Source organism: Pseudoxanthomonas sp. F37, assembly GCF_022965755.1.
In the GTDB taxonomy this organism is placed as follows: domain Bacteria; phylum Pseudomonadota; class Gammaproteobacteria; order Xanthomonadales; family Xanthomonadaceae; genus Pseudoxanthomonas_A.
The window spans coordinates 1136172-1365015 of sequence record NZ_CP095187.1 but is presented as its reverse complement, the minus strand read 5'-3'; the positions used below and the strand labels follow the sequence as shown (position 1 = coordinate 1365015).

Below are 228844 nucleotides of genomic sequence, written 5' to 3'. Positions count from 1 at the left end.
AACGCCGGCGCCAGCACCTTCACCAGCAGGAAGGCCGGCACGGCGATGGACTGGGCCATCAGGCTCCAGCTGGCCATGCGGACGTCGGCCGCATCGAACCTGCCGTACTGGAACAGCGTGGACAGCAGCGGCTGGGCGCACAGGATCAGGCCGGCGCAGGCCGGCAGGCCGATCAGCAGGCAGAGCCGGAAGCCCCAGTCCAGGCCCTTCGAGTAGCCGTCCGGATCGGTTTCGGCATGGCGGCTGGACAGGTGCGGCAGGATCACCGTGCCGATGGCCACGCCGAACATGCCCAGCGGGAACTCCAGCAGGCGGTCGCTGTAGTACAGCCAGCTGACGCTGCCGCTGACCAGCAGCGCGGCCACCCAGGTGTTCAGCAGCAGGTTGACCTGGGCCACCGACGAGCCGAACAGCGTGGGCACCATCAGGGTCATGATCCTGCGTACGCCGGCATGGGCGACATCCAGCCTGGGCCGCGGCAGCAGGCCCAAGCGCGCCAGGGACGGCAGCTGGAAAGCCAACTGCAGCATGCCGGCGGCGAACACGCCCCACCCCAGCACCATCACCGAACTGTCGAACCACTCCCGGGCCGCCAGCGCCGCCGTGATCATCGCCAGGTTCAGCAGTACCGGCGACAGCGCCGGAATAGCGAAGCGCTGGTAGCTGTTGAGGATGGCGCCCACCAGCGAAGCCAGTGAGATGAACAGCGCATACGGAAACGTCACCCGCAGCAGATCGGTCAGCATGGCCATCTGCGCCGGCTCGAAGTTCGGCGCGATGAGGCGGGCCAGTTGCGGCGCCAGCAGGATGACGATGGCGGTCAACACCAGCAGGGCCGCGGTGAGGGTGCCGGCCACGCGGTCGACCAGGGCCTTGACCTCGCCCGCGCTGCGGGTGGCCTTGTACTCGGCCAGCACCGGCACGAAGGCCATCGAGAACGAGCCCTCCGCGGACAGCCGGCGCATGAAGTTGGGGATGCGGAAGGCCACGAAGAAGGCGTCCATCATCCCGCCCGCCCCGAAGACGTTGGCGTAGACCTGGTCGCGGACCAGTCCCGAGAGCCGGGACAGGAAGGTCATGGAGCTGAAGACGGCGGCCGAGCGCAGGAGCTTCCCGCTCATCGCGACGGATCCCCCGACAGAACCGCCGGCTTGACGCAACCCATTGAATGCCCCATAATTTCCGGCTCGATTATCCGTCTTCCGTTCAACCCCTGAATTCTCTCAGGTATTCACCAGGAATCCCACTGTGGCCAATATCAAGTCCGCCAAGAAGCGCGCCAAGCAGACCGTGGTGCGCAATGCGCGCAATGCCGGTCAGCGTTCGATGCTGCGCACCGCCGTCAAGAAGGTCCTGAAGGCCCTCGACGCCAACGACGCCGCCGGCGCCCAGGCCGCGTTCGCCTCGGCCCAGCCGATCCTCGACCGCCTGAGCTCGCGCGGCCTGATCCACAAGAACAAGGCCGCCCGCCACAAGAGCCGCCTGAACGCCCGCATCAAGGCGCTGCAGGCCGCCTGATCCAGCGGTACATGGACGCGAAGACACGAAACCCGCCGGAAGGCGGGTTTCTTTTGCCGCTGGCACGCCTGAAGCGCGCCGCAGCCCGAGCGCGCCGGCCGCGGGACCCGCCGGTCAACCTTCCCGGGCGGCCTCGTCGGCCTCTTCCTTCTGGCGATCGAAGAACGCCATCACGTCCTTCATGATCGGCCAGGTGCCTTCGCGCGAGATCGCCGAGACCTGGTACCACGGCTGGGTCCAGCCCAGGCTGGCGACGATCTGCTCCGCACGCTCCCTCGCCTCGTCCTCGAACATCAGGTCCGCCTTGTTGAGCACCAGCCAGCGCGGCTTCTGCAGCAGTTCGGGGTCGTGCTTCTCGAGTTCGCGCTCGATGGCACGCACCTGCTCGACGGGATCGATGCCCTCCACGCCCCCCTCCATCGGCGCCATGTCCACCAGGTGCAGCAGCAGGCGGGTGCGCTGCAGGTGGCGCAGGAACTGCGCGCCCAGGCCGGCGCCATCGGCGGCGCCTTCGATCAGGCCCGGGATGTCGGCGATGACGAAGCTGCGATGGGCCTCCACGCTGACCACGCCCAGGTTCGGATAGAGGGTGGTGAAGGGGTAGTCGGCGACCTTGGGCGTGGCCGCCGACACCGCACGGATGAAGGTGCTCTTGCCCGCGTTCGGGAAGCCCAGCAGGCCGACGTCGGCCAGCAGCTTCAGTTCCAGCTTCAGCAGACGCTCCTCGCCCTCCTCGCCCGGCGTCGCCTTGCGCGGCGCGCGGGTGATGGAACTCTTGAAATGCATGTTGCCCAGGCCGCCCTTGCCGCCCTTGGCCACCAGCAGGCGGTCGCCATGCCGGGTCAGGTCGCCGATCACCTCGTCGGTGCTGACGTTGGTGACCACGGTGCCGACCGGGACGGTGATGGTCAGGTCCTCGCCCGCCTTGCCGTACATCTGCCGGCCCATGCCGTTCTCGCCACGCTGGGCACGGAACGTCGTCTGGTGGCGGAAGTCGACCAGCGTATTGAGGTTCTCGTCGGCCACCAGCCAGACGCTGCCACCGCTGCCGCCGTCGCCGCCATCGGGGCCGCCCAGCGGAATGAACTTCTCGCGGCGGAAACCGACGCAGCCGTTGCCGCCATTGCCGGCAGTGACCAGGATTTCAGCTTCGTCTACGAGTTTCATGGGGGCGCGATTCGTGAGGGGTGATTGGTGATGGGGGAAGGCCCGGACGGCGTGATCGCCAGGTCGGTGGGCGCTGTTGCGGTGCCGGGAGGCGAGGAGCGGAACACGCGGGTGAATCACTCTTCACGAATCACCTATCCCGGCGTCACCAAACGAAAAGCCCCGCGCGCGGCGGGGCCCTTCGCGATGCGTGTGCGCGAAGCCTCAGGCTTCCGCCACCACGCTGACGGTGCGGCGCTTCTTGGCGCCCTTGATCGAGAACTCGACCTTGCCGTCGACCAGCGCGAACAGCGTGTGGTCGCGACCCAGGCCCACGCCCGGACCCGGATGGAACTGGGTGCCGCGCTGGCGGACGATGATGTTGCCCGCGTCGATCGCCTGACCGCCAAAGACCTTCACGCCCAGCATCTTCGGGTTGGAGTCGCGGCCGTTGCGCGATGAGCCTACGCCCTTTTTGTGTGCCATGACTGCTTCTCCTTACTTGTTGATGCCGGTGATTTCGATTTCGGTGTAGTGCTGCCGGTGACCCTGGCGCTTCATGTGGTGCTTGCGGCGGCGGAACTTGATGATGCGCACCTTGTCGGCGCGGCCGTGGCCGACGACCTTCGCGGTGACGGTGGCGCCCTTCAGGGCGTCGCCCAGGCTGATGGTCTCGCCATCGCCCAGCATCAGGATGTTGTCGAAGGTGAGCTCGTTGCCGGCTTCGGCCTCGAGCTTCTCGACGCGGAGCGTCTCGCCCTTCATCACGCGGTACTGCTTACCGCCGGTGACTACGACTGCGTACATGTGGATTCCTTGGTTCTGTAGTTATTCTGGGTTCCTGCCCACCATCGAGGGCGGACAGAAGCGGAATTCTAGTGGATTCATGCGGTTAGGGTCAACTACCCCCCTCCCTTGGCGGCCACCGCCCCATTGCGGACGGAATCCGCCCTCGGGGCGACCGCATACTGGCCGGCTCGCGCCTACGCGACCCTCTCCGCCCTTGAAAATCATGCACTTGCCCAAACCTCTGTTGCTGCGACCGTTGGCTGCCGTCCCGGGTCTGCCCGCCTGCGGGCAGTACGCCGCGCGGCGCGACCCCCGACGGCTGCCTGCCTGACCCCACCTGCCCCTGCGTACCCCTGCCCGGATACCGGGGCTATTTGCCCCCGTCTGGGCGGACGGCTACGCTTCCTTGTTCGCTTTCCGGATCCCCCACCCGATGGCCATGGACTTCATCCGCATCCGCGGCGCGCGGACGCACAACCTCAAGAACATCGACCTCGACCTGCCCCGCGACAAGCTGATCGTCATCACCGGCCTGTCCGGTTCGGGCAAGTCGTCGCTGGCGTTCGACACCATCTACGCCGAAGGCCAGCGCCGCTACGTGGAATCGCTGTCGGCGTACGCGCGGCAGTTCCTGTCGGTGATGGAAAAGCCCGACGTGGACCACATCGAGGGCCTGTCGCCGGCGATCTCGATCGAACAGAAGTCCACCAGCCACAACCCGCGCTCCACTGTCGGCACGATCACCGAGATCTACGACTACCTGCGCCTGCTGTACGCACGGGTGGGCATGCCGCGCTGCCCGGACCATGGCTATCCGCTGGAGGCGCAGACCGTCAGCCAGATGGTCGACCAGGTACTGGCGCTCGACGGCGAGCAGCGCTACATGCTGCTGGCTCCCGTGATCCGCGAGCGCAAGGGCGAGCATGCCCAGGTCTTCGACCAGTTGCGCGCACAGGGTTTCGTGCGCGTACGCGTGGACGGCGAGCTGTACGAGATCGACGCCGTGCCGGCGTTGGCGCTGCGCCAGAAGCACACCATCGAAGCGGTGATCGACCGTTTCCGTCCGCGCGAGGATCTCAAGCAGCGCCTGGCCGAAAGTTTCGAGACCGCGCTGAAGCTGGGCGACGGCATGGCCCAGGTGATGTCGCTGGACCAGCCCGAATCCGCACCGCTGCTGTTCTCGTCCAAGTATTCCTGCCCGGTCTGCGACTATTCGCTGCCGGAGCTGGAGCCGCGCCTGTTCTCGTTCAATTCGCCGGTCGGCGCCTGTCCGACCTGCGACGGCCTGGGCGTGGCGCAGTTCTTCGACCCCGCGCGCGTGGTCGTGCACCCCGAGCTGTCGCTGGCGGCCGGCGCCGTGCGCGGCTGGGACCGTCGCAATGCGTACTACTTCCAGCTGATCGCCTCGCTGGCCAAGCATTACCGCTTCGACGTGGACGCGCCCTGGCAATCGCTGCCGGAGCGCGTGCAGCAGGCGGTCCTGTACGGTAGCGGCGAGGACGTCATCACCTTCACCTACCTCACCGAATCGGGCGGACGCACCCAGCGCAAGCACCGCTTCGAAGGCATCGTGCCGAACCTGGAGCGTCGTTATCGCGAGACGGAATCGCCCGCGGTGCGCGAGGAACTCGCCAAGTACATCAGCGACCGGCCCTGCCCCGACTGCGGCGGCGCGCGCCTGAACAAGTCCGCGCGCAACGTGTTCGTGGCCGACCGACCGCTGCCCTCGCTGGTGGTGTTGCCCGTGGACGAGGCGCTGGCGTTCTTCCGCGGCCTGGACCTGCCCGGCTGGCGCGGCGAGATCGCGGCGAAGATCGTCAAGGAGATCGCCGAACGGCTGGGATTCCTGGTCGACGTGGGCCTGGATTACCTCACCCTGGAGCGCAAGGCCGACACGCTGTCCGGCGGCGAGGCGCAGCGCATCCGCCTGGCCTCGCAGATCGGCGCCGGCCTGGTCGGCGTGATGTACGTGCTGGACGAACCCAGCATCGGCCTGCACCAGCGCGACAACGAGCGCCTGCTGGGCACGCTGACGCGCCTGCGCGACCTCGGCAACACGGTGATCGTCGTCGAACACGATGAGGACGCCATCCGCATGGCCGACTACGTGCTCGACATCGGGCCCGGCGCCGGCGTGCACGGCGGCGAGATCGTCGGCCAGGGCACGCTGGACGACCTGCTGAAGGCGCCGCGCTCGCTGACCGGCCAGTACCTGTCCGGCAAGCGCAGCATCGAGGTGCCGAAGGCGCGCCACAAGGCCAACCCCAAGATGACGCTGCACCTGCGCGGCGCCACCGGCAACAACCTGAAAGACGTCGATCTGGACATCCCGTCGGGTCTGTTCACCTGCATCACCGGCGTGTCCGGCTCGGGCAAGTCCACGCTGATCAACGACACCCTGTACGCGCTGGCCGCCAACGAGATCAACGGCGCATCGCACAAGCCGGCGCCGTATCGCGAGGTGGAAGGCCTGGACCTGTTCGACAAGGTCGTGGACATCGACCAGTCGCCGATCGGCCGCACACCGCGATCGAACCCGGCGACCTACACCGGCCTGTTCACCCCGCTGCGCGAACTCTACGCGCAGGTGCCGGAAGCGCGCGCACGCGGCTATTCGCCGGGGCGCTTCAGTTTCAACGTGCGCGGTGGCCGCTGCGAAGCCTGCCAGGGCGACGGCATGATCAAGGTGGAGATGCACTTCCTCCCCGACGTGTACGTGCCCTGCGATGTCTGCCACGGCAAGCGCTACAACCGCGAGACGCTGGAGATCCTCTACAAGGGCTACAACATCAACGACGTGCTGGAGATGACCGTCGAGGATGCGCTGACCCTGTTCGAGCCGGTGCCGGCGATCGCGCGCAAGCTGGAAACGCTGATGGACGTGGGCCTGAGCTACATCAAGCTGGGCCAGAGCGCGACCACCTTGTCGGGCGGCGAAGCGCAGCGCGTGAAGCTGTCCAAGGAACTCTCGCGCCGCGACACCGGCCGCACCCTGTACATCCTGGACGAACCCACCACCGGCCTGCATTTCCACGACATCGAACACCTGCTGGCCGTGCTGCACAAGCTGCGCGACGAAGGCAACACCATCGTGGTGATCGAGCACAACCTGGACGTCATCAAGACCGCCGACTGGGTGGTGGACCTGGGACCGGAAGGCGGCCACCGTGGAGGCCGCATCCTGGCCACCGGTACGCCGGAGGAGATCGCGGCGCATCCGGAATCGCATACCGGCCGCTTCCTGGCCAAGCTGCTGCCCGCGGCCAGGGCACCCAGGCCCACCAAGCCCGCCGCCATGGCCAAGCCCGAGGTGCTGCCGCCGCGCAAGTCCGCTACCAAGACCACCAAGAAGAAGGCCGCACGATGAACGACTCCCGCGACGCCGGCCGCAAGCTGCTGGCGAAGATCCCGATCAGCGTGCGCTGGCGCGACATGGACAGCATGGGCCACGTGAACAACGCCAAGTACATCTCGTACCTGGAAGAAGCGCGCGTGCGCTGGATGCTGACCGTGCCGGACGTGTCGATGACCGACCGCATCGCCCCGGTCGTGGCCGCCAACAACATCAACTACAAGCGACCGCTGACCTGGCCCAACGACGTGGTGGTGGAACTGTACGTGGATCGCCTGGGTACCAGCAGCGTCACCATCGGCCACCGCATCGTGTCGGCGAAGGACGACAGCGTGCTGTATTCGGACGGCAACGTGGTGGTGGTCTGGATGGACACGCAGACCGGCCACAGCGCGCCGCTGCCGGCGGCGATCCGGGCGGTGTCGGAGGCGTAGCGCACTGCCGCTCCCTGCAGGAGCGAGGTCAGTCGCGACCGGAAGAGCGACAGAGCGGCGAACCCTCGGAAAACCGACCGTAACGAACAAGCAGGCGTTGCATGTACGGGCACCGCCCCGGGCCGGCGGCGTTCCCGCCTGGGTGAGGATGGACGCCCGCGACGGACGTCGCTCCCAAAGAAGCCCACCGGCTCAGGGAGCCGACTTGCGCACCTCGAACACCACCGGCAGTGCGCGGCCATCGGCCAGCTTCAGCGTGATCACAGGCTTTTCCCCTGCCGCCAGCGGTTGATACGGGCCATGCAGCATCAGGTGCAGTCCCCCTGGCTTCAGCTCGGCGGCCTTGCCGGGCGCGATGGGGAGCGCCGCCACTTCACGCATGCGACTGACGCCGTTTTCTTCGCGCGTCTCGTGCAGCGACACGTCGTCGAACGCGAGACTCTCGGCCCCTACGATGCTCACCGATGCCTTGCACGGATTCTCGATGCGGGCGAAGCCGGCCATCATCGGCATTGCCACCGGCGGCAGGCGTATCCATGCGGCCTTGGCGACGGGCAGGCAGTCGGCGGCCATGGCGGTCGCCGCGCACGACATCAGCAGGGCGGACAGGCAAAGCGTTTCGACGCGACGGTTCATGGGCCTATGATATCGCCCTGACTCGGGGAGACATGAATGACCGGACTCATCGAAACCGCCGACCATGGCGACATCCGCGAAATCCGCTTGGCGCGGGCACCGGTCAATGCCCTCGACACCGACCTGTGCCGCGCCCTGATCGAGGCGCTCGAGAAGGCGCTCGATGAAGGCGTGCGCGGCATCGTGCTGGCCGGCAATCCGAAGATCTTTTCCGCCGGCATGGACGTGCCCTATCTGATGTCGCTGGGCGACAACCGGAAGGCGCTGCTCGATGCCTGGCAGGCCTTTTTCGGCGCGGCGCGCACCCTGGCCGAATCGCGCGTGCCCGTGGTGGCCGCGATCACCGGCCACGCCCCCGCCGGGGGCTGCGTGCTGGCCCTGTGTTGCGACTATCGGGTGATGGCGCGCAGTGCCGATCCGGCGCGGCCGTTCGCGTTGGGGTTGAACGAAACCCAGGTGGGCCTGGTGGTGCCCGAAGGCATCCAGCGCCTGATGCGGCGCGTGGTGGGCACCTACCGCGCCGAACGCCTGCTGGTGGCGGGCGAGATGGTGGCGGCCGAGCGGGCGGTGGAGATCGGCCTGGTGGATGAACTGGCGGACCAGGACACCGTGGTCGCGCGCGCCGTGGCCTGGTTGCAGCAGCTGCTGGGACTGCCGCACCAGCCCATGCTGCAGACCCGCGCGCTGGCCCGCCGCGACCTGGTCCAAGCGCTGGATCCTTCCCTGATCCAGCTCGAACGCTTCGTCGATGCTTGGCATGCGCCGGACACGCAGGCGGCATTGCGGGCCCTGGTGGACAAGCTGAAGAAGTAGCGCGGCGCCTCAGTCGCCGCGCGCGACCGGCCGCGCGGGGTCGCTGATCCAGCCGCTCCACGATCCCGGGTAGATCCGCGCGCCGTGCAGGCCGGCATGTTCGAAGGCCAGCAGCAGGTGGCACGCCGTCACCCCGGAACCGCACATCAGCACGCTGTCCGACGGGTGACGATCGCCCAGCCTGTCCGACAGCAGCGCATGCAGTTCCGCGGCGGGCTTGAAACGGCCATCGCGGAGGGTCTGGGCGAACGGCAGGTTGACCGCACCCGGCACATGGCCCGCCACCGGGTCGATGGGCTCCACCTCGCCGCGGAAACGTTCGGCGGCACGCGCATCGAACAGCCAGCCGGTGTCCTCGTCCAACCGCTCCACGACTTCATCGGCGCTGACGAGATGGCGCGCCTGGAAGTGCGCCGGATAGGCCGCCACGGGCGGTGGCACCGCATGCCCGCTGGTCTCTTCGCCACCGAGGGCCCGCCATGCGGCCAGGCCGCCATCGAGCACCGCCACGCGCGCGTGGCCGAGCAGCTTCAGCAACCACCAGGCGCGGGCGGCCGCCATGCTGCCGTCGCCCGCATCGTAGACGACCACCTGGTGCGAGGGCCCGATGCCCCATTCGCCCAGCCGTCGGGTGAAGGCATCGCTGTCGGGCAACGGATGCCGCCCTTCGCCCGCCTTCGAGAGGTCCGACAGGTCGCGGTTGAGATCGGCGTACACCGCTCCGGGGATATGGCTTTCGGCGTAGGCCGCGCGGCCGGCGTCGGGGGCCGCGTTGAGCATCACGAACCGCGCATCCACCACCCGCAATGCCGGGTCGCCCAGGGCACGTGCCAGGTCGGTCGCTTCGACGAGGGTGGTCCAGTTCATGCGATCCGCTCCAGTCGTTCCCGCAGGTTGAACAGGATGGCGGCCGTCGCGCCCCAGATGCGCTGCCCCGGCCAGCCGTACTCGAGCACCACCCGCCGGCGACCGCGGTAGTCCACCTCCACGCGGCGCAGGCTGTCCGGTGCCAGCAGGTAGTCCAGCGGCACTTCGAACACGTCGGCGACCTCATTGGGTTCGGGCCGCGGCACGAACGAGGGATCGATCACCGCCACCACCGGCACCACGCGGAAGCCGCTGATGGTGGTGAACGGGTCCAGGAATCCCAGCGGCACCGCCTGGGTGGCGGCCAGCGCGATCTCTTCGTGACTCTCGCGCAATGCGGCGGCCACGACATCCGGGTCGGTGGGCTCGACGCGGCCGCCGGGAAAGCTCACCTGCCCGCCATGATGGCGCAGGCCGTCGGTGCGGCGCGTCAACAGCACCTGGGTTCCCTCCGCACGGGGCACCAGACCGGCCAGCACGGCGGCTTCGGCCAGCTGCCCGGGGGGCAGCAGATCGATCAGCTCCTCGTGGTTCCAGCCCGGGGCGCCGGGCACCGCGCCGAGCGGATGCAGTGCGCGCCGCAGGAGTTCGCCTTCGCGCAGCCGGTCGGCCCAGGGCGCGCGCGCGCGTTCCCGTCCGGGCAGCACGTGCTCCATCAAGCGCAGGCGTTCGTCATCGTTCATCTGCGACCAGCGCGCGATCTCCGAGGTGGTGCGAAGACAACCCTCGCAAAGCCCGTCCTCGTCCAGTGTGCAGACACCGATGCAAGGACTCAGCACGGCACGGAAAGCGGTATTCATTCGTCTCACACCTGCGCAGGGTAGCGCGGAACGTTCGCCTGCGTCGGAAAGCACTGCGCCGGCACAAGGCCGGCGCAGGGAGGAACCGATCGGGCGGGGATTACTTCGCGCTGACCAGCTTGATCTCGAACACGACGGCCACGTTCGGCGGGAAGCCGGTGCGCGGATCGGCGCCGTAGGCCTTGTCCGGCGGCAGCGCCACTTCCCACTTCGAGCCCACCGGCATCTGCAGCAGCACGTCGCGCATGGCCTGCATCTCGATGGCGCTGACCTTCACGTCCTTCATCTGCTGCGGCGGGCGCGCCTCGCTGGGACGCTGGCCGAACGGATAGGCACCGGCCACCTGCAGCTCGACGGTGCTGGCCTGGGTGGGCTTGGCGCCGGTACCGTTCTCCAGCACCTTGTAGGCCACGCCACCGGGCAGGGTCTTCACGCCCGGCTGCGCCTTGAAGCTGGCGATGAACTGGTCGCTCTTGGTCTTGTTCTCGGCCGCGACCTTGTCGTACTCGGCCTTGGCCTGCTGCGCGCGGGCCTGCTCGCGCTTCTGGAAGGCTTCCAGCGCGGGCTTCAGCTGCTCGGCCGTCAGCGCCGGCTTCTGCTTGGCGTAGGCGTCCTGCAGGCCCTTCACCACGGAGTTGATGTCCAGCTGCTCGCCACGTGCGGTCAGCTCGGCCAGGTTGTTGCCATAGTCGTAGCCGAAGTAGTAGCTCAACTTGCCCTTCTCGGACGAGACGTCTTGGGCCAGGGCGCTACCGGCCATGGCGAATGCCGCAACAGCGACCACTAACGAACGCAACTTCATCAACACAGTCTCCGGGGTAGGGCGGCGGCATACCGCCTGGAATGGACGCGCTAGGATAGCCGCCGGGGCGCTTAACCGCCACTGACGACAGGCGACTCTGACCGGACCTTCCGGGGGGAGTTCCCTCTTTACCCAAATTTTACAAACAGCCGCAGAAAACCCATGTCCGACCGTCTCGTCCTGGTTGCCGATACCGATGGCATCCGCCGCATCACCGTCAATCGTCCCGACAAGCTCAACGCCCTCAATGCCGCCACGCTGGACGCCCTGCAGGCCGCCTTCGACGCTGCGGCGGCGGACCCCGCCGTACGCGTGGTGGTACTGACCGGCGCCGGTCCCAAGGCCTTCGTGGCGGGGGCGGACATCGCCGAGATGGCGGACCTGCGGCCCACCGAGGGACGCGACTTCTCGCTGCGCGGGCAACGGCTGATGCGCAGCATCGAGACCCTGCCCAAGCCCGTGGTGGCGATGGTCAACGGTTTCGCGCTGGGGGGCGGACTGGAGCTTGCCATGGGCTGCCATCTGCGCATCGCCGCCGATACCGCCAAGCTGGGTCAGCCGGAGATCGGCCTGGGACTGATCCCCGGCTTCGGTGGCAGCCAGCGCCTGCTGCGCCTGGCCGGCCGCGCCGCCACCCTGGAACTGTGCCTGCTGGGCGCGCCGGTAACGGCCGAGCGCGCCTTGCAGCTGGGCATCGTCAACCGCGTGGTGCCGGCCGCCGAGCTGGAGACGGAAACGCTGAAGGTGGCGATGCAGCTGGCCGCATCCGCTCCGCTGGCCCTGCGCGCCACGCTGGACGTGGTCAACATCGGCGGCGAGTGCGGCATCGAGGAAGGCCTGCAATACGAGACCGCGCAGTTCGGCCTGATGTTCGCCACCGATGACATGCGCGAAGGCACCCGCGCGTTCATGGAGCGCCGCAAGCCGACCTTCACCGGCCGTTGAGGCATGGCCGTGCCCTGCCCCGCTTGCGAACGGACGCAACACCTGGCCGCGTTGCTGGCCAGCGATGAGGTCGACGCCGCACTCGATGGGGGCCTGATGGCGTGGACGCCCTGTCCAGACCACGGCACCGACCCCGCGCAGGCCGGGGCGATCGCGCGCGTGCAGGCCCGCCTGCGCAGCGCGTGGGCCGCACGCGGGCGCTATCGCCAGCGGCAGGCACGGCTGGAGCGTCGCGCCGCCGAACGCGAGGCGCGACGCATCGCGGCTGTTCCCGCCACCCCCGTGACCCCCGCCAGGCCGGCCCTGCCGGCCGCGGCCGCGGCGGTGCTCGAGCGCGCGCGCGCGCGGGCCGCGGAGCGCTCAAAGCCATGAACCCGCCCCGCCGCAGTCCGACCCTGAAGCGCGATGAAGTGGTGGAACTGTTCTCGCGGCTGCGCGAGCTCAATCCGCGCCCGACGACGGAACTGGAATACCGCACCCCCTTCGAACTGCTGGTCGCGGTGACGCTCTCCGCGCAGGCCACCGACGTGGGCGTCAACAAGGCCACGCGACGCCTGTTCCCGGTGGCCAACACGCCGGCGGCGATCCTCGCGCTGGGCGAAGACGGGCTGAAGAAGTACATATCGACCATCGGCCTGTTCAACGCCAAGGCGAAGAACGTCATCGCCACCTGCCGGATCCTGATCGACCGGTACGGCGGAGAGGTACCGCGCTCGCGCGAGGCGCTGGAAAGCCTGCCGGGCGTGGGCCGCAAGACCGCGAACGTGGTGCTCAACACCGCCTTCGGCGAGCCGACCATGGCGGTGGACACGCATATCTTCCGCGTGGCCAACCGCACCGGGCTGGCACCCGGCAAGGACGTGCGCGCGGTGGAGGACAAGCTGATGAAGGTGGTGCCGGCGGAGTTCATGCAGGACGCGCACCACTGGTTGATCCTGCACGGGCGCTACGTGTGCAAGGCGCGCAAGCCGGACTGCCCGCAGTGCGTGATCCGCGACCTCTGCCGCTTCAAGGACAAGACCGTCGCCTGACGCGGCGGCATCGCCTGCCGCCGGCGCGGCCTTTTTGCGAATGGCGCCCACAGGTTGTTGCGGGCCGGCAAAAAAAGCCCCGGGACATGCCCGGGGCCTTTTCGTTTCCGGTCCTGCGCGGTGCTTACCAGTTGAACTGCGTGCGCAGCGCGTACTGGGCGGTCTCGTCGCCGGTGACCTCGTTGTCGCCCTGCGTGTAGTTCAGCATGAAGCGCAGGTTGGGGTTGACGTAGTAGTTGACGCCGAAGATCCAGCTGGTGACTTCACGGTTGAGCGTTTCGTTCTCGGCGTAGTCGTAGCGGCCGGTCAGTTCCCACAGGCCCTTGTCGGCGACCTTGGGCGAACCGAACACACCGGTGGCGCCCTTGTACGGCTTGTGGCCGCCGTTGAGCATGAAGCTGCCCTGCACGTAATAGCTGGTCACGTCCTGGTCGGCGCCCAGCGGCTGGCCGAAGGAGGCGTCGGCGTATTCGGCCTGGAAGAAGGCCGGGCCGAAGGAACCGGCGGCTTCGACGGCGTACACGGTGACTTCGTTGCGGCTGGCACCCGTGGTGGTGGCGATGTTCTGCGACGGGCCACGGCGACCGGCGTAGTTGAACGAGGCCGACAGGTTGTCCGAACCCTGATTCGCGTTCTCGTAGCTGTACCACGCGCCCAGGTGCAGGGTGTTGTTGTCGTTGTTGATCGGCGCGAAGGTCACGCGGCCGGAGGCGCCCATGCCCTCGTTGCGCGAGCTGGACGCGCCACGCAGGTTGAACACGGCGGCACCGGCGGTGTAGTTCTCGCCGGCGCGCAGATAGCCCACGCCCTGCTGGAACTGGCGCCCGGAGAACAGGCCGGTGGCGGAGGCGAACGGGCGCTCCATCATCAGCAGTTCATTGGAGCTGGTCAGCTCTTCCATGGCGCGATACGGCTTGAAGTGGCCGATGGTGAACTTGCCGCCCAGCGCGCTCTTGGCGATGTAGGCGTCACGCAGGCCCTCCAGGTTGGTACCCGCGCCGAAGTCCTGCTCCAGCTTGTACTCCCAGCCGTAGGCCTTGCCGCCCAGGGTCAGGCGGGCGCGGCGGAACTCGGTGGTGCCGGTGGTGCTGGCGATGTCGCGATCGAAGGCGTAGGTGTCGAAGTGGATGCGGCCGCCGATCGACGCCTCGAACTTCTTGTCCGGCGAAGTGATCTTGATGCCACCCTTGGTCTCGACTTTAGGCATGGTGGTCGACATCTTGTCCAGGTTCTCCTGGGTGCTGATGTTGATGTCGGACTGCGCATCACTGCGCTCTTCCAGCTCGGCCACCTTGGCCGTCAGCGCCTCCAGCTGCGCCTTCAGTTCGGCGATCGTCTGGTCGCGGTTGTCGGCGGCGGATGCAGAGAAGCTGGTGCTGCCCATGGCGACGGCAAGTGCGGCAGCCAGAAGGGAATAACGCATGGTGACTCTCCGGATGGAAGGTGGAGTAAGAGCGCGGGCTTCGCGGAAGCTTGCTTTCCCTTCGGAAATCATTAAGCGCCCGTCAAAGATGCGCTAAAGCATGGGAGTGAAATCTTGCAGTCACATGTGAGTTTCGTGACCGTAATATGACAGCCCCCCCCCCCCTCCCCCTGCCCGACCGGCGGTGCCGACGCGCGCTGCGCAGCGCGCGCATATATAGGGTCACCTGCGCGACCTTCTCGTGCGCCAGGGCACCGACTGCCCCCCCCCCAATCTGCCCGCGCCCATGCGCCCATGGCCCCTCGCCAGGCGGACCACCCGTCGTCACGGGACTGTCTTGATTGCGACACCGGGCTGTCACACAAGCGTCGTGAAATGGCCACCCAACGGGCACGCCCGTGCCTTCCACCCTGCCTCATCCCAGGAGATTTCCGTGCTCAACTCGCTCAAATCCCGCGTGGCGCTGCTCGCGCTCGCCTCGGCCTTCTCGGCGCCGGTGTTCGCCGCCGACGTGACCGGCGCCGGCGCATCGTTCGTGTATCCGGTGATGACCAAGTGGTCCGCCGACTATGCCAAGGCCACCAACAACCGCGTCAACTACCAGTCGATCGGTTCGGGCGGCGGCATCGCGCAGATCAAGGCCGGCACGGTGGACTTCGGCTCCTCCGACGCCCCGCTGAAGCCGGAAGAACTGGCCAAGTACGGCCTGGCCCAGTTCCCGTCGGTGATCGGCGGCGTGGTCCCCGTCGTCAACGTTGCCGGTTTGAAGCCCGGCCAGCTGAAGCTGGACGGACCGACCCTGGCCAACATCTTCCTGGGCACCATCAAGACCTGGAACGACCCGGCCATCGCCGCCCTGAATCCGGGCCTGACCATGCCGGCGCAGCGCATCACGGTCGTCCGCCGCTCGGACGGCTCGGGCACCACGTTCAACTTCGTCAACTACCTGTCCAAGGTCAGCCCGGAGTGGAAGAGCAAGGTCGGTGAAGGCACCACCGTGCAGTGGCCGACCGGCGTGGGCGGCAAGGGCAACGAAGGCGTCGCCGCCTACGTGAAGCAGATCAAGGGCGGCATCGGCTATGTCGAGCTGTCCTACGCGCTGCAGAACAAGATGCCTTACGCCAGCCTGAAGAACGCTTCGGGCAACTTCGTGCAGCCGAACGACGAGACCTTCGCCGCTGCGGCCGCCAGCGCCGAATGGGGCAAGTCCAAGGACTTCTTCTTGGTCATGACCAACGCCCCGGGCGCGAACTCCTGGCCGATCACCGCCACCAACTTCATCCTGATCCACAAGGCGCCGAAGAAGGGCAACAAGGACGCGCGCGACTTCTTCCGCTGGGTCTACGCCAACGGCGACGCCCAGGCCAAGTCGCTGGACTACGTCCCCCTGCCGCCGGCGCTGGTGCAGCAGATCGAGACGTACTGGAAAGCGAACCTGAAGTACTGATCGCAGCATCGTCGGCACGGTCTCTCCCCCGTGCCGGTCAGGGATCGGCGTCCCTCCTCGCCGCTCCCCGGGCGGGCCTTCGGGCCCGCCTTTTTTTGTCGACGCATCCGGCACGGGCAGGTCGCATTACGGCCTGAGACCGGCATGTCATCACGCTGTAACAAAAACATCATTTCATAGCGTGGATCACAAACGACCCGTCTGGAGAGCCCATGCACGTCCGCAACGCACGAGTGGCCACGCTGGCCCTTGCCACCGCACTCTTCACCGTCGCCTGCGGCGGCAAGACCGATGCCCCGGCCGCGACCGCGGGCACCGAGGGCGCCACTGCGTCCGCCGAAGGCGCACAGAAGATCTCGGCCGAGATCACCGGTGCCGGCGCCTCCTTCATCTATCCGCTGATGGCCCGCTGGTCCACGGACTACAACAAGGCCACCGGCGCCAAGATCAACTACCAGTCCATCGGGTCGGGCGGCGGCATCGCGCAGATCAAGGCCGCGACCGTCGATTTCGGTTCCTCCGACAAGCCGCTGTCGCCGGAAGAACTGGCGCAGGCGGGCCTGGGCCAGTTCCCCTCGGTCATCGGCGGCGTGGTGCCGGTCATCAACGTGGAAGGCCTGCAGCCGGGCCAGCTGAAGCTCAACGGCACCGTGCTGGCCGACATCTTCCTGCACAAGATCACCACCTGGAACGACCCGGCCATCGCCGCGCTGAACCCGGGCGTGACACTGCCTACCGGCAAGATCAACACCGTGCACCGCTCCGACGGCTCGGGCACCACCTTCAACTTCGTCAACTACCTGTCCAAGGTCAGCCCGGAGTGGAAGGACAAGGTGGGCGAAGGCACCAGCGTCAACTGGCCGGGCGGCGTGGGCGGCAAGGGCAACGAGGGCGTGGCGGCCTACGTGCGCCAGCTGAAGGGTTCGATCGGCTACGTCGAGCTGGCCTACGCCGAGCAGAACAAGATGGCGTACGCCTCGCTGCAGAACGCCGCCGGCAACTTCGTGCAGCCCACCTCGGAAAGCTTCGCCGCCGCGGCGGCCAGCGCCGACTGGGCCAATGCCAAGGACTTCAACCTGGTCATCACCAACGCCCCTGGCGCCCAGGCATGGCCGATCACCGCGACCAACTTCATCCTGGTCTACAAGCAGCCCAAGGATGCGGCGAAGGCCAGGCACACGCTGGACTTCTTCAAGTGGGCCTACGAACAGGGCCAGGCGCAGGCCAACGAACTGGACTACGTGCCGCTGCCGCCGGAACTGGTGGGCCAGATCGAGCAGTACTGGCAGACCGAGATCAAGCTCTGAGCGATCGCACCGGGCCGCCTGCAGGGGCGGCCCGGTGTCATCACCCGGTAACCCGCCACCCGTGCACTAGCCGCCTGCGCTCCCTCCGCCCTTCCCCCACGACCCGGGTTGCATGAACGCCACCGCCCTCCCCGCTTCCCTGACGGACGTGCGCACTGCAAAAGACGCGCGCGCCGACACGATGTTCCGGTTGACGCTCACCGGCGCCGGCCTGTTCGTCCTGATCTCGCTGATCGCCGCGGCGCTTTCCATGTTGTGGGGCGGCCGCGAAGCCCTGCAGACCTTCGGCCCGGGCTTCTTCACCAGCACCGAATGGAACGTCGGCACGCGCGAATTCGGCGCACTGGTGCCCATATTCGGCACCCTGGTCAGCGCCGGCCTGGCCATGCTGATCGCGGTGCCGGTGAGCTTCGGCATTGCGGTGTTCCTGACCGAAGTCGCACCGGCCTGGATGCGCGGCCCGGTCGGCATGGCCATCGAACTGCTGGCCGGCATCCCCTCGATCATCTACGGCATGTGGGGCCTGTTCGTGCTGGCGCCGCAGCTGAGCGAACACGTCTACCCGTGGATCAACGACAACCTGGGGCAGCTGCCGCTGATCGGCAGCGTGCTGTCCGGTCCGCCGCTCGGCATCGGCATGCTGACCGCCGGCCTGGTGCTGGCGATCATGGTGATCCCCTTCATCTCCTCGGTGATGCGCGAGGTGTTCCTGACCGTGCCCGGGCGGCTGAAGGAATCGGCCTACGCGCTGGGCTCCACGCGCTGGGAGGTGGTGTGGGACGTGGTGCTGCCCTACACCCGCTCGGCGGTGATCGGCGGCGTGTTCCTCGGCCTGGGCCGTGCGCTGGGCGAAACGATGGCGGTGACCTTCGTCATCGGCAACGCCTACACGATCAGCGCCGCGCTGCTGGAGCCGGGCACGTCCATCGCCTCCACCATCGCCAACGAATTCGCCGAAGCCACCGATCCGCTGCACAAGGGCTCGCTGCTGCTGCTCGGCTTCACCCTGTTCGTGCTGACCTTCATCGTGCTGGCGATCGCCCGCCTGATGCTGCGCCAGCTGGCCAAGCGGGAGGGCAACTGATGTCCGCTTCGCTCTATACCTGGCGCAAGGTCAAGAACGGCGTCGCCCTGACGCTGTCCATCGTCGCCGCCCTGTTCGGCCTGATGTGGCTGGTCTGGATCCTGTGGACCACGATCACCAAGGGCATGGGCAGCCTGAACCTGGACCTGTTCACCCGGATGACGCCGCCGCCCAACGAACCGGGCGGCCTGGCCAACGCCCTGTTCGGCAGCGCGGTGATCAGCCTGCTGGCGATCGTGCTGGGCACGCCGATCGGCATCGCCGCCGGCACGTACCTGGCCGAATACGCCAACAAGCACTGGCTGGGCGAAACCGTGCGCTTCGTCAACGACATCCTGCTGTCGGCGCCGTCCATCGTGCTGGGCCTGTTCATCTACACCGTGATGGTGGCGCAGATGGGCCACTACTCGGCATGGGCCGGCGCGGTGGCACTGGCCTTCATCGCCCTGCCGGTGATCGTGCGCACCACCGACGAGATGCTGCGGCTGGTGCCGCAGCAGATGCGCGAAGCCGCGCTTTCGCTGGGTGTCCCGCAATGGAAGGTCACCACCCAGGTGCTGATGCGTTCGGCGCTGCCGGGCATCGTCACCGGCGTGCTGCTGGCGCTGGCGCGCATCAGCGGCGAAACCGCGCCGCTGCTGTTCACCGCCTTCAACAACCAGTTCTGGAGCACCGACCTCAACCAGTCGATGGCCAACCTGCCGATGGTCATCTTCCAGTACGCGATGAGCCCCTACGACTCGTGGAACTCGCTGGCCTGGGCCGGCGCCTTCCTGGTCACCGGCATGGTGCTGATCCTCAGCCTGATTGCGCGAACCATCCTTCTTCGAAACAAGGTGACCCATGAATGACGCCGCCCGCATCGCCGTGGTGACGCCGCAACGCCACGACGAACACGCCGCCCCGGCCAGCGTGAAACTCGCCGCCAAGGGCTTGGACTTCTACTACGGCGACTTCCATGCGCTGAAGAGCATCAACCTGGAGATCCCGGAGAAGCGGGTCACCGCGCTGATCGGTCCCTCCGGCTGCGGCAAGTCCACCCTGCTGCGCGTCTTCAACCGCATCTATTCGCTGTACCCCAAGCTGCGCGCCACCGGCGAGGTGCTGCTGGACGGCGACAACATCCTCGACGCCAAGTACCCGATGAACCGCCTGCGCAGCAAGGTGGGCATGGTGTTCCAGAAGCCGGTGCCGTTCCCGATGACGATCTACGAGAACGTCGCCTACGGCATCCGCCACCACGAACGCCTGGGCAAGGCCGACATGGACGTGCGCGTCGAGCAGGCGCTGCGCCAGGCCGCCCTGTGGGACGAGGCCAAGGACAAGCTGAAGCAGAGTGCGCTGGGCCTGTCCGGCGGCCAGCAGCAGCGCCTGTGCATCGCGCGCGCCGTCGCGCTGCGTCCGGACGTGATCCTGCTGGACGAGCCGACCTCGGCGCTGGATCCCATCTCCACCAGCAAGATCGAACAGCTGATCGAGGAACTGAAGCACCAGTACACCATCGCCATCGTGACGCACAACATGCAGCAGGCGGCACGCGTGTCGGACTACACGGCCTTCATGTACCTGGGCGAGCTGGTCGAGCACGACGCCACCTCGACCATCTTCTCCAACCCCGGCAAGCAGCAGACCGAAGACTACATCACGGGCAGGTTCGGCTGATGCCGGAACCGAGGGTATCGGGAATGGAGAATGGGGAATCGCACGCTCGGTTCCGATCCAACCTGGCACCTCCGATCCTCAGGCATCCACCGCCGTTTCCATTCCCTATTCTCCGCTCCCCATTCCCGGCCTCGCCATGAACACCCAACCTAACGACCATATCGTGAAGAGCTACGACGAAGAACAGCGCCGCATCGTGGCCGAGATCGTGCGCATGGGCGAAACCGCCGTGGCCCAGCTGGAGGCCGCGCTGGACGTGGTCGAGCGCCGCGACGACAAGGCCGCCCAGCGCATCATCGCCAACGACGAGGCCATCGACGCCATCGAGCACCAGGTCAGCCATGACGTGATGCACCTGGCCCTGCGCGGGCCGATGGCGCGCGACCTGCGCGAGATCCTCGCCGGCCTGCGCATCCCGGCCGACATCGAACGCATCGGCGACTACGCCGCCAACGTGGCCAAGCGCTCCATCGCGTTGAACGTCTCGCCGCCGATGCCGCAGATCACCGGCCTGCGCGCGCTGGGCAGGCTGGCGGCCCGGCAGGTGCGCGACGTGCTGGTGGCCTACCAGAACAGCGATGCCGAGCAGGCCGTGCAGGTGCGCGCGCGCGACGCCGAACTGGACGCGCACTACACCGCGCTGTTCCGCGAGCTGCTGACCTACATGATGGAAGACCCGCGCAACATCACGCCGTGCACCCACCTGCTGTTCATGGCCAAGAACCTGGAACGGATCGGCGACCATGCCACCAACATCGCCGAGAACGTGTGGTTCCTGGTGCATGGCGACCAGCCGCTGCCGCCCCGCGACAAGCGCGACGAGACCAGCACCACCGGCGCGGTCTGACCCTTACCGCAGCGCAGCACCCGGAACGCCCCGCCCCGCGGGGCGTTTCCTTTTCCGGCCGGCGCGCATACGGACCGCTAACAAGGCGCGGCTACAATCCCGGCACGCCGGTGCGGATCCCCCGCACCTTCCCGGGAGAGAGACCAGATGTCCAAGACCACCACCAAACCCGCCGCCGTGGCCGTCGCACTGGCCGGCGGCATCCTGCTGGCCGGCTCGACCTTCGCGATGGAGCCGCTGGCGCAGGGCTACCTGCTGGCCGCGCCCGAGGCCGCGAAGGCGGGCGAAGGCAAATGCGGTGAAGGCAAGTGCGGCGAAGGCAAATGCGGCATGGCCAAGGCCGACACCGACAAGGACGGCAAGGTCTCCCAGGCCGAGTTCGACGCCATGCATCCCGGCCAGGCGGCGATGTTCGCCGGGATGGACACCAACAAGGACGGCTTCATCGACGCGGCCGAGCACAAGGCCCACGCCGGCGCCAAGGGTGCCGAGGGCAAGTGCGGTGAAGGCAAGTGCGGCGAGGGCAAGTGCGGCGGCGACAAGAAGACCGGCGACAAGTGAGTCCGTGAGCACCGGTCCCGGCCTGGCGGCCGGGACCGGGCTCCGCGCCGCATGACCACACGCCTTCCCTCCGCGTCCGCAGGCCTGGGCCTGCGGCGCGCCCTGCTCGACGACCTGCGGGAAGCACCCGCGGGCGCGTTCGACTTCCTCGAGTGCGCGCCGGACAACTGGATCGGGGTCGGTGGCCGTCTCGGGGAAGCCCTGCACGCGCTTTCGTCGCGGCACCCGCTGACCTGCCACGGACTGTCGCTGTCGCTGGGCGGCATGGCGCCCCTGGACGACACCTTCCTGGCCCGCACGCGCCGCTTCCTCGACCGGCACGAGGTCGTGCTCTACAGCGAGCACCTGAGCTACTGCGCCGACGACGGCCAGCTGTACGACCTGATGCCGATCCCGTTCACCGAGGAGGCCGTGCACCATGTCGCCGCACGCATCCGCCAGGCGCAGGATGCGCTGGGTCGGCGCATCGCGGTGGAGAACGTCTCCTACTACGCGGCTCCCTTCCAGGCGATGGCGGAAGCGGACTTCATCGCCGCGGTGCTGGAAGAGGCCGACTGCGACCTGCTGCTGGACGTCAACAATGTCTTCGTCAACGCCGTCAACCACGGCTACGACGCACGCGATTTCCTGGCCCGCATGCCGTCCACGCGCATCGCCTCCTACCACGTGGCCGGCCATTACGACGAGGCCGACGACCTGAAGGTGGACACGCACGGCGCGCCGGTCAAGGACGACGTGTGGTCGCTGCTGGCGCTGGCCTACCAACGGCACGGCGTGCGCCCCACCCTGCTGGAACGCGACTTCAACTTCCCGCCGCTGGCCGAGTTGGCCGGGGAAGTGCAGCGGATCCGCGACCTGCAAGCCATGCATGCCGGCACGGCGACGCGCTCGAACCATGGCTGACACTCTGCGCGAGCAGCAGTTCGCACTGTCGCGCCATCTGCGCGATCCGTCGTCGCATCCGCCACCGCCCGGCATCGAGGAACGTCGGCTGGCGATCTACCGCGATCTGTTCTTCAACAACATCGAGGGCCTGCTGGCGGGCAATTTCCCGGTGATCCGCAGGACCCTGGGCGAGGATGCATGGCGCCGCCTCGTGCGCGGCTTCTACGCCCGGCATCGCAGCCAGACCCCGCTGTTTCCCGAGATCGCGCGCGAGTTCATCCGTTTCCTGGAAACCCGCACCGGTGGCGACGACCCGCCGTGGCTGCGCGAACTGGCGCATTACGAGTGGGTGGAACTGGCGCTGCAGATCGCCGACGACAGCCTGCCGTCGCACGATCCCCAGGGCGATCTGCTCGCAGGGGTTCCCGTGATGTCGCCGTTCGCGTGGGCCTTGGCGTACCAGTGGCCGGTGCATCGCATCGGTCCGGACTTCCAGCCCGACGCGCCGCCGGACGAACCCACCCTGCTGCTGGTGCGCCGCGATGCCGGCCACCAGGTGCGCTTTGCGGCGATCTCGCCGCTGGTCTATCGCCTGCTCGAACTGCTCGGCGAAGGGCGGCACACCGGCGTGGAAGCGCTCCGCCAGCTGTGCGACGAAGCGGGGGTCGACCAGGTGCCCGCCTTCATCGAACAGGGCACCGCCATGCTGGTGCGCATGCGGCAGGAAGGCACCTTGTTGGGCACGGTCCCGGCGGCACCGTAGGCGCGCCCTCGGGCGCGATGCTCCTGCCATGGGAGCGATCGGAATCAACGGCATCGCGCCCGAGGGCGCTCCCGCAACAAGCCTGACGTGCGGTTGGGTATCCAGCAAAGGAAGCCCTGCCGACCTCTGCTACCCTTCCGCGCATGGAGAACGCCGCCGAATCTGTCCGCACCACCCCCATGGCCCGCCGCTTCCGCGGCTACCTGCCCGTCGTGGTGGACGTGGAGACCGGCGGCTTCGACTGGAACCGCCATGCCCTGCTCGAACTGGCCGCCGTGCCGCTGGATCTGGACGAGAACGGCCTGCTGGTGATGGGCGCCACCTCCAGCGTGCACCTGCACCCGGCGCCCGGCACCGAGATCGACCCCAAGTCGCTGGAGGTCACCGGGATAGACCTGGACCATCCGTTCCGCTTCGCCAAGCACGAGAAAGAGGCGCTGGACCACGTGTTCGCACCGGTGCGCGCGGCGGTGAAGAAGCACGGCTGCCAGCGGGCGATCCTGGTGGGCCACAACGCGCACTTCGACCTGAACTTCCTCAATGCGGCGGTGGCGCGGGTCGGCCACAAGCGCAATCCGTTCCATCCCTTCAGCGTGTTCGACACGGTGACGCTGGCCGGCGTGGCCTATGGCCAGACCGTACTGGCGCGGGCCGTCGCCGCCGCCGGGTTCGACTGGAACGCCGAAGACGCGCACTCCGCCGTCTACGATGCCGAGCAGACCGCGCGCCTGTTCTGCACCATCGCCAATGCCTGGCCCAGGCCGCTCGGCTGAAGCCTCACCCAGGCGATGCCATGCCACTGACCGCGATCCAGGCCGACATCGTCACGCTGCGGGTCGATGCCATCGTCAATGCCGCCAACAGTTCCCTGCTGGGCGGCGGCGGGGTGGATGGCGCCATCCATCGCGCTGCAGGACCGGATCTGGTCGCCGAGTGCCGCCTGCTGGGCGGCTGCCGCACCGGTGAAGCGAAGATCACCCGCGGTTACCGGCTTCCCGCGCGCCACGTCATCCACACCGTCGGGCCGGTCTGGCGCGGCGGCGAAGCGGGCGAGCCTGCGCTGCTGGACGCCTGCTACCGCAACAGTCTGGCGCTGGCGGCGCGGCATGGCGTACTCAGCCTCGCCTTTCCCTGCATCAGTACCGGCATCTACGGCTATCCCGCCGACATGGCCGCGCGTGGCGGTGGACAGCGTGCGTACGGCCATGGCCGCGGCCACGCTGCCGTCGAGCGTGGTCTTCTGCTGCTACTCCCAGGAAGACCTGGCGCTCTATCGCGCCCTGCTCGCCTAGCCTTCGCCGCTGCCCGCCGAATCCACCGGCGGGCGCGCCGTCATCGCAGCGCCCGCCGACGCGACGATGATCGCGCCGATCGCCAGCCACTGCAGCACGGTGAGGCGCTCGTGCAGGAACAGCAGGCCGCACAACGCGCCGATGGCCGGCTCCAGGCTCATCAGCATGCCGAAGGTGCGCGTGGGCAGTTTCGTCAACGCCACCATTTCCAGGCTGTAGGGCAACGCCGTGGACAGCAGCGCCACGCCCAAGGCGATGGGCAGCAGCACGGGCGAGAGCAGCGCGGTGCCCGCATGCACGACACCGAACGGCACCGCGACCACCGCGGCGATGCAGGTGCCCAAGGCGACGGTCTGCGGGCCGTGGTCGTTGCCGGCCTTCTGCCCGAACACGATGTACGACGCCCAGCACGCACCCGCGCCCAGCGCATAGGCCGCACCGGCGGGATCCAGGGCCTGCGCACCCTGCTCGGGCACCAGCAGCACCAGCCCCAGCACGGCCAGCGCGACCCAGACCACGTCGCGCAGGTGGCGCGAGCCGAACAGCGCCACGGCCAAGGGACCGGTGAACTCCAGCGCAATGGCGATGCCCAGCGGCACCGTTTCCAGTGCCTTGTAGAACATCAGGTTCATCAGGCCCAACGAGACGCCGTACGCCAGCAGCGCGGGCCACTGGTGGCGCCCCACGCGCATGCGCCAGGGCCGGAATACCGCTGCCAGCAACAGGGTCGCCAGGCTCAGGCGCAGGGCGGTGGCGCCGGTCGCGCCGACGGCGGGAAACAGATGCTTGGCCAGCGCGGCGCCGGACTGGATGGACACCATCGCCACCAGCAGCAGGGCGATGGGCTGCCACGGCGAGGCGGCCTGCGGACGGGATAGGGAATGCATGGGGGCCTGCACGCGGGGGAGCGTGCGCTTGTGGGGACGGGGACTGCGCACTATATTGCGCAACTGGAAGCATAGCCGTGAGCAATATAGTGCGCAACCCCTGCCCATGAGCGTACTGGAACACGTCGCCGAGAATGTCCGCCGGTTGCGGACAGGGGCTGGCCTCAGCCAGCAGGCCCTTGCCGAGGCGGCCGACGTCAGCCGGCGGATGCTGGTCGGCATCGAATCCGGCGACGCCAATGTCAGCCTGAACACCCTGGACCGGATCGCCGAGGCCTTGCGGGTGAGCTTCGCCGATCTGGTGAAGCCGCCGGGCGCGCCGGGCCTGGACCGTATCGAAGCACTCGCCTGGAGCGGCCGCGTGCGGGGGTCGCAGGGCGTGCTGCTCGCCACCGCACCTGCGGCGCACGACGTGGAACTGTGGGCCTGGACGCTGATGCCGGGCGACCGCTACACCTCGGCGGCGGACCCGGCCGGCTGGCACGAGATGTTCTTCGTCATCGAAGGCAGCCTGGTGATCGAACTGCCGGGCCGCGAACACGTCGTCGCAGCCGGCGACTTCTTCGTATTTCCCAGCGACTGCGACTACGCCTACCGCAACGACGGCGACACGCCGTTGCGCTTCGTCCGCAACGTCGTGCACTGAGCGGGGTGCGCACTACTTCGCCGGTGCGATACCGTGCCGGCGCAGGACATCGCGCACGCGATCCAGCGGAATCGCTTCGACCGTCTGGCCGTTGCCGCTGACGGTGGTCGCCATGAAGATGGAGTTGTAGATCGCTTCCTCGACGGCTTCCACGCTGGCCTGGAACACCGCGCTCATCTGCTCGTTGGCCAGTTCCGAGGTGTCCAGCTTCGGCGCATCGAACCCGCGACGGACCGAGTCCGCGGTGGAGAACGCGAGCACGTAGTCGCCGCTGCCGTTGGACGCCGAACTGCCGGTGCGCCCCAGACCCATCATCGCGCGCGAGGCGACGCGGCGCAGGTTGCGGTCGCCCAGCGGCGCATCGGTGGCGATGACGATGATGATCGAGCCGTCGCCACGGTCGTCGGCAAGGCCACGCCGGCCCTGCGCCTGCAATGCGACCGCCTGCTGGAACGCGTAGCGGTCCAGCGCGCGCCCCACCGGCGCACCGGCCACCTGCAGCACGCCACCGAAATTGCTCTGCACCAGCACGCCGACGGTCCATCCACCCAGCGATGCGGGCAGCCTGCGCGAGGAAGTGCCCATGCCGCCCTTCCAGCCGAACGCCACGGTGCCGGTGCCGGCGCCCACGCTGCCCTCCTGCACCGGCCCTGCACTGGCCGTATCCAGCGCACGGCGCACCGCCTCGGCCGTGACCGGGCGCGCGCGGATGTCGTTGAGTCCGCCATCGTTGGTCTCGCCGACCACCACGTTGAGCGAACGCACCTGCTGCATGTCCGGACGCTCCAGCATCCAGGCCGCCATCGCGTCGGCGGCCTTCCACACGCACAGCGTGCAGGTCAGCAGGATGGGCGTTTCCAGTTCACCCAGTTCGTTCACCTGGGTGCTGCCGATGAATTTGCCGAAGCCGTTGCCGACATGCACCGCGGCAGGCACGCGCGAGCGGTAGGCATTGCCGGGATGCGGCAGGATGGCGGTGACGCCGGTGCGCACGCTGTCGCCCTCCACCAGCGTCACCTGCCCCACGCGCACGCCGGCCACGTCGGTGATGGCGTTGTGGGTGCCGGTGGCGAAAATGCCCGGCGCCACGCCCAGGTCGCGAGCACGCGCGCGGGGCGCGTCCTGCGCGAACGTGCCGGCGGAAACGACGGCGAGCAGCAACGCCGCCAGCCGGATCGGAAAACGGTGCGGCGTTGCGGGCATGCGGATTCCCTTATTGGCGTTGGCGGACGGCTTCGAACAGGGTGACGCCGGCGGCGACCGACACGTTGAGGCTCTCGATGTCGCCGGGCATGGGGATCTTCACCAGGCCATCGCAATGCTCGCGCGTCAGCCGGCGCAGGCCGTCGGCTTCGCCACCCAGCACCAGCGCGACGTTGCCGCGCAGGTCGAGCGAATAAAGCGACGCCTCGGCTTCACCCGCCAGGCCGTAGATCCAGACGCCCAACTGTTGCAGGTCGCGCAGGCAGCGCGACAGGTTGGTGACCTGCACCACCGGGATGCGGTCGGCCGCACCGGCCGAGGTCTTGCGCACGGTGGCATTGACGCCCACCGACTTGTCCTTGGGGATGACCACCGCGGTGACGCCGGCACCGGCGGCGCTGCGCAGGCAGGCGCCCAGGTTGTGCGGGTCCTGCACGCCGTCCAGCACCAGCAGCAGCGCCTTGCCCTCGGCGGCTTCCACCAGGCCCTGCAGTTCGCCCTCGTCCCAGGTCCTGGCGGCGGCATAGCGGGCGGCGACGCCCTGGTGGCGCAACGAGCCGGCCACGCCGTCCAGCGCCTGCCCGGTGACGCGGCGCACGTCGATGCCCTTGCGGCGCGCGTTTTCTTCTATCTCGGTCAGGCGCGCGTTCTTGCTGCCGCCCTCGACCAGCACCTCGCGCACGTTGTCGGCGTCGTTCTCGATGGCCGAGGCCACCGCGTTGACGCCGACGATCCACTGGTTCTGCTTGCTCATGCGCTGTGCGGCCGCGTTGGGAAGGCCGGCATTATCGCATCGACCGCCCGCTCAGCGCGGCGGCCAGGCCGGCGTGTCGTGGTCCGGATGCTGGAAAGAGACCACGTCGGCAAGGAATGCGGCCGCGGCCTGGTCCTCCTCGGTGCGCCGCTGCGGCAGTGCCGCCAGGTCGTCCACGTAGGGCAGCTTGCCTTCCACGCCGTACTGCACCCACGGCGCCAGGGGGTGGGGATCATCGAACGCGCCCGCCGCCACCGCCACGCCATCCGGAGCTTCGTAGGTGAGCGGGGTGCCGCATTCGCCGCAGAAGCCACGCTGCACCACATTGGACGAGCGGAACCGCTTCGGCTCCCCGCGTGTCCATTCCAGCCGCGCCCCGCGCGTCGATACCAGCGGCGCGTAGTAGGCACCGAACGCTTTCTGGCACATGCGGCAATGACAGATGGAAGCGTCCTTCAACTCGCCGGTGATACGGAAGCGGATGGCGCCGCATTGGCATCCGCCGGTGTGGATCTGGGTGGGCATGGGGAGATCATCCTGGAAGAGGCTACGCCGTGCTGTGGGGCCGTGAGGGACTGCGGCCGTCGGCAAAGTCCGTTCGTCACCAGGCGGCAAGTCCGTTCGTCATCCCGGCGCACGCCGGGATCCATCGTGATCCTGCTGTCGCCTTGGATATCAGGACAAGAAGCAGGATCAAACTGGGTCCCAGCGTACGCTGGGACGACGGCGTGGTCGATCGGTACTTCCACTTTTCCAGCTTCTTCCGCCTGGCCGGCTGTCCACGCGGCGGCGGGGCGGCAGACCCTGGTCCTGCTTGTCCTCGACCCGTCGGCCGGCCCGTTCGTCATCCCGGCGTATGCCGGGATCCATCTTGATCTTGCCGTTGCCTTGGATATCGGGACAAGAAGCAGCATCAAACTGGGTCCCAGCGTGCGCTGGGACGACGGCGTGGTTGATCTGTACTTCCGCTTTTTCCGCTTGGCCGGCTGGCCATGCGGCGGCGGCGGCGGGCCCTGGTCCTGCGCGTCCTCGACCCGTCGGCAGGTCCGTTCGTCATCCCGGCGTAAGCCGGGATCCATCTTGATCCTGCTGTTGCCTTGGATATCAGAACAAGAAGCAAAATCAAAATGGGTCCCAGCGTGCGCTGGGACGACGGCGTAGGTCAGTACTTCCGCTTCTTCCGCCTGGCCGGCGGGCCACGCGGTGGCGGCGGCAGCGGCGGCAGCGGCGGCAGGCCCTGGTCGTGCGTGCCCTCGACCCGTCGGCAAGTCCGTTCGTCATCCCGGCGTACGCCGGGATCCATCTTGATCTTGCTGTTGCCTTGGATATCGGGACAAGAAGCAGGATCAAACTGGGTCCCAGCGTGCGCTGGGACGACGGCGTGGTTGATCAGTACTTCCGCTTCTTCCGCTTGGCCGGCTGGCCACGCGGTGGCGGCGGCGGCAGGCCCTGGTCCTGCTTGTCCTCGACCAGGCGGAAGTCGATCTTGCGTTCCTCCAGGCTGGCCTTCAGCACGATGATGCGCACCCGGTCGCCCAGCCGGAACGACATGCCGCGTCGCTCGCCCGAGAGCGTCTTGCGGAGCGGGTCGAAGTGGTAATAGTCGTGCGGCAGCTGGGTCACGTGGACCAGCCCGTTGACCTTGGACTGGTCCAGTTCCACGAACAGGCCGAAGCTGGTGACGCCGCTGATCACGCCGTCGAACTGGCCGCCGACATGCTGCTCCATCCATGCCGCGCGGAAGCGCTCGTCGACTTCGCGCTCGGCCTCGTCGGCGCGGCGCTCGCGCTCGGAGCACTGCAGCGCCAGCGCGGCCATGTCGCGCGGCGCGTACAGGAAGGCATCGGGCTTTTTCTTCGTCAGCCCGTGCTTGATCGCGCGGTGCACCAGCAGGTCGGGATACCGGCGGATCGGCGAAGTGAAATGCGCATACGCCTCCAGCGCCAGGCCGAAGTGGCCGACATTGTCGGGCGAATACACCGCCAGGCTCTGGCTGCGCAGCAGCACCGACTCCAGCAGCGCCGCGTCGGGCCGCTCGCGCACTTTCTTGAGCAGGTGGGTGAAGTCCTTCGGCTGCACCTTGCCCCACGACGGCATCGACAGCTTGAATTCCTTGAGGAATTCCAGCAGGTCCATGTACTTGGTCTCCGGCGGCTTCTCGTGGATGCGGTACGGCGCTGGGATGTACGCCTTCAACAGGAAACGGGCCGCTTCCACATTGGCGGCGATCATGCACTCCTCGATCAGCTTGTGCGCATCGTTGCGCACCAGCATGCCGGCCTGGGTGACCTCGCCGCGGTTGTCCAGCACGAAGCGGACCTCCGAACTCTCGAACTCGATGGCGCCGCGTTGCGTGCGCGCCTTCGCCAGCACGTGGTAGAGCTGGTACAGGCGCTCGACATGCGGCAGCACCGGGGCGATCTGTGCGCGGGTTTCCTCGTCGTTCTCGCCCACCGCCTTCCACACCTGGGTATAGGTCAGGCGCGCGTGCGAGTTCATCACCGCTTCGTAGAACTTCGAGCCGGTCACCTCGCCGTCGCGGTTGACCTGCATGTCGCAGACGAAGGTCATGCGATCGACCCTGGGATTCAGCGAGCAGATGCCGTTGGACAGCGTCTCCGGCAGCATCGGCACCACATAGCCGGGGAAATAGACCGAGGTCGCGCGCTTCTGCGCCTCGTCGTCCAGCGGCGTCCCCGGGCGGACGTAGTGCGACACGTCGGCGATGGCGACGATCAGGCGGAAGCCATCGCGCGTGGGTTCGCAGTAGACCGCGTCGTCGAAGTCCTTGGCGTCCTCGCCATCGATGGTGACCAGCGCCGTGGACCGCAGGTCGACGCGGTCGCCGACCATCGCCGGCTCGACCACCAGCGGCACCGCCGTGGCCTCGTCCAGCACCTCCTGCGGGAATTCGTGCGGCAGGTTGTGTCCATGGATCGCGGCTTCCACCACCAGCGACGGCGTCAGGCTGTCGCCCAGCACCGCGATCACCTTGCCGATGGGCGGGCGCCGCGCATCCGGCGCCTGGGTCAGCTCGACCACCACCAGCTGGCCGTCGCGCGCGCCGCCGATGGCGTCCTGCGGGATCTGCACGTTGCGCTGGATGCGCTTGTCGTCCGGGGCCACGTAGGCGATGCCCACCTCGAAGCCGAAACGGCCGATCAGCCGGGTCACCCCGCGCTCCAGCACGCGCGCGATGCTGCCTTCGCGGCGGCCGCGCCGGTCGATGCCGGTGACGTTGGCCAGCGCACGGTCGCCGTGCATGACCTTGCGCATCTCGTAGGGCGGCAGGAACAGGTCGTCGCCCCCGCCGGTGTCGGGCCGCAGGAAACCGAAGCCGTCCGGGTTGGCGATCACCGTGCCGGCGATCAGCGCGGTGTGCTGCACCGGTGCGAAACCGCCGCGCCGGTTCTGCACCAGCTGCCCGTCGCGGACCATCGCGCCCAGGCGCTTGGACAGGGCTTCGAAGCGGTCGGGGGCCTCCAGGCCCAGCGGGCCGGCAATCTCCTCGGCCGTCTGCGGCCCCTCCGCGGCTTCCAGGAAGCCCAGGATGGCCTCGCGGCTGGCGATGGGCTGTTCGTAGCGCCGCGCTTCGCGCTGCGCGTGGGGATCGACGAACCGTCCCGCCGTGCGCGCGGGCGCGGTGCGGCGTGTGGCCGGGGCCGCAGGCTTGGCCCCGCCACCGCCCGCCGGGAGGTCGGGCATCCAGGGGGGCAGGCTCTTGCCGGCCTTGGCGGGCTTGCCCGATCGCGGGCCGGCACCCTTCGTGTGCGTCGTGCTTCCCTTGCCGGCGCCGCTCTTGCCGCCGTTCCGTGTGTTTTTCTTGGTCATGCGTCGATGGTACACCCCGGCTGAACAACGCCATGCGAAAACACCCGTTGACATTCCCCCGCCCGGTCCTCAAAATGCGCGCCTCGCTTACCTGCCCAGGTGGCGGAATTGGTAGACGCACTAGTTTCAGGTACTAGCGGGTAAAACCGTGGAGGTTCGAGTCCTCTCCTGGGCACCACGCATCACGAAGACCCTCGCGCAAGCGGGGGTTTTTCGTTTCCGGCAGCCGGACGCCTCACACGCGCATGCCGGAAACCCAAGTAGGCTGATGGCCGGCCGTCAGGCGGCACTTTTCCCCCGGGGCACGCATGGAGTTCCAACAGATCCTCTTCCTGGTCATCCTGGCGGTCACGCTGGGACTGTTCATCAGCGAGAAGCTGCGCATCGACCTGGTCGCGCTGCTGGCCCTGCTGGCACTGACCCTGAGCGGGATCCTGGGACCGAAGGAGGCGCTGGCGGGCTTCGCCAGCGAGCCGGCCATCATCGTGGCCGCGGTGTTCGTGCTGTCGGCCGGCCTGTCGGCCACCGGCATCACCGACCGTATCGGCGCCGGCATCGGCCGGGCGGCGGGCGGCAGCGAGTGGCGCACCATCGCCGTGGTCATGCCGGCCACGGCGGCGCTGGCGGCGTTCTCGCACCACGTGATGGTCACGGCGATGATGCTGCCCATCCTGATGCGCATCGCGCGCGAGCAGAAGCTGGCCGCGTCGCGCCTGCTGATGCCCATGTCGCTGGCCGCATCGCTGGGCACCACGCTGACGCTGTTCAGCGCGCCGGCGTTCCTGCTCTCCAACGACCTGATCAAGCGCGCCGGCCTGCCCGCACTGGACATCTTCGCCATCAGCCCCATCGGCATCGCGCTGGTGCTGCTGGGCACGGTGTATATGCTGCTGGCGCGCTGGCTGGTGCCCAAGCGCGACGGGGAAACACCGCAGGGCGATTACCTGAAGCTGGACCGCTACTACACCGAACTGCTGGTGGAAGCGGATTCGCCTTGGGTCGGCAAGACCCGCGGCGACTTCTCCGGCGCCTTCAAGGACCGCCTGCAGGTGGTCGACTGGCTGCGCCACGGCATGCGTCGCCGCAACCAGCACCCCGACAGCCCGCTGGCCGCCGGCGATGTGCTGCTGGTGCGCGCCTCGCCCGATGAGATCGCCTCCATCCGCGACGAGCCAGGCCTGGCCCTGCACGCCGTGGCCAAGTACGGCGACACGCCCGGCGAACGCCCCACGTCCGAAGCGCTGGGCGACGAGCAACTGGTGCAGGCGGTCGTGGCGCCCCATTCCGAATTCGTCGGCCGCAGCGTGGCCGACATCGACTTCCTGCGCAATCTCGGCGTGGTGGTGGTGGGACTGTGGCGCCGCGAGGGCTGGCTGCACGGCGAACTGTCCGAGACCGTGCTGCAGGAAGGCGACCTGCTGGTGCTGTGGGGCCAGCAGCAGAACCTGGAGCCGCTGGCGACCCACCACGGCTTCCTGATGCTGATGCCGTTCGGCGGCCGGGAGAAGCCGCGCCGGCGCGCGCCGGTGGCGCTGCTGATCATGGCGGCCGCCGTGGCCGCCGCGGCCACCGAAACGCTGGCGCCGCACATCGCCTTCCTGGCCGGCGCGGTGGCGATGGTGCTGACCCGCTGCGTGGACATCGAGCGCGCCTACCAGGAAATCGACGTGCGCATCTTCGTGATGATCGGCGGGGTGATCCCGCTGGGCATCGCCATGGAGAAGACCGGCACCGCCGCGCTGGTGGCGGACCTGCTGCTGAACCACGCCGCGCACTGGTCGCCGCTGGTGCTGCTGCTGGTGATGTTCGGCACGGCGGCGTTGCTGACCCAGATCCTGTCCGACGCCGCCACCACGGTGCTGCTGGCCCCCATCGCGCTGGCCCTGGCGACGGGCCTGGGCCTGGATCCGGTGCCGTTCGTGGTGTGCACCGCGATGGGCGCGGTGGCCTCGTTCCTGACCCCCATCGGCCACCATGGCAACCTGCTGATCCTCAATCCCGGCCGCTACACCTTCGGCGATTTCCTCCGCGTGGGGGCACCGCTCACCCTGGCCATCGCCCTCACCACCGCCTGGCTGGCGCGCTGGCTGTGGCTGGACGGGCCGCTGCTGCCGGGTATCGGCGGCTGAGACGGGGCGGCGGGTAGAATGGCCGGGTTTTCCGACCCGCAGACCGCACGCCCGCAATGACCGAAACGATCCGCCCCACCTTCCACGGCTTCGAGCAGATCCCGCTGCGCGAGTACGCCGAGCGCGCCTACCTCGACTACTCGATGTACGTGGTGCTGGACCGCGCCCTGCCCTTCATCGGCGACGGGCTGAAGCCGGTGCAGCGGCGCATCGTCTATTCGATGAGCGAGCTGGGCCTGAACGCCGGCGCCAAGCCGAAGAAGTCCGCACGCACCGTGGGCGACGTGATCGGCAAGTACCATCCGCACGGCGACAGCGCCTGCTACGAAGCGCTGGTGCTGATGGCGCAGCCGTTCTCGTACCGCTACCCGCTGATCGAGGGCCAGGGCAACTTCGGTTCGCCGGACGATCCTAAGTCGTTCGCCGCCATGCGCTACACCGAGTCCAAGCTCACGCCCATCGCCGAGGTGCTGCTGGGCGAACTGGGCCAGGGCACGGTGGACTGGACGCCCAACTTCGACGGCACGCTGGAGGAACCCACCTGGCTGCCGGCACGCCTGCCGCACCTGCTGCTCAACGGCACCACCGGCATCGCCGTCGGCATGGCCACCGACGTACCCCCGCACAACCTCAACGAGATCGTCAGCGCCTGCATCCGCCTGATCGACGACCCGGACGCGACCGTGGCCGACCTGTGCGAACACGTGCGCGGCCCGGACTACCCCACCAGGGCGGAGATCATCACCGCGGCGTCCGACCTGCGCACCCTGTACGAGAACGGCACCGGCAGCGTGCGCGCACGCGCCGTGTGGCGCAAGGACAACGCCAACATCGTCATCGATGCCCTGCCCTACCAGGTGTCGCCGTCGAAGGTGATCGAGCAGATCGCGGCGCAGATGCGGGCCAAGAAGCTGCCCTGGCTGGAAGACATCCGCGACGAATCCGACCATGCCAACCCGGTGCGCGTGGTGCTGATCCCGCGCTCCAGCCGCGTGGACGCGGAGCAGCTGATGGGCCACCTGTTCGCCACCACCGACCTGGAGAAGAGCTACCGGGTCAACCTGAACATCATCGGGCTGGACGGCCGGCCGCAGGTCAAGAACCTGAAGATGCTGCTGACCGAATGGCTGGCGTTCCGCAGCGATACGGTGACGCGCCGCCTCAAACACCGGCTGGAAAAGGTCGAGCGTCGCCTGCACCTGTTGGAAGGCCTGCTGGTCGCGTTCCTCAACCTGGATGAAGTCATCCGCATCATCCGCACCGAGGACGAACCCAAGGCCGCGCTGATCGCGCGCTTCGCGCTGAGCGAGGAACAGGCCGACTACATCCTGGACACCAAGCTGAAGCAGCTCGCCCGCCTGGAGGAAATGAAGATCCGCGGCGAGCAGGACGAACTGCAGGCCGAGCGCGAGAAGATCGCCGCCATCCTGGACTCCAAGCCCAAGCTGAAGAAGCTGATCAAGGACGAACTGACGGCGGACGCGAAGAAATTCGGCGACGCGCGCCTGTCGCCGCTGGTGCAGCGCGATGCCGCGCAGGCACTGGACGAAACCGAACTGGTCGCCAGCGAGCCGATGACGGTGGTGCTGTCGGAGAAGGGCTGGATCCGCGCCGCCAAGGGCCACGACGTGGATGCCGCCACGCTGTCCTACCGCGACGGCGACAGTCTGCTGGCGGCGGTACGCTCGCGCAGCACGCAACAGGTGGCCTTCCTGGATTCGGAAGGCCGCAGCTACTCCACCGCCGTGCACACGCTGCCCTCTGCGCGCGGCAACGGCGAGCCGCTGACCGGCCGCTTCTCGCCGGCGGCGGGCGCGTCGTTCCGGGCACTGGCCAGCGGCGACAACGACAGCCGCTTCGTGCTGGCGTCCTCGCACGGCTATGGCTTCGTCACCCGCTTCGAAAACCTCACCGGACGCCAGAAGGCGGGCAAGGCGATGCTCAACCTGACCCCGGGCGCGGGCGTGCTGCAGCCCGCACAGGTGGCCAACGTCGGGACCGACCGCATCGTCGCCGTGACCAGCGCGGGCCACCTGCTGGCATTCCCGGTCAGCGAACTGCCCGAACTGGACAAGGGCAAGGGCAACAAGCTGATCGAAATCCCGAAGGCCAAGCTGGGCACCGAGCGCGTGGTCGCCATCGCCGCCGTCGCGCCGGGCAGCACGCTGCTGGTGAAGAGCGGGCAGCGCACGATGAGCCTGTCGTTCAAGGACCTGGACGAGTATGTCGGCGCGCGGGCGACGCGGGGCGGGTTGTTGCCGCGGGGGTGGCAGAAGGTCGACGGGCTGGACGTCCAGTAGTTCACCGCATGGGCGCGCTCGCCACCGCCGCCAACCATGGTTTCAGGGGGCGCTGCGGAAAGTCGACCGGGGGTGCAGTCGCCCGGCCCGGTCGTGAAAGTACCCCGGCAACATCCAGGCACGTTTCGATCTACGGACACCGACGAGGACCGCGACAATGGACGCCGATTTCTGGTTGCAACGCTGGCAGGAAGGGCAGATCGGCTTCCATCGCGGCGACGTGATGCCGCTGCTGGAAAAGCACTGGCCCTCGCTGCAGCTGCCGGCGGGCAGCCGCGTGCTGGTACCGCTGTGCGGGAAATCGCTCGACATGCACTGGCTGGCCGCGCAGGGCCATCGGGTGCTGGGCGTGGAGCTGTCGCCGCTGGCCGTGACGCAGTTCTTCGATGAGGCAGGCCTGGCGCCCGTGCGCACGACCAGCCGCTACGGCGAGCACTTCAGCGCCGGTCCTGTGGAGATCATCCTGGGCGATGCATTCGGGCTGGATCCGGCGTTGCTCGCGGAGGTGGCCGGGGTCTACGACCGCGCGGCGCTGATCGCGCTGCCCCCGGACCTGCGCCTGCGCTATCGCGACACGGTCTATGCATCGCTCCCGGCCGGATGCCAGGGACTGCTCATCACGCTGGAGTATCCGCAGGCCGAGAAGGCCGGTCCGCCCTTCTCGGTGGAACAGGCGGAAGTGGACGCATTGTTCGCGGCACCGTGGCGCCACAGCCTGCTGGAACGGCGCGACATCCTCGACCAGGAGCCGCGCTTCCGCGAGGAAGGCCTGAGTGCGCTGGACACTGCCGTGTACCACCTGACGAAGGGACATCTGTAGGAGCGGGCCATGCCCGCGATGCTCTTGCGTTGCCGGCGTCAACAGCATCGCGCTCATGGGGCGCTCCTACGGCCAGCGCGGCATCTTGCGCAACGGCCAGGAAATACGGGGCTGATGCCGAGCGCCAGACCCGCGGTTACGTGGCGGCCGGTTCGCCGTCGAGCTTGGACGTCAGGTACAGCTCGATGCCCAGGCGCCTGATCAGCCCCAGCTGCTGTTCCAGCCAGTGCGCGTGGTCTTCCTCGGTGTCCTTCAGCTGGGCCAGCAGGATCTCGCGGCTGACGTAGTCGCCGTGCTGCTCGCACAGGGCCACACCCTTGGCCAGGTGCGCGCGCACCGCGTACTCGACCTCCAGGTCGCGCTGCAGCATCTCCTCGACGGTCCTGCCCGGCGTGAAGGCTTCCGGGCGCATGTCCGGGTCGCCTTCCAGGAACAGGATGCGGCGCAGCAGCGCGTCGGCGTGCTGGGTCTCTTCCTGCATCTCGTGGTCGATGCGGTGGAACAGCGCCTTCAGGCCCTGGTCCTCGTAACGGCGCGAATGGATGAAGTACTGGTCGCGCGCGGCCAGCTCGCCGCGCAGCAGGAACTTGAGGTAGTCGACGACGTCCGGGTGGCCTTTCATGGGGGGTACGGCTCCTGTAGCGAGGCGCACAGGATGCCCCATCCGGCCGGCTGGCGGCCGAATCGGAATCAGTCGCGTTCGTCGTCGCGCCGCGGCATGGACCGTCATCGCTTCCGTGGAATAATCGCCCCGCCCGCCCCTAGCCTCAGGACCCGCAATGCTGAAGTGGACCCGGCGCATCGCGCTGCTGCTGTTGGCCCTGATCGTATCGGTGCTCCTGATCGCATGGTGGATGCTGCGGGGAAGCCTGGCGCAGCTGGAGGGCGAGTCGGGCCTGGCGGGGCTGTCGGCACCCGTCAGCGTGCAACGCGATGCCCTGGGCGTGGTGACCATCGATGCGGCCAGCGAATCCGACGCCGTCCGCGCACTGGGCTACGTGCACGCGCAGGAGCGCTATTTCGAGATGGACCTGATGCGCCGCAGCTCGGCGGGCGAGCTGGCGGCGCTGTTCGGCCCCATCGCCGTGGGCCTGGACAAGGAACGCCGCGTCCACCGTATCCGCGCGCGCGTGTCGGCCAACCTGGACGCGTTCGCGGGCGGCCGCATGCCGCAGCTGCAGGCCTATGCCGACGGCGTCAACGCCGGTCTCGGCGACCTGCGCACCAGGCCTTGGCCCTACCTGTTGCTGCGGCAGGAACCGCGCCCATGGGAAGTGCTGGACTCGGCGCTCACCGGCTACGCCATGTATTTCGACCTGCAGGATGCGCAGAACGTGCGCGAGCTGGGCCTGTGGCAGATCCGCCGGCATGTGCCGCAGGACCTGTACGCGCTGCTCGCTCACGACGGGACCGAATGGGACGCGCCGCTGTTCGGCGAACCGCGCGGCAACGCCGTGCTGCCGGATGCCGGCCAGGTCGACCTGCGTACGCTGCCGATGCCCAGGACCGATTCCCACCAGCGCCTGGCCGACAAGGGCACGCCCGGCAGCAACAACTGGGCCATCGCCGGTGCGCTGACCGCCGATGGCCGCGCCATCGTCGCCGACGACATGCACCTGGGACTGCGCGCGCCGGGCATCTGGTTCCGCGTGCGCCTGCGCTATCCCGACCCGCATGCGCCGGGCGGCAAGGTCGATGTCTCCGGTTTCAGCCTGCCGGGCTTGCCCGCGATCATTGTCGGCAGCAACGGACGCGTCGCCTGGGGCTTCACCAACAGCTACGCGGACACGGCGGACTGGTACCCGGTGGTCCCGTGCGGAGGCGGCGCCCACCCGGGCTGCGAGCCCGTCACCCGCCATGCCGAAACCATCCAGGTGGCCGGTGGCGAAGACGTGCCGTTCGAGGTGCTGGATACCCGGCATGGCCCGATCGTCCATCCCGCGGAAGGGGACCGTCCTGCACTGGCGCTGCGCTGGGTCGCGCAATTGCCGGGCGCACTGAACTTCGGTCTGTCCGACCTGGCGCGGGCCGGCGACCTGTCCGCCGCCCTCGCCGTGGCCCAGCGCACCGCCACGCCGGCGCAGAACCTGGTCGTGGCCGACCGCAATGGCCGCATCGCGTGGCGCATCCTCGGCCCGCTGCCTTCGCGCGCGGGTGCGTGCGCGCATGCGCTCGACCGGAGTGCGGCCACGCCGTCCCACGACGACGCGGCGCCCTCCTGCACGCCCTGGGACCTGTCCTATCAGCTCTCGCCCGTGCTGACGTCGCCGGAAAACCACCGCCTCTGGACCGCCAACGCGCGCGTGATCGAGGGCGACGCGCTGGCGCGCGTCGGCGACGGCGGCTATGCGCTGGGCGCGCGCGCCAGGCAGATCCGCGATGGCCTGATGGCGAAGGACCGTTTCACCGAAAAGGACCTGCTGGCGATCCAGCTGGATGATCGCGCGCTGTTCCTGGAACGCTGGTGGACGCTGCTGCAGGCCGAGGCCACGAGGGCGCCGGCGGACTCCGCCATGAAAGCCCTCGCCGACGCCGGCAAGAGGTGGGAGGGCACCGCGGACATCGATTCGGTCAGCTACCGCCTGGTGCGCGCCTGGCGCCTGGCCGTGCACGCGCGCATCGCCGACGGTCTGACCGCACCCGCGCAGGCGGCGCTGGGCGAGGACTTCGTCATGCCCGACCTGCCGCAGCTGGAGGGCGTGGTGTGGCCGCTGCTCGAACAACGCCCGGCCCACCTGCTCTCGCGCCGCTACCCGAGCTGGGACGCGCTGCTGGAAGATGCGGCGAAGGAAGTGCGCGACGACCTGGCCGCACAGGGGCCGCTGGCCGAGCGCCGCTGGGGCGAGCGCAATACGGCCAGGATCTGCCACCCGCTGGCCGACGCCCTGCCTGCCTTCCTGAAGCCCCGGCTCTGCATGCCGGGCGAAGCGCTCGCCGGCGACGGCGCCATGCCCCGCGTGCAGGGCCCGGCCTTCGGCGCGTCCGAGCGCATGGTGGTATCGCCCGGTCACGAGGCCGACGGCATCATCCACATGCCCGGTGGCCAGAGCGGCCACCCGATGTCGCCGTTCTGGGGCGCCGGCCATGACGACTGGGTGCATGGCAGGCCGACACCGTTCCTGCCCGGCGACGCGATCCATACCCTCACGCTGCGGCCATGACGACGTCCCTCTCCCCATTGGCTCCACCGAGCCCCATGGAAGGCTTGCGTGAACAGTTGGTGCGCGCAGCGCTGGCCTGGGAGCGAGCATTCGGAAATGCACCCCAAATCACAACCGTTCTGTCCGAGTATGACGCGGCTCGCTTAGTCGGCTGCTCTACAGCCTCCTATTCCTGCGGCATGCAAGGAACAACCGCAGTTCAAAAGGGCCATGACTTCATCTTCGATGGCGCTCGTTACCAGGTCAAAGGTAATCGTCCTAGCGGTAAGCGTGGCAGCCTGGTCACTTGGGTCCCAAAGGCCACAAACTATGACTGGGACTATCTGATCTGGATGCTTTACGACTCTCAGTATCGGATCCAGGAGGCTTGGCAATGGGACGTTTCAGCCTACAAGGATGCCTTCGACAGCATCAAACGGTTATCGCCAAACCATCTTCGTCTTGGCAAGCAACTGGTGAACACTGCCATCTGACACCTCAATCAACCCGACGCCGCTTCGCGGCGCGGGTTGATGTGGGCGAAAGATGGAAAGATCAGGACAATGCCGATGCATGCACGCCGGCAACGGCGCGGCCCGAGGGATCGGCCATCTTGGCGAAGCTCGCATCCCAGGCGATGGCGGCCGGCGACGAGCAGGCGATCGACTTGCCGCCGGGCACCGTCTCCGCACAGGCCTGTCCGGGATAGTGCTGCTCGAACAGCGTGCGGTAGAAGTAGGCTTCCTTGGTTTGCGGCGGGTTGACCGGGAAACGCTTGTCGGCCGCCGCCAGTTCGCGGTCGCTGACCTGCGCCTCGGCATGCGCCTTCAGGCCGTCGATCCAGCCATAGCCCACGCCATCGCTGAACTGCTCCTTCTGCCGCCACAGGATCGACTCCGGCAGGTAGCCTTCGAAGGCCTCGCGCAGCACGCCCTTTTCCATCCGCCGCGCGCCATCGCGGGTCTTGTCGACCATCTTGTACGCGGCATCCATCTTCATCGCCACGTCGAGGAACTCCACGTCCAGGAACGGCACGCGCGGCTCCACGCCCCAGGCCATCATCGACTTGTTGGCGCGCAGGCAGTCGTAGTTGTGCAGCGCGTCCAGCTTGCGCACGAGTTCCTCATGGAATTCGCGCGCGTTCGGCGCCTTGTGGAAGTACAGGTAGCCGCCGAAGATCTCGTCGCTGCCCTCGCCCGACAGCACCATCTTCACCCCCATCGCCTTGATTCGCCGCGCCAGCAGGTACATGGGCGTGGAGGCGCGGATGGTGGTGACATCGTAGGTTTCGATGTGGCGGATCACCTCGGGAATCGCATCCAGACCCTCCTGGAACGTGTAGGTGAACCCGTGGTGCACCGTGCCCAGCGCCTTCGCCGCGACTTCGGCGGCGGCCAGGTCGGGCGAGCCTTCCAGGCCGATGGCGAAGGAGTGCAGCCGCGGCCACCATGCCTCCGTCCTGTCGTTGTCCTCGACGCGATGGCGCGCATAGCGCGCGGCCACGGCCGCCACCAGCGAGGAATCCAGTCCGCCCGAGAGCAGCACGCCGTAGGGCACGTCGGTCATCAGCTGCCGGTGCACCGCGCGTTCGAAGGCTTCGCGCAGTTCGTCCTTCGGCACCTGCACGCCCTCGACCGCCGCGTAGTCGCGCCAGGGCTTTTCGTAGTACTTCACCAGCGCGCGCGTGGCGGTGTCGTAATAGTGGCCCGGGGGGAACTGCGCCACGTCGGCGCAGATCGGCGCCAGCGCCTTCATCTCCGAGGCCACGCACAGGCGGCCCTCGCGGTCGTGGCCCCAGTACAGCGGGCAGACGCCGATCGGATCGCGCGCGATCAATGCATGCCCTGTCGCCTTGTCCCACAATGCGAAAGCGAAGATGCCATTGAGACGGTTGAGGAACGACGCCGGCGCGTCTTCGCGGTACAGCGCGTTGATGACTTCGCAGTCCGAACCGGTCTGGAAGGCGTAGTCCTGCGCCAGTTCCGCCTTGAGTTCGCGATGGTTGTAGATCTCGCCATTGACGGCCAGCACCAGGTCGCCGTCCGCCGAACGCAAGGGCTGCGAACCACCGGCCGGGTCGACGATGGCCAGCCGCTCGTGCACCAGGATGGCGCCCCCGTCGTGGTACACGCCGCTCCAGTCGGGACCGCGGTGGCGCTGCTTCTGGGACAGCTCCAGGGCCTGCCTTCGCAGGGCCGCGATGTCGTCGCCGGGCTGCAGCCCGAAGATGCCGAAGATGGAACACATGGGTGGAAGCTCCTGGGTGGGGTCGGTGGCGGAAGCCGGAAACGAAGAAACCCGCATCTTGCGATGCGGGTTTCTGGAATCCGGCAGGTCTTTCCTTGCCTAGTCGCAGAGCCGCATCGCCCGCGTCCGGTTGTTCGGGCGCAGGTTGTTGCGGTTATTGGCGATGATGGCGCGGCAGGGCATGGGGCGACCGTAACCGGTCCGACCAGACCTTGGCAAGCCCCGAAAAAAGTTGCGCCTGCAACCACCGCACTCCTGTAGGAGCGCCCCAGGGCGCCATGCTTTTCAGGAACGGGTGGAAAGGCATCGCGCCCCAGGGCGCTCCTACAGCGCGGTGCGAGCCGACAGCCTCAGGCGCTCCTACAGCGCGGTGCGAGCCGGCAGCATCAGGCGCTCCACCAAGGCCTGGTACAAGCCCGGCAGTGCTTCCAGATCCGCCACGCGCACGTGCTCGTCGACCTTGTGGATGCTGGCGTTGACCGGCCCGACCTCGATGCACTCCGCGCCCAGCGGGGCGATGAAGCGCGCATCGGAGGTGCCGCCCGCCGTGCTTTCTTCCGGCGGTGCGCCGGCGAATTCGCCCAGCACCGCCCGCGCGGTGGCGCGCAGGTGGCCCTCCGGCGTGTAGAACGGCTCGCCGCCGCGCAGCCACTGCAGGCTGTAGTCCACGCCGTGGCGACGGAAGATGTCTTCGATTTCCTGCTCCAGCTTCTCCGCCGTCCAGCTGGGATTGAAGCGCAGGTTGAACACCACCTGCAGCTCACCCGGAATGACGTTGCTGGCGCCGGTACCCGCGTTGATGTTGGAGATCTGCAGGCTGGTCGGCGGGAAGGTCTCGTAGCCCTCGTCCCACTGGCGCGCGGCGAGTTCGTCCAGCGCCGGCAACGCCTTGTGGATGGGATTGAGCGCCTTGTGCGGATAGGCCACGTGGCCTTGCACGCCGTGCACCTGCAGGGTGCCGGTCAGCGTGCCACGACGACCCACGCGCAGCAGGTCACCCAGCACGTCTTTCGATGACGGCTCGCCGGTGATGCACCAGTCGATCTTCTGTCCGCGCTCGCGGAACAGCTCGGCAACCTTCTTCACACCATCGTGCGCCGGGCCTTCCTCGTCCGACGTGACCAGCAGCGCGACCGTGCCCGGATGGTCCGGGTGCGCGTCGACGAAGCGTTCCAGTGCGATCGTGCAGGCGGCCACGCTGCACTTCATGTCGGCGGTGCCACGCCCGTAGAGCACGCCGTCGCGGACGGTAGGCACGAACGGATCGCTGGTCCACGCATCCAGCGGCCCGGGCGGCACCACGTCGGTGTGGCCCAGCAGCACCAGCACCGGCGATCCGCTGCCGTGCGTGGCCCAGAGGTTGTCGGTCTCGCCGAAGCGCAGGTGCTCGCAGTGGAATCCCCATTGCGACAGCCGGGTCGCCAGGACCTGCTGGCAACCGGCATCGTCCGGCGTCACCGAATGACGGCGGATCAGTTCGCAGGACAGCTCGACGACATCGCTCACGATCCGGCTCCGAACTGCTTCTTGAAGCCATTGTCGCTGAAGCCCTGTGAAAAGCCCGCCACGCCCCCGACGACGACAGGACGGCGGATCAGCTGCGGATACTCCTTCAGCAGCAGCTTCCACTCCGCGTCCGAGCCGGGCGTCTTGCGGTTTTCCGGCAGTTGCCGCCACGTGGTCGACGACTTGTTGATCAACGCATCCCATCCACCCGCTTTCTCCGCCCAGTCCTTCAGCGTCTCGGGCGGCTGCCGGTTGTCGCGATAGTCGACGAATTCATACGCGACGCCGAAACGGTCCAGCCACTTCGTCGCCTTCTTGCAGGTGTCGCAGTTCTTCAAGCCGTAAAGCGTCGTCATATCAGTCACTCGTCCACACCCGCAGGAATGTCCTGCGTGAGTTGCTCCAGAAGAAAACGGATGCGGATGACCCCATCCGGAAGAAATCGATGGCCGGCGATGTCAGCACCAGCTTGGGACGCTGCGCATCGGGACCGAAGTTGCAATCCCCGGCGCCGTCAAAGCATCCGTAGGGCACGACGCCGGGAGTGACCCGTTGCACGCCCATGGTGGAGGGATCGTCTGTCACGCCATCCGGCAGTTCAGCCAGCTTCTGCCAGACCGCCGCGCCGGGGCCATTCCCCAGGCGGACCCAGAGCGCCTCGTTGCGCGAGGAGCGCAGCAGGATCGCGAGATCCTCATGGCCGTCTCCGTTGAAATCCGCAACGAGCCTGGCGAAACGGACCGGCGACTCGTCGCGCCATTCCCCTGTCAGCGCTGCCGCTGGAAGAGGATGCCAACCGGCCGGCAAGTCCGCTGGCACGGCGGCAAGCGCAGCCAAGGCGAACGCGGATGCGATCATGGCTTTGGCAAGGCTCAGTCCGCCAACCCGCGCAGCAGCTCGTTGACGCTGGTCTTGCTCCGCGTCTTCTCGTCGACCTGCTTGACGATCACCGCGCAGTACAGCGAGTGCGACCCGTCGGCGGCCGGCAGCGAGCCGGAGACGACGACACTGCCCGGCGGCACGTAACCGTAGGTGATTTCCCGGGTGGCGCGGTTGTAGATGCGCGTGGACTGGCCGATGAACACCCCCATGCCGATCACGCTGTGGTGGCCGATCACCACGCCTTCGACGACTTCCGAGCGCGCGCCGATGAAGCAGTGGTCCTCGATGATCGTCGGGCTGGCCTGCAGCGGTTCCAGCACGCCGCCGATGCCGGCGCCGCCGGACAGGTGGCAGTGCTTGCCGACCTGCGCGCACGAACCCACCGTCGCCCAGGTATCGACCATCGTGCCCTCGCCGACATGGGCGCCGATGTTGACGAAGCTGGGCATCAGCACCACGTCCTTGCCGAAGTACGTGCCGCGGCGCGCGATGGCGCCGGGCACCACACGCACGCCGGCCTTGCGGAAGTCGTTCTCGTCGAAGGCGCCGAAGCGGGCCTCGACCTTGTCCCAGAACGGCGCGGGGTAGGCTTCGACCAGCTCCATCTCGTTGACGCGGAAATACAGCAGCACGGCCTTCTTCAGCCACTCGTTGACCTTCCAGCCGCCCTTGCCGTCGGGTTCGGCCACGCGCAGTTTCCCGCTCTCCAGGCCCTCGATGGCCAGTTCGACGGCGGTACGGGTGGAACCCTCGATCTCGGCCGGCGTCAGCTCGGCGCGGCGCTCGAAGGCGCTCTCGATGGTGGACTTCAGTTCTTCGGTCTTGGTGGCTTTGCGGGTCATCGAAGGTCCTGCAGGGGTGTGCTCAGGTGGGAGTGTCCAGGCCGGCGCGCAGCGCATCGCGCAGCGCGGCCTGCCTGTCGGTTTCAATGAGGGGCTGGTCGTGCTCGTCGGTGATCTGGAACACGTCCTCGGCGCGTTCGCCGAACGTGGCGATGCGCGCATCGTGCACGCGCAGTCCCTGCCGGCGCAGCACCTGCGCCACGTCGGACAGCAGCCCGGGACGGTCCGGGGCCACCAGGCCCAGGATCGTGCGCCGGCCATCCGGCGTGATGCCGAACTCGATGCGCGGCGCGAACCGGAAGTGCTTCAGCTGCCGCGGAACCGCACGCCGCGAAGTACGCACGCCATCCAGCGGACGCGCCAGGGCCTGGCCCAGCCCGTGTTCGATGTCGGCCGGATCGCGCGTGGCATAGGCATCGGCGGGCAGCACCTCGAACGTATCGAACACCGCGCCCTGCGGGCCCACCAGCACGCGCGCCTGGTGGATGGCGAAGCCCATGCGGTCCAGGGTGGCGAGGATGGCGGCGAACAGGCCGTCGCGGTCCGGCGAATGCACGAAGACTTCCATCGCATCGGCATCGTCGGCGATCCGGCGCGCGCGCACGCGCGTCTGGCCCGGGGTGGCGCCCCGGATGGCCTGCGCCTGCCACGCCAGTTGTTCCGGACGGAAGCGCAGGAAGCTCTCCTCCGGCATCGCGGCGAACAATGCATCGGCCTGCGCGGCCGTCATGCCCTGCACTTCCAGCAGCGCGCGCACGCTGCCGCGCGCCTCCGCCAGGCGCTCGTCCACCGCGACGGGGTTCTCCAGTCCTTCGCGCAGTACCCGGCGCGCGGCGAAGTAGAGGTCGGCCAGCAGCCGGTCCTTCCACGCGTTCCAGAGCTTGGGGCTGGTGCCGGCGATGTCGGCGCAGGTCAGCAGGTACAGGTAGTCCAGCCGCTCGCGGTCCTTCACCCGCGCGGCGAAGGCATGGATCACGTCCGGGTCGGCGATGTCCTGCTTCTGCGCGGTCACCGACATGCGCAGGTGCTGTTCCACCAGCCAGGCCACCAGATCGGCGTCGGATTCGCTGAGCGCATGCGCGGCACAGAACTCACGCGCGTCGACCGCGCCGAGTTCGGAATGGTCCCCGCCGCGGCCCTTGGCGATGTCGTGGAACAGGCCGGCCAGCAGCAGCAGCTCCGGCTTGCGCAGGCGCGGCCAGACTTCGTGCGCGATCGAGAAGCGCTCGTCCGCGCGGCCGGCCGCGAAAGCGGCGATGTTCCGCAGCACCATCAACGTGTGCTGGTCGACGGTGTACACATGGAACAGGTCGAACTGCATGCGGCCCGATACCCGCGCGAACGCGGGGATCCATTGCCCCAGCACGCCGAGCCGCGCCATGCGGGTGAGCGTTTCCACCGCGCGCGGCCCGCGCAGCAGCGCCATGAAGGCATCGCGCTGCGCGCGCGTGGCGTCGGGATAGGCGGACAGCTTCGGCAGCGCCTCGGCCAGCGCGCGTGCCGTACGCGAATGCAGGCCGCGCACCTGCGGGTGGGCGGCCCACGCGGCGAACAGGGCGAACACCTGGCCGGCATCGTTCCCCGGCCAGGCGGGATCGCGTGCGGCCAGGTAGCCGCGGCGCAGGGCGAACCGGTCGTCCAGCGGCTCGGGCAGCGCCTCGCCGTCGAACTGTTCCTCGAAGCGCTGCAGCAGGCGGTCGCTGATCCGGCGCACGATGGCGGCGCTGCGGTAGAACCCCTGCATCATCTTCTCGACGCCCAGGCTTTCGGCGTCGTCGGCGAAGCCCAGCCGCTGGGCCAGCGTCTTCTGGTAATCGAAGCGCAGGCGTTCTTCCGCGCGCCCGGCGACACGGTGCAGGCCGTAGCGCAGGCGCCCGAGGGCGCGGCGCTCGCGTGCCAGCGCGACCGCTTCGTCCTGGCCCAGATGGCCCATGCCCACCAGCGGTTCGAGGTCGCGCACGCCGAAGGTGCGCAGCGCCATCCAGCCCAGCGTGTGCAGGTCGCGCAGGCCACCGGGGCCGTCCTTGATGTTGGGCTCCAGGTTGTCGGAGGTGTCGCCGAAGCGGGCATGGCGGATGCGCAGTTCCTCGCGCTTGGCGACGAAGAAGTCGCGTGGCGGCCACACCCGCGCCGCGCCGATGGCGTCGATCAGCAGGGCTTCGTCCACCGGCTCGCCGACGATCAGGCGCTCTTCGATCAGCGCGGTCAGCACCGTCTGGTCGGCCGCGGCCGCGGCCGTGCACTCGGTCGCCGAGCGCACGCCGTGGCTGATCGGCAGCCCGGCGTCCCACAGCATGGCGAAGAACCGCGCCACCGCCTCGTGGTACCGTTGCTGGGTGTCGGCCGAGGCCAGCACCAGCACGTCCACGTCGGACTGCGGGAACAGTTCGCCGCGCCCGTACCCGCCCACGGCGAACAGCGCCATCGGCGCCTCCGCCGGAATGCAACGCAGCCAGGCGTCCTTCAGCAGGTGGTCGACCGCCCGCGCGCGCAGCGCCAGGATGCGGTCCATGCCGTCGTCCTGGTCGAAGCGCTTGTCCAGCCGGGCATCGGTATGGGCCAGCGAGGCGCGCGCCGCCGCCGCCCAGGCCGCGTCGTCGGCGACGTCCGGGCCGATGTCCGGAAGCCGCGTCGCCTGTCCGTTCGCGGCTGGAGGACTGCTCACAGGTCGTTGTCGTCGCCCGGCACGCGGGTCAGGATCTCCACGCCGTCCTCGGTCACCGCAACGGTGTGCTCCCACTGCGCGGACAGCTTGCGGTCCTTGGTGACCACGGTCCAGCCATCGGGCAGCACGCGGGTGTGGCGCGCGCCCTCGTTGATCATCGGCTCGATGGTGAAGGTCATGCCGGGTTTCAGCACCACGCCCTCGCCGGGGCGGCCGTAATGCAGCACCTGCGGTTCGTCGTGGTAGACCTTGCCGATGCCGTGGCCGCAGTACTCGCGCACCACGCTGAAGCGCTCGCTTTCGGCGTACTGCTGGATCGCGTGGCCGACATCGCCCAGGGTCGCGCCGGGCCTGACCGCGCGGATGCCGCGGAACATGGCCTCGCGGGTCACGTCCACCAGGCGCCTGGCCATCACCGACGGCGTGCCGACGATGTACATGCGGCTGGTGTCGCCATGCCAGCCGTCCTTGATGACGGTGACGTCGATGTTGAGGATGTCGCCGTCCTTGAGCACCTTCCCTTCGCTGGGAATGCCGTGGCAGATGACGTTGTTGACCGAGGTGCAGACGGTGGCCGGAAAGCCCTTGTAGCCCACGTTGGCCGGGATGGCCTTCTGCACGTTGACGATATGATCGTGGCAGATGCGGTCCAGTTCGGCGGTGGTCACGCCCGGCTTCACGTGCGGGGCGACCACCTGCAGCACTTCGGCGGCAAGGCGGCCGGCGATGCGCATCTGGGCGAGGTCTTCGGGGGTTTTCAACTGGATGGCCATTGGCCGATTATCCCCCATTTGGCCGCCGGGCTGAACGTTCCGAGCACCCCGCCCCGGTTCAGCCAGGCCCTGATTTGCCGCGACCCGCCCTGCCCGGCTATACTCCCGCGGCTTCGCGCCCGGGTCCGCCCGGCCGGACCGCCCACGTCGGGCGACACCGACGAATCCACACCTGCTGCCCCAACCCGTGCCGGGGTGCCCTTCGCTGAAGGGTTCGGACACGGAAGCCGCAGGGAGGCCCAACCCCGGAACCCCGCCCTCACCGGCGCCGTCCTCCCTTGAACCGGACGGTGGGTTCCCCTTCGATGGAGTTACCGCAATGCCCCAAGTCACCATGCGCCAGATGCTGGAAGCCGGCGTCCATTTCGGCCACCAGACCCGCTACTGGAACCCCAAGATGGCGCCGTACATCTTCGGCGCCCGCGGCAAGATCCACATCATCAACCTTGAGAAGACCGTTCCGCTGTTCAACGACGCGATGAACTTCATCTCGGGCGTGGCGCAGAAGCGCGGCACCATCCTGTTCCTGGGCACCAAGCGCAGCGCGCGCGAGGCGGTGAAGGAAGAGGCCGAGCGTTGCGGCATGCCGTACATGACCCAGCGCTGGCTGGGCGGCACGCTGACCAACTTCGCCACCGTGAAGAAGTCGGTCGCCCGCCTGAAGGAACTGGAAGCCGCCGAAACCGACGGCACGTTCGAGAAGCTGGTCAAGCACGAAGTGCTGGGCCTGCGCCGCGAGCGCGAGAAGCTGCTGGCCTCGCTGGGCGGCATCAAGGAAATGAACCGCCTGCCGGACGCCCTGTTCGTCATCGACATCGGCCATGAAGACATCGCCATCAAGGAAGCCAAGAAGCTCGGCATCCCGGTGGTCGCGGTGGTCGACTCCAACTACGATCCGGCCCTGGTCGACTACGCCATCCCCGGCAACGACGACGCCATCCGCGCCGTGCAGCTGTACGCGCGCGCCGCCGCCGACGCCGTGCTGGAAGGCAAGGCCGCTGCGCCGAACGCCGCGGTGGTGCGCGAGGAAGAGTTCGCCGAAGGCGGCGACGACAAGGGCGCCCGTCGCGCGCCGGCCAAGAAGGCCGCCGGCAAGAAGTCCGACGAAGCGGCCGCCGAGTAATCCGGCTGCAACGCCGCCGCGCCATGCTGCGCGGCGGCTTTCCTTCCCCGCCCGGCGCGATCCGCACGGGCCGGGACAAGACAGGACGGCGTTCCGTCCGTCCACCGAATTCGATAACCGAGGTAATCCCGTGGAAATCACCGCTTCCCTGGTCAAGGAACTGCGCGAGCGCACCGGCGCCGGCATGATGGAGTGCAAGAAGGCGCTCACCGAGAACAACGCCGACATCGACGCCGCCGCCGAGTGGCTGCGCAAGTCGGGCCTGGCCAAGGCCGACAAGAAGGCCGACCGCGTCACCGCCGAAGGCCGCATCGCCGTGGCCCAGGACGGCGGCAAGGCCGTGCTGGTGGAGATCAATTCCGAAACCGACTTCGTCGCCAAGGACGCCAACTTCATCGCCTTCACCGACGCCGTGGCCCAGGCCGCGCTGACCGCCGGCGCCGCCGATGTCGAGGCGCTGAAGTCGGCCAAGCTGCCCTCCGGCGAAACCGTCGAGGAAGCCCGCGCCGCCGCCATCGCCAAGCTGGGCGAGAACATGCAGATCCGCCGCCTGGTCGCCATCGACAGCGCCAACAACGTCGCCGCCTACGTGCACGGCGGCAAGATCGGCGTGCTGGTCGAGGTCAAGGGTGGCGACGCCGACCTGGCCCGTGGCCTGGCCATGCACGTCGCCGCGATGAACCCGCCGCACAACAAGGCCGCCGACGTGCCGGCCGAGTTCGTGGCGAAGGAGAAGGAGATCGAGCTGGCCAAGATGTCGGACAAGGACAAGGCCAAGCCGGCCGACATCCTGGAGAAGATCATCTCGGGCAAGATCAACAAGATCATCAACGAGGTCACCCTGTACGGCCAGCCGTACGTGCTGGACAGCGACAAGAGCGTCGAGCAGGTGGTCAAGGCCGCAGGCGCCGACGTGGTCGGTTTCCAGCGCCTGGTCGTGGGCGAAGGCATCGAGAAGGTGGTGGAAGACTACGCCGCCGAAGTGATGAAGCAGGCCGGCCTGGCGTAAGCCGCGCACCGGTCCGCCGAACACGGAAAAGCCGCGGGAAACCGCGGCTTTTTCCGTTTCCGGGCGGGCGTTGGTCCGCCCCGTGCGACCGTTCGTCGCAGCCGTCTAAAGTTTGCGCGCGCAGCGCCGAAACTGGTTACAAAGGTGACACTTCGTCACGCTTTGCTGGCATGCTGCCGGTCACTCTCTCACGCCTTGCGCGCGCCCGGATGCGTCCCGAACTCGAAGCCCAGTTGCTGAACTGCCGCAACCTGCCCAGCCCGCCCGGGGTGGCGCTGCGCATCATCGAACTGGCGCAGGACCCGGATGTGGTGATGGCGACGGCCGCCGACACCATCGGCCTGGATGCGGCGCTCAGCGCGCGCATGCTGCGCATCGCCAACTCGCCGCTGTACGCCAGCCGGCGCCGCGTGGAAAACCTGTCCCAGGCGCTCACCGTGCTGGGTCTCAACGCCACGCTGACGCTGGCGCTGGGCTTTTCCCTCGCCCAGTGCGGCCAGGGCAGCCATCCGGTGGCGCGCGAGCGCGTGTGGCGCCGCAGCGTGACCGCGGCGCTGGCATCGCGACTGCTCGGCCAGCATGCCGGCCTGCGCAAGGCGGAAGAACTGATGCTGGCCGGCCTGCTGCAGGACATCGGCATGCTGGCCCTGCTGGAAGTGCTGGGCGAAGACTACGCGCGGCTGGTCGAGCGCGCCGCCGACAACGCCGGACTGCTGGCGGCCGAGCGCGAATGGCTGGGGTGCGACCACGCGACGGTCGGCGGCTGGCTGGCACGGCAGTGGAACCTGCCGGCGTTGTTGCGCGAGGCGATCCTGGAAAGCGAAGCGCCCGCGTCCGATACGCCCTTCAATGCCTGCGTGGCGGTCTCCGGCCACGTCGCCGACATCTGGCTGGCCGGTGCCGACGCATCGCGCAGCGAACAGGCCCATCGCGACGCCGCGATGCAGGCGGCGACGCGCCTGGGGCTGGACTATGCGTCCTACCTGGCGCTGACCGAGGAAATGGTGTCCGCCCTGCCCGAGGTCTGCGCGATGTTCGACGTGCCGCCCGCGCCGCCCGCCCGCATCCAGGCCCTGCTCGACCAGGCACGCGAACTGCTGGTGGTGCGCAACCTGCGCGAGATCCAGGAAGCCGCGCGTGCGCGCAAGGAAGCGGACGAGCACGAGGACCGCGCGCGCCGCCTGGCCGAAGAGGTCCGTCGCGACCCCCTGACCGGGGTGTACAACCGCAGCCAGCTGGAAGAGGTGCTGGAGAAGGAATTCGATACCGCCACCCGCCACGGCTGGCCGCTGTCGATCGCCTTCATCGACCTGGACGACTTCAAGCAGGTCAACGACCGCTGGGGCCATCTGGTCGGCGACGAGGTGCTGCGCAACTTCGCCAAGGCCCTGCTGCGTCACGTGCGCAGCAGCGATATCGTCGCCCGCTACGGCGGCGAGGAATTCCTGGTGGTGCTGCCGGGCATCGGCGAGGACGCCGCCGCGCAGGTCGTGCGCCGCATCCTGTCGGAAGTCTCGGGGGTGGCGATGGCCGAGGTGGATGGACACCCCCTGCACATCACCTTCTCCGCCGGCCTGGCCACCCAGGGCGCGCTGGAGCAGTTCCGCCACGTCGACGACCTGCTGCGCGCGGCGGACGAGGCGCTGTACGGCGCCAAGCGCGAGGGCCGCAACCGCGTCTCGGTCGGCGCCATGGGCGGCTGACGCGCGCCGGCTACGGCCGCGGCTGCAGCGCCACCTCTTCGTACGGCTGCACCACTACCCAGCCCTCGCCGGCGAAGCGCAGCTGGATGCTCTCGCCCGATCCGCGCCCCATCAGCGTGCCCAGCGAGATGTCGGTGATGATTTCGGGCGCCAGGCCACCGGACCACGCCACGGTCGCATTGGGGTCGGTGAACACGGGGCCGGTCTGCGCGTTCACCGGCAACGTCAGCGGCTCGTAGTGCGAGGTGATGGCGACGATGCCGTGCCCGCTCAGCCGCACATTGAACAGGCCGCCCGACAGCATGCCGGCCACCTTGCGCATCATGGTGATGCGGCTCTCGATGCCCGACTCCACCGCCAGCACGTCGTTGCCGTTGACGAAGATGGATTCGCCGGCCAGGCGCAGCAGCGTGATCTTCTTGCCGGCGTCGGCCAGATACACCCGGCCCTGCCCCTCGACCTTCATCAACTGCATGCCTTCGCCACTGACGGCTTTCTTCAGCAGGTTGCCCAGGCCCTGCTCCAGCACGCCCTGGCGGGTGAACTTCACCGACCCCTTGCGCGCCACCATCGCCCCCGCCTTGGCCCACACCAGCCCGTTCAGGCGCACCTCCAGCAGGTGCGGGCTCTCCAGTTCGAACGCGTCCGCGCCGGCGTCCTTTTCATGGGTCGAGGCAAGGAATTCCTGCAGGGTGCGCACGCTCATGGCCGTTCCTTGATGGCTGCCGAAAGGGAACGCCATGATAGCGGCCCCGACCCGAGACCCCGCCATGCCCCGCATCGTTGCCGTACCGCATCTGCCGGATGACGCCACGCGCGCGCCGGTCGCCGCCGGGCGCCTGGTCCATGGCCAGCCGCACCAGGCCCTCGCCAACGCGTATTCCTCGCCGGACCAACGATTCCACTGCGGGGTGTGGGAAGGCGGCGTGGGCGCCTGGCGCGTGGAGTACACCGAGCACGAGTTCTGCCATCTGCTCAGCGGACGCGTGCGGCTGCGCGACCACGCGGGCGGGGACGTCGTGGTGCTGGAGGCCGGCCAGAGCTTCGTGGTACCCGCCGGCTTCAGCGGCGTGTGGGAGGTGCTGGAACCGGCACGCAAGCTGTACGCGATCTACGAACCCGGCGACTGAAACGTCCCGCTCGGCTAGAATCGACGCGTTTGCCCCCACGCCGAGACCCCCATGCCCGCTCCCCTCGCCTATCGCCGCATCCTGCTCAAACTGTCCGGCGAGGCGCTGATGGGGGCCGAGGATTACGGCATCGATCCCACCGTGATCACCCGCATCGCCCGCGAGATCATCGAGGCGCGCGAGGCGGGCGCGGAAGTGGGCCTGGTGATCGGGGGCGGCAACATCTTCCGCGGCGCCGGCCTGGCGGCCGGCGGCATGGACCGCGTGACCGGCGACCAGATGGGCATGCTGGCCACCGTGATCAATGCCCTGGCCATGCAGGACGCGCTGGAGAAGCTGGGCGCCAAGTGCCGGGTGATGAGCGCCATCAAGATCAACGACGTGTGCGAGGACTACATCCGCCGTCGCGCCATCCGCCACCTGGAGAAGGGCCGCATCGCGATCTTCGCCGCCGGCACCGGCAATCCCTTCTTCACCACCGACTCGGGCGCGGCGCTGCGCGCGATCGAGATCGGCGCGGACCTGCTGCTGAAGGCCACCAAGGTGGACGGGGTGTACGACAAGGACCCCAGCAAGCACCCCGATGCCAAGCGCTACGACCAGCTCACCTACGACGAGGTCATCGCCCGCGACCTGCAGGTGATGGACACCGCCGCCTTCGCCCTGTGCCGCGACAGCGACGTGCCGCTGCGCATCTACGACCTGTCCGTGCCCGGCAACCTGATGCGCATCCTGCGCGGCGAGCACGTGGGCACGCTGGTGAAAGGCCGCGGCTGAGCCTGGCGCAGCACGGGCATGTCCTGCCGTTGGCTGTAATAGTGTCCGGCCACCGCCTGCCGGCACCCTACGCTCCATGGGACTTGGACACGATCACGGCCACGCGGCGCATGCGCATCCGCATGCATCGGCAACGCGTGCGTTCGCCTCGGTCACCCTGATCAACCTGGCCTACACCGCGCTGGAAGCGGGCTACGGCTTCCACACCAACTCGCTGGCCCTGCTTTCGGACGCCCTGCACAACCTGGGCGACGTGTTGGGGCTGGCGCTGGCGTGGAGCGCCGCGGCGATCGCCCGTCGCCCCCCGCGCGGCCGGCACACCTACGGCTGGCGCCGCGCCACCCTGCTGTCCCCGCTCGCCAATGCGGTACTGCTGATGGTGTTCTCGGGCGCGCTGGGCTGGGAAGCCTTCCGCCGGTTCAGTGCGCCCCCGGACATCCCCGCCACGCCCGTCATCGTGGTGGCCGCGCTGGGCATCCTGGTCAACCTGGGCGCCGCCTGGCTGGTGCGGGACGGGCATGCGCACGACCTCAACAAGCGCGGGGCCTTCCTGCACCTGATGGCCGACGCCGCGGTGTCGCTGGCCGCGGTCCTGGCCGGGGTGGGCATGGCCACGCTGGGCTGGGCCTGGCTGGATCCGGCCACCGCCCTGCTGATCGCGGTGGTGGTGGCGATCGGGTCGTGGCGCCTGCTGCGCGACAGCTTCGATGCCGCCATGGACGCCGTGCCGGGCAGCGTGGACGCGGACGAGGTGGGCACCTTCCTGCGGGCCCAGCCGGGCGTGGCGGCGGTGCATCACCTGCACATCTGGTCGCTGGGCGCCAACGAGATCGCCCTGACCGCCCACCTGGTGCGGCCGCGCGAGGACGACCACGACGCCTTCATCGATGCCACCGTGCATGCCCTGGACCACCGCTTCGGCATCAACCACGCCACCCTGCAGATCGAGCGCGGGGTCGGCTGCGGCCACGACCTGCACGATGCGGCGCCGCATCATTCCCGTTGAGCGATGCGGCGGCGGTCGGCAACGGCCCCGAATCGCCCTATAATCGGCCGTTTACAGGCTTTGCAACGGAAAGGGCGATGCTCAACGACATCAAGAAAGACGCGCAGGCGCGCATGGCCAAGAGCATCGACGCGCTCCGCCACACGCTGGTCAAGGTCCGCACGGGCCGCGCCTCCACGGCCCTGGTCGAGCACCTGAAGGTCAACTACTACGGTTCGGACGTGCCGCTGAGCCAGGTCGCCACCGTCACCATCTCCGACTCGCGTTCGCTGACCATCACCCCGTGGGAGAAGCAGATCGTGGGCGCGGTCGAGAAGGCCATCCTGGCCTCGGACCTGGGCCTGACCCCGAACACCGCCGGCACCACCATCCGGCTCAACCTGCCCGCGCTGACCGAGGAGCGCCGCAAGGAACTCTCCAAGGTGGTGCACGGCGAGGGCGAGGACGCCAAGGTGGCCATCCGCAACATCCGTCGCGACGCCAACCAGCAGATCAAGGACCTGCTGAAGGACAAGCAGATCACCGAGGACGACGAGCGTCGCGCCGAGGAGGAGATCCAGAAGCTGACCGACAAGTCCATCAAGGACGTCGACGACGTGGTCAAGGCAAAGGAACAGGAACTGATGGCGGTCTGAGGACTGCCATGTCCCCTGCCGCGTCCCCAGCCGTGCCCCGCCACCTGGCCGTCATCATGGACGGCAACGGGCGGTGGGCGGAGCGCCGGCGTCGCCCGCGCGTGATCGGCCACCGTGCGGGCGCGCGCGCGGTCAATGTCTGCATCGACTTCTGCCTGGAGCGCGGCATCGGCGCGCTGACCCTGTTCGCGTTCTCCAGCGAGAACTGGGGACGGCCGGAGGAGGAAGTCGGCGCGCTGATGAAGCTGTTCCTCAATGCGCTGGACCGCGAGGTGGAGGAACTCCACCGGCGCCAGGTGCGCGTGCGCTTCATCGGCGACCGTGCGCGCTTTTCTGCGGATATCCGCGCGCGCATGGATGCCGCCGAGGACCTGACCGCCGGCAATGCCCGCCTGCACCTGGTCATCGCCGCCAGCTACGGCGGCCGCCAGGACATCGCGTTCGCGGCCAGGGCGCTGGCCGCCGAGGTCGCAGCCGGGCGCCTGCGGCCGGAGGACATCGACGAGGCGGCACTGGGCGCGCACGTCGCGCTGGCCGACCTGCCCCCGCCCGACCTGTTCATCCGCACCGGCGGCGACCACCGCGTCAGCAACTTCCTGCTGTGGCAGCTGGCGTACACCGAACTCTGGTTCACCGACGTGCTGTGGCCCGACCTGGACGCCACGCTCCTGCAGCGCGCGCTGGACGACTTCGCCCGGCGCGAGCGCCGCTTCGGCCTGACCAGTGCCCAAGTGGCCGGCGGCGCCACCGAGGATTCACCCGCATGAGCGCCACCCGCACCCGTGTCATCGCCGCGCTGGTCATGGCGCCCTTCGCCATAGGCGCCATCCTGCTGCTGCCCACCTCATGGCTGGTGATGCTGGCGGCGCTGGTATTCCTGGTGGGCCTGTGGGAATGGTTCAAGCTGGCCGAGATCGACGACACCCTGCAGCGCACGGTGCTGCTGACCGCCAACCTGCTGCTGATGGTGCTGCTGGTGTGGGCCTCGCGCGGCTCCACCGACCTGGTGCCGCTGCGGCTGATGGCGCTGGTGGGCGCCGGCTGGTGGCTGCTGGCGCTGCTGTGGCTGCGCTTCTTCCATTTCGCCTCCGATCACCAGACGTGGGCGCGCGTGTTCAAGCTGGCCGCCGGCACGCTGGCCGTCGTGCCGGCCTGGTGCGCACTGGGGTTGATCCACTCCTCGGTGCCGAACGGCCACATCTGGCTGTTCGTCGCCCTGGCCATCGTGTGGGCCGCCGACAGCGGCGCCTACTTCACCGGACGCCACTTCGGCGGCCGCTGGTTCGCCGGGCGCAAGCTGGCACCGCGCATCAGCCCGAACAAGACCCTGGAAGGCCTGCTGGGTGGCCTGGCCGCCGGCATGCTGGTGGCCGCGGCCGGGGCGCTGCTGGCCGGTGCGGGCGTGGCCCAGTTGCCGGGCGTGCTGCTGGTGGCCATCTTCACCGTGCTGTTCTCGGTGGTGGGCGACCTGTTCGAGAGCCTGCTCAAGCGGCATGTCGGCGCCAAGGACTCCGGCGACGTCATCCCGGGGCATGGTGGCGTGCTGGACCGCATCGACGGCGTGCTGGCGGCCCTGCCCATCTTCGTGCTGGGCAAGGAAGTCTTCGGATTCTGAGCATGCCCACGCACGCATCCCGCAACGTCGCGGTTCTGGGCGCGACCGGCTCGATCGGCGCGTCCGCGCTGGATGTCATCGCGCGCCATCCCGGCCGGTATCGCGCCAGCGTGCTGGCCGCAGGCCACAGCGTCGATGCGCTGGTCGCCCTGTGCGTGGCGCACCGCCCCGCCCACGCGGTGATCGCCGACGAAAACCTGCATGCGCGGCTGCGCGACGGCCTGGCCGGCGCCGGCCTGCCCACCCAGGCCCATGCGGGCATGCCGGCGCTGGAGGCGCTGGTCTCGGGACCGGAGTGCGACACCGTCGTGGCCGCCATCGTCGGCGCCGCGGGCCTGTCGTCGACCCTGGCAGCGGCGCGCGCCGGCAAGCGCCTGCTGCTGGCCAACAAGGAATCGCTGGTGCTGGCCGGCGAACTGGTGACCCGCGCAGCGGACGCCTCGGGTGCCGAGATCATCCCCATCGACAGCGAGCACAACGCCATCTTCCAGTGCCTGCGTTCACGACAGGCTCAGGGCGATGTCAGCCGCATCGTGCTGACCGCCTCGGGCGGCCCGTTCCGCGGTTACCGCCGCGGCGAGCTGGCGCAGGTGACGCGCGAGCAGGCCGTGGCCCATCCCAAATGGTCGATGGGACCCAAGATCTCGGTCGATTCGGCCACCCTGATGAACAAGGGACTGGAACTGATCGAAGCCCACCACCTGTTCGGCGTGGGGCGCGAACGGCTGGACGTGCTGGTCCATCCCCAGAGCCTGGTGCATTCGCTGGTGGAATTCGTCGATGGTTCCACCCTGGCGCAGCTGGGCCTGCCGGACATGCGGACCTCGCTGGCGGTCGGCCTGGCCTGGCCCGAGCGCATCGCGTCGGGCGTGGGCGGGCTGGACCTGCTGCGGCACCCACGGCTGGAGTTCGAAGCGCCCGACACCGACGCCTTCCCCTGCCTGCGGCTGGCCTGGGAGGCGATGGCGGCAGGCGGTACCGCACCGGCCGTGCTGAATGCTGCGAACGAAGTCGCGGTTTCAGCCTTTCTTCAGGGCCGCATCGGTTTCCTATCCATCCCTGCGCTGGTCGAGGATGCCCTCGCCGCGCTGCCCGCGACGCCGGCCGATTCGCTGGAGACGTTGCTGGCGGCGGACATGCAGGCCCGCCGACTGACCGACCGCAACCTCGCAGGCCACCTCTCCCCATGAGCGCCGATATCCGATGAGCGACCTGCTGGGCTCCATCTGGTGGATGATCGTGGCGCTGGGCGTGCTGGTCACCTTCCACGAATTCGGCCATTACTGGGTGGCGCGCCGCTGCGGCGTGAGGGTACTGCGTTTCTCGGTGGGCTTCGGCAAGCCGCTGTGGTCGCGCCGCGACCGCCACGGCACCGAGTTCGCCCTGGCCGCCATCCCGCTGGGCGGCTACGTGAAGATGCTGGACGAAACCGAGGGCGAAGTCCCGGCCACGCAGCGCGAGCAGGCCTTCAACCGTAAGTCCGTCTGGCAGCGCATCGCCGTGGTGGCGGCCGGCCCCCTGGCCAACGTGCTGCTGTGCGTGGTCCTGCTGTGGGCGATGTTCGTGATCGGCAAGCAGGACTACTCGGCCACCGTGGGCAGCGTGTCGGGCATCGCGGCCGATGCAGGCTTCCAGCGGGGCGACCGCATCCTGCGGGTCGGCGACCGGACGATCGATACCTGGACCGATGCGTCCATCGTGCTGACCAAGGCCGCCATCGATGGTGAGGACCTGCCGGTGGAAGTGGAGACCGCCGGCGGCGGCACCACGACCCGCACCCTGCCGCTGTCGCGGCTGCCGGCGGACTTCGACCAGGAGAATGCCGTCGCGCTGAGCGGACTGGTCTGGCGCCATTGGGTGACCCCCGCCATCGTCGGCAAGGTCGCCCCGGGCTCGGCGGCGGACGGCGTGCTGCAGGCCGGTGACATCGTCACGGCCGTGGACGGCCAGCCGGTGCATGGCTTCGGCGACATCGCCGCCCAGGTCGATGCACTGGGCAAGCGGGGCGGCATGGCCATGGTCGAAGTGGACCGCGCCGGCGAGCGCCTGGCGTTCGAGCTGGCGCCGCGCCTGACCCCGTTGCCGGACGGCGCCAAGGGCCAGTACTGGGCCCTCGGCCTGGCGGCGCCGGAAACGACCCGCCTGCCCGAGTACGACGCCACCCTGCACTACGGGCCGCTGGCGGCGGTGCCGGCAGCGCTGCGCGAGACCGGCAAGCTGACCTCCGATTCGCTGGGCATGATCCGTCGCATGCTGACCGGCGACGCCTCGCTGAAGAACGTGTCCGGCCCCATCACCATCGCCCAGGTGGCCAACGTGTCGGCCAAGCGCGGACCGGACTGGTTCCTGTGGTTCCTCGCCGCCATGTCGCTGAGCCTGGCCATCATCAACCTGCTGCCCATCCCCGTCTTGGACGGCGGCCACCTGCTGTATTACCTTATCGAATTGGTCAAGGGCAGCCCCTTGAGCGAGCGCCACATGGTGGCCGGACAATACGTGGGCCTGGCCGCGCTGGCGGGCCTGATGGGACTGGCGTTCTACAACGACATCCTGCGTCTGATGACGCGTCTGGTGACCTGATGCCCCTGGACCTCCTAGGGCCGGCACGCTCCAAGGCGGCCTGCCCCTCCCTGGCGACACCCCGGACCGCGGCCCTGCGGTCCACCCCTGCGTTGCAGGAGCCACCCCAACCGGATGTGATGATGACGCGACTGCCTTCCCGCCGCCTGCTTGCCCTCGCCCTGGCTTCGGCCATCGCCATGCCGGCACTGGCCCAGACGACGGAACCCGCTGCCGCACCCGTGGCCTCCGCGCCACTGGCCACCGCGCCGTTCACCGCCACCGACATCCGCATCGATGGCCTGCAGCGCATCTCCACCGGCACCGTGCTGACCTACCTGCCGATCGAGCGCGGCGACGTGGTCACGCCGGCGAAGGCGGCCGAAGCGATCCGCGAACTGTACAAGCGCGGCTTCTTCGAGGACGTCAGGCTGGACCGCCAGGGCGACATCCTGGTGGTCACCGTCACCGAGCGGCCGGCCATCAACAAGCTGACCCTGTCCGGCAACAAGGACATCAAGACCGAGGACCTGCTGTCGGGCCTGAAGGACATCGGCCTGGCCGAAGGCGAGACCTTCGACCGCCTGAGCCTGGACCGGGTGATGCAGGAACTGGTGCGCCAGTACAACAACCGCGGCAAGTACAACGTCGAGATCACCCCCACGGTCAGTGCGCTGGACCGCAACCGCGTGGACGTCACCATCACGGTGAAGGAAGGCAAGGCGGCCAAGATCAGGCACGTCAACGTGGTGGGCGCCGAGAAGTTCGAGACCGAGGACCTGCTGGAGAACTGGGAGTCCAAGGAGACCAGCTGGCTGTCCTGGTACCGTCGCGACGACCAGTATTCCAAGGAGAAGCTGTCCGGCGACATGGAGCGCCTGAACTCCTGGTACCTGGACCGCGGCTACGTGGACTTCAACATCGACTCCACCCAGGTATCGATCAGTCCCGACAAGCGCGACATGTTCATCACCGCCGGCATCACCGAAGGCGAGCAGTACAAGATCTCCGACGTGAAGGTCACCGGCGACACGGTGCTGCCGAAGGAGGAGATCGAGAAGCTGGTGATCGTCAAGCCCGAGCAGACGTTCTCGCGCATCCTGCTGGAAATGACGTCCGACTCCATCACCGCCACGCTGGGCAACATCGGCCACGCGTTCGCGCAGGTGAACCCCATCCCGACCATCGACCGCGAGAACCGCACCGTCGCCATCAACCTGCAGGTGGTGCCGGGCCCGCGCGTCAACGTGCGCCGGATCGTCTTCAAGGGCAACACGCGCACGTCCGACGAAGTGATGCGCCGCGAGATGCGCCAGTTCGAGGGCAGCTGGTTCTCGCAGGTGGCGGTGGACCGCTCGCGCGTGCGCCTGCGCCGCCTGGGCTATTTCGAGACCGTCGATGTCGAGACCACGCCGGTCCCCGGCACGACCGACCAGGTGGACGTGGTGTTCAATGTCAAGGAAACCACCTCCGGCAGCTTCGTCTTCGGCCTGGGCTATTCGCAGCTGTCCGGCCTGACCACCTCCATCCAGCTGTCGCAGAACAACTTCCTGGGCGGCGGCAACCGCGTGGCCGTCGAGGCGCAGCGCAGCGACTACCTGCAGCGCTATTCGTTCTCGTACACCAACCCGTTCTTCACCGACGAAGGCATGTCGCTGGGCTACAACCTGTGGTGGCGCGAGTTCGACTACTCGGACTTCAACACCGCGCAGTACTCCACCACCAGCGCCGCGGCACAGGGCGTCCTGGGCCTGCCGATCACCGAGAACGACACCGTCTCGCTGCTGTTCGGCCTGGACAGCAACGAGATCCTGACCTTCGCCGGTTCCACGCCGCAATCGATCATCGACTACATCAACGCGGTGGGCCAGCGCACCTTCCACGCCTGGCGGACGGAGCTGGGCTGGGCGCGCGACACCCGCAACGACTACTTCATGCCCACCGGCGGCACCTACCAGCGCATCTCGGCGGAGATCGCACTGCCCGGCTCCACCGTCGAGTACTACAAGCTCAACTACGAGTTTTCCAAGTACTGGTCGCTCAGCCCCTCGTTCGTGCTCAACACCCGCGCCGAGGTCGGCTACGGCGACAGCTACGGCTCGGACATCTACCGCTACATCTGCCGCGTGAACGGCTCCGACCCGCAGATCCCTGGCCAGGCGACGACGACGGCACCGGCGGCGGACGGCACCTGCGCCGACGGTGGCACCCTCGACAGGACCCTGGTCGCCAGCGGCCTGCCGTTCTACGAGAACTTCTATGCCGGCGGCACGCGCTCGGTGCGCGGCTTCCGCGACAACACCCTGGGCCCGCGCTCGGAAGTCATCAGCGGCTACCGAGGCCAGCCGCTGGGCGGTTCGCTGAAGACCACCGGCTCGGTCGAACTGATCTTCCCGAAGCTGTTCGATTCCAACGCCGCGCGCGTGTCGGCGTTCTTCGATTTCGGCAACGTGTTCGACGGCGTGGACAACTTCGACGCCGGCCAGCTGCGCGCTTCCACAGGCATCGCGCTGCTGTGGCGCGCACCGGTCGGCCCGATTTCGATCAGCTATGCCTTCCCCATCAAGAAGGAAGACGACGACGAGCTGGAGCGCCTGCAGTTCACCTTCGGCGGCGCGTTCTGACGGCCGCGGTGCACGATCCGGCGTGAAGGAAGGGGGGCGCAGGCCCCCCTTCTGCCGTCCACCATACGCCCCCGTGGAAGCGGTTCTGGGGCGGCAGGGGCTAAACTACGCGGCCTATGACCCCTCCTTCCTTCACTTCCGGCGAGCTTGCCGACCGCTTCGGCCTGGAACTGCGTGGCGATGCCGGCCTGGTCATCGAAGGCGTGGCCACGCTGGCCCGGGCCGAGCCGGGACAGCTCGCCTTCCTGGCCAACAGCCGCTACCGCGGCCAACTGGGCGACAGCCGGGCAAGCCTGGTGGTGGTGCGCGCCGAGGATGCCGACGCCGCACCCGGCGCCGTCCTCGTCGCCAAAGATCCCTACACCGCGTTCGCCAGGATGGCGGCCCTGTTCGACAGCAGGCCTGACCGCGCGCCCGGCATCCACGCCAGCGCCGTCGTCGATCCCAGCGCGCGGGTCCATCCCGCCGCGCACATCGGCGCCTTCGTCAGTGTCGGCGCCCGCAGCGTGATCGGTGCGGGCTGCTCGATCGGCCACGGCTGCGTGATCGGCGACGACTGCGTGATCGGCGACGACTGCGAACTGGTCGCCCGCGTCACCCTGGTCACGCGCGTGCGCCTGGGCCGGCGCGTGCTGATCCACCCCGGCGCGGTGATCGGCGCCGACGGGTTCGGCCTGGCCATGGACAGTGGGCGCTGGATCAAGGTGCCGCAGCTGGGCGGCGTGGTGATCGGCGACGACTGCGAGATCGGCGCCAACACCACCATCGACCGCGGCGCGCTGGACGACACGGTGCTGGAAGAAGACGTGCGCCTGGACAACCAGATCCAGATCGGCCACAACGTCCGCATCGGCGCGCACACGGCGATGGCCGGCTGCAGCGCCGCGGCAGGCAGCGCGCGCATCGGCCGCTACTGCCTGATCGGCGGCGCCGCCGGCGTGCTGGGCCACCTCGAAATCTGCGACCGCGTGGTCGTCACCGCGATGTCGCTGGTGACCAGTTCCATCACCGAACCCGGCGAATATTCCAGCGGCACGCCGCTCACCGACAACCGTACCTGGCGCAAGAACGCCGCCCGCTTCAAGCAACTGGACGCCCTGGCACGACGCGTGTTGGCGGCCGACAAGGAAACCTGATGACCCTGGACCTGCAACTGCCCGTCGACGCGGCCACCATCCGCAAGCTGCTGCCGCACCGCTACCCGTTCCTGCTGGTGGACCGCGTGGTGGAATTCGAGAAGGACAAGCGCGTGCTTGCCTACAAGAACATCACCCAGAACGAGCCTTTCTTCACCGGTCACTTCCCGGACCGGCCGATCATGCCGGGCGTGCTGATCATCGAGGCGCTGGCGCAGGCCGGCGGCCTGCTGACCCAGCTCTCGCACCAGGGCGACACCGCCGGGCGCATGTTCTACATGGTGAAAGTGGAGAACGCCCGCTTCACCCGGATGGTGGTGCCGGGCGACCGCCTGGACCTGGACGTCACCCTGAAGCGGCTGATCCGCAACATGGCCTTCTACACCGGCGTGGCCTCGGTCAACGGCGAACAGGTCGCCTGTGCCGACGTGCTGTGCGCCGAGGACACCCGCTGAGATGAGCGCCCCCACCGCCATCCATCCCAGCGCGGTCGTCCACCCCCAAGCGACGCTGGGCGACGGCGTGCGCATCGGTCCGTTCGCCTATGTCGGCCCCGAGGTCGAGATCGGCGACGGCACCGTCATCGGTCCGCATTGCTCCATCACCGGCCCCACCCGCATCGGCCGCGACAACCATTTCGTCGGCCACGCCGCCATCGGCGGCGACCCGCAGGACAAGAAGTACAAGGGCGAACGCGTCGAACTGGTCATCGGCGATCGCAACCAGGTGCGCGAATTCGTCACCGTGAACCGCGGCACCGGCGCCGGCGGCGGCATCACCCGCGTCGGCAGCGACAACATGCTGCTGGCCTATACGCACGTGGCGCACGACTGCATCGTCGGCAACCACTGCGTCTTCTCCAACAATTCCACGCTGGCAGGCCATGTCACCATCGAAGACTGGGTGATCATGAGCGGCTTCGCCGGCGTGCACCAGTTCTGCCGCGTCGGCGCCCACGCCTTCATCGGCATGGGCGTGCTGCTGAGCGGCGATGTGCCGCCCTTCACGATGGTGGCCGGCGACGCCGCCGGCCGGCCACGCGGCATCAACAGCGAAGGCCTCAAGCGCCGCGGCTTCGATGCCGAGCGCATCGCCGCCATCAAGCGCGCCTACCGCACGCTGTACGTCGCCGGCCTGCCGCTGGCGCAGGCCAAGCAGCAACTGGCCGAACAGGCCGTGGCCAGCGACGACGTGAAGGCGCTGCTGCACTTCATCGAGAGCGGCGAACGGCCGCTGCAGCGTTGATGGAACCGACGCGGGAGCCCGGCGACGCGACTCCTGCCGCAATGCCGCTGCGTATCGCGCTGTGCGCCGGCGAAGCGTCCGGCGATGGCCTGGGTGCGGGACTGGTCGCCGCGCTGCGCCGGCGGTTCCCGCATGCCGAGTTCGCCGGCATCGGCGGCGATGCGATGCGCGCGGCCGGCTGCGACACCTGGTTCGACGCGGACGAACTGGCGGTGATGGGCCTGGCCGAGGTGCTGCGCCACCTGCCCCGCCTGCTCCGCCTGCGCAGGACCTTCCGCCAGCGCGTACTCGCGTGGAAGCCCGATGCGTTCATCGGCATCGACGCGCCCGACTTCAACCTGGGCGTCGAGCGCTGGCTGAAGGAACGCGGCGTGCGCACGGTGCATTACGTCAGCCCGTCGGTGTGGGCCTGGCGCGAGAAGCGTGCCGGGAAGATCGGCCGCAGCGCCGACCGGGTGCTGTGCCTGTTCCCGATGGAGCCCCCGATCTACGCGCGGCATGCGGTCGATGCGCGCTTCGTCGGCCATCCGATGGCGGACGATATCCCGATGGCCCCGGACCGCGCGTCCGCACGCGCCGCGCTCGGCCTGTCGCCCGACGCGCCCCTCCTGGCCGTGCTGCCCGGCAGCCGCCTGGGGGAGATCGGCCGACTCGCACCGGCCTTCTTCGAGGCGGCACGCAGGGTGGCCGCGCAGGTTCCCGGCCTGCAGATCGTCATCCCGGCCGCGAACGCCGCCTGCCGCCAGGCGCTGGAGGCGCAGATCGCCGCGCACGGGGTCGCTTCGGCCTGGCACCTGCTCGACGGCCGGGCGCGCGAAGCGATGATCGCCGGCGACGTGGTCCTGCTCGCGTCGGGCACCGCCACACTGGAGGCGATGCTGTGCAAGCGGCCGATGGTCGTGGGCTACCGCATCGCGCCGCTGACCTACCGCATCGTCAAGGGCCTGGGCCTGCTGAAGGTGGAGCGCTATGCGCTGCCCAACGTGCTGGCGGGCAAGGACATCGCGCCGGAACTGATGCAGGACGACTGCACGCCCGAGCGACTGTCGGCGGCCGTCCTGCACTGGTTCCGCGAACCGGAGGCCGTCGCCGCCCTGCAGCCCACCTACGTGCGACTGCACGAAGAACTCCGCCAGGATGCATCCGCAAGCGCTGCTGCGGCCGTCGCCGGATTGATCGCCCCATCTGCAGGCGCGCAGCGATGACATCCGCCTCGCTGTTCCCCGATCCCGTCGTCCGTCTGATCGCCGGCGTCGACGAGGCCGGTCGCGGGCCGCTGGCCGGTCCGGTGGCCGTCGCCGCCGTGATCCTGGACCAGGCGCGCCCCATCGCCGGACTCAACGATTCCAAGCAGCTCAGCGAAGCCAGGCGCGAGGCGTTGTTCCCGCTGATCCAGCAGCACGCACTGGCGTGGCACGTGACCTTCGTCGAGCCCGATGAGATCGACCGCCTCAACATCCTGCAGGCGACGCTGGAAGGCATGCGTCGCGCCATCGCCGCCTTGCAGCCGCTGCCGGAACTGGTGCGCATCGACGGCAACCGCGCGCCGAAGGGCCTCAACTGCATGGCCGAAACCCTGATCGGCGGCGATGCCATCGAGCCGGCCATCATGGCGGCCTCGATCCTGGCGAAAGTGTCGCGGGACCGCATGATGGTGCAGTTGCATGCGGCATTCCCGCAGTACGGCTTCGACCAGCACAAAGGCTATCCCACGTCCGCGCACCTGTCCGCGCTGGCGCAGCATGGCCCGTGCGTGCACCACCGGCGCAGCTTCGCCCCGGTGCGCGAAGCGTTGCACCGGCGCTGACGCAGCGCGCCCCTGCGGGGGTGACCTCCGGCACGGTGTCCATCGTCACGATGGCTTCCAGCAGGCGCGCGGGTTTCCGCTTGCGCGCACCATGGTCCTGCATCCCGCGCCCACCGGACGCGGGAGCCCTCTCCCCCCGAGGCGCACCATGACCCTGCTCGATCCCGTCGCACCCTCTCCCGCGTCCCCACCCCGCCCCGTCGACGATGCGCGCGCGCAATTGCTGCGCAGCCTGTTGGCGGATCGCGACTGGTCGTGCGACGGCATCGCGCGCCAGCGTCTGCAGCGAGCGCTGGCGCTGCTGCGCAGCCCGGGCGCCGCCTCGCTGGACGAAGCCACCTGGCTGCTGGTGGCCGACGAAACCGCGCGCTACCTGGACTTCCGCCGCCTGCGCACTCTGGAGGCGCAGTTGCGCGGATGCCCGCTCCAAGCCCTGCGCTACACCCGTGCCGACTGGGAAGCCGCACGCCATGCCGAAGCGGCACTGGAAACGCACCTGCGGCAGGTGCGCTTCGGCAGCTACGCCCCCGAACCGGTACCGCTGTTCCGCATCCACTGATACCGGCGTGGCCCGCGCGGCCGCGCCCTCACCCACCCGACCCCTCGGGTTTTCCCCGTGCCGCCCACCCGGGCGGCTTTTTTCTCTTCCCCGCCCGTTCTGCGGGTCGGGAATGTCAAGCCTTGCCCCACCCCACCCCCGCCGGTACGCTGCCCCGACAGCACCCCGAGCCGGCATGTCTTCCCGTTTCGTCCACCTCCACCTGCACACCGAATTTTCGCTTGCGGATTCGATCATCCGCGTGCCCGAGAAGCCGGACCACGCCGACCCGAAGAAGGCCAAGCAGGCCAACCTGTTGAGCCGGGCGGTGGAACTGGGCATGCCCGCGCTGGCGGTCACCGACCGCAACAACCTGTTCGCGCTGGTGAAGTTCTACAAGGCCGCCGAAGGCGTGGGCATCAAGCCCATCGCCGGCGCCGACGTGATGGTCGCCGAAGGCGGCGAAGCGCCGTGGCCGGTGACCCTGCTGTGCCGCGACCGCGAGGGCTACCTGTCGCTGTCGCGCCTGCTCTCGCGCGCATGGATGGAAGGCCACCGCACGGACGGCGTCGCCATCGAACCGGAGTGGCTGCGTGCCGACCACCAGGGCCTGTTCGCCATCATCGGCCGGCAGAGCCTGGCCGGCCGCCTGGCGCTGACCGGCCGCCACGACCTGGCCGAGCAGCACCTGGCCGACTGGCAGCGCACCTTCGGCGAGGACCTGCACCTGGAACTGACGCGCACGCAGCGCGAGGGCGAGGAGGCGTTCAATGCCTTCGCCCTGCATGCGGCCGGAGCGCGCGGCATGCCCGTGATCGCCAGCAACGACGTGCGCTTCCTGTCGCCGGACGATTTCGACGCGCACGAAGCGCGCGTGTGCATCGCCTCCGGCCGCGTGCTGGACGACCCCAAGCGCCCGCGCGAGTACAGCCCCGAGCAGTACATGAAGTCGGCCGAGCAGATGGCCGAACTCTTCGCCGACGTGCCGGACGCCATCGACAACACGCTGGCGCTGGCGCAGCGCTGCAACATCGAGATGCGGCTGGGCACGTACTTCCTGCCCGCCTATCCGGTGCCCGACGACGAGACGCTGGACAGCTGGATCCGCCGGCAGTCGCACGATGGCCTGAAGGCGCGGCTGGAGAAGAATCCGCTGGCGCCCGGCCATACGCGCGAAGACTACGAGAAGCGGCTGGATTTCGAGCTGGACACCATCTGCAAGATGGGGTTCCCGGGCTACTTCCTGATCGTGGCCGACTTCATCCAGTGGGGAAAGAACCAGGGCATCCCGATCGGCCCGGGCCGCGGCTCGGGCGCCGGCTCGCTGGTGGCGTGGGCGCTGCAGATCACCGACCTGGACCCGCTGCCGTACGGACTGCTGTTCGAGCGCTTCCTGAATCCCGAACGCGTGTCGATGCCCGACTTCGACATCGACTTCTGCATGGACCGGCGCGACGAGGTGATCGACTATGTCGCGCGCAAGTACGGCCGCGACCGGGTCAGCCAGATCATCACCTACGGCACGATGGCGGCCAAGGCCGTGGTGCGCGATGCCGGCCGCGTGCTCGGCTTCCCGTACGGCCTGGTCGACGGCGTGGCCAAGCTCATCCCGAACATCCTGGGCGTGTCGCTGAAGGACGCCATGGGCGAAGGCAGCAGCGAGGCCGCGTCGCAGGAGCTGATCGAGCGCTACCGCGACGAGGACGACGTCCGCGACCTGATCGACCTGGCGCGCCAGCTGGAAGACCTTACCCGCAACGCCGGCAAGCACGCCGGCGGCGTGGTGATCGCGCCGTCGCCGCTGTCGGATTTCTGCCCGCTGTTCGCCGAACACGACGAGGGCGGACGCGGCAGGAATCCCGTCACCCAGTTCGACAAGGACGACGTGGAGGCGGTCGGCCTGGTGAAGTTCGACTTCCTGGGCCTGCGCACGCTGACCATCATCGACTGGGCGGTCAAGGCGATCAACCAACGCCACGCGCGCGCCGGCATTCCGCCGCTGGACATCGCCGCCATCCCGCTGGACGACGCCAGCGTCTATCGCGACGTGTTCGCCAACGGCAACACCGGCTCGGTGTTCCAGTTCGAATCCACCGGCATGCGCCGCGCGCTGAAGGAAGCCAAGCCCGACCGCTTCGAGGACCTGATCGCGCTGAACGCGCTGTACCGCCCCGGCCCGATGGACATGATCCCGTCGTTCGTCGAGCGCAAGCACGGCCGCGAGGAATTCGACTACCCCGACCCGCGCACGCGGACCATGCTGGAAGAGACCTACGGCATCATGGTCTACCAGGAGCAGGTCATGCAGATGGCGCAGATCGTCGGCGGCTACTCGCTGGGCGGCGCCGACCTGTTGCGCCGCGCGATGGGCAAGAAGGTGCCGGCCGAAATGGCCAAGCACCGCGAGATCTTCCGCGAGGGCGCGGCCAAGGGCGGCGTGGACCAGCGCAAGGCCGACGAGATCTTCGACCTGATGGAGAAGTTCGCCGGCTACGGCTTCAACAAGTCGCACGCCGCCGCGTATTCGCTGGTCGCCTACCAGACCGCGTGGCTGAAGAAGCACTACCCGTCCGAGTTCATGGCCGCCACGCTGTCCTCGGACATGGACAAGACCGAGAAGGTGGTCGGCTTCCTGGACGAGGCGCGCGGCCTGGGCCTGAACGTGCTGCCGCCGGACGTGAACCATTCGGCCTTCATGTTCGTGGCGACCGATGCCAACACCATCCGCTACGGCCTGGGCGCGGTGAAGGGCGTGGGCCAGGGCGTGTGCGAGAGTATCGTCGAGGCGCGCAAGGACGGCGGGGAGTTCCGCGACCTGTTCGATTTCTGCAAGCGCGTCGATTCGTCCAGGCTCAACAAGCGTGCGCTGGAAGCCCTGATCAACGCGGGCGCATTGGACGCACTGGGCCGCAACCGCGCCTCGTTGGCGCTGCAGCTGCCCGAAGTGCTGAAGGCCATCGACCAGATCAGCAAGAACCGCAACGCCGGCATCGTCGACATGTTCGGTTCCAGCAGCGGGGGCGACGACATCCATGTCGACCTGCCGGTGACGGACGAATGGCCGCTGATGCAGAAGCTGCACGGCGAACGCGAGACACTGGGCCACTACCTCAGCGGCCACCCGATGGACCCGTACCGCGACGACCTGCGCTCGCTGGTCGGCAGCGACCTGAGCGAACTGGACCGCATCTGGTCCAGCTCGTCCGGCGGCGACAAGAAAGGCTGGCGCCCGGAGGTCAACGCGATCGTGGCCGGCCAGGTGGTGGGCATCCGGCGCAAGGGCGACAGCCAGGTGTTCGTGCAGCTGGAGGACGGACGCGGGCGCATCGAGTGCAGCGCGTTCTCCGACGCGCTGTCCGAGTTCGGTGCGCTGTTGACGCGCGACCGCGTGCTGGTCGTCAAGGGCGGCCTGCGCGAGGACGAGTTCAGCGGCGGCTACAGCCTGCGCATCCGCCAGGTGTGGGACTACGCGCAGCTGTGCCAGCAGCATGCGCAACGCCTGCAACTGCGCCTAGACCTGCGCGTGCCGGGCCTGTGGGAGCGCGTGGACGCGCTGCTGTCGCGGCACCGTCCCGGCGGCACGCCGCTGCGCCTGGACCTGCTGATGGGCGCCGGCGACGGCGTGATCGCCGGCATGCTGGACCTCAACGGCCAGAAGGCGGTGCGCGTGGATGCCGAACTGCTGGACGCCCTGCGCGCCATGCCCGGCGTGCGTACTGCCAAGCCGGCCTTCTACCGGCCCTGGGCGAACTGACGCCGCCGCGTGCGCCGCGTCACGGCCCTACCCCCCCGTACGTGACCGCCGGGGTGCTTGGGCTACACTTTCCCCCTTTCCGGCCCACGGCCCGCAGATGAATCCGAACTACCTCGACTTCGAACAACCCATCGCCGACCTGGAAGCCAGGATCCAGGACCTGCGCGCCGCCAGCACCGGGCCGGCGGTGAATGTCGACGCCGAGGTGCACGCGCTGCAGGACAAGCTGCGCATCCGCACAGCGCAGATCTTCCGCGACCTGACGCCCTGGCAGGTCTCGCAGCTGGCCCGCCACCCGGCGCGCCCGTACACGCTGGATTACATCAGGGTCTTCTGCGACGAGTTCCAGGAACTGGCCGGCGACCGCGCCTTCGCCGACGACGCCGCCATCGTCGGCGGCCTGGGCCGCATCGACGGCCGCAGCGTGATGATCATCGGCCACCAGAAGGGCCGCGACACCAAGAGCAAGATCGCCCGCAACTTCGGCATGCCGCGCCCGGAGGGTTACCGCAAGGCGCTGCGCCTGATGAAGATGGCCGAGCGCTTCAAACTGCCGCTGCTGACCTTCATCGACACCCCCGGTGCCTATCCCGGCGTGGGCGCGGAAGAGCGGGGCCAGTCCGAGGCCATCGCCCGCAACCTGATGGAAATGGCGGAACTGAAGATCCCCATCGTCTGCACGGTGATCGGCGAGGGCGGCAGCGGCGGCGCGCTGGCCATCGGCGTCGGCGACCGCACGCTGATGCTGGAATACGGCACCTACTCGGTGATCTCGCCGGAAGGCTGCGCCTCCATCCTGTGGAAGGATGCCGCCAAGGCCAAGGACGCCGCCGAACAGCTGGGACTGACCGCCAGGCGCCTGCACGGGCTGGGCCTGGTCGACAAGGTGGTGCGCGAACCCATCGGCGGCGCACACCGCAACCCGCGCCAGATGGCGGTGCGCCTGAAGGCCGTGCTGCTCAACGAACTCGACGCGCTGGAGAAGCTGCCGGTCGAGGAACTGCTGACCAAGCGCTACGCACGGCTGCGCGGCTACGGGGCGTACGAGGCGGCCTGAGCGGCCATCGCCCGCACCCCGATCGAAGCGCCGGTCCGTCCGGCGCTTTTTTTGTCCGCGTGGCCTACAGGGACTTGAGGAAATCGACCAGCGCGCGACGATCTTCCGCGTTCATCGCCTCGAAGCGCCGCTTCGCTGCGGCGCCTTGCCCGCCATGCCACAACACGGCCTCTTCCAGCGTGGCCGCGCGGCCGTCGTGCAGGTAGCGCACGTTCGGATCGATCGTCGCAGCCAGGCCCAGGCCCCAGAGCGGCGCCGTACGCCACTCGCGCGCAGTCGCACGCCCCTCGACGTAGGTATCGGCCAGCTCGGGTCCCATATCGTGCAGCAGCAGGTCGGTATACGGCCGGATGGTCTGGTAACGGAGTTCGACGAAGCGGTGGTGTCCGGTCCGCAGTTCGGGCGCGTGGCAGGTGCCGCAGCGCGCCGCTTCGAACAGCTGGGCGCCGCGCTTGACCCGCAGCTGGCGCGCACGCGCCTGGGCGTCCTGTTCCAGCGGATTGTCGAAGTCGCGCCGGGGTGGCACGCCCAGCAGGCTCAGGTAGAGCGTGGTCTGGTGGATGTCCGCGGCCGTCAGTTTCGCGCCGCCGGTGTCGGCCTGCGTGCAGGCGGTGCCCTGGCTGCCGCGCGCGCATTCCAGCGACGGCATCAGCGGCGACGCCACCCCCATGTCGGTGTTGAAGGCCAGCGAGGCCTGCTGTTCCAGCGTGGCGCTGCCACCCTTCCAGCCGAATCGGCCCACGCGACTGACGCCCGGGTCGCGCGCGTCGGCGACGATCTGCAGCCGGCCGGCGACCCCATCGGGATCGCCCTGCTGCGCCAGCACCAGGCGTTCCAGGTGCTGTTCCGGGACGGCTTCCAGCAGGCCCAACCCGACCAGCGAAGACGCCACGCGCACGGACAGGGCCGTCGGCAACGCCAGCGCCTGACCCGCGCGATCGCGTAGCGCGTAGTTCGGCCGGCGCAGCACATAGGCGCTGCCATCGGCGTAGCGGCCAGGGAGTTCGGTGTAGCCGGTCAACACCAGCTCCGCTTCGCGGCCATCGAGGTTGGCGCCACTTTCTCGGTAGGTGCCCTGCTGCAGGCGCAGGCCGAAGCGCGGATCCGCCGCCTGCGTGCCCGCGCCGGCCACGCCCACGAAAACGCCGAGCCGGTTCAACGGCGCGCCCACCACCGGCGAACTGCGACCATTGCCCGTGTGGCAGTCCACGCAGCGTGTCTGCGAGAAGTGCGGCGCGGTCTTGCCGGCGTGCGCGGCGAAAACCGTGTTGCTTTCCTCGGAGTGGTGACCGCTGGCGAACGAGGTGTGGATCAGTCGGCGCCCTTCGGCCCATGGCTGCATGTTGTAGCCGGCGATGTTGTGCGAGGCCTGCTGCAGCATCCGGTAGGGCTCGCTGGAAGTGTCCTCGTGCAGCGTCATCCACGGACCGGCACTGAGCGCCCCGGCCGGCATCGCCAGCGAATCCAGCGGCCGCTGCACGCCGTAACCCGGTCCGCGGAACCACGACACGATGCCATGCGAGCCCGCGCGGTACACCAGCGCCTCGGCGTAGTAGTTGAAGCGGCCGATGATGTCGGGGTTGCCGGCCAGGAAGATGCCCAGTTCGAACTCCACCAGGTCGCCCTTGCGCAGCGGGCGGTGCGCGTCGTTGGCGGCCGTGCGGATCTCCTTCACCAGCACGAAGGCGTTGCCGGGCGCGCCCGCGGGCGGTGTGTAGTTGGCGTTCGGATCCTGCCCGAGTTGCGCATAGCCGGGGATCGGTGTCTGCGTGGCCACGCCGCCGGGCAGCAGCTTCATGCCGCCGTTGTCGGCATACAGCGCCACCGAGGTCGGCTCCAACGGATCTTCGCTGCGCCGTCCGATGTAGCCATGGCGGAAGTTGGTGCCGTACCAGTAGTGCTGCGGCTTGACGACGATGGTCAGGATGCGCTGCTCGCCCGATGTGCCGGGCACCGCATCGTCGTGGATGATGATCTCGTGCGTGCGCCGCTCGAAGTACTGCGGCGGGAATACCTGGTAGCTGTCGTCGACGATGGGCTCGCGCGCATGCCGGTCGCGCACGCGTCCGCCGACGTGGGTGACCAGGGTGCCGTCGTCCTGCGTGTAGTGGACGGGGGCGGCCCCGTCGGGCCACAGCAGCGGCTGGTAGCGGGCCGAAGGCGGCACCGGCGGCGGGGGCGGCAGCATCGGGTGGGATCCGTTCTGCCGCACCGGCTGCGGCTCGCCGGCGCCGAGACGGAATTGCTGGGCGGGCACCGCCACGCAGGCGGCCTGCTCGAGGGCCGCGCCCGCGCCGGCCGAGGCGCCGGCGATGCCCAGGCACTTGCCGCTGTTGACGTTGACGATGCGGTAGCGGTCGCTCGCATCGATGCGCTGCAGGCGGAACCGCTGCGCGCCGCTGCCGTTGTCGTCCCACTGCTGCACGACCACATGGTCGGCCCCGGAAGCGCCCGGGATGTCGGCGGACTTCTGCGTGTGCAGGTTGCGCAGTCGGTACTGGCCCGTCGTGGTTTCGGCAATGTCGAAGAACTGGCGGTTCAGGCTCGCATCGCAGGCCGACTGCACCAGCGGCGTTCCGTTGGCCAGGTTGCCGTCGCGGATCTCCACGCACAGTCCGCTGAGCACGCTGGCGATGCGGTAGCGCCCGGACGGTACCGGGTCGACGTCGATGTTCTGCGGCGCGGCGGCCAGGGTGGATGCGTTGGCCGCGACGGTTCCCGCGCTTGCCTGTGTGGACGCCAGCATCGGGCGCGCGCGGCTCCAGAACGGCGACTCGCCGCCGGCTTCCTCCGTCTGCACGGAACAGGCGGCCAGCGAGGCCAGCGCGACCGCGGCGAACGCGCGGCGATGCCACGCACGTACAGGGGGGACATGCATCGGGGACCAACTCCTTGGGGACGCGTGGGGAACGTCGGCGCCGCCGCGGCCTCGCTCCCCGAGGCGACGCGGCCCGCCATCCGAGACAGGACGCGGCATGGTCGCAGAGCGCGTCGCCCGTCACTGTGACCCTCGCCGCACAACCCGCGCCGCACCCGTGCTGGCGCACGCGGCAAGGATGCCCGATGCTGGGCGCCCCGCCTCCGGCGTAAGCCTGCCTGCATGAGCCCCATCATCCTGCTGTCCTTCGCCCTGCAGATCGCCTGCTGCGTGCACGTGGTGCGCACGGGACGTCCGCTGTACTGGGTCTTCATCCTGCTGCTGTTCTCCTTCATCGCGGTGATCGTGTACTTCATCGCCGAGATCCTCCCGGACCTGCGCCACAACCCGTCGGCACGGCGCACGGTGCGCAGCATGCGCGACCGCATCGACCCCGACCGCGACCGGCGCGATGCAGCCAAGCTGCTGAAGGCCGCCGATACGCCGGCGAACCGGCGACGGCTGGCCGAAGAGAGCCTGCGCAGCGGCGACTACGCGCACGCCTCGGAACTCTACGGGCAGGCGCTCAAGGGCCTGTACGCCACCGATCCGGACCTGATGCTGGGGCTGGCGAAGGCGCAGTTCGGCCTGGGCGATCCGGCCGGGGCGCGCGCCACGCTGGACGCACTGATCGCCGCCAATCCCTCCTTCCGTTCCTTCGATGGCCACTTGCTGTATGCGCGCGCGGTGGAAGACACCGCCGGCGCCGCGGCCGCCATCCACGAGTACGAGGCCGTGGTGCAGGGCTATCCTGGCGAAGAAGCCCGCGCGCGCTTCGGCCTGCTGCTGAAGCGCCTGGGCGAGCACGCGCGTGCGCGCAGCCTGTTCCAGGAAATCCTCGACCGCTCCGATGCGGCGCCCCGCTACTACCGTCGCGAACAGCAGGACTGGATCGCCCTGGCCCGGCGCGAGCTCGCCTCGCTGGACTAGCCGCGACCGCGACGACGGACGGTTGACCACGATCAAGGCCGGGGCCCGCGCGGTGCGCGATGATGCACCCCAGGCCGGCGCATCGCCGGCGCCGCACGCGGGAGAGTGGAATGGACCTGCTGTCGTTGCCCTGGTGGATGCTGCCGGCGATCCTGTTCGTGCTGCCCGTGGTCGTGGCACTGGGGGTGAACCGCTGGCGCTTCCATCGTGCGGGGGTGAGCCAGCACCTGGTCCTGGGTCTGTTCGTCGGCGCGTGCTGGACCGCCGCCCTGATCGTCATCCTGCAACAGGTCAGGTAGGCGCCGCGCCCGGCCCGCGAGGCGGCCGACGCATCGTTCCGTTCGCCGGCACGGCGCCCGAAGCACGGCAGCCAAGGCGTGCGAACGGCCGTGACGCCGGACCGAGGCTGCGTGCCGGCCGCTTCATCGCTAGCATGCGCGGATGCGTCCCGTGGCCCCGCCCCTGCCCCTGCTGCCTGCCTCCACGGAGGGACCGGTGTGGGTGGCGTTGAGTGGCGGACGGGATTCGACCGTCCTGCTGCATCGCCTGGCGCAGGAGCCGGACCTGCGGCGCCGCGGACTGGGCGCGGTCCACGTGCACCATGGCCTGCAGCCCGAGGCCGATGCCTGGGTGGCGCACTGCGCCGCTGCCTGCGCGGCGTTGGACGTGCCCCTGCAGGTGCGGCACGTGCAGGTGGATGCCACGCAGGGCGAAGGCCCTGAAGCGGCCGCGCGGCATGCGCGGCGCGAGGCGTTCGCCGCCGTCATGGCGCCCGGCGACATCCTGACCACGGCACACCATCTGGAAGACCAGGCGGAGACCTTCCTGTTGCGCGCGCTGCGCGCCTCCGGCCCCGACGGACTGGCGGCGATGCGGTCCTGGCGCAGCTTCGGCCCGGGATGGCAATGGCGGCCGCTGCTGCACACGCCGCGCGACGCATTGCAGGCCTATGCCCGCACGCACGGACTGCGCTGGGTCGAAGACCCCAGCAACGCCCGCACCGACGCCGACCGCAATTTCCTCCGCCACGACATCCTGCCCCGGCTGCGGCAGCGCTGGCCGCAGGCGGATGCCTCGTTCGCGCGCAGCGCGACTCTCAGTGCGGAGGCCGCCGACATGCTGGCGCACCACGATGCCCGCCTGCTCGCCGAAGCGGCCACCGCCGACCCGGCCGCGCTGGCCATCGCCCCGCTGCGCGAAGCCGCACGCGCGCAGCGCGCGCGCGCGCTGCGCAGATGGATCCAGGGCCTGTCGCTGCCGCCGCTCCCGGCGGAGGGGGTGGCGCGCATCGACGCGCAGCTGCTGGACGCACGGGCCGATGCGCAGGCGGAATTCGTCTGGCAGGGCGCGGTGGTGCGTCGATGGCGCGGGCTGCTGCATGCCGAGCGCACGCGCCGGATCCTGCCCGCGGACTGGCATGCCGACTGGGACGGGACGACCCTGCTCGCACTGCCCGATGGCGGCACCCTGTCGCTGGAGGGCGGCGCTTGCCGGTTCGACACGCCGTTGCGGGTCAGTGCGCGCGGCGGCGGCGAGCGCATCGCCCTGCCGGGGCGGTCCCACCATCACGCCTTGAAGGATGTACTGCAGGCGCTCGGCATCCCGCCCTGGGAACGCCGCCAGCTTCCACTGCTCTGGCGTGGCGACAGGCTGTGGGCGGCGGGCGACTTCGTCCTGTCGGCCGACGCCGACACCTGGTTGCGGACGCACCGTGCGCGACTGGTGTGGCGGCGCGGCTGAGGCTGCTCGCGTTTGACCTGACCGCGCCCGATCCCCACACTTGCCGCATGGCCAAGAAAACCCCCGCAGACGCCTCGCCCGTCGCCCATTTCGAGCAGTCGCTGGACGAACTCGAGCAACTGGTCGAGAAGATGGAACACGGCGAGCTGAGCCTGGAAGCCTCGCTGGCCGCCTACGAACGCGGCGTGGGCCTGTATCGCCAGTGCCAGGCCGCGCTCGAACAGGCCGAGCTGCGCGTGCGCCTGCTCAGCGATCCGGAACAGCCGGACAGCGGCGACGACTTCGCACCCGCGCCCGATGGCCGCTGATCCGCGTTTCGCCGCCTGGGCGGCAGCGCTGGAAGGCCATCTGGAGCGGGCGCTGCCACCGGCCGAAACCGCCCCGCGACGCCTGCATGCCGCCATGCGCCACGCCGTGCTCGGCGGCGGCAAGCGCATGCGCGCCCTGCTGGTCTACGCCAGCGGCGCACTGCTCCGGGCGGACCCGGCCACGCTGCATGCGCCGGCCATCGCGGTGGAGCTGATCCATGCCTATTCGCTGGTGCACGACGACCTGCCCGCGATGGACGACGACGACCTGCGCCGCGGCAAGCCCACGGTGCACGTCGCCTTCGACGAAGCCACCGCCATCCTTGCCGGCGACGCGTTGCAGACGCGTGCGTTCGAAGTGCTGGCCTCGGCCGCGGTCGCCGCGACCCTGCGGGTGGACTGGCTGGGCACGCTGGCGCAGGCCTCCGGTGCGGCCGGCATGTGCGGCGGCCAGGCGCTGGACATCGACGCCACCGGGTCGCAGCAGACGCTGGACGACCTGCAGCGCATGCACGCCCTGAAGACCGGCGCCCTGATCCGTGCCGCCGTGCGCATGGGTGCGCTGGCCGGCGCGGCCGACGCCGCCACGCTCGAGCGGCTGGACGACTTCGCCACGGCGTTGGGGCTGGCGTTCCAGGTGCGCGACGACATCCTCGACATCGAGGCCAGTTCCGAACAACTGGGCAAGACCGCGGGCAAGGACGTGGCGCAGGCCAAGTCGACCTATCCGGCCCTGCTGGGAATGGACGGCGCCAAGGCGAAACTGGCCGAGCTGGATGCGCGCATGCGCCAGGCGCTGGCTCCGTACGACGGCGGTGCCGATGCGCTGCGCGGGCTCGGCGAGCTGGCGATCCACCGCGCGCACTGAAGCGCGGCATGAAAAAAGCCCGGCGATGCCGGGCTTTTTCTTCCACGCGAAGATCGCTTACTTGATCAGGCGCAGGGCGAACGGATAACGGTAGGACTCGCCGTTGTTGGCCTTGATGCCGGCGATGATGCACAGCACCAGGTTGGCGATGCCGACCAGCGGCATCAGCAGCAGGCCGATCAGCACGAAGGCCAGGATCCACGAGATGACGATGGCGATGAACACGGTGATCTGGAAGTTCAGCGCTTCCTTGGACTGGTCCACGACGAAGCCCTTGGCTGCGTCGTCCTTGCTGACCAGCCAGATGATCAGCGCGCCGATCGGGCCGGTGACGATGCCCAGCAGGTGCGCCAGCAGCGACATGGTGCGCTGGTCCTGGGGCGCATCGCCTGCGGGCGGCGGCGGCGGTGCGGTGACGTTGTCGAATTCGCTCATCTAGGTGATTCCCCTAAGTGGTGGGTGGGCGGTCGAGCGCCGCGATCCCCCGCGGCCCTCCGCATGCCAAGCATAACGGGTAACCGCGTCGATGGCGGCCACGGCCCCCGCCTCCGGCCTATTCGCCCGCCACCGTCATGCGACCGACCAGCAGGGAGCCCACGCCGACATGGGAGCGGCGGTCCACATCGCGGCCCACCGCCTCGATGCCGGCGAAGATCGTCTTGAGGTTGCCGGCGATGGTGATGCCGTCCACGGGGTAAGCGATCACGCCCTGCTCCACCCAGAACCCCGCCGCACCACGCGAGTAGTCGCCGGTCACGCCGTTCACGCCCTGCCCCATCAGCTCGGTGACCAGCAGGCCGGTGCGCATGCCGGCCAGCAGGTCGTCGAAACCGCCCGCGTTCGCCTTCACCTGCAGGTTGTGCACGCCGCCGGCGTTGCCGGTGGTCTGCAGGCCGAGCTTGCGCGCCGAATAACTGCCCAGCACGTAGCGCTCCAGCACGCCATCGCGGATGAGGCAGGAGCGCTTCGTCGCCACGCCCTCGGCATCGAACGCGGCCGAACGCAGGCCATGCGGCAGCAGCGGCAGTTCCTCGATGGCGAACCAGTCGGGGAAGATGCGCTGGCCCACGTGATCCAGCAGGAAGCTGGCCTTGCGGTACAGCGCGCCGCCGGACACCGCACCCAGCAGGTGGCCGATCAGCGAACGCGCGACCTCCGCCGAGAACAGCACGGGATACTCGCCGGTCGCCAGCGAGCGCGGCTGCAGGCGCGCCACCGTCCGTTCGGCGGCCTTGCGGCCGATGGCCGCCGGGTCTTCCAGCTCCTGGTGCGACAGTGCGGTGCTGTACCAGCCATCGCGCTGCATGGCATCGCCCTGCCCGGCGATCAGCGCGCAACCGATCGTATGCTGGGTGTCGCGCTCGCGGCCGATGAAGCCGTGCGAATTGGCATATACCGAGAGGCTTTCGCCGCTGCCGATGGAAGCACCGTCGGAGTTCTCGATGCGCGCGTCGGCGTCGCGGCCCGCGGCTTCGCAGGCCAGCGCCAGATCGACGGCGCGGTCCATGTCCAGCGCCCAGGGATGCCAGACATCCAGATCCGGGAACTCGCGCGCCATCAGCGCGGCATCGGCCAGCCCGGCGGCCTCGTCGTCCTCGGTGAAACGGGCGATGGCGCAGGCCTGCTCCACCGTGGCCTCCAGGCTCTCCTCGCGCAGGTCGGCGGTACTGGCGCTGCCCTTGCGCTTGCCGAAATAGACGGTCACGCCGATGCCGCGGTCGCGGGTGGACTCCACCGTCTCCACCTGGCCCAGGCGCACGTTGACGTTGAGGCCGGTTTCCTCGCTGCAGCTCACTTCGGCCTGGGTGGCCCCGCGTGCCCGCGCGCGCTCCAGCAGGCGCCGCGACAGTGCCTCCAGGCGTTCGAGCCGGGCCAGGCTGTCGTCGGGGGAAGTCAGGGCGGTGGCGTTCAATGCTTTATCCTTGTATCCAGTGATCCGCGCGCGGGCGACGGATCGGCATTCGATCAGGCTCCCACGGCACGCCGTGGAAGCGACAGAGAGGCTTCACCATGCGCGGACGCGACCCCGAAACCGGCGAATTCTATAGCCCCAGCCGCACCCGGCAGCGGATCGAGGCGCTGGAGATCCGCAGCCTGGCCGAGAAGCTGGTGGCGCTGCCGGCCGCGCAGCTGGCGCGCCTGCCGATTCCCGAGGAGCTGATGCCGCACATCGTGGAAACGCAGCGCATCACCTCGCACATCGCGCACAAGCGCCAGTTGCAGTTCCTCGCCAAGCAGATGCGACGCCAGGACGATGAAGTGCTGGAAGCCATCCGCGACGCGATGGACGAGGGTGGCGAAGCGGCGCGCCGCGAGACCGCCCTGCTGCACCAGGCCGAACAGTGGCGCGACCGCCTGCTGGCCGATGGCGATGCGGCGCTGGCCGACCTGCTGGAGGCGTTCCCGCACGCCGACCGGCAGAAGCTGCGGCAGCTGGCGCGCAACGCCGCCGACGAGAAGGCCAGGAGCAAGCCGCCGCGCGCGTTCCGCGAACTGTTCCGCGAACTGCGTGACGTGCTGGCCGATGCGGGTGCCGCGCAGGACGCCGACGAAGACGACGCGTCCTAGCGCCTCTGTTGCCCCCGGCGAGAGAAGCAGGTTCTTCCCGCGGGAACCTTCTCCCGAGAGGAGAAGGGACATGCAAGGACGCATCACGCCTTCGTCCCGCCCACCGTCAGCCCTTCGATCAGCAGCGAGGGCTGGCCCACGCCCACCGGCACGCTCTGGCCGTCCTTGCCGCAGATGCCGACGCCCTGGTCCAGCGCTAGGTCGTGGCCGACCATCTTCACCTTCTGCATCGTCTCCGGGCCGTTGCCGATCAGGGTGGCGCCCTTCACCGGCGCGGTGATGCGGCCATCCTCGATCAGGTAGGCCTCGGTGGCGGAGAACACGTACTTGCCGCTGGTGATGTCGACCTGGCCGCCGCCGAAATTGACCGCGTAAAGGCCCTTCTTCACCGAGCGGATCATGTCTTCCGGATCGTCCTGCCCGGCCCGCATGTAGGTGTTGGTCATGCGCGGCATCGGCAGGTGCGCGAACGATTCGCGGCGGCCGTTGCCGGTGGGTGCCACGCCCATCAGGCGTGCGTTGTGGGTGTCCTGCATGTAGCCCACCAGCACGCCATCCTCGATCAGCGGGGTGCAGTTCGTCGGCGTGCCTTCGTCGTCGATGCTGAGCGAGCCGCGGCGGCCGGGCAGCGTGCCGTCGTCGACGATGGTGACGCCCTTGGCTGCCACCTGTTGCCCGATGCGGCCGGCGTACACGCTGGTGCCCTTGCGGTTGAAATCGCCCTCCAGGCCGTGGCCGACGGCTTCGTGCAGCAGCACGCCGGGCCAGCCGCTGCCCAGCACCACCGGCATCACGCCGGCCGGGGCATCGATCGCCTCCAGGTTCACCAGCGCCTGGCGCAGCGCCTCGCGCGCGAGGTCTTCCGGCTTGCCGTCGGCGAACAGCTCCGCATAGCCGTAGCGGCCGCCCATGCCGGCGTAACCCGACTCGCGGCGACCGTTCTGTTCCACGATGACCTGCACGTTCAGGCGCACCAGCGGGCGCACGTCGGACGCCAGCACGCCGTCGCTGCGCGCCACCAGCACGGTGTCGATGCCGCCGGACAGGCTGACGGTCACCTGCTGCACGCGCGGATCGGCCGCGCGCAGGAACCGGTCCACCGCGCGCAGCGCCTCGACCTTCGCCTCGTTGCCCATCGCATCGATGGGGTCCTCGCCTGCGTACAGCGCGCGGCCGCCGCTGCGCACCAGCGCGCGCGGCGCATGCGTGGCCCCGTCGCGGGCGATGGCGCGTGCGGAGCGGGCCGCGTCCAGCAGGGCCTGCGCGTTGATGTCGTCGGAGTAGGCGAAGCCGGTCTTCTCTCCGGAGATGGCGCGCACGCCCACGCCCTGCTCGATGGAATGCGCACCGTCCTTGACGATGCCGTCCTCGACGGTCCAGCTCTCGCGGCGCGCATGCTGGAAGTACAGATCGCCGAAGTCGATGCCCGGCCCCAGCAGGGTGCCGAAGGCCCGATCGAGGCCGGACGGATCCAGGCCGGCAGGCAGGAGGAGACGGGTTTCGGCAAGCGGGATGGGCAGGGTCATGTCTTCACCATGGGGGCGGCAGGCGGCCGCGACAAGCGCGGTCGCCGGCGCGCGGGATGTCAGGGGGCGCCGGCGCTGTCGGCGCGGTCGTACGGGCGGACCCGCGACTGTTCGCGTCCCACCACCTCGACCTTGGGCGATTTCCACGGGCCGGTGACCCGGTAGGTCTTGGCGCCCATTTCGGCCAGCGGCTTCTTCAGCACCGCATTGGCCACGGCGCCGACCGCCGCGCCGATGGGGCCGCCGGCGACGGCGCCGACCGCGGTCAGCACGTTGGCGGACTTGGGCTTCACGTCGACGGTCTGGTCGAAGCGCTCGCTGCGCAGGTCGGTATCGCCGCGGATCCGGATCTCCGCCGCGGGTCCGTCGATCACCAGGTTGTCGCTGCGGGCCAGCCCGCCGGCGATGCGCACGTCGCCATCGATGCGGTTGAACGCGAACCCCTTCGAGAAGAAGTCGCTGAAGTCGAGCATCAGCCGGCGCCGCACTTCCGCCACGCTCAGCAGGCCCAGCACGCGGCCCGCGCCGGGCTCGACTTCCAGCAGGTGGCCATCGCGCGCGGCCAGCTTCACGCTGCCTTCCAGCGACGCCAGGCGGAACGCCGCCGGACTGCCGGGCCAACCCGCTTCGGCGGTGATCTGCCCGTGGCCGCCACCGATGCGGTCGCCCAGGCCAAGGTCGTCCATCAGCACGCCGAAGTTCTCGCTCTTCACCTCGGCGGCGAAACGGGTGCGGGCCGCCGCACCCACGCCGGTCCACTGCCCGCTCACGTCGATATGCTGGCCTGGCGAACGCAGCTGCAACTGGTCGACGTGCATGCCGTCGGCCTGCTGGCGCGTGCGCAGTTTGGCCGCACCCAGGCGCGCGTCGCCGAAACGCAGGTCTTCGATGTCCAGCGACAGCGGCGGGATGTCCGCCGGGTTGAACTCGTCGCCGGTATCCCCTGCGGGCGCGACGGCGGCAGCGCCGTCGGGCGCGGGTGCCTTGCGCCAATGCATGCGCGCCAGCTTGCCGGCGATGGCCGCGCCCTTCGCGTCGGGGACCAGCAGCGCGCCGGACAGCGCATCGCCATCCAGCGACACCGCCAGCGCCTGCTGCGCGGGTGCCAGCTGCAGGCGCGTATCGGGGAACACCGAGCCGATCATCAACAGGCGCTCGGCGGTGACGTCGATATGGCGCAACGGCAGCGATCCGCCTTCGCCGCCGCCCTTGGCCAGCGCCACCCATTCCATCGCATCCAGCGTGCCGGCGCGGCCGGTCGCGACCAGTCCGGACGCCGGCGCGGCGTCCTTCACTTCATGGCTGCCCAATACGACACGCACGCCGGTCTGGCCGTTGCTGGCGCGTGCGCGCAATGCCAGCAGGTCTCCGAACGCCACGTCGATCTGCCCGCTGCCCATCGGCAGCGGCGCGCGAACGATGGTTTTCAGCGGCGAGCCGGGCGCCTTGCGCAGCGGCGCCGGCAGGCTCATCGCGGTGCCCACCAGGTCGGAGGTGAGGTTGAGCTGGGTCGGCGCCTGCGGCCTGCCGGCGGCGCTGCGCGGAATCTCCACGCCCACCGTCCACGACGAACGGCCGTCCATGTAAGGCTTCAGCCATGCCATCTCGGGCGCGCGGTCCAGCAGGCGATCGGCATCCACCACGGTGGACAGGTCCGCCTCGAACGCCTGGCGGCGGTCGCGCGTGCCACTGCCGGCGCGCAGCCCGAGCACGCCCGCCTGACCCTCGTGCACGACCTGCAGCGGCCCCGACGCGAAGCCGCCATCGTCGTACTTGGCCTTGCCGCGAACGTTCTCGAACACCAGGTCCCAGCGTTTCTCCGCCAGCCGCGCACCCTTCAGATCCACCGTACCGGCCAGCTTGCGGCGTGCCTGTTCGTCGGCGTGCAGCGGCTGCAGCAGGTCGAAGGTCGCCGCCACCGGTCCCTTCGCCTGCAGGTGGTCCAGCGTATCGGCGTAGCTCTTGCGCAACGGGCTCTGCCGCAACATCGCCAGCAGCTTGCCCGCATCGGTGTCGGTGCGCGCGGTGATCTTCAGGTCGCCCTGGCGGAAGTCGGCGATGCCGGCTTCGAACGCCGGAACCGCGACGTCGGCGAGCATGCCGCGCGCCTTCAGCAGGAAGCCGTTGCCGATGAAGGCGATATCGCCGTGCACCTGCTCCACCTGCGGCCACTCGTGCTGGAACTTGAACTGCCCGCCCTCGATGCGCGCCACGGCTTCGAAGCGGCCGTTCTGGCGGGTGAACGGCCAGTCGTCGAGATCGCCGGTGACGATGGCGCGTCCCTCGCGCACCATGCCGCCGACCAGCGCGCCATTCAACCAGTCCACGGCGACCTTGGACATCTTGTGGTGGATCCAGAAGCCCTTGGCCGCCGGCACCGGCGCGTCGTCGAGATCGGCGGCCAAATCGATCCACGGGCGCGTGCCATCCCCCTGGAACCACAGGCCGCCGCGCACGTCGGCGGCGTAGTCCTTGCCCTGCACGCGCAGCGCCGGCGTGCCCACGCGCCAGCCCTGGCCCTCGCGCCAGCCCAGCACCTCGCCCTGCAGCCTGACGTCGTGGACCACCGCGAACCCGCGTGGCCAGTCGAACCGCATGCGCGACGCCGGATCGAGCTTCAGGCGGAATCCGGCCGCATCGCCGTCGAAGTCGCCCGCCAGCCCGCTGAGTCCGGGCGCATCGCCGACCGGGGCGAACGAGATGTCGCGCAGCGTGCCTTCGCCCTGCATCGCGCCATCACGACGGCCCGCCAGCGCAAGCCGCGCCAGCCGCGCGCCCGGCCTGGCCTGCACCAGCCAGCGACGCAGGCCGGGTTCGACCCGGTCGCTCAATCCCAGCACCGCGAACAGCGGGGCGGCGTCCACTTCGTCCGCCAGCAACGCATAGCGCGCGCCGCCGGCCAGCACCAGGCCGTCCAGCGTCTGCACCGCCGGTGCGCTGCCGACTCGCAGGCGCGGCGCATCCAGGCGCCAGCCGCCGTTCACCAGCCGCCAGCGCATGCGGCCTTCCAGTTGGTCGAACGCCAGGCGGGTCGGCGCGGTGGAGGCCGGCAGCGGAACGCCGCGCAGGCCGACCTGGCGCAGTTGCGCGTCCGCGGTCACCAGCACCACGCGATGCCGACGCAGCTCCGTCCATGCGCGCACCCGGCCATTGCCGCGTTCGGCCACGACACCGGCATAGCGCAGCAGCGGTGCCCAGGCGCCGATGTCCTCAGCGACGACATCCAGGTAGGCGCGGCCGTTGCCCGCCTTGCGGTCGAAATCGACGGCGACGTTGAGCGGCGCCGCGTCCTTGCGGATCCAGGCGCGCGTGCCCGCGCGCACGCGGTCGCCCTGCACGCGCAGGCGCAGGTCGATGTCGGGCACCCGGATATCCCAGCCCAGCGACGGCGCGATGATGGCCAGGCGCCCGTCGATCACCTGCAACTCGCCCAGGCCTTCCAGACTGGACAGCGGATCGCCGTCCGCCTGTTGCTGGCCGGGCAGGCCTCGCACGGACCACGCGCCATCGTCGGCACGCTGCAGCGTCAAGGCCAGCCCGCGCAGGCGCAGCTCGGTGAACGAACGCCCCGGCAACAGGCCGCCATACATCGACACCAGCACCTCGGCCTGGCCGATGCGCACACCGCTGTCGCCCGCTCCCAGCCGCAGCCCATCCAGCTGCAGCAGCGGCCCACGGCGCGTCCATCGGGTCTTCACCGCGTCGAAGGCCACCGGACGGCCTGCGCGCTCGCTGAGCCAGGCCGCGATGCGGTCCGGATGGCGCTCGGCCAGCGGCAATACCTGGCTGGCGATGCCGAGCACCACGGCCATGCACACCAGCACGACCGCGGCGCCGTAGACGGCACCCCGACGGGCCAGACGCAGGCGACGGCGCAGCGGTGTGGGCATCAGTGGGCCGGGAATCGGGAATGGGGAATAGGGAATGGAAGCGTCAACGGCATGGCGGCGGCCATCGGGCGATCACTCGCTCGATTCCCGACTCGCCATTCCCTATTCCCGGCTTCAGAGCAGCACGACATCGAACTGCTCCTGCAGGTACTGGTCATCGGCCTGGAAGCGGATCGATTTGCCCAGGAACTCCTCCAGTTCCGCCACCGCTGTCGATTCCTCGTCGGTGATGCGCGCGACCACCTTCGGCGAGGCGATCACCAGCAGGCGCGCAGCCTCGAACTGGCGGACGGCGCGGGTGATCTCGCGGAAGATCTCGTAGGTGACGGTTTCGGTGGTCTTGATGCTGCCGCGGCCGCCGCATTCCGGGCACGGTTCGGACAGCTGCCGGGCCAGGCTCTCCACCGTGCGCTTGCGCGTCATCTCCACCAGCCCCAGCGGCGAGAACTCGTACACCGTGGTCTTGGCGTGGTCCTTCGCCAGCGACTTCTCCAGCGTGCGCAGCACCTGGCGGCGGTGCTCCGGATCGTCCATGTCGATGAAGTCGATGATGATGATGCCGCCCAGGTTGCGCAGCCGCAGCTGGCGCGCGACCGCCTGCGCCGCCTCCAGGTTGGTGCGGTAGACGGTCTCCTCCAGGTTGCGCTGGCCGAGGAACGAGCCGGTGTTCACGTCGACCGTGGTCATCGCCTCGGTCTGGTCGATCACCAGGTAACCGCCCGACTTCAGCGGCACCTGCTTGTCCAGCGCGCGGCCGATCTCGTCCTCCACGCCGTACAGGTCGAAGATGGGGCGCTCGCCCGAGTACAGTTCGATGCGTTCGGCCAGCACCGGCATGTACTTGGCGACGAAGGCCTGCAGCCGCTCGTGGGTTTCCTTGGAATCGACCTTCACCTTTTCCACGTCCTTGCGGATCAGGTCGCGCACCGCGCGCAGCGGCAGGCTGAGGTCTTCGTACAGGATGCTGCACGAGGGCGACTCGCGCCCGCGCCGCTCCACCACGTTCCAGACGCGCGCCAGATAGGCGATGTCCTCGGCCAGGGCCTCGACCGGCTGGCCCTCGGCATTGGTGCGGATGATGTAGCCGTGGCCGCCGTGCAGGCCGGCCAGTTCGGTGACGGCCTGCTTCAGGCGATGGCGCTCGGCTTCGTCCTCGATCCGCGCGGACACGCCGATCACCTTGGACTGCGGCAGCAGCACCAGGTAGCGCGACGGGATGCTGATCTGGGTGGTCAGGCGCGCGCCCTTGCTGCCTATCGGGTCCTTCACCACCTGCACGACGATGTCCTGCCCATCGCGCAGCAGGTCCATGATCGGCGCGGGCGGTGGCGTGGGCAGCGCGGCGTCTTCGCCATCGACCACGGCATCCGGCGAGGAACGCACGATGTCGTTGGCGTGCAGGAAGGCGGCGCGCTCCAGGCCGACCTCGACGAACGCCGCCTGCATGCCCGGCATCACCCGCTGCACCTTGCCCTTGTAGATGTTGCCCACCACGCCGCGGCGCCAACCGCGTTCGATGTGCAGTTCCTGCAGCATGCCGTTCTCGATCACCGCCACGCGGGTCTCGCGCGGGGTGACGTTGACCAGGATCTCTTCCGACATGGGTCCTTCCTCAGGCTGACGCGGTGGCGGCGGCGGCCGTGGGATGGAGGCCGAAGCCGCGCAGCAACCGCGCCGTCTCGTGCAGGGGCAGGCCCATCACCGCCGAGTAGCTGCCGGCCAGGCGGGTGACGAACTGCTCGGCGCGCCCCTGGATGCCGTACGCACCGGCCTTGCCCATCGCCTCCCCGCTGGCGACGTAGGCCGCGATGTCGGCCTCGTCCAGCTCGGCGAAGGTCACCTCGGTGACCACCAGCGCCTGGGCCTCGCGTCCGGCGCTCACCACCGACACGGCGGATACCGCCTGGTGGGTGCGTCCGGACAGGCGGCGCAGCATGGCGGCGGCTTCCGCTTCGTCGGCCGGCTTGCCGAAGACCTCTTCGTCCAGGATGACTTCGGTATCGGCGCCCAGCACGACCGCGCCGGGAGTGGCGACGACCTTGAGCAGCCCGGCGCCGGCCTTTTCCCGGGCGACCCGGCGCACATAGTCGGTGGCCGGCTCGCCGGGCTGGCGGTGTTCGGGAATGTCGAGGTCGATCCGGCCGAACGGGAAGCCCAGGCGGGTCAGCAGTTCGGCGCGACGGGGGGATTGGGAGGCCAGATAGAGCATCACGGAAGAATAACCCGCGGCACCTGACTGAATGGGTCCTGATACGGGCCCGGTGCCGGTAACCCTGCCGCAGATCACGGCCCGTTCATGTCATCGTGAACACCCTTGCGCGTCGACGACGACCGGGTGTCCCGCCATCCGACCCACGAAAAGGAGATCCCATGCGTCTGCCCCTGATCCGCCCCCTGCTGCTCGCCCTGACCCTGTCCCTGGGAGCCACCGCCGCCATGACCAGCCACGCCCAGACCTCACCGGCCTACGCCATCCCGTCCGACGGGACCCTGCTCAACGTGTCGGCGCAGGCCGAGGCCTCGCGCGTGCCCGACATCGCCACGATCTCCGCCGGCGTGGTCACCCAGGCCGTGGACGGCAACACCGCCATGCGCCAGAACAGCGAGCAGATGGCCAAGGTGGTGGCGGCCATCAAGGCCGCCGGCATCGCCGACAAGGACGTGCAGACCAGCGGGATCAGCCTCAATCCGCAGTACCGCTATGCCGAGAACGAGGCCCCGAAGATCACCGGCTACCAGGCCAACAATACGGTCAGCGTGAAGGTCCGCGACATCGCCAAGCTGGGCAAGGTGCTGGACGCGCTGGCCGGCGTGGGCGCCAACCAGATCAACGGGCCCAGCTTCGAGATCGACGAACCGGAGCCGGTCTATGACGAGGCTCGCCTGGCCGCACTCAAGAAGGCCCAGGGCCGCGCCGAGACCTATGCGAAGTCGCTGGGCCTGAAGGTACGCAGGATCGTCAGCATTTCCGAAGGCGGCGGCGGCTTCCGTCCGGTCCCGATGATGGCGATGGCCAAGGCGGAGTCCTTCGATCGTGCCGGCGCCGCACCGCCGGTGTCGCCGGGCGAAACCACGGTCTCGGTCAACCTGGATGTGGTGTTCGAACTGGGCAGGTAAGCCTGATAGCGCAGCACCCCCTTGCGGCGCCCCCTCGGGGCGCCGTTTTCGTTGCGGGAACCCGCAACAGGACTACACCGAAGGTCGAACCCCCGCCCTCTTGCGGACGCCATGCGCCGGAGTACAGTCTGGGCGTGCGGCGCCAGGACGTGGCAACCCCACTCCTCGCGGCCGAGCGTTGTTCCATTCACAGCCCTCAGGAGGTGGATCATGGTTCGCGCACTACCCCACGGTTCCGACACCCGCATCGACAGCGGCCGCGTCGCCGCCCTCGCCGCCGCCATCGCGGTCCACGCCGCCGCCCTGCTCATGCTGCTGATGCCGATGGCGGCACCGCCCATCGAGCCGCTGGCCCTCGAGGCACCCAAGAAGCCCATCTTCCAGATCTATGAGAAGAAGGTCCTCCCCGATCCCGTCCCCGTGGTCGAGGAACGCAAGATCGTTCCGGAAAAGAAGCCGGACGTGATCCAGCCGCGGACCGACGTGGTGACCCCCGCCCTGGATACCCCGGTGATCGTCGATGGCGGCAGCGAGCCCGTCGTCGAGCCGTCGGTGGTCGACACCGGCGACGTCGCCGGTCCGGCCGTTGCCGGCCCGTTGCCCTCGGCCACGCTGGAGTACGTCAGCGCCACCTCGCCGCGCTATCCGATCAACGAACTGCGCAAAGGCGTGCAGGGTACGGTGATGCTGCGCGTGCTGGTGGACGTGGATGGCACGCCGGTCAGCGTGACCATCGAAAGCAGCAGCGGCAACCGCAACCTGGACAAGGCCGCGCTCCAGCATGTGCTGAAGACATGGCGCTTCAAGCCCGCCATGCAGGACGGACAGGCGGTGCAGGCCTACGGCCTGGTGCCGATCGCCTTCAGCCTGCAGTGATGTCCACGCCATGAGGGAACCAGAGGCCCGCGTCCGGCGGGCCTCTGGCTTGTCCACCCGTAGGATGAAAGCCGCCGCATCACGCGCGGTGGTATGGATGGTTGGCCAGCATCGCCGCCGCGCGGTACACCTGCTCGGCCACCACCAGCCGCACCAGCATGTGCGGCAGCGTCAGCGGACTCAGCGACCACTTCTCGTGCGCCGCCGCGACCACGTCCGGCGCATGGCCTTCCGGTCCGCCGATCAGCAATGCGATGTCGCGCCCCAGGGTGCGCCAGTGCTCCAGCCGCCGGGCAAGCTGTTCCGACGAATAAGGCTTGCCGGTGACCTCCAGCGCGACCACATGGGCGTTCTTCGGCAGCGCCGCGAGCACGCGCCTGCCCTCGTCCTCGATCGCGCGCTGCGGATCGCGCCCCTTCCCGCGCAGACCCGGCTCGATTTCGACCAGTTCGAACGGCAACCAGTGCGACAACCGCTTCTGGTACTCGGCAAATCCCTGGGCGACCCACGACGGCGCACGCTCGCCGGTGGCGATGAGACGGCATTTCATGACCCCATGATAGCGGCGTCACACGTCCGTCGGCCCGCCTGCAAGGGTCATGCCTCTGTCATGTGGCGGTTATCTGCGCTGCCTAGCGTCGTCCCCTCCCCCCGCCCGCAGGAGTCGCACGATGACGCTGTTCGATCCCTCCCGCCGCCAGGTCCTGAAAGGCAGTGCCGCCGCCGTCGCCATGGGTGCCATCGGCAGCCTGGGCGCGTTGTACGCGCGCCAGGCACAGGCCGCCACGACCGCGACGCGGCTTTCGCCCGTTCCCAGCCGCTACGGTCCGCTGGCTCCGGTCGCGGACGAGGCCACCGGCCTGCCGCTGCTGCAGTTGCCGCGTGGTTTCCGCTATCGCTCCTTCGGCTGGAGCGGCGACCGCATGGACGACGGCCAGCCATGCCCGGACCGCCACGACGGCATGGCCGTGGTCGGCGTGCGTCGCCCGCGCCACGGCCGCCGCGTCCCAGGACATGGGCACGGCCTGGAGTACGTGCTGATCCGCAACCATGAGCGTGGCGCCGGCACGCCCATCCGGGCGCCCGGCATGTACGACACGGGCACCGTCAGCGGCACGCAGTTCGCCGGCGGCGGCACCACGACGCTGGGCTGGCGCCATGGCCAATGGACGCGCATGGAGCCCAGCCTGGGCGGCACGCTGGTGAACTGCGCGGGCGGCCCGACCCCGTGGGGCACCTGGCTGAGCTGCGAGGAGATCAAGACCGATGCCACGTCGAGCACGGGCCGCAAGCACGGCTACGTTTTCGAAGTGGACCCGGACAGCGAACGCACGACCGGCCGTCCGCTGGTGGGCCTGGGCCGTTTCAGCCATGAAGCCGTGGCCGTGGATCCGCGCACCGGCATCGTCTACCTGACCGAGGACGACCGCAACAAGTCCGGCCTGTACCGATTCGTCCCGAACGACCGCCGTGGCCGCAACGGTTCGCTGGAGAACGGCGGCCGGCTGCAGGCGGCGCGCGTGCGCGGGCGCCGCAACGTCGACCTGAGCGTGGCCGGCATCGGCGACGAGTACGCGCTGGAATGGGTGGACATCCCGGATCCGGACCTGGACACGATCGCGGCGCCGGCCGGCTTCCCCGACGTATCCGCCGGCGAAACGCTGAGTGGGCCGTTCGCGCAGGCATGGAGCGAGGGCGCGCTGCGGATGAGCCGTGGCGAAGGCATCTGGTACAGCTACGGCAAGATGTTCATCGTCGACACCAGCACCGGCGTGGACGCGCAGGGCCGCAAGGGCCGCGGCAACGGATCGGTGTGGGTGCTGGACCTGTTCACGCAGCGGCTGAAGGCATTGTTCGTCAGCGGCAACCAGCTGGCCGCGCACAATCCCGACAACATCACGGTCAGCGGGCGCGGCGGCGTGGTGCTGTGCGAGGACGGCGGCGAGAGTCCCGACGAATACGGCCCTGGCGCGCGCCTGATCGGCCTGACCCGTGCGGGAGAATCGTTCTACCTGTGCAAGAACAACGTGCAGCTGACCTCCACCCAGATCGCCAACGCCGGCAAGTCGGTGGCGGAGGGCGACTACCGCGGAAGCGAGTTCTGCGGCGCGTGCTGGGATCCGCTCTCGCGCACGCTGTTCGTCAACCTGCAGTCGCCCGGCATCACCGTCGCCATCACCGGCCCCTGGGAGCGCGGGCCGCTCTGACCGGTGACCCCGAACGGAGAACGGCGCCCTGCGGCGCCGTTCTTACTATCCGCGGTCATGGCGCATCAGAGGCGCGATTCGTCCGCGGTTTCGATGTCTTCCGGCGGCTGGTCGCCGACCGTCCACAGGCGCTCCAGCGCGTAGAACTCGCGCACGCGCGGCAGCATGACGTGGACGATGACGTCGCCCAGGTCCACCAGCACCCATTCGGCCTCGCGCTCGCCTTCCACGCCCAGCGGCATGACGTCCAGCTTCTTGGCGAACTTCACCACTTCGTCGGCGATCGACTTCACGTGGCGGGTCGAGGTGCCCGAGGCGATGACCAGGTAGTCGGCGACGCTGGACTTGCCGCGCACGTCGATCTCGACGACGTCCTTGGCTTTCAGTTCATGCAACGCCGCATGGACGTTGGCGAGCAGGTCCGGCAGGGCCGGCGGCGGACTGGGGAGGCGGGTCTTGATGACGTGGGCTTGGCTGGACAAAGGCTTGGTGGCTCTGGAGATACGGGTCCGATTATAGCGGACCGTGCGTCGCGGCCCGGTCAAGGTAGAGCCTTTCGTCGGCGATCGCCGTGGCGACGCGGGCCGGCACCAGGTGGCGCCAGGGCTCACCGGCGGAGATCCGGCGGCGGATGTCGGTGGCCGATTCGGACTGCAACGGGTGGTCCAGCCGGTACACCAGGCCGGCCGGCGTCCTGGCCAGCGCGTCGGCGCAGGAGGTCCAGCGCGATGCCAGCACCTCGGCCAGACCGGGCGGCAGGCCGGCATCCAGCGGCACGCCGGGACGGTCCGCCACCACGAAATGGGCCAGACCGAACAGGGCCCGCCATTCGTGCCAACCCGGCAGGCCCAGCAGGCTGTCGGCCCCGATCAGCAGGGCCAGGGGGGCTGCGTCGCCCAGTTCCCTGCGCAATTCGCGCAGCGTGTCCACCGTGTACGACCGCGACGCCGGCAACCGCGCGGCCCGGCGCAGTTCGCGCCTGTCCACGCACAGGCCGTCCTCTCCCTCTATCGCCAGATCGAGCAGGTGCGCGCGCTGCGTCGCGCTCGCGCCCGGTGGCGCGCGATGCGGCGGGTCCGCGGCGGGCATCAGGCGCACGGTCACGCGCAGCGCGTCGCGCGCGGCGCGCGCGATGGCCAGGTGTCCGTTGTGGATGGGATCGAAGGTGCCGCCGTAGAAGAGCCGCAGCATCGCGCGTGCCGTCAGGCCACCAGCAGGCGCACGGCCTTGGCGTCGGCGATGGCCAGCAGCAGCCGCTCCAGCGCCACCCAGGCGTCGCCGTCGCCACGTCCCTTGGCGGTGCGATCGATCTTCGAGGCCTCGGCGACGAAGCGGTCCCAGCGCGCCGGCGAAGCGTGCCGTTGCAGGGCGCGCTTGAACGGCGCCTGCTTTGCCTCCCAGATGCCCTGCGCCTTCATCTCCGCCGCCAGGTTGCCGCCACCGGCCTGCACGCGCGCCAGTGCGGCCGTGCGCAGCAGTTCCTTCACCACCATCGGCATCAGGCCCGCGACCATGTCACCTTCGGCGCGCAGGCCGGCGACGATGCGCGACACCTGCGCGCCCTGCCCCGCCAGCACCGCATCGGTCAGGCGGAACACGTCGTAGCGGGCCGCATTGGCCACCAGCGACTCCATGCGTTCGGCATCGAGCACGCCGCCATCGCTGAGCAGCGCCAGCTTGTCGATCTCCTGCGCCGCGGCGAGCAGGTTGCCTTCCACGCGGTCGGCCAGCAGTTGCACCGCGTCGCGGTCGGCGCGCAGGCCCTTGCCGCGCAGGCGGCTTTCGATCCATCCCGGCAGTTCGTGCGGCTTGATGGCCCACGCCACCGCGACCACGCCGATGCGCGCGATGGCGTCGCTCCACTTGCCCTGGTAAGCCTTGCCCCATTCGCCTGCGGTGACCAGCAGCACCACGTCGGGCGGCGGGTTGGCGCAGAAGCCGCCGATGACCTCGGCGCCTTCCTTGCCCGGCTTGCCGCCAGGCAGGCGCACCTCCACCAGTCGGCGGGCACTGAACAGGCTGGGTGCGTTGAAACTGGCCTCCAGCTGGCCCCAGTCGAAATCGCGCCCGTCTGCATCGAAGACTTCGCGCTCACCGATGCCCTGCGCCCGCGCGTGCGCACGTACGGCGTCCGCCGCCTCCAGCACGCGCAGCGTTTCGGGCCCGGCGATCAGGTAGGCCGGATGCAGCGGCTCGGTCGTACCGCGCGCCGCCAGCTGTTCCGGCTTCAGCTCCATCAGGGGGCGGCGTCCGCAGGGCGGGAACGCACCACGCCGTCGACGCGGCGCAGGATGGAGGCGGCCATCTCGCGGCGCAGCTCTTCCGCCAGCACCTCGCGCTCGGTCGACGTACCCGTCGCATTCTGCGGCGGCGACACGTAGTCGCGCGACAGCTCGACCACCTGCTGCGGCACCAGGTCGGTACCGTCGGCCTTGGTGAAGGCGAACACCACGGCGTAGCGCAGACTGAATTCCTGGGCACGGCCGAACTGGTCCACCGCGATGGGCAGGTCGCCCCAGCGCTCGGACGCGATACGCAAGGTCGCGACCTGCGCATCCGGCGCGATAGTGGCGTCGGCGTCCTCGCCGACCGGTGCGGCCAGCGTGGCTCCCGCCGCCTGCAGGCCACGCGACAGGCTGGTGACCAGGGCGCTGTACGAGGCGGTGGGGCCGACCACCCGCACTGGCCCCAGGTCGGATGGCAACGCGATCCTGTTGCGCAGGTGGAAGCCGCAGCCGGCCAGGAAGACCAGGGCGAGGACGAGGACGGGCAAGCGGAATCGGATCATGGGCGAAGTCTGGACGAGCCCGTCATGGGCGGCAATAGCCTAGCCGGACCGCAGGTGAACGCCGGGGCAAGGCGCCCCGGCCGGTCATCCGGCGACGATGTTGACGATCTTGCCGGGCACCACGATCACCTTCCTGATGGTCAGTCCCTCCAGGAACTTGGCGGTGTTCGGTTCGGCCTTCGCCAGCGCCTCGACCTGGTCCCGCGGCGCATCGGCGGCCACCTCGATCGTGCCCCGCAGCTTGCCGTTGACCTGCACCGCCAGCGTCACCGAATCGCGCACCAGCGCGGCGGCATCGACCTGGGGGAACGCCACGTCCTCGATCAGCGTCTCGGCGTGGCCCAGCACCTGCCACAGCGCATGGCTGGCGTGCGGGGTGATGGGGTTCAGCAGCAGCACCGCCGATTCCAGCGCTTCCTGCCGCACCGCGCGCGCCTGCGGGCTGGCGTCGTCGAACTTGCCCAGCGTATTGGACAGTTCCATCACCGCGGCGATGGCGGTATTGAAGCTGTGGCGCCTGCCGTAGTCGTTGCCGACCTTCTCGATGGTTTCGTGGGTCTTGCGGCGCACGGCCTTCTGCTCGGCGGTCAGCGTGGCCACGTCCAAGACCGGCGCGGCGCCGTCGGCCGCGTGCTTCTGCACCTGCGTCCACAGCCGGCGCAGGAAGCGCGCCATGCCTTCCACGCCGGCCTCGTTCCACTCCAGCGACTGCTCGGGCGGCGCGGCGAACATCGAGAACAGGCGCACGGTATCGGCACCGAACTTGTCGACCATCGACTGCGGGTCCACGCCGTTGTTCTTCGACTTGGACATCTTCTCGACCGCACCGATCTTCACCGGCTGGCCGTCGGCCTTCAGGGTGGCGCCGGTCACGCGCGCCTTGTCGTCGCGCTGGATGTCCACCTCGGCCGGATTGATCCAGTCCTTCGAGCCGTCGGCATGGTCGCGGTAGAACGTCTCGGCGATCACCATGCCCTGGGTCAGCAGGTTGGTGGCCGGTTCGTCGCTGTCCACCAGGCGCGCGTCGCGCAGCAGCTTGTGATAGAAGCGGAAATACATCAGGTGCAGGATCGCGTGCTCGATGCCGCCGATGTACTGGTCCACCGGCAGCCAGTAGTTGCCGCGCTTGTCCACCATGTCCTTGGCGCCCGGCGAGGTGTAGCGCGCGTAGTACCAGCTGGACTCCATGAAGGTGTCGAAGGTGTCGGTCTCGCGCTCGGCGGCGCCACCGCATTGCGGACACTTCGTCTTGCGCCATTCCGGGTCGGCCTTGATCGGCGACTTCACGCCGTCCAGGGTGACGTTCTCCGGCAGCACTACCGGCAGGTCCGAATCCGGCACCGGCACCGCGCCGCAGCTGTCGCAGTAGATCACCGGGATGGGGCAACCCCAGTAGCGCTGGCGGCTGACGCCCCAGTCGCGCAGGCGGTAATTCACCCGGCGCTGGCCCTGGCCCTTGCGCTCGAAGCGCTCGGCCAGCGCCTCGAAGGCACCGCGGTAATCCAGTCCGTCGAACTCGCCGGAATTGACCAGTTCCAGGTCGTCGCGGGTCTTGTCGCCGTACCAGTCGTGCCAGGTTGTGGGATCGTAGGTCTTCTCTTCTTCGTTCCGCGGCGACTTCAACGCGATGACCTGCTGGATCGGCAGCGCGTATTTGCTGGCGAACTCGAAATCGCGCTGGTCGTGCCCGGGCACCGCCATCACCGCGCCGGTGCCGTAGCCCATCAGCACGAAGTTGGCCACCCATACCGGCACCTTGTCGCCGGTGATCGGATGGACGGCGCGCAGGCCGGTATCCATGCCGCGCTTTTCCTGCGTCTCCAGTTCCGCTTCCGACACGCCCCCATGCTTCAGCTCTTCCAGGAACGCGGCCAGCGCCGGGTTCGATGCGGCGGCCTTCTGCGCCAGCGGATGCTCGCCGGCGATCGATACGAAGGTCACGCCCATCAGCGTGTCCGGACGCGTGGTGAACACCGTCAGCGGCTCGTGCCCTTCGACGGCGAACTGGATTTCCAGGCCTTCCGAGCGGCCGATCCAGTTGCGCTGCATGGTCTTGACCGCATCCGGCCAGCCCGGCAGGTTGTCCAGGCCGTCCAGCAGTTCCTGCGCGTAGTCGGTGATGCGCAGGAACCACTGCGGGATCTCGCGCTTCTCCACCAGCGCGCCGCTGCGCCAGCCACGGCCGTCGATCACCTGCTCGTTGGCCAGCACGGTCTGGTCCACCGGGTCCCAGTTCACCACCGAGTTCTTGCGGTAGGCCAGGCCCTTGCGCAGCAGACGCGTGAACATGCGCTGCTCGTGCACGTAGTATTCCGGGCGGCAGGTGGCGAACTCGCGCGACCAGTCGATCGCATAGCCCAGCGACTTCAGCTGGCTGCGCATGTGGTCGATGTTGGCGTAGGTCCACTTGGCCGGCGCGGTCCTGTTCTTGATCGCCGCGTTCTCGGCCGGCAGGCCGAACGCATCCCACCCCATCGGCTGCAGCACGTTGTGGCCGGTCATGCGCTTGTAGCGGCTGATCACATCGCCGATGGTGTAGTTGCGCACGTGACCCATGTGCAGCGCACCGGACGGATACGGCAGCATCGACAGGCAGTAGTACTTCGGCTTGTCCGACCGCTCGTCCACCTCGAACGCCCGCCGCGCCTCCCAGAACGCCTGGGCCTGGGATTCGACGGATCTGGGGTCGTAGGAAGCGGATTCGGCGGCAATGGACATGGCGGTATGCGGCAACGGCGACGGCAAAGCCGCCAAGGGTACCGCAGCGCACCATGGCCCGCCACGCCAGCGGTTAGCATGGGCGGGTCGAAACCGGGGATTCCAGATGAACAGAACCATCCTTGCCCTCGCTGTGGCCGCCTGCGGCCTGTCCGCCGCCTCGGACACCCTGGCCGCCGGGCCGGCGGCGCCCAGCACCCTGGCGCTGCACTGCGAACGCGTGTTCGATGCCCGCAGCGGCAAGGTCCTGGGCGAGCACACCCTGCTGGTCCGCGACGGCCGGATCGCCGAGGTCATCCCCGGCCGCGCCAAGCTGGCCGATGCCGAATCCATCGTCCTGGCCGACCGCACCTGCACGCCGGGATGGACCGACCTGCACGTACACCTGGACGGCGAATCCAGCCCGCAGAGCTATTCGGAAGGCTTTCGCCTGGATCCGGTGGATTTCGCGTACCGCTCGGTGGGCTACGCCGAGAAGACCCTGATGGCCGGCTTCACCAGCGTGCGCGACCTCGGCGGCGAAGTGACCCTGCACCTGCGCGATGCGGTGAACCAGGGCGCGGTGAAGGGCCCGCGCATCTTCGCCGCGGGCACCTCCATCGCCACCACCGGCGGGCACGCCGACCCCACCAACGGCTTCAATACCCACCTCTCGCACCTGATGGGGCCGCCCGGGCCGACCGAGGGCGTCATCAATTCCATCGATGACGCCCGCCAGGCCGTGCGCCAGCGCTACAAGGACGGCAGCGACGTCATCAAGATCACCGCCACCGGCGGCGTACTGAGCTATGCCAAGTCCGGCGACGCCCCGCAGTTCACCGTGGATGAAGTGAAGGCCATCGTCGACACCGCGCGCGACTACGGGTTCCGCGTGGCGGCGCACGCGCACGGCAAGGAAGGCATGAAACGCGCCATCCTCGGCGGCGTGACCAGCATCGAGCATGGCACCTACATGGACGACGAGGTGATGCGGCTGATGAAACAGCACGGCACCTGGTACGTGCCCACGATCTCGGCGGGCCGCTTCGTCGCCGAGAAGGCCAAGATCGATGGCTACTTCCCGGCCGTGGTGCGGCCCAAGGCCGAGCGCATCGGCGCACTGATCCAGGACACCGCGGGCAAGGCCTACCGCAACGGTGTGAAGATCGCCTTCGGCACCGACATGGGCGTGGGGCCGCACGGCGACAACGCGCGCGAGTTCATCTACATGGTCGAAGCCGGCATGCCCGCGGCCTACGCGCTGCAGGCGGCGACGATCCGCGCCGCGGAAGTGCTGGGCGTGGACGACCAGGGGGTGATCGAGGCCGGCAAGCGCGCGGACATCGTGGCCGTCCCGGGCAATCCCGTGGAGGACATCAATGCCGTGCTGAAGGTGGATTTCGTGATGAAGGACGGGAAGGTCTACCGCCGTCCGCGCCTCGACGACCCCACCCGATGACGCGATGACGAACGCGCGGCAGCGCGGCGGAGGTATTCACCTCCCGGCGCGCGACGCAACGCACAGCCAGCCGAGCCACGCGGCATAGCCCAGCCGCTGTGCGATGCCCGCGGGCATCAGCGCGACCGCGACCAACGCACTGAACAGTACGATCCCGGCCGCCACGCCGCTCGCGATCGCCGCCGGACCCCACCCGCTGCGTCCGCGCATCCCGAGGGCGAACAGCGCCGCCCCCGGCACGAACGCCACCCACCACAGCAACCACGCCGTCGCGTGCAGGCTGCTGGCATCGTTGTGCAGATCTTCCGGATCCAGCGGCAGCACGCCCAGGCCGATGAAACCCAGCGCGGACAGCAGCAGGAGCTGGGCCCCCACGCGCGCAGGCCAGCCCGCATCGGCCGGCAGGCGGTGCCGCAGGTCCAGCGCGGCCAGCGCCGCCAACACCCCGGCCAGCACGAAGCCCGACAGGTTGAAGCCCAGCGCATGCGGCACGCCTTTCGCGCCGAGCACCGCGACCGGATGCCAGACCTGCGAGTAGCCCGGCAGGGCCGCGCCGAAACCCGCGGCGGCGCCGATGAAGACGAGGGCGGCGAGCACGCCGGCCAGGGGCAGCAATCGGGTCAGGAGGAAGGTCATGCAGGGGGCGCGAAGGTGGAAACGGCACGGGCAGGCCGTCGTGGCCTGCCCGTTGGGCGACCCATCTTAACGTCGGCGCGTCATTCCTTTTCCCAGCCGGTCCGGCCGCCCTGCGCCGTGGCGTGGTTGTCCTTCAGGTAGTCCAGCGCCAGCGAGGCGCTGCGCACGAGCATGCTGTTGTCGGCGGCACCGAACGTCCATGCCCCGGCCATGCCCTTCGCATGCTGGTAGAACTCGGGCTCGGCGATCACCTGTCCCGTGGCCTGGTCGGTCAGCTTCATCTTCACCAGGATGCGCGAACTGCCCGCGAAGGCGCCCGCCCAGAAGCGCGCACCGCCGCTGATGAAGCGGATCTTCTCGATGCGCGGTTCGACGACGAGGGTGCGCACGGGGGAGTGCGTGGCTGGCGCCGCATTGCGTTCGCCCACCCAGGCGCCGATGCGTTCGTCCAGATTGCGCTGGAACGACGCCAGCGCCTGCTGGTTGGCCTTGTGCCCGGCGTACTCGTCGGACAGCGTGGCGGGCCTGAGTTCATAGCGATCGAACGCGGCCAGCGCCTCCGCCGGTGGCGGATTCACCTCGGCCGACGCCTGGATCTCGTCCTTCGCCAGCGCCTGGCCGACCACGGCCCCCGCCAGCACCAAGCCCAGCACGAAACGACGCACGCCCATCACAGCCTCCGGTCCGATTGATGATGCGGCCACAGTAGCAACGCCGGTACCGCCGGCACCCGTGCCGAAAGGCCAGCCCGGGTCCGTCCGCGCCCGACGCACGGCCTGCATCGCACGGCGCGGATGTTAATTTTCCGCTACCTCACCTTGTATCCTGTCGGCTACGCCACCATGTCGGCACGACCCCTTGAGCCACGAACCTGCCCGATGAGCGAGCTGCCCCACGTATTCGACGCCACCACCGAGACCTTCGAAGCCGAGGTCCTGCGCAAGTCGCTGGAGGTCCCTGTTCTGGTCGACTTCTGGGCCACGTGGTGCGGGCCGTGCAAGACGCTGGGGCCGATTCTCGAGAAGCTGGCCGGCGAGTACAACGGCGCGTTCGTGCTGGCCAAGGTCGACGTGGACAAGGAGCAGCAGATCGCCGCGGCGTTCCAGATCCGCTCCGTGCCCACCGTCTTCCTGGTGAAGGACGGGCAGCTGGTCGACGGCTTCCCCGGCGCGTTGCCGGAAGGGCAGTTGCGCGAGTTCCTGGCGTCGCACGGCATCCAGCCGGCCGCGGCGCCCGAGGCCCCGGTCGAGGCCGCGCCGCTCGACCCGCAGGCCCAGGTGGCCGCCCTGCGCGAAGCCATCGGCGCCGAGCCGGACAAGGACGAACTGAAGCTGGACCTGGTGCTGGCGCTGCTCAAGACGGGCGACGCGGCCGAAGCCGAACGCCTGCTCGACGCCCTGCCCGCCAATCTCGCCACCGATGATCGCGCGGTGAAGGCGCGCGCGCGGCTGGGGTTCGCGGCGGCGTTGAAGGACGCGCCATCGCCCGAGGCCCTGCGCGCCGCCGTGCAGGCCAACCCCGACGACTTGCGCGCATTGCACCTGCTGGGCGTGCATGCGCTGGTGGCGGGCGATTCGGAACAGGCGCTCGAACACTTCCTCGATATGCTCAAGCGCGATCGGGCGTACGAGGACGGACTGGCGCGCAAGAGCCTGATCGACGCGTTCCGGGTGATCGAGGACGAGGCCCTCGTCGGCCAGTACCGCAGGAAGATGTCCTCCCTGTTGTTCTGATCCCGAACCTCGCCCCACCCGCACCATCCCCACACGCAGTTTCCATGAAGCCCACTACCCTGCGGCACATCTTCAACGTCTGGCCGCCGTTCCTGCTCAGCGGCATCCACGTCACCGAACTGGCCCCGGACTGGAGCTTCGCCCGCGTCGAACTGCGCATGCGCCCATGGAACCGCAACTACGTCGGTACCCATTTCGGCGGCAGCCTGTTCGCCATGACCGATCCGTTCTGGATGATCCTGGCCAAGGAACGCCTCGGCCGCGACTACTACGTGTGGGACAAGGCGGCCGAGATCGAGTTCGTGAAGCCGGGCAAGGGCACGCTGCACGCCGAGTTCCGCCTGGACCCGCATGTGCTGGACGAGATCCGCGCCGAAGCCGCCGACGGCCGGAAGTACCTGCGCTGGATGCCGGCCGATGTCTTCAACGCGCAGAACGAGGTCGTCGCCCGCGTGCGCAAGCAGATCTACGTGCGACTGAAGCCCGAGGCGCGGACCAGGGCCGGCTGAGCCCTACCGACCCGTCCCCGACATCCATGCCGGCACGGGCAGGCGCCAGGTCTGGTCCTCGCCCGGACGCTTCTCGTACATGGGTACTTGGAGTGTCTTGCCTTCGATGCGGATGTCGCGCGCAGCGCTCCTGAATGCGTCAGGACGCGCGCGCACGCGTTCCGCCAGGGGCCGCGCGTCTTCCGCCGCGTTCGCGCGCAACCACAACCACGTCCCCACTGCCTTCTGCCGCATCGCCGCGTCCTGCAGCCGCAGAGCATAGTCGGCATAGGCCGGCGCCTGCATGCCGACCAGCGTGCACCCCGCCGCGTTGGCGATGCAGGAGAACGCCATGCCGGAAGGCGGGGCCGGCTGCCGAAGCGGCATGTCGGCCCCGATCGCCGCGGCGGCGGCCTCTCCGCAGAACCAGTCGAACGTGCCTGCGCCCCGGGCGGCTGATTTTTCCACGTCCAGAAACAGCGTCGCCCAGGGGGACTCGACCGATGCCCGCGCGGCGGCACGATACGCCGCCGTCGCCCATCTGCCCTCCGCCCGCATGGTGGGGCAGATGGCGGCCGTCTGCGCGCCATCCACCGCGAAGGCCTGCCGGCAGTTCGCAGGCAGGGGATGGTCTGGTGGCAACTCGGACAACATTTCGACGAACAGCGAGGCACTCCCCTTCTGCAACGCCGCTCCGATCATCGACGCGATCAGGCTGTCTCCACTGGCCACCAGCTTGCGGGCCAGGGAGGCGTCGCGGCAGACGCCTTCCAGCGCGGCATCGACCTGGCCGCTGGAAAACCGCTGTGCCTGCAGGGTCAGATCGTGGGTGAGCCGCGTATAGGGCGGAAGGGCGATGTCCGGACGCGGGGGCAAGGTATTGCGGAAATGATCGTACGCGTCCAACGCAGCGATCCGCTCGGCCGCGCTCCGCTGCATCTGTGCCAATGCGGCATATCCGGCGGGGTCGCCGCGGACCCTGGCCAGGCAGCCCGGCTCGTGCAGGCCGCAGAACGCAGGCGCCCCTTCCGGAGCCGACGGCAACACCGGAAACCGCTCGAGTACGCTGACATACGGTGGCGACCCGCCTTCGGCGTCCCACGCCGGCAAAGCCGCCAGACGATGGGCCTCCTCGGCGAGCAGCCCCTCCGCGTGCGCGACATCGACATCGTGCGCGACGGCCCACAGGGCGGCGAACCCGTTCCTCCCTTCGAGGGTGGGTATCACCTCGATCCGCGCCAGCGCCTCCGCCTCGCGCTCCGGAATCGGCATCGCGCGACTCGCGACATACAGCAGCACGACCAGGGCTACCGACCCGAGAACGAATCCACCGAACCACCGCCATGCCGTCGCCATCCCTCGACCCCCTGTCTCATCCTGCAGAGACTATAGCGTCCATTCCGCCGCGCCCTACAATAGCCCCATGCCCCCCGACCACCCGCCGCACCGCGCCTCGGTGCAGAAGCTCTTCATCACCGGCCTGCTGACCCTGCTGCCGATCTGGCTGACCTGGGTGGTCATCAAGTTCGTCTTCGTCCTGCTGTCGGACATCAGCAAGCCCTGGGTGGAGCCGCTGTCGCACCGCATCGCGGCGACCTTCCCGCAGTCGCTGGGCTGGTTCAACGGCCTGTGGGTGCAGAACACCATCGCCATGGTCGCCACGCTGTTCGTGATCCTCGCCGTCGGCGCACTGACCCGGCGCGTGGTGGGCCAGCGCCTGCTGCGCTGGTTCGAGGCGCTGATCGCCCGCGTGCCACTGGCCAACGTCATCTACACCAGCGCGCGCAAGCTGCTGGACATGCTGGAGACCAAGCCCGGCAGCACGCAGCGCGTGGTGCTGATCGACTTCCCGCACCGGGACATGAAATCCGTCGGCCTGGTGACGCGGGTGATCCGCGAGGAGGGCAGCGGGCGCGAACTGGCCGCTGTCTACGTGCCCACCACGCCCAACCCGACGTCGGGTTACCTGGAGATCGTGCCCGTGGAACTGCTCACCCCCACCGACTGGACGGTGGACCAGGCCATGAGCTTCATCATCTCCGGCGGCGCGGTGGCACCGGACGCCATGCCCTTCACCCGCGCCGGGGACCGCTGAGTCATGCACGCGGCGCGCACGCTGGACGATCGCGCGGTGCGCCTGTTCATCGTGCTGGCGGCCGTGTTCTGCGCCAACGCGGTGCTGGCCGAGTTCATCGGCGTGAAGATCTTCGCGCTGGAGGACACGCTGGGCATCGCGCCGCTGGAATGGAACCTGTTCGGCCAGACCGGCTCGCTCAGCTTCACCGCGGGCACGCTGCTGTGGCCGTTCGTGTTCATCCTGACCGACACCATCAACGAATTCTTCGGCAGGCGCGGCGTTCGCCTCATCTCGTGGCTGGCCGTCGCATTGATCGTGTACGGCTTCCTGTTCGCCTTCGCGGCCATCGCCCTGGCGCCGGCCGGCTGGTGGGTGCAGGCGGCACAGGCACAGGGCGTGCCCGACTACCAGAAGGCCTTCGCCGCGATCTTCGGCCAGGGCATGTGGACCATCGCCGGCTCGGTGCTGGCGTTCCTGGTGGGACAGCTGATCGACGTGTCGGTGTTCCACCGCATCCGCACGGCCACCGGCGAGCGCTGGGTGTGGCTGCGGGCCACCGGCTCGACCGCGATCTCGCAGCTGGTGGACAGCTTCGTGGTGATCTACGTCGCCTTCGTGCTGGGGCCGCAGAAGTGGCCCACGTCGCTGTTCCTGGCGGTCAGCACCGTCAACTACGCCTACAAGATGCTGGCGGCCATCGCGCTGATTCCGCTGCTGTACCTGATGCGCCACGGCATCCGCCACTATCTGGGACGCGAACGCGAGCGGCAACTGCGCGCGGAAGCCGCCCTCGACTGACCGGGACCGGACACGGCGCGCGAAACGGGGGAACACGATGAAAGCGACCTGGCTACTGGGGATGGCGATGATGTCGACCGGCGCACACGCCGCCACGCGCGCAGAAACGATCGATGCCTGGATGCGCGACTACACCGGCCAGGTCCCGGGGGCCTCGGTGCTGGTGCTCCTGGCGGGCGAGCCGGTGTTCCAGCGCAGCTATGGGCTGGCCGACCTGGAGGCCGGCGTGGCCAGCTCGCCGGCGACCAATTACCGGCTGGCGTCGGTCAGCAAGCAGTTCACGGCCGCCAGCGTGCTGCTGCTGGTCCAGGACGGCGCGCTGACGCTCGACGATCCCGTGCGTCGCTGGCTGCCTTCGCTGCCGGTGGCGGCCAAGGGCATCACCCTGCATCACCTGCTCAGCCATACCTCCGGACTGGTCGACTATGAGGACCTGCTGCCGCCGGACCAGGCGCGCCAGGTACGCGATGCCGATGTCCTGCACCTGCTCGAACGCGAGGACCGCCTCTATTTTCCTGCCGGCAGCGACTACCGTTACAGCAACAGCGGTTATGCGCTGCTAGCGCTGGTGGTGGAGCGCGCGTCCGGGCAGCGGTTTTCCAGCTTCCTGCGGACACGGATCTTCTCCCCGCTGGGCATGACGGCGACGCTGGCGCGCGAGGACGAGGGCCCGCCGGTGCCGGACAGGGCGTTCGGCTACAGCCTGGTCGGCGACCGATGGGATCGCACCGACCAGAGCACGACCAGCGCCGTGCTGGGCGATGGCGGCATCTACTCGTCGATCACCGACCTGGCGAAGTGGGACGCCGCCTGGTACGACGACCGCCTGCTCTCCGCGCAGTCGCGTGCGCTGGCGACGCAGGCGGCGACGGCCACCCCCGAAACCGACGTGGCGCATTACGGATACGGCTGGCGGCTGCAGGGACGGATGCAATGGCATTCGGGCGAGAGCATCGGCTTCCGCAACGTGCTGCTGCGCTTTCCGGCACAGCACCTGACCGTCATCGTGCTGAGCAACCGCGACGCGCCCGAGCCGTACCGGCTTGCACGGCGGATCGCCGCACTCTGGAACGGCGTGCCGTGAGTTCCAGCCCCAGGGCTTCTTAACCGAAGCTAATGTGACGTGATAACCGAGGAAAACCGGCCGGTTCTGCCGCCACCCCCTTCTATAATTGTGACCGGCTTTACATTTCCGCCGGAGCGGCAGGGGGAGTACGGATGCCTTCGATCAAGGGAAAGGCGGGGTGGCGATGGGGCTTGCTGTTCCTCTTGGCCGCCGCGGCGTCAGTGCAGGCACAGGAGTGGGCCTACCGGGTCCGTCCCGGCGATACCCTGTGGGATGTGGCGGGCGCACACCTGAAGCCTTCGATTCCGTGGCAGCGCCTGCAGGACCACAACCGTATCGCCAACCCCTACCAGTTGGCACCGGGTTCCACGCTGCAGATCCCGCTCGCGTGGCTGGATCGCCAGCCGGCCCGCGCCAGGGTGGTGGCCGTCCGCGGCAATGCCACGTCCCGTTCCGCCGCCGGACGGGATGCGCCGGTGACCGCCGGCATGTCGCTGGGCAGCGGTGCCGTGCTGAAGACCTCGCCGGACGCCTCGCTGAGCCTGGAGTTCGCCGATGGCTCGCGCCTGCTCCTGCTCGGCGACAGCGAGCTGCTGCTGGACCGACTGACCCGCTTCGGCCGGTCCGGCATGGCCGACACCCGCCTGCGGCTGCAGCGCGGCCGGATCGGCAACGAAGTGCGCCGCCTGCGCGGCCCCGCGGCCAACTTCGTCGTCGATACGCCCAGCGCGTCCTCCGCGGTGCGCGGCACGCAATTTCGCGTGGAAGCACGCGAGGGCCGCACGCATACGGAAGTCCTTGAGGGCCGCGTGGCGGTGAACGCGCGTAACCAGCGCGGAGCCCTGCTGCGGCACGGCTTTGGCGCGGTCGTTGTGCCGGGTCAGGCGGCCATCGCCGCGGTCGCGCTGCTGCCGGCACCGGACCTGTCGCGCATCGCGCCGCTCACGCAGAGCCCCCGCCCGGAACTGGCGTGGCCGCAGGTCCCGGGCGCGCACGGCTACCGCGTGCAGGTCGGCGAGCACCGCCGCTTCGACAGCGTGCGCGTCGACATGGAGGTCGAGGCGCCCCGCGTCCAGTTGCCGGTACTGGACGCGGGCCACTACGCCATCCGCGTGCGGGCGATCGGCAAGGACGGCCTGGAGGGCCGCGATACCGTGACCGCGCTGCAGGTCGACGACCAGCCAGCGCCGCCCTACTCCATCGCACCGGCCGCCGGCAGCGTGGTGCGCACGCCGGACGTGGTGTTGCGCTGGACCCGAGCACCCGGCGCCGTGGCCTACGACTACGAAATCGCGGGTGCGGCGGGCTTCGCACGGCCCGTGGCGCGCGCACGCGTGCAGGACACCGCCTCCATCGGCCTGCCCGATCCGCTGCCGCCGGGCGACTATGCCTGGCGCATCCGCAGCATCGATGCCAGCGGCAAGGCCGGGCCGTTCGGGGACCCTCTGGCGTTCACCGTGCGGCCGCTGGCCGAGGTGAACGCCATCGACACGGCGGCCCCCACCGACACCCGCGAGGTGACGTTCCGCTGGCAGGCGGGCCAGCCCGGACAGCGCTACCGGTTCCAGATGTCGCGCACGCCGGACTTCCGCAAGACCGAGGTCGACATGCTCGTCGACCGGGCCGAGGCCACGCTGCCCCGGCTGCGCGGCGGCACCTGGTACCTGCGCGCGCAGACCATCGACGTGGACGGCTTCGAAGGGCCGGTGCCGGCACCGCAGCAGATCGACGTGCCCTGCCGCTGGTGCCGCATTGGCGCCGGAGCGGGGGCATTGCTCATACTCTTGTCCCTGTGAGCACCGCCGCGCCCTCGCCCAAGTGGAAGTCCCGCCTGCTGACGGCGGTGGGCGCGGCTGCGCTGGCCATCCTGGTGACGCTGTCGGGCGTGACCGCACCCTTCGACGCCTGGGTGTACGACAGGCTGGTGCTCGGCGCGGCACCGGAGCCCGATCCGCGCATCGTGGTGGTGGACATCGACCAGAAAAGCCTCGCCGAGCTGGGCCGCTGGCCCTGGTCGCGACGCACGCATGCGCAGCTGGTCGACCGGCTGAGGGTGGCCGAGGCCAAGGGCATCGCCTTCAACATCCTCCTGTCGGAACCGGCGCTGTTCGATCCGGAAGGCGACGCCCTGCTCGCCCGCGCGATAGGCCGTAGCGGACGCGTCGTGCTGCCGGTGCTGGCCGAATCGGTCCAGCTCAACGGCCCCAGCGTGGAACTGATGCCGATCCCCGAGTTCGCCGCGTCGGCCGCATCGCTGGGACATGCCGAAATGGTGCTGGACGACGACGGCGTCGCCCGCAGCGTCTACCTGCGTGCCGGTCTGGGCTCGCCGCACTGGCCCGCGCTGGCGCTGGCGCTGCTGCAACTGGAGCAGCCGCCCGGCACGGCCACCGAGCTCCCGGGCCGGCGGCGGGTGAGGACCGAACTGCCCGCCGCCTCGCCGTTCGACTGGGTGCGCGACCATGAAGTGCTGGTCCCGTTCACCTCGCCGCCCAATGCGTTCCGCCATGTGTCCTACACCGATGTGCTGAACCAGCGCATCCCCACCTCGTTGCTGCGTGGCAACTGGGTGGTCGTGGGCGTCAACGCCACGGGCATGGGACCCCTGGCGCGCGCACCGGGGCAACCGCCCACGGCAAGCATGAGTGGCGCCGAGTACCAGGCCAACCTGCTGAACATGCTGCTGAAGGACGCCGCGATCACGCCGATGGCGGAAGGATGGCAGGCGACGCTGGCAGCGGCGGTGGCCGGCTTGCCGCTGCTGCTGTCGCTGCTGCCGGCATTCCGCCGCATCTGGCTGCCCACCGTGGTGACCATGGCCGGCACCCTGCTGTTGTCGGTCGTGCTGCTGCGTTTCGGGCATGTGTGGTTTTCGCCCGTCCCCGCACTGCTGGTACTCGCCTTGGGCGCCTCGCTGTGGATCTACCGCCTGCTGCGGCGGACCCACAAGCAGGCGCAATCGGACGCGCTCACCGGGTTGGCCAACCGGACGCGCTTCGACCAGGCCCTGGACCAGGAGCTGCGCATGGCGCGCCGCAGCGGACAGCCGCTGTCGCTGCTGGTGATGGACATCGACCACTTCAAGCAGTTGAACGACAGCCAGGGCCATGCCGCGGGCGATGCCGCGCTGAAGGCGCTCAGCCGCATCCTGCGCAGCCGCGCGCGGCGGCCGCGCGATCTCGTCGCACGGCTGGGGGGCGACGAATTCGCGGTGCTGCTGCCGGAAACCTCGGCCCAGGCCGCAGCGACCATCGCGACCACCATCCATGTGGATCTGGCCAACCTGGGCCGCAAACCGCACGGCACGAACGCGGGCAGCGCACCGCCCTTCACCGCCAGCATCGGCATCCACACGCACATGACCGGCGACGATGCGGGCCCGGAGGACGTGTTCGACCGCGCCGACGCCGCGCTGTACCGGGCCAAGCAGGCCGGACGCAACCGCAGCGTCAGCCACACCGGCGAACCGTCACCCATCGGGACCTCCGCCACGCGCGCGTGAGCCCTGCGCGCGCAGCGGCTCAGACGTCCAGCGCCATCCCCGGCCGCGCCAGTTCCACCGGCACGCCGTAACGTTCGCCGATCTCGCCCGCGAGCGCTTCGCGTGCCTTGTCCTCGCCATGCACCAGGACCAGCGGGGGAGCGGGCTGGAACTGGCCGTACCACGCCAGCAATCCCTGCTGGTCGGTATGGGCCGAAAGCCCACCCACCGTGTGCCGCTGCGCATTGACGCGGTAGTCGCGGCCGTGGATGCGGACCCACTGCGCGCCATCCACCAGCCGCCTCCCCAGCGTGCCCTCGGCCTGGTAGCCGACGAACACGACGTGCGCATTGCGGCGTCCCAGGTTGTAACGCAGGTGATGCTGGATGCGCCCGCCGTTGGCCATGCCCGAGCCGGCGATGATGATGGCGCCGTTCTCGATCTGGTTGATCGCCATCGACTGCTGGGTCGTCTCGGCCACGTGCAGGTTGGGCAGGCGGAACGGATTGGGCGACTGCGCCCAGACCCGGCGCGCGTCCTCGTCGAACAGGCCATGGTGCCGTCCATAGACGGCCACCACCTTGGCCGCCATCGGGCTGTCCAGGAACACCCGCCAGCGCGCCAGCTTCCACGTTTCCCAGTGCCGGGCGAACCAGTACAGCAGTTCCTGGGTGCGCCCCACCGCGAACGCGGGAATCAGCACGTTGCCCCGGTCGCGCCAGGCATGCTCGAAGATCTCGCCCAGCTCGCGGATGGTGTCCGGGCGGTCGCGATGGTTGCGGTCGCCGTAGGTGGATTCCATCAGCAACAGGTCGGCCTGCTTCACCACGGCCGGATCGCGCAGGATGGGCGTGCCCTTCGGCCCCAGGTCGCCGGAAAACACCAGCTTGCGCCCGTCCGCCCACAGTTCCACGATGGCCGAACCGAGGATATGGCCGGCATCGCGCAGTGCGATGTCCACGCCGGGCAGGATCGTCGTGCGCTGGTCGTACGCCAGCGGCTGCACCTGCCGCAGCGTCGCATGCACATCCTCGGCGGAAAACAGCGGCTGCGCCTTCGGTTCGCCCCGCCGGCGGTAACGGTTGGCGCGCTCGGCCTCGGATTCGGACAGCGAGGCCGTATCCAGCAGCATGATGGGCAGCAGCTCGGCGCTGGCGCCCTGGGTGTAGATGGGGCCGCGATACCCGCGCTTGACCAGCAGGGGCACCCGGCCCACGTGGTCGATGTGGGCATGGCTCAACACCACGGCGTCCAGCGTGGCGGGGTCGAAGGGAAAGGGGTGTTCGTTGCGCGCCTCGGATTCGCGGCTGCCCTGGATCAGGCCGCAGTCCAGCAGGATGCGCCTGCCGGCGGCCTCGACCAGGTGCATGGACCCGGTGACCTCGCCCGCCGCGCCGTGGAAATGGACCTGCATGGCAACTCCCGTTCTTCCGTTTCCGCCAGTATGGCGCCATGGGCCGCGGCTGAGGAAAACGGTGCGTGCGCGGCGAGGGACCCGGCCCGGGGTCCCCGGTTGCCATGCGCCACCCACCATGACCTTCGACACACCTGACCTCCCCCCGACAGGCGTAGAGTCGCCGCACGCCCCCGCCCGGGGGTTCCTTTTTTCCATTGCCCCTGCCCGGGGCCGGAGTAGACCGTGATTGCCCGCAAACCCCAGATCCTGATGCTCTCGCTCGCGGTGGCCGCCGCGCTGGCCGCCTGCGCCAAGAAGGAAGACGCTGCCCCGGCCGCCGACACGGCTGCCAAGGCGCCGGACGCGCTGCAGCTCAAGCTCGACGAGAGCAGCCTGCCGGGCGTGAACCGCTTCCAGATCGGCGACCTGGACACCAGCAAGAACGCGTGCGCGGACTTCGCCGGCTACGCCAACGGCAAATGGCTGGCCGCCAACGCCATTCCCAGCGACCGCACCAGCTGGGGCGCCTTCGAGATGCTGGACGAGCGCTCCACCGCCGTGCAGAAGCAGTTGGCCGAACAGGCCGCCGCGCACCCCGGCGCGACCGGCGTGGAGAAGATCGTCGGCGACCTGTGGGCCACCGGCATGGACGAGGCCAAGGCCAACGCGCAGGGCATCGAACCGATCGCGCCCATGCTGAAGGCGATCGACGGCCTGCAGGACAAGGACGCCATCGTCGCCTACCTCAACCAGTCCGCCGCCAAGGGCCAGGCGTTCCTGTTCGGCTTCGGTGCCGAAGCCGACTTCAACAAGCCCGACACCAACATGGCGTACGCCTTCCAGGGCGGCCTGGGCCTGCCGGACAAGAACTTCTACTTCGACGCCGACAAGAAGAACATCCGCGACGAGTACGTGAAGCACATCGCCAAGGTGCTGGAACTGTCGGGCGTAGCCGCGGCCGATGCGCAGAAGCAGGCCACCGACATCATGGCGTTCGAGACGCGCCTGGCGAAGGTGTCCAAGTCGAACGAGGAAATGTCGCGCGACGTGTCGCTGTACTACAACCCGGTGACGCTGGCCGATGCCGACAAGCTGACCCCCAACTTCTCCTGGACCCGGTTCTTCGAATCGCAGGGCGTGGCGCCGCAGGAGAAGTTCTCGCTGGCCGTGCCCGCCTTCCATCAGGAAGTCAGCAGGATGCTGGGCGACACCGACCCGGCGGCGTGGCGCGCCTATCTGCGCTTCCACACCATCGACGGCGCCTCGCCCTACCTGAGCGACGCCTTCGCCAACGAGAACTTCAATTTCTACGCCAAGACGCTGCGCGGCCAGAAGGAAATCGAACCGCGCTGGAAGCGCGTGCTGTCCACCATCGAGAACCAGAGCGGCGAGGCCTTGGGCCAGATGTACGTGAAGGTCGCCTTCTCGCCGGAGGCCAAGGCCAAGATGGAAGCCCTGGTGGCGAACCTGGGCACGGCGCTGAAGGCGCGCATCCAGAACCTGGCCTGGATGAGCGACCAGACCAAGGCCAAGGCGATGGAGAAGCAGGCCGCCTTCACCACCAAGATCGGCTACCCGGACAAGTGGCGCGACTGGTCCGGCCTGTCCACCGACCGCGACAGCTACATCGGCAATGTGCTGGCCGCGATGGAATTCAACTACAAGTGGAACCTGGGCAAGATCGGCAAGCCCGTGGACAGGACCGAATGGGGCATGCCGCCGCAGATGGTCAATGCGTACTACAACCCGCTGCAGAACGAGATCGTGTTCCCGGCCGCCATCCTGCAACCGCCGTTCTTCGACCCCAACGCCACGGATGAGATGAACTACGGTGGCATCGGCGCGGTGATCGGCCACGAGATGACCCACGGCTACGACGACCAGGGCAGCCGCTTCGGGCCGACCGGCAAGTTCGAGAACTGGTGGAGCGATGCCGATTCCAAGGGCTTCAAGGCGCTGACCGGCAAGCTGGTGGCGCAGTTCGACGGCTACCGCACGGCCGACGGCCAGAAGATCAACGGCAACCACACCCTGGGCGAGAACATCGCCGACCTGGGCGGCCTGGCCACGGCCTACGACGCGATGAAGAAGGCCACCGAGGGCACGCCGGACCCGATGACCGACGGGCTGACCCGCGACCAGCGCTTCTTCCTCAACTGGGCCACGGTGTGGCGCCGCAACTTCACCCCGGAAGAGCTGAAGAACCGCATCGCCACCGACGAACACGCCCCGGCGCAGTTCCGCGCCATCGGTGCGCCGTCCAACCTGCCGACGTTCGCCGCGGCGTTCTCCTGCAAGCCGGGCGACGCGATGGTGCGCACGGGCGACCAGCAGGTCGTGATCTGGTAAGCGCATCCTTGGTGTGACCCGAAAAGGCCCGGCATGTCCGGGCCTTTTCCTTTCCGGCCGGGCCGATGCAGGCCCGGCGGTCCAGTCTGTGACACAGGGCGGATTGGCGACGCCAAATGCAGCGGGATTTGCGCCGCGGCGCGACGGGCCCGGTACGGCGCCCTTGCTAGAATCGCCCGACCCCTGAATCACGGAAACCGCCTGATGTCCCTCCCGCGCACCGCTCTCGGCCGCCCCACCCTGATCGCCTTCGCCCTTGTCATCGCCCTGGGTGCCCCGGATGCCGAAGCGCAGCGCAAGAAGCGCGCGGCGCGTGCCCCCGCCGTCAGCGCGGAGTGCACCGACTTCTACACCGCGACCAATGCGGACTGGCTGAAGAAGAACAGCGTGCCTGCCGATGCCGGTTCCGTCAGCGTGCTGGGCGCCTTCCGCGAACGCACCCTGGAGCAGCAGCGCGCGCTGCTCGACGCCGCGATGAAGACGCCGCAGGGCAACGTACAGAAGCTGCTGGGCGACTTCTGGGCCAGCGGCCTGGACGAAGCCGCCGTCGAGGCCGACGGCTCCAGGCCGATCGCGCCGCTGCTGGACCGCATCAACGCCATCAAGAAGCCCAAGGACGTCGCGCCGGCCATCGCCGCGCTGCACCAGGTGGGCATCCCGGTGGCCTTCAACTTCAGCCCCGACGTGGACCTGCAGGCGCTGGACCGCCACATCGGCTACTTCATGCAGGGTGGCCTGGGCCTGCCCGACCCGGCCTACTACACCCGCACCGATGCCGACACCCGCGAACTGCTCGGCCGTTACCGCGGCTACGTCAAGCAGGTACTGGCGCTGACCGGCACCCCGGCCAACCGGCTGGACGCCGAATCGGCGCTGGTGATCGACCTGGAAACCAAGCTGGCGCAGGTCTCCAAGCCCGTCGTCGAACTGCGCAGCCCGTTCGCGAACTATGCGCCGGTGCCGACCAAGGACCTGGGCAAGCAGTACCGCAACCTGCAACTGGATGCGTTCCTGAAGGCGCAGGGCGTCAGCGACGACACCGTGTCCCTGGCCGACCCGGCCTTGTTCAAGCGCCTGGACGGCCTGGTGGGCAGCCTGAAACCCGACCAGTGGAAGGCCTATCTGCGCTGGCGCGTGGGCGATGCCATGGCGCCGTACCTGGCCAAACCCTTCCGCGACGCCGAGTTCGAGTTCCGCGGTCGCGTGCTGCGAGGCGAAGCCTCGCCGGCGCCGCGCTGGCGCCAGGTGCTGGACGCCATCAACCTGGCCGCCGGGCCGATGCTGGGCAAGGAGTACGCCGCGCGTTACGTGCCGGGCGACCACAAGCGCCGTGCCGAGCAGATCGCCGGCCAGGTGCGCGACGCCCTGGGCCGCGGCATCGAGCGCAGCCCCTGGCTCAGCGATGCCGCCAAGGGCGAAGCCAAGGCCAAGCTGGACAAGCTGAAGATCGAAGTCGGCACGCCCCGCCGCGACCTGGACTACAGCGTGCAGCCGATGGGTCGCGGCAGTTTCGGCGGCAACATGCTGATCGCCTCCACCTGGCGCCATCGCGAGGAGATGAAGCGCATCGGCAAGGGCAACGCCGACCGTCGCTGGGACGTGCTGCCGCAGCAGCCCGCGCTGGCCTACGACCTGGCGCAGAACCGCCTGATCGTCACCGCCGCCGTGCTGCAGGAAGAGATCTTCGATGCGGGCCAGCCGGCGGCCGTGCAGTACGGCGCCTTCGGCGCCCTGGTCGGCCATGAGCTGAGCCGCGGCTTCGACGTGAAGGGCCGCATGGTGGACGCCAAGGGCCAGTTGCGCGACTGGTGGACTCCCGCCGATGTCGCGGCGTGGAATGCGCTGGGCGACAAAGTGGTCGCGCAGTACAACGGCTACGCCTTCCCGGTGCTGAAGAACGTCAAGGTCAACGGCGCGCTGACGCGCGACGAGAACCTGGCCGACCTGGCCGGCGTGGAACTGGCGTGGGATGCCTTCGCCACCGCCGAGCCGCAGGCCAATGCCGCCGCGAAGCAGTCGTTCTACAAGGCCTGGGCCACGCTGTGGGCGCAGAACCTGTCGGAAACCGAAGCCGCGCAACGTGCGGCCGTCGACGTGCATGCCCCGGGCCAGTGGCGCGCCAACGGCCCGCTGACGCAGCAACCGTCCTTCGCGCAGGCCTTCACCTGCAAGGCCGGCCAGCCGATGCAGGCCAACGAGGCCCAGCAGATACGCCTCTGGCGCTGAGTTCCACCCCTGGCGGGGAAAAGCAGAAAGGCGCGGAACTCCGCGCCTTTCTTCATCCGCCGGTCACTTCACGATGCGCATGCGGGGCGGGCCGCGTCGGCCACGCCCGAACGGCGGCTGCCCGCGCCAGTAGCGGATCATCAGCCAGCCGAACACCATGCCGCCCAGGTGCGCGAAATGCGCCACGCCCGGCTGCAGGCCGGTGAAGCCCAGCACCAGGGCGAGCACCGCGTAGAAGATGACCAGCGTGCGCGCCCGGATTTCCATGGGCAGCGGAAACACGATCATGCGCTGGTTGGGGAACAGCATGCCGTAGCCCAGCAACAGGCCGAACACGCCACCCGAGGCGCCGACTGTCGGGTACGGGGGCGCACCGCCGGCCATCATCCACCAGCCCACCGCCAGCTGCAGCAGACCGGCGCCGGCGATGCAGACCAGGAAGAACGTCAGGAAGCGCTTTCCGCCCCAGGTCTGCTCCAGCGGCGAGCCGAACATGTAGAGCGCCAGCATGTTGAACGCCAGATGCCCGATGCCGCCGGTATCGTGCAGGAAGCCGTACGTCAGCAGTTGCCACGGCATGAACCCGTACCCCAGCGGCCATAGCGCGAGCCAGTCCATCAGGGCATTGCCCGAGAGCAGCTGCAGCAGGTAGACGGCGACGTTGGCGATCAGCAGCGCGCGGGTGACGGGAAGCAGTCGGGGAAACATGGCGGTCCTCAGAGCATCTGCCACCATGATACGTGGGTGACGTTAAGACCGGCCGGGTCCCCACAGCGCCTCGTCCAGCGTATCGGTCCTGTGCGGGCGCTTGACCCGCCCGTTCTCCACCTTCACGCCTTCCGCGCGCAGGCGCTGGCTCTGCTCGCGATACGCCCGCGAGCCTTCCGGGAACGCGATGCGTCCATCCGACCGCAATACGCGGTGCCAGGGCAGCCCGGGATCCTCGTTCTGGCTGAGGATGCGCGCCGCCAGCCGGGCGCGACCGGGCAGGCCGGCGCGGTGGGCCACTTCGCCGTAGCCGGCCACCTGCCCGCGCGGGATGGCGCGGATCGCGGCCAGGATGCGGTCTTCGGGAGACTTGGCGCTCATGCCGGATTAGCATAGCGGCATCGGCAACACGGGAGCATGCCATGCACAACTTCGAACAGGTCCGCGGCCACCTGAATTCATCGGGCTACAAGGTCACCATGCACGACCCGTTCGTCGCCTGCGTGGAACTGTCGCTGGGCAACGGCAAGCGGCACCAGGCCATCTTCCTGTCCGAACTGGGCAACGACGACGAGCGCGGTTACCTGCGCGTGAGTACCGTCATCGCACCGATGACCGGCATCGACGCCAAGCGTGCGCTGAAGTTCAACTGGCAGAGCAGCGTGGGCTACCTGGCCATCGGCGAACTCGACGGCGTGCCCTACCTGCAGCTGTGCGAGAACCGTCCCTACGAAAGCCTCAGCCCGGCGGAAGTGGACCGGCTGGTGCTGGAGATCGGCGGCCTGGGCGACAGCATGGAGCGCGCGCTCTCCGCCGAGGGTGATCTGCTATAGGGCGGGAATAGGGAATCGGGAATAGGGAATCGAAGAGCAAGAGCAACCAAGAAAGGGCGCGTCTTCGACGCGCCCTTTCTTGTTTCCACTACCGGTTGCGCGGAGCGCTTGCGATTCCCGATTCCCGATTCCCGGCTTTCAAGCCCAGCCAATGGCTTCCAGCAGACGCAGCAGGCCGTAAGCGATACCGCCGGCGGCGGGGATGGTCAGCACCCAGGCCCACAGGATGCGCTCGATCACGCTGAACTTCAGCGCACGCGGATTCTTGGCGAAACCCACGCCCATGATGGCGGTGGAAATGCTGTGGGTGGTCGACACCGGCATGCCGAAGTGCGCGGCCACGGTGAGGATGGTGGCCGAACTGGTCTCCGCCGCGAAGCCGTTGATGGGGTGCAGCTTCACCATCTTGTGGCCCAGCGTCTTGATGATCTTCCAGCCGCCCATCGCGGTGCCCAGCGCCATCACGATGGCGCAGGTGATGACGATCCACATGGCGATGTCCTGCTCGCCCGCCGCGCCCGGATGCAGGAACGCCAGCCAGCCGGGCAGGTCGTCCAGCGCGCCGCTCGCCTCCGCGCCGAACAGCGTCAGCGCGATGATGCCCATGGTCTTCTGCGCATCGTTGTGGCCGTGGGCGTACCCCATGTAGGCGGCCGACAGGATCTGCGCCTTGCCGAAGAACCGGTTGACGAAGTGCGGGCGCGCCAGCCGGCCCAGCCAGCCGCCCAGGCGCGAGAGCAGCGCGATCAGCCCCCACAGCGCCACCATCACCAGGATGCCCAGCAGGAAGCCCGCGATCGGCGAGGTGATCATGGGCAGCACCACCTTCCACAGGATGCCCTTGTTCTTGGTCCAGTCGCCGACGGCCTCGGACCAGATCAGCGCCGCCCAGTCGTTGTGGGCCGCGGCCAGCGCCGCGCCGCACAGGCCGCCGATCAGCGCATGCGAGGACGACGACGGCAGGCCCTTCCACCAGGTGATCAGGTTCCACGCGATGCCGCCCAGCAGGGCGCACAGGATGACCTGCGAGGTCACCTGCACCACATCGGTATCGACCAGGCCCGAGGCGATGGTCTTGGCCACGGCGGTGCCCATCAGGGCGCCGACCAGGTTCATGCCGGCCGCCAGCACCACCGCCTGGCCCGGCGACAGCACCTTGGTGGCCACGACCGTGGCGATGGAGTTGGCGGTGTCGTGGAAACCGTTGATGAACTCGAAGATCAGCGCGGCCAGGATCACCACCAGCACGAGGGTAAGCATGGTGGAGGTCCGTCAGCTGTTCTTGAGGACGATCTGGTACGCCACCACGCCGGCCTCGCGGCAGCGGTCGATGGCTTTTTCCAGGATCTCGAAGAACTCCTTCAGCAGGAACATCTGCAGGTGGTCCAGGCGGCCGGAATAGATGTCGCGGTACAGCTCCAGCATCAGCCGGTCGGCCTCGTTCTCGATCGCGCGCAGCTTCTCGTTGAGCGAGGTCATGCGGTCGATGTTCATCTTCTTGATCTCGTGGACCATCTCCACGACCACGGACGCCGCCTGCTCCAGCATCGCCGCGCGCGGCGCGAAGTCGATGCCCTCCAGGTGCTGGATGGCCAGCGAGTAGCGGTCGGCGAACTTCTCCACCTGCTTGGGGATCTTGTACAGCGCCGAACCCAGCGCCTCGATGTCCTCGCGCTCGATCGGGGTGATGAAGCTGTCCACCAGCGCCTTGCCGATCTTGTCCGAGGCCGCGCGTTCGCGCAGGCGCGCCAGCTTGAAGGCATCCAGCGCCGGTTGGCGGTCGGTGGCCTTCATCATGGTGTGCAGGGCCTTGGCGCTGTCGTGGGCGGCTTGGGCGGCCTCGTCCAACAGCGTGTAGAACTGCTGGCCGGAGCCGAAGATCGTCTGGAGGGAGAACATCGGGCGGTCCCACCGTCACGGGATGGACGGCTTCAGGGGCGGAATTATGACGGTTTCATGACTCGGGCGGACAGTCCGGCCGCCGGGGCAGGCCTCCGATTAGCCAAACGTCTTGTTCAGCTTCGCGCCTTGTCCACCGGACCGTTTGCTAAACTCGCCCCGCGCCTCCGGGTGCACCCTATGGACGACGACCCTACCTCCCCGCACTGTCCCCCGCGACAGACCCCGCCCGCCCTGCCGGCCCTCCCCGCCCTGAACGGAGGCGCCCGTGCTTGAGCTGATCGTCGTATTCGCCCTGGTCCTGCTGAACGGCTTCTTCGCCATGTCCGAGATGTCGGTCATGACCTCGCGCAAGAGCCGCCTGAAGCAGATGGCGCAGACCAGCCACCGCGCCCAGCGCGCGCTGGACCTGTCCGAGAAGCCCGAGAGCTTCCTGTCCACGGTGCAGATCGGCATCACGCTGATCGGCGTGCTGACGGGCCTGTTCGGTGGCGAAGCCATCGGCATGGCCATCGCCGAACGGCTGCAGGGCCTGTTTCCCTCGCTGGCCGCCAGTTTCACCCTGGTGGGCGAACCCCAGCCCTGGTCGGAGCTGATCGGCAAGACCCTGGCGGTCGCCCTGATCACCTTCATGACGCTGATCTTCGGCGAACTGGTGCCCAAGCGCCTCGCCATTACCGCGCCGGAGACCATTGCGGGCGTCGTCGCGGTGCCGATGGGCTGGCTGGCGAAAGCCGCATTCCCCTTCGTCTGGCTGCTGTCCCACAGCACCCGCCTGGTCCTGCGCATGCTGGGCCTGGGCAAGGACGAGGTCACCACCATCAGCGAAGAGGAAATCCGCATGCTCGTGTCCGAAGGGCACGAGGCCGGCGTGATCGACGCCGACGAGCGCAACATGATGAACCGCGTGCTGCGCCTGGGCGACCGCACCGCCGACAGCCTGATGACGCCGCGCAAGAAGATCACCTGGCTGGACGCCGCGGCGCCCTACGAGGACAACCTGCAGACCATGCACGCGTCGGCGTTCTCGCGCTTCCCCGTATACCGCGGCGACGACCAGGACGTGATCGGCGTGCTGGAGGTGAAGTCGCTGCTGGACCGCTTCGGCGTGGAGAAGCCGGACCTGTTCGTCAAGCTGCGCGAGCCGCTGTTCGTCTCCGAGTCCACCCATGCGATGAAGCTGCTGGAGATCTTCCGCGAGGAGCAGCAGTCGCTGGCGCTGGTGGTGGACGAGTACGGCGAGATCCAGGGCCTGGTGACCCAGAGCGACCTGATGGGCGCGGTGGTCGGCCGCCTGCAGGCGGCCGAGAACACCGAGGATGCGCCGCTGGTGGTGGTGCGCGACGACGGCTCGCTGCTGGTGGACGGCTCGCTGCCCAACGACGACCTGCGCGAACTGCTGGGCGGCGTGGCGCTGCCGGACGACGACGAATACAACACCCTGGCCGGCATGATGATCGAACGCTTCGGCCGCATCCCGCACGTCGGCGAGCGCCTGGACTGGGCGGGCTGGCGCTTCGAAGTGGTCGACCTGGATGGCGCGCGCATCGACAAGCTGCTGCTGCACAGGCTGCCCGATGCCGACGACGAAGACCTCGTCGCCTGACATGACCCGGGAAGACAACCACACCACGACGGTGGCGCTGCTCGATGGCTTCGCCAACGGCGATCCCGACGACGTGCTCCGGCTGGGCGACCTGCTCAAGGACTTCGGCCCCGCCGCCTTCGGCATGCTGCTGTTCCTGGGGGTGCTGCCGGCCTTCATCCCGGTCCCGGGCGTGGGCGGCGCGGTCGGCGGGCCGCTGGTGATCCTGGTGGGCGTGCAGTTGCTGCTGGGAATGCGCAAGCTGTGGCTGCCCGGGTTCCTCGCCCGGCGCGGCCCGCATCGCAGCGCGATGATGCGGTTCCGCCAGCGCATGGCCCCTTGGCTGCGCCGCCTGGAGAAGCTGGTGCGTCCACGCATGACTGCCTTCCTGGACAACCGCATCGCCCTGAGCTTCACCGGCCTGCTGCTGGTCCTGCTGGGCGTGCTGCTGGCGCTGCCCATCCCGTTCACCAACTACGTGTTCGGCTTCCTGCTGCTGCTGTTCGCCTTCGCGTTGCTGGAGCGCGATGGCGCGCTGCTGCTGGTGGCGTGGGTGGCCGGCGGCATCGCCATCGTGGTGTTCGGCTTCCTGTCCGGCAACCTGGTCGAATCGCTGACGCAGCTTTTCGCGCGCTGGTTCTGAGCCGTCGCGCCGGGCGGCGATGTGGATCGGAGTGGGGCTGTGGGAGCGACGCAAGTCGCGATTGCCTGTGGTGGCCGGCAAAAGCCCGCCACTGGCGTCGCTCCCACCGCCGGCACCGGATGTTTCAAGCAACCAGTTGCGCGAATTCCGTCGCGGTGACCGGATACCCCAGCCAGTAACCCTGGGCCAGGTCGCAGCCGCGCTCGCGCAACAGGTTGAACTGGCCTTCCTTCTCCACGCCCTCGGCCACGACCGTGATCCCCAGCGAGTGCGCCATGGCGATGATCGCGGTGGTCAGGGCCAGGTCGTCCGGGTCGCGCAGCATGTCGGCGATGAAGCTGCGGTCGATCTTCACGCCGTCCACGGGCACGCGGCGCAGGTGGCTGAGGCCGGAGAAGCCGGTACCGAAATCGTCCAGCCACACCTTCACGCCGGTGCGGTGCAACGTGGCCAGCAGTGCGCTGGCATGCGCCTCGTCGCTGATGACGGCGGTTTCGGTGAGTTCCAGGTGCAGGCGCGAGGCCGGCAGGCCGGTATCGCGCAGGCACTCGGCCACCACGTCGGGCAGGTCGCCGCTGCGCAGCTGCCGCGGCGACACGTTGACCGAGACGAACAGCGGTTCCATCGCTTCGCGGTTCCCGCCCCAGCGCGCGGCGGCGGTACAGGCCGCGCGCAGCACGCGCGGCCCGATGCTTTCGATCAGGCCGCTCTGCTCGGCCACGTCGATGAACACCGAAGGCGCCACCATGCCCAGTTCGGGATGCTGCCAGCGCAGTAGCGCTTCGGCACCGACGATGCGGCTGTCGGCCATGCGGAACACCGGCTGGTACATCAGGCTCAGTTCGCCGCGCTCCCAGGCGCCGCGCAGTTCCTGCTCCATGCGCACGCGGCGCTCCACCGCCTGGTCCATCGCGCGGCTGTAGAAGCGGTAACAGTTCTTGCCCGCCACCTTGGCCTGGTACATGGCGATGTCGCCGTTCTTCATCAGCGCGGTGGCGCCGGACGCATCCTCGGGGAACAGGGTGATGCCGATGGAGGTGCCCAGGAACACCTGGCGGTCCTGCACCACGATCGGACGGCCCAGTTCCGCCACCAGCTTCTCGGCCAACCGGGTGGCGCTGCCGCGCACGTCGCCGTCCTGGATCAGGATGACGAACTCGTCGCCCCCGAAGCGCGCCAGCAACGCATCGTCGCCGCCCATCTGGTCGACCGCATCGCGGATGCGATGGGCGAACTGCTGCAGCACCTCGTCGCCGGCCTCGTGGCCCAGGGTGTCGTTGACGCGCTTGAAGTCGTCGATGTCGGCGAACAGCAGCGCCAGCTGCCGGCCCGCGCCACGGAGCATCATCAGCCGGTGGTCCAGGCTCTCGCGGAAGGCCAGGCGGTTGGTCAGCCCGGTCAGCGAATCGGTATAGGCCATGCGCCGCACGTCGCGGTCGTGCCGGGCGATGCTGTCGCTCATCGTGCCGAACGCACGCACCAGTTCGCCCACCTCGTCCTGGCGCTCGCTCACCATGCGCTCGCCGTTGTAGTTGCCCACCTCGATGTCGTGCGCGGCCCGCGCCAGTTGCCGGATCGGCCGCACCAGGGTGCGCTGCGCGTACACCATGATGGCCACGCAGACCAGCACCAGCGCCGCCAGCAGCAGGGCGATCCAGCCCAGGTGGCGCGCCCCCAGTTCGTTGAGCCGCGCGCGTGCGGCGGCGATCGCCTTCTCCTCGTAGGCACGCACCGAGGCCACCGAATAGCCCACGCGCACGCCGCCGATGCGCTCGCTGCCGATCATGATGGGCTCGGAGACATCCACGATCTGCGCCGACCACTGCGTATGCATGCCGCGCGCGTTGACCGCCTCGTAGGCCAGCGGGTCCGTCATGGTCTGGCCGTACACGGCGATGTCGGCCGTGCCGTCGTGGATGATGCGGCCCTGGTTGTCGTAGACCAGCACGTAGCTGACATCGGGCTCCTTCTGCGCGGAACGCACGATGCCGCCGATCGCGTCCAGGTCGAAGTAGTACAGCGGATTGGCCAGGGCATCGCCCAACTGGTCCACCGTGGCCTCGCCGTGCCGGCGCAGGCTGTCTTCGACCATGCTGTGCATGGCTTCCCGCCCCAGGTCGGCGACTTCCCGCTGCATCACCTTCTGCCGGTGCAGCAGGGTACCCAGCAGGGCGAGCACCACCGCCAGCATGATCGCCATCGCCGCCAGGAAGCGCGCCTGCAGGCCGAAGCGCATGGCCCTCATTCCAGTTGCTCCCGGACGCGCGCCACGCCACCGCGGAGGTCGTCCAGGGCCCGCTGGGACGCCGGATCCACCGGCAGGAAGCGGGTCGTGCGGAAGAACACGCTCAACGCCTCCCGGGCGGCCGGATCCTGGGCGGCCTCGAGCAGCACTTCGCGCAGGCGCGCCTCGATCTTCGGGTCCAGGTCGCCCCGCACCATCTCCAGCGCACGCGGGAAATCCTGGGTCTCATGGATGACGCGGAAGTCGCGCCGGAACGCGGGCGGCATGCGACGCACATCGTCCCAGTCGAGGTTGCTCACCACGCCGGCGTCGACCAGCCGCTTGTGCACCCAGGCGGCGATGTTGAGCTCCGATCGCGCGAACACGTAGCCCACCGCGTCCGCCGAGGGCCGGTCCATGGGCGAAAGCAGGATTTCCAGGCGCTGGCCCGCATCGAGCAGCGCGGTCGCCGGCGCGAAATAGGCGCTGGTGGACGCCGTGTTCTGGAAGGCGACCGTCCTTCCCTCCAGATCCGACAACCGCTCCAGACCGCTGTCGCGGCGCACGAAGAAGACGCCGTGGTAGCGGCTCACCCCGCCGCGCTCGGTGAGCAGCAGCGCACGGGCGCCGGCGCGCTGCTGCAGCTGCATGCCGGTGCCGGCGGTTTCGGTGACCCAGTCCACGCGCCCGCGCCGCAGGTAGCTGGTCATCTGCTGCGCGTCGCGCGCCATCAGGATGCGGCCCTCGGTGATGCCGACATCGCGCATGCGCGGTACCACGTAGTCCAGCAACGGCTTGAGCTGCTCGTAATGGGCCTTGGGATCGTCGCTGATGCGTCCCAGGACGAGTACGCGCTCGTCGCCGGCGGCATGGGCCGGCGCGGCGAGGCTGGGGAGCAATGCTGCGCCGATCGCGGCCAGCGCCAGGCTGAACCAGGTTGTACGCAACGATAGACGCCCGCCAGAACGATGGCGGCAGCCTATCGGAAAACGTGACTTCAAGACAGTGATCCGTTCCCGCCACCGCCTGCCAGGCGGGCCATGCGCTGGGCATCGGCCAGGATGCCGCGCAACAGGCGCACCTCCTGCTCATTCAGGTGGGCCTTGGCGAACAGCCGCCGCAGCTTGCGCATCGCCGAGTCCGGCGTGCGCCCCTTGTGGAAATCGATGGCGTCCAGGGTATCGCCCAACTGGCTGAAGAACCCTTCCATGTGCGCATGGCTGGCAGGGCGGTCGTCGGGATGGGACGGTGCTGTCCCGGCCGGGGCCGTGTCGCCCAGCAACGCCAGCCTCAGCTCGTAGGCCAGCACCTGCACCGCCGCGGCCAGGTTCAACGAGCTGTACTCGGGATTGGCCGGAATGTGCACGGCCGCATGGCAGAGCTGCAGTTCCTCATTGCTCAGGCCGGTGCGCTCGCGGCCGAACACCAGCGCCACCTCGCCGCCCGCGGCCGCCCGGGCCATCGCCAGCGCTGCCGCCTGCCGGGGCGCGTGCTCCTCCAACTGCACGCGGCGGCTGCGCGCCGTGCACCCCAGCACCAGGTGGCAGTCGGCGACCGCCTCGGCCAGGGTGGCGACCACCGGCGCATCGCCCAGCAGGTCGTCGGCGCCGGCCGCGCGCCGGTAGGCCTCCTCGGCCGGGTAGTCCTCGGGGGCCACCAGCACCAGGCGCGCCAGGCCCATCGTCTTCAGCGCGCGGGCCGCCGCGCCGATGTTGCCGGGATGCTGGGTACCCACCAGCACCACGCGCAGGCGGACGGAAGCGGCCAGGGAAACGGGATCCGCAAAGGCGGAACCGGTGGAGGAAAGGGGCGTGTTCATGGGGGCAAATGGTAAACTGCGCGGGCCGGCCGCTGCGCCGTGCTGCTCTTTTCCACTTGTTCACCCCGCTCCCACGCCTGTCCGAGGTCCGTTCGCATGCAGAAGCCCGTCGTCACCGTCATGGTCAAGGCCGCCCGCCTGGCAGGCAACGTGCTGTTGCGGAGCATCAACAAGCTGGACGCGCTGAACGTGGTGCAGAAGGAGCGGATGGACTACGCCAGCGAAGTCGATTCCGACGCCGAGAAGGTCATCATCAAGGAGCTTCGCCGGGCCTACCCGGACTACGGCTTCGTCGGCGAGGAAAGCGGCGCCCAGATCAACGGCCGCTACACCTTCGTGATCGACCCGCTGGACGGCACCAGCAACTACCTGCGCGGCTTCCCGCACTACTGCGTGTCCATCGCCCTGGTGGACAACGGCGAACCCACCGACGCGGTGATCTTCGACCCGCTGCGCAACGACCTGTTCACCGCCAGCCGCGGTGCCGGCGCCCAGCTCAACGAGCGCCGCATCCGCGTGGCCGACCGCAAGGAACTGACGGGCGCCATGATCACCACCGGCTTCCCGCCGCGCGAGCGCGCCCGCGCCGGGGCGCAGCTGGAGTGCGTGCGCGAGCTGCTGGTGCATGCCGAAGACATCCGCCGCACCGGCTCGGCCGCCCTCGACCTGGCCTATGTGGCCTGCGGACGGTCGGATGCCTATTTCGAAGCCGGCGTGAAGGACTGGGACATCGCCGCGGGCGTGCTGCTGGTGCGCGAGGCCGGCGGCAAGGTGTGCGATTTCCGCGGCGCCGCGCTGGGCAAGATCGACGGCCGCACCGCCCTGCCCCGCCAGATCGTGGCGGGCAACCTGAAGGTTGCCGAGGCCTTGCAGAAGACCATCGTCAGCTCGGGCTACGCGGCGTCGTTCAACGGCTGACCGCAATCCTGTAGGAGCGCCCCCTGGGCGCGATGCTGTTGCGGATGCCCGGGTAGAGCATCGCGCCCAGGGGGCGCTCCTACAGGCATCCACGAGTGTCTGGATGGCCACAAAAAAGGCCGCGCAATGCGCGGCCTTTTCCATTCCTGCGTCCGTCCGGCTTAGGGACGGCGCGCCAGCAGCGCCTCGTCCTTCGCCTTCGGCATCAGGTCCTGCTTGCTGACCTTCAGGAAGCCGATGGTCAGCAAGGGGCATGCCACGAAGATCGAGGAGATCGTGCCGATCACGATGCCGATCATCTGCGAGATGGCCATGCCTTCCAGCGAGCCGCCGCCGTACAGGTACAGCGCCAGCACGGTCAGGAACGCCACGAACGAGGTGATGATGGTACGGGACAACGTCTGGTTGACCGAGCGGTTCAGTACTTCCACCGGCTCCACCCGCAGGCTGCGGAAGTTCTCGCGCACGCGATCGAACACCACGATGGTGTCGTTGATCGAGAAGCCCATCACCGACAGCAGGCCGGCCAGGATGGTGAGGTCGAACTCGCGGCCGGTCAGGGCGAAGAAGCCCGCGCAGATCAGCACGTCGTGCAGGGTGGTGACGATGGCCGCCACGGCGAACTTCCATTCGAAGCGGAAGCCGATGTAGATCAGGAAGCCGGCCACCACGAACAGCAGCGTGTACAGGCCGTTGAGCGCCAGCTCCTTGCCGACCTGCGGGCCGACGAACTCGCTGCGCATCACCGTTGCCTGGTTGTCCGGGCTGGAGGCCAGGCGGACCACCTCCTGCGCGGTCTGGTCGGTGGCGGCGGCGGCGTCGGGCGCGGCGGCCCCTTCTTCGCGCGGCTGCAGGCGGACCAGCAGGTCGCTGCCGGTGCCGAAGGTCTGCACCTGGGCGCTGCCGTAGCCGGCGGCTTCCAGGCGCGAGCGCACCTGGTCCACGTCGGGCGGATTCTGGAAGCGCAGCTCCACCACGGTGCCGCCGGTGAAGTCCAGCGCGAAGTTGAATCCCTTGAAGGCGATGGCGCCGATCGCGACAGCGGCCAGGATCACGGCGATGGCGATCGACACCCACCGCAGGCGCATGAAATCGATGCGGGTGTCGTTCGGGACGAGATGCAGGGGAAAGAGTTTCATGGTTCGTGTGCTCTCGTCAGATGGCCAGCGACTTCAGCTTGCGGCGGCGGCCATAGATCAGGGTGGCCAGGCCGCGCGAGACGGTGACCGCGGTAAACACCGAGGTCAGGATGCCGATCACCATGGTGATGGCGAAGCCCTTGAGCGGGCCGGTGCCGAAGGCGTACAGCGCCACGCCCGCCAGCAACGCGGTCATGTTGGAGTCGAAGATGGTGCCCGAGGCCTTGTCGTAGCCGGTGGCGATGGCGCCCAGCGGGGGGAACCCCGCCCGCAATTCTTCGCGTATGCGCTCGTTGATCAGCACGTTGGCGTCCACCGACATGCCGATGGTCAGGGCCAGGCCGGCGAAGCCGGGCAGCGTCATGGTGGCGCCGAACAGCGACATCACCGCCACCACCATCACCAGGTTGAGCAGCAGCGCCACGCAGGTGATCAGGCCGAACATGCGGTAGTACACCAGGAAGAACGCCAGCGCGAAGATGAAGGAGTACACCACCGCCTTGGTACCGCGGGCCACGTTCTCGGCGCCCAGGCTGGGGCCGACCACGCGCTCTTCGATGAAGTCCATCGGCGCCGCCAGCGAGCCGGCACGCAGCAGCTTGGCCAGGTTGTCGGCCTCGGTCTTCTCCAGGCCGGTGGTCTGGAAGTTCTTGCCGAACACGCCGGCGATGCGGGTGGGCGCCAGGGCCTCCTCGCGCACGCGCACGCTGCGCACTTCCTTGCCGTCGACCATCGTCACGGCGGGCACCCGCTCGATGTACACCACCGACATCAGCTTGCCCACGTTGGCGCTGGTGTAGTCGAACATGCGCTGGCCGGCGACGTTGTTGAGGGTCACGTCCACGGCCGGCAGGCCGTTGTTGTCCACCCCGACGCGGGCGTTGACCATCTCGTCGCCGGACGCCAGCACGCGCTTGTTCAGCAGCACCGGGCCGCCGTTGTCGCGCAACTGGTAGACCTTGGCCTCCGGCGGGATGCGGCCGCTGGCCACCGCATCGGCGGCATTGCCTTCCACCACGGCGCGGAACTCCAGCGTGGCGGTCGCGCCGATCAGGCGCTTGGCCTCGGCGGTGTCCTGCACGCCGGGCAGCTGCACGACAACGCGGTCGTTGCCCTGGCGCTGGATGATGGGCTCGGCCACGCCGATCTCGTTGACGCGGTTGCGCAGCGTGGTGAGGTTCTGCTCGATCGCCTCGGAGGCGATCTGGTCCAGCTCCGCCTGCGGCAGGCCGATGGTGATCTGGTTGCCGCTGGCCTGGTAGGTCAGGCCGGCACCGGCCGCCAGCGTGCCGGCGTTGCCGCCGCGCGCGCTGAGGGTCTGGGCCAGCGCCTGCTGCGCGGCGGCCACGTCCTCGCCATCGGCCAGCGTCACCAGCAGGGCATTGTCCGGGCGCCGCTCGACGGCCGTGTAGCGGATGCGCTTGTCGCGCAGGGTGACGCGCACGTCTTCCAGATAGCCTTCCACGCGCTTGTCCAGCGCGGCCTTCTGGTCGACCTGCATCACGAAGTGCACGCCGCCCTGCAGGTCCAGGCCCTGCACCATCGAACGGGCGCCCAGCTTGCCCAGCCAGTCGGGCACGGTGGACGCCAGGTTCAGCGCCACCAGATAGTCCTCGCCCAGCGCCTGGCGCAGCGCGTCGTTGGCCTTGGTCTGCTCGTCCAGGCCCGGCAGGCGGACCAGCAGGGTGCCGTCGTCGACCTCGATCTGCTTGGGCTGCACGCCCGCCTGCTTGAGGGCGGTGTCGATGCGCGCACGCAACGCGTCGTCGATGGCGAAGCCGCGGTTGGCGGTGATCTGCACGGAGGGATCCTGCGGATACAGGTTGGGCAGCGCGTACAACGCGCTCGCCAACACGACGATCAGGATCAGGACGTATTTCCAGCGTGGGAATTCAAGCATCGGGGCGACCCGCGCAAACCCTTCCCGGGCATGCGCTCAGCAGTGGTGCGGATGGAAACGCGGGATCCGTCCCGCCGCACGGGCGGCAGGACGGGGTGGATCAGGCGGACTTCAGCGTGCCCTTCGGCAGCACGTTGCCCACGGCGGCCTTCTGCACGCGCACGCGCACGTTGTCGGCCACTTCCAGGGTGACGAAGTTGTCGCCGATGTCGGTCACCGTGCCGGCGATGCCGCCGGAGGTGATGACCTCGTCGCCCTTGGACAGCTTGTCCAGCATGGCGCGGTGTTCCTTGGCGCGCTTCATCTGCGGGCGGATCATCAGGAAGTACATGATGGCGATCAGCGCGATCGGCATCAGCAGCCCGAAGCCGCCCATGCCCTGCTGGGCCGGTGCGGCCTGGGCGAGCACGGGGGCAACGAAGAAATCAAGCAGATTCATGGACTTGTCCAGTCGGTATCGAAAGCAGCCGGGGATTATGCCACGCGGCGGGAAGCCCCGCCCGGGCCTCCCCGCCGACCCGGACCGGAAAAGACCGCGTCGGCGCCGGATGGTTCCCGGCCGGCGCCCGCAAGCGGCCCCGCCGAAGGGCTCCGCCTCGCCCGCCAAGCCTGCAGGAGCGCCCCACGGGCGCGATGCTCTTCCGCACGCCCCCCCCCGGAAAGCATCGCGGGCATGGCCCGCTCCTACAGGCGCATCGCGGGCATGGCCTGCGCGCACAGACGCCTATCGATGCGTCGCGGGCAACCGTGGCTTCCCCGACGCCGCACCTCGCTCTGTGTAGGAGCGCCCCATGGGCGCGATGCTCTTCCGCACGCCCCCAGGAAAGCATCGCGGGCATGGCCCGCTCCTACAGGGGCAGCGGACAACGGGAGATGCGACCGACTACAGGGGCGCGGGGGCCATGCCCCGGGCCGCGTAGAAGGCGGCCCGGAAATCCGCGAACCGCCCTTCCGTGATCGCCGCGCGCATCTGCGCCATCACCTGCTGGTAGTACCAGAGGTTGTGCAGGGTACCGAGCATCGGGGCCAGCATCTCGTTGCAGCGGTCCAGGTGGCGCAGGTAGCTGCGGGTGAAGCCGTTGCGGCAGGCGTAGCAGCCGCACCCCGGTTCGATCGGCTGCAGGTCGTGCTCGTACTTGGCGTTGCGGATGCGCACCGTGCCGAACGAGGTGAAATAGTGGCCATTGCGCGCATTGCGGGTCGGCATGACGCAATCGAACATGTCCACGCCGCGCGCCACCGCCTCCACCAGATCCTCGGGCCGGCCCACGCCCATCAGGTAGCGCGGCTGGTCTGCCGGCAACTGCGGGCACGTATGTTCCAGCATGGCATTGCGTTCGGCTTCGGTCTCGCCGACCGCCAGGCCGCCGATCGCGTAACCGTCGAAGCCGATCGCCTTCAGCCCGTCGGCTGAGCGGGTGCGCAGGTCGTGGTGCACGCCGCCCTGCACGATGCCGAACAGCGCGGCGTCGTTGCCCTCATGCGCATCCTTCGAGCGCTCCGCCCAGCGCAGCGACAGTTCCATCGACCGTTCGATCACGCGCTTGTCCACGGGCTTGCCGTTGAGGTTCACCGGCGGGCATTCGTCGAAGATCATCACGATGTCGCTGCCCAGTACCCGCTGGATCCGCATGCTTTCCTCGGGCCCGAGGAACACCTTCGCTCCGTCCACCGGCGAGGCGAACGTCACGCCCTGCTCGGTGATCTTGCGCCGGTGCGCCAGCGAGAACACCTGGAAACCACCCGAGTCGGTGAGGATCGGCTTGTCCCAGCGCGCGAAGCCATGCAGGCCGCCGTGTTCGCCGATGACCTCCAGCCCGGGCCGCAGGTACAGGTGGAAGGTGTTGCCCAGGATGATCTCCGCGCCCAGGTCTTCCACGTGCTCGGGCAGGATGCCCTTCACCGAGCCGTAGGTGCCCACCGGCATGAAGGCCGGCGTCTCGATGGTGCCGCGCGGGAACGTCAGCCGGCCGCGGCGGGCGGCCCCGTCGGTGGTCAGCAGATCGAAGGACATGCGGCTCATGCGGCCACCATCCCGCGCGCCCGATCTCCGTCATTCCGGCGGAAGCCGGAATCCATTTGGCTCTTACCGCTCGGCAGGGATGCCAAGATCAAGATGGATTCCGGCTTTCGCCGGAATGACGGCAAGAGGACCATGTGCCTGCACTTCACTTGGCATCCTCCGGGAACAACAGCATCGCGTCTCCATACGAAAAAAACCGGTACCGCTCGCGCACCGCATGGGCGTAGGCGGCCATGATCCGGTCCTTGCCGGCGAACGCGCTGACCAGCATCAGCAGCGTGCTTTCCGGCAGGTGGAAATTGGTGACCATCGCATCGACGCTGCGGATGCGGTAGCCGGGGAAAATGAAGATCTGCGTCTCGCCGGCAAACGGCTGCAGTTCTCCTTCCCGCATGGCGGACTCCAGCGCACGCACGACCGTGGTGCCCACCGCGATGACGCGGCCACCGCGGGCGCGCGTCGCGCGCACCTGCTCGACCAGCGCGGCACCGACGTTGAGCCACTCGCTGTGCATGCGGTGCTCGTGGATGTTGTCCACGCGCATCGGCTGGAACGTTCCGGCGCCGACGTGCAGCGTCACGTGGCCGAACTCGACGCCGCCATCGCGCAGCGTCGCCAGCAGCGCATCGTCGAAGTGCAGGCCGGCGGTCGGCGCCGCCACCGCGCCCAGTTCGCGGGCGAACACGGTCTGGTAGCGCTCGTCGTCGTCCTGCCCCGGCGCACGTTGTATGTAGGGTGGCAGCGGCAGGCGCCCGGCCTTCTGCAGCCAGCTTTCCAGCGAATCCGGGACATGGAAGCGCAAGCGGTAGAACTCGCCGTCGCGGCCGACCACTTCCGCCTCGCCGCCGGCATCCAGCTGGATGCGGCTGCCCGGCTTGGGCGATTTGCTGGCGCCCACCTGCGCGCGCGCGGCGTTTTCGGGCAGCAGGCGCTCGATCAGGATCTCCACGCGCCCGCCGCTTTCCTTCTGTCCGAACAGGCGCGCCGGGATCACGCGGGTGTCGTTGAACACCAGCAGGTCGCCGGGCTGCAGCCACTCGGGCAGGTCGCGGACGTGGCGATCCACGAACGGCGCGCCGCCCGGCGGCACCACCAGCAGGCGGCTGGCGGAACGCTCCGGCAGCGGCGCCTGGGCGATCAACGCCTCGGGCAGGTCGAAATGGAAATCGGACTTCTTCACGGTCGGTGCCTTGCGGGGGCGTGCATTGTACGTGACCGGCCCGCAAGGCCCGGGGCCGCTCAGCGCTCGAACTTGGTCGACAGCACGATGGACGAGGTGGTGCGCTCGACGCCCTCCAGCGCGCCGATGCGGTCGGTCAGCAGGTCCATGTCGCCGACGCTGGGCACCGCCCCGATGGCGATCAGGTCGTGGCTGCCGCTGACCGAGTGCAGCACGCGCAGCTCCGGCATGGCGCGCAGGGCGGCGACCACCGAGGTCATCTGCTTGGGATGCACGGCGATCATGATGTGCGCGCGCAGGTGGCTGCGGTCGTACTCGTCATGGACGCGGACGGTGTATCCGCTGATCACGCCCTCGCGTTCCAGCCGCTCGATCCGGCTCTGCACCGTGGTCCGCGAGAGGTTCAGCCGGCGGGCGATCTGGGCGGTGGAGGCGCGCGCGTTCTCACGGAGCACTGAGAGCAGTTGCTGGTCGGCGTCGGTGAGCTTCATCGGGCGCTTCATTTCGTCGAATCGACGAAATATCCATGAATTTAGCGCAGATCACAACTGTCAAGCGACGAGTTAATCCCGATAATAGAGGTTTGCCCCTCTTTCCCGGAGCTATGCCATGGCCCTGACCGACGCCCTCGCCCCCCTGCGCGCCCACCCGGGCCAGCGCCTGACCCACGGCCTGGACGACGCCAGCGTCGAACGCCTGGCCAAGGGCCATCCGGACCTGGCAGCCGCCATCGAAGCCGCCGCTGCCGAGCACGCGCGCCTGAAGGACGAGTTCGCCGAACTGTTCGACCTGGACGAGGCCGAGCAGCTGCGCGCCGTGCAGGCCGGGTACGTCAACTTCTACGCCGAAGACGCGGTCAACCCCTACATCGCGCTGGCCGCGCGCGGCCCGTGGGTGGTCACCCTCAATGGCGCCGTGCTGTACGACGCCGGCGGCTACGGCATGCTGGGCTTCGGCCACACGCCGGCCGCCGTGCTGGACGCGATGGCGCGCCCGCAGGTGATGGCCAACATCATGACCCCCAGCCTGTCGCAGCTGCGCTTCGACCGCGCCCTGCGCAAGGAGATCGGCCACACCCGCGGCGGCTGTCCGTTCGCCAGGTTCCTGTGCCTGAACTCCGGCTCCGAATCGGTCGGCCTGGCCGCACGCATCGCCGACATCAACAGCAAGCTGATGACCGACCCGGACGGCCGCCACGCCGGCCGCACCATCAAGCGCATCGTGGTGAAGGGCAGTTTCCACGGCCGCACCGAGCGCCCGGCGCTGTACTCCGATTCCTCGCGCAAGTCGTACCAGCAGCACCTGGCCAGCTATCGCGGCGAGGATTCGGTCATCGCCATCCCGCCCTACGACGTGGACGCGCTGAAGCAGGCCTTCGCCGACGCCGAGAGCAAGGGCTGGTTCGTCGAAGCCGTGTTCCTGGAGCCGGTGATGGGCGAAGGCGACCCGGGCCGCTCGGTGCCGCCGGCGTTCTACGCCGCCGCGCGCGAACTGACCCGCAGCCATGGCAGCCTGTTCCTGGTGGACTCCATCCAGGCCGGCCTGCGTGCGCACGGCGTACTGTCCATCGTGGACTACCCCGGCTTCGAAGGCCTGGACGCGCCGGACATGGAAACCTACTCCAAGGCGCTGAACGCCGCGCAGTATCCGCTGTCGGTGCTCGCCGTGAACGAGCGTGCCGCCGGCCTGTACCGCAAGGGCGTGTACGGCAACACCATGACCACCAACCCGCGCGCGCTGGACGTGGCCTGCGCCACCCTGGCCCAGCTGACGCCGCAGGTGCGCGAGAACATCCGCAAGCGCGGCCTCGAAGCGGTGCAGAAGCTGCAGCAGCTGCAGGCCGACCTCGGCGGCCTGATCACCAACGTGCAGGGCACCGGCCTGCTGTTCTCCTGCGAGCTGTCGCCGGTCTTCAAGTGCTACGGCGCCGGGTCCACCGAGGAATGGCTGCGCCAGCACGGCCTGAACGTCATCCACGGCGGTGCCAACTCGCTGCGCTTCACCCCGCACTTCGCGATGGACGGCGAAGAGCTGGACCTGCTGGTCGGCATGGTGGGCAAGGCCCTGCGCGAAGGTCCGCGCATCAGCCAGGCCGTGGCGGCCTGATCCGCGCGGTGGATGCGACGAAAAAGGCGAGCAGAAGCTCGCCTTTTTTAGTTTTTCCCGCCGGATCGGCCTACGGCGTCTGACCGCTGAAGCGATCCAGCGAGGCCTGGATCAGCGCCCTCGCCTCCTTCGCATCGCCGTAGCCGTTGAGCTGCACCGGGTTGCGGCCCTTCGGCAGGTCCTTGTAGATGCGGAAGAAGGCCTCGATGCGATCCCGCTCGATCTGCGGCAGGTCGGCCAGGTCGCGGATGCCGGCATAGGTCGGATCCACCTTGTCGGTGGGCACGCCGATGATCTTCTCGTCGTGCTTGCCGTCGTCGAGCATGCGCAGCACGCCGATCGGGCGGAACTTCACCAGCACGCCCGGATGCAGGGGCTCCCGCGTCAGCACCAGCGCGTCCAGCGGATCGCCGTCGCCGGCCAGCGTGCGCGGCATCGACCCGTAGTTGGCCGGATACGCCACCGGCATCGACTGGAAGCGGTCCACGAAGACCAGGCCTTCGTCGTTGATCTCGTACTTGGTGAAGCTGCCGGCGGGAATCTCCACCGCCAGCAGCACTTCCTCCGGCGCCACCTTGGGCTGCTGGGCGAGGAACGGGTGGCGGATGTGGGCTTCGCGGGCGAGGGCGGTGGCGCAGAAAGAAAACAGGGCGATCGCGAGAACACGTTTCATGACAGGTTCCTGTGTAGAACGGAGCTTGCTCCGCAGCTTCTGGACGGACGTGCGAACAGCTGGAGGACGACGGAGCCGAGCACGCCCGGCCCTACGGCAGGCAATCATTCCCAGCAGCGGTCGGCGCGCCCCTTGAGGGTTTCGGCGCGGGTGCAGGTGCGTTCTTCGATGCGGCCTTCCGCATGCTCGACCAGTCGCTTGCCTGCCGCACCGCCGTCGACGAGATCGAACGCGTCGTAGAGGCGGCCGGTCGCGGTGCGCGCCTCGTAACGCAGGCGAGGGCCATCGAAGCGCAGTACCTGGAACAACTGGGTGTCCTCGGCGACCGGCCGCATGGTCTTGCGCGCCTGGTCGGAGAGCCGGTACTGCTTGGCGCCGGTGACCGACACCACGAACACCGGCGTCGGGGCCTCGTCCTTCAAACGGCCATAGACGTGGTCGTGTCCCTGCAGCACCAGGTCCACCTTGTGCTTGCGGATCACCGGCAGCAGGTGCTGGCGCAGCAGCACGTTGTCGCGGCCCTCGCGCGGGGAGAAGAACGGCTGGTGAGTCAGTACGATGCTCCAGCGGTGCGGGTTCGAGGCCAGCGCCCGGTCCAGCCACGCCGCCTGCGCCTTCGCCGTGCCCAGGTCCAGCGCGGAGGTGCCGTCGATCACCACCACGCGTACATCCTGGTAGTCGAACCAGTACGTGGTGCGCTTGGCCTGTGCCACGCCATTGCCCGGCAATGCGAACGTCACGGGCCAGTGCGCGCCCAGCACGCGACGCTCCTGCGGCGTGTCCTCGAACTCTTCGAAGTACTCGTGGTTGCCCGGCGCCGGCGCGACCATCAGCGAGGTGGGCAGCACTTCGTTGGCCTCGAACCACTCGCCCCATTCGTTGTCGTCCTCGCCATCGCCACCGCTGACCAGGTCGCCCGCGAACAGGGCCAGGCGCGCTTCCGGCGCCGCGCGCATCGCTTCGCGGACGACCCGGGTGGTGAGGCTGACGTTCTTGTTCTGGGTATCGCCGAAATACAGCAGCGTCAGCGGCGAGGACGCCGCAGCGGCCGTGCGGGTGTGGTGCCAGGCGCTCCAGGTACGATCGCCCTGCACGCGCCACGCGTACAGCGTGTCCGGCCGGAGACCCGTGATGTCCGCGCGGTGGTGATGGGCCTGGCCGTTCTCGGTGCTCAGCGGCTCGCTCGTCGCGCCGATCCTGCGCGGCTCGCCCATGTCGGGCGAGTCTCCTGCCACGACAATCTCCAACTGCGGCGCAGCGACACCGGCATCGGTGCGCCACGCCACCGAGAAACCGGTGGACGCATCCTGCGCCGGCGAGGCCACGATGCGGTCGGGGAAGCCGCTCGGCGCATAGCGCACCACGCCCTGCGGCACCCGCGTGTTCGGTTCGGGCTGGCGCACTCCCTGTGCGGACGCCGTCGCGCAGGTCGCCAGCAGCACGACGGCCAGCAGCCGCCTCATCCCTGCATCCCCTGCACGCTTCATTCGGCCGCGCACTCCGGCAGCGACAGTGCCCTGGCGATGTCGCGCCAGTCGAACGCCGACACCGCCTGGTCGTCGTCGACCGCGTAGAACGCGCCCTGCGGGAAGCGCGCATCGGCGCTCTGGTCCAGCCACACGCCGTCGGTGTTCGCGGTCCTGTTGCCGGCGAACGCGCCCTTGTAGGCCAGCGTCACGCGATCGAACACGTGAAACACGCTGCGGTCCTTGAACTGGTCGGTCGCGATCCAGTAACCGGTGCCGCCCGCGCAACGAGCCAACGCCATGCCCTCGGCCTGCGCCTTGAACAGGTCCGCGCCGATGTCGCGGCCGCGGTACGTGCCATCCAGGCCGTACTCGCGCAGGCGCGTGCCGACGGCGACATCCTCCTCCGCCAGCAGCAGGCGGTCGTTCGCCGCATCGCCGAACACGGATTCCGCGATGCGGATCGCGCCCGCCTCGCCGGTATCGCCGAAGGTGCCGGCCAGCGCGGCCTTCCACCCGTCCCCGGCGCGCTGCAGGTGATAGCGCTTGAACCGCTGGCCCAGCTCGGCCAGCGGCGGCGGCAGGTCCTCGTTCTGCGGCGACATATAGTTGTCGCTGACGATCACTTCATACGCGTCCTTCTGCGGACGCACCCACAGGCCGTAGGGCTGCTTCAGCTCCTGCGCGCCGAACACGAGCAAGGGCGTGAAGTCCGGCAGCTGGAACACCTGCACGCGCCGGTTGTCGCGCTCGACCACCAGCACCAGGTCATCGATCACCGCGATGCCGTTCGGCCGCTGCATCTGGCCCAGCGCGCTGCCCGGCCCGGACACCGTGCGCAGCGGCTTGCCCGTACCGCCGTCATAGACGACCAGGCGGTGCGTGTCCTTGGCGGTGGCGATCAGCCAGCGCGCGCCGTCGGGCGCCCGCCAGCTGGCCGGCGAATCGACGTTCTCGGCCGGCGTGGCCGCCGTGGTGAAGGCCTCGGGCACCACCACGTGGGCGATCTTCGCCTCGCTCAGCAGCGGGTCTTTCTCGACGTTCTCGTCCGGCTCCTTCTCGCGCGCCGGCGTCTCGGCCGTGACCGCAGGCGCAGCGGGCGCTTCGGGTTTTCCGCCGCAGGCGGCGAGCAGGAAGGCAAGCGCAAGCAAGGCAAAGCGTGGTTTCACTGGTGTCCCCATGACATGAAGTCGTCAACAAACTGCCATGTTCTACGCAGGCGCCATGACATTTTCATGTCAGCGCAGTGCACGCGGATACCTGTCATCGCACGGGAACCTGCGTGTCATGTTTCCGCCATGTGACGTGCTTACAAAGTGCCGTTTACTTTCGTCACGGGGACGACACACATGAAACGCAATGCCTTGGCCGCCTCGCTCGCGCAGGCGCTGTTCTGCGCTGTCCTGCTTCCGGCCAGCCTGTCCGCCACCGCGCAGAACCAGGCACCGGACGCCGGCACCGCGGGCGAACCCAAGCAACTGGACACGGTGGTGGTGCAGGCCGAGATCGCCTACCGCGACCGCACCGACGACATCGCCCCCACGCTGGTCTACGACCTGGAGTACTTCCAGCGTTTCGAGCCCAACACCGTCGGCGACATGCTCAAGCGCGTACCGGGCGTGGGCTTCGTCGGCTCGGACATCATGGAGTACGACGGCGTGCAGCTGCGCGGCCTGGGCGGCGGCTACACCCAGGTGCTGATCAACGGCAAGAAGGTGCCGGGTGCCGGCGACGACCGCTCGTTCTACGTGGACCGCATCCCCGCGGAGATGGTGGACCATATCGAGATCAAGCGCAGCGCCAGCGCCAACCGCAGCGGCGATGCGATGGCCGGCGCCATCAACATCGTGCTGCGCGACGCCTACGAATTCACCGGCAGCTACATCCGCGTCGGCGTGAACCGCTGGGACGACGGCGAGATCAACCCGACCTTCGGTGCGGTGACCTCGTTCGAAGCGCTCGGCGGGCGTCTGCTGGCCGGCATCAACGTGCAGGACCGCTATCGCGCCAAGACCAAGCGCTCGGACCGCTTCACCGACGACACCCGGGAAGAGAAGGTCAGCTGGGAAGACCAGACCGAGGTGAAGGATGGCCGCGACTACTCGGCCAATCTTTCGTATACCGCGGACGTCGGCGACACCGGCCGCTTCAGCATCGACGGCTTCTACGTCAAGACCGATCGCGACGTCACCGAGGTGTCGTTCGAAGAAGAACTGGACGACGACGAGACCATCGACATCCGCGTGCCGGGCCGCGACCCTTACGACCAGAAGAACTACGGCATCGGCGCCGAGTACAGGTTCGACATGGCGGGTGGACGCACCGCCGTGAGCATCGACCACGCCCGATTCGAGAACGACCAGGCCACCACCGAGGGCGAACACGTCTACGTGAGCGGCGCGGAGAACTGGGACGACACCTGGAGCATTCCCGCGGACGCCGAGTGGGACGAAACCGTCTACGAAGCCGAATCCGTCACCGCCAAGGATGCCGAAACCGGCTTCCGGCTGACCCATGCGCGCCCGCTGGGCGGCGCCGAACTGGAATTCGGCGTGGACTACCGCACCAAGAAGCGCGAAGGCCTGCTCGTCACGTACGAGTGGGAGGCCGAGGAGGAGGGCCAGACACCGGCGTCCCTGGCGGACTACGACCTGGACGGCAGCGTGGCTTCGGTGATCGAAGAGAAGCGCCTGGACCCCTACATCATGCTCAGCGGCAAGGGCGATGCCTTCTCCTGGGAGGCCGGCCTGCGTTACGAAACCACGAAGTCCGAAGTGGAGTACCTGGAAGACGATGAGAGCGAAGGCCGCGTCAGCAAGGACTACAACGAACTGCTGCCGTCGGTGAACCTGCGCTGGAACCTGGGCGAGGCGGACCGCATCAGCCTGTCGCTGGCCAAAACGATCAAGCGCCCCAACTTCAACGAACTGCTGCCGGCCCTGCTGGACGGCGAGTTCGGCGACAACGACTACATCGGCAACCCGGAACTGGACCCGGAGACCGCCAACGGCCTGGACCTGGGCTTCGAGCACCGCCTCGGCCGCAAGGGCGTGGTCGGCGTGAACTTCTTCTACCGCGACGTGAAGGACCTCATCGAGATCGTCAACACCGGCGTGCCCAGCGAAGAGATGCAGGACACCTGGGAAGAGATGATCGAGGACGGCGACGCCGTCGACCTGGCCGACGCGATGGCGCAGGAACCGGCATCCAGCTGGCTGTACACCTCGGACAACGTGGGCGACGGCAAGGTGTACGGCTTCGAGTTCGACGTATCCACGCCGCTGTCGGCGATCGGCCTGGAAAACACCGGCATCTTCGCCAACTACTCCTGGGTGAAGTCCAAGGTGGACGACTTCCTGGGCGAACGCCGCTTCAACGACCAGGCCAAGTCGGTCTACAACATCGGCTTCATCCATGACATGCCCACGCTGGGGGCCAGCTTCGGCGCGACCTACCGCAAGCAGGGCGATGCGTACGCGCGCCTGCTGGGCGAGGAAGCGCTCATCCGCTACGGCGGCGAACTGGACGTGTTCGTCGAGAAGCGTTTCGGCGCCAATGTCTCCGTGCGCCTGAGCGCCAACAACCTGCTGGATGCCAGCAAGGACGAGTTCTTCGACAAGTTCGACACCCAGCAGGACCAGATCGACCGCGACTACGACGAGTACGAGCTGGAAACCGAGGAGGCCGGCCCGAGCTACCAGCTGGTGATGCGCTGGGCGTTCTGACCGCCCCGACCCGCACGCTGAAGGCACGAAGCCGGCCTGGGCCGGCTTCGTGCTTTGTGGGACCCCGGGGTTTGATGCAGACTTCCCGCACCTCCCGTCGCCCCGCCGTGCCATGAAAACCGTCGAAGTCCGCCACCCCCTCGTCCAGCACAAGATCGGCCTGCTGCGCAACGCCGGCCTGAACACCAAGGACTTCCGCGAACTGGTGACCGAACTGGGCACGCTGCTGGCCTACGAGGCGACCGCCGACCTGGAGCTGGCCACCGACACCATGGCGGGCTGGGCGGGCCCGGTGCAGGTGAAGAAGATCGCCGGCGCCAAGATCACCCTGGTGCCCATCCTGCGCGCCGGCCTGGGCATGCTGCCCGGCGTGCTGGCGCTGATCCCCACCGCGCGCGTCAGCGTGGTGGGCCTGCAGCGCGACGAGGAAACCCTGCAGCCCGTGCCCTACTTCGAAAAGCTGACCGGGCGGCTGGAAGAACGCGATGCGCTGATCCTGGACCCGATGCTGGCCACCGGCGGCACCCTCATCGCCACCATCGACATGCTCAAGCGCGCCGGGGCGAAACGGATCAAGGGCATCTTCCTGGTCGCCGCGCCGGAGGGCCTGAAGGCGCTGGAAACGGCGCATCCGGATGTCGAGGTCTACACCGCCGCCATCGACGAACGCCTCAACGACAAGGGCTACATCCTGCCGGGCCTGGGCGACGCGGGCGACCGCATCTTCGGCACGCGGATCGGCTGAAACTTCATCTGTCGTAGCGAAGTTTCCTGTTGTGGGAGCGACGCACGTCGCGAAGACACGCCCTCTGGCGACTTACATTGCTCCCACTCTCCCGCCCGTTCACGCCGCCAGGGGTCGTGCGTGCAGTTCCGTTACCTCGTGGGCCACGCCGAACCTGCCCTTCTCGTCGCGGGTCACCTGCGCCAGCGCGCAGCCGGGATCGTGGGTGAAGAACAGATGGACGTTGCGCGCCAGCTTGTCTTCCAGGAAGGCGCGTTTTTCGTCGATCAGCAGTTCGGCGTTGCGGTCGTAGCCCATGGTGATGGGCACGTGCACCCAGGAGCGGCCGGGGATCAGGTCGGCGCAGAACACCACGCCGCCGTGCGGCTGGCCGTCGACGCGTTCGGGCCCGACGATTTCGGCCAGCATCAGCCCCGGCGTATGGCCGTCGCTGAAGCTGAAACGGACCGCGTCGCCCAGCGCGCGCGAGTACTCGCCCGACACGAGTTCCAGCCGTCCGCTGGCTTCCAGCAGCGGCTGCAGTTCCGGGATGAAGCTGGCACGGTCGCGCGGGTGCGGCCTCAGCGCCCGCTGCCAGTGGTCGGCACCGACGATGAAGGTGGCATTGGGGAACAGCAGTTCCGGCGGGCGGCCCTCCTGCCACGGCGCCAGCAGGCCGCCGGCGTGATCGAAATGCAGGTGGCTGAGCACCACCACGTCGATGTCCTGGTGGGTGAAGCCGGCTTCGCGCAGCGAATCCAGCAGCACGTGGCGGTCTTCCTGTACGCCGAAGCGCGCGCGCAGCTTCGGTTCGAAGAATGCGCCGATGCCGGTTTCGAACAGCACCGTCCTGCCGTTGAGCGGCTGCGCCAGCAGCGCGCGACAGGCCAGCGCGATGCGGTTCTCCGCATCCGGTGGCGACCACTTCTCCCACATGGCGCGCGGCGCGTTGCCGAACATCGCACCGCCATCGAGTTTCTGGGAATTGCCCAGCAGCGACCAGAGTTTCATGGGCGTGATTCTACGCCCGCCGGAGCCCGGGGACATTCCCGCCCCCATACCCGCCGTGCCCGCACTTTGTAGGAGCGCCCCATGGGCGCGATGCTCTTTTGTCCGATGCGGGGAAAGCATCGCGCCCATGGGGCGCTCCTGCACGCCGGGAATCAGGGCGTCGCGACCGATTCCACCACCTTCGCCGCACCCACCGGGTTGCGCGGGTCGCTGCCGCCCATCAGCGTGTTGGTGGTCTTGTCCCATTCCACCGTCTGCAGGTTGCCCCAGACATGGCTGGAACCGCGACCGCCCTGCGCGGCGTTGCCGGGCACCTTGAACCTGTGGCCCATGGCCTCCAGCGCCTGCTGGGTGTCGGGGCCCAGCGCATCGGTCTCCATCTCGATCAGGTCGGGCATCCACTGGTGGTGGAAGCGCGGCAGCGCGGCGACCGCCTGCGGCTGCAATCCCGCGTCGTAGCCCAGGATGCCCAGCAGCACCATGGTGATGATGCGGCTGCCACCCGGCGTGCCCAGCACGGCCACTTTGTCCGGCGACTCCAGGAAGGTCGGCGTCATCGAACTGAGCATGCGCTTGCCGGGCTTGGGCGCATTGGCGTCGTAGCCCATCACGCCGAACGCGTTCGGCGTGCCGGGCTTCAGCGCGAAGTCGTCCATCTCGTTGTTCAGCAGCACGCCCGTACCCGGCGGGATCAGGCCCGAGCCGTAGAGCAGGTTGACGGTCTGGGTGCCGGCGACGCGGTTGCCCTGCGCATCGATGATGGAGAAATGCGTGGTTTCCTCGTCCTCCAGCGGCGTCTGCTGGCCCGAAAGCTGGTCGCTGGGCGTCGCCTTCTGCGGGTTGATGGTCGCGCGCAGGCCGGCCGCATAGTACGGGCTGGTCAGCGTCTTCATCGGGATCTGCACGAAGTCCGGATCGCCGAGATAGAAGGTGCGGTCGCGGAACGCGCGACGCATCGATTCGACGATCAGGTGCGTGCGCTGCGCCTGGTCGAGCTTGGACAGGTCGTAGGCGTCGAGGATCTGCAGCATCTGGGTCAGCGCCACGCCGCCGGACGACGGCGGCGGCGCGGTGGTCACCTTCCAGTCGTTGTACTGGAAGGTCAGCGGCTCACGCTCGCGGACCGTGTAGCCGGCCAGTTCCTCCGCCGTCCACTGCCCGCCTTCGGCCTTCACGCCGGCCAGCAGCAGCTTGGCGGTCTGGCCCTTGTAGAAACCATCGAAGCCCTGTGCGGCCAGGCGTTCCAGCGTGCGCGCCAGGTCCGGCTGCCTGAACGTTTCGCCTTCCCTGATCGGTTGGCCGTCGGCGAGGAACACCGAACGCGTGCCCTCGTACCGTTCCATCACCTCGCGGCGCGCCTGGTAGCCGCGCGCCATGCGCGCATAGACCGGGAAGCCTTCGCGCGCGGTACGGATGGCGGGGGCCAGCGAGGTCTTCAACGGCAACCGGCCGTACTTCTCCGCCAGGTGGACGAACGCGGCCGGCAGGCCGGGGATGCCGGCGGCCCAGGGGCCGTTCTCGGCGCGGTCGCGGTCGAACCCGCCGTCCGGCAGCAGGTACTTGTCCGGCGTCGCAGCCGCTGGCGCGGTCTCGCGCGCATCGATGAAGACGTCCTTGCCGGTCCTGCCGTCGTGCAGCAGGAAGAATCCGCCGCCGCCCAGGCCGGAACTGATGGGCTCCACCACCGACAGCGTGGACGACACCGCGATGGCCGCGTCGAAGGCATTGCCGCCCTGCGCGATGACATCCAGCCCCGCCTGGGTGGCGAGCGTGTGCGCGCTGGCGATGGCGACGCCGGGCGGATGCGCCGGGGTGGACGGACGGACGGCGTCGGCCGCCGGTGCGGCGGGCACGAACGCGACGAGCAACAGCAGGGCGAACAGATGGCGCTGGATCACGATCTCTCCTGGGCGATAACCGGCACGGAGCACTGCCGGGGAGGCGGATCAGCCGGCCTGCAGCCGCAGCATCTTCGCCAGCAGTGCTTCGTGGGTCTCAGGATACGCCGGATCGGGATCGATGCACTCGACGGGGCACACGACGACACATTGCGGTTCGTCATGATGGCCGACGCATTCGGTGCAACGCGCCGGATCGATCACGTAGATCGTCTCGCCCATCGAGATGGCCTGGTTGGGACAGGCCGGCTCGCAGACATCGCAGTTGACGCAGAGCTCGTTGATCTTGAGGGACATAGGGGTTGCCGTCATCCCGGCGCAGGCCGGGGCCCAGCGACTTCATCGCGGTGTTCGCGGGAGACACAGAGTCACTGGATGACCGGCCATCCGGCCGTTGTGGAGCGTTTCACGCCTGCGCGGGGATGACCTTTCCGCCAAGGCGTGGCCGCCCGTGGGCGGCCACGCGCGGACAGGTCACTTGGCTTCGACGAACACGTACTCGGCGCCGCTGGGGGCCACCGCGGTCTTCACGCGCTCGCTGTCCTCGGCCTTGCCGATGAACAGGATGCGCACGCCCTTGAACGTGTCGGCTTCCACGCCGGCGAACGCCGCCACCGCCAGGTCCGCGATCTTGACGCTGGACGGCGAACCGAACGCGATCAGGTTGCCGCTGGTCACGCCGCGCGCCACCGCGCCCTTGGCCTGCTCCAGCTGGCGGCCGTACTTGGCCTCGAACTCCGGATCGGTCTCGGCCGGCAGGTAGTAGACGTACGGGGTGTTGGTGATCGTGCCCATGTTGGCGTCGACCACCTTGCTCAGGTATTCCTTCCACGGGCCGTCTTCGGTCGTGGTCGGCGCCACCAGGGCGACTTCGGCCGGCTCGGCCGGGGCTTCTTCCTGCTTCTTGCACGCCGCGAACGGCAGCACGAGGCAGGCGGTCAGCAGCATGCGGGTTGCGATGTTCTTCATGGGTCTTCCCCCTCCTGTTGGATCTGTTGTCGGAATGCGGGCGCTCAGGCGCCCTTCTGTGACTGCCATTGTGCCTTGAGCGCGGCGACGACCGCCGGCGGCACGAAGCCGGACACGTCCCCGCCCAGGCGCGCGATCTCGCGCACCAGCGAGGAGGAAATGAAGCCGTACTGCTCGGCGGGCGTGAGGAACAGCGTTTCCACCTCGGGAATCAGGTGGCGGTTCATGCTGGCCAGCTGGAACTCGTACTCGAAGTCGGACACGGCGCGCAGGCCGCGCAGCAGCACGCCGCCGCCGACCTCCTTCACGAAATGGGCCAGCAGTCCGTCGAAGCCGCGCACCTCCACGTGGGGGTGCCGGGCCACCGCCTCGCGCGCCAGCGCCACGCGCTGGGACAGCGGCAGCGCCGGGCCCTTGGCCGGACTTTCGGCCACGCCGATGATCACCCGTTCGAACAGCGGCGCGGCGCGGTCGATCAGGTCGATATGGCCGTTGGTGATCGGGTCGAACGTGCCGGGATACACCGCCGTCCGGTTGCGTGCCACAGTCATTCAGTCGTCGCCGGCGAATCGTCGTGGCGCAGTGTACCAGCGCCCTGCGGGGCCGGGGTGCGGTACAAGGCGTAGCGCACGTCGCGCGTCTGGCCCTCGCGGTGCAGGGTCCAGCCCGGCGGCACGGACGGCGCCGTCCCGGCCGGCGACTCCACATACACCCAGGCCCCCGCCGCCAGTCGCGGCTGCAGCGCCGCCAGCGCCGGCTCCCACAGCCCGTCGGCGAACGGCGGGTCGAGCAGGACCAGATCGAAGGACGCCTGCTGCCCCCCCACCAGCCACGCCAGCGCGTCCTGCGCCACCACGGTCGCCTGGGCGTCCAGGCGACCGCAGGCCTCGCGCAGCGCCGCCGCCAGGCCGGGGTCGCGTTCCACCAGGGTGGCGTGTGCGGCCCCCCGCGACAGCGCTTCCAGTCCCAGCGCACCGGTCCCGGCGAACAGGTCCAGCACCCGCGCCCCGGGCAACACCGGCATCAGCCAGTTGAACAGCGTCTCGCGCACCCGGTCGCTGCTGGGGCGCAGGCCGGGACGGTCGGGCACCGCCAGCTTCGTGCCCCGCCAGCGGCCGCCGATGATCCGCACCTGGCCGGTTCCGCGCACGGCGGGGGGAGGGGCTGAAGAGGGGCGGCGGGAGTGGCGGGACATCGGCACGCTGGGAACAGAGGGTCCCGCATGATACGTCCCCCTTGCAGGCGGGGCTGCAGCCCGATCGCGTCCCCGAAGAACGCCCCGCGCGGGTCATGGCCGACCGTCGGGGCCGAGGCCCCTCCTGCAGCGCGGCATGGTTGAGAAAGCCGGACCCGGCCCATACACCGGGAGCGATCGGCCGCAGCCTGCGGCCCGCCTGACGATCCATGGAGCACGACCACGATGACCACCGAAACCCACAAGGAAACACTGGGCTTCCAGGCCGAAGTGAAGCAGCTGCTGCAGCTGATGATCCACTCGCTGTACTCGAACAAGGAGATCTTCCTGCGCGAGCTGGTCTCCAACGCCGCCGACGCCGCCGACAAGCTGCGTTTCGAGGCGCTGAAGCAGCCGAAACTGCTGGAGGAAGACCCCACCCTGCGCATCCGCATCGGCTTCGACGCCGACGCGCGCACGATCACCATCGACGACAACGGCATCGGCATGAGCCGCGACGAGGCCGTGGCGCACCTGGGCACCATCGCCAAGTCCGGCACGGGCGATTTCCTGCGCGCCCTGAGCGGCGACCAGAAGAAGGACGCCAACCTGATCGGCCAGTTCGGCGTGGGCTTCTACAGCGCCTTCATCGTGGCCGATCGCGTGGACGTGTTCAGCCGTCGCGCCGGCCTGCCCGCCAGCGAGGGCGTGCACTGGTCCAGCGCGGGCGAGGGCGATTTCGAGGTGGCCACGGTCGACAAGCCCGAGCGCGGCACCCGCATCGTGCTGCACCTGAAGGAGGGCGAGGAAGGCTTCGCCGACGGCTGGAAGCTGCGCGGCATCATCAAGAAGTACTCCGACCACGTCGGCCTGCCCATTGAGATGCCCAAGGAACACCACGGCCAGGACAAGCCCGCCGCACCCGAGTGGGAGGCCGTGAACAAGGCCAGCGCGCTGTGGACGCGGCCCAAGGCGGAGATCAAGGACGAGGAGTACACCGAGTTCTACAAGCACATCGCCCACGACTTCACCGATCCGGTGGCGTGGAGCCACAACAGGGTCGAGGGCAAGCTGGAATACACCTCGCTGCTCTACGTGCCCGGCCGCGCGCCGTTCGACCTGTACCACCGCGACGGCGCCAAGGGCCTGAAGCTGTACGTGCAGCGCGTCTTCATCATGGACCAGGCCGAACAGTTCCTGCCGCTGTACCTGCGTTTCCTGCGCGGCGTGGTGGATTCCTCGGACCTGTCGCTCAACGTCTCCCGCGAAATCCTGCAGTCCGGCCCGGTGGTCGATTCCATGCGCTCGGCGCTGACCAAACGCGCGCTCGACATGCTGGAGAAGCTGGCCAAGGACAAGCCCGAGGACTACAAGGCGTTCTGGAAGCACTTCGGCCAGGTGCTGAAGGAAGGCCCGGCCGAGGACTACGGCAACCGCGAGAAGATCGCCGGCCTGCTGCGCTTCGCCTCCACCCACGACGCCTCCGGCGAACCCAGCGTGGCGCTGGCCGACTACGTGGCGCGCATGAAGGAAGGCCAGGACCGGATCTACTACCTCACCGGCGATGCGTACGCACAGGTGAAGGACAGTCCGCACCTGGAAATCTTCCGCAAGAAGGGCATCGAGGTGCTGTTGCTCACCGACCGCATCGACGAGTGGATGATGGGCTACCTGAGCGAGTTCGACGGCAAGTCCTTCGCCGACGTCGCCCGCGGCGACCTGGACCTGGGCGCGCTGGACAGCGAGGACGAAAAGAAGGCCCATGAGGAAACCGCCAAGGCGAAGCAAGCGCTGGTGGAACGCCTGAAGACGGTGCTGGGCCTGGACGTGGCCGACGTACGCGTCTCCCATCGCCTGACCGATTCGCCCGCCATCCTGGCCATGGGCCAGGGCGACCTGGGCGTGCAGATGCGCCAGTTGCTGGAGGCCAGCGGCCAGCAGGTGCCGGAGAGCAAGCCGGTGTTCGAGTTCAACCCAGACCACCCGCTGATCGCCAGGCTGGACGCCGAGGGCGACGCGAACCGCTTCAACAGCCTTACCCGCGTATTGTTCGACCAGGCCGCCCTCGCCGCAGGCGAGAGCCTCAAGGACCCGGCCGGCTACGTGAAGCGGCTCAATGCGTTGTTGCTGGAGTTGTCGGCCTGAAGGACCCCTTCTCCCCGCATGCGGGGAGAAGGTGCCCGAAGGGCGGATGAGGGGCACACGGAGTGGCGCGAAGCGAGACGTTTCGTGCGCTGAAGAGCGTGTCACTCGACAGGGCATCGGTTATTGCCGCATCACGGCTCCGTCAGCCTCTCACCCGCCCCCGTATCAGGTACGGGGCAGGCTTTCGGCACCCGCTCCCCGTAAACGGGGAGAGGGAGAGCTCACATGGATGCCGGCGTTACGCGCTTACATCCAGCAAACCGCCCAGCGTCTGGTCCGCGACCTTCAGCACGAACACGTTGGCGCCGGCCATCGCCTTGTAGGTCAGCGTGGCGGCCACGTCCTCGAGCGGCGCGGCCGGATCGGGGGGAGCCTCGACCACGGCCGCCGAAACGCCACCCGTCGGGCCGGCCGACAGCACCACCTTCTGCCGCATCGCGTCCGGCGTGGCCAGGTTGGCGATGTTGTGGGCCGCGGCCTGCATGCCCAGCGCGGCGGCGCGCAGGCCCGAGGTGGCGATGCCGGCGATGGGGGTCATGCGGTGACTCCGCAGGGTCTTCAGCCTCGATATCGGCCACGGCCGGCCCCACTTTAGCCCGGCGTCCACGGCCCGCCGACGGGCCGGTGGTAGCATGTCGCCCTCTTCGAGATTCCCCCTGCAATGATCGGTTTTTTCCGCCGCAAGAAGCCCCAGGACGGCCAGGACGCCGCCAAGACCCGCCCCAGTACCGATGAACTCGCCGCCGCCTTCCCGCGCGCGCCGGGCGAGGCGCTGCCGGCGGACGCAAACCCTGCTTCCGTTCGACCGGCGGACACACCGGCACCGCTGGCGGAGGCGGCCGGCCTGGATGCCGTTCCGGCGCCCGCGCCCGTCGCCCCTGCCCTGCCGGTCGAAGACCCGGAGCCCGCCGATGCGGTCCCCGCGGCCGCGGCGGGCAAATCCGGCTGGCGCGACCGTCTGCGCCGCACCAGCGCCGCGCTGGGACTGGCCGGCCTGTTCACGCGCAATCCGCGCCTGGACGACGACCTGCTGGACGAGATCGAGACCGCGCTGCTGACCGCCGATGTGGGCGTACCCGCCACCACGGCGATCATCGAGGACCTGCGCAAGCGGATGAAGGAGCGCGAGTTCGCCGATGCGCAGGCGTTGCTGAAGGCCTTGCGCGCCGACCTGATCGCGCTGATCGCACCGGTGGCCAAGCCGCTGGTGATCGATGCCGGCCGCAAACCCTTCGTCGTGCTGACGGTGGGCGTCAACGGCGTGGGCAAGACCACCACCATCGGCAAGCTGGCGCGCCGCTTCAAGCAGGAGGGCCACAGCCTGATGCTGGCCGCAGGCGATACCTTCCGCGCCGCCGCCGTGGCCCAGCTGCAGACCTGGGGCGAACGCAACGGCGTGCCCGTGGTCGCGCAGGGCCAGGATGCGGATGCCGCCTCGGTCGCCTTCGACGCATTGCAGTCGGCCAGGTCGCGCGGCTTCGACGTGCTGATCGCCGACACCGCCGGGCGCCTGCACACCCAGACCGGCCTGATGAACGAACTGGGCAAGATCCGCCGCGTGCTGGGCAAGATCGACGACACCGCGCCGCACGAGGTGCTGATGGTCATCGACGGCACCACCGGCCAGAACGCGCTCTCCCAGCTGCGCCAGTTCCATGCGGCCGTCGGCGTCACCGGCTTGGTGGTCACCAAGCTGGATGGCACGGCCAAGGGCGGGGTGGTGTTCGCACTGGCGCGCGAGTTCGGCATTCCCATCCGCTACGCCGGCATTGGCGAGCGCGTGGAAGACCTGCGCGTGTTCGATGCGGAAGCATTCGTCGATGCGCTGTTGCCGGAAGCGCTGGGTGGCGGCTGAGCTCGCCACATCCTCTGTAGGAGCGGCCCATGGCCGCGATGCTTTCCCCTTCCGATCGCGCAAGAGCATCGCGGCCATGGGCCGCTCCTACAGGTGCATTTCCGGATGATCTCCGACCGCCTTACCTTCGCCGCCCGCCTGCTGGCCTGGTTCGACCGCCACGGCCGCCACGACCTGCCCTGGCAGCATCCGCGCACGCCGTATCGCGTATGGCTGTCGGAAATCATGCTGCAGCAGACGCAGGTGGCCACGGTCGTTCCGTACTTCCTGCGCTTCATCGAACGCTTCCCCACCCTGCCCGACCTCGCCGCGGCGTCCACCGACGAGGTGATGGCGCATTGGGCCGGGCTGGGCTACTACGCCCGAGCGCGCAACCTGCACGCGGCGGCGAAAGCCTGCGTGGCCGGCCACGAGGGCGCACTGCCGCGCGACTTCGACGCGCTGCACGCGCTGCCGGGCATTGGCCGCAGTACCGCCGGCGCAGTGCTGGCGCAGGCATGGGACGACCGCTTCGCCATCCTCGACGGCAACGTCAAGCGTGTGCTGGCCCGCTTTCATGGCGTTGTGGGTTGGCCCGGGTTGCCGGCGGTGGAGAAACAACTGTGGGCGCTGGCGGAACGGCACCTGCACGACGTGCCCGACGGTCGTCTGGCCGATTACACCCAGGCGCAGATGGATTTCGGCGCCACCCTGTGCACGCGCGCCAAGCCAGCCTGTGCCGTGTGTCCACTGCAGGACGACTGCGTGGCGCGCCGCGACGGCCTGGTCGAGGCGCTGCCCACGCCCAAACCCGCCAGGCCGTTGCCGGAACGCGAAGCGAGCGCGCTCTGGCTGGAAAACGCGGCCGGCGACATCCTGCTGCAGCGCAGGCCCGGGACGGGCATCTGGGCCTCGCTGTGGACACTGCCGCAGGCGGACACCGACGCCGACCTGCGCACATGGTTCGCGCGCGAGGCGGAGGGCGACTACGACGCGGCCGAGGCGCTGCCGGTGCTGGTGCACACCTTCAGCCACTACCGCCTGCACCTGCAGCCGTTGCGGCTGCGCAAGGTCGCCCTGCGCGCACGGGTGCGCGACAATGACGATCTACGCTGGGTGGCGCGCGGCGAACTCGCCACGCTGGGCCTGCCCGCGCCCATCCGCAAACTGCTAGGGAATTGACCGATGGCCCGCACCGTCTTCTGCCAGTACGAACAACGCGAAACGGAAGGCCTGGACTTCGTGCCTTACCCCGGCGAGCTGGGCAAGCGCATCTTCGCCAACGTCGGCAAGCCTGCCTGGGCGGCCTGGCTGGCGCACCAGACCATGTTGATCAACGAGAACCGGCTGTCGCCGCGCGACCCCAAGCACCGCGCCTTCCTGGAAGCGGAGCTGGAGAAATTCCTGTTCGGTGGCGGCGCGGAGAAGCCGGCGGGCTACGTGCCCACGCCGTAGGCGCGTTGCGGCGTTTCAGGATCCGGTTTCGCGCTCCACGGTCGACGCCTCGCGCAGTTCCTTCTCGCTCGCCCGCAGGGCCTTCACGTCCAGCGGACGGATGGTCTGGATGCGGCAGGGGATCTTGATGCTGGAGGTGCCGGCACCCAGCGGCAGCACGTCGTCGAAGCGCGCCGACACGCGGTTGCCGAACTGGGTGATGTGGATGGCCATGGCGTACTCCAGGTCAGGGCAGCGGCCGCTCAGTTCCAGCAGATAGGCTTCGCGGGGCTTGGTCCAGACGGCCAGGGCGCCATCGCCCAGGGGACTCCAGCCATTGAGGGTGCCGAAGTAGCGGAAATCCTTGACGGGTTCGCCGGCGTGGTCACGGTAGAGGGCCAGCTTCTCGGTGGTGCTCAGCTTGGGGCCGGTGGCGCAGCCCGCCAGCAGGGTGGCGGTCAGCAGGGCCAGGGGGATCAGGCGTTTCATGGGGCGGATTCCTGTCGTTGCGGTGGGGCTTTCGACAACGCGGATGATGCGCCGGCGGTGGACAGGCGGCGCGCAGCGGCCGGCGCCACGTTCAGCCCGGGTGCGGCTTGCCATCCCCTGCGCCAATCCGTATCATCTGCGACCTTCGCACCGGCTCAGCCGACCTGCGACAGATCCTGGCCTGGTAGCTCAGTTGGTAGAGCAGCGGATTGAAAATCCGCGTGTCGGTGGTTCGAATCCGCCCCGGGCCACCATATCGATTCCGGAAGGCCTGCAGCGATGCAGGCCTTTTTCGTATCCGTCGCCACCCTCGCCTCTTGCGACGCAGCGCGGCGCGACCCTCTCTCCCTCCCGAGCCCTCCGGTCCTCATGTCCGAGCCTATCCGCCTTGCCAAGCGCGTTGCAGAACTGACCGGTTGCTCGCGCAGCGAAGCCGAGCAGTACACCGAAGGTGGCTGGGTCACGGTGGATGGCGAAACGGTCGAAGCGCCGCAGCACCCCATCACCGACGAACGGGTGGAGATCGATCCGGCGGCCGAACTCGGCGCCGCCGAGCCCGCCACGCTGCTGCTGCACAAACCCGAAGGCGTCGCCTGGCAAGACGCGGCTGCGCTGGCGACGCCGGCCACGCACATGGCAGGCGACGACAGCGGCGTGCGCCCGTTGAAACGCCACCTGCACCGCCTCACCGCGCTGGTGCCGCTGGATATCGAGGCCAGCGGACTGATGGTGCTCAGCCAGGACGGGCGCGTGTGGCGCCGCCTGACCGAGGACTATGCGCAGATCGAGCAGGAGTTCCTGGTGGAAGTCCGCGGCGAAAGCGGGCCGTACACGCTGAGCCGCATCGGCCACGCGGCCGCTTATCAGGGCCGCGGCCTGGCGCCGTGCAAGGTCAGTTGGCAGAACGAGGTGCGGCTGCGGTTCGCCGTCAAGGACGTGCGACCCGGCGAACTGCACCACCGGTGTCGCGAAGGCGGGCTGGAGGTGGTCTCGATCCGCCGCCTCCGGATCGGCCGGATCGCGCTGGCGAAGGTGCCGGTGGGCCAGTGGCGCTACCTGCCCCCGGGCACGCGCTTCTAGGAGCGCCCCTGCCCCGCGGCGACCGATGTTCTGAATCGCCGCGGGTCCAGTAGACATCTCCCCGTCACTCCTCACGGCCATCGGAGGCAGACATGCAGGGGAAACGAAATGCCGTTGACTCCCGCGGCCTGCAGCCTGCCTTGACCCGACCGTGACTTACGACCCACGACACCGCGGGCCTCACCGGCAAGACTCGGCCCCATGTACCCGGATACTCCCCCGACTTCCGTGTCCTACCGCTACGGCCTGGCCACCTTCATCAAGGTGCAGGAAGGCGCACGGGACGCATTCATCGACGTGTTGGGCGAAGTGGCCACCGTCGCCTGCCAGACGCCCGGCTGCCTGGAGTACATCATCAGCCTGGTGCCCGGAGAACCGCATGGCGTCTTCGTTACCGAGTTCTGGCGCAGCATCGACGACCAGCGCGGTGCGCTGCACCGGCCCGAGATCGTCGCCCTGATCGAGCGCTGTTCGCCCCTGATCGACCATGTCGAACAGAGGGCCCTGCAGCCCGTGGCCTGACGCCACCGGCACCGGGCACTCACGGCTTGGGCGCGTCCGGCTTCGGAATATCCGCCTTCGGCGCACGCCCCGAGCCGATCATCGCCACCGCACGCAGTTCCACCACCGCGCCCGGCGACAGCAAGGCGGACGTGCCCACGGCGCTCCACGCAGGATAGTGCGAGGGGAAGAACTCGTGGTGGATGGGCGCAAAGCGCGCGAACTCTTCCTGGAATGCGGCCGCATCCGTCGGCCCCGTGTGGAACGTGGTCAGCTCCACCACGTCCGCATACGTCGCCCCCGCCTGCGCCAGGTCCTTGCCCAGCGCCACGAACATGCGCCGCACCTTCTCTTCGTAGGTACCGGGCCCCGCGGCGGGAATGCCCGACACGATGACCATCTGGCCCACCTTCACCACCGGTGTGTAGTGCCAGTCGTGGTAGGTCGCTTCATGCCCCGGACGGGCGAAATGCTCGCGCGTGGGGGCTTCCTGCGCGAAGGCAGGCAGCGCGGCAAGCGACAGTAGCAGGCAGGTCGAGCGCAACGGCATGGCACTACTCCGGAAGGGACGCGCGAGTCTTGCCCTGGCACCGGCCTTCGCCATGTCCCATCCGTCACGCCTCTCCCACGTCGTTCACCTGCGGCTGAATACCGGGCCGGACAGGGCCGTCATCGCAGATCGCTTGACGCCGCCTGCACGCGCGGTGCCGCAAGGTCTGGGCAGCCGCTTTCCGGAGCCCGCCATGGACATCGTGATGAAGAACGCCCCGCATGCACTCCCCGAACGCTTCGTCTGGCACCGCACCCCCGAGGGCTGCGAACTGCGTCTGGACGACGTCCCCATCGCCCAGGTCAGGGCCCTCAATGCAGGGCTGGTGCTGCGCGTACTGGTGGAAGCCGGCGACATCGCGCCGTTCGAGATGGCCGTGCGGTGCGAGGAGCGCGCGATCGGCTGGGCCACGCAGTGGGCCCGCCAGCGCGCCGGGATGCTCTGCCGGCACATGGACCGGCAGCGCGCCGTCGCTCCGGCAGCGCAGGCGTGCGAGGCGGACGCCCCGTCACTAGCCCTGGCCGTCTGACCGGCCGCCCGTCGGTGGCGGCGCCGTGCCTTCGTCGCGCAGGCCGTGCAGAAACGCCACGCTGCGCTCCATCGCCTGCCGCCCGGCTTCGCTGTCCAGGTTGAACTGGTATTCGTGCGGCAGCGGCGGCGCGTAGACCTCGGGAAAGAACAATGTGTCCACGCGCACGCCGTGCTTCCGCAGCGCCGCGGCCAGCGCATGCGAGTGCGGTTCCAGCGGGTCCGCATTGCCGGCGCTGATGAAGGCAGGCGGAAAGGCGGGCGTGACATGGCGCGCCACGGAAAAGGCGTCCAGCCGCGGGTCATCGAGAAAATCCTTTCGTCCCATGTAGGACCACAGGACGGTCCGCATGAAACCGGCGAAGGGGCTGTCCCACTGCACCAGGCCGGCGTCGTAAGGCCCGCAGAACAGCAGCGCGCCCCCCAGCTGTCGCGGCGCCAGCGCGGGCGTGATGCCGATGCGGCGCGCATGGTCCGGCGAGGTGATGGCATTGGCCAGCTCGGCCGCGATCTGCGCGCCGGCCGAGTCGCCCGCCAGCACGATGCGGTCGGCATCGATGTTCAAAGCACCGGCGTGCGCCTGCAGGTAGGACAGTGCGGCATTGACCTGGCGCGTGGGCGTGGGCCAGGTGGCCCCGGGGGCGATGCTGTAGTCGACGTTGGCCACCACGAAACCGCGCGCGGCCAGGATCTTCAGATAGTGGGCCACGTCCTGCCGCCGGCCTGACACGAAGCCACCGCCATGTACCCACACCACGGTGGTCAGTCGTTCGGGGCCGCCCTGTACGTTCGGCGGAAAATAGACGTCCAGCACGGCACCGGGATCGGCGGCGTCGTAACGCAGGCCGGCGCGTTCGGTCACATCCGCGGGCAGGTGCTTGCGCAGCGCCTCGCTGGCTTCCGCCGCGCCCCGGTCGAACGCCCAGCGGATCAGCAGCACCGAGGGCCAGGGACTCAGCTGGAACGCCGCCCATGCGCCAATACCCAGCACGCCCAGCGCCAGCGCCAGGCGCAGTGCCCGGCGGCGCAGCTTTCCCCCGCGTCCTTCTCCCGCCGCCATGTCCGCCCCCGCCGGCCGCTCGCTGGGGCCGATGGTGCGCCATTGCGGGCCGGATGCAAGGGGGAAACAAAAAGCCACCGGGCTGGAGCGTCGCCCGGTGGCCTGGAGATGCACGCCGGCCTCGCGCCGGCGTGCGCCGCGCTCAGTGGCTGCTGCCGGCCGCGAGCTTGTCCAGGTCGATGCCCTGGTTGCGCAGCGTGCGCGTGGCCGCGATGGCGTAGAACGCCAGGTAGGCGAAGCACGCCACGCCGACGATGAAGCTGAAATGCACGCCCACCTTGTCGGCCAGCAGGCCTTGCGCCAGGCTGACGAAGCCGCCGCCCATGATCATCATGATCAACAGGCTGCTGCCCTGGTTGGTCTTGTCCCCCAGCCCGGTGATGGCCAGGGCGAAGATGCACGGCCACATGGTGCTGCAGAACAGACCCACGCTGATGAAGGCCACCACGCTGGTCCAGCCGGTGGTGAACATGCCGACCAGCAGCGCGGCGATGCCGCAGCCGGCGAAGTACAGCAGCATGCGCGCCGGATTGCCCTTGCTCGCCAGCGTGGCCAGGATCATCAGCACGATGACGGCGGCGTAGCTGAAGAACTGCGCGACCTCGTGCTTCATGATGGCGTTGACGGCCAGGAACACGCCGAACGCCACATACGGCAGGAGCAGCGTCAGCCAGCGCTTGGCGCCCGCGCCGACGTTGAACGCGCCCGCGGCGCCGCCCCAGCGGCCGATCATCAGGCTGGCCCAGTACAGCGACACGAACGGCGCGATCTGCGACGTCTCCAGGCCCAGGCCTTCCGACGACTCCAGGTAGGCCGGCAGGTTGCTGATGGTGGACACTTCCACGCCGACGTAGACGAAGATGGCGATCATGCCCAGCACCAGCTGCGGATAGCCCAGCGCCGACTTCCTGTGGATCAGCTTGCTGCTGTCCTGCGCTTCGGATTCGGACAGCTTCTCCAGGTCGATGTGGTTGGGCACCGAGGAGAACTTCAGGAAAATCGCCACCAGGATGAAGGCCACGCCCAGCACCAGGTAGGGCGTCTTGACGCTTTCGATGCTGGCTTCGGTGCCGCCCGACAGCACGCTGCCGAAGATCGCCACGCTCACCAGCAGCGGGCCGATGGTGGTGCCGAAGTTGTTGATGCCGCCGGCCAGCGTCAGCCGCTGTGCGCCGGTCTTGGGATCACCGATGACGATCGCCAGTGGGTTGGCCGCGATCTGCTGCAGCGAGAAGCCGAGGCCGACGATGAACAGGCCGGACAGCATGAGGCTGAAGGAACCGGTGTTGGCTGCGGGATAGAACAGCAACGTGCCCAGCGCGGAGATCACCAGGCCCAGGCAGATGCCGTTCTTGTAGCCGATGCGGTTGAGCAGATCCAGGCCGATGACCTTGGATACCGCCACGTAGATCAGCGAACCGACGGTGTAGGCCACGTAGAACGCGACGGCCACGTACTGGCTTTGCGCCTGCGTCAGGTTGAAGGCTTTCTTGAACACCGGGATCAGGATGTCGTTGCTGGCGGCAACGAAACCCCAGAAGAAGAACACGGTGATCAGCACGCCGAACTGCGACCATCGGGTGGTTTGGGTGGTCATGTATTGGTATGCCTGCTGGTAAGGTATCCGGACGGAACGGCCAGCCTACGTAGCCGCCGCGCGATTGCAACTTGCACTGCGGCAGCGCCCCGCGACGACATCGCGGGGCGCTGCGCCAACGGCCTTACTGCGCGCACTTCACCACGTCGGCGCCATCGGCCGCGCCGGCCACCACCTGGATGTTGGTGAAGGCTGCGGCGAAGGGCGCATCGGCGGTGATGCTGAAAGGCGTATCCACCCCGGTCAGGTCGGCGCCGAGCTTGCCGAAACAGGCCAGCGGCACCTTGACGGTCTGCTTCCTGCCGACCGCGTCGCCGGAGAACGTCGCGGTCAGGTCCAGGCTCGCGCCGCACCCGGCACCGCAACCCAGGGTGAACTGCACCGGCTTGGCCGGCGCCTGCTTGACCACCACGTCGAACTGCAGCACGCCGCGCGCCGTCGCCATCGCGGCCAGGTTGTTCTTCGACGGGTTGCGGGCGAAGAAACGCGCCGGCGCCAGCCAGGTCACTTCCTTGGCATCCTGCTGGGTGTTGACCTGCACGGTGGCCACCTGCAGTGCGGGCTTGGCCTGCGGCCAGCGCTGGGTCGCGTTCAAGTCGTTGCCCACGGCCTGGGTCGCGCCGCCGGCTTCCATCTGCAGGGTGAAGGGCGCGATGTCGGACTGCTTGAAGATGCCCAGCGCCGTGGCCTCGCCGCAGCTCGCCGTCGCGTCCTCGGGCAGCCTGCCGAGCGTCTTGGTGTCGCCGTAACGCAGGCCGCTGTCCAACGGGAACTGCGGCATGCTGTCGGCGTTCGGGCAGGCCCCGGCGGGCCACGGGAACGTCAGCCTGCCGCGGAAGTCGTGCGCCGGCTTGCCGCCCTCGCCCGCCACCAGTACGTCGGTGATGCCCTTGCCTTCCGTGCCCGGCAGCCACGCCGCAACGAAGCTGCTGGACAGGTTGATCAGATCGTTCGCATACAGCGCGCGACCGGACAGGAACACTGTGACCACCGGCTTGCCGGTGGCGGCCGCGGCCTTCAGCACGGCCAGGTCTTCGGGGTGGCGACGGCTGTGCGCCATCGTATCGGACGGCACGATGTCGCCGTTGGTTTCGGCATACGGCGTTTCGCCGATGGCCGCGACGATGACGTCGTAGCTGGCCGGGTCCACGCCTTCGGCGCTGTCGCGCAGGATGACGTTGGCCTCGCCCAGTTGCTCGCGCAGGCCGGCGGCGATGCTGTCGGCGTTGGGGAAGTCGGCATTGGTGTTGTCCGTGCCCTGCCAGGTCAGCGACCAGCCACCGGTCTGGTTGGAGATGCTGTCCGCGCTCTTGCCGACCAGCAGCACCCGCTGGCCCTTCTTCAGCGGCAGGGCGCCGCCGTCGTTCTTCAGCAGCACCAGCGACTCACGCACGGCGCGGCGGGCCAGGTCGCGATGCACCAGCGACTCGGGCTTGCCGGCGAACTGGCTGGCGGATGGCTTGTGATCCCACAGGCGTGCACGCAGCTTCACGCGCAGGATGCGGGTGACGGCGTCGTCGATGCGGGCCTGCGGGATCTGGCCGGACTTCACCTGGGCGATGGTGTTGGCGATGAACGGCTTCCATGCATCCGGCACCATCACCATGTCGATGCCGGCGTTGATCGCCTGCGCGCAGCTGTCGTCGGTGCAACCGGGCACCTGGCCGATGCCGTTCCAGTCGGACACCACGAAGCCGTCGAAGCCCATCTTCTCCTTCAGCGCCACGGTCAGCAGGTCGCGGGAGCCGTGCATCTTGCCGTAGTCCGTGCCGGCGGCGATGTCGTTCCAGCTGTTGAACGAGGCCATCACCGTCTGCACGCCGGCCTCGATGGCACCGTAGTACCCCTGCCCGTGCACGTTGATCATCTGCGCCTGCGTCACCAGCGCGTTGCCCTGGTCCTTGCCGCCGTCGGTGGCGCCGTCGCCGATGAAATGCTTGGCGGTGGCGACCACGTTGCCGTCCTTGTCCAGCAGGCCCTGCATGCCCTTGACGTAGGCCGCGGCGTATTCGCGGATCAGCGCGGGCTGGGAGGAATAGCTCTCGTAGGTGCGTCCCCAGCGCGCGTTCTGCGCGACCGCGACGGTCGGCGCGAACGTCCAGGTCACGCCGGTGGCGCGCGTGGACTGGCCGGTGGCTTCGGCGATGCGCTCGATCAGTTCGACATCGTGCGCGGCGCCCAGGCCGATGTTGTGCGGGAAGATGGTGGCGCCATAGACGTTGCTGTGTCCGTGCACGGCATCGGTGCCCCAGATCACCGGCACCGGGATCTTCGCATCCGTGCCCATCGAGGCGTCGTAGTAGGCGTCGGCCAGCGCGACCCAGTCCTGCACGCGGGCGTGCTTGTTCTTGGCCGGCCACGAGCCGCCACCGTTCAGCACCGAGCCGATGTAGTACTGGCGCACTTCCTCCGGCGTGATCGACTTGATCTCCGGCTGCACCATCTGGCCGATCTTCTGCTCCAGGGTCATGCTGGCCAGGATTTCGGCCACGCGTGCCTCGATGGCCGGGTCCTTCGCCAACCGGCTGGTCAGCGCCGGCCAGTCCTTCAGCGCGGCGGACGCGTCCGCGGCCGCGGCGGCGGGCGGGGTTTCGGCATCCTTCTGGCCGGTACACGACAGGCAGGCCAGCACGCCGGCCCCCAGCAGGGTCATTCGGATCGACTTCACTCGCATCTCCCTCGGTGTTGGCGGCGCGCACGCGGTCCGCGACGGAACCTGCGCGGCGCCGGAATGTCCGACGGGATGCGGGGGCACGCCCCGCATCCCGTCAGGTGTTGCGGCACTCACACGTTGCGTGCGGTCACAGCTTGTAGCGGAAGCCCAGCAGGTACTGGCGGCCGTACTCGGTGTACTCCTCGGGGAAGAACAGGTCCGGATGCGTACCCGAACTCACTTCCGTGCGGAACGGTTCGTTGTTGACGTTGTTCACCTGGAACAGGATCGACAGGCCCGACAGACGGCTCGACTCCGGGAAGTCGTAACCCAGCTGCAGGTCGATGGTCCGCTCGTTCAACGTGTACCGGTATGTGCGCTGGTTGAAGATCGACCCGTATTCGCCGCGATAGGGATCACGGAAGCGCTGGCTGACGCGTGCGGAGAAGCCATGCTTCTCGTAGTACACCGTGGCATTGGCGACGATCTTGGACAGGCCGGGGAACGTGTCGGTGCCCGAACCGATGCCCGGACCGTCGGGGTCGATCGACGACTCGGTGTACGACGCGTTGAGCAGCAGACCGAAACCGTCGAGCGCGTCGTGGATCAGCTCGCCGCCGAGTGCGGTGGAGAACTCGTAGCCGCGCATGTAGCCGCCGGTGCCGTTGGCCGGCGTCGAGAACAGGCCCATGTTGGACGCCGGCGGCTCATCGCCTTCGTAGTCGTACCCGGAGAAATCCCAGGGGATTTCGCGCGTGTAGATATAGGAGTCCAGGTCCTTGTAGAACGCCGCCAGCGCCACGTAGCTCGCTTCTCCGAAATACTTCTCGATCGAAAGATCGTAGGCATTGGCGCGGTACGGCTCGAGGGCCGGATTGCCGCCGCTGCCGCGCCATTCGGAAGGCCCGCCCTGCGAGGTCTGCACGTAGACACTGGCGCGCGCGCCCATGTCGTTGATGCGAGCGCGCATCATCTCGCGGGCCGCGCCGAAGCGCAGGTTCCATCCGTTGCCGAAGTCCGCCACCAGGTTCAGGCTGGGCAGGATGTCGCCGTACGACGCGCCCGCCGTGCCGGCCACGAGCTCCTGGCCGTCCTCGTTCTGCTGGATGACCACGCCTTCGGAGGTCTGCTCGGTACGGATGTACTGCACACCGGCGTTGCCGCGCAGGCGGACCGTATCGGTGAGGTCCATGTCGAGGTTGGCCTTGAAGTAGAACGTCTTCACGTCCTCTTCGGTGATCGCGTCCTTCTGCAGGTCGTCGTTGGACTCGCTGAGGTACACGTCGTAGTAGCGCGACAGCAACGCGCGCGGGTCGTAAGTGATGACATGGCCCATGCCGGCGAAGCCCAGATCCGTGGGCGAGGACAGCAGGGAGGGATCGATCAGCGTGGGCGTGCGACCCGGCAGGTCGGCGAAGTAGACCTCCGCGCTCTTCTCCTTGGTGCGCTTGCTGACGTGGACGCCGGCATCCCAGCTGCGCAGGAAGTCGGAAGACTCGATCACGTGGTTGACGGCCACGCGGAAGGCCTTCATTTCGTCCTTCTGGTGGCTGTCCTCCAAGCGGCCGTCGTGGCCCCAGTTCTGCGGGTCGCGCAGGTAGACCGCGGAGGGATCGGCCATGTCCGGCAGCGCGTAGTAGCCGTAGCCGGGCGACAGGCGCACGCGGAAGTCGGCGGACACGCCGCCCAGGCGGCCCGCATAGGTCTCGAGTTTCGAGTCCTCGACCTTGGCGCGCGAGTAGCTGACATCGGTGGCCAGCGTCCAGGTGTCGCTGAGCTTGAATTCGTTGTTCCAGCCCGCCGAGAACAGACGCGATTCACGGGTGTTGTTGTCGTTGCGGAGCGCCGGCTGGATGCCGTTCAAGGTGCCGCCGGTGACCACGGGGGTGCCATGGTAGTCCGTCGTGCTCACGTTGTCGTAGCTGACCGCGCCGCCGTTGAACCAGGGATCGTTGCTCCACATCGCGCCGCGCATCCACTCTTCCTGGTCGAAGCGCGAAGCGTAAACGTCCAGCACGCTATGCCAGCGGTCGTTGGGCTTGAATTCCAGCACGGCCATCACGCCATCGCGCGTGGTGTCACGCGACTTCACCCACGCTTCGGCTCCCTGCAGCGCGATCGCGTCGGCGGGCTTGCCCGGCTGCGGCGCACCCCACATGTCGGTGTTGGCCCACCACCACGACTTGTAGTGCTTCTCCTGGAACGGCGCATCCATTCGCGCCACGCCGATGGCGAAACCCACGGTGTCGTTGGCGAACTGGTCCACGTACGAGGCCGACACGCGATAACCCTTGTTGTTGCCGCCTTCGGTCAGCTCGTCGAACGAGTTCATCTCGCCCTGGCCGGTGAACACGATGCGCTGTTCGCCGAACGACAACGGGCGGATCGACTGCAAGTCGACCGTGCCGGAGATGCCCTGCCCGATCAGCGAGGCGTCCGGCGTCTTGTACACGGTGACGCCATTGATCAGTTCTGCCGGGTACTGATCGAGTTCGACGCCGCGGTTGTCGCCGGTCGTCACCTGTTCGCGGCCGTTCAGCAGCGTGCCCGCGAACTGCTCGGACATGCCGCGGATATGGATCACCTGGCCGCGGCCGTCGAGGCGCTGCATGGTCAGGCCGGGCAGGCGCGAGATGGAATCGGCGATGCTGATGTCGGGCAGCTTGCCGATGTCTTCAGAGGAGATCGCTTCCACGATCGAGGTGGATTCGTTCTTGGTCTCGACCGCGGTCGCGATGGCGGCACGGATGCCGGTGACGCGGACGGTGTCCAGCGTCTCCACGCTCTGGTCGGCGGGCGCGGTCTCTGCCGCCTGCTGGGCCTGCGCGGCCAGCGGGAATGCGAGCGCCAGACAGCAGGCCATGGCCAGTTGTTGCTTGCGCAGGGCGTGACGATGCGCGCGCGGGCTCATGCCCGCCGCGGGGTTTGTATGGTGCATATGGTCCCTCTCCGACCGTGGTTGACAGCGCTGTCATATCGAAGCTCCAATGCACTGTCAACAAATTCGTAACATCCCCGTACCGTCGGAGCGCACAGGATTGAATTTGCTTGTTGCGCGCCAACCCGCAGAGAAGCCGTCGCTGCACTGCAGCAAACGCTTTGCGCGGATTCCGGGCGGGATTCGCCACGTACCCACGACATCCGCACAACCAGGATTCGCCCGCATGACCCGACCTTTTTCCGGCCGCTTTCATCCCCTGCTCGCCAGCCTCGTCCTGTTGGCGTGGGCAGGCGCACCGCGCGCCGCCGCGCAGCCGGCTCCCGCCGACGTGTCGGTATGGATCACCACCGCCGACCACACCCGCGCACTGGCGCCTTCGGCCCCGGCGCGTTTCGCCGAACGGGCGTCCGCGCGGCCGCAGATCGTGGTCGACGACGCGCAGCGCTTCCAGGAGATCGTCGGCTTCGGCGCGTCGCTGACCGATTCGTCCGCGTGGCTGATCCAGCACAAGCTGGACGCGCGCCAGCGCGATGCGCTGCTGAAAGAGTTGTTCGGCCGCGAGGGGAACGGCCTGGGCCTGAGCTTTTCGCGCCTGACCATCGGTGCGTCCGACTTCTCGCGCCACCACTACAGCCTCAACGACACGCCGGACGGCAAGCCGGATCCCGAGCTGGAGCACTTCAGCATCGATGAGAACCGCGGCGACGTCATTCCTGTCGCGCGCGCCATGCTGGCCATCAACCCGCAGTTGAAGATCATGGCCTCGCCGTGGAGCGCACCGGGCTGGATGAAGGACAGCAACAGCCTGATCCAGGGACGCCTGCTGCCGCAGTACTACGACGCCTTCTCGCGCTATCTTCTGAAGTACGTGGATGCCTACGCCGCCGAGGGCATACCCGTCTTCGCGCTGACCGTGCAGAACGAGCCGGACTACGAGCCGAAGGACTATCCCGGCATGCGCCTGAACGCACCGGCGCGCGCGCGGCTGATCGGCGACCACCTGGGGCCGATGATCGAACGGCGCGGCAACGGCCCCTTGATCTTCGACTGGGACCACAACTGGGACAAGCCGGAAGAGCCGATGGGTGTGCTGTCCGACCCGGCCGCGCGCGACTACGTGGACGCCGTGGCCTGGCACTGCTACGGCGGCGATGTGGCGGCGCAGTCGCCCGTGCACGAGGCCTTTCCCGACAAGGACGCCTACATGACCGAGTGCTCCGGCGGCGACTGGGAGCCGGTGCGCAGTGGCGGACTGCCGTTGCAGGCGAAGAACATCATCATCCGCAGCATGCGCCACTGGGCGAGCGGCGCCCTGTTCTGGAACCTGGCGCTGGACGAGAACAACGGCCCCTATGCCGGCGGCTGCCACACCTGCCGCGGCGTGGTGACCATCGACTCGCGTACCGGGGACATCACCCGCACGGACGAGTACTACGCCCTGGCCCATGCCAGCCGCTTCGTGCGTCCCGGCGCACATCGGATCGCCTCGACCGGGCCGTCCGACGACCTGGACAACGTCGCCTTCCGCAATGCCGACGACGGCTCACTGGTGCTGCTGGTGGCCAACTCGGCCATCGAGCCCCGCCGCTTCAGCGTGGAGCACGGCAAGCGCCGGTTCGCCTACACGCTGCCGGCACGCAGCGTGGCGACCTTCGTGTGGCAGCCTGACGCAACGCAACACGACTGACCGGCCCGGGCAGCGCCCCGAGCTGTCATCCGGGACGCCATACGCCGTAGTATCCTGCCGCTTTCCCCATGGAGCAGCGGCATGATGCGGCGTATTTCCCTGCTGGCACTGATGGCGACCTCGGTCCTGCTGGCCGGCTGCGGCAGCGGCATGGTCCGGCGCGTCTCGGACCCGGCCGTGAGCGTGCAGCAACTCACGGTGAAGGCGGACGGCCAGTGGGTGGTCGACCTGCGACTGCAGAACTACAGCAGCATCCCGATGCGCTTCGACGCCGTGAAGGTCGAGGTGCGGGTAGGCGACCAGGCCGCCGGCACGCTCCAGGCCACGCCCGGCCTGTCGGTCGGACCGGAATCGGCCGACGTCGTGACGGTGCCGTTCGCGCCATCCAGCCAGGCGCGCATCGTGGTCGCCGATGCGCTGGCCGGCCGGCGTGGGCTGCCCTATGCCCTGAAGGGCAGCGCCGACGCGACGCCCGAGGACGCCAAGGTCCGCAGCTTCGATATCGACACCCGCAACACCCTCAATCCCGTTCCCGGCCTGGACGGCGTGCTGCGCTGAGCAGCCGCCCCCCTGCCCGACTTCCCGAGACCCCGCATGAGCGCATCCTACAAAGCCCCCCTCACCGATCTCCGCTTCGCCCTGTACGACGTGCTGGGCGTCGAGCCGCTGTTCCAGCGCCTGGGCTATCCCGATGCCACCCGCGACATCCTCGATGCGGTGCTGGACGAAGCCGCACGCTTCGCCGAAACCGTGCTCGCCCCGCTCAACAGCGTCGGCGACGAGATCGGCAGCACCCTGGACAAGGCCACCGGGGAAGTGACCACCCCGCCAGGCTTCAAGACCGCGTACGCCCAGTTCGTGGAAGGCGGCTGGACGGGCCTGACGGCCTCGCCCGACTTCGGTGGCCAGGGCCTGCCCCACACGATGGGCGTGCCGCTCAACGAGATGGTCAACGCCAGCAACCTGGCGTGGGGCAACTTCCCGTTGCTGTCCCACGGTGCGGTGGAGGCGCTCAAGCACCACGGCCAAGCGTGGCAGCAGGAGGTCTTCCTGAAGCCACTGGTCGAGGGCCGCTGGACCGGCACGATGTGCCTGACCGAACCCCATTGCGGCACCGACCTGGGCCTGCTGAAGACCAAGGCCGAACCCAATGCCGACGGCAGCTACGCCATCACCGGCACCAAGATCTTCATCACCGCGGGCGAGCACGACCTGACCGACAACATCGTGCACCTGGTGCTGGCCAAGCTGCCCGACGCGCCGCCCGGCGCGAAAGGCATCTCGCTGTTCGTCACGCCGAAGTTCAAGGTTTTGCGCGACGGTACGCTCGGCGAACGCAATGCGCTGTCCTGCGGCTCGATCGAGCACAAGATGGGCATCAAGGCGTCGGTGACGTGCGTGATGAACTTCGATGGCGCGCAGGGCTACCTGGTGGGGCAGCCGCACAAGGGCCTGCAGGCGATGTTCACCATGATGAACACCGCGCGCCTCGGCGTGGGCCTGCAGGGCATCGGCCTGAGCGAACGCGCCTACCAGAATGCCCTGCGCTATGCGCGCGAGCGCCTGCAGACGCGCTCGCTGAGCGGCCCGAAGTTCCCCGACAGGCCGGCCGATCCCATCATCGTGCATCCCGACGTGCGGCGCATGCTGCTGACGATGAAGTCGCTGATCGAAGGCAGCCGCCTGCTCGCCCTGCATGCCGGCAGCCTGATCGATGTGGCCAACCACGCAGAAGATCCGGCCGAGCGCGAGCGCGCCGACACGCTGGTCAGCTTCCTCACCCCGATCTCGAAGGCCTGCCAGACCGAATGGGGCATCGAGAACACCTATCACGCGCTGCAGTGCTTCGGCGGCCACGGCTACATCCATGAGCACGGCATGGAACAGCTGGCGCGCGATGCGCGCATCACCACCCTGTACGAAGGCACCACCGGCATCCAGGCGCTGGACCTGATGGGCCGCAAGACGGCGGCCACGCAGGCGGCGGGCCTGAAGCTGTTCCTCGCCGACGTGCATGCCTTCGCCCAGCAGCACAAGGACGACGCCACGCTGCGCGAGTTCATCGATCCGCTGCAGCAGAAGGCCGCCGAATGGGCCGCGCTGACCAAGAAGGTGCTGGAGCGCGCGGCGTCGAACCCGGAGGAGATCGGCGCCGCCAGCACCGACTACCTGTTCTACTCCGGCTACGTGGTGCTGGCCTACTGGTGGGCGCGCAGCGTGGCCGCGGCGCAGGCGTCCGCGCACGGGGATGCGTTCAAGCAGGCCAAGCGCGAGACCGCGCGGTTCTACTTCGCACGCATCCTGCCGCGCACGCTGGCGCACGCGGCCGCCATCGAATCCGGCGCAGACACCCTGATGGCGATGGAAGACGCGCACTTCGGGGATTGAGCCGGCCTGCCGGAAGCGCGCGGCCTGCGCGCTTCCGGCGAAATCCTGCGCGCTATACACATTTCGTCAACATTTGGGTATAACCTGCTTCTCCATGGAAGCAGACAGAGCTCAGCTTCACCTGGTCCAGACCGGTTCCCCGCAAACACCGGTCCCGCCCCCGTCGTCCCCCCGCCCGCACCCCGCCGCCCTGCGCCTGCTGTCGCTGGATGCCCATGGCCGCGTGCTCGACTGGATCAACTGGCAGGACGCGACCTGCCTGTACGCGCGCGGGGCCGTGGCATGGACGCTCGGCGACCCCTGCCTGCACGTGCACGGAGGCGTCAGCCGCCTGACCGGCGAGCAGAGCCTGATCGAACTGCACCCCATCGTGGCCTCCCGCGGCCATGCGCGGGCGCACGCGCTGTCGCCGACCCCCACCCTGACCAACACGGCCCTGTTCGCCCGCGACGCGCACCTGTGCCTGTACTGCGGGCATGAGTTCTCGCGGCCGCACCTCACCCGCGACCACGTGCTGCCGCTGTCCAAGGGCGGCAAGGACGTATGGGAGAACGTGGTGACGGCCTGCTTCCACTGCAATTCGCGCAAGAGCAACCGCACGCCCCAGCAGGCCCACATGCCGCTGCTGGCCGTGCCGTACCGGCCCAGCTGGATCGAGCACCTGATCCTGTCCAACCGCAACATCCTGGCCGACCAGATGGCATTCCTGAAGGCGCAATTGCCGAAGAAGTCCAAGCTTTCCGCCTGATCCATGGCCAGGATGCCCCACCCACGCTGCCGCGCGGGCGTTCACGATCACGGGCCGCCCTGGGGTCATCGCAGGCGGTTTCCCGTCCACTTCACCCCTTTGCTTGCCCCGCTTCACACAAGAGGGGGAAAATAGCGGGCCAGACCCATACCAGCCCGATGATCGACGCCGCCCGCTATCCCCGCCTGTCCCGGATCCAGATCCCGGCCGACCTGCGCCAGTTCGACGAGTCCGAACTGCCCGCCATCGCCGAGGAGCTGCGCGGCTATCTGATCGAGTCGGTCGGTCGCAGCGGCGGCCACTTCGGTGCCGGACTGGGCGTCATCGAGCTGACCGTGGCGCTGCACTACCTGTACGAGACGCCGCACGACCGGCTGGTGTGGGATGTCGGCCACCAGTGCTATCCGCACAAGATCCTCACCGGCCGCCGCGACACGATCCATACGGTCAAGCAGAAGGACGGCGTGGCGCCGTTCCCCAAGCGCGAGGAAAGCGAGTACGACACCTTCGGCGTGGGGCATTCCTCCACCTCGATCTCCGCTGCGCTGGGCATGGCCATCGCGCTGGCGCAGCAGGGCGACGACCGCAAGGTGGTGGCGGTGATCGGCGACGGCGCGATGACGGCCGGCATGGCCTTCGAAGCGCTCAACCATGCCGGCGGCATGGAACCCGAGCCCAACCTGCTGGTGATCCTCAACGACAACCAGATGTCGATCTCCGAGAACGTCGGCGGTCTGACCAAGATGCTGGGCCGGCTGAGCAGCAGCCGCACGCTGAACGCACTGCGCGAAGGCGGCAAGAAGCTGCTGGGCGACAAGAAGAAGCCGCCGGCGCGCTTCATGCGCCGCTGGGAAGAGCACTGGAAGGGCATGTTCGTGCCGTCCACCCTGTTCGAACAGATGGGCTTCCACTACACGGGACCGATCGACGGCCATGATGTCGAAGCGCTCGTGGGCGCGCTGAAGACGCTGAAGACGCTCAAGGGCCCCCAGCTGCTCCATATCCTGACCACCAAGGGCAAGGGCTACGAACTGGCCGAGGGCGACCAGATCGGTTACCACGCGGTGGGCCCGTTCGACCCCGAGAAGGGCCTGGTCAGCAAGGGCGGCGCGAAGAAACCGACCTACACCGACATCTTCAGCGACTGGCTGTGCGACATGGCCGCCGCCGAACCCAAGCTGCTGGGCATCACGCCGGCGATGCGCGAAGGCTCGGGCCTGGTGCGCTTCAGCCGGGAGTACCCCGAGCGCTACTTCGACGTGGCCATCGCCGAGCAGCATGCGGTGACCCTGGCCGCGGGCATGGCCTGCGAAGGCGGCAAGCCGGTGGTGGCGATCTACTCGACGTTCCTGCAGCGCGGTTACGACCAGCTGGTGCACGACGTGGCCATCCAGCAGCTGGACGTGCTGTTCGCCATCGATCGGGGTGGCGTGGTCGGCCCCGACGGCGCCACGCACGCCGGCAACCTGGACCTGAGTTACCTGCGCTGCGTGCCGCACATGGTGGTGATGGCCCCGGCCGACGAGAACGAGTGCCGGCAGATGCTGAGCACCGGCTACCACTTCAACGGACCGGCTGCGGTGCGCTATCCGCGCGGCACCGGCCCCGGCGTGGCGATCGAACCCGGCCTGGACACGCTGCCGATCGGCAAGGCGGACCTGCGCGTGCGCGGCACGCGCGTGGCGCTGCTGGCTTTCGGCTCCACCGTCGCCGCCGCCGAACAGGTGGGACGCGAGCTGGGCCTGACCGTGGTGAACATGCGTTTCGTCAAGCCGCTGGACCGCGACCTGCTGCTCGAGCTGGCGAAGCACCACCAGGGCTTGGTCACCATCGAGGACAACGTGGTGATGGGCGGCGCCGGCTCGGGCGTGGCCGAACTGCTCAATGGCGAAGGCATCACCCTGCCCGTGCTGCACCTGGGCCTGCCGGACGAGTTCCAGCACCATGCCAGCCGCGAAGACCTGCTGGCCGAAGCCGGCATCGATGCGGCCGGCATCCGCACCCGCGTGCTCAAGCGCTGGCCGCCGCTGGGCGCCGTCCCGAAGACCGCGGCGGGCTGAGCCTCGCGGCGGCGCGCCGGATCATTCCGGCGCTTCCACCTGGTATCCCTTGGCCTGCAGGGCCGCCAGATAACCGCCGGGCTTGACCAGCTGCCATACCGGCACGGTAGCGAAGGTGATCCGGTTCTTCTGCAGCGCGCCTTCGGCGACCTCCATCCAGCGCGCCTGCATGCGCGCCTCCACGTCGGAAATGCCGCGCTTGCGCGCCGTGTCGGTGTTGAACCAGGCCAGCTCACAGGCCTGCTGCCAGTCCTGCCGCGCCCCGGATCGCAACGCCGGCCAGTCCCCCACCGCCCAGGCATTGGCACGCGCCGCCACGTGCGGCAGATCGCCCTCGATGACATCGAGCGTCTTGCTGAAGCAGGCGAGATCCTCGGGTTTGAGGGTTTCCTTGCGGAAATCCGCCAGCGCCGCACGCGGATCGTCCAACTTGATGTCCAGCACCGTCGGCGTGCGCTTCATCTTGCGCCGCTTCAACACGGCATCGATCACGGGATCGATGACGCCGCCCTCGCGCAGGCCCGAGTCCGACAAGGCTTCGGAGTAAAGCTGGAACGCCGCGATCAGCGGACGCTTCTTCTCGATGCCTCCATCACGTCCCATGTAGCGTCGCTTCAGCACGGCCCAGCGGGCGTACAACTCGGGCTGCAGGACGTCCTGCAGCTTCTGCCCATCCGGGTTCTTGGAGGCCTTCAGCGCGGAAGGCAGCAGCGTGAGTCCACGGAAGAAGCCGATATCGGTACCGACGCTGATGCCCGGCGAGGCCAGCACCTCGTCCGCGAGTTGCAGGACCTGGTCGACCTCGTCGGAGCGCCAGGTGATGTTCTTCGGCAGCGGCGACTGCGTGCCCAGCACGTAAAGCAGATGGTCGCCCTGGCGCACCTTCCACAGGCCGGGCCCAGGCTGCACGCCGGCCACGACCACGGCCTCCATCTCGATCACGTCGGTCCCGGCCATCGGCGGTACGGGTTCGCTTGCTGAAGTCTCCTGCGCGCCTGCGGGAGCGCCTCCCATCAACAGCGACAGCCACAGCAGGCCGTACAACGACAGACGCATCGCGGCGACTCCAGACGGTCGGATCGCGGAAGTTTGCCTTGAGCAAAGGCGGATGGCGCGCGGCGTCTGGCGAGCGAGGGGGATTGCGTTCAGGCGACCTTGCCGCCCGCGTCGCGCAGCGTGCGCGCGACCTCGCTGCCGCTCTGCATCAGCTCGAAGCCCTGCCAGCTGAAGCCAGGGGACACCGAGCAGTCCACCAGCGTGTAATCGCCGAGCGAACGCGCGCTTTGCCAGATGCCCGCGGGCACCACCTGGTTGGCCTGGCCGCCCCGGGCGGAGGTATCCAGTTGCACGCGGGTCAGCGTGCGCTGCTCGGGATCGAACATCGACAACTCCAGGGCGCCGCCTTCGCTCCAGTCCCAGACCTCGGTGGCGTCCACCCGGTGCCAGCGGGTCGTCACGCCGGCCGGCAACAGGAACTTGATGGCGGTGAGCGTGGGCCGCTCGATGCCGTTCACCTCGGTGCGCTTGGCCGATTCGTATACCCGGCGGAAGTGGCCACCCTCGGGGTGCGGCGCCAGTTGCAGGGTGCGGATCAGCTCGTCGGCTCTTGGATGCATGGGCTTTCCCGTATGCAGGGCGGACGGCCTGCCGTCGTCGGGCGCGTGCGCCGGGCACAAAAAAGCCCACGCGTGAGCGCAGGCTTGATGTCGAACCGCGATTGGTCGGGACGGCCGGATTTGAACCGACGACCCTCTGCCCCCCAGGCAGATGCGCTACCAGGCTGCGCTACGCCCCGAATCTCGCGGATCGGCCCGCCTTGCGACGGGCCGCGCATTATAGCCGGAATTCGCCGGCGACTCCCAGCAGGAGCGCCGTCATGCGTCACCGGCGCAACAACTGCAGGATTTCTTCCAGCTCCATGCGCACCTGGCGCACGATCTGGTGGCTCAGCGCCGCTTCCTGCTTGGCGCCCTCGCCTTCCAGGCGCAGACGGGCGCCGCCGATGGTATAGCCCTGTTCGTACAGCAGGCTGCGGATCTGGCGGACCATCAGCACGTCATGGCGCTGGTAGTACCGGCGGTTTCCGCGGCGCTTGGCCGGCTCCAGGCTGGGGAACTCCGTTTCCCAGTAGCGCAGCACATGCGGCTTGACGTCGCACAGCTCGCTGACCTCACCGATGGTGAAGTAGCGCTTGGCCGGGATCGGCGGAAGCTCGCGGTTACTGCCCGGATCCAGCATACGTTTCCACCCGCTCCTTGAGTTTCTGGCCCGGCCGGAAGGTCACCACCGTCCGCGCCGAGATCGGGATTTCCTCGCCGGTCTTCGGATTGCGGCCCGGGCGCTGGTTCTTGCGCCTCAGGTCGAAGTTGCCGAAGCCCGACAGCTTCACCTGGCGGCCCTGTTCCAGGGCCTCGCGCAGGACGTCGAAGTAGGCGTCGACGAATTCCTTCGCCTCGCGCTTGTTCAGGCCGACCTCGTCGAACAGACGTTCGGCCATCTCCGCCTTCGTCAATGCCATGGACTACTGCTTCCCCATTGCGGCCGTCGCCGGCCCCACCACTGTCTTCACGCCGATCATCCGCGCACCTTCGCGCCATGCGCGTCGCCGATGGCCGCCACGACCTGCGCCACGACCTGCGCCACGTCGGCGTCCGTGAGAGTGCGTGAGTTGTCCTGCAAAATCAAGCCCATAGCGAGACTCTTTTGACCTGATTCGACCCCCTGCCCGACGTACCTGTCGAACAGCTGGACGTCCCGCAGCAGCGGGCCCGCGGCCGTGCGCGCGGTGGCCGCGATCTCCGCCCACGGCACCGTGTCGGCGACGACGAACGCAAGATCCCGGCGGACGGACGGATAGCGCGACAGGTCGCCTGCCCGCGGCAGCGCGCGGATGGCCAGGGGCGCCAGATCCACTTCGAACGCGACCACCTCGGCATCCAGGTCCAGCGCGCGCTGCAGGCGCGGGTGCAGCTGGCCGATCCAGCCCACCTTCTGGTTTTCGCGGTAGACATCGGCCGAACGGCCCGGATGTCCGTGGGGCGCGGTCGAGGGCCGGAACTCCAGCGGGGCGCCGGACAACGCGGCGACGCTTTCCAGGTCGCCCTTCAGGTCGTGGAAATCCACCTTGCGGGTCGGCTGCCCCCACTGTTCGGCGGCCGCCTCGCCGACGGCCGCCGCAGCAAGGCGGACGGTCTCGCGCGGCGCGGCGCCGGCCACGGCCTGGAACACGTTGCCGATCTCGAACAGGCGGACGCGGCCCGCCTGACGGGCGGCGTTGCGCTGCAGGGCGGCCACGACACCGGGCAGCAGCGCGGTGCGCATGATGGCCAGCTCGGCGCTCAGGGGATTGGCCAGCGGAACGGCCCCATCGGCCATCTGCCAGTGCGCCAGCCACTGCGCATCGACGAAGGCGAAGTTCACCGTTTCCAGATAGTCGCGTGCGGCCAGCTGGCGACGCACCACCCCGGCTTCCACGCGCGTCTCGCTGGGCGAGGCGATGCGCGTGGCGCCGCCGGGCAGCGTGGTGGGCACGCGGTCGTAGCCGTGGATGCGGGCCAGTTCTTCGATCAGGTCTTCTTCGATGGCGATGTCGAAGCGGCGGGTCGGCGCCACCACGCTCCAGCCATCGGCCAGGGCCGCCGCCTGCAGGCCGAGCGCGCGCAGGATGCGCTCGATCTCGGCGTCGGCGATGTCCACGCCCAGCACGCGGGCGACGCGCGCGCGGCGCAGCCGGATCGCGACAGGCGCCGGCAGGTGTCCGGCATGCTCGACCACCGTCGTCGGGCCCGGCGTGCCGCCGGCCACGTCGAGGATCAGGCGGGTCGCGTACTCCACGGCCAGGCGCGGCAGTTCGGGATCGACGCCGCGCTCGAAGCGATGCCCGGCATCGGTGTGCAGGCCCAGCTTGCGGCTACGGCCGATGATGGCCGAGGGGATCCAGTGCGCGGCTTCCAGGAAGACGTTCGTCGTCGCATCGGTCACCCGGGTGTCGAGGCCGCCCATGATGCCGCCCAGCGCCACGGCGCGTGAGGCGCGGCCATCGCGGCTGTCGGACACCACCAGGAAATCGTCGTCCAGCGCCACGGTGCGGCCGTCCAGCAGCGTGGCCTGCTCGCCCGCCCGTGCGGGGCGCACGACCACCGGCCCTTCCAGCATGTCGCGGTCGAAGGCGTGCATGGGCTGGCCCAGTTCAAGCATCACGTACTGGGTGACGTCCACCAGGAAGCTGATCGGGCGCACGCCGCTGCGGCGCAGGCGCTCGGCCATCCAGATGGGGGTGGCCGCCCGGGCGTCGACGCCTTCGATCACGCGGCCGGCGAAGCGCGGCACTTTCGGCCCCGCTTCCAGCGCGACCTCCATCGTGGCCGGGCTCTGCGCCGGCACCGGTGCGGCATCCAGCGCTTTCACCTCGCTGCCCAGCGACGCCGCCACGTCGAAGGCGATGCCGCGCACGCTGAAGCAGTCGGCGCGGTTGGGCGTCAGCTTGATCTCGATGCTGGCATCGGGCAGGCCGAGATAATCGGCAACCGGCGTACCGACCGGCGCATCGGCCGGCAGTTCCAGCAGGCCGGAGGCATCGGCATCGATGCCGAGCTCCTTGGCCGAACACAGCATGCCGTTCGATTCCACGCCCCGCAGCCGGGCCGCCTTGATGGCGATGCCGCCCACCTGCGCACCGACCATCGCCAGCGGCGCCAGCAGGCCGGGGCGCGCGTTCGGCGCACCGCAGACGATCTGCAGCAGCCCGTCCTGCCCGGCATCGACCTGGCAGACCTGCAGACGGTCGGCTTCGGGATGGCGGGCGCATTCGACGATGCGCGCGACCACCACGTCCGCCAGGCCATCGCCCAGCGCGGTGACGTCTTCGACCTCCAGGCCGATCGCGGTCAGCGTGGCCGCCAGCTCATCGCGGGTGGCCCGGGTGGGAACGTGGCTGCGCAGCCAGTTTTCGGAAAATTTCATGTCTTGAAATTTCGGGAATGGAGAATGGGGAATGGAGAATCGTCAAACAGCCTGGCGCACGTTGATCGGTCGGGAGCGGGATGGCGCTTTTGCCGATTCCCCACTCTCCATTCCCGATCCCCTGTCCTCAAGCAAACTGCTTCAGGAACCGCACGTCGTTCTCGAAGAACGCGCGCAGATCGTTGACGCCGTAGCGCAGCATCGCGAAGCGCTCCACGCCAAGACCGAACGCGAAGCCGGTGTAGCGCTCCGGATCGATGCCGCAGTTGCGCAGCACGTTCGGATGCACCATGCCGCAGCCCAGTACTTCCAGCCAGCGCGTGCTGCCATCCGGCTGCTGCCAGGCGATGTCGACTTCCGCACCCGGTTCAACGAAAGGGAAGTAGCTGGGGCGGAAGCGCATCTCGAAATCGCGCTCGAAGAACGCACGCACGAACTCGGCCAGCGTGCCCTTCAGGTCGGCGAACGTGGAGTGCTCGTCGACCAGCAGGCCTTCGACCTGGTGGAACATCGGCGAATGGGTCTGGTCGCTGTCGCTGCGGTAGACCTTGCCCGCCGCGATCATGCGCAGCGGCGGCTGGTGCGCGTCCATGTAGCGCACCTGCACACCCGAGGTATGCGTGCGCAGCAGGCGGCCATCGCCGAAGTAGAACGTGTCGTGCATGGCGCGCGCCGGGTGGTGCGGCGGGAAGTTCAGCGCTTCGAAGTTGTGCCAGTCGTCCTCGATCTCCGGGCCGTCCGCCAGTTCGTAGCCCAGGCGGCCGAAGATATCGGCGATGCGCTCCAGGGTGCGGCTGATCGGGTGCAGCCCGCCGCGCGTGCCGTTCCTGCCCGGCAGGGTGACGTCGATGGTTTCGCCGGCCAGGCGCGCATCGAGCGCGGCGTCTTCCAGCACGGACTTGCGGGCCGACAGCGCCTCGCCGATCGCATCGCGCGCGCGATTGATCGCTTCGCCGGCGGCCTTGCGCTGGTCGGCGGGCAATGTCCCCAACTGCTTCAGCTGGGTGGTGATGCTGCCGCTCTTGCCCAGCAGGGCCACGCGCAGCTGCTCCACCACCTCGGGGGACTGCGCTGCCGCGATGTCGGCCAGGGCCTGGGTGGACAGGGACTCGATTTGACTCATATTTGATCGGACCTCGTGTCGTCATCCCGGCCAATGCCGGGATCCATTTTGCCGTTGCACCTGCTTCACGGACTTGGCGTGCGCGAAGATCAGGATGGACTCCGGCTTTCGCCGGAATGACGGCGACCCACAAAAAACAATGGGGAAGGACTCGCGCCCTTCCCCACGTGTTCCCGGCGATGGACTGCCGGAGTGCTTTACGGTGGAGACGCGGCTTACGCCGCGAGTGCGCCCTTCGCCTTTTCAGCCAGGGCCGCAAAACCGGCCGCGTCGTGCACGGCGATGTCCGCCAGCACCTTGCGGTCCAGGGTGATGCCGGCCTTCAGCAGGCCGTTCATGAAGCGGCTGTAGCTCAGGCCGTTGATGCGGGCCGCCGCATTGATGCGGGTGATCCACAGCGAACGGAAGTTGCGCTTCTTCTGCTTGCGGCCGATGTAGGCGTACTGCTGCGCCTTGATGACCGCCTGCTTGGCGACGCGGAACACCTTGCGACGGGCGTTGTAATAGCCCTTGGCCAGGTTGAGGACCTTCTTGTGACGGCGACGCGCCATCACGCCACGCTTAACTCGTGCCATGTCTCAGTCCTCAGAGGTAGGGAAGCATGCGGTTCAAACGGCCGCTGTCCTCGGCGCGGACGATGTTCGTCGCACGCAGGCCGCGCTTACGCTTGGTCGCCTTCTTGGTGAGGATGTGGCTACGGTTGGCGTGGCCAGCCTTGAACTTGCCGGAGGCGGTCTTGCGGAAACGCTTGGCCGCCGCCCGGTGGGTCTTGATCTTGGGCATTGCTATGTCCTTGACGGGTTTATGTCACTGATCCGGGCGGCGCCCTCCGGTGCTTGGCGGCGTTGCCGCGAAGACCGAAAGGCCACTCTTTCCATCCTTGCCCATATCGGCTTGTAAGTCGTTGATTCCACGAAGGAAGCCCCCGACGGGTCCATCGGCTGCGAACAGCCTCCCGGCGTACCGGGCCGCGTATTATGCCCGCTGCCGTTTTTTCTTGCAAATCCGGCCACTTAGCGGGGAAGCGGAAACGCGAAAGGCGCCTCGCGGCGCCTCCCCTCACCCTTTGCCCTCTCCCCGCACGCGGGGCGAGGGGAACGGTATGCGCCAGCGGCAAGGCCGCTGACGTCATTTTTTCTTGGGGGCGATCATCATGACCATCTGGCGGCCTTCCAGGCGCGGACGGGACTCGATGACGATCTCGTCGCCCAGTTCGGCCTCGATGCGCGCGGCCATCTCGCGACCCAGTTCCTGGTGGCTCATCTCACGGCCACGGAAGCGGATATTGACCTTGACCTTGTCGCCCTCCTGCAGGAAGCGGCGGATGTTGCGCATCTTGATCTGGTAGTCGCCCTCGTCGGTGACCGGGCGGAACTTCAGCTCCTTGATCTCGACCTGCTTGGTCTTCTTCTTGGCTTCGTTGGCCTTCTTCTGCGCCTCGAACTTGAACTTGCCGAAGTCCATGATCTTGCACACGGGCGGCTCGGCATTGGGCTGGATCTCGACCAGGTCCAATCCTTCATCCTCGGCCATGGCCAAGGCCTCGTCGCGCGAGAGCACGCCGATCATTTCGCCATCCGAACCGATCACGCGCACGCGCGGCACGCGGATTTCCAGGTTCTTGCGGTTTTGCTTGTTGTCAGGGGTGCTGATGTTGCAGTCTCCAGGGAGGGGTGCACCGGCCCATGCAGGCCGGAACCAAACTACGCGGCGTGCTCGTTACGCAAACGTTCTGCGAAGGCGGCAACGGACATGGTGCCCAGATCCTCCCCGGAACGCGTGCGCACGGCGATGGCGCCATTTTCCTTCTCGCGGTCTCCGACCACCAGCAGGTACGGCACCCGCTGCAGCGTGTGCTCGCGAATCTTATAGCCGATCTTCTCGTTCCGCAAATCGGCCGCCACCCGGAAGCCTTGATTTGCAAGGGTTTTCCTGACTTCGGCCACGTAATCGGCCTGGGCATCGGTGATATTCATCACCACGGCCTGCTGCGGCGCCAGCCAGGACGGGAATGCACCAGCGTGGTGCTCGATCAGGATGCCGATGAACCGCTCCATGGACCCCACGATGGCCCGGTGCAGCATGACCGGGTGCTGGCGCTGGCTGTTCTCGTCCACGTACTCGGCGCCCAGGCGGCCCGGCATCATGAAGTCGACCTGCATGGTCCCCAGCTGCCAGGTCCGGCCGATGGCGTCCTTCAGGTGGTACTCGATCTTGGGGCCATAGAAGGCGCCCTCGCCCGGCAGCTCCTGCCACTCCACCCCGCAGCTGCGCAGGGCGGCGCGCAGGGCGGCCTCGGCCTTGTCCCAGGTGGCGTCGTCGCCCAGGCGCGCGTCCGGGCGCAGGGCGATCTTGATCTGGATGTCTTCGAAACCGAAGTCCGAGTACACCTTCAGCGCCTGCTGGTGGAACGCCGTCACCTCGGCCTCGATCTGGTCCTCGGTGCAGAAGATGTGGCCGTCGTCCTGGGTGAAGCCGCGCACGCGCAGGATGCCGTGCAGCGCGCCCGAGGGCTCGTTGCGGTGGCAGGCACCGAACTCGCCGTAGCGGATCGGCAGGTCGCGGTAGCTGTGCAGGCCCTGGTTGAACACCTGCACGTGGCCCGGGCAGTTCATCGGCTTGACCGCGTAGGTGCGGTTTTCCGATTCGCTGAAGAACATGTTTTCCTTGTAGTTGTCCCAGTGGCCGGACTTCTTCCACAGGGCGACGTCGAGGATCTGCGGACAGCGCACTTCCTGGTAGCCGCTGTCGCGGTAGACCTTGCGCATGTACTGCTCGACCACCTGCCAGATGGCCCAGCCCTTCGGGTGCCAGAACACCAGGCCCGGCGCTTCTTCCTGCAGGTGGAACAGTTCCTGCTGCCTGCCGATCTTGCGGTGGTCGCGCTTCTCGGCTTCCTCGATGCGCTGGATGTAGGCCTCCAACTGCTTCTTGTCGGCCCAGGCGGTGCCGTAGATGCGCTGCAGCTGCTCGTTCTTGGCATCGCCTCGCCAGTAGGCGCCGGAGATGCGGGTCAGCTTGAACGCCTTCAGGAAACGGGTGTTCGGCACGTGCGGGCCGCGGCACATGTCCACGTATTCCTGGTGGTAGTACAGGCCCATGGCCGTCACTTCGGGCCCCATGTCCTCGATCAGTCGCAGCTTGTAGTCCTCGCCGCGGGCCTTGAAGACGTCCACCACCTGGGACCGCGGCGTCATCTTCTTGATGACGTCGTAGTCCTGCGCGATCAGTTCCTGCATGCGCTGCTCGATCGCCGCCAGGTCCTCCGGCGTGAACGGGCGCTCGCTGTAGATGTCGTAATAGAAGCCTTCGGCGATCACCGGGCCGATGACCATCTTCACGTCCGGGTACAGCTGCTTGACCGCATGGCCGACCAGGTGGGCGCAGGAGTGGCGGATGATCTCCACGCCCTCCTCGTCCTTCGGGGTGATGATGCGCAGCGTGGCGTCGTGGTCGATGACGTCGCTGGCATCGACCAGCACGCCGTCGACGGCACCGGCCACAGTGGCCTTGGCCAGGCCGGCGCCGATGGACTGGGCCACCTGCATGACGGAAACGGGGTTCTCGAACTCGCGGCGGCTGCCGTCGGGGAGCGTGATGGTGATCATGGGAAGTTCCGGCTTCTCAACTTTGTAGGAGCGCCCCGTGGGCGAGATGCTTTCGAGGTTTGCCCGGGAAGAGCATCGCGCCCACGGGGCGCTCCTGCAAAAGGGTATCGGGGACGGGCAAAGGCCAACAAAAAAGCGCCACGAGGGCGCCTACGGGATGCAGTGCCTCGGGCAATACCAGATTCAGGGGATGGTAGTGCTCATGTCGCACGCTCGGCCGGCGTTTCCGCGGGCCACCTCGTGATGAAGATGGCGCATCGGGCTGGCCCCAGAAGTCCGGAATCCACGCCGTGGAAGCGTGGTGGGCGGTACAGGGTTCGAACCTGTGACCCCTACCATGTCAAGGTAGTGCTCTACCGCTGAGCTAACCGCCCGGTCTGCCCTTTGCAGGGGCGCGAATTCTATCCCGGATGCGGGGTCGCCGACAACCGGGGGCGGCGCCCGACGGCTCAGCCGCCCAGGCTGGCTTCCTTCAGCCGCTGGATCTGGTCGCGCAGGCGCGCGGCGTCCTCGAATTCCAGGTCGCGGGCATGCTGGTACATCTGCTGCTCCAGCGCCTTGATGCGGGCCACGGCCTTGGCCGGATCCATCACGCCGTACTCCACCGCTTCCTCGGCCACGCGCCGTCCCTTGCCCCGACCGGCCTTGCCCTCGCTGGCGGCCTCGCTGCGGGCGCCTTCCAGGATGTCCACGATCGGCCGCGCGACCGATTTGGGGGTGATGCCGTGCGCCAGGTTGTACTCCACCTGCTTCTCCCGGCGGCGGCCGGTTTCGTCGATGGCGGCCTGCATGGAACGGGTGACCTTGTCGGCGTACAGGATGGCCTTGCCGCGCAGGTTGCGGGCGGCGCGGCCGATGGTCTGGATGAGCGAGCCGGTGGACCGGAGGAAGCCCTCCTTGTCCGCGTCCAGGATCGCGACCAGCGAGACTTCGGGCATGTCCAGCCCCTCACGCAACAGGTTGATGCCCACCAGCACGTCGAACTTGCCCAGCCGCAGGTCGCGGATGATCTCGACGCGCTCGACGGTATCCACGTCCGAGTGCAGATAACGCACCTTGATGCCGTGTTCGCCCAGGTACTCGGTCAGGTTCTCGGCCATCCGCTTGGTCAGCGTGGTGACCAGCACGCGGTCGCCCCAGGCCACACGCTCGTTGATCTGCGACAACAGGTCGTCGACCTGCGTGCCGACCGGACGGATCTCCACTTCAGGGTCGATCAGGCCGGTCGGGCGCACCACCAGTTCGACGATCTCGCCATTGGATTCGCGCAGTTCGTAAGGTCCCGGGGTAGCCGAGACATAGATGCTGCGGGGGGAACGCGCCTCCCATTCCTCGAAGCGCAACGGCCGGTTGTCCAGCGCCGACGGCAGCCGGAAGCCGAATTCCACCAGGGTCTCCTTGCGCGAGCGGTCGCCCTTGTACATGGCGCCGATCTGCGGGATGGTCACGTGCGATTCGTCGATCACCAGCAAGGCATCGGCCGGCAGGTAGTCGAACAGGGTCGGCGGCGGCTCACCGGGCGCCTTGCCGGTCAGGTGGCGCGAGTAGTTCTCGATGCCCGAGCAGAAGCCGACCTCCGCCATCATCTCCACGTCGAACTGGGTCCGCTGCGCCAGGCGTTGCGCTTCGACCAGCTTGTTCTGCGCGTACAACTGCTCCAGCCGCTCCTTCAGCTCGACCTTGATGGTGTCGATGGCGGTGAGCACGCGCTCGCGGGTGGTGGCGTAGTGCGTCTTGGGATACACCGTGTAGCGCTGCAGCTTGCGCAGCGACTCGCCGGTGAGCGGGTCGAACAGGCTGAGCCCCTCCACCTCACCGTCGAACAGCTCGATGCGCAGCGCTTCGGCATCGCTCTCCGCCGGGTGCACGTCGATGACCTCGCCGCGCACGCGGAACGTGCCGCGCTGCAGCTCGTACTCGTTGCGGGTGTACTGCAGCTGGGTCAGGTGGCGGATCAGGTCGCGCTGGTCGATCCGCTCGCCCAGCGACAGGATCAGGCGCAGCGACAGGTAGTCCTCCGGCGCGCCCAGGCCGTAGATCGCCGACACCGTGGCGACCACCAGCGCATCGGGCCTGGACAACAGCGTCTTGGTGGCGGCCAGCCGCATCTGCTCGATGTGCTCGTTGATCGAGCTGTCCTTCTCGATGAAGGTATCGCTGGCCGGCACATAGGCTTCCGGCTGGTAGTAGTCGTAGTAGCTGACGAAATACTCGACCGCATTGTGCGGAAAGAAGGCCTTGAACTCGCCGTACAGCTGCGCCGCCAGCGTCTTGTTGGGCGCCATCACCAGGGTGGGCTTCTGGATCTGCTGCACCACGTTGGCGATCGTGTAGGTCTTGCCCGAACCCGTCACCCCCAACAGGGTCTGCTTGGCCAGGCCGGCCTGGAAGTTCTCCACCAGCTTCTCGATGGCGCGGGGCTGGTCGCCCGCCGGCGAATACGGGGAAACAAGCTGGAAACGATCAGTCATCGCAGGCCGTCCGGGAATCGACCTTCGAGTATAGCCCCGGGGGCGTGAGCGCCCCTGCGGGGATTCCCTACATCAGGACAGGAGCTGTCCTGATGGCGCACCCTGTTCGCGCGCTCGATGCTGGATGGCCGGAACATTCGAGGAACCGCGCCATGGCAAGGATGCCATCGTCTTCACCCTGTGCTCGTCCCCCACGCATCGATCACCGCCACCGGGGTGTGACCCTGCTGGAACTGGTCGTGGCCATGTCCGTGCTGGCGATCCTGGCCGCGCTGGGCATCCCCTCGTTCCGCGCATTGCAGAAGCGCAGCCAGGTGGATGCCGCGCTGCACCTGCTGACCTCCCATTTCGCCTCGGCCCGCATCACCGCGATCACCCACAACGTGCCGGTGGTGGTGTGTCCCAGCCGGGGGGACGGCCTGTGCCGGCAGGACAGCGACTGGAGCGAGCACTGGCTGACCTTCAGGGACCCGGACGGCAACCGGCAGCCCGACGACGCCTTCGATGTCTTCCGCAACGAGCCGGCGCCCCATGCGCCCGGGTTGCGCCTGCTCTCCACGGCGGGCCGGCGCCAGGTGCGCTATCTGCCGACCGGCTACAGCTCCGGCAACAATCTCACGGTGCGCCTGTGCATCGACGGCGAAGTCAGCGGGCTGGTCGTCATCAACAATGCAGGGCGGATCCGCAGCGCCCGCCCGAGCGAGCCTGAACCCTGCGTCCAACCCGGCTGAACCTTTCCAATCAAGGCCTTGGCGCCGAGGCCTGCACCCACCGCCAGCGAAACGCCCGGACGATGCCGGACGACTTGCCGCCGCGCCGACGTGCCCGCTACAATACGCGCCCCGCCCGAATAGCTCAGCCGGTTAGAGCACTTGACTGTTAATCAGGGGGTCGTTGGTTCGAGTCCAACTTCGGGCGCCATGAAAATCAAAGGCCTACGCAGAAATGCGTGGGCCTTTCTGTTTTCCGGCTGGGAAAACGGGTGGGAATATTTTGTCCATAGGTGGTTGTTTTACCTGCTAAGGCCACAGGACTGCACGCCGACGAAGTTGATTCCAGAACGCTACGCGCAGGCTTGCTTCACGAGCTACTGCACGCGGACCTCTCGGGGTGAAAGTCATTGGTCAGCCCCCCCAATTGAAGGTCTCTGGGTCCGGTTATACATCGGCTTGTTAGCCGGACCCGGCGGGTCTAAGATCTAGCAGTATCAAGGGGATAGCCCACCATACGGTGCGCTGTGGATAAGTCGTATAACCGGACCCAGGGATCCGGCTATTAGGTAGTTAGGCGGCAATGAACTTTCCCCATAACCTGCGAAAGCTCTTCTCGTCGCCGATCTTCTTCGTTGCTCTTGGCTACGTAGCAGCGATTGCCTCGCTGCTTGCTCAAGACGCCGTACTTCGAGGCGACCTGATTCCAGGCAGTACAACCAGCGATCTACTGGCAACAACTATTGTTCCCCTCACCTTCGTTGGGCCCATGATCGGAGTTGGACTTGGGGCCCGCCATCTCTTGCATCGGCGGAGACTTGGAGAGAGCGCTCTTGGTCTGCTGGCGTCGTCGCCGCTCCTGCTTCTGTGGGCTCTAGCACTTGTGCGGTGGATTCGCTATGGCATGCTTGCCGCCTAACAATTCATGTATGGACTCCTCCGTCAATCGGTCGTTGCCGAAGTGATCTGATCGCGGAAGTGGAACGGTTGCAGTCGTGTATCCGGCCTTGGGGTGAGCAGCATCTGCCCGGGCCATCATGGAATCCGCGGGGCGGGTGCCTATCGTTCAAGCGGCCTGCCAGGCCGGCATTGTTATCGGCGTTGTCCGCTCCGGGACCGAACCCTTCGCCATGATCAAGATCGTTTCAGGCAACTCCCGACGTTGAAGCGGTGAATTTGCGCGTTGAGGCGGTGGGCTTAGGTGGCGTGCGGCCGCTCGCTGACGTGGCGCGGATCGAACGGCATGCCGTGGTGTTCCATCGCCCACAGCCGTCGGGCCAGCTTGTTGGCCAGCGCGCAGGCGGCCTTGTTGTGGCCGCGGGTGTCCTGAACCTTCAGCGCCCAGGCCTGCAGCGGATCGAGGGCTTGCCCGCGCCGCTGTTTCATCCGCGCCGCCTGCAGCACCGCGCGTGCGCCGTGGATCAGCAGCGTTCTTACGTAGACATCGCCGCGCTTGGTCAGGCCTCCCAGCCGGCGCTGCTGGCCCGAGGAATGCTCGCGCGGGGTCAGTCCCAGCCACGCCGAGAACTGGCGCCCGCTGCGGAAGCGCGACAGATCGCCGGCACTGGCCCGTAGCGCGGTCGCCGTCAGCAGGCCCACGCCCGGCACGCCACGGTAACGCTGCACCGCCACCTCGCGTGAGGCGAATTCCTCCAGCCGCTGCTCGATCGCCGCCATGTCCTTGTCCAGTTGCGACAGTCTGTCGATCTGCTCGGCCAGGCTGTGGCGCAGCGTCATCGGCAACTCGTTGTCACCGTCTTCCAGCGCATCGCGTACCGCCCCCGGCACCTTGGCCGCTCCAACGGGTACCGCCACGCCGAACTCGCGCAGCACGCCCCGCAACAGGTTGAGCGTGGCGGTACGTTCACCCTTGAGGTGTTCACGCAGCCGGTGCAGCGCCTGGATGCCCTGCTGCTCCGGGGTCTTGACCGGCACCCCGGCCATGCCGGCGCAGCGGTCCGCTTCCAGTATCCCGGCCACGTCGTTGCGGTCGGTCTTGTTGCCGCGCACGTAGGGGCGCACGTCACGTGCGGGAAGCAGGCGTACCGTGTGGCCCTGGCGCTGGAAGCGGCGCGCCCAGCAGTGCGCACCGCCGCAGGCCTCCATCAGCACCCGCAACGGCGGCCGGGTCTCCAGCGAACGGATGAAGGCCCGGCGCGAGAGGCGCTTGCGCTCGATGACCCGGCCCTGCGCATCGGCGAAGGCCAGCTCGAAGACCTCTTTTGCCAAATCGATGGCGACGGTACTAGCATGCATGGCGTGGACTCCTCTCGTGATCCCGTGTCCTGATGGAAACATCAGTCTGGCTCTTCGAAGCCGTTTGGTGACGCGGGAGGAGTCCATCCCATCATTCAAGCCGAACCCGCTTCGCGGGTCGGCTTAATTCCAGTGTTAGGCACCATGTCGGCAATCCTGCTCTTCACGGTCCAAGAAGCGTTTCAGTTGTCGGGGCGACCCGGGCCAGTTCTTGCCCCCGGTATTCCTAGCGATCAAAAGCTTCCGTCAGTTCAGATAGGAACGTCGATCCGCCTCGTCACGCCTGACGGCAAGAGCATTGACACAGAAGTTGCTGGTGTTGAGATGATCAACTATGGGCGCAGGCCGCCACCGGACAATCCTTCTGTTCCCATTGCTCTGCCGTCTTCCATATCAAAGGTTCAAGTCCCGGCTGGCACCAAGGTTTTCCTCATCGCTGCAGCAACTGACGTGACTGACAATGGTGCCTAACAATTCATTCAAGCCGAACCCGCTTCGCGGGTCGGCTTAATTCAGGCGTTAGGCGCCATGCCAAAGATCATAGTTGACCCCGCCAAGCTGTTATCGCTAATTGGCTCTTCCCCACCAACAGCCGAGACCGCCCTGCAAATATTTCAGCGCGTCACTGATGCTCCATCGTCGCTCCACGCGCAAGGCTGGTCCGCTGATGAGATATTCTGGTGTCGGTACTTTTATCTACGGCTGTACGCAAGCCTTCAGTCAATAGCCGGCTCTTCAGATGCCGGGCTCGAACAGCTCACATTCAAGCTCCTTGAGCTGCCTGAGCCGAGATGCGATCCAGACTGGCAATTGCTTGAGCCAATTGATGCGCTAGCCAAAGATACTGCGGCTGCCTGGGTCTGCTAATGGCACCTAACAATTCATGTATGGACTCCTCCGTCAATCGGTCGTTGCCGAAGTGATCTGATCGCGGAAGTGGAACGGTTGCAGTCGTGTATCCGGCCTTGGGGTGAGCAGCATCTGCCCGGGCCATCATGGAATCCGCGGGGCGGGTGCCTATCGTTCAAGCGGCCTGCCAGGCCGGCATTGTTATCGGCGTTGTCCGCTCCGGGACCGAACCCTTCGCCATGATCAAGATCGTTTCAGGCAACTCCCGACGTTGAAGCGGTGAATTTGCGCGTTGAGGCGGTGGGCTTAGGTGGCGTGCGGCCGCTCGCTGACGTGGCGCGGATCGAACGGCATGCCGTGGTGTTCCATCGCCCACAGCCGTCGGGCCAGCTTGTTGGCCAGCGCGCAGGCGGCCTTGTTGTGGCCGCGGGTGTCCTGAACCTTCAGCGCCCAGGCCTGCAGCGGATCGAGGGCTTGCCCGCGCCGCTGTTTCATCCGCGCCGCCTGCAGCACCGCGCGTGCGCCGTGGATCAGCAGCGTTCTTACGTAGACATCGCCGCGCTTGGTCAGGCCTCCCAGCCGGCGCTGCTGGCCCGAGGAATGCTCGCGCGGGGTCAGTCCCAGCCACGCCGAGAACTGGCGCCCGCTGCGGAAGCGCGACAGATCGCCGGCACTGGCCCGTAGCGCGGTCGCCGTCAGCAGGCCCACGCCCGGCACGCCACGGTAACGCTGCACCGCCACCTCGCGTGAGGCGAATTCCTCCAGCCGCTGCTCGATCGCCGCCATGTCCTTGTCCAGTTGCGACAGTCTGTCGATCTGCTCGGCCAGGCTGTGGCGCAGCGTCATCGGCAACTCGTTGTCACCGTCTTCCAGCGCATCGCGTACCGCCCCCGGCACCTTGGCCGCTCCAACGGGTACCGCCACGCCGAACTCGCGCAGCACGCCCCGCAACAGGTTGAGCGTGGCGGTACGTTCACCCTTGAGGTGTTCACGCAGCCGGTGCAGCGCCTGGATGCCCTGCTGCTCCGGGGTCTTGACCGGCACCCCGGCCATGCCGGCGCAGCGGTCCGCTTCCAGTATCCCGGCCACGTCGTTGCGGTCGGTCTTGTTGCCGCGCACGTAGGGGCGCACGTCACGTGCGGGAAGCAGGCGTACCGTGTGGCCCTGGCGCTGGAAGCGGCGCGCCCAGCAGTGCGCACCGCCGCAGGCCTCCATCAGCACCCGCAACGGCGGCCGGGTCTCCAGCGAACGGATGAAGGCCCGGCGCGAGAGGCGCTTGCGCTCGATGACCCGGCCCTGCGCATCGGCGAAGGCCAGCTCGAAGACCTCTTTTGCCAAATCGATGGCGACGGTACTAGCATGCATGGCGTGGACTCCTCTCGTGATCCCGTGTCCTGATGGAAACATCAGTCTGGCTCTTCGAAGCCGTTTGGTGACGCGGGAGGAGTCCATCCCATCATTCAAGCCGAACCCGCTTCGCGGGTCGGCTTAATTCAGGTGTTCTCGAACTACTTTGATGGGAAAACCTGTCGAGGGAGCCAATGGCATCACGGGTTCCACGCTATCCGGATTGGAAAATCGAACAAGGCCAAGTTGTTGATTTCAAATCTAAGTCCCGAAGTCTGTTAATCAGGGGGTCGTTGGTTCGAGTCCAACTTCGGGCGCCAAATACATCAAAGGCCGCGAGTGATCGCGGCCTTTTTCATTTGTCTACTATGCGCCACCTGTCTACTAATTGGGTGTGTCAAACATCGGTAATCGGCTGTAGCCCGTCGCCCCCGCTCACGGGGCGCATCTCGCGGTTGAGCTACCACGCAATGGCTTCGGCCTGTTCGCCACGATCAGAACGAGAACTTTGCGACCCGGCCACCGACGGTTTCGAACCAGGTGACACCCTCGGCCACCAGGTCGAGGCTCAGGGTGAACGACTCAACCTCCGGCAGCGGCACGATGAACCGAACGTGGCGTCGGTCACCAGGCTCGGTGATGCTATCGCTGACGGCGCCGCGGGCGTAGTCCGCGTCGAGCAGACTTCCGTCCTGGCCGTAGAGGTGGACGCCAAGATTGACCGAGCCCACCCCTCTCATGGAAGGTAGCCACGTCGATGATCCGGTGTTGGTCACCACGCCATCAATGACCACTGCGCCGTCCTGCCGAATGGACGTTAGCAGCAACTCGCCGCCAAGCCCGGCCGCCGCCCGCGAGTCTGTCTTGTTCGGGTCACCCTTATGCAGGAAAAACACCCGGCGATGCCGGCTTTCAGCCCGGGCCTGCTCGACAAGATTCAGCGCGGCCATGCTGGTCTTCTCGGTGAGAAATCTGTTGTACTCTCCGAGCTTGACCATGATGGGACTGGTGGCGAACACAGCCAGGTCGACAGACGAGAATCCACAGGAGACGGCTTCTCCAATCAACTCTTCCACGATGATGTCCGCTTCGATGACGCCGAAGCTGCGCATCTCGTACTGTGATTGATGGCTGCGCGAATGCTCGGGGCCCGGCTCATGGAAAGCCGCCAGCCCGTCGCGCTTCAAAATGCGATGAAACTCTCGGATGGCCGCCTTCTGGTCAGGCACGTGGTGGAAGGCGTCGAACACCACGATACGATCAAATGATTCATCCGGAAATGGAAGCTTGGCTTCATCGATGGGCGCATAGGAAATGGACGCGCCGTGCAGTGCTGGGTCGCTGTCTGCAAGTCGCTTACCCAGGTCAAGTGCGTTTCGGGACACATCCGCTGCAGTCACTTCGCATCCCACGCTCGCCAATATCCGGCTCAGCCAGCAGGTGCCGGCACCGAAGTCGAGCACCTTGGCCCCGCGGAACAGCTTCAGATTCCCTAGGACGGCTCCGATGCCGGCAGAGATAACCGACGCCTCCTCCACGGAGGCGAAGGGTTTTCTGGCCACGACCGAGTTTACGTCGACGGTCGAGAAGTACTGGTCGGCGCGCTCGGCGTGCTGCTGAAAACTGTACTTGGAAACGATGTCGCGGTAATCGATTACATCATCCATGGCTGAACCTTGCCTGGGCCTTGGCCCGAGTATATCAGCGGCGTCGACGGGCAATGAACGAGAAGGCGGTCCGCTGAGCACCTACTTTCGGTTTCGATGGCGCAGGAATTACCCGCAAATTGGAGTCCCGAATTCTCAGTGGAGTAGACGGGCCACTTTCGTTAGACGCCTTGCACGACAGCGGTTCCGGACAATCCAGCCATGAGACTGTTAATCAGGGGGTCGTTGGTTCGAGTCCAACTTCGGGCGCCAGATGAAAAACAAAAGGCCCGCATCGTCAGATGCGGGCCTTTTTCTATGGGGTCACCAGCATTGATCCGCGCTGCTGGCGGTACCGCTCTCTCCGCGTACGCCCTGCTGATTGATGGTAAGGGTTCCGCATAGCGTGTCGCGCGCGGCCTGGGCGCCCGACGGCACGATCCGGAGCGTATACGCCTTCGCCGCCGGGGTGCCGACGAACTCCGGGGCGGCATAGTGGGCCGCTACTTCCGCATCGCAGGTGGGGGCCGTCGCCCCCGCATAGGTCAGACGCGTGGTGTAGTGCCGCTCCATGAACTGGGCAGCCTCCTGAAGGCAGGCCGCCGCCGCGGCGCGCCGCGATTTCACAATCTGATCCTGATAGGTGGAAACCGCGATCACCGCCAGGATCCCGACGATCGCTATCACGATCAACAGCTCGATCAGCGTGAAGCCTGCCTCACCCCTGCCCTGTAGTCCGTGGTCGAACCTCTTCATAGCTCCCCCTGTGCGCTCCATCAGTCACCCACCACTTCACGCCACGATACACGCGCCGGCGCGAGCACGGACGAGTTGGTCTTTATTACGTTGCTTTCCGCGTTGTCCATATTCGTGAGCATCATGTTGCCGACGAAGATCGGGTTGTTAGGCCCGCTTGGTAGGCCCAGGCCGGACACCACAGAACCGTTGGACATATCGCTGTTGTTGAAGTTGCCGTCGTTGTTCAAGTCGAAGAACGTGGAGTTCAGACGTCCGCCCGTGAAGGGGTTGATCGCCATAATCCAGCCACGACCGCTCGGATCGCACACGCTCGTATTGTCGGGAATACGCGTCGTTCCGATCAGCGCCAGGCCCTGAAAGATGTTCGGTACGACCATGCGCTCGCCTTCCGCGCCATTCAATGGCGATACCAGGTCGATGTACCAGCCATTCACGCTGGGCGTGGTGACCGCATCGATCACGCGGGCGCCGAGGCCATTGGCCAGCGTCTGCTCGCCTGTGATCGCCACGCGCTGAAGCGCATTGCGTCCGGCAATGGCTACGCCGCGGTCGATCAAGCCATACCAGCTTTGCACCTGCGTATCTGACAGGTCGGCTTCGCTAACGTACTTGCCGGTGCCGAAGTAGACCCACGTATCGTTATTGCTCGGATTACGGGACACCGTGGGCGCCGCCGTGATGGGCTGGGCTGTCGTACCGTCGGTCGCCTGGAACATCGCCGTGACGGTCGGCGTGCCGGCCAGATTGCCGAACCTCCAGAGATTGCCGCGCAGATCGCCTGCATAGACGCGGTCCACGAAATCCGTGGCACCGGTGTTCCAGACATTGGGGCCCGACAGGCCGTTGTCGCCGGCCACGCCCGTGCTCACCGTCGTCACCGCGCCATTGTTCAAGCGAATGGTCACCAGCTGCGCGGTACCGCCGCTGCCATTGGGACCGTTACCGATGAAGACGCGCCAGTCGCCGTTGGCCACCTGCGCGATGATCGGCTTGCCCAGCGAATTGCCCATGGCCGGGATATCCGTGGCCGTCTTCTCCCACAGAAGACTGACGTTCGAAGGGTTGGTCACATCGAGCGCGTAAACACCGCGCCCACCGCGCCCAAGCGTGCCCACGAGGATAGTGCGCCATTGGCCACCCCAATAGGCGTCGGCTACAGTGATGTCGCCATCAACGTAGTACTGGTGCACATAGTTGGGATCAGCCAGCGCGGCCAGCCGCGGGATGACCTGGGACGGAATGAAGGCGAACGTCTCCGCGCCCGTCGTCGCGTTGAAGCCATGCAGCATGCCGTCGTTGGCACCGACATAGACAGTCGGCGTACGCGTGGCGTTGGCGAGCACGAAAGCCAAGTAGTCGTCCGCACCGGTGAATTCCGCGCCGTAGAACAGGCGCGAATTCGGCGCACCGACGTAGACCGGCTGCGAGTTGACGATGTCGCCCAGCACGCTCTGACGGGTACGCAGGGTACCTACCGGCATTTCGTTCGTCCGGTCGCCGCGGATGTAATCCACGACCGCCTGGGTCCCCAGCGCGGGCGCCTGCGACAGCGAGGTGAACAACTGCATCGCGCCGCCGTTGTTGATGTAGATCCGCCGGCTGGCGAAGTTGGCGGGGAACTGAGAGCCCGCCGTCCAGGCCTGCGTCAACGCACCAGTACTCTGGTTCACGTTGTAGCCGACGAGTTCGCCACGCCAAGCGCCGCTGTAGAACTGCGCCTGGTAGGTCATCGCGCCGGTTTCCAGCTTGGTCGTGTTCGACGCGAACGAGCCCCCCGAACCGCGCATGTCCTGGACGATCTTCGCGAAGACCTGCTTTAGACTTTCGACCATCCTCCCCGCCTCAGAGGCGACATAGAAATTCGCCGGGCGCTTGAAGCTCGTGACTCCATTGACATACTGGTTCGTCGCCCACCATTGCGAGTCCGCCAGAGGCGTGACATTGGTATCGGGGTTGTAGCCCGCCGGCACCGTGAAACCACCATACTTTGTCGCCAGCGCGTATTGGTTGGTGTGCGGCGTCTTATAATCGCGATTTTCCACCACATCCACCCAGTAGGTGGAAATCGTCTGCTTTCCCGCGATCGGGTTCGGTCGCGTTGCCGGACGGATGTCGCGCGTGTGCGCGTCGTAGGCAAGTGCCGCGATGTAGGCGGAGTTGTTGTGGCCCGAGTTATTGAAGTACGCCGCCGTGGAGCGCGTCGTAGCATCGGCTTCCGAGAAACCTTCCATTCGCCAGATGTTCTTCAACATGGCGACGACGTCGACCGATGTATCGGCGTCGACTTCGGCGGGCTTCGCCGGCTCCCCCGCGCTACTGGTCGCGCCCGGAAGATTCTTGTCTCGCCAGGTATTGGTATCGCCGACGCCCAGAATCACGTTGGTCTGGCACGAATAGCGAATTGGATCATCCCAGTCGGTAATGACGGGGAAGCCATCGGCCAACTGGTAATCGCCATTCACCACCGCATACGAAGGAACATTTCCCTGATTCTTGAAGTAACGCAGCGCCGTATAATAAAGCTCGCTGACGTTATCGTAGGATTTGGCGTTACGCCCCGTTTCCATCTGTCCGAACTTGTTCAGGTAATTGATGACGCCGCTATTGGTGATGTTGGCGTTGGTATTGGTCGCGTCTGTCGGGTCGGGATTCTGGTACAGGATGCCGGTAACCGGATCCCACTCGCGGTTCGGATTACCCTGCGCGCCCGACTCGGGGAACTGGCTCGCGGGCCCGACGAACTTCTGGCGCGCACGCATCACGCCACCCTCTGGCTCGGTGCCGCCGCCATTGTTCAGATAACCGAAGATGCTGTAGCGGATGCTGTTGGCGTACTGCTGGATCAGGCCCTCGGGCTTCGCCACGCCGCTATAGGTCGTATTGCAATTGGCTTCGAGCATGCCGGCGACACACACCGCCACACGCACGCTGACCTCGAACACGACGTTGGCCTGGCTGACCTGACGGCCGTTGACGGTGATGTTGCTGTTGTCGAGCGTATGCGTCGCAGGGTTATAGGCAACGGGCTGCCCAGTACCCGGGTTGTTGAGGGCCAGCGCGGCCGAGTTGGACCCGCTGGTGAAGCGCATTTTGTTACCTAGGCCGTCGATGCGGGTGCGGATGGTGTTCCAACTGGCTGGGGTGGCCGCATTCACGGCCGTCGGATTGGAGCTGCCCGGGTAGGTACGGCGGGGAAAGTTCGCCGTGGCACTGTCACTGCCATCACGGTCCGCTTTCGCCTTTTCCAGCCAGGTGGCGGCCGTGGTATCCCGTACACGGTAACCACCCGTCAGCGCCGAGCGGAAAGGATCGATGGTCTGGGTCGCGGCCCAGTTCATGTAGTTGCCGCTCCACAGCGCGCCCGTGCACGTGTGGCCCGCAGCAGCGGAAGATTGAGGTGCGAAGTGGCGCTCGCTCTCGGTAGCGCTGTACTCATAGCGATAGCACTTCTCGGAATCGAAGTAGCCCACGTACGTATTGGTGGGCACGTAGTCGCCGAAATTCGCCACGCTGATCAGCGTCGGGAACTCCACGGAAGGCACGAGCGCCAGATTGCCGGGCACGTCGCGGCCGATCGACAAGGGCTTCTGGGAGATGTCCAGCGACGCGGCCGGGAACGCGCTGGCGACGGCGAACAGGCCCACGAGCACCGCAAGCATGCGCTCCCTCGCCTTCCGGAAGGCCGCGCTCGCGCGGATCCCGGAGCGGGACGACGGCTTCGACGGAATGGATTCAAGCGTCATCGCACACCTCACTTGACCACGATGTTGGATTGCAGGACCACGACGGCCCGGTCATTGGCGGACGGATCATGGCTGCGACCCGTGATCCGGTAGAAATGCTGCAGGGGAACGCCGCCCGTGCCGCCGTACTGGGCACTGTTGGCGCTGCTGGCCAACGAAAGATCGTCTTCGTTGGTGTACTGCCCCATGTACTCGATGTAGTACTGCGGCGCGCCCGCACCTGATGCCAGCGTCTGGATGTTGGTGGTGGCGTTGGTCCAGCAGTTGCGACCGCCCGAACAACCGGCCGTGCCGGTGAGCGCGTTCGCGGGGATGGACGGACACGTCACGCCTGCCGCCGTGCAGTTGAATCCGATGGTGGCGCCGGCCAGTTCCGCGGCCTGCACGGCGGCCTCGGCGTCCCGCAACGCGGTCTCGGCCGACTGGAAAGAGAGGCTGCGGTCGTAGAGGTTCGCGCTCATGCGTTCATCCAGCAACGTGGTCCGCAGCACGGCCAAGCCGAGCAATGTCATGACCAGCAGGAGAATCAGCACGACCACCAAGGATGCGCCACGCTGGCACGACGGTGTCGGATAGACGGGGCGCGTCATGGGTTGCGATTCCTGATCGTGACGGTGTTCGCGATGGTGCGCACCACCGGCGCACCATCAATCCTCTCATTGCTCTGCAGGGTCAGGACCACGCGCACGGCCGTGACCTGGGCCCAGTTCGTCACCGCATTGGCGTTCTGGTAATCCGTGCTGCCGTTCGACAGGTACTGCAGCTGCATGTCCTGCACGCCCTCCGCAACTTCCTGGACAGTCGATGCAGGTGCCGCGCCGCTGCTCGTCAGCATGACTTGGTAAAGCGAGCGTCGCGCCGGGTCGCTTGTACTGACGCCGACATACCAGGCCGTCGCCTTCAGCTTCGCGATCACCGAATTGGGTCCGTACGTGTAGTACGCCCCGGGATTTGGGACGCAAGGCACCTGCTTGGGATACTTCAACGATTTCGTGCAGTTTCCCGGGGAAGCCACGCCCATGCCTGCGTTGTGGACGATCGTGACATTCGATGAGCTGGCATTCGTGATCTGGAAGATGGCCGCCTGGACGAAATCGCACACCATCACGATGTCGCCATCGACCAAACCGTGTGCGGTGGTGTTCACCTTGAACTGTGCGGAATTCGGCTTGTGGTCAGTGACCGTCACGTCTCCGGAAGAACCGGAACGCAGTTCCACCGCGTCCGTCCCAGCGATGCGGTTGCGCTGAGCGGTGCCGGTGGTCACCGTAGGAAGCGCCTGCCCAGCCTGACCATCGTAACCCCGGATCCCATCGCCCCAATCCGTGCCCCACGCGCTCGTGCTGTCCAGCACGTTCACGATCGGCACCTTGGCCGAGCAGGGCGAACTCGCGGTCTGGCGCAGTTCGCGCGCGAGCAGTTCGAACGCCACGCGGCCGTTTTCTTGGACAAAGCTGAGGTTGTCCGCAGAGCGGAACACCTGACGGTTCGACATGAAAATACCGATCGCGGCGCCGACCACCAGCAGACCAAGCACCAGCGCGATCATCAGCTCGATCAGACTGACGCCGAAGACCGCGCGCGCGCCAGAAAAGGAATGTCGGGATTTCATATGCGCACCGCCGTCACCACCCTGTTGCGCGCCGGTACGCCGTCCTGAAGTGCGGCTGGCGCGGTTTCCGTATCGTCGCTTGCACGTGAGTCATCCCAGTCGAGCGTGATGACGAACTGGTTGCCGTTCTGCACGATGCTGGCGCAGGCACCTGCGCCCATAGATTGCGGGTTCTGCATGTCCGTGAACCATGCGTGGAGATCCTTCTGCGCCAACGTACCTCCTGTCGCAGGCGCGGTGCAGGTGCGTCCAATATTGTAGTCCCCCGCAATGGCGCGCTGACGGTTCGCGCGCATCGCATCCAAGATCGAATAGGTCTGGATAGTTGCCTGGGTCCGCTCCAGAGCGCTCTGATTATTCCGAAGTGCGGTCGCCTGCATGGCCGCCACGCCAAGCAGACCGATGCCCATGACGAGCACGGCAACCAGCACCTCGATCAGGCCTGCGCCACGCTGTGATCGAGGGACCGCGACGCGCGGGTTCATGCAGATGCTTGATTTCATCATTGACCTCAGGGACACGTGCCGGTACCCACTGGCGTGGTGACCGCGATGCGACTCCCGCCCGCGAGGGTCACCGCACGCTTGTTATCTGCAGGCTGAGTGGTGGGAATACAAACATCGAAGGTATTGTCGACCAGCGCGCCCGATGTGTTATTACGCACCATGCCGTCGGCGCGGAACGTCAACGCTTGAGCGGTGCTGCGGAGTTGGACGGGCGCCTTGACACTACTGGATCGCAGCAGGGTCTCCCCGCCGTCCACTACGGCGTTGCCATTAGTGTCCACGAAACTGATCCACCTCCCCCAAGTGGCCCCGGCGGCAGTATTGCAAGTCGTGCCGTTGGTGCTCCGGCATACGGTTACCCGACGGTTGCTCCGCAATGACTCCAGCCGCGCCTCCTGCAACCCCGCTACCAGCTCATTGGACTGGGCGGCCAACCGGTTGCTGTTGATCAGCGAGGTGAAGCTGGGCACGGCCAACGTGATCAGGACCGCCAGCACGGCCAGCGTGATCATCAGTTCCACCAGCGAGAATCCCGCGATCAACGCCTCCCCGGTCTTCAAACAGGAAGATCTCCCCGACCATGACCTCATGCTGCCTGAGCGCATGCGCTACTTCCCCAATGGCGAAGTGCCACACTAGGCCACGGCTTGGCGGCTATCCAGTACTCAGCCGATGGACGGAGCGGTAGGCGGAGCCAGCGGCAAGCTGCTGCATCCGCGCCCCGGGGCGGGCATGATGAGAGCGCCCCCGCCCGCCCCGCAACTCGCATGCCAGCCACCCACACCCCGTCACCTCTCGACGCACTCTGGCAGACCTCGGTCGTGGTCTGGGTGTTGCTGGCGGGAGAGGGCCTTGCCGCGATCCTGGCGCTCGCACCGGCGGGCGACGGCAATCGCTGGGTCCATTTCGGCGTGGCCTCATTGGCCATCCAGTGGGTCCTGCTCACCACGCTGGGCGCGCTGTATGGACTTCGCGCGCGCCTTGCGACCTGGCGTCCCGCCCATGTCGCCTACGCCGGTCTGCTGCTGCTGGTCCTGTCGACCTGGGCCATCTTCGGAATGAGCGCCTGGCTGCTGGCGGACCTGTGGCCCATGGACGACGGCGAGCGGCGTCACTGGTTTCTTCGATTGACGGCGCTGGCGCTCACGGTCGGCGCGCTCGGCCTGGCCGCTTTCCAGAACCACTGGCGCGCCCGCCAGCTGGCCGTGCGCGCCAAGCAGGCCGAACTCGAGGCCCTCCAGGCCCGCATCCGGCCCCACTTCCTGTTCAACACCCTCAATACCGGCGCTGCGCTGGTGCACCAGCGTCCGGAGGAGGCGGAGCGGCTGCTGCTGGACCTGTCGGACCTGTTCCGTGCCGCGCTCGCCGGGCCGCGTGAAATCACGCTGGCCGACGAGCTTGCGCTGGTACGCCGCTACCTCGAAATCGAAAGCCTGCGTTTCGGCGATCGCCTGCGCGTGGAATGGCAGGTGCCGGCCGCCCTGCCCGACGTGACGGTGCCCGCGCTGTCGATCCAGCCGCTGGTCGAGAACGCGATCCGCCACGGGGTGGAACCGGTGGCCGCGGGGGGCGACGTGCACCTGCAGGTGGCGACGGACGGCGACTGGCTGGAGGTGGCGGTGGCCAATGCCCTGCCCGCCGCGCCGGTACGCCCCACGACGGGCCACCAGGTCGGCCTGAACGCCGTCCGCGCCCGGATCCAGGCCATGACGCACGGGCGCGGCAGTGTGCGGACGACGACGACGGAGGGGCGCTACACCGCCGTCATCCGGATTCCCATGGCGCCGTGACCGCTCAGGTCACCACGCGGTAGCAGGGCTTGTACTCGCCCGCGATCTTCATGCGGCGCTGTTCCACGAACGCACGCAGCAGCGCATCCAGCGCCTGCATCATCGCCGGCTCGCCGTGGATCTCGAACGGGCCGAATTCCTCGATCCGGCGCATCCCGTCTTCCTTCACGTTGCCGGCCACGATGCCGGAGAACGCCCGGCGCAGGTCCGCCGCCAGGTCGTGCACCGCGCGCCCGGGCCGCAGCTGCAGCGCGGCCATGGCCTCGTGCGAGGGCACGAAGGGTTGCTGGTAATCCTCGGGTATCTGGATGGCCCAGTTGAAGAAGAACGAATCCTTCTGTTCGATCCGGTATTCGCGCACGCGGCGGATGCCGGCACCCATCTTCTTCGCCACGGCCACCGGGTCGCCGATGACGATCTCGTAGCGCGCGGCGGCCGCGTCGCCCAGCGTCAGCCGGATGAAGCGGTCGATCTGCTCGAAGTACGGCGCGGCGATGGTCGGTCCGGTGAGGATCAGCGGGAACGGCAGGTCGGCGTTGTCCGGATGCAGCAGGATGCCCAGCAGGTACAGGATCTCCTCCGCCGTGCCCACGCCGCCCGGAAACACGATGATGCCGTGGCCGATGCGGACGAAGGCCTCCAGGCGCTTCTCGATGTCCGGCATGATCACCAGGTGGTTGACGATGGGATTGGGCGACTCGGCGGCGATGATGCCCGGCTCGGTCACGCCGATGTAGCGCGTCCTGGTGCGGCGCTGCTTGGCATGCGCGATGGTGGCGCCCTTCATCGGCCCCTTCATCGCGCCCGGACCGCAGCCGGTGCAGATGTCCAGGCCGCGCAGGCCCAGCTCGTATCCCACCTGCTTGGTGTAGAGGTACTCGTCGCGCGAGATGGAGTGGCCGCCCCAGCAGACCACCAGGTTGGGGTCGCTCGGCTTCAGGATGCGGGCGTTACGCAGCAGGCCGAAGACGGCGTTGGTGATGCCTGCCGACGATTCGAGGTCGGCCGCGTACTCCGGCCCCAACTCGATGGCCGTGTAGGCCAGGTCGCGCACCACCGCGAAAAGCAGCTCGGCCACGCCACGGATGATCTCGCCATCGACGAAGGCCATGGCCGGCGCATTGATCAGGTCGATGCGCACGCCGCGGTCCTGCTGCAGCACCTGGATATCGAAGTCGGGGTAGAGATCGCGCGCGGCGCGCGGATCGTCCGAGGCGCTGCCGCTGGTCAGCACCGCCAGCGCGCAACGGCGCAGCAGTTCGTGCATGCCTCCGGCGGAGGCGTCGCGCAGGCGCGCCACTTCGGCGCGGGAAAGCACGTCCAGGCCGCCGCGCGGATAGATGCGCGCGTCCTGCACCGGCAACGCCCTCGGTGCCGTTTCACTCATGGGGTGTTCCTGTTCTCGGTCGTCAGTAGCGGGACTTTAACGCAGTCGCCGGGGCAAGAGGAGCCCGCGCAAAAGAAAACGGCCGGGTTTCCCCGGCCGTCTCCTTCTTCCGCAAGTCCTGGAGAATCAGAACTCGTAACGCAGGGTCATCAGCACCGACCAGCGCGAGACCACGCGGGACGGATAGGACGAGTTCGCGTCGTACGGGCGCAGGCTCTGGTAGGTCGGGCTGCCCGAAGAATTGACGATGTTGTAGACATAGGTGCCGTCGGCATTCACCCGGCCCAGGTTCGCGAAGTAGCGGGTATCGAAGCCGCCGATCTCCTCGGTCACGCCCCAATCCTTGTTGAGCATGTTGAGGAAGTTGTAGATATCCAGACGGATGATCGACTTGTGCTCCTTGAAGAAGCCCGGCAGCTCCTGCTGGAGACTGACGTCAAGCTGGTTGATCCACGGCAGGCGCGCCTCGTTGCGACCCGCGATCTGGCCGCGGTGCGACGCCAGGTAGGGGTCGCTGTCGATGAAGGCGTGGAAAGCGGCGATCTGCTCGGCGGTCGCCGAACCGTAGCTCACCATGGGGTCGTTGATCAGCGGGATGTACGCCGGATCCTGGAAGATGCGGTCGCCATTGACGTCGCCATTCATGATCCACGTGTACGGCAGGCCATCACGCCCGTTGTAGAACGCGGTGATGCTGGTCTTGTAGTCGCCGAAGAACGCATGCTCCCACCCCAGCGAAGCCTTGATCGAATTGCGGATCTCGCGGCTGGCGGTGCCGGCGATCTCCTCGTTCGGATTCAGGCGGGACACGAACTGGTAGCTGGACCATGCCTGCGAGCTGGCATTGGAGCCGACTTCCTTGGCCTTGGTGTACGTGTAGCTGAGGTTGCCGTACCAGCCATTGGCAAGCGGCTTGTTCAGCGAGAACGTCACCGCGGTCGACGACCCCTTGTCGGTGTTGCTCAGTACCGTGGAGTTGTAGCTGAAGGCCGGGTTGAGGCCGCAGTTCTTGTTGCTGCTCGACGTGGAGCCGTTGAGGTTGCACCAGTAGCTCTCACGGCCGTCGGCCAGCGTCCCCTGCACTTCGCCGATATTGAGCGCGCGGTAGAACGCGCCATCGCGATCGCGGATGTGCTGCACTTCGACCGTACCGATCAGGCCGTACCAGGGCAGCTCGGCGTCGTAACCCAGGCTGGCCTTCCATACGGTCGGCAGCTTGAAGTCGGGGTCGATCACGTCGATCTGGTTCGCGGGCGAGCCATCCTCCGGGATGTTCTGGTTGTAGGGATCCGGGCTGAACGGCGCGTTCTCAGGATCGGTCTCGAAATAGGACAGCGCAGTCACGCCACCGTTGTTCTGGTAGGGATTGGCGAGCCAGACGAACGGCGGGACGCTCTGGAAGGAGCCGATACCGCCACGCAACTGCGAATAGCGCTCGCTGTCGAACGTGTAATTGAACGACACGCGCGGCAACACCACCTTGTTGTCCGAACCGAGCTTGTAGTCGTTGCGGAAGCCGAAGGCTTCTTCGAAGCCCGGAGCGGCAACCGGCGCCTTGTCCGCCTTCGGGATATTGACGCGGACGCCGTAGGTCAGCGACAGGTTGTTGTTGACCTGCCACGTGTCCTGGATGAAGGGACTGACCTGCGTGTAGACCAGCGCGGCCGCGGTATCGTTGATGTCGAAACCCGGAGCCGGCGTGCGCAGCGCGTAGGAGTCGTAGTTGCCGTCCGCGAAGTCTTCGAGGCTCGCGAACACATACGAGCCGTGCAGGTCGCGGCCATACAGGTTGAACACGTCGTTGCGCAGGTAGTCCAGGCCGCCCTTGATGACGTGATCGCCGGCGTAGTAAGTGCCGGACAGGGTCGCCGCCAGACGCTTCGTGTTGATCTGGTTCTCGTGGCGGTTGTTGTCCTCGCCGATGAAGATGGAACCACCGTCGGCGGTCTCGATCTCGACTTCCGGCTGGTTGACCGGATTGCCGTTCACCTGGTCGAACTTCTGATGGCTGACCTTGAATTCCGTGGAGAAGTTCTCGGTCCAGTCGCTGAACAGTTGCAGCGACGTGTTCTTGGTGATGTTGTCGATGTTGTACCAGTGGCTGCTCAGCACCACGTTCTCCGCACGCTGGTCGTACGGTGACGGGCGGAACTCCTCGGTCTGCTGATAGGTCAGGCTGGCGCGATGGTAGTCGCTGATGTTCCAGTCCAGCTTGGCCAGGTAGCGCTTGTTGTCCAGGTTGACGCCCGTGGCGCCATAGACACCCGGCTGCAACCCCAGCTGGTTGGCGATCGCGATGGCCTGTTCGACGTCGGCCGACGAGACATAGCCGTTCGCCAGGCCGTCGGAGCTGGACGTGCCGCCGAAATTCTTGATCGTCTGTTCTTCATAGGAACCGAAGAAGAACAGCCTGTCCTTCAGGATCGGGCCGCCGAAGGTCACGCCCTTGGTGATGTCGGTGTCGAACAGGTTGTAGTCCTCGCCGTCGCGCGAACCCACCATGCTGCCGGCGTCCTTGTACGCGTAGTACACCGAACCGTGGAACTCGTTGGTGCCCGACTTGGTCACCGCATTGACCGTGGCGCCGACGGTATCCGAAGCCACGTCGTAGTCCGAGACCTTCAGGTCGTAGGCCGCGATCGTGTCGACCGAGATCGGGGAGCCCACATAGGGCATGCCGTTGGCATTCAGGCCGAAGGGGTCGCCCTGCGACATGCCGTCGACGGAAATGGTGTTGAACCTGTTGTTGACGCCCGCGACCGAAATCGCACCGCTGGCCTGATCGGTCACTTGAATGCGCGGATCGAGCCGGGCCACGTCGTCGACGGCACGGCTGCCCTGGGGGGTCAGTTCGAGCTGGCGGCCGCTGACCGACGTGCCGACGCCCTTGTTGTCCGAGGTGAAGACTTCCAGGCCGCGCGTGCCGACGACGGCGACCGACGCCAGCGTCGTGGCGTCGTCAGCGCCCAGCGCCGCGTTGACCGTGCTGACCTGGTTGAGCTGCAGGAATACGTTGTCTTCCGTCTTCGTGCCCGTGCCGGCCTTGGTGATGAGGATCTCGTAGGGACCACCCACACGCAGGCCGCGCGCGGTGTAGCGACCGCTGGCGTCGGTGGTGGCGCGGCTGACCGTACCGGATTCGACGTGGGTGATGGTCACCTCGGCGCCGGCGACGGGCTGGCCGCCGTTGTCGGTGACCAGGCCGCCCACACCGGCCGAGGTGCTCTGCGCAAAGGCAGGCGCGGCGGCGAGTGCGACGACGAGGCCAAGGCTGAGCTTGGACAGGCGAAGACGACGGGATTGGTTCATCGGATAAACCTCGGTACGGGAGTGATGTGGCGAAGCTGGCTGACAGGACGTGCGGAACCACCCGGTGGGGTCGGTTCTGGAGGGCGTGCTAGGGGTTCCCATGGCCCACGCGGCGTCCGCGGAGGTTAATAACAGGTTAACACGATAGGACCATTTTGTGACCGCGGCATGACAAAATTCCGCGGCGCAACATGACAGTCGGGCGCCCCTCTGCAGCCGCTTTGCAGGCCCGGTCGGCGCCTGCGGCCCGGGCTGCCCGGTCAGATGTTGGGCGGTGTCAGCTTGAGGTAGGTCCCCACGCCATCCAGCACCATCTGGACGGAGATGGCGACCAGAAGCATGCCCATTAGCCGCTCGATCGCGGTCAGTACGCTGCGGCCCAGCCATTTGTAGAGCACGGTGGCCGAGATGAGGATGGCCGCGGTGGCGGCCCAGGCGATCAGCAGGGCCAGGCTCCAGTCGCCCAGCCGGTCAGGCTCGGAGCTGCCCATCAGCATCACGGCCGCCATGCCCGACGGGCCGGCCACCAGGGGAATGGCCAGCGGCACGATGAAGGGCTCGCCGCCGGGCGTCTCGCCCATCAGGCCTTCGGGCCGCGGAAAGATCATCCGCACGCCGATCAGGAACAGCACGATGCCGCCGGCGATGGCCACCGACTCCTGGCGCAGGTGCATCAGGTCCAGGGCGTACTTGCCGCACCACAGGAACAGCATCAGCACGGCGAGCGCGATCAGCAGTTCCCGGACCACCACGATGCGCTGACGCCGCGTCGGCAGCGGCTTGAGCACGCTGAGGAACACCGGGATGTTGCCCAGCGGATCCAGGATCAGGAACAGCAGCATCGCCGCCGAGAGGATGGTCATGCGCGCACTTTCCAGACCTGACCGCGATGGGTGGCGCCCGCGGATGACAGCAGGGTGACACAGGCGTCGGCGTAATCGCCCGCCTCGCGGGCCTGCAGGTCGTTGTCGTCCGCATAGGCCCGCGACCTCAGGCCGGTACGCATCGGACCCGGCTGCAGCGCGGAAACACGGACGGACGACGAGGCCAGTTCCGCATGCAACATGCCCACCATCGCGGCCAGGCCATGCTGGGCGATGCCGTAGGCGCCCCAGTAGGGCTGGCCGACCCGTTCCAGATCGTCCAGTGCGAACACCAGCGCCGCGTCCTGCGACTGCCGCAGCAGCGGCAGGCACGCCTGCGACAGCCACCAGGGCGCCGTCAGGTTGACATGCATGGCGCGCGCGAACGCGGCCGGGTCGGTGTGCTCCAGCGGCGTCAGCCCCTTGAACTCCACGGCACAATGGAGCACGCCGTCCAGACGCCCCAGTTCCGCGCGCAGGCGATCGGCCAGTTCCGCGTAATCGTCGGGCGTGGCGCCTTCCAGGTCCAGCGGATACAGCAAGGGCTCCGCACCGGCCTGCGCCACCGCGTCGTACACGCGATTCAACTTCGGCAGCTTGCGGCCCAGCAGCACCACGGTGGCACCGGCGCGAGCGCAGGCGACGGCCGCCGCGCTGCCCAATCCCCCATGCGCGCCGCTGACCAGGATCACGCGCCCATCCAGCGCGCGCGGCGCGCGGGTAGGCAGGCCGACCAGACTCACGGCGAAAGGGCCTCGGCGACGATGCGCTGCAGTTCACCGGACTCGTGCAGTTCGAGGGTGATGTCGCAGCCGCCGATCAGTTCGCCGTTGATGAACAGTTGCGGGAACGTGGGCCAGTTGGAGTAGCGCGGCAGGTTGGCGCGGATCTCCGGCTCTTCCAGCACATTGATCGTATACAGGTGCTCGGCGCCCGCATCGCGCAGCGCCTGCACCGCGCGGCTGGAAAAGCCGCACATCGGGAACTGCGGCGTGCCCTTCATGAAAAGGACGATCGGGTGGCCATCCACTTCGGCCTGGATGCGTTCCATCACCGGCATGCTGATTTCTCCTTCCTTGACGGTTTGCCAACCGCCGTCGGGTACACTTTCGGTCCGCTCCGCAGGCCTCGCCGGCGGATTGCCCATTGTAAGCCCAGGCATCGCTCCGACGATGCCCGGCATGCCCCTTGACCCGCCTAGCACAAGGAAACCGAGCCATGGCCATCGAACTGCCCCCCTGCCCTACGACCGCACCGCCCTGGAGCCGCACATCTCCGGCGAGACGATCGACTTCCACTACGGCAAGCACCACAAGACCTATGTGGACAACCTCAACAAGCTGATCGAAGGCACCGAGTTCGCCGAGGCTCCGCTCGAGGAGATCGTGCGCAAGTCGCAGGGCGGCATGTTCAACAACGCCGCGCAGGTCTGGAACCACACCTTCTACTGGAACTGCCTCAAGCCCAACGGCGGCGGCGAGCCGACCGGCAAGCTGGCCGAGCTGATCAACAAGACCTTCGGCGATTTCGCCAAGTTCAAGGAAGAGTTCACCAAGACCGCCATCGGCACCTTCGGTTCCGGCTGGGGCTGGCTGGTGCAGCGCCCGGACGGCTCGCTGGCGCTGGTCAGCACCTCCAACGCCGCCACCCCGCTGACCGGCGAAGACAAGCCGCTGCTGACGATCGACGTGTGGGAGCATGCCTACTACATCGACTATCGCAACGCGCGCCCGAAGTACGTGGAGTCCTTCTGGGCCCTGGTCAACTGGGATTTCGTGGCCGGCAACATGCGCTGACCGTGCGTCGACACCGCACGTTGACACCGCACTTGGAAGCGGCCGGGGAAACCCGGCCGTTTTCTTTGCGCGACGCTGGCTGGCCGATGAATGCGGCGCGGCCGCGCGTCAACAGCCGCCAGTGCGCAGGCGTTCCCGGAGCCGTGGTCCCACACCGAGGAGAACACCATGGCACTGCGTTATGGATTGGCTGGATCCCTGCTCACCGTCCTGCTGGCGATGTCGGCGAACGCCGATGCCGCGCCACGCGACCGCGACGACAACCCGCCCGGCCCGGCCGGCGGCCGCGGCACCAACTGGGAGAATCCGCCCGGCTGGAAGGGTGGCCCCGGCACGTCGCCGGATCGCCGCTGGTACCGGCATGGCGGCAAGCGCTACGAGTTCGTCGTGGTGAAGCACGGGTACTACTTCAATCCCCAGTACGGCTACTGGCATCCCCGCTACGGCTTGTGGGACCAGGCCAAGCGTTGCTGGGTGGACCTGGACAACAATCCGCCGGGGCCGCGCGGCGGCCGGGGCACCAACTGGGAGAATCCGCCCGGCCCCAGGGGCGGGGCGGGCGCTTCGCCGGACAGGTTCGGGCGTTGCCGCTGAGGCACGGCACCGCGCCGTGCGGAACGGCCAGGTGAACCGGCCGTTCCTCGCTCCCGGATGTGGGCGCCGACGTCAGGCGGTGAGGCGGGCGACGACCGGCGCGACCTGCGCCTGCCGCCCCAGGGCGACACCCACGCGTGCAAGCGCATGCGCGAGCGCTGCGGCATGGTCGGCCCGCAACGTGGCATGACCCACCTTGCGCCCTGCGCGAGGCTCCTTGCCGTAGTCGTGCCAATGACCGCCCGCTTCCTGCAGCACGGGCGCAGCGGCGGGCATCTCGCCGATCCAGTTCAACATGCACGCATGCCCCAGCGCGCGCGTATCGCCCAGCGGCAGGCCGAGCACGGCGCGCAGGTGGTTCTGGAACTGCGAGGTCTCCGCACCTTCGATCGTCCAGTGCCCCGAGTTGTGCACCCGCGGGGCCATCTCGTTGGCCAGCCAGTGGCCATCGCGATGGAAAAGTTCCAGCGCGAACACGCCCACGTAATCCAGCGCCTCGGCCAGCCTGCGCGCATGTTCGCGCGCCGCGTGCGCCTGGACATCATCGATGTGCGCCGGCGCCAGGCTGGCCGACAGCACGCCGTCCACGTGCCAGTTCTCGGTCAGAGGCCATGTGCGGAATTCGCCGTCGCGCCCCCGCACCGCCACCACCGACAACTCGCGCTCGAACGGGATGAACGCCTCCACGATCAGGCCGACCGTCGCCGCCTGTGCGCCCAGCGCTTCCCACGCCGCGCCTACGTCGTCCACCGAGCGGAGCCGGAACTGGCCCTTGCCGTCGTAACCCAGCCGGCGCGTCTTCAGGATGCAGGCACCCCCGAGACGCTGCACCTCTTCGCGCAGTTGCGCATGCGAGGCGACATCGGCGAACTCACCCACCGGAATGCCCAGCTCCCGGAACAGGGTCTTCTCGACCAGCCGGTCCTGCGCGACCGCGAGCGCGCGCGGATTCGGGAACACGGGCACACGCTGCGCCAGCCACTCCGCGCTTTCGGCCGGCACGTTCTCGAAATCGAAGGTGGCCACGTCGACCTTCGAGGCGAACTCGGCCAGGGCCGACTCGTCGCGGTAGTCGCCGACCAGCAGCGGCGCGAACTGGCCCGCGCAGGCGTCCGCCGCCGTGTCCATCACCAGGAAGCGCAGGCCCAGGGGTGCGCCGGCCAGCGCCATCATGCGCGCCAGCTGTCCCCCGCCCAGGATGCCGACAGTCGTCATAGTGGCTGGCGCGGATCGTCGTGCGCCATCACCTCATCGGTCTGGCGCGTGCGGAACGCGGTCAGCGCCGCACCGATGGCCGGATGTTCCGGCGCGAGCATCGCCGCGGCGAACAGGCCTGCGTTGGCGGCACCCGCGTTGCCGATGGCGAACGTGGCCACCGGAATGCCGGCGGGCATCTGCACAATGGACAGCAGCGAATCCATGCCGCTGAGCGCCTTCGACTGCACCGGCACGCCCAGCACGGGCACCGCGGTCTTGGCCGCCAGCATGCCCGGCAGGTGCGCCGCGCCGCCAGCGCCGGCGATGATCGCGCGCAGGCCGCGCGGGGCGGCGGCCTCCGCGTACGAGAACAGCACGTCGGGCGTGCGGTGCGCCGAGACCACCTTCACCTCGTACGGCACGCCCAGCGCGTCCAGTTTCTGCGCGGCGTGCTGCATGGTGTCCCAGTCGGAGCGGGAACCCATCACGATGCCCACCACGGGGCTGGATACGCTGGCGGTCATGGCCGTCCTCGGTCGCAAAGACGTATTCTACCCTCCTGACTGAACCACCGATCGAGTCCCCACCTCCATGGACCGCAAACTGCTGGACCTCCTGTGCTGCCCGTCCACCCGCCAGCCGCTGGCCGTGCTGGAAGCGCGCGGCCTGGAAGCGCTGAATCGCGCCATCGCCGCGGGCCGGGTCAGGCGCGCCGATGACTCGCCGCAGTCCGAGGCGCTGCGCGAAGCCCTGGTGACGCACGACCGCAAGACCGTCTATCGCGTCGAGGACGGCATTCCCGTCCTGCTCGCCGAGGAAGCCATCGCCACCGCGCAGGCGGACGACTTCCCCGCCCGATGAGCCTGCCTCCGACGCCACCCCCGGCGGACCTCGTGGCCTCCGATGTCGCGCGTGCGCTGGCCGAGGATGTCGGCAGCGGGGATGTCACCGCCGCGCTGCTGCCCGACACCGCCGACATCGCCTACCTGCTCTGCAAGGAAGACGCCGTCATCGCAGGCCGTCCGTGGTTCGACGCCTGCCACCGCGCGCTCGATCCGCAGGTGCGCATCGACTGGCGCGTGCAGGACGGCGACCGGGTACCCGCCCGCACCGTGCTGGCCACCTTGTCCGGCCGCACGCGCGCACTGGTCACCGCCGAACGCACTGCGCTGAACTTCCTGCAGACGCTGTCGGGCACCGCCACCACCACGGCTGCCTACGTGGAGGCCGTGCAGGGCACCGGCTGCACGGTCCTGGACACCCGCAAGACCCTGCCCGGCCTGCGCCTGGCGCAGAAGTACGCCGTCCGCTGCGGCGGCGGACAGAACCACCGCATCGGCCTGTACGACGCGGTGATGCTGAAGGAGAACCACGTGCGTGCCGCCGGTTCCCTCACGGCCGCGATCCGCGCCGCCCGCGCCGCGCAGCCCGCGCTGCCGCTGATCGTGGAAGTGGAGACGCTGGCGCAGCTGGACGAAGCGCTGGCCGAAGGCTGCGAACGCATCCTGATCGACGACTTCGATGCCGCATCCCGTCGTGAGGCGGTCCGTCGTGCCAAGGCGCCGCCGTTCAACGGGCGCATCCCGCTGGAAGTGTCGGGCAGCGTGGACATGACCACGCTGCGCGGCATCGCCGCCGACGGCGTGGACTTCGTGTCCATCGGCGGTCTGACCAAGCACGTCCGCGCGATCGACCTGTCGATGAAGCTGGGCCCGGCGCCATGAGTCCTGCATGTCGCCGTTGAGCGCCCTGCTGTGGCTGCTGGCGGCCGGCGCCGGTTTCGCCTACTGGAATGCGGCGCGCGCAGCGGCGGAACGCGCCGGCGAGTTGGGCCGCAATGCCTGCAAGGCGGCGGGGGTGATCTGGCTGGACCAGAGCGTGCACGCCAACGGCCTGCGCCTGCGCCGTGGCGAGGACGGCTGGCTGGGATTCGAGCGCAGTTTCCGTTTCGAGTACTCGCACGACGGCACCGACCGCCATGTCGGCCGGCTGGTCCTGCGCCAGGGAAGGCTGGTGTCGTTCGTGGGCCCGGTGGCGCCGTCGGTAACGCCCCTGGACCCGCACTGAGCATCGCGCGGCGCCTTCGGCAGGCGGCGGCGGTCCGGCCTACTTGACCACGCGCAGGAAGGGCGGGCGTTTGCCGCCGGGCGGCGGGGTGTCGTCGTCGGGCGGGGTATCCGTCATGGGCGCGTCATCGCCGCCCGCTGCGTCCGTGTCGGCATCGTGCGTCACGTCTTCGGGCAACGCCATGCCCTGCCCCGTCTCGCGCGAGTAGATCGCCAGCACGGCGCTGATGGGCACGTAGACCGGTTGGCTCACGCCGCCGAAGCGCGCGGTGAAACTGACCGCCTCGTTGTCGATCGTCAGCCGCACGACCGCGCGCTCGGCGATGTTCAGCACCACCTTGCCTTCCTTCACCGCACTGGCAGGCACCTGCACGCCGGCCTGGGTGGCGTCCACCAGCAGGTGCGGCGTCATGCCGTTGTCGGCGATCCATTCGTTCAACGCCCGCAGCAGGTACGGGCGGTGGCTGGTCATGCGGGAGGAGGCGTCGGTCATTTCATTTCTCGGCGGCCATCGCGGCGCGGCGGCGTGCGGCCAGCCTGGCGCGTTCGCCGGTCAGGCCGGGATCTCGCGCAGCTTCCTTTCCGCGTCGGTCAGGCTGCGCAGGAATCCGGGGTGACGGAAGATGCGGTTGCCGTAGTCGTCGATGGCCTTGCCGTCCTTCGGCAGCGGCACGTCCAGCGACGGCAGGCGCCAGATGATCGGGGCCATCGCGCAGTCGGCCAGGCTCATTTCGGGATTGAGGAAGAACTTGCTGGCCTTGAACAGCGGCACCGATGCGGTCAGCAGCTCCTTCAGCCGCTTGCGGCCGGCCTCGGCCTGCTGCTTGTTGCCCAGCTGGATGGCTTGCACCTGCGGCACCCAGTCGTGTTCGATGCGCAGCATCGCCAGCCGCAGGCGGGCACGCGAAAGCGGGTCCACCGGCATCAGCGGCGGATGCGGATAGCGCTCGTCCAGGTATTCGCTGACCACGGACGCGGCGTACAGCACCAGATCGCGCTCCACCAGGGTGGGCACGGAATGGTAGGGATTGAGGTCGATGAGGTCTTCGGGCGGATTCTGCGGATCCACCGGGACCAGGTCGTAGGTGACGCCCTTGGCGGCAAGCACCAGCCGCACGCGGTGGCACAGCACGTCATCGGTGGAGGAAAACAACGTCAGTGTATTGCGCATACGTGGGCTCGCAGCCATTCACGGCTCTCCGACGACCGGAATCCGCCGATCGCACCGACGCCGCCAGCCCCTTGCCGACGGTCGCCACGGTCCCTGAGTGTGCAATCCCCGCCGGGAAAAGCCAAGCAACCCCGGCCTGGCTTTTGCCCCGTGGGTGCGGGCATGCGGCCCGCACCGTGGCGTCGGACGCGACCTCGCTAGTGGACGTCCTTCCAGTACTCCTGCTTCAGCAGGTAGGCCAGGAACGTCAGCGCCGCCAGGAACAGGATCACCCACACACCGATGCTCTGGCGCTTCAGGGCCGCCGGCTCGCCGACATACTCCAGGAAGTTGGTGATGTCGCGCGCGGTCTGGTCGAACTCCTGCGCGCTCAGGCGGCCGGCCTGCGCCACCTTCAGGCCCTCGACATGGCGCTCGCCGGTGGCCGGATCGACCGGGCCGAACTCGGCGTGCTGCAGGCCCTGCAGCTCCCACAGCGGGTTGGGCATGGAGGCGTTGGGGAACAGCTGGTTGTTCCAGCCCAGCGGGCGCGATTCGTCCAGGTAGAAGGACTTCAGGTAGGTGTAGATCCAGTCGCTGCCGCGCACGCGCGAGATCACGCTCAGGTCCGGCGGCATCTTGCCGAACCATTTCTCGCCGCCCGCGGCGGGCATGGACACCTGCACCTGCTCGCCGAACTTGGCGCCGGTGAAGTTGAGGTTCTTCATCACCTCGTCTTCGGTCAGGCCCAGGTCCTCGGCCATGCGCGAGTAGCGCATGTACTTCAGCGAATGGCAGCCCGCGCAGTAGTTCATGTACAGCTGCGCACCGCGCTGCAGCGAGGCGCGGTCGCTCAGGTCGTTGCCGGCCTGGAGCGTGGCGCCGCCGCCGGCGGCGGACGCGGAGAACGAGATCAGCAACCCGCTGGCGAAGACAGCTAGGCGAGAGGCGAAAGTCTTAGTCATGCGTCGTCACCCGCTCGGGCACTGGCTTGGTCTTGTCGATCTTGGTCCAGATCGGCATGGTCAGGAAGAACAGGAAGTAGAATGCGGTCAGGAAGCGGCCGACGATGGTTTCCACCGGGTCCGTGCCCGGGCCGGCGCCGATCTTGCCCAGCCAGACGAAGCTGATGGCGAACAGGCCCAGCAGCACCTTGGACATCAGGCCACGGTAGCGGTAGGACTTCACCTTCGCGCGGTCCAGCCACGGCACCAGGAACAGGATCGCGATGGCGCCGAACATCACCAGCACGCCGCTCAGCTTGTGCGGAACCACGCGCAGCATCGCGTAGTAGGGCGTGTAGTACCACACCGGCTTGATGTGCGCCGGCGTGACCAGCTTGTTGGCCTCGGTGAAGTTGTCGTGCTCCAGGAACCAGCCGCCCATGGCGGGAGCGAAGAACACGATGAAGGCCGCGATGATCAGGAAGCCGCCGACATAGAAGCCATCCTTCACCGTGTAGTACGGGTGGAACGGCACGCCGTCGGCCGGCGCGGTGGGCGACCAGCGGTTGCCCTTCGGGCCCTTCTTGATCTCCACGCCGTCGGGGTTGTTGGAACCGACTTCGTGCAGCGCGAAGATGTGCAGCACCACCAGCAGCAGCAACACCAGCGGCAGCGCGATGACGTGCAGGGCGAAGAAGCGGTTCAGGGTGGCGTCGCTGGGCAGGTAGTCGCCCATGATCCACTCGGTCAGGCCGTTGCCGATCACCGGGATGGCGCCGAACAGCGAGATGATGACCTTGGCGCCCCAGAACGACATCTGGCCCCACGGCAGCACGTAGCCCAGGAAGGCTTCGGCCATCAGCACCAGGTAGATCAGCATGCCCAGGATCCACACCAGCTCGCGCGGCTTCTGGTACGAGCCGTACATCAGGCCGCGGAACATGTGGATGTAGACCACGATGAAGAACAGCGAGGCGCCGGTGCTGTGCATGTAGCGGATCAGCCAGCCCCACTCCACGTCGCGCATGATGTACTCGACCGAGGCGAAGGCTTCCGCCGCGCTCGGCTTGAAGTGCATCGTCAGGAAGATGCCGGTCAGGATCTGGTTGACCAGCACCACGATCGACAGCACGCCGAAGATGTACCAGATGTTGAAGTTCTTGGGCGCGTAGTACTCGCTCATGTGCTTGCGGTACACGGGCATGAAGCCCGGCGCGCGCGCGTTGAACCAGTCCATCACGCCATCGGCGGTACGGGTGAAGATGTTCGCCATGGCTTATGCCCCCTGCGGGTCGAGACCGACGACGATGGTCGTGTCGTTCTCGTAGTAATGCGGCGGCACCACCAGGTTGGTGGGTGCGGGCACGCCCTGGAACACGCGGCCGGCCATGTCGAAGCGCGACTTGTGGCAGGGGCAGAAGTAGCCGCCCTTCCAGTTCGGGTCGTAGGGCTCGGGCTTGATCTCGGCGGCCATCTCGGGCGAGCAGCCCAGGTGGGTGCACAGGCCGACCAGCACGGAGATCTCCGGCTTCAGCGAGCGCGTCTCACCCTTGATGTAGGCCGGCTGCTGGTCGAGGTTCTCCGACAGCGGGTCGCGGAGGTTCGCGTCCAGCGTGGGCAGCGCGTCGAGCACGGCCTTGGAACGCTTCACGATCCAGATCGGCTGGCCGCGCCATTCCAGGATCAGGCGCTGGCCTTCCTGCAGGCCGCTGATGTCGGCAGTCACCGGGGCACCGGCCAGCTTGGCCCGGGCGCTCGGATTCCACGACTTGATAAAAGGCACAGCTGCAATACCGGCACCTACTGCACCCACCACGGCGGTGGTCGCAGTCAGGAACCGGCGTCGGCCCGTATTCACAGGCCCATTGACCCCATCGATGGCCATCCGGCACTCCGCAAAACAATCAGGTAGCAAAAAAGGCTGCCAAGGCCGCACCCATGGACCGGTACGGGCCGCAAAAGACGGCAAAGTGTAACGGATGGCTTAATGGGCCGACAACGGCTGCCGCCGAATCAATGGCTTGCGTGCATCCGGGCGCGTCCGTCGCGGCTCAGCGCGCGGCGACGGCTTGGCGGTAGCGGTCGGCCAGCACGGCCACGCGCTGCACGTAGCGCTGGGTTTCCTTGTAGGGAGGAACGCCGCCATGGCGGTCCACGGCCCCCTCGCCCGCGTTGTAGCCGGCGGCGGCCAGGGTGAGGTTGCCGTTGAAGCGCTTCAACAGCCAGGCCAGGTACTGCGCACCGCCGCGGATGTTCTGGCCGGCGTTGTAGCTGTCGGTCACCCCGAACCGGCGGGCCGTGGCCGGCATCAGCTGCATCAGCCCCTGGGCGCCCGCATGCGACAGCGCCATCGGGTTGTAGGAGGACTCGGCGTGCATGATGGCCCGCAGGATGGCCTCCTCCACGCCGAACTCGCGCGAGGCCGCGGCGATCTCGGCCTGGTAGGCGGAGGTGTTCAGGCGCAGCCGGCCGAAGTCCACGCCCGGGTTGCCGCAGGCGAAGCAGGTTTCGATGTAGCTGTACTTGATGGTGCGCAGGCTGGCGACCTGGGTGCCGCCGCGCGGACGCGTGCTGGTGTAGTGGCGCACGCCGTCCTTGATGTAGGAATAGACCTGCCCGCTGACCACGCGGCGGGGACCGGTGGCGGGGGCGGAGGCCTGGGGCGCCGCGGCGGGCACCATGGCGGCGGCCGAATCCGACAGCGCCGGCGTGACGGCCGCGCCCACGGCGGGCGGCGGCGTGGCGGGCCGCGACACGGTGGCGACCTGCGCCGGCCGGCTCCGGTCCGGGGTATAGCGGCTGATCACCTCGCAGCTGGCGCCGCTGACGCGCTTGCTGACGTAGTTCGGCACACCGTCGTCGCCGGTGCACTTGTACAGCGTGCCCGCGCTGGCCGGCAGTGCGGTCAACGCGGCCAGCATGGCCAGAAGCGTCAGAGTCCCCCTCATGCCGCGCAGTGTCCCCAATTCGCCAGCGGTTGCCAAGTCCTTGTCCAACAAAGGTTTCCTCCAATCTGTGCGGCCGGTCGGAGTTCCAGCAGCCGGCGGCACGGCGGGCCGGGATGGCCTGTTACCCGCTATCAACGCCGTCCGGTGCGGGTTCCGGCCGTCCCAACGCGTAAACTACGCGGCCCTGCCCGCCCCCACCCGACTGGATTAAGCGCCATGACCGGGACGCAAGCCCCCGACCTGCCGACCACGGCCGGCCCCGCCGTGACCGACCCCACCCTCGTGCCCCTGCCGCTGGCCAGGCCGCGCAGCCCGGACGTCGTGCGCGGAAAACTCTTCATCAAGACCCACGGTTGCCAGATGAACGAGTACGACTCGGCCAAGATGGCCGACGTGCTGGCCGCCTCCGATGGCCTGGAGCTGACCGACAACCCCGAAGAAGCCGACGTGGTGCTGGTCAACACCTGCTCCATCCGCGAGAAGGCGCAGGAGAAGGTCTTCAGCCAGCTGGGCCGGTGGAAGGCGCTGAAGGCCGGTGGCCGCGACGTCATCATCGGCGTCGGCGGCTGCGTGGCCTCGCAGGAGGGCGAAGCCATCGTCAAGCGCGCCCCCTATGTGGACCTGGTGTTCGGGCCGCAGACCCTGCACCGCCTGCCGGAGCTGATCCGCGCCCGCCGCGAGCAGAACAGGCCGCAGGTCGACATCAGCTTCCCCGAGATCGAGAAGTTCGACCGCCTGCCCGAACCCCGCGCCGAAGGCCCGTCGGCGTTCGTGTCGATCATGGAAGGCTGCTCCAAGTACTGCTCGTTCTGCGTGGTGCCCTACACCCGTGGCACCGAAGTCAGTCGGCCGTTCGAGGACGTGCTGGTGGAAGTGGCGCAGCTGGCCGCCCAAGGGGTGCGCGAGATCAACCTGCTCGGCCAGAACGTCAATGCGTATCGCGGTCCTTATGGCGACGGCGAAGTCGCGGACCTGGGCCTGCTGATCCGCACCATCGCCGAGATCGACGGCATCGGCCGCATCCGCTTCACCACCTCGCACCCGCTGGAGTTCAGCGACTCGTTGGTGGACGCCTACCGCGACGTGCCGCAGTTGGCCAACTTCCTGCACCTGCCGGTGCAGGCGGGCAGCGACCGCATCCTCTCCGCGATGAAGCGCGGCTACACCGCGCTGGAGTTCAAGCAGAAGATCCGCAAGCTGCGTGCGGTGCGGCCGGACATTTCCATCAGCTCGGACTTCATCGTCGGCTTCCCCGGCGAGACCGACGCCGATTTCGAGAAGACCATGAAACTGATCGAAGACGTGGGCTTCGACCAGAGCTTCTCCTTCATCTACTCGCGCCGCCCCGGCACGCCCGCCGCCGACCTGCCGGACGACGTGTCCGACGCAACCAAGCACGCCCGTCTGGACCGCCTGCAGAAGCACATCAATGCCCATGCCGCCGGCATATCCCAGGCCATGGTGGGCACGGTGCAGTCGGTGCTGGTGGAAGGCCCGTCGAAAAAGAACCCGAACGAGCTGACCGGCAAGACCGAGAACATGCGCTCGGTGAACTTCCCCGGCCACCCGCGCCTGCTGGGCCAGTTCGTCGACGTGGTGATCACCGAGGCCCTGACCAACTCGCTGCGTGGCCGCATCGCAGGCACCGACTGACGCTGCCCTCCAACCGACGGCAGACGTGGGCGATGTGGCCGCACAGGCGGATCCCGCGGCCAGCAAGGTTCCTGTAGGAGCGCCCCATGGGCGCGATGCTGTGGGCTTTGCCGGTTTCCGGAGACGAGCAAAGGCATCGCGCCCATGGGGCGCTCCTACAGGTGCAGCTTTTCCAGGATCAATCCAGGCGCTTGCGGAAGCGCAGGATCGCCGCCGTCATCATCACCCTAGTGAAGACCAGCAGGGCCAGCACATCCGTCCACGCTAAGCGCTGCAGACGTGGGCGATGTGGCCGAGCAGGCGGATCCCGCCATCGGCAAGGCTCCTTTGTAGGAGCGCCCCATGGGCGCGATGCTGTGGGCTTTGCCGGTTTCCGGAGACAAGCAAAGGCATCGCGCCCATGGGGCGCTCCTACAGGTGCAGCTTGTCCAGGATCAATCCAGGCGCTTGCGGAAGCGCAGGATCGCCGCCGTCATCATCACCGTGGTGAAGGCCAGCAGGGCCAGCACATCCGCCCACGGTAAGCGCTGCAGACGTGGGCGATGTGGCCGAACAGGCGGATCCCGCGGTCGGCAAGGTTCCTTTGTAGGAGCGCCCCTTGGGCGCGATGCTGTTGGCTTTGCCGGTTTCCGGAGACGAGCAAAGGCATCGCGCCCTGGGGCGCTCCTACAGATGCGGCTTTTCCAGGATCAATCCAGGCGCTTGCGGAAGCGCAGGATCGCAGCCGTCATCATCACCGTGGTGAAGGCCAGCAGGGCCAGCACATCCGCCCACAGTTCCCAGAGACTGGCGCCCCGCAGCATCACGCCGCGGATCAGGCGCAGGAAGTGGGTCAGCGGCAACGCTTCGGCCATCCACTGCACGATCTTCGGCATGCCGGCGAAGGGGAACATGAAGCCCGACAGCAGGATGGAGGGCAGGAAGATGAAGAACGTCATCTGCATGGCCTGGAACTGCGACTGCGCGCGGGTGGAGATCAGCAGGCCCAGCGTCAGGTTGGCCACGATCAGCAGGCAGGCGGCGATGTAGACATGCAGCAGGCTGCCGCCCAGCGGCACGTCGAACAGCCACATGCCCAGCGCCAGCACCACCGTGGTCTGCACCAGGCCGATGGCCACGTAAGGCAGCACCTTGCCGATCATCAGCTCGGCACTGCTCACCGGCGTGGCGATCAGCAGTTCCATGTTGCCGCGCTCGCGTTCGCGCACGATGGCCACGCCGGTGAACAGCACCATGGTCATGGTCAGGATCACGCCGATCAGGCCGGGCACGATGTTCACCGCCGAGCGCCGCTGCGGATTGTAGAAGCCGACCACGCTGATGGTGCGCGTCGCCAGCGGACTGCTGCTGTCGTCCAACGGCATCTGCGCCAGCTGTGCGGCGGCACTCTGCACCGCGTTGTCGCTGCCGTCCACGAAGATCTGCACGGCCTCGCGGCCCTCCGCGCGGCGACGCTCGTAGTCCGGCGGGATCACCACGCCGATGCTGATCTCGCCCCGGCGCATCGCCTGCACCAGTTCCTGTGGCGTCGCGGCTTCCTTCGTGGGTGCGACCACGCCGGTGGCCACGATATCCATCAACAGCGCGCGCGAGGCGGCGGTACGCGCCTGGTCGGCGATGCCGGCGGACAGGTCGCGCAGGTTGGTGTTGATCGCATAGCCGAACAGCAGCAGCTGCATCACCGGGATGCCGACGATCATCGCCAGGGTGATGCGGTCGCGCCGCATCTGCCGCAACTCCTTCACCATCACCGCCGCCAGGCGCCGGAGGTTCATGCGGCCTCCTCGCGCGCGGGCCGGCCGCGCGTGGCGGAGACGAAGACGTCCTCCAGGTTGGCCGGCGCAGCGGACACGTCCGCATCGATCCCTGCCGCGCGCAGGCCCTGCGCGATGCGGTCCGCGGCCTGGCCGTTCTCCGCCATCAACACGCGCAGCAGGTTGCCGATCTGCGCCACGCTGATCACGCCCGGCAGGCCGACCAGCGCCTTCTGCGCCTGTCGCGGCTGTGCGGCTTCCACCACCAGCGTGCGCCCGGCCAGTTCGCCGGTCAGCGCGTCCGGCGTGCCGTCCGCCACCAGCACGCCGCGGTCGAGGATGGCGATGCGGTGGCAGCGCTCGGCCTCGTCCATGTAGTGCGTGGACACCAGCAGCGTGGTGCCGGCATCGGCGAGCTCGAACAGCTTCTCCCAGAAATCGCGGCGGGACTCCGGATCCACCGCACTGGTCGGTTCGTCGAGGAACAGCAGTTCCGGCTGGTGGATCACTGCGCCCGCGAGCGCGAGGCGCTGCTTCTGCCCGCCGCTCATCGTGCCGGCCAGCTGCTTCTGCCGGTCCTGGAAGTGGTACTGCTCGACCAGGTCATCGATCCGTCGCCGCGCCTGTGCGCGCGGGATGTCCTGCACGGCCGCCAGGAATTCCAGGTTCTCGCGCACGGTGAGGTCCTCGAACAGCGAGAACTTCTGGGTCATGTAGCCGATACGGGTGCGCAGCGGCTCGGCCTGCTCGGGGATGCGCAGGCCCAGCACTTCGATCTCGCCCGCCGTCGGCGTCAGCAAGCCGCACAACATGCGGATGGTGGTGGACTTGCCGGAGCCGTTCGGGCCGAGGAAGCCGTAGACATGGCGTCGCGGAATATCCAGATCGACATCGTCCACCGCCACCAGCGCACCGAAGCGCTTGGTCAGGCCACGCACGCGGATTGCCAGTGCTTCCTCACTCGTCGCCATCGGACACCACCTGCAGCGGGGCGCCCACCGGGAGATTGGCGGCATCCTTCCCCAGGCTGATCTCCGCCAGGTAGCTGAGCCGCTGTGCGTCCTGGCCGGTCAGCGCGAAGTACGGGGTAAAGCTGGGCTCGCTGCGGATCATCCGCACGCGGCCCTGGTAAGTCGTGTCCTGCCCGTCCAGGCGCACGCGCACGGTGTCTCCCACCTTCAGCCGATTGCGCAGCGCCTGCGGCAGGTACACGCGCGCGTACGGCGCTTCGCCCACCAGCATCACGGCCAGCGGCGCGCCGACCGGGGCCTGGTCGCCGAGCTTGTACGGAAGGCTGTCGATGCGGCCCGCACGCGGTGCCACGATGTCGAGCTTCTCCAGTGTCACCGCCTGCACGCGCGCCTGTGCTTCTGCCGCTGCGACGGCGGCTTGGCCCTGGGCGACCTGTTCGGCGCGCGTGCCACGGTCCAACTCCAGCAACGCGGCCTGCGCCAGGCGCACCTGCGCCTGTGCGCTCTGCGCCGCGGCGCGCGCGCGATCCACCTCGGAGGCCGCGACCAGGCGCTGGCGCCCCAGCGGCTGCAGGCGCGCGTAATAAGCGTCGGCATCCCGGGCCTGTGCCTGCGCGGCGGCCAGGCTGGCGCGCGCCTGGGCGATGGCCTCGGCGCGGGGACCGGCGCGCAGTTCGGCCAGCACCTCGCGGCTTTGCGTGGCCTGTGCCTCCACGGCCGCCAGCTGCGATCGGGTGCGCGTCAGCTCCAACTGGAGCAGCGGCGCACCCGCGGTCACCTGCTGGCCTTCGCGCACATCGATGCGCACGATCTTCTCGGCCACCGGCGCGGGCAGCGTCACCCGGTCCCATTCCAGCGTACCCAGGGCCTGCGGCGCGTCCGCCCCGCAGGCGGCCAGCGCCAGCATCACCGTCGCCAGCACGGCGCTTCGCAGTTCACTTCGCATGGTCAAGCTCCAGGCCGCGGTCCAGCAGCACCAGCGTGTGCCGGCGCAGGTCGTCGAAATCGATGTCGTCGGCGCCGAACAGCTGGCGCCAGATGGGCGCGCTGGCCAGCGGAAACATGGTCAGCCCGATCAGCGACACCATCAGCAGGCGCGGGTCGAGATCGGGATTGAGCTGTCCGGCCTGCTGCGCGGCGGCGAAGCGGCCGGCCATCATCGTCGGCAGCAGCGGACCGACCTGGCGGATCATCACCTCGCGCAGCGCGCCGCCCTCGCACAGGATCTCGCGTACCCACAGCGTCGGCAGCCACGGATGCTCGGCCACCACCGCGCCGATGCCTTGGACGAAGCCGGCGACCAGGCCGGCGATGTCGCCGTCGCCGGCCTGCATCACCGGCGCGCGCATCCGCGCCACCACCGGCAGCAACCGCTCGGTCACCACCGCTTCCTGCAACTGCGCCTTGTCGCCGAAGTAGTAGTGCACCAGCGCCGGCGTCACCCCGGCTTCGGTGGCGATGTCGCGCAGCGATGTGGCCCCGATCCCGCCGCGGACGAAGCACGCCAGCGCCGCATCCAGCAGGGTGGCGCGCAGGTCCGCGGTTTCTGCGGTCGGGCGCCGCCCACGGGCGCGCTTGCGCGGGGCGGCCTTGGGCGGGGCGTCCGCCTTGCCCGCGTGTCGGCGGGGATGGGTCGTCGATGTCATGGGATTTATTTAATTTTCCAATTAATTAAATTTCAAGCCCGTTCCGACGAACGGCGGCGCGGGTGGCCGGCCACCGGGCCGGCGCGCTACCCTGCGCGCCCGCCTTGCGTTTGCCAGGATCGCCGCCATTTCCTCGGACAGCCCCCGCCTGTGGGTGTTCACGCTGGAAGCCCGGCCGCGCGCCGACAGCCCGGACTTCGCCGAAGCCGGCGGTGCGTACGTCACCTGCTACCAGAAGCCCGGATTCGCCGATGACCCCATGCGGCGCGCGTCCGAGTTCATCCGCGAACAGGGCTGGGTGGTCGTGGCGGTGGAGGACGAACCGGTGCAGATCGACCGCGACGAAGCCCCCAATCCCGACCACTTCGACCAGGCCCTCGTCGAGGACGAGGTTTACGTCTTCAACCAGTGGCCGGTCGAGGATGCCGACGACCAGACGCGCCACTAGCCCCCCGGATACATCGAACCCCTGCCCCATGACTGCCCCCAGCAAGCGCGAATTCACCCTGGAACCCGAAAACACCGAACGCCTGGCCAACCTGGCCGGCCCCTTCGACGCCCACCTGCGCCAGATCGAACTGCGGCTGGGCGTGGAAATCGCCAACCGCGGCGCCGTCTTCCGCGTCACCGGCCCGGAGAAGGCCGTGGCCGCGACCGAGAAGCTGCTGCATGCGCTGTACCAGGAAGCCGCCGGCGAAACCTTCGACAGCGAGGCCATCCATCTGCGCCTGAATGCCGCCAACGTGGACCAGGTGGCCGACGAGGGCTATGCCCCGCAGGACGTGGCCATCAAGGTCAAGCGCGGCACCGTGCGCGGTCGCGGCGCCAACCAGGCCAAGTACCTGCACGCCATCGCCACCCACGACATCAACTTCGGCATCGGCCCGGCGGGCACCGGCAAGACGTTCCTGGCCGTGGCCAGTGCGGTGGAGGCGTTGAACGAGTCGCGCGTGCAGCGGCTGATCCTGGTGCGCCCCGCGGTGGAGGCCGGCGAGAAGCTGGGCTTCCTGCCCGGCGACCTCTCGCAGAAGGTCGACCCCTACCTGCGGCCGCTGTACGACGCCCTGTACGAGATGCTGGGCGTGGAGAAGGTGGTCAAGCTGCTGGAGAAGAACGTCATCGAGATCGCGCCGCTGGCCTACATGCGCGGCCGCACGCTCAACGATGCCTTCGTCATCCTCGACGAGGCGCAGAACACCACCATCGAACAGATGAAGATGTTCCTCACCCGCATCGGCTACGGCAGCACGGCGGTGGTGACCGGCGACCTCACCCAGATCGACCTGCCGCGGAACCAGAAGTCGGGCCTGAAGGACGCCCTGGACGTGCTGCGCGAGGTCGACGGCATCTCGTTCACCTTCTTCACCAGCCGCGACGTGGTGCGCCATCCGCTGGTGGCGAAGATCGTGCGGGCTTACGATGCGCGTGACGGCAAGGATGCCGAGACCGGACCGGCCGCGTGATGCCCGCAGCGTCGAGCTTGCTCCACCGCTTTGCTTCGCGGGATGATGACGCCGCGAGCCGTCGGGCACGTTCGACTCCATCGAGGCATACCCCATGACCCAAGGCCCCGTCCGTCTCGACGTTTCCGTCAGCTATGCGCTGCCGCGCACCGGCATCCCCTCGCCGGTGAGCTTCCGCAAGTGGGTGGCCGCGGCGCTGAAGGGCCGCATCCGCGAAGCGGACCTCGCCATCCGCATCGTCGACAGCAAGGAAGGCCGCGCGCTCAACCGGCATTACCGCGGACGCGACTACGCCACCAACGTGCTCAGCTTCCCGGCCGAGATGGCCGAAGGCGTCAAGCTGCCCAAGGGCGTGAAGATGCCGCTGCTCGGCGACCTGGTGATCTGCGCGCCGGTGGTCGCGCGCGAGGCGAAGGAGCAGAAGAAGCCGCTGGCCGCGCATTACGCCCACATGACCGTGCACGGTGCCCTGCACCTGCTGGGCTGGGACCACGAGGACGACAAGGAGGCCGACTGCATGGAACAGCTGGAACGCGAGATCCTGGCCGAACTCGGCATTGCCGACCCCTACGCGGAAGGCTGACCGTGCCGCGCCTGCTGTCGCTTGCGTCCTGTATCGCACTGGCCCTGCCCGTTCCGGTGCATGCCCGGACGGCCCCGCCCGACCTCGCCGCACTGATCGAATGCCGCGGCGACATGGCCGGCTTCATGGCGCTGGCGCCCGCCCTGCAGGACCCCCTGGAGGCCGTGGCACTGGGCTGGCAGCCGCTGCCGCAGGCCAACATGTTCATGACCGAATACCGCCTGGCGTCGCCGATCCGCGTGTTCGGGCACGAGAGCAGCCACATCGCCTTCTCCGGCGGCAGCGTGATGGCGATCCTGGACCTGCCCGACCCCCGGCCGCTGGCCGGCGAACTCGGGCTGGAAACGGCCATCGATACGCCGGCCAAGGCCATGTTCGGCAAGGAGCTGCGCAGCGAAGAATCCCGCGATGGCGAAAGCGGCCAGGTGCTGATCGAATCCGTCATTCTCAACGTCAGCAACGTGTCCTCGCATCCCGGCAAGACCCTGGTGGGGTGCAGCTACAGCCTGGACCTACCCGAGGAGGCTCCGGACGCCGACGCGCCCGAAGGGGCGCCAGCGCCTGCGTCCGGCGGACAACCGCGTTAGACTGAACCCCACGCCCCAGCGGGGCGACCATTCCCCAGAGATGTCAGAAGACGACAGTACCCGCGCGCCGGACGGCTCCGACAAACCCTCGGAGAAGCGGCGCTCCTGGCTGGACCGCCTCAGTTCGGCGTTCTCCGGCGAACCCAGCACACGCGACGACCTGGTGGACCTGCTGCGCGACGCGCAGTCCGACGGCCTGATCGGCGGCGACACCCTGAAGATGATGGAAGGCGCCATCGCCGTGGCCGACCTGACCGTGGGCGACGTGATGGTGCCGCGCGCGCAGATGGTGTCGCTGCCGGTGGAGGCGCGCTTCCTGGACCTGATGAAGCAGGTGGTGGAATCCGGCCATTCGCGCTTTCCCGTCCACGGCGACAACAAGGACGAGATCCTGGGCATCCTGCTGGCCAAGGACCTGCTGCGCGGGGTGGTGGCCGACAACGGCCCCGGCACCGTGCGCGAGCTGCTGCGGCCGGCGGTGCTGATTCCCGAGTCGAAGAAGCTGAACCTGCTGCTGAAGGAGTTCCGCCTGTCGCGCAACCACATGGCGATCGTGGTGGACGAGTACGGCGGCGTGGCCGGCCTGGTGACCATCGAGGACGTGCTGGAACAGATCGTCGGCGAGATCGACGACGAGCACGACGAAGCCGAGGACGGCGCCGCCCTGATCGCCGCGCAGGCCGACGGCCAGTTCGTGGTGGATGCGCTGACGCCCATCGCCGACTTCAACGAACGCTTCGGTGCCGACTTCCCGGACGACGAGTACGACACCGTCGGCGGGCTGGTCACCGCCGCCATCGGCCACCTGCCCGAAACCGGCGAGGAACTGACGCTGGGCCGTTTCCTGTTCCGGGTGGCGCGGGCCGATGCGCGGCGCGTGCACGCATTCCATGTCGGGGTGCTGGCGGATGCGTAGCGCGATCGCGCGCCTGGCGCTGCTGGGCGCGCTGTGGCTGCTGGCCGCCACGGCGTGGGCGGCGCCCCGCATCGGCGTGGCCACCATGCAGCCCGGCGAGGTGTTCTTCGAGCGCTTCGGGCACAACGCCATCATCGTGGTCGATCCCGCCAGCGGCGACGCCATCTCGTACAACTTCGGCTTCTTCGACCCGTCGGAAGCCGATTTCGTGGGCAACTTCGCGCGCGGCCACATGATGTATTACCTGGTCGCCCTGCCGTTCGAGCAGGACCTGGCGCAGTACCGCGACAGCGGCCGCGGCGTTTCCCTGCAGTGGCTCGACGTCACCCCCGGACAGGCGCAGGCGCTGGCCAGCGCGCTGGCCGAACGCGCCCGGCCGGAGAACGCGCGCTATCGCTACGACTACTTCACCTCCAACTGTTCCACCCAGGTACGCGACGCGCTCGATGCCGCGCTGGGCGGCGCGCTGAAATCGCAGCTGGCGGGCCGTTCGCGCGGCAACACCTTGCGCAGCGAAGCCGTGCGGCTGGCCTCGCCGGCAACGTGGATGTGGCTGGGCTTCGACGTGGGCCTGGGCCCGTCGGCGGACAAGCCGATGTCGCGCTGGGAGGAAGGCTACGTGCCGATGCGCCTGGCCGACAGCCTGCGCGAGGCGAAGAACGCCGATGGCCGCCCGCTGGTGCAGTCGGAGATGCAGCTGCTGCCGCACCGTATCGCGCCGGAGCCGGCCGAAACGCCACGCCGCTGGTGGCCCTGGCTGCTCGCGGGCGTGGTGGTCGCGGCGCTGGTCGCGTGGCTGGGGCGGCGCTGGCCCCGCGTGATCGCGGCCGTGGCGCTGCCGTTCTGGCTGCTGTGCTGCGTGGCGGGCGCGCTGCTGGTGTACCTGTGGGGCTTCACCGACCACTGGGCCGCGTGGGCCAACCGCAACCTGCTGCTGTTCAATCCGCTGTGCGTGCTGCTGGTGCCCGGCGCAATCGCCGTGCTGCGCCGCCGCAACCCGCCGGTGTGGTTCGGCTGGCTCACGCTCGCCATCGCCGCAGGCGCGCTGGTGGCGTGGTTCCTGCACTGGCTGCCGTTGCGGCCGCAATACAACCAGGCGTGGATCGCGCTGATGATGCCGGTCCATCTGGCGCTTGCATACGTATTCATGCCGCGACGCTTGTCGCCCTGAGCCCGGCCACGCACGATGCGGCCCTCTGCTCATCGCGAGGGTCGCATGCACCGTTTCCTGATTCCGCTCTTCGTCCTGCTGTCCAGCGCCACCGCGCATGCGGCGCCCGGACCGCGCGTGACCTCGCCCGACGGCACCCTCGTGGTGGAACTGGCCACCGACAACGACGGCCGGCCCTCGTATGCGGTGTCGCGCAAGGGTCAACCGGTCATCGCCCCGTCGCGGCTCGGCTTCCTGCTGCTGGATGCGCCCAAGTTCGAGCGCAACATCGAGATCGTGCAGCCGCGCACGCGCACGTTCGACGAAACCTGGGAACAGCCCTGGGGCGAGCGCCGCTTCATCCGCAACCACTACAACGAACTGACGGTCACGCTGAAGGAGAAGGCCAGGCCCTTCCGCCGCTTCGACGTGGTGTTCCGGGTGTTCGACGATGGCGTGGGCTTCCGGTACCGCTTCCCGGAGCAGCCCGGCCTGGAGCAGGTGAAGATCAGCGAGGAGCTGACCGAATTCTCGCTGGCGCGCGATGCCACCGCGTGGTGGATCCCCGCCGGCGAATGGAACCGCGAGGAGTACCTGTACCACCGCACGCCGGTGCAGCAGGTCGGCGATGCGCAGACGCCGATCACCTTCAGGTTCGGGGACGGCACCCACCTGTCCATCCACGAGGCGGCACTGGTCGACTACAGCGGCATGAACCTGACCCGCGTGGAGGACCGCAAACTCAAGGCCGACCTGACCCCGGGCATCGGCGAAGGCAAGGTGGTGCGTGCGGCGCCGTTCGATACGCCGTGGCGCACGCTGCTGCTGAGCGACGATGCGGCGGGCCTGGCGATGTCCAGCCTCACGCTGAATCTCAACGAACCCAACGCCCTGGGCGACGTGTCGTGGGTCACACCGATGAAGTACGTCGGCGTGTGGTGGGAAATGCACCTGGATCTGAAGAGCTGGGCGTCCGGCCCCAAGCACGGCGCCACCAACGAGAACGTCCGCAAGCACATCGATTTCGCTGCGAAACACGGCTTCGGCGGCGTGCTGGTGGAAGGCTGGAACGTGGGCTGGGACGGCGACTGGTTCGGCAACGGCGAGGATTTCAGCTTCACCCGGTCGTATCCGGATTTCGACCTGGAAGCGCTCAGCCGCTACGCCCGCTCGAAAGGCGTCGTGCTGATCGGCCACCACGAGACCTCCGGCAACGCCGCGCACTATGAAGAGCAACTGGGCGACGCCTTCGACCTGTACCAGCGCGTGGGCGTGCCGGCGGTGAAGACCGGCTACGTGGCCGACGCCAGCCAGGCCAAGGTCACCGGCGCCGACGGCCAGCGCCACTACGCGTGGCACGAAGGCCAGGACATGGCGCGCCATCACCTGAAGGTGGTGACCGAAGCGGCCAAGCGCCACATCGCGGTGAACCCGCACGAGCCGATCAAGGACAGCGGCCTGCGCCGCACGTATCCGAACTGGATCACCCGCGAAGGCGCGCGCGGCATGGAGTTCAGCGCCTGGGGACAGCCCGGCAACCCGCCGGAACACGAGGCCAACCTGGTGTTCACCCGCCTGCTGGCCGGCCCCATGGATTACACGCCGGGCATCTTCGGCATGAAGACGCGCTCCACCGACGGCATCGCCACCACCTGGGCCAAGCAGCTGTCGCTGTACGTGGTGATCTACAGCCCGTTGCAGATGGCCGCCGACCTGCTGGAGAACTACGAGAAGAATCCGGCCCCGTTCCAGTTCATCAAGGACGTGCCGGTGGACTGGGACGACACCCGCGTACTGAACGGCGAAGTGGGCGACTACGTGACTATCGCCCGCAAGGAACGCGGCGGCGACAACTGGTACCTGGGTGCGCTGACCGATGAGGACGGCCGCACGCTGAGCGTGCCGCTGTCCTTCCTGGAGCAGGGCCGCCGCTACACGGCGCAGATCTACCGCGATGGCGACCAGGCGCACTGGAAGACTGCGCCGCAGGACATCGTGATCGAAGAGCGCACGGTGACCCGCGCCGACACGCTGACGCTGAAGCTGGCGCCGGGCGGTGGGCAGGCGATCCGCTTCGTGGCGCAGTGATGACGGAGGCTTGTGTGTAGGAGCGCCCTTGGGCGCGATGCTCTTGTGCAGGCATCCACCGGAAAGCATCGCGGGCATGGCCCGCTCCTACCGTCGGCGCAGAGGTGACCGGGCTTGCCGCGACCGCGCGCGTGGCGCACGATTCACGCCATGAACGACCTCGCGCCCGTCGATACGAAACCCGCCCTGCCCCAGTGCGTCATCAACTGCGTGGTCTACGACCAGGGCGGCAAGCGGCGCGACATCGGGCTGGACGAGATCAGCGACGTGCTGGCCGTCGATGACGGCAGCTTCATCTGGGTGGGCCTGTACGAGCCGGCGGACGCCATCCTGGAGAAACTGCAGGAAGAGTTCTGCCTGCACGACCTGGCCGTGGAGGACGCGCAGAATGCGCACCAGCGCCCGAAGCTGGAGGCCTATGGCAACTCGCTGTTCGTGGCCGTGCACACGGCGCAGGTGGTGGACGACCGCATCCGCTTCGGCGAAACCCACGCCTTCCTGGGCCCCCGCTACCTGGTGACGGTGCGGCATGGCGCGTCGCTGTCGTACGCACCCGTGCGCGAACGCGTGCAGCGCGAACCGGAGCTGCTCGCACTGGGGCCCTCGTACGGGCTGTATGCGGTGCTGGACTACGTCGTCGACAACTACCGGCCCATCATCGACCAGTTCAAGCAGACGCTGGATGCGCTGGAGAAGGACATCTTCTCCGACACCTACCGGCGGGTGACGGTGGTCAAGCTGTACGAGCTCAAGCGCGAGCTGACCCAGATGCGGCTGGCGGTGGCGCCGCTGCAGGACGTGCTGGCGCAGCTGACGCGTTCGCAGAGCGCGCTGATCCCGGAAGAAGTGCGGCTGTACTTCCGCGACGTGCAGGACCACGTGCTGCGCGTGAACGAGTACACCGACACCCTGCGCGAGATGCTCACCACGGCGCTCAGCGTGAACCTGTCGCTGGTGACGCTGGCGCAGGGCGAGATCGTCAAGCGCCTGGGCGCGTGGGCCGCACTGCTCGCCGCCCCCACGCTGATCACCAGCTGGTACGGCATGAACTTCGAACACATGCCCGAACTGGCCGGCCGCTTCGCCTATCCCATCCTGATCGCCGGCGTGGCGCTGGCCTGCTTCGGCCTGTACCGCCTGTTCAAGCGTTCGCGCTGGCTCTGACGCCCTACCCCGCCGGATTGCGACCAAAGTCGA

Annotated in this window: 204 protein-coding genes, 5 tRNA genes and 2 pseudogenes (1 of these 211 running past the window's edge); 103 read left to right on the top strand and 108 right to left on the bottom strand. The window is 68.2% G+C overall.

The window, feature by feature from the left end; translation table 11 throughout:
* Positions 1-1121, bottom strand: partial view of a murein biosynthesis integral membrane protein MurJ gene (gene murJ, locus MUU77_RS06285; RefSeq protein ID WP_245092888.1) — the 5' portion only. Its footprint begins 490 nt before the window's first position; 1121 of the gene's 1611 nt are visible here — the first part of the coding sequence; its start codon is at positions 1119-1121; the stop codon falls past the left edge of the window.
* 127 nt (positions 1122-1248) lie between these two features.
* Here murJ and rpsT point away from each other — a divergent pair, with 127 nt between their 5' ends.
* The gene (gene rpsT / locus MUU77_RS06280) at positions 1249-1518 is read left to right on the top strand and encodes a 30S ribosomal protein S20 (protein ID WP_185896652.1); all 270 of its coding nucleotides are present in this window, start codon (positions 1249-1251) and stop codon (positions 1516-1518) included.
* A 114-nt stretch (positions 1519-1632) separates the two neighbouring features.
* Here rpsT and cgtA read toward each other — a convergent pair whose 3' ends face one another.
* The 3 genes from cgtA to rplU all read right to left on the bottom strand — a co-directional run bounded on the left by cgtA (position 1633) and on the right by rplU (position 3471).
* Positions 1633-2685, bottom strand: coding sequence for an Obg family GTPase CgtA (gene cgtA, locus MUU77_RS06275; RefSeq protein ID WP_245092886.1), 1053 nt, complete (start codon positions 2683-2685; stop codon positions 1633-1635).
* A 204-nt stretch (positions 2686-2889) separates the two neighbouring features.
* Complete coding sequence (gene rpmA, locus MUU77_RS06270; protein ID WP_245092869.1) at positions 2890-3150, bottom strand: 50S ribosomal protein L27; 261 nt, start codon at positions 3148-3150, stop codon at positions 2890-2892.
* 12 nt (positions 3151-3162) lie between these two features.
* The gene (gene rplU, locus MUU77_RS06265) at positions 3163-3471 is read right to left on the bottom strand and encodes a 50S ribosomal protein L21 (RefSeq protein ID WP_055935657.1); all 309 of its coding nucleotides are present in this window, start codon (positions 3469-3471) and stop codon (positions 3163-3165) included.
* 415 nt (positions 3472-3886) lie between these two features.
* Between rplU and uvrA the strand changes: the two genes are divergently transcribed.
* Together uvrA and MUU77_RS06255 are read left to right on the top strand one after the other, a co-directional pair.
* Positions 3887-6820: an excinuclease ABC subunit UvrA gene (gene uvrA, locus MUU77_RS06260; protein WP_245092867.1), complete on the top strand. Its 2934-nt coding sequence runs from the start codon at positions 3887-3889 to the stop codon at positions 6818-6820.
* Positions 6817-7239 (top strand): thioesterase family protein, encoded by a 423-nt coding sequence (locus MUU77_RS06255; protein ID WP_245092865.1) that lies wholly within the window; start codon positions 6817-6819, stop codon positions 7237-7239. Before uvrA ends, MUU77_RS06255 begins: the two co-directional genes overlap by 4 nt.
* Positions 7240-7431: 192 nt before the next feature.
* Here the strand turns inward: MUU77_RS06255 and MUU77_RS06250 are convergent, their stop codons facing one another.
* Positions 7432-7875: a copper chaperone PCu(A)C gene (locus tag MUU77_RS06250; protein WP_245092863.1), complete on the bottom strand. Its 444-nt coding sequence runs from the start codon at positions 7873-7875 to the stop codon at positions 7432-7434.
* A 36-nt stretch (positions 7876-7911) separates the two neighbouring features.
* On the opposite strand from MUU77_RS06250, the gene MUU77_RS06245 reads away from it, so the two are divergent.
* Positions 7912-8688: an enoyl-CoA hydratase/isomerase family protein gene (locus tag MUU77_RS06245; RefSeq protein ID WP_245092861.1), complete on the top strand. Its 777-nt coding sequence runs from the start codon at positions 7912-7914 to the stop codon at positions 8686-8688.
* Between the two features lie 9 nt (positions 8689-8697).
* Here MUU77_RS06245 and MUU77_RS06240 read toward each other — a convergent pair whose 3' ends face one another.
* The 3 genes from MUU77_RS06240 to MUU77_RS06230 all read right to left on the bottom strand — a co-directional run bounded on the left by MUU77_RS06240 (position 8698) and on the right by MUU77_RS06230 (position 11157).
* Positions 8698-9555, bottom strand: coding sequence for a sulfurtransferase (locus MUU77_RS06240; protein ID WP_245092859.1), 858 nt, complete (start codon positions 9553-9555; stop codon positions 8698-8700).
* Positions 9552-10355: a DUF1289 domain-containing protein gene (locus tag MUU77_RS06235; protein WP_245092857.1), complete on the bottom strand. Its 804-nt coding sequence runs from the start codon at positions 10353-10355 to the stop codon at positions 9552-9554. Before MUU77_RS06235 ends, MUU77_RS06240 begins: the two co-directional genes overlap by 4 nt.
* A gap of 100 nt (positions 10356-10455) precedes the next feature.
* Positions 10456-11157, bottom strand: coding sequence for an FKBP-type peptidyl-prolyl cis-trans isomerase N-terminal domain-containing protein (locus tag MUU77_RS06230; protein WP_245092850.1), 702 nt, complete (start codon positions 11155-11157; stop codon positions 10456-10458).
* Positions 11158-11319: 162 nt separating this feature from the next.
* Between MUU77_RS06230 and MUU77_RS06225 the strand changes: the two genes are divergently transcribed.
* Genes MUU77_RS06225 through nth form a run of 3 tightly spaced genes read left to right on the top strand, consistent with a single transcriptional unit; the run spans position 11320 to position 13133 of the window.
* Positions 11320-12102 (top strand): enoyl-CoA hydratase-related protein, encoded by a 783-nt coding sequence (locus MUU77_RS06225; protein WP_245092848.1) that lies wholly within the window; start codon positions 11320-11322, stop codon positions 12100-12102.
* A 9-nt stretch (positions 12103-12111) separates the two neighbouring features.
* Positions 12112-12474 (top strand): hypothetical protein, encoded by a 363-nt coding sequence (locus MUU77_RS06220; protein WP_245092837.1) that lies wholly within the window; start codon positions 12112-12114, stop codon positions 12472-12474.
* Complete coding sequence (gene nth / locus MUU77_RS06215; RefSeq protein ID WP_245092835.1) at positions 12471-13133, top strand: endonuclease III; 663 nt, start codon at positions 12471-12473, stop codon at positions 13131-13133. The genes MUU77_RS06220 and nth overlap by 4 nt, the downstream gene beginning before the upstream one ends.
* Before the next feature lie 124 nt (positions 13134-13257).
* Here nth and MUU77_RS06210 read toward each other — a convergent pair whose 3' ends face one another.
* On the bottom strand, positions 13258-14556 hold the full coding sequence (locus tag MUU77_RS06210) for a porin (protein ID WP_245092833.1): 1299 nt from the start codon (positions 14554-14556) through the stop codon (positions 13258-13260).
* Positions 14557-14989: 433 nt separating this feature from the next.
* On the opposite strand from MUU77_RS06210, the gene pstS (MUU77_RS06205) reads away from it, so the two are divergent.
* The 11 genes and pseudogenes from pstS (MUU77_RS06205) to MUU77_RS06155 form a co-directional block, all read left to right on the top strand.
* On the top strand, positions 14990-16003 hold the full coding sequence (pstS, locus tag MUU77_RS06205; protein ID WP_245092831.1) for a phosphate ABC transporter substrate-binding protein PstS: 1014 nt from the start codon (positions 14990-14992) through the stop codon (positions 16001-16003).
* A 212-nt stretch (positions 16004-16215) separates the two neighbouring features.
* Complete coding sequence (gene pstS / locus MUU77_RS06200) at positions 16216-17310, top strand: phosphate ABC transporter substrate-binding protein PstS (RefSeq protein ID WP_245092829.1); 1095 nt, start codon at positions 16216-16218, stop codon at positions 17308-17310.
* 112 nt (positions 17311-17422) lie between these two features.
* Positions 17423-18394 carry a phosphate ABC transporter permease subunit PstC gene (pstC, locus tag MUU77_RS06195; protein ID WP_245092827.1) on the top strand — a complete coding sequence of 324 codons (972 nt, stop codon included), beginning with the start codon at positions 17423-17425 and terminating at the stop codon, positions 18392-18394.
* Entirely contained in the window at positions 18394-19245 is an 852-nt protein-coding gene (gene pstA / locus MUU77_RS06190) for a phosphate ABC transporter permease PstA (RefSeq protein ID WP_245092825.1), read from the top strand. The genes pstC and pstA overlap by 1 nt, the downstream gene beginning before the upstream one ends.
* Positions 19238-20056, top strand: a complete 819-nt coding sequence (pstB, locus tag MUU77_RS06185) for a phosphate ABC transporter ATP-binding protein PstB (RefSeq protein WP_245092815.1) — start codon at positions 19238-19240, stop codon at positions 20054-20056. Before pstA ends, pstB begins: the two co-directional genes overlap by 8 nt.
* 136 nt (positions 20057-20192) lie before the next feature.
* On the top strand, positions 20193-20903 hold the full coding sequence (gene phoU / locus MUU77_RS06180) for a phosphate signaling complex protein PhoU (RefSeq protein WP_245092813.1): 711 nt from the start codon (positions 20193-20195) through the stop codon (positions 20901-20903).
* Between the two features lie 147 nt (positions 20904-21050).
* Positions 21051-21464: a hypothetical protein gene (locus MUU77_RS06175; protein WP_245092811.1), complete on the top strand. Its 414-nt coding sequence runs from the start codon at positions 21051-21053 to the stop codon at positions 21462-21464.
* A 51-nt stretch (positions 21465-21515) separates the two neighbouring features.
* The gene (locus MUU77_RS06170) at positions 21516-22367 is read left to right on the top strand and encodes a DUF692 domain-containing protein (protein WP_245092809.1); all 852 of its coding nucleotides are present in this window, start codon (positions 21516-21518) and stop codon (positions 22365-22367) included.
* Positions 22360-23112, top strand: a complete 753-nt coding sequence (locus MUU77_RS06165) for a putative DNA-binding domain-containing protein (RefSeq protein WP_245092806.1) — start codon at positions 22360-22362, stop codon at positions 23110-23112. The genes MUU77_RS06170 and MUU77_RS06165 overlap by 8 nt, the downstream gene beginning before the upstream one ends.
* A 143-nt stretch (positions 23113-23255) precedes the next feature.
* Entirely contained in the window at positions 23256-23885 is a 630-nt protein-coding gene (gene rnt / locus MUU77_RS06160; RefSeq protein WP_245092803.1) for a ribonuclease T, read from the top strand.
* 20 nt (positions 23886-23905) lie between these two features.
* Positions 23906-24292: pseudogene (locus MUU77_RS06155) on the top strand (O-acetyl-ADP-ribose deacetylase); the annotation flags it as partial.
* A 108-nt stretch (positions 24293-24400) separates the two neighbouring features.
* Here MUU77_RS06155 and rhtA read toward each other — a convergent pair.
* Positions 24401-25291: a threonine/homoserine exporter RhtA gene (gene rhtA, locus MUU77_RS06150; protein ID WP_245092800.1), complete on the bottom strand. Its 891-nt coding sequence runs from the start codon at positions 25289-25291 to the stop codon at positions 24401-24403.
* A gap of 106 nt (positions 25292-25397) precedes the next feature.
* On the opposite strand from rhtA, the gene MUU77_RS06145 reads away from it, so the two are divergent.
* Positions 25398-25937: an XRE family transcriptional regulator gene (locus tag MUU77_RS06145; protein WP_245092797.1), complete on the top strand. Its 540-nt coding sequence runs from the start codon at positions 25398-25400 to the stop codon at positions 25935-25937.
* Between the two features lie 12 nt (positions 25938-25949).
* Here the strand turns inward: MUU77_RS06145 and MUU77_RS06140 are convergent, their stop codons facing one another.
* The 4 genes from MUU77_RS06140 to rnr all read right to left on the bottom strand — a co-directional run bounded on the left by MUU77_RS06140 (position 25950) and on the right by rnr (position 31599).
* Positions 25950-27140 (bottom strand): P1 family peptidase, encoded by a 1191-nt coding sequence (locus MUU77_RS06140; protein ID WP_245092795.1) that lies wholly within the window; start codon positions 27138-27140, stop codon positions 25950-25952.
* Positions 27141-27150: 10 nt separating this feature from the next.
* Entirely contained in the window at positions 27151-27894 is a 744-nt protein-coding gene (rlmB, locus tag MUU77_RS06135) for a 23S rRNA (guanosine(2251)-2'-O)-methyltransferase RlmB (RefSeq protein ID WP_245092793.1), read from the bottom strand.
* A gap of 51 nt (positions 27895-27945) precedes the next feature.
* On the bottom strand, positions 27946-28419 hold the full coding sequence (locus MUU77_RS06130; protein WP_245092790.1) for a GFA family protein: 474 nt from the start codon (positions 28417-28419) through the stop codon (positions 27946-27948).
* 864 nt (positions 28420-29283) lie between these two features.
* Positions 29284-31599: a ribonuclease R gene (gene rnr / locus MUU77_RS06125; protein WP_245094274.1), complete on the bottom strand. Its 2316-nt coding sequence runs from the start codon at positions 31597-31599 to the stop codon at positions 29284-29286.
* A 219-nt stretch (positions 31600-31818) separates the two neighbouring features.
* Between rnr and MUU77_RS06120 the strand changes: the two genes are divergently transcribed.
* The 4 genes from MUU77_RS06120 to MUU77_RS06105 all read left to right on the top strand — a co-directional run bounded on the left by MUU77_RS06120 (position 31819) and on the right by MUU77_RS06105 (position 36974).
* Positions 31819-31903 (top strand) — tRNA-Leu (locus tag MUU77_RS06120).
* Positions 31904-32033: 130 nt separating this feature from the next.
* The gene (locus MUU77_RS06115) at positions 32034-33854 is read left to right on the top strand and encodes an SLC13 family permease (RefSeq protein WP_245092788.1); all 1821 of its coding nucleotides are present in this window, start codon (positions 32034-32036) and stop codon (positions 33852-33854) included.
* A 56-nt stretch (positions 33855-33910) separates the two neighbouring features.
* Positions 33911-36154 (top strand): DNA topoisomerase IV subunit A, encoded by a 2244-nt coding sequence (parC, locus tag MUU77_RS06110; RefSeq protein WP_245092785.1) that lies wholly within the window; start codon positions 33911-33913, stop codon positions 36152-36154.
* 157 nt (positions 36155-36311) lie between these two features.
* Positions 36312-36974: a thiopurine S-methyltransferase gene (locus tag MUU77_RS06105; protein ID WP_245092783.1), complete on the top strand. Its 663-nt coding sequence runs from the start codon at positions 36312-36314 to the stop codon at positions 36972-36974.
* A 136-nt stretch (positions 36975-37110) separates the two neighbouring features.
* Here the strand turns inward: MUU77_RS06105 and bfr are convergent, their stop codons facing one another.
* On the bottom strand, positions 37111-37596 hold the full coding sequence (gene bfr, locus MUU77_RS06100; protein WP_245092781.1) for a bacterioferritin: 486 nt from the start codon (positions 37594-37596) through the stop codon (positions 37111-37113).
* A gap of 157 nt (positions 37597-37753) precedes the next feature.
* On the opposite strand from bfr, the gene MUU77_RS06095 reads away from it, so the two are divergent.
* Positions 37754-40135 carry a penicillin acylase family protein gene (locus MUU77_RS06095; protein ID WP_245092778.1) on the top strand — a complete coding sequence of 794 codons (2382 nt, stop codon included), beginning with the start codon at positions 37754-37756 and terminating at the stop codon, positions 40133-40135.
* Positions 40132-40608 (top strand): hypothetical protein, encoded by a 477-nt coding sequence (locus tag MUU77_RS06090; RefSeq protein WP_245092776.1) that lies wholly within the window; start codon positions 40132-40134, stop codon positions 40606-40608. The genes MUU77_RS06095 and MUU77_RS06090 overlap by 4 nt, the downstream gene beginning before the upstream one ends.
* Before the next feature lie 61 nt (positions 40609-40669).
* Here the strand turns inward: MUU77_RS06090 and asnB are convergent, their stop codons facing one another.
* The 7 genes from asnB to map form a co-directional block, all read right to left on the bottom strand.
* Positions 40670-42361 carry an asparagine synthase B gene (gene asnB / locus MUU77_RS06085; protein WP_245092774.1) on the bottom strand — a complete coding sequence of 564 codons (1692 nt, stop codon included), beginning with the start codon at positions 42359-42361 and terminating at the stop codon, positions 40670-40672.
* 360 nt (positions 42362-42721) lie between these two features.
* Positions 42722-43867, bottom strand: a complete 1146-nt coding sequence (dapE, locus tag MUU77_RS06080) for a succinyl-diaminopimelate desuccinylase (RefSeq protein WP_245092772.1) — start codon at positions 43865-43867, stop codon at positions 42722-42724.
* Positions 43864-44223 (bottom strand): arsenate reductase, encoded by a 360-nt coding sequence (locus tag MUU77_RS06075; RefSeq protein ID WP_245092770.1) that lies wholly within the window; start codon positions 44221-44223, stop codon positions 43864-43866. The genes dapE and MUU77_RS06075 overlap by 4 nt, the downstream gene beginning before the upstream one ends.
* Before the next feature lies 1 nt (position 44224).
* Positions 44225-44725, bottom strand: a complete 501-nt coding sequence (locus MUU77_RS06070; RefSeq protein ID WP_245092767.1) for a hypothetical protein — start codon at positions 44723-44725, stop codon at positions 44225-44227.
* Positions 44726-44739: 14 nt separating this feature from the next.
* On the bottom strand, positions 44740-45678 hold the full coding sequence (dapD, locus tag MUU77_RS06065; RefSeq protein ID WP_245092765.1) for a 2,3,4,5-tetrahydropyridine-2,6-dicarboxylate N-succinyltransferase: 939 nt from the start codon (positions 45676-45678) through the stop codon (positions 44740-44742).
* Positions 45614-48256, bottom strand: coding sequence for a [protein-PII] uridylyltransferase (gene glnD, locus MUU77_RS06060; protein ID WP_245092763.1), 2643 nt, complete (start codon positions 48254-48256; stop codon positions 45614-45616). The genes dapD and glnD overlap by 65 nt, the downstream gene beginning before the upstream one ends.
* Entirely contained in the window at positions 48253-49029 is a 777-nt protein-coding gene (map, locus tag MUU77_RS06055) for a type I methionyl aminopeptidase (RefSeq protein WP_245092761.1), read from the bottom strand. Before map ends, glnD begins: the two co-directional genes overlap by 4 nt.
* A gap of 319 nt (positions 49030-49348) precedes the next feature.
* Between map and rpsB the strand changes: the two genes are divergently transcribed.
* The 3 genes from rpsB (at position 49349) to MUU77_RS06040 (ending at position 52864) form a co-directional block, all read left to right on the top strand.
* Positions 49349-50152, top strand: a complete 804-nt coding sequence (rpsB, locus tag MUU77_RS06050) for a 30S ribosomal protein S2 (protein WP_162109932.1) — start codon at positions 49349-49351, stop codon at positions 50150-50152.
* A 130-nt stretch (positions 50153-50282) separates the two neighbouring features.
* A complete protein-coding gene (gene tsf / locus MUU77_RS06045; protein ID WP_245092758.1) occupies positions 50283-51161 on the top strand; it encodes a translation elongation factor Ts in 879 nt (292 codons plus the stop codon).
* Positions 51162-51370: 209 nt separating this feature from the next.
* Positions 51371-52864 carry a GGDEF domain-containing protein gene (locus tag MUU77_RS06040; protein ID WP_245092756.1) on the top strand — a complete coding sequence of 498 codons (1494 nt, stop codon included), beginning with the start codon at positions 51371-51373 and terminating at the stop codon, positions 52862-52864.
* A gap of 10 nt (positions 52865-52874) precedes the next feature.
* Here the strand turns inward: MUU77_RS06040 and MUU77_RS06035 are convergent, their stop codons facing one another.
* On the bottom strand, positions 52875-53570 hold the full coding sequence (locus MUU77_RS06035; RefSeq protein ID WP_245092746.1) for an AIM24 family protein: 696 nt from the start codon (positions 53568-53570) through the stop codon (positions 52875-52877).
* A gap of 64 nt (positions 53571-53634) precedes the next feature.
* Between MUU77_RS06035 and MUU77_RS06030 the strand changes: the two genes are divergently transcribed.
* The 17 genes from MUU77_RS06030 (at position 53635) to MUU77_RS05950 (ending at position 72747) form a co-directional block, all read left to right on the top strand.
* Positions 53635-53994 carry a cupin domain-containing protein gene (locus MUU77_RS06030; RefSeq protein ID WP_245092743.1) on the top strand — a complete coding sequence of 120 codons (360 nt, stop codon included), beginning with the start codon at positions 53635-53637 and terminating at the stop codon, positions 53992-53994.
* A 51-nt stretch (positions 53995-54045) separates the two neighbouring features.
* The gene (gene pyrH / locus MUU77_RS06025) at positions 54046-54771 is read left to right on the top strand and encodes a UMP kinase (protein ID WP_245092741.1); all 726 of its coding nucleotides are present in this window, start codon (positions 54046-54048) and stop codon (positions 54769-54771) included.
* A 76-nt stretch (positions 54772-54847) separates the two neighbouring features.
* Positions 54848-55777 carry a cation diffusion facilitator family transporter gene (locus tag MUU77_RS06020; RefSeq protein WP_245092739.1) on the top strand — a complete coding sequence of 310 codons (930 nt, stop codon included), beginning with the start codon at positions 54848-54850 and terminating at the stop codon, positions 55775-55777.
* A 77-nt stretch (positions 55778-55854) separates the two neighbouring features.
* Positions 55855-56412, top strand: a complete 558-nt coding sequence (gene frr / locus MUU77_RS06015) for a ribosome recycling factor (protein WP_245092737.1) — start codon at positions 55855-55857, stop codon at positions 56410-56412.
* Positions 56413-56420: 8 nt separating this feature from the next.
* On the top strand, positions 56421-57179 hold the full coding sequence (uppS, locus tag MUU77_RS06010) for a polyprenyl diphosphate synthase (RefSeq protein ID WP_245092735.1): 759 nt from the start codon (positions 56421-56423) through the stop codon (positions 57177-57179).
* Positions 57176-58027: a phosphatidate cytidylyltransferase gene (locus MUU77_RS06005; RefSeq protein WP_245092726.1), complete on the top strand. Its 852-nt coding sequence runs from the start codon at positions 57176-57178 to the stop codon at positions 58025-58027. The genes uppS and MUU77_RS06005 overlap by 4 nt, the downstream gene beginning before the upstream one ends.
* A gap of 2 nt (positions 58028-58029) precedes the next feature.
* Positions 58030-59217 (top strand): 1-deoxy-D-xylulose-5-phosphate reductoisomerase, encoded by a 1188-nt coding sequence (gene dxr / locus MUU77_RS06000; protein WP_245092724.1) that lies wholly within the window; start codon positions 58030-58032, stop codon positions 59215-59217.
* 13 nt (positions 59218-59230) lie between these two features.
* The gene (rseP, locus tag MUU77_RS05995) at positions 59231-60607 is read left to right on the top strand and encodes an RIP metalloprotease RseP (protein ID WP_245092722.1); all 1377 of its coding nucleotides are present in this window, start codon (positions 59231-59233) and stop codon (positions 60605-60607) included.
* A 122-nt stretch (positions 60608-60729) separates the two neighbouring features.
* Complete coding sequence (gene bamA / locus MUU77_RS05990; RefSeq protein ID WP_245092711.1) at positions 60730-63210, top strand: outer membrane protein assembly factor BamA; 2481 nt, start codon at positions 60730-60732, stop codon at positions 63208-63210.
* A 116-nt stretch (positions 63211-63326) separates the two neighbouring features.
* Positions 63327-64346, top strand: coding sequence for a UDP-3-O-(3-hydroxymyristoyl)glucosamine N-acyltransferase (lpxD, locus tag MUU77_RS05985; RefSeq protein WP_245092708.1), 1020 nt, complete (start codon positions 63327-63329; stop codon positions 64344-64346).
* Positions 64346-64801, top strand: coding sequence for a 3-hydroxyacyl-ACP dehydratase FabZ (fabZ, locus tag MUU77_RS05980; RefSeq protein ID WP_055935832.1), 456 nt, complete (start codon positions 64346-64348; stop codon positions 64799-64801). The genes lpxD and fabZ overlap by 1 nt, the downstream gene beginning before the upstream one ends.
* Position 64802: 1 nt before the next feature.
* A complete protein-coding gene (gene lpxA / locus MUU77_RS05975) occupies positions 64803-65591 on the top strand; it encodes an acyl-ACP--UDP-N-acetylglucosamine O-acyltransferase (protein WP_245092707.1) in 789 nt (262 codons plus the stop codon).
* Complete coding sequence (gene lpxB / locus MUU77_RS05970) at positions 65591-66796, top strand: lipid-A-disaccharide synthase (protein WP_245092695.1); 1206 nt, start codon at positions 65591-65593, stop codon at positions 66794-66796. Before lpxA ends, lpxB begins: the two co-directional genes overlap by 1 nt.
* Complete coding sequence (gene rnhB / locus MUU77_RS05965; protein WP_245092692.1) at positions 66793-67398, top strand: ribonuclease HII; 606 nt, start codon at positions 66793-66795, stop codon at positions 67396-67398. Before lpxB ends, rnhB begins: the two co-directional genes overlap by 4 nt.
* A 148-nt stretch (positions 67399-67546) precedes the next feature.
* A complete protein-coding gene (locus tag MUU77_RS05960) occupies positions 67547-67957 on the top strand; it encodes a hypothetical protein (RefSeq protein WP_245092690.1) in 411 nt (136 codons plus the stop codon).
* 175 nt (positions 67958-68132) lie between these two features.
* Positions 68133-71690: a DNA polymerase III subunit alpha gene (gene dnaE, locus MUU77_RS05955; protein ID WP_245092688.1), complete on the top strand. Its 3558-nt coding sequence runs from the start codon at positions 68133-68135 to the stop codon at positions 71688-71690.
* Between the two features lie 97 nt (positions 71691-71787).
* Positions 71788-72747: an acetyl-CoA carboxylase carboxyltransferase subunit alpha gene (locus MUU77_RS05950; protein WP_245092650.1), complete on the top strand. Its 960-nt coding sequence runs from the start codon at positions 71788-71790 to the stop codon at positions 72745-72747.
* A gap of 64 nt (positions 72748-72811) precedes the next feature.
* On the opposite strand, the gene MUU77_RS05945 is transcribed toward MUU77_RS05950, so the two are convergent.
* Positions 72812-75625, bottom strand: coding sequence for a di-heme oxidoredictase family protein (locus tag MUU77_RS05945; RefSeq protein WP_245092647.1), 2814 nt, complete (start codon positions 75623-75625; stop codon positions 72812-72814).
* Positions 75626-75847: 222 nt separating this feature from the next.
* Here MUU77_RS05945 and MUU77_RS05940 point away from each other — a divergent pair, with 222 nt between their 5' ends.
* The 5 genes from MUU77_RS05940 (at position 75848) to MUU77_RS05920 (ending at position 79510) form a co-directional block, all read left to right on the top strand.
* Positions 75848-76594 (top strand): tetratricopeptide repeat protein, encoded by a 747-nt coding sequence (locus MUU77_RS05940; protein ID WP_245092645.1) that lies wholly within the window; start codon positions 75848-75850, stop codon positions 76592-76594.
* 110 nt (positions 76595-76704) lie between these two features.
* On the top strand, positions 76705-76893 hold the full coding sequence (locus MUU77_RS05935) for a hypothetical protein (protein ID WP_245092643.1): 189 nt from the start codon (positions 76705-76707) through the stop codon (positions 76891-76893).
* A gap of 151 nt (positions 76894-77044) precedes the next feature.
* Positions 77045-78334: a tRNA lysidine(34) synthetase TilS gene (gene tilS / locus MUU77_RS05930; protein ID WP_245092640.1), complete on the top strand. Its 1290-nt coding sequence runs from the start codon at positions 77045-77047 to the stop codon at positions 78332-78334.
* A 47-nt stretch (positions 78335-78381) separates the two neighbouring features.
* Positions 78382-78642: an exodeoxyribonuclease VII small subunit gene (locus MUU77_RS05925; protein WP_245092638.1), complete on the top strand. Its 261-nt coding sequence runs from the start codon at positions 78382-78384 to the stop codon at positions 78640-78642.
* Positions 78632-79510, top strand: a complete 879-nt coding sequence (locus tag MUU77_RS05920) for a farnesyl diphosphate synthase (RefSeq protein WP_245092636.1) — start codon at positions 78632-78634, stop codon at positions 79508-79510. Before MUU77_RS05925 ends, MUU77_RS05920 begins: the two co-directional genes overlap by 11 nt.
* A 57-nt stretch (positions 79511-79567) precedes the next feature.
* Here the strand turns inward: MUU77_RS05920 and MUU77_RS05915 are convergent, their stop codons facing one another.
* Together MUU77_RS05915 and pmbA are read right to left on the bottom strand one after the other, a co-directional pair.
* Positions 79568-79945 carry a DUF4870 domain-containing protein gene (locus MUU77_RS05915; RefSeq protein WP_245092634.1) on the bottom strand — a complete coding sequence of 126 codons (378 nt, stop codon included), beginning with the start codon at positions 79943-79945 and terminating at the stop codon, positions 79568-79570.
* Positions 79946-80063: 118 nt separating this feature from the next.
* Complete coding sequence (pmbA, locus tag MUU77_RS05910) at positions 80064-81422, bottom strand: metalloprotease PmbA (RefSeq protein ID WP_245092632.1); 1359 nt, start codon at positions 81420-81422, stop codon at positions 80064-80066.
* Between the two features lie 98 nt (positions 81423-81520).
* Here pmbA and yjgA point away from each other — a divergent pair, with 98 nt between their 5' ends.
* Entirely contained in the window at positions 81521-82078 is a 558-nt protein-coding gene (gene yjgA, locus MUU77_RS05905) for a ribosome biogenesis factor YjgA (RefSeq protein ID WP_245092630.1), read from the top strand.
* Between the two features lie 83 nt (positions 82079-82161).
* Here yjgA and tldD read toward each other — a convergent pair whose 3' ends face one another.
* From tldD to MUU77_RS05885, 4 genes are all read right to left on the bottom strand, one after another.
* Positions 82162-83604 (bottom strand): metalloprotease TldD, encoded by a 1443-nt coding sequence (gene tldD / locus MUU77_RS05900; protein ID WP_245092629.1) that lies wholly within the window; start codon positions 83602-83604, stop codon positions 82162-82164.
* Between the two features lie 59 nt (positions 83605-83663).
* On the bottom strand, positions 83664-87494 hold the full coding sequence (locus MUU77_RS05895; protein ID WP_245092627.1) for a YhdP family protein: 3831 nt from the start codon (positions 87492-87494) through the stop codon (positions 83664-83666).
* A 114-nt stretch (positions 87495-87608) separates the two neighbouring features.
* Positions 87609-89096 (bottom strand): ribonuclease G, encoded by a 1488-nt coding sequence (gene rng / locus MUU77_RS05890; RefSeq protein ID WP_245092625.1) that lies wholly within the window; start codon positions 89094-89096, stop codon positions 87609-87611.
* Between the two features lie 10 nt (positions 89097-89106).
* Positions 89107-89703 (bottom strand): Maf family nucleotide pyrophosphatase, encoded by a 597-nt coding sequence (locus tag MUU77_RS05885; protein ID WP_245094271.1) that lies wholly within the window; start codon positions 89701-89703, stop codon positions 89107-89109.
* Positions 89704-89864: 161 nt separating this feature from the next.
* Between MUU77_RS05885 and MUU77_RS05880 the strand changes: the two genes are divergently transcribed.
* Positions 89865-90611: an SIMPL domain-containing protein gene (locus MUU77_RS05880; protein ID WP_245092623.1), complete on the top strand. Its 747-nt coding sequence runs from the start codon at positions 89865-89867 to the stop codon at positions 90609-90611.
* A gap of 210 nt (positions 90612-90821) precedes the next feature.
* Positions 90822-91487 carry an energy transducer TonB gene (locus MUU77_RS05875; protein WP_245092621.1) on the top strand — a complete coding sequence of 222 codons (666 nt, stop codon included), beginning with the start codon at positions 90822-90824 and terminating at the stop codon, positions 91485-91487.
* Between the two features lie 79 nt (positions 91488-91566).
* Here the strand turns inward: MUU77_RS05875 and rlmH are convergent, their stop codons facing one another.
* Positions 91567-92037, bottom strand: coding sequence for a 23S rRNA (pseudouridine(1915)-N(3))-methyltransferase RlmH (gene rlmH / locus MUU77_RS05870; protein ID WP_245092619.1), 471 nt, complete (start codon positions 92035-92037; stop codon positions 91567-91569).
* Positions 92038-92158: 121 nt separating this feature from the next.
* Between rlmH and MUU77_RS05865 the strand changes: the two genes are divergently transcribed.
* A complete protein-coding gene (locus MUU77_RS05865) occupies positions 92159-93694 on the top strand; it encodes an alkaline phosphatase PhoX (protein WP_245092616.1) in 1536 nt (511 codons plus the stop codon).
* Between the two features lie 65 nt (positions 93695-93759).
* Here MUU77_RS05865 and rsfS read toward each other — a convergent pair whose 3' ends face one another.
* From rsfS to leuS, 5 genes are all read right to left on the bottom strand, one after another.
* Positions 93760-94176, bottom strand: coding sequence for a ribosome silencing factor (gene rsfS / locus MUU77_RS05860; RefSeq protein ID WP_245092613.1), 417 nt, complete (start codon positions 94174-94176; stop codon positions 93760-93762).
* A gap of 31 nt (positions 94177-94207) precedes the next feature.
* Positions 94208-94885 (bottom strand): nicotinate-nucleotide adenylyltransferase, encoded by a 678-nt coding sequence (gene nadD / locus MUU77_RS05855; RefSeq protein ID WP_245092611.1) that lies wholly within the window; start codon positions 94883-94885, stop codon positions 94208-94210.
* A gap of 11 nt (positions 94886-94896) precedes the next feature.
* Positions 94897-95931: a DNA polymerase III subunit delta gene (gene holA / locus MUU77_RS05850; RefSeq protein ID WP_245092609.1), complete on the bottom strand. Its 1035-nt coding sequence runs from the start codon at positions 95929-95931 to the stop codon at positions 94897-94899.
* Positions 95931-96482 (bottom strand): LPS assembly lipoprotein LptE, encoded by a 552-nt coding sequence (gene lptE / locus MUU77_RS05845; RefSeq protein WP_245092607.1) that lies wholly within the window; start codon positions 96480-96482, stop codon positions 95931-95933. Before lptE ends, holA begins: the two co-directional genes overlap by 1 nt.
* An 84-nt stretch (positions 96483-96566) precedes the next feature.
* Positions 96567-99200 carry a leucine--tRNA ligase gene (gene leuS, locus MUU77_RS05840; RefSeq protein ID WP_245092605.1) on the bottom strand — a complete coding sequence of 878 codons (2634 nt, stop codon included), beginning with the start codon at positions 99198-99200 and terminating at the stop codon, positions 96567-96569.
* Between the two features lie 106 nt (positions 99201-99306).
* Between leuS and MUU77_RS05835 the strand changes: the two genes are divergently transcribed.
* A complete protein-coding gene (locus MUU77_RS05835; protein ID WP_245092602.1) occupies positions 99307-100638 on the top strand; it encodes an amidohydrolase family protein in 1332 nt (443 codons plus the stop codon).
* Positions 100639-100674: 36 nt separating this feature from the next.
* On the opposite strand, the gene MUU77_RS05830 is transcribed toward MUU77_RS05835, so the two are convergent.
* Together MUU77_RS05830 and MUU77_RS05825 are read right to left on the bottom strand one after the other, a co-directional pair.
* Positions 100675-101274, bottom strand: coding sequence for a DUF998 domain-containing protein (locus MUU77_RS05830; protein WP_245092600.1), 600 nt, complete (start codon positions 101272-101274; stop codon positions 100675-100677).
* Positions 101275-101354: 80 nt separating this feature from the next.
* Positions 101355-101945, bottom strand: coding sequence for a hypothetical protein (locus MUU77_RS05825; protein ID WP_245092598.1), 591 nt, complete (start codon positions 101943-101945; stop codon positions 101355-101357).
* A gap of 207 nt (positions 101946-102152) precedes the next feature.
* Between MUU77_RS05825 and trxA the strand changes: the two genes are divergently transcribed.
* Both trxA and MUU77_RS05815 read left to right on the top strand, forming a co-directional pair.
* Positions 102153-103007 (top strand): thioredoxin, encoded by an 855-nt coding sequence (gene trxA, locus MUU77_RS05820; RefSeq protein WP_245092596.1) that lies wholly within the window; start codon positions 102153-102155, stop codon positions 103005-103007.
* A gap of 44 nt (positions 103008-103051) precedes the next feature.
* Positions 103052-103516, top strand: coding sequence for a DUF4442 domain-containing protein (locus tag MUU77_RS05815; protein WP_245092593.1), 465 nt, complete (start codon positions 103052-103054; stop codon positions 103514-103516).
* 3 nt (positions 103517-103519) lie between these two features.
* Here MUU77_RS05815 and MUU77_RS05810 read toward each other — a convergent pair whose 3' ends face one another.
* The gene (locus tag MUU77_RS05810) at positions 103520-104851 is read right to left on the bottom strand and encodes a hypothetical protein (protein ID WP_245092591.1); all 1332 of its coding nucleotides are present in this window, start codon (positions 104849-104851) and stop codon (positions 103520-103522) included.
* Between the two features lie 67 nt (positions 104852-104918).
* Between MUU77_RS05810 and MUU77_RS05805 the strand changes: the two genes are divergently transcribed.
* The 5 genes from MUU77_RS05805 to MUU77_RS05785 all read left to right on the top strand — a co-directional run bounded on the left by MUU77_RS05805 (position 104919) and on the right by MUU77_RS05785 (position 110938).
* Positions 104919-105590, top strand: coding sequence for a DUF502 domain-containing protein (locus tag MUU77_RS05805; RefSeq protein ID WP_245092589.1), 672 nt, complete (start codon positions 104919-104921; stop codon positions 105588-105590).
* Positions 105591-105593: 3 nt separating this feature from the next.
* Positions 105594-106370, top strand: a complete 777-nt coding sequence (locus MUU77_RS05800) for a queuosine precursor transporter (RefSeq protein ID WP_245092587.1) — start codon at positions 105594-105596, stop codon at positions 106368-106370.
* A gap of 61 nt (positions 106371-106431) precedes the next feature.
* Positions 106432-107454 (top strand): serine hydrolase domain-containing protein, encoded by a 1023-nt coding sequence (locus MUU77_RS05795; protein ID WP_245094268.1) that lies wholly within the window; start codon positions 106432-106434, stop codon positions 107452-107454.
* Positions 107455-107627: 173 nt separating this feature from the next.
* Positions 107628-109232 carry a FecR domain-containing protein gene (locus MUU77_RS05790; protein ID WP_245092585.1) on the top strand — a complete coding sequence of 535 codons (1605 nt, stop codon included), beginning with the start codon at positions 107628-107630 and terminating at the stop codon, positions 109230-109232.
* Positions 109229-110938, top strand: coding sequence for a CHASE2 domain-containing protein (locus MUU77_RS05785; RefSeq protein WP_245092583.1), 1710 nt, complete (start codon positions 109229-109231; stop codon positions 110936-110938). The genes MUU77_RS05790 and MUU77_RS05785 overlap by 4 nt, the downstream gene beginning before the upstream one ends.
* A gap of 19 nt (positions 110939-110957) precedes the next feature.
* On the opposite strand, the gene MUU77_RS05780 is transcribed toward MUU77_RS05785, so the two are convergent.
* Positions 110958-112331 carry an MBL fold metallo-hydrolase gene (locus MUU77_RS05780; protein ID WP_245092581.1) on the bottom strand — a complete coding sequence of 458 codons (1374 nt, stop codon included), beginning with the start codon at positions 112329-112331 and terminating at the stop codon, positions 110958-110960.
* A gap of 252 nt (positions 112332-112583) precedes the next feature.
* On the opposite strand from MUU77_RS05780, the gene MUU77_RS05775 reads away from it, so the two are divergent.
* The gene (locus MUU77_RS05775; RefSeq protein WP_245094265.1) at positions 112584-114662 is read left to right on the top strand and encodes a M13-type metalloendopeptidase; all 2079 of its coding nucleotides are present in this window, start codon (positions 112584-112586) and stop codon (positions 114660-114662) included.
* 204 nt (positions 114663-114866) lie between these two features.
* On the top strand, positions 114867-116888 hold the full coding sequence (locus tag MUU77_RS05770; protein WP_245092579.1) for a M13 family metallopeptidase: 2022 nt from the start codon (positions 114867-114869) through the stop codon (positions 116886-116888).
* Between the two features lie 63 nt (positions 116889-116951).
* Here the strand turns inward: MUU77_RS05770 and MUU77_RS05765 are convergent, their stop codons facing one another.
* Entirely contained in the window at positions 116952-117596 is a 645-nt protein-coding gene (locus tag MUU77_RS05765) for a rhomboid family intramembrane serine protease (RefSeq protein ID WP_245092577.1), read from the bottom strand.
* 42 nt (positions 117597-117638) lie between these two features.
* Positions 117639-117977: an MGMT family protein gene (locus MUU77_RS05760; protein WP_245092575.1), complete on the bottom strand. Its 339-nt coding sequence runs from the start codon at positions 117975-117977 to the stop codon at positions 117639-117641.
* A 41-nt stretch (positions 117978-118018) separates the two neighbouring features.
* Here MUU77_RS05760 and MUU77_RS05755 point away from each other — a divergent pair, with 41 nt between their 5' ends.
* Entirely contained in the window at positions 118019-118429 is a 411-nt protein-coding gene (locus MUU77_RS05755; RefSeq protein WP_162110233.1) for a hypothetical protein, read from the top strand.
* A gap of 138 nt (positions 118430-118567) precedes the next feature.
* On the opposite strand, the gene MUU77_RS05750 is transcribed toward MUU77_RS05755, so the two are convergent.
* Both MUU77_RS05750 and MUU77_RS05745 read right to left on the bottom strand, forming a co-directional pair.
* Positions 118568-119689 carry an inorganic phosphate transporter gene (locus MUU77_RS05750; RefSeq protein ID WP_245092573.1) on the bottom strand — a complete coding sequence of 374 codons (1122 nt, stop codon included), beginning with the start codon at positions 119687-119689 and terminating at the stop codon, positions 118568-118570.
* 12 nt (positions 119690-119701) lie between these two features.
* A complete protein-coding gene (locus MUU77_RS05745; RefSeq protein WP_162110231.1) occupies positions 119702-120328 on the bottom strand; it encodes a DUF47 family protein in 627 nt (208 codons plus the stop codon).
* 268 nt (positions 120329-120596) lie between these two features.
* Between MUU77_RS05745 and MUU77_RS05740 the strand changes: the two genes are divergently transcribed.
* Complete coding sequence (locus tag MUU77_RS05740; RefSeq protein WP_245092571.1) at positions 120597-121934, top strand: hemolysin family protein; 1338 nt, start codon at positions 120597-120599, stop codon at positions 121932-121934.
* Positions 121906-122556: an exopolysaccharide biosynthesis protein gene (locus MUU77_RS05735; RefSeq protein ID WP_245092569.1), complete on the top strand. Its 651-nt coding sequence runs from the start codon at positions 121906-121908 to the stop codon at positions 122554-122556. The genes MUU77_RS05740 and MUU77_RS05735 overlap by 29 nt, the downstream gene beginning before the upstream one ends.
* A 124-nt stretch (positions 122557-122680) precedes the next feature.
* Here the strand turns inward: MUU77_RS05735 and MUU77_RS05730 are convergent, their stop codons facing one another.
* The 3 genes from MUU77_RS05730 to MUU77_RS05720 form a co-directional block, all read right to left on the bottom strand.
* A complete protein-coding gene (locus tag MUU77_RS05730) occupies positions 122681-124801 on the bottom strand; it encodes a GGDEF domain-containing protein (RefSeq protein WP_245092567.1) in 2121 nt (706 codons plus the stop codon).
* Positions 124798-125691: a phosphate/phosphite/phosphonate ABC transporter substrate-binding protein gene (locus MUU77_RS05725; RefSeq protein ID WP_245094262.1), complete on the bottom strand. Its 894-nt coding sequence runs from the start codon at positions 125689-125691 to the stop codon at positions 124798-124800. Before MUU77_RS05725 ends, MUU77_RS05730 begins: the two co-directional genes overlap by 4 nt.
* 86 nt (positions 125692-125777) lie before the next feature.
* On the bottom strand, positions 125778-126599 hold the full coding sequence (locus MUU77_RS05720) for an RNA methyltransferase (protein ID WP_245092565.1): 822 nt from the start codon (positions 126597-126599) through the stop codon (positions 125778-125780).
* 96 nt (positions 126600-126695) lie between these two features.
* Between MUU77_RS05720 and MUU77_RS05715 the strand changes: the two genes are divergently transcribed.
* Positions 126696-127517, top strand: a complete 822-nt coding sequence (locus MUU77_RS05715) for an inositol monophosphatase family protein (protein ID WP_245092563.1) — start codon at positions 126696-126698, stop codon at positions 127515-127517.
* A 161-nt stretch (positions 127518-127678) separates the two neighbouring features.
* On the opposite strand, the gene secF is transcribed toward MUU77_RS05715, so the two are convergent.
* The 6 genes from secF to MUU77_RS05685 all read right to left on the bottom strand — a co-directional run bounded on the left by secF (position 127679) and on the right by MUU77_RS05685 (position 134250).
* Positions 127679-128656, bottom strand: coding sequence for a protein translocase subunit SecF (gene secF, locus MUU77_RS05710; RefSeq protein WP_245092561.1), 978 nt, complete (start codon positions 128654-128656; stop codon positions 127679-127681).
* A gap of 16 nt (positions 128657-128672) precedes the next feature.
* A complete protein-coding gene (secD, locus tag MUU77_RS05705) occupies positions 128673-130556 on the bottom strand; it encodes a protein translocase subunit SecD (RefSeq protein WP_245092559.1) in 1884 nt (627 codons plus the stop codon).
* A 100-nt stretch (positions 130557-130656) separates the two neighbouring features.
* Positions 130657-130995, bottom strand: coding sequence for a preprotein translocase subunit YajC (gene yajC, locus MUU77_RS05700; protein ID WP_245092548.1), 339 nt, complete (start codon positions 130993-130995; stop codon positions 130657-130659).
* A gap of 444 nt (positions 130996-131439) precedes the next feature.
* Complete coding sequence (tgt, locus tag MUU77_RS05695; protein ID WP_245092546.1) at positions 131440-132579, bottom strand: tRNA guanosine(34) transglycosylase Tgt; 1140 nt, start codon at positions 132577-132579, stop codon at positions 131440-131442.
* 145 nt (positions 132580-132724) lie between these two features.
* On the bottom strand, positions 132725-133759 hold the full coding sequence (gene queA / locus MUU77_RS05690; RefSeq protein ID WP_245092535.1) for a tRNA preQ1(34) S-adenosylmethionine ribosyltransferase-isomerase QueA: 1035 nt from the start codon (positions 133757-133759) through the stop codon (positions 132725-132727).
* Positions 133760-133818: 59 nt separating this feature from the next.
* Complete coding sequence (locus MUU77_RS05685; RefSeq protein ID WP_162110149.1) at positions 133819-134250, bottom strand: Lrp/AsnC family transcriptional regulator; 432 nt, start codon at positions 134248-134250, stop codon at positions 133819-133821.
* Between the two features lie 118 nt (positions 134251-134368).
* Here MUU77_RS05685 and MUU77_RS05680 point away from each other — a divergent pair, with 118 nt between their 5' ends.
* The gene (locus tag MUU77_RS05680) at positions 134369-135865 is read left to right on the top strand and encodes an aminotransferase class III-fold pyridoxal phosphate-dependent enzyme (protein WP_245092532.1); all 1497 of its coding nucleotides are present in this window, start codon (positions 134369-134371) and stop codon (positions 135863-135865) included.
* Between the two features lie 70 nt (positions 135866-135935).
* Here the strand turns inward: MUU77_RS05680 and MUU77_RS05675 are convergent, their stop codons facing one another.
* From MUU77_RS05675 to MUU77_RS05665, 3 genes and pseudogenes are all read right to left on the bottom strand, one after another.
* The gene (locus MUU77_RS05675) at positions 135936-136538 is read right to left on the bottom strand and encodes an inorganic diphosphatase (protein ID WP_245092529.1); all 603 of its coding nucleotides are present in this window, start codon (positions 136536-136538) and stop codon (positions 135936-135938) included.
* Between the two features lie 104 nt (positions 136539-136642).
* Complete coding sequence (locus MUU77_RS05670; RefSeq protein WP_245092527.1) at positions 136643-138025, bottom strand: metallophosphoesterase family protein; 1383 nt, start codon at positions 138023-138025, stop codon at positions 136643-136645.
* Positions 138022-139062: pseudogene (locus MUU77_RS05665) on the bottom strand (phytase); the annotation flags it as partial. The gene MUU77_RS05670 and the pseudogene MUU77_RS05665, both read right to left, overlap by 4 nt.
* A 291-nt stretch (positions 139063-139353) precedes the next feature.
* Between MUU77_RS05665 and MUU77_RS05660 the strand changes: the two are divergent.
* Both MUU77_RS05660 and upp read left to right on the top strand, forming a co-directional pair.
* Complete coding sequence (locus tag MUU77_RS05660) at positions 139354-141729, top strand: TonB-dependent receptor (protein WP_245092523.1); 2376 nt, start codon at positions 139354-139356, stop codon at positions 141727-141729.
* Positions 141730-141841: 112 nt separating this feature from the next.
* Positions 141842-142474, top strand: coding sequence for a uracil phosphoribosyltransferase (gene upp / locus MUU77_RS05655; RefSeq protein WP_245092521.1), 633 nt, complete (start codon positions 141842-141844; stop codon positions 142472-142474).
* A gap of 99 nt (positions 142475-142573) precedes the next feature.
* Here upp and MUU77_RS05650 read toward each other — a convergent pair whose 3' ends face one another.
* From MUU77_RS05650 to rsmD, 6 genes are all read right to left on the bottom strand, one after another.
* A complete protein-coding gene (locus MUU77_RS05650; protein WP_245092513.1) occupies positions 142574-143464 on the bottom strand; it encodes an MBL fold metallo-hydrolase in 891 nt (296 codons plus the stop codon).
* A gap of 152 nt (positions 143465-143616) precedes the next feature.
* The gene (gene ggt / locus MUU77_RS05645) at positions 143617-145362 is read right to left on the bottom strand and encodes a gamma-glutamyltransferase (protein WP_245092511.1); all 1746 of its coding nucleotides are present in this window, start codon (positions 145360-145362) and stop codon (positions 143617-143619) included.
* A 48-nt stretch (positions 145363-145410) separates the two neighbouring features.
* Positions 145411-145659: a YfhL family 4Fe-4S dicluster ferredoxin gene (locus MUU77_RS05640; protein ID WP_055940809.1), complete on the bottom strand. Its 249-nt coding sequence runs from the start codon at positions 145657-145659 to the stop codon at positions 145411-145413.
* Positions 145660-145836: 177 nt separating this feature from the next.
* Positions 145837-146331, bottom strand: coding sequence for a hypothetical protein (locus MUU77_RS05635; protein ID WP_245092509.1), 495 nt, complete (start codon positions 146329-146331; stop codon positions 145837-145839).
* 44 nt (positions 146332-146375) lie between these two features.
* Positions 146376-146882, bottom strand: a complete 507-nt coding sequence (coaD, locus tag MUU77_RS05630) for a pantetheine-phosphate adenylyltransferase (protein ID WP_245092508.1) — start codon at positions 146880-146882, stop codon at positions 146376-146378.
* Positions 146879-147526: a 16S rRNA (guanine(966)-N(2))-methyltransferase RsmD gene (rsmD, locus tag MUU77_RS05625; protein WP_245092505.1), complete on the bottom strand. Its 648-nt coding sequence runs from the start codon at positions 147524-147526 to the stop codon at positions 146879-146881. The genes coaD and rsmD overlap by 4 nt, the downstream gene beginning before the upstream one ends.
* A 225-nt stretch (positions 147527-147751) precedes the next feature.
* On the opposite strand from rsmD, the gene htpG reads away from it, so the two are divergent.
* Positions 147752-149650, top strand: a complete 1899-nt coding sequence (gene htpG, locus MUU77_RS05620) for a molecular chaperone HtpG (RefSeq protein ID WP_245092503.1) — start codon at positions 147752-147754, stop codon at positions 149648-149650.
* A 238-nt stretch (positions 149651-149888) separates the two neighbouring features.
* On the opposite strand, the gene MUU77_RS05615 is transcribed toward htpG, so the two are convergent.
* On the bottom strand, positions 149889-150188 hold the full coding sequence (locus tag MUU77_RS05615; RefSeq protein ID WP_245092501.1) for a hypothetical protein: 300 nt from the start codon (positions 150186-150188) through the stop codon (positions 149889-149891).
* A 123-nt stretch (positions 150189-150311) separates the two neighbouring features.
* Between MUU77_RS05615 and ftsY the strand changes: the two genes are divergently transcribed.
* The 3 genes from ftsY to MUU77_RS05600 all read left to right on the top strand — a co-directional run bounded on the left by ftsY (position 150312) and on the right by MUU77_RS05600 (position 152939).
* Complete coding sequence (gene ftsY / locus MUU77_RS05610) at positions 150312-151505, top strand: signal recognition particle-docking protein FtsY (protein ID WP_245092498.1); 1194 nt, start codon at positions 150312-150314, stop codon at positions 151503-151505.
* Positions 151506-151610: 105 nt separating this feature from the next.
* A complete protein-coding gene (gene mutY, locus MUU77_RS05605) occupies positions 151611-152666 on the top strand; it encodes an A/G-specific adenine glycosylase (protein ID WP_245092496.1) in 1056 nt (351 codons plus the stop codon).
* A 3-nt stretch (positions 152667-152669) separates the two neighbouring features.
* Entirely contained in the window at positions 152670-152939 is a 270-nt protein-coding gene (locus MUU77_RS05600) for an oxidative damage protection protein (protein ID WP_245092494.1), read from the top strand.
* A gap of 15 nt (positions 152940-152954) precedes the next feature.
* On the opposite strand, the gene MUU77_RS05595 is transcribed toward MUU77_RS05600, so the two are convergent.
* Positions 152955-153407 (bottom strand): DUF6491 family protein, encoded by a 453-nt coding sequence (locus MUU77_RS05595; RefSeq protein WP_245092492.1) that lies wholly within the window; start codon positions 153405-153407, stop codon positions 152955-152957.
* A gap of 178 nt (positions 153408-153585) precedes the next feature.
* Between MUU77_RS05595 and MUU77_RS05590 the strand changes: the two genes are divergently transcribed.
* The 3 genes from MUU77_RS05590 to MUU77_RS05580 all read left to right on the top strand — a co-directional run bounded on the left by MUU77_RS05590 (position 153586) and on the right by MUU77_RS05580 (position 155009).
* Positions 153586-153661, top strand: a tRNA-Phe gene (locus MUU77_RS05590).
* Positions 153662-153776: 115 nt separating this feature from the next.
* Complete coding sequence (locus tag MUU77_RS05585; RefSeq protein WP_245092490.1) at positions 153777-154487, top strand: rRNA pseudouridine synthase; 711 nt, start codon at positions 153777-153779, stop codon at positions 154485-154487.
* A 228-nt stretch (positions 154488-154715) separates the two neighbouring features.
* Positions 154716-155009: an antibiotic biosynthesis monooxygenase family protein gene (locus tag MUU77_RS05580; RefSeq protein WP_245092488.1), complete on the top strand. Its 294-nt coding sequence runs from the start codon at positions 154716-154718 to the stop codon at positions 155007-155009.
* A gap of 19 nt (positions 155010-155028) precedes the next feature.
* On the opposite strand, the gene MUU77_RS05575 is transcribed toward MUU77_RS05580, so the two are convergent.
* Positions 155029-155538, bottom strand: a complete 510-nt coding sequence (locus MUU77_RS05575) for a Rid family hydrolase (RefSeq protein WP_245092486.1) — start codon at positions 155536-155538, stop codon at positions 155029-155031.
* A 193-nt stretch (positions 155539-155731) separates the two neighbouring features.
* Between MUU77_RS05575 and MUU77_RS05570 the strand changes: the two genes are divergently transcribed.
* On the top strand, positions 155732-156067 hold the full coding sequence (locus MUU77_RS05570; protein WP_245092475.1) for a hypothetical protein: 336 nt from the start codon (positions 155732-155734) through the stop codon (positions 156065-156067).
* On the opposite strand, the gene MUU77_RS05565 is transcribed toward MUU77_RS05570, so the two are convergent.
* From MUU77_RS05565 to MUU77_RS05550, 4 genes are all read right to left on the bottom strand, one after another.
* On the bottom strand, positions 156050-157126 hold the full coding sequence (locus MUU77_RS05565) for an alpha/beta hydrolase (protein WP_245092473.1): 1077 nt from the start codon (positions 157124-157126) through the stop codon (positions 156050-156052). The genes MUU77_RS05570 and MUU77_RS05565 overlap by 18 nt on opposite strands.
* Positions 157127-157268: 142 nt before the next feature.
* Entirely contained in the window at positions 157269-158723 is a 1455-nt protein-coding gene (locus MUU77_RS05560; protein WP_245092471.1) for an MFS transporter, read from the bottom strand.
* A 124-nt stretch (positions 158724-158847) separates the two neighbouring features.
* On the bottom strand, positions 158848-161391 hold the full coding sequence (locus tag MUU77_RS05555) for a glycoside hydrolase family 3 protein (protein ID WP_245092469.1): 2544 nt from the start codon (positions 161389-161391) through the stop codon (positions 158848-158850).
* 133 nt (positions 161392-161524) lie between these two features.
* The gene (locus tag MUU77_RS05550) at positions 161525-164287 is read right to left on the bottom strand and encodes a TonB-dependent receptor (RefSeq protein WP_245092467.1); all 2763 of its coding nucleotides are present in this window, start codon (positions 164285-164287) and stop codon (positions 161525-161527) included.
* A gap of 253 nt (positions 164288-164540) precedes the next feature.
* Here MUU77_RS05550 and MUU77_RS05545 point away from each other — a divergent pair, with 253 nt between their 5' ends.
* The 5 genes from MUU77_RS05545 (at position 164541) to dxs (ending at position 171200) form a co-directional block, all read left to right on the top strand.
* Complete coding sequence (locus tag MUU77_RS05545; protein ID WP_245092465.1) at positions 164541-166004, top strand: glycoside hydrolase family 30 beta sandwich domain-containing protein; 1464 nt, start codon at positions 164541-164543, stop codon at positions 166002-166004.
* 84 nt (positions 166005-166088) lie between these two features.
* Positions 166089-166562, top strand: a complete 474-nt coding sequence (locus MUU77_RS05540; protein WP_245094260.1) for an LEA type 2 family protein — start codon at positions 166089-166091, stop codon at positions 166560-166562.
* A gap of 36 nt (positions 166563-166598) precedes the next feature.
* Entirely contained in the window at positions 166599-168392 is a 1794-nt protein-coding gene (locus MUU77_RS05535; RefSeq protein WP_245092463.1) for an acyl-CoA dehydrogenase C-terminal domain-containing protein, read from the top strand.
* A gap of 94 nt (positions 168393-168486) precedes the next feature.
* Entirely contained in the window at positions 168487-169140 is a 654-nt protein-coding gene (locus tag MUU77_RS05530) for an HNH endonuclease (protein WP_185896764.1), read from the top strand.
* A gap of 158 nt (positions 169141-169298) precedes the next feature.
* Positions 169299-171200 carry a 1-deoxy-D-xylulose-5-phosphate synthase gene (gene dxs / locus MUU77_RS05525; RefSeq protein ID WP_245092461.1) on the top strand — a complete coding sequence of 634 codons (1902 nt, stop codon included), beginning with the start codon at positions 169299-169301 and terminating at the stop codon, positions 171198-171200.
* A gap of 21 nt (positions 171201-171221) precedes the next feature.
* Here dxs and MUU77_RS05520 read toward each other — a convergent pair whose 3' ends face one another.
* The 13 genes from MUU77_RS05520 to uvrB all read right to left on the bottom strand — a co-directional run bounded on the left by MUU77_RS05520 (position 171222) and on the right by uvrB (position 183364).
* Entirely contained in the window at positions 171222-172256 is a 1035-nt protein-coding gene (locus tag MUU77_RS05520) for a TraB/GumN family protein (RefSeq protein WP_245092459.1), read from the bottom strand.
* Between the two features lie 89 nt (positions 172257-172345).
* On the bottom strand, positions 172346-172816 hold the full coding sequence (locus MUU77_RS05515; protein ID WP_245092457.1) for a cupin domain-containing protein: 471 nt from the start codon (positions 172814-172816) through the stop codon (positions 172346-172348).
* A gap of 102 nt (positions 172817-172918) precedes the next feature.
* Positions 172919-172995: transfer RNA gene (locus MUU77_RS05510), tRNA-Pro, on the bottom strand.
* A gap of 86 nt (positions 172996-173081) precedes the next feature.
* Entirely contained in the window at positions 173082-173438 is a 357-nt protein-coding gene (locus tag MUU77_RS05505) for a MerR family transcriptional regulator (RefSeq protein WP_056878218.1), read from the bottom strand.
* Positions 173419-173718: an integration host factor subunit alpha gene (locus MUU77_RS05500; RefSeq protein ID WP_055936063.1), complete on the bottom strand. Its 300-nt coding sequence runs from the start codon at positions 173716-173718 to the stop codon at positions 173419-173421. The genes MUU77_RS05505 and MUU77_RS05500 overlap by 20 nt, the downstream gene beginning before the upstream one ends.
* A 56-nt stretch (positions 173719-173774) precedes the next feature.
* On the bottom strand, positions 173775-176162 hold the full coding sequence (gene pheT / locus MUU77_RS05495) for a phenylalanine--tRNA ligase subunit beta (RefSeq protein ID WP_245092455.1): 2388 nt from the start codon (positions 176160-176162) through the stop codon (positions 173775-173777).
* 127 nt (positions 176163-176289) lie between these two features.
* On the bottom strand, positions 176290-177285 hold the full coding sequence (pheS, locus tag MUU77_RS05490) for a phenylalanine--tRNA ligase subunit alpha (protein WP_245092453.1): 996 nt from the start codon (positions 177283-177285) through the stop codon (positions 176290-176292).
* A 215-nt stretch (positions 177286-177500) separates the two neighbouring features.
* Positions 177501-177860: a 50S ribosomal protein L20 gene (rplT, locus tag MUU77_RS05485; RefSeq protein ID WP_093300456.1), complete on the bottom strand. Its 360-nt coding sequence runs from the start codon at positions 177858-177860 to the stop codon at positions 177501-177503.
* Between the two features lie 10 nt (positions 177861-177870).
* Positions 177871-178068, bottom strand: a complete 198-nt coding sequence (gene rpmI, locus MUU77_RS05480) for a 50S ribosomal protein L35 (protein WP_162110557.1) — start codon at positions 178066-178068, stop codon at positions 177871-177873.
* Between the two features lie 345 nt (positions 178069-178413).
* Complete coding sequence (infC, locus tag MUU77_RS05475) at positions 178414-178896, bottom strand: translation initiation factor IF-3 (protein ID WP_256452076.1); 483 nt, start codon at positions 178894-178896, stop codon at positions 178414-178416.
* A gap of 92 nt (positions 178897-178988) precedes the next feature.
* Positions 178989-180893, bottom strand: a complete 1905-nt coding sequence (thrS, locus tag MUU77_RS05470) for a threonine--tRNA ligase (protein WP_245092451.1) — start codon at positions 180891-180893, stop codon at positions 178989-178991.
* A gap of 299 nt (positions 180894-181192) precedes the next feature.
* Positions 181193-181267: transfer RNA gene (locus MUU77_RS05465), tRNA-Val, on the bottom strand.
* 75 nt (positions 181268-181342) lie between these two features.
* The gene (gene uvrB / locus MUU77_RS05460) at positions 181343-183364 is read right to left on the bottom strand and encodes an excinuclease ABC subunit UvrB (protein WP_245092427.1); all 2022 of its coding nucleotides are present in this window, start codon (positions 183362-183364) and stop codon (positions 181343-181345) included.
* Between the two features lie 92 nt (positions 183365-183456).
* On the opposite strand from uvrB, the gene MUU77_RS05455 reads away from it, so the two are divergent.
* Together MUU77_RS05455 and MUU77_RS05450 are read left to right on the top strand one after the other, a co-directional pair.
* Positions 183457-184095 (top strand): Tfp pilus assembly protein FimT/FimU, encoded by a 639-nt coding sequence (locus tag MUU77_RS05455; protein ID WP_345779064.1) that lies wholly within the window; start codon positions 183457-183459, stop codon positions 184093-184095.
* A gap of 113 nt (positions 184096-184208) precedes the next feature.
* Positions 184209-184285, top strand: a tRNA-Asn gene (locus MUU77_RS05450).
* Positions 184286-185271: 986 nt separating this feature from the next.
* Here the strand turns inward: MUU77_RS05450 and MUU77_RS05445 are convergent.
* Complete coding sequence (locus MUU77_RS05445) at positions 185272-186330, bottom strand: IS110 family transposase (RefSeq protein ID WP_245090756.1); 1059 nt, start codon at positions 186328-186330, stop codon at positions 185272-185274.
* A 144-nt stretch (positions 186331-186474) separates the two neighbouring features.
* On the opposite strand from MUU77_RS05445, the gene MUU77_RS05440 reads away from it, so the two are divergent.
* Positions 186475-186801: a hypothetical protein gene (locus tag MUU77_RS05440; protein WP_245092423.1), complete on the top strand. Its 327-nt coding sequence runs from the start codon at positions 186475-186477 to the stop codon at positions 186799-186801.
* Positions 186802-187485: 684 nt separating this feature from the next.
* On the opposite strand, the gene MUU77_RS05435 is transcribed toward MUU77_RS05440, so the two are convergent.
* The 8 genes from MUU77_RS05435 to MUU77_RS05400 form a co-directional block, all read right to left on the bottom strand.
* A complete protein-coding gene (locus MUU77_RS05435; RefSeq protein ID WP_245090756.1) occupies positions 187486-188544 on the bottom strand; it encodes an IS110 family transposase in 1059 nt (352 codons plus the stop codon).
* Positions 188545-189020: 476 nt separating this feature from the next.
* On the bottom strand, positions 189021-190193 hold the full coding sequence (locus tag MUU77_RS05430; RefSeq protein WP_245092421.1) for a class I SAM-dependent methyltransferase: 1173 nt from the start codon (positions 190191-190193) through the stop codon (positions 189021-189023).
* A 303-nt stretch (positions 190194-190496) separates the two neighbouring features.
* Positions 190497-190928, bottom strand: coding sequence for a type IV pilin protein (locus MUU77_RS05425; RefSeq protein ID WP_245092419.1), 432 nt, complete (start codon positions 190926-190928; stop codon positions 190497-190499).
* A 20-nt stretch (positions 190929-190948) separates the two neighbouring features.
* Positions 190949-194674 (bottom strand): PilC/PilY family type IV pilus protein, encoded by a 3726-nt coding sequence (locus MUU77_RS05420; protein ID WP_245092417.1) that lies wholly within the window; start codon positions 194672-194674, stop codon positions 190949-190951.
* An 8-nt stretch (positions 194675-194682) separates the two neighbouring features.
* Positions 194683-195264 (bottom strand): PilX N-terminal domain-containing pilus assembly protein, encoded by a 582-nt coding sequence (locus MUU77_RS05415; RefSeq protein WP_245092415.1) that lies wholly within the window; start codon positions 195262-195264, stop codon positions 194683-194685.
* Positions 195261-196286, bottom strand: a complete 1026-nt coding sequence (locus MUU77_RS05410) for a PilW family protein (RefSeq protein WP_245092413.1) — start codon at positions 196284-196286, stop codon at positions 195261-195263. The genes MUU77_RS05415 and MUU77_RS05410 overlap by 4 nt, the downstream gene beginning before the upstream one ends.
* On the bottom strand, positions 196283-196771 hold the full coding sequence (gene pilV / locus MUU77_RS05405) for a type IV pilus modification protein PilV (protein ID WP_245094254.1): 489 nt from the start codon (positions 196769-196771) through the stop codon (positions 196283-196285). Before pilV ends, MUU77_RS05410 begins: the two co-directional genes overlap by 4 nt.
* Before the next feature lie 26 nt (positions 196772-196797).
* A complete protein-coding gene (locus tag MUU77_RS05400) occupies positions 196798-197304 on the bottom strand; it encodes a GspH/FimT family pseudopilin (protein WP_245092411.1) in 507 nt (168 codons plus the stop codon).
* Between MUU77_RS05400 and MUU77_RS18490 the strand changes: the two genes are divergently transcribed.
* Together MUU77_RS18490 and MUU77_RS05395 are read left to right on the top strand one after the other, a co-directional pair.
* Entirely contained in the window at positions 197297-197431 is a 135-nt protein-coding gene (locus MUU77_RS18490) for a hypothetical protein (protein ID WP_256452069.1), read from the top strand. The genes MUU77_RS05400 and MUU77_RS18490 overlap by 8 nt on opposite strands.
* 128 nt (positions 197432-197559) lie before the next feature.
* On the top strand, positions 197560-198582 hold the full coding sequence (locus MUU77_RS05395) for a histidine kinase (RefSeq protein ID WP_245092409.1): 1023 nt from the start codon (positions 197560-197562) through the stop codon (positions 198580-198582).
* Positions 198583-198586: 4 nt separating this feature from the next.
* Here MUU77_RS05395 and ppnN read toward each other — a convergent pair whose 3' ends face one another.
* The 5 genes from ppnN to grxD all read right to left on the bottom strand — a co-directional run bounded on the left by ppnN (position 198587) and on the right by grxD (position 205201).
* The gene (ppnN, locus tag MUU77_RS05390) at positions 198587-199969 is read right to left on the bottom strand and encodes a nucleotide 5'-monophosphate nucleosidase PpnN (protein WP_245092407.1); all 1383 of its coding nucleotides are present in this window, start codon (positions 199967-199969) and stop codon (positions 198587-198589) included.
* Between the two features lie 126 nt (positions 199970-200095).
* Positions 200096-203278 carry a carboxypeptidase regulatory-like domain-containing protein gene (locus MUU77_RS05385; protein ID WP_245092405.1) on the bottom strand — a complete coding sequence of 1061 codons (3183 nt, stop codon included), beginning with the start codon at positions 203276-203278 and terminating at the stop codon, positions 200096-200098.
* A 260-nt stretch (positions 203279-203538) separates the two neighbouring features.
* Positions 203539-204141 (bottom strand): YhgN family NAAT transporter, encoded by a 603-nt coding sequence (locus tag MUU77_RS05380; RefSeq protein WP_162110567.1) that lies wholly within the window; start codon positions 204139-204141, stop codon positions 203539-203541.
* A complete protein-coding gene (locus MUU77_RS05375) occupies positions 204138-204878 on the bottom strand; it encodes an SDR family NAD(P)-dependent oxidoreductase (protein WP_245094252.1) in 741 nt (246 codons plus the stop codon). The genes MUU77_RS05380 and MUU77_RS05375 overlap by 4 nt, the downstream gene beginning before the upstream one ends.
* A gap of 2 nt (positions 204879-204880) precedes the next feature.
* Complete coding sequence (grxD, locus tag MUU77_RS05370; RefSeq protein ID WP_162110569.1) at positions 204881-205201, bottom strand: Grx4 family monothiol glutaredoxin; 321 nt, start codon at positions 205199-205201, stop codon at positions 204881-204883.
* A gap of 121 nt (positions 205202-205322) precedes the next feature.
* Here grxD and MUU77_RS05365 point away from each other — a divergent pair, with 121 nt between their 5' ends.
* Positions 205323-205937, top strand: a complete 615-nt coding sequence (locus MUU77_RS05365) for a Fe-Mn family superoxide dismutase (protein ID WP_245092403.1) — start codon at positions 205323-205325, stop codon at positions 205935-205937.
* Positions 205938-206105: 168 nt separating this feature from the next.
* Positions 206106-206531 (top strand): hypothetical protein, encoded by a 426-nt coding sequence (locus MUU77_RS05360; RefSeq protein ID WP_245092401.1) that lies wholly within the window; start codon positions 206106-206108, stop codon positions 206529-206531.
* Positions 206532-206603: 72 nt separating this feature from the next.
* Here MUU77_RS05360 and MUU77_RS05355 read toward each other — a convergent pair whose 3' ends face one another.
* Both MUU77_RS05355 and purE read right to left on the bottom strand, forming a co-directional pair.
* A complete protein-coding gene (locus MUU77_RS05355; RefSeq protein ID WP_245092399.1) occupies positions 206604-207746 on the bottom strand; it encodes a 5-(carboxyamino)imidazole ribonucleotide synthase in 1143 nt (380 codons plus the stop codon).
* Positions 207743-208252, bottom strand: a complete 510-nt coding sequence (gene purE / locus MUU77_RS05350) for a 5-(carboxyamino)imidazole ribonucleotide mutase (protein ID WP_245092397.1) — start codon at positions 208250-208252, stop codon at positions 207743-207745. The genes MUU77_RS05355 and purE overlap by 4 nt, the downstream gene beginning before the upstream one ends.
* 67 nt (positions 208253-208319) lie before the next feature.
* On the opposite strand from purE, the gene MUU77_RS05345 reads away from it, so the two are divergent.
* Genes MUU77_RS05345 through MUU77_RS05335 form a run of 3 tightly spaced genes read left to right on the top strand, consistent with a single transcriptional unit; the run spans position 208320 to position 209795 of the window.
* Positions 208320-208589: a Trm112 family protein gene (locus MUU77_RS05345; RefSeq protein ID WP_245092395.1), complete on the top strand. Its 270-nt coding sequence runs from the start codon at positions 208320-208322 to the stop codon at positions 208587-208589.
* Positions 208586-209452 carry a carboxylating nicotinate-nucleotide diphosphorylase gene (nadC, locus tag MUU77_RS05340; RefSeq protein ID WP_245092393.1) on the top strand — a complete coding sequence of 289 codons (867 nt, stop codon included), beginning with the start codon at positions 208586-208588 and terminating at the stop codon, positions 209450-209452. Before MUU77_RS05345 ends, nadC begins: the two co-directional genes overlap by 4 nt.
* Positions 209453-209459: 7 nt before the next feature.
* Positions 209460-209795, top strand: a complete 336-nt coding sequence (locus MUU77_RS05335) for a DUF3301 domain-containing protein (RefSeq protein WP_245092391.1) — start codon at positions 209460-209462, stop codon at positions 209793-209795.
* Between the two features lie 39 nt (positions 209796-209834).
* Here the strand turns inward: MUU77_RS05335 and MUU77_RS05330 are convergent, their stop codons facing one another.
* The 6 genes from MUU77_RS05330 to MUU77_RS05305 form a co-directional block, all read right to left on the bottom strand.
* Positions 209835-210287: a ClpXP protease specificity-enhancing factor gene (locus MUU77_RS05330; protein WP_245092389.1), complete on the bottom strand. Its 453-nt coding sequence runs from the start codon at positions 210285-210287 to the stop codon at positions 209835-209837.
* A 60-nt stretch (positions 210288-210347) separates the two neighbouring features.
* On the bottom strand, positions 210348-210983 hold the full coding sequence (locus tag MUU77_RS05325) for a glutathione S-transferase N-terminal domain-containing protein (protein WP_185896786.1): 636 nt from the start codon (positions 210981-210983) through the stop codon (positions 210348-210350).
* Between the two features lie 179 nt (positions 210984-211162).
* Entirely contained in the window at positions 211163-211909 is a 747-nt protein-coding gene (locus tag MUU77_RS05320; protein WP_245092387.1) for a cytochrome c1, read from the bottom strand.
* Positions 211902-213161 (bottom strand): cytochrome bc complex cytochrome b subunit, encoded by a 1260-nt coding sequence (locus MUU77_RS05315; protein ID WP_245092385.1) that lies wholly within the window; start codon positions 213159-213161, stop codon positions 211902-211904. The genes MUU77_RS05320 and MUU77_RS05315 overlap by 8 nt, the downstream gene beginning before the upstream one ends.
* 3 nt (positions 213162-213164) lie before the next feature.
* Positions 213165-213773 carry a ubiquinol-cytochrome c reductase iron-sulfur subunit gene (petA, locus tag MUU77_RS05310; RefSeq protein ID WP_245092383.1) on the bottom strand — a complete coding sequence of 203 codons (609 nt, stop codon included), beginning with the start codon at positions 213771-213773 and terminating at the stop codon, positions 213165-213167.
* Between the two features lie 166 nt (positions 213774-213939).
* On the bottom strand, positions 213940-214836 hold the full coding sequence (locus MUU77_RS05305; RefSeq protein ID WP_245092381.1) for a lytic transglycosylase domain-containing protein: 897 nt from the start codon (positions 214834-214836) through the stop codon (positions 213940-213942).
* A gap of 216 nt (positions 214837-215052) precedes the next feature.
* Between MUU77_RS05305 and miaB the strand changes: the two genes are divergently transcribed.
* Positions 215053-216489: a tRNA (N6-isopentenyl adenosine(37)-C2)-methylthiotransferase MiaB gene (gene miaB, locus MUU77_RS05300; protein WP_245092379.1), complete on the top strand. Its 1437-nt coding sequence runs from the start codon at positions 215053-215055 to the stop codon at positions 216487-216489.
* A 689-nt stretch (positions 216490-217178) separates the two neighbouring features.
* Here miaB and MUU77_RS05295 read toward each other — a convergent pair.
* Genes MUU77_RS05295 through MUU77_RS05280 form a run of 4 tightly spaced genes read right to left on the bottom strand, consistent with a single transcriptional unit; the run spans position 217179 to position 220860 of the window.
* Positions 217179-218264 carry an ABC transporter permease gene (locus MUU77_RS05295; RefSeq protein ID WP_245092377.1) on the bottom strand — a complete coding sequence of 362 codons (1086 nt, stop codon included), beginning with the start codon at positions 218262-218264 and terminating at the stop codon, positions 217179-217181.
* The gene (locus MUU77_RS05290; protein ID WP_245094249.1) at positions 218261-219187 is read right to left on the bottom strand and encodes an ABC transporter ATP-binding protein; all 927 of its coding nucleotides are present in this window, start codon (positions 219185-219187) and stop codon (positions 218261-218263) included. Before MUU77_RS05290 ends, MUU77_RS05295 begins: the two co-directional genes overlap by 4 nt.
* A gap of 13 nt (positions 219188-219200) precedes the next feature.
* A complete protein-coding gene (locus MUU77_RS05285; protein WP_245092375.1) occupies positions 219201-220160 on the bottom strand; it encodes an HlyD family efflux transporter periplasmic adaptor subunit in 960 nt (319 codons plus the stop codon).
* Positions 220150-220860, bottom strand: a complete 711-nt coding sequence (locus MUU77_RS05280) for a TetR/AcrR family transcriptional regulator (protein WP_245092373.1) — start codon at positions 220858-220860, stop codon at positions 220150-220152. Before MUU77_RS05280 ends, MUU77_RS05285 begins: the two co-directional genes overlap by 11 nt.
* Positions 220861-221014: 154 nt before the next feature.
* Between MUU77_RS05280 and MUU77_RS05275 the strand changes: the two genes are divergently transcribed.
* The 8 genes from MUU77_RS05275 to corA all read left to right on the top strand — a co-directional run bounded on the left by MUU77_RS05275 (position 221015) and on the right by corA (position 228811).
* Positions 221015-221308: a hypothetical protein gene (locus MUU77_RS05275; protein ID WP_245092371.1), complete on the top strand. Its 294-nt coding sequence runs from the start codon at positions 221015-221017 to the stop codon at positions 221306-221308.
* Positions 221309-221336: 28 nt separating this feature from the next.
* The gene (locus MUU77_RS05270) at positions 221337-222323 is read left to right on the top strand and encodes a PhoH family protein (RefSeq protein ID WP_245092369.1); all 987 of its coding nucleotides are present in this window, start codon (positions 221337-221339) and stop codon (positions 222321-222323) included.
* Between the two features lie 94 nt (positions 222324-222417).
* On the top strand, positions 222418-222906 hold the full coding sequence (gene ybeY, locus MUU77_RS05265) for an rRNA maturation RNase YbeY (RefSeq protein ID WP_245092367.1): 489 nt from the start codon (positions 222418-222420) through the stop codon (positions 222904-222906).
* A gap of 11 nt (positions 222907-222917) precedes the next feature.
* Positions 222918-223493, top strand: a complete 576-nt coding sequence (locus MUU77_RS05260) for a hypothetical protein (RefSeq protein WP_245094247.1) — start codon at positions 222918-222920, stop codon at positions 223491-223493.
* Positions 223494-223533: 40 nt separating this feature from the next.
* A complete protein-coding gene (locus tag MUU77_RS05255; protein WP_245092365.1) occupies positions 223534-224409 on the top strand; it encodes a transporter associated domain-containing protein in 876 nt (291 codons plus the stop codon).
* On the top strand, positions 224402-225580 hold the full coding sequence (locus tag MUU77_RS05250) for a DUF4105 domain-containing protein (RefSeq protein WP_245092363.1): 1179 nt from the start codon (positions 224402-224404) through the stop codon (positions 225578-225580). Before MUU77_RS05255 ends, MUU77_RS05250 begins: the two co-directional genes overlap by 8 nt.
* A gap of 45 nt (positions 225581-225625) precedes the next feature.
* Entirely contained in the window at positions 225626-227647 is a 2022-nt protein-coding gene (locus MUU77_RS05245; protein ID WP_245092361.1) for a glycoside hydrolase family 97 protein, read from the top strand.
* Positions 227648-227797: 150 nt separating this feature from the next.
* The gene (gene corA, locus MUU77_RS05240; protein ID WP_245092359.1) at positions 227798-228811 is read left to right on the top strand and encodes a magnesium/cobalt transporter CorA; all 1014 of its coding nucleotides are present in this window, start codon (positions 227798-227800) and stop codon (positions 228809-228811) included.
* The last annotated feature ends 33 nt before the right edge of the window (positions 228812-228844 follow it).

Coding starts and splice junctions, on each gene's coding strand:
- cgtA (WP_245092886.1), bottom strand. CDS start 2,685: ATGAAACTCGTAGACGAAGCTGAAATCCTGGTCACTGCCGGCAATGGC.
- rpmA (WP_245092869.1), bottom strand. CDS start 3,150: ATGGCACACAAAAAGGGCGTAGGCTCATCGCGCAACGGCCGCGACTCC.
- rplU (WP_055935657.1), bottom strand. CDS start 3,471: ATGTACGCAGTCGTAGTCACCGGCGGTAAGCAGTACCGCGTGATGAAG.
- uvrA (WP_245092867.1), top strand. CDS start 3,887: ATGGCCATGGACTTCATCCGCATCCGCGGCGCGCGGACGCACAACCTC.
- MUU77_RS06255 (WP_245092865.1), top strand. CDS start 6,817: ATGAACGACTCCCGCGACGCCGGCCGCAAGCTGCTGGCGAAGATCCCG.
- MUU77_RS06250 (WP_245092863.1), bottom strand. CDS start 7,875: ATGAACCGTCGCGTCGAAACGCTTTGCCTGTCCGCCCTGCTGATGTCG.
- MUU77_RS06245 (WP_245092861.1), top strand. CDS start 7,912: ATGACCGGACTCATCGAAACCGCCGACCATGGCGACATCCGCGAAATC.
- MUU77_RS06240 (WP_245092859.1), bottom strand. CDS start 9,555: ATGAACTGGACCACCCTCGTCGAAGCGACCGACCTGGCACGTGCCCTG.
- MUU77_RS06235 (WP_245092857.1), bottom strand. CDS start 10,355: ATGAATACCGCTTTCCGTGCCGTGCTGAGTCCTTGCATCGGTGTCTGC.
- MUU77_RS06230 (WP_245092850.1), bottom strand. CDS start 11,157: ATGAAGTTGCGTTCGTTAGTGGTCGCTGTTGCGGCATTCGCCATGGCC.
- MUU77_RS06225 (WP_245092848.1), top strand. CDS start 11,320: ATGTCCGACCGTCTCGTCCTGGTTGCCGATACCGATGGCATCCGCCGC.
- nth (WP_245092835.1), top strand. CDS start 12,471: ATGAACCCGCCCCGCCGCAGTCCGACCCTGAAGCGCGATGAAGTGGTG.
- MUU77_RS06210 (WP_245092833.1), bottom strand. CDS start 14,556: ATGCGTTATTCCCTTCTGGCTGCCGCACTTGCCGTCGCCATGGGCAGC.
- pstS (WP_245092829.1), top strand. CDS start 16,216: ATGCACGTCCGCAACGCACGAGTGGCCACGCTGGCCCTTGCCACCGCA.
- pstC (WP_245092827.1), top strand. CDS start 17,423: ATGAACGCCACCGCCCTCCCCGCTTCCCTGACGGACGTGCGCACTGCA.
- pstA (WP_245092825.1), top strand. CDS start 18,394: ATGTCCGCTTCGCTCTATACCTGGCGCAAGGTCAAGAACGGCGTCGCC.
- pstB (WP_245092815.1), top strand. CDS start 19,238: ATGAATGACGCCGCCCGCATCGCCGTGGTGACGCCGCAACGCCACGAC.
- phoU (WP_245092813.1), top strand. CDS start 20,193: ATGAACACCCAACCTAACGACCATATCGTGAAGAGCTACGACGAAGAA.
- MUU77_RS06175 (WP_245092811.1), top strand. CDS start 21,051: ATGTCCAAGACCACCACCAAACCCGCCGCCGTGGCCGTCGCACTGGCC.
- MUU77_RS06170 (WP_245092809.1), top strand. CDS start 21,516: ATGACCACACGCCTTCCCTCCGCGTCCGCAGGCCTGGGCCTGCGGCGC.
- MUU77_RS06165 (WP_245092806.1), top strand. CDS start 22,360: ATGGCTGACACTCTGCGCGAGCAGCAGTTCGCACTGTCGCGCCATCTG.
- rnt (WP_245092803.1), top strand. CDS start 23,256: ATGGAGAACGCCGCCGAATCTGTCCGCACCACCCCCATGGCCCGCCGC.
- rhtA (WP_245092800.1), bottom strand. CDS start 25,291: ATGCATTCCCTATCCCGTCCGCAGGCCGCCTCGCCGTGGCAGCCCATC.
- MUU77_RS06145 (WP_245092797.1), top strand. CDS start 25,398: ATGAGCGTACTGGAACACGTCGCCGAGAATGTCCGCCGGTTGCGGACA.
- MUU77_RS06140 (WP_245092795.1), bottom strand. CDS start 27,140: ATGCCCGCAACGCCGCACCGTTTTCCGATCCGGCTGGCGGCGTTGCTG.
- rlmB (WP_245092793.1), bottom strand. CDS start 27,894: ATGAGCAAGCAGAACCAGTGGATCGTCGGCGTCAACGCGGTGGCCTCG.
- MUU77_RS06130 (WP_245092790.1), bottom strand. CDS start 28,419: ATGCCCACCCAGATCCACACCGGCGGATGCCAATGCGGCGCCATCCGC.
- rnr (WP_245094274.1), bottom strand. CDS start 31,599: ATGCCCGACCTCCCGGCGGGCGGTGGCGGGGCCAAGCCTGCGGCCCCG.
- MUU77_RS06115 (WP_245092788.1), top strand. CDS start 32,034: ATGGAGTTCCAACAGATCCTCTTCCTGGTCATCCTGGCGGTCACGCTG.
- parC (WP_245092785.1), top strand. CDS start 33,911: ATGACCGAAACGATCCGCCCCACCTTCCACGGCTTCGAGCAGATCCCG.
- MUU77_RS06105 (WP_245092783.1), top strand. CDS start 36,312: ATGGACGCCGATTTCTGGTTGCAACGCTGGCAGGAAGGGCAGATCGGC.
- bfr (WP_245092781.1), bottom strand. CDS start 37,596: ATGAAAGGCCACCCGGACGTCGTCGACTACCTCAAGTTCCTGCTGCGC.
- MUU77_RS06095 (WP_245092778.1), top strand. CDS start 37,754: ATGCTGAAGTGGACCCGGCGCATCGCGCTGCTGCTGTTGGCCCTGATC.
- MUU77_RS06090 (WP_245092776.1), top strand. CDS start 40,132: ATGACGACGTCCCTCTCCCCATTGGCTCCACCGAGCCCCATGGAAGGC.
- asnB (WP_245092774.1), bottom strand. CDS start 42,361: ATGTGTTCCATCTTCGGCATCTTCGGGCTGCAGCCCGGCGACGACATC.
- MUU77_RS06075 (WP_245092770.1), bottom strand. CDS start 44,223: ATGACGACGCTTTACGGCTTGAAGAACTGCGACACCTGCAAGAAGGCG.
- MUU77_RS06070 (WP_245092767.1), bottom strand. CDS start 44,725: ATGATCGCATCCGCGTTCGCCTTGGCTGCGCTTGCCGCCGTGCCAGCG.
- map (WP_245092761.1), bottom strand. CDS start 49,029: ATGGCCATCCAGTTGAAAACCCCCGAAGACCTCGCCCAGATGCGCATC.
- rpsB (WP_162109932.1), top strand. CDS start 49,349: ATGCCCCAAGTCACCATGCGCCAGATGCTGGAAGCCGGCGTCCATTTC.
- MUU77_RS06040 (WP_245092756.1), top strand. CDS start 51,371: ATGCGTCCCGAACTCGAAGCCCAGTTGCTGAACTGCCGCAACCTGCCC.
- MUU77_RS06035 (WP_245092746.1), bottom strand. CDS start 53,570: ATGAGCGTGCGCACCCTGCAGGAATTCCTTGCCTCGACCCATGAAAAG.
- MUU77_RS06030 (WP_245092743.1), top strand. CDS start 53,635: ATGCCCCGCATCGTTGCCGTACCGCATCTGCCGGATGACGCCACGCGC.
- pyrH (WP_245092741.1), top strand. CDS start 54,046: ATGCCCGCTCCCCTCGCCTATCGCCGCATCCTGCTCAAACTGTCCGGC.
- MUU77_RS06020 (WP_245092739.1), top strand. CDS start 54,848: ATGGGACTTGGACACGATCACGGCCACGCGGCGCATGCGCATCCGCAT.
- frr (WP_245092737.1), top strand. CDS start 55,855: ATGCTCAACGACATCAAGAAAGACGCGCAGGCGCGCATGGCCAAGAGC.
- uppS (WP_245092735.1), top strand. CDS start 56,421: ATGTCCCCTGCCGCGTCCCCAGCCGTGCCCCGCCACCTGGCCGTCATC.
- MUU77_RS06005 (WP_245092726.1), top strand. CDS start 57,176: ATGAGCGCCACCCGCACCCGTGTCATCGCCGCGCTGGTCATGGCGCCC.
- dxr (WP_245092724.1), top strand. CDS start 58,030: ATGCCCACGCACGCATCCCGCAACGTCGCGGTTCTGGGCGCGACCGGC.
- rseP (WP_245092722.1), top strand. CDS start 59,231: ATGAGCGACCTGCTGGGCTCCATCTGGTGGATGATCGTGGCGCTGGGC.
- bamA (WP_245092711.1), top strand. CDS start 60,730: ATGACGCGACTGCCTTCCCGCCGCCTGCTTGCCCTCGCCCTGGCTTCG.
- lpxD (WP_245092708.1), top strand. CDS start 63,327: ATGACCCCTCCTTCCTTCACTTCCGGCGAGCTTGCCGACCGCTTCGGC.
- fabZ (WP_055935832.1), top strand. CDS start 64,346: ATGACCCTGGACCTGCAACTGCCCGTCGACGCGGCCACCATCCGCAAG.
- lpxA (WP_245092707.1), top strand. CDS start 64,803: ATGAGCGCCCCCACCGCCATCCATCCCAGCGCGGTCGTCCACCCCCAA.
- lpxB (WP_245092695.1), top strand. CDS start 65,591: ATGGAACCGACGCGGGAGCCCGGCGACGCGACTCCTGCCGCAATGCCG.
- rnhB (WP_245092692.1), top strand. CDS start 66,793: ATGACATCCGCCTCGCTGTTCCCCGATCCCGTCGTCCGTCTGATCGCC.
- MUU77_RS05960 (WP_245092690.1), top strand. CDS start 67,547: ATGACCCTGCTCGATCCCGTCGCACCCTCTCCCGCGTCCCCACCCCGC.
- dnaE (WP_245092688.1), top strand. CDS start 68,133: ATGTCTTCCCGTTTCGTCCACCTCCACCTGCACACCGAATTTTCGCTT.
- MUU77_RS05950 (WP_245092650.1), top strand. CDS start 71,788: ATGAATCCGAACTACCTCGACTTCGAACAACCCATCGCCGACCTGGAA.
- MUU77_RS05945 (WP_245092647.1), bottom strand. CDS start 75,625: ATGCATGTCCCCCCTGTACGTGCGTGGCATCGCCGCGCGTTCGCCGCG.
- MUU77_RS05940 (WP_245092645.1), top strand. CDS start 75,848: ATGAGCCCCATCATCCTGCTGTCCTTCGCCCTGCAGATCGCCTGCTGC.
- MUU77_RS05935 (WP_245092643.1), top strand. CDS start 76,705: ATGGACCTGCTGTCGTTGCCCTGGTGGATGCTGCCGGCGATCCTGTTC.
- MUU77_RS05925 (WP_245092638.1), top strand. CDS start 78,382: ATGGCCAAGAAAACCCCCGCAGACGCCTCGCCCGTCGCCCATTTCGAG.
- MUU77_RS05920 (WP_245092636.1), top strand. CDS start 78,632: ATGGCCGCTGATCCGCGTTTCGCCGCCTGGGCGGCAGCGCTGGAAGGC.
- MUU77_RS05915 (WP_245092634.1), bottom strand. CDS start 79,945: ATGAGCGAATTCGACAACGTCACCGCACCGCCGCCGCCGCCCGCAGGC.
- yjgA (WP_245092630.1), top strand. CDS start 81,521: ATGCGCGGACGCGACCCCGAAACCGGCGAATTCTATAGCCCCAGCCGC.
- tldD (WP_245092629.1), bottom strand. CDS start 83,604: ATGACCCTGCCCATCCCGCTTGCCGAAACCCGTCTCCTCCTGCCTGCC.
- MUU77_RS05895 (WP_245092627.1), bottom strand. CDS start 87,494: ATGCCCACACCGCTGCGCCGTCGCCTGCGTCTGGCCCGTCGGGGTGCC.
- rng (WP_245092625.1), bottom strand. CDS start 89,096: ATGTCGGAAGAGATCCTGGTCAACGTCACCCCGCGCGAGACCCGCGTG.
- MUU77_RS05885 (WP_245094271.1), bottom strand. CDS start 89,703: ATGCTCTATCTGGCCTCCCAATCCCCCCGTCGCGCCGAACTGCTGACC.
- MUU77_RS05880 (WP_245092623.1), top strand. CDS start 89,865: ATGCGTCTGCCCCTGATCCGCCCCCTGCTGCTCGCCCTGACCCTGTCC.
- MUU77_RS05875 (WP_245092621.1), top strand. CDS start 90,822: ATGGTTCGCGCACTACCCCACGGTTCCGACACCCGCATCGACAGCGGC.
- rlmH (WP_245092619.1), bottom strand. CDS start 92,037: ATGAAATGCCGTCTCATCGCCACCGGCGAGCGTGCGCCGTCGTGGGTC.
- MUU77_RS05865 (WP_245092616.1), top strand. CDS start 92,159: ATGACGCTGTTCGATCCCTCCCGCCGCCAGGTCCTGAAAGGCAGTGCC.
- nadD (WP_245092611.1), bottom strand. CDS start 94,885: ATGCTGCGGCTCTTCTACGGCGGCACCTTCGATCCCATCCACAACGGA.
- holA (WP_245092609.1), bottom strand. CDS start 95,931: ATGGAGCTGAAGCCGGAACAGCTGGCGGCGCGCGGTACGACCGAGCCG.
- lptE (WP_245092607.1), bottom strand. CDS start 96,482: ATGATCCGATTCCGCTTGCCCGTCCTCGTCCTCGCCCTGGTCTTCCTG.
- leuS (WP_245092605.1), bottom strand. CDS start 99,200: ATGTCCATTGCCGCCGAATCCGCTTCCTACGACCCCAGATCCGTCGAA.
- MUU77_RS05835 (WP_245092602.1), top strand. CDS start 99,307: ATGAACAGAACCATCCTTGCCCTCGCTGTGGCCGCCTGCGGCCTGTCC.
- MUU77_RS05830 (WP_245092600.1), bottom strand. CDS start 101,274: ATGACCTTCCTCCTGACCCGATTGCTGCCCCTGGCCGGCGTGCTCGCC.
- MUU77_RS05825 (WP_245092598.1), bottom strand. CDS start 101,945: ATGGGCGTGCGTCGTTTCGTGCTGGGCTTGGTGCTGGCGGGGGCCGTG.
- trxA (WP_245092596.1), top strand. CDS start 102,153: ATGAGCGAGCTGCCCCACGTATTCGACGCCACCACCGAGACCTTCGAA.
- MUU77_RS05815 (WP_245092593.1), top strand. CDS start 103,052: ATGAAGCCCACTACCCTGCGGCACATCTTCAACGTCTGGCCGCCGTTC.
- MUU77_RS05810 (WP_245092591.1), bottom strand. CDS start 104,851: ATGGCGACGGCATGGCGGTGGTTCGGTGGATTCGTTCTCGGGTCGGTA.
- MUU77_RS05805 (WP_245092589.1), top strand. CDS start 104,919: ATGCCCCCCGACCACCCGCCGCACCGCGCCTCGGTGCAGAAGCTCTTC.
- MUU77_RS05800 (WP_245092587.1), top strand. CDS start 105,594: ATGCACGCGGCGCGCACGCTGGACGATCGCGCGGTGCGCCTGTTCATC.
- MUU77_RS05795 (WP_245094268.1), top strand. CDS start 106,432: ATGGCGATGATGTCGACCGGCGCACACGCCGCCACGCGCGCAGAAACG.
- MUU77_RS05780 (WP_245092581.1), bottom strand. CDS start 112,331: ATGCAGGTCCATTTCCACGGCGCGGCGGGCGAGGTCACCGGGTCCATG.
- MUU77_RS05775 (WP_245094265.1), top strand. CDS start 112,584: ATGCTCTCGCTCGCGGTGGCCGCCGCGCTGGCCGCCTGCGCCAAGAAG.
- MUU77_RS05770 (WP_245092579.1), top strand. CDS start 114,867: ATGTCCCTCCCGCGCACCGCTCTCGGCCGCCCCACCCTGATCGCCTTC.
- MUU77_RS05765 (WP_245092577.1), bottom strand. CDS start 117,596: ATGTTTCCCCGACTGCTTCCCGTCACCCGCGCGCTGCTGATCGCCAAC.
- MUU77_RS05760 (WP_245092575.1), bottom strand. CDS start 117,977: ATGAGCGCCAAGTCTCCCGAAGACCGCATCCTGGCCGCGATCCGCGCC.
- MUU77_RS05755 (WP_162110233.1), top strand. CDS start 118,019: ATGCACAACTTCGAACAGGTCCGCGGCCACCTGAATTCATCGGGCTAC.
- MUU77_RS05750 (WP_245092573.1), bottom strand. CDS start 119,689: ATGCTTACCCTCGTGCTGGTGGTGATCCTGGCCGCGCTGATCTTCGAG.
- MUU77_RS05745 (WP_162110231.1), bottom strand. CDS start 120,328: ATGTTCTCCCTCCAGACGATCTTCGGCTCCGGCCAGCAGTTCTACACG.
- MUU77_RS05735 (WP_245092569.1), top strand. CDS start 121,906: ATGCCGACGACGAAGACCTCGTCGCCTGACATGACCCGGGAAGACAAC.
- MUU77_RS05730 (WP_245092567.1), bottom strand. CDS start 124,801: ATGAGGGCCATGCGCTTCGGCCTGCAGGCGCGCTTCCTGGCGGCGATG.
- MUU77_RS05720 (WP_245092565.1), bottom strand. CDS start 126,599: ATGAACACGCCCCTTTCCTCCACCGGTTCCGCCTTTGCGGATCCCGTT.
- MUU77_RS05715 (WP_245092563.1), top strand. CDS start 126,696: ATGCAGAAGCCCGTCGTCACCGTCATGGTCAAGGCCGCCCGCCTGGCA.
- secF (WP_245092561.1), bottom strand. CDS start 128,656: ATGAAACTCTTTCCCCTGCATCTCGTCCCGAACGACACCCGCATCGAT.
- secD (WP_245092559.1), bottom strand. CDS start 130,556: ATGCTTGAATTCCCACGCTGGAAATACGTCCTGATCCTGATCGTCGTG.
- yajC (WP_245092548.1), bottom strand. CDS start 130,995: ATGAATCTGCTTGATTTCTTCGTTGCCCCCGTGCTCGCCCAGGCCGCA.
- tgt (WP_245092546.1), bottom strand. CDS start 132,579: ATGAGCCGCATGTCCTTCGATCTGCTGACCACCGACGGGGCCGCCCGC.
- MUU77_RS05685 (WP_162110149.1), bottom strand. CDS start 134,250: ATGAAGCTCACCGACGCCGACCAGCAACTGCTCTCAGTGCTCCGTGAG.
- MUU77_RS05680 (WP_245092532.1), top strand. CDS start 134,369: ATGGCCCTGACCGACGCCCTCGCCCCCCTGCGCGCCCACCCGGGCCAG.
- MUU77_RS05675 (WP_245092529.1), bottom strand. CDS start 136,538: ATGAAACGTGTTCTCGCGATCGCCCTGTTTTCTTTCTGCGCCACCGCC.
- MUU77_RS05670 (WP_245092527.1), bottom strand. CDS start 138,025: ATGAAGCGTGCAGGGGATGCAGGGATGAGGCGGCTGCTGGCCGTCGTG.
- MUU77_RS05660 (WP_245092523.1), top strand. CDS start 139,354: ATGAAACGCAATGCCTTGGCCGCCTCGCTCGCGCAGGCGCTGTTCTGC.
- upp (WP_245092521.1), top strand. CDS start 141,842: ATGAAAACCGTCGAAGTCCGCCACCCCCTCGTCCAGCACAAGATCGGC.
- MUU77_RS05650 (WP_245092513.1), bottom strand. CDS start 143,464: ATGAAACTCTGGTCGCTGCTGGGCAATTCCCAGAAACTCGATGGCGGT.
- MUU77_RS05640 (WP_055940809.1), bottom strand. CDS start 145,659: ATGTCCCTCAAGATCAACGAGCTCTGCGTCAACTGCGATGTCTGCGAG.
- MUU77_RS05635 (WP_245092509.1), bottom strand. CDS start 146,331: ATGAAGAACATCGCAACCCGCATGCTGCTGACCGCCTGCCTCGTGCTG.
- coaD (WP_245092508.1), bottom strand. CDS start 146,882: ATGACTGTGGCACGCAACCGGACGGCGGTGTATCCCGGCACGTTCGAC.
- rsmD (WP_245092505.1), bottom strand. CDS start 147,526: ATGTCCCGCCACTCCCGCCGCCCCTCTTCAGCCCCTCCCCCCGCCGTG.
- htpG (WP_245092503.1), top strand. CDS start 147,752: ATGACCACCGAAACCCACAAGGAAACACTGGGCTTCCAGGCCGAAGTG.
- MUU77_RS05615 (WP_245092501.1), bottom strand. CDS start 150,188: ATGACCCCCATCGCCGGCATCGCCACCTCGGGCCTGCGCGCCGCCGCG.
- ftsY (WP_245092498.1), top strand. CDS start 150,312: ATGATCGGTTTTTTCCGCCGCAAGAAGCCCCAGGACGGCCAGGACGCC.
- mutY (WP_245092496.1), top strand. CDS start 151,611: ATGATCTCCGACCGCCTTACCTTCGCCGCCCGCCTGCTGGCCTGGTTC.
- MUU77_RS05600 (WP_245092494.1), top strand. CDS start 152,670: ATGGCCCGCACCGTCTTCTGCCAGTACGAACAACGCGAAACGGAAGGC.
- MUU77_RS05595 (WP_245092492.1), bottom strand. CDS start 153,407: ATGAAACGCCTGATCCCCCTGGCCCTGCTGACCGCCACCCTGCTGGCG.
- MUU77_RS05585 (WP_245092490.1), top strand. CDS start 153,777: ATGTCCGAGCCTATCCGCCTTGCCAAGCGCGTTGCAGAACTGACCGGT.
- MUU77_RS05575 (WP_245092486.1), bottom strand. CDS start 155,538: ATGCCGTTGCGCTCGACCTGCCTGCTACTGTCGCTTGCCGCGCTGCCT.
- MUU77_RS05570 (WP_245092475.1), top strand. CDS start 155,732: ATGGACATCGTGATGAAGAACGCCCCGCATGCACTCCCCGAACGCTTC.
- MUU77_RS05565 (WP_245092473.1), bottom strand. CDS start 157,126: ATGGCGGCGGGAGAAGGACGCGGGGGAAAGCTGCGCCGCCGGGCACTG.
- MUU77_RS05560 (WP_245092471.1), bottom strand. CDS start 158,723: ATGACCACCCAAACCACCCGATGGTCGCAGTTCGGCGTGCTGATCACC.
- MUU77_RS05550 (WP_245092467.1), bottom strand. CDS start 164,287: ATGAGCCCGCGCGCGCATCGTCACGCCCTGCGCAAGCAACAACTGGCC.
- MUU77_RS05545 (WP_245092465.1), top strand. CDS start 164,541: ATGACCCGACCTTTTTCCGGCCGCTTTCATCCCCTGCTCGCCAGCCTC.
- MUU77_RS05540 (WP_245094260.1), top strand. CDS start 166,089: ATGCGGCGTATTTCCCTGCTGGCACTGATGGCGACCTCGGTCCTGCTG.
- MUU77_RS05535 (WP_245092463.1), top strand. CDS start 166,599: ATGAGCGCATCCTACAAAGCCCCCCTCACCGATCTCCGCTTCGCCCTG.
- MUU77_RS05530 (WP_185896764.1), top strand. CDS start 168,487: ATGGAAGCAGACAGAGCTCAGCTTCACCTGGTCCAGACCGGTTCCCCG.
- dxs (WP_245092461.1), top strand. CDS start 169,299: ATGATCGACGCCGCCCGCTATCCCCGCCTGTCCCGGATCCAGATCCCG.
- MUU77_RS05520 (WP_245092459.1), bottom strand. CDS start 172,256: ATGCGTCTGTCGTTGTACGGCCTGCTGTGGCTGTCGCTGTTGATGGGA.
- MUU77_RS05515 (WP_245092457.1), bottom strand. CDS start 172,816: ATGCATCCAAGAGCCGACGAGCTGATCCGCACCCTGCAACTGGCGCCG.
- MUU77_RS05505 (WP_056878218.1), bottom strand. CDS start 173,438: ATGCTGGATCCGGGCAGTAACCGCGAGCTTCCGCCGATCCCGGCCAAG.
- MUU77_RS05500 (WP_055936063.1), bottom strand. CDS start 173,718: ATGGCATTGACGAAGGCGGAGATGGCCGAACGTCTGTTCGACGAGGTC.
- pheT (WP_245092455.1), bottom strand. CDS start 176,162: ATGAAATTTTCCGAAAACTGGCTGCGCAGCCACGTTCCCACCCGGGCC.
- pheS (WP_245092453.1), bottom strand. CDS start 177,285: ATGAGTCAAATCGAGTCCCTGTCCACCCAGGCCCTGGCCGACATCGCG.
- rplT (WP_093300456.1), bottom strand. CDS start 177,860: ATGGCACGAGTTAAGCGTGGCGTGATGGCGCGTCGCCGTCACAAGAAG.
- rpmI (WP_162110557.1), bottom strand. CDS start 178,068: ATGCCCAAGATCAAGACCCACCGGGCGGCGGCCAAGCGTTTCCGCAAG.
- thrS (WP_245092451.1), bottom strand. CDS start 180,893: ATGATCACCATCACGCTCCCCGACGGCAGCCGCCGCGAGTTCGAGAAC.
- uvrB (WP_245092427.1), bottom strand. CDS start 183,364: ATGACTGATCGTTTCCAGCTTGTTTCCCCGTATTCGCCGGCGGGCGAC.
- MUU77_RS05455 (WP_345779064.1), top strand. CDS start 183,457: ATGGCGCACCCTGTTCGCGCGCTCGATGCTGGATGGCCGGAACATTCG.
- MUU77_RS05445 (WP_245090756.1), bottom strand. CDS start 186,330: ATGCATGCTAGTACCGTCGCCATCGATTTGGCAAAAGAGGTCTTCGAG.
- MUU77_RS05440 (WP_245092423.1), top strand. CDS start 186,475: ATGTCGGCAATCCTGCTCTTCACGGTCCAAGAAGCGTTTCAGTTGTCG.
- MUU77_RS05435 (WP_245090756.1), bottom strand. CDS start 188,544: ATGCATGCTAGTACCGTCGCCATCGATTTGGCAAAAGAGGTCTTCGAG.
- MUU77_RS05430 (WP_245092421.1), bottom strand. CDS start 190,193: ATGGATGATGTAATCGATTACCGCGACATCGTTTCCAAGTACAGTTTT.
- MUU77_RS05425 (WP_245092419.1), bottom strand. CDS start 190,928: ATGAAGAGGTTCGACCACGGACTACAGGGCAGGGGTGAGGCAGGCTTC.
- MUU77_RS05420 (WP_245092417.1), bottom strand. CDS start 194,674: ATGACGCTTGAATCCATTCCGTCGAAGCCGTCGTCCCGCTCCGGGATC.
- MUU77_RS05415 (WP_245092415.1), bottom strand. CDS start 195,264: ATGACGCGCCCCGTCTATCCGACACCGTCGTGCCAGCGTGGCGCATCC.
- MUU77_RS05410 (WP_245092413.1), bottom strand. CDS start 196,286: ATGAAATCCCGACATTCCTTTTCTGGCGCGCGCGCGGTCTTCGGCGTC.
- pilV (WP_245094254.1), bottom strand. CDS start 196,771: ATGAACCCGCGCGTCGCGGTCCCTCGATCACAGCGTGGCGCAGGCCTG.
- MUU77_RS05400 (WP_245092411.1), bottom strand. CDS start 197,304: ATGATCACGCTGGCCGTGCTGGCGGTCCTGATCACGTTGGCCGTGCCC.
- MUU77_RS05395 (WP_245092409.1), top strand. CDS start 197,560: ATGCCAGCCACCCACACCCCGTCACCTCTCGACGCACTCTGGCAGACC.
- ppnN (WP_245092407.1), bottom strand. CDS start 199,969: ATGAGTGAAACGGCACCGAGGGCGTTGCCGGTGCAGGACGCGCGCATC.
- MUU77_RS05385 (WP_245092405.1), bottom strand. CDS start 203,278: ATGAACCAATCCCGTCGTCTTCGCCTGTCCAAGCTCAGCCTTGGCCTC.
- MUU77_RS05380 (WP_162110567.1), bottom strand. CDS start 204,141: ATGACCATCCTCTCGGCGGCGATGCTGCTGTTCCTGATCCTGGATCCG.
- grxD (WP_162110569.1), bottom strand. CDS start 205,201: ATGCCGGTGATGGAACGCATCCAGGCCGAAGTGGATGGCCACCCGATC.
- MUU77_RS05365 (WP_245092403.1), top strand. CDS start 205,323: ATGCCCCTTGACCCGCCTAGCACAAGGAAACCGAGCCATGGCCATCGA.
- MUU77_RS05360 (WP_245092401.1), top strand. CDS start 206,106: ATGGCACTGCGTTATGGATTGGCTGGATCCCTGCTCACCGTCCTGCTG.
- MUU77_RS05355 (WP_245092399.1), bottom strand. CDS start 207,746: ATGACGACTGTCGGCATCCTGGGCGGGGGACAGCTGGCGCGCATGATG.
- purE (WP_245092397.1), bottom strand. CDS start 208,252: ATGACCGCCAGCGTATCCAGCCCCGTGGTGGGCATCGTGATGGGTTCC.
- MUU77_RS05345 (WP_245092395.1), top strand. CDS start 208,320: ATGGACCGCAAACTGCTGGACCTCCTGTGCTGCCCGTCCACCCGCCAG.
- nadC (WP_245092393.1), top strand. CDS start 208,586: ATGAGCCTGCCTCCGACGCCACCCCCGGCGGACCTCGTGGCCTCCGAT.
- MUU77_RS05335 (WP_245092391.1), top strand. CDS start 209,460: ATGTCGCCGTTGAGCGCCCTGCTGTGGCTGCTGGCGGCCGGCGCCGGT.
- MUU77_RS05330 (WP_245092389.1), bottom strand. CDS start 210,287: ATGACCGACGCCTCCTCCCGCATGACCAGCCACCGCCCGTACCTGCTG.
- MUU77_RS05325 (WP_185896786.1), bottom strand. CDS start 210,983: ATGGCTGCGAGCCCACGTATGCGCAATACACTGACGTTGTTTTCCTCC.
- MUU77_RS05320 (WP_245092387.1), bottom strand. CDS start 211,909: ATGACTAAGACTTTCGCCTCTCGCCTAGCTGTCTTCGCCAGCGGGTTG.
- MUU77_RS05315 (WP_245092385.1), bottom strand. CDS start 213,161: ATGGCGAACATCTTCACCCGTACCGCCGATGGCGTGATGGACTGGTTC.
- petA (WP_245092383.1), bottom strand. CDS start 213,773: ATGGCCATCGATGGGGTCAATGGGCCTGTGAATACGGGCCGACGCCGG.
- MUU77_RS05305 (WP_245092381.1), bottom strand. CDS start 214,836: ATGAGGGGGACTCTGACGCTTCTGGCCATGCTGGCCGCGTTGACCGCA.
- miaB (WP_245092379.1), top strand. CDS start 215,053: ATGACCGGGACGCAAGCCCCCGACCTGCCGACCACGGCCGGCCCCGCC.
- MUU77_RS05295 (WP_245092377.1), bottom strand. CDS start 218,264: ATGAACCTCCGGCGCCTGGCGGCGGTGATGGTGAAGGAGTTGCGGCAG.
- MUU77_RS05285 (WP_245092375.1), bottom strand. CDS start 220,160: ATGCGAAGTGAACTGCGAAGCGCCGTGCTGGCGACGGTGATGCTGGCG.
- MUU77_RS05280 (WP_245092373.1), bottom strand. CDS start 220,860: ATGACATCGACGACCCATCCCCGCCGACACGCGGGCAAGGCGGACGCC.
- MUU77_RS05270 (WP_245092369.1), top strand. CDS start 221,337: ATGACTGCCCCCAGCAAGCGCGAATTCACCCTGGAACCCGAAAACACC.
- ybeY (WP_245092367.1), top strand. CDS start 222,418: ATGACCCAAGGCCCCGTCCGTCTCGACGTTTCCGTCAGCTATGCGCTG.
- MUU77_RS05255 (WP_245092365.1), top strand. CDS start 223,534: ATGTCAGAAGACGACAGTACCCGCGCGCCGGACGGCTCCGACAAACCC.
- MUU77_RS05250 (WP_245092363.1), top strand. CDS start 224,402: ATGCGTAGCGCGATCGCGCGCCTGGCGCTGCTGGGCGCGCTGTGGCTG.
- MUU77_RS05245 (WP_245092361.1), top strand. CDS start 225,626: ATGCACCGTTTCCTGATTCCGCTCTTCGTCCTGCTGTCCAGCGCCACC.
- corA (WP_245092359.1), top strand. CDS start 227,798: ATGAACGACCTCGCGCCCGTCGATACGAAACCCGCCCTGCCCCAGTGC.